This is a genomic window from Acidimicrobiia bacterium, assembly GCA_041676705.1.
In the GTDB taxonomy this organism is placed as follows: domain Bacteria; phylum Actinomycetota; class Acidimicrobiia; order Acidimicrobiales; family SKKL01; genus Actinomarinicola.
Genome location: JBAYRL010000002.1, coordinates 1 through 230,686 on the forward strand (window position 1 = coordinate 1; position 230,686 = coordinate 230,686).

Genomic DNA, 230,686 nt, shown 5'->3' on the forward strand with positions numbered 1-230,686 from the left:
TCCCCAAACAGCTCGGGAACCTTGTTTTTAGCTTTAGCCAAAACCCGCACATGACGACCAGACAACACCCCAGCACCAAAACCGTTTTCGGTTTCAGGCATCTCGCGTAAATCACGACCGGTTCTAAAGATCTGGTTGGTTTCTTTACGATCACGACCACTTTGACGTTCTAACCAAGCCCCAGCTGAGCGTGACCCATCGGTTGACCAAAACATAGAAGCATCCACCAACCCAGCCAGCTGAGAAACAACAGCCTCGATCTGGGTTTGGAAACCCAACAAACCAACCAAAACCTCAGCCTGGGCCGGCGCTGACCACAAACCAACATCAACCCGCTCAACAAGCCCAACCACCTCAGACACCAAACCCAAAAACCGTTGATTCACCTCATCCGACAACATCGCCTCAAGGTCGACATCCAAGGAGCGAGAACTTGGGGAGACAGGATTTGGAATGGCACTAAATACCGGTGTGGAGAGACCTGGCGTCGAACTGTTCGCGACCGGCGTTGGGGGGTTTGGCGGGGATAAAAACGCGGACGGCGGATGCTGGGGTTTGGGTGGGGTTTCACCTCCTGGTGGAGGCGGCGGTGTGGGGTTCATTGCTTCATTGTATCGTACGGTTGTTCTTGTATCAACACGTTTTCACGTGTTTTAGCTTTTTTAGGCTGTTGTCAGGTGTTTTAGATGTTTTCAAAAGATCCAGTGTCTATTAGATGTTGTGTATACGGTCCCACGGAGTGATTCGATGCAGAGCGCCCAGGGACCCTGGTAAATGGACGATAGACAAACAAGGCCTTAATCAAACGGGACAACCGCAGGCGGATATTCCCAAACGCCACAATGCCGACAACCAGTGACACTTAGCGCCGCGCAACACCCCAACCAAGTCTGAATGTCACAGTCAGCAAGTATGGTTACACCACTTCCCTCGCAATCTGATTAGCACCGTGGAGCGCTGCCCGGGACTGCCACTGGGCACTACATCTAGCGGCTATCACTGGCCGACGAACGAATGGCGCGTCACAGATGTGGCACGAAGTTTCGTTAAATGTCAGCCATTCCCAAGCGAGCGAACGCGACACGATTGGACCTAAAGAGTAAGGTTTAGCGCCAGGAGGAAGGCCACTTTGGGCGAGCATAACTTGTTTACGCGAGTATCTAATAACGAAAAACCCGATAGAGAAACGCCCGCCAAACAACGCGGAACGAGCACCTCAAACTTTGGAGCAGGGAAACGAGAAAGCCATGACTCCAGTGCCTTCTATCGGCGTTTTCGTGCCCCGGTCATCTCAAACGACGATCACGTAGCGCCAGCGTTACCAGTAGCGAACCCGTTCGTGCTGGGCGACGCCCGCCACATGGACGCAATAGCTGATAATTCAGTGGCGCTGGTGGTTACCTCTCCGCCATATTTCGTCGGCAAGCAGTACGAAGAAGAACTGGCGCGAGACGGCATTCCCTCCACCTATCTCGAATATCTTGAAATGTTGCGAGACGTATTTGCCGAGTGCGTGCGAAAGCTGGAACCGGGCGGGCGCCTGGCCATTAACGTGGCCAACCTTGGCCGCAAGCCGTACCGCAGCCTGTCATCCGACATCATTCGGATGTTTGAAGATGACTTAGGCCTACTGCTTCGAGCAGAACTGATTTGGCAAAAGGCCGAGGGTGCCAGCGGTTCATGCGCCTGGGGCTCGTTTCGAAGCGCCGCCAATCCAGTCATCCGTGACGTGACCGAGCGCATCATTGTGGCAAGCAAAGGCCGCTTTGACCGGGCTCAGCCGCCCAAAGTCAGGGCCGCCAAAGGACTACCACACAAGAACACCTTGCCCGCCGACGACTTCATGTCACTCACCCTCGATCTGTGGCAGGTTCCACCCGAGAGCGCCACCCGGGTAGGCCACCCTGCCCCGTTTCCTATTGAACTCCCAGAAGCACTAATTCGCCTCTACACCTACGAAGACGATTTGGTGCTTGACCCGTTTATGGGCAGTGGATCAACGCTGGTGGCAGCAGCGCGGCTAGACCGGCGCTATATCGGCTACGACCTTGACCCCAGCTACGTTGAACTAGCGCAAAGACGAGTGGCCGACGCTACTGTCTCAGCTGCACAACAGCAGGAACAATCGGCGCATCACGCTTTGTCAGCGATCAGCAACAATCCTACGGGCGCGTCGGCAATGAACCTGGCCAAGTCGACCCTCGAAGAGGCTGGCTTTTCAATCACTCACACCAACCGACGGATTCCCAAGACCGGCGTTAGCGTAAGCTTTGTTGCTACCGATAAAAACCATCAGACCTGGTATTTTGAGGTAGCCGGAACTGCAGCTTCGACTCGGGGAGGCATGTTGCCAAACGATGTAGTTTGGCGGAGTTTAGGCCGAGCTCATGCTTTACGAGGTGCTGAACCTCTCACGCCACTGGTTATTCTCACCACCCAGTTGCCAAAAGCACGTAGTGAAGGTTCCCAAGCACTATTAGCTGCTGGTCCGAAAGCATTTTTCGATCTCATCACACTGGGTGATCAACCAAGCTCAGAGCGTTTGGCTATGTACGCCAGCGGTCACCACTATCAACAGCCACTCATTGGGTTCTGGAGCGACGCAGAATTATCGGCCGCGATTGTACAAGGCTGAACTTCTTGGGCCGTACCTAGAAGCGACGGCGCACACGGCAACCACCTTATACGGGCTAGTCAAACGCCATGTTTGAAGCTTGTACCGGACGCAATCGCAATGAGATTCCGCTTGCAACTTGGGTGGCAACTGTGGCCACTAACGGCACAACGATCACCAGTAGCACCACTTGAAACCACGGAAATACCACCTTGAAACTCATTCCATTACTCATGGCCGCCTTAGCGACCACGAAAGTAGGTATGAAGCCGAGCGGCACCCCAATTAGCGTGCCCGAAGCAGACAACACGGCAGCTTTGGCACCGGCTAAGCGGCCCATCGTTCGAGGCCGCGCCCCAATAGCCACCAAAACGTCACGCTCGTCTTTGGTTTCGGCCGCCGATAAGGCCAAACCCAAGGCCACCACTCCCAGTGAGAACAGAGTCGCCACTGCCACGATGGCCGAGGTGATCAGTCCTTCTGGCGGTTCCCAACGAGGCACCTGATACGAGATCCAGCTTGATAATCCACTGAAATCTCCCCATAAGCCTTCTTGAAGATCTATAAGGGCATCGGCTTGATCATCGTCAATTGGCTCCGGTGCCACAAAGACTGTCTGGAACGGCCGAAACTCGAGATTGAGCCGCCTGGCCATTGAGGGGCTGGCATATTCACCGGTGCTATCAGGCAACGGATGGGACAAAATCGTGACTTCAAATTCGTCTCGTTTATTCCCAGCTTCGTCGTATACAGATACGGAAACATCTTGGGCTTCCTTACTGTCGCCAGCACTAAGGCCCACTCCGAACATGTCGGGTGAGATTATGTAACCAGTGCGAGCTAGGCCTTCTTGAGCTTCTTTTGAAAGACCCAGCTCTTTGGCAGTTTCGGCATCTAACACTGGCACCGCCTGCCAATTCCATTCTTGTGTGAAATCGCCATCGGCTTTGAACAGCCACAGGCGCTGATCAGCCTCATGGTCGCCATTGCCAACACCTGGAATCCAGGCCTGTTCTAGCCGTAGCACGGTTGCATCGGGTACCACGGTGGTGATCTCTTCAAGCACTTCATCGGGCACTTCGACTGGTATTGATGGGGCCCACGCCTCAGCATCGGTGTCGTCAAAGGGCAGCTCTTGCGAACTAGAAACCACAACCTGGTTGGCTGGCAATGACGAGTCATAGCGCTGCCCATCACGGGCGTCGATGGTTAGCCAGGTTGTCGAGGCCGCCACCGCACCCGCCGCTACCACTGCAACCGCTGCCACGACAGCACCAGTACGTGTTCGTTGACGAGCAATGCTACGAGCCGCTAACCGGGCGGTACCCCGTAGATGCGATGCCAATGGTTCCAACTTGCCAACGATGGCGGGCGACACCGCACATGTCCCCAAGATCACACCCAAAGCACCAACTACGCCAGTGACAACAAACAGCCAAAGGCCCGAATCATTGCCGCCATTTAAGCCCTGCGCCCCAACCGTTGCCACGGCTAAAAGCACCAAACCCGCGGCTACCGCAATACCACCCCGTGCCACCAACTTCGCCGGGTAAGGACCTACCGGACGACGACCGGACAACGCTTGTAGAACCGAGGTACGCAAGGCCACACGAGCTGGAATCAAAGCAGCACCGGTGGCGGCCAATGTGGCCAAAACAACTATCGGTAGCAGATCGAACAGGTGAACATCGTAACCGTTAAGGCGATAGTTGACGGCCCGTTCCACCAAGGGTTGGAAAAGATGCAGGCCACCTAAGGCCAGCGCCACTCCAATCACGCCCCCAACAAGACCAATCACCGTGCCCTGTAAGAACAGCGCAGCTCGCAAAGTCCCGACGCTCGCCCCATTCCCCATCAGCTGCCCAATCAGCAACAACTGTCGCCGTGCTGTTACCGCAAAGGCTGCGGCGATCACCACCCCCACGATGGTGAAAGCAAGAGCACCGCCCATCCATGACCACACAATGGTCTCTTGGGCCACCGAAACTTCTTCAAAATGGTAATAAGGTCGTTCAAACGGCCCGCTACTCACCAAATTAAACAGGTCAGGATCCGCAATTTTTGGGGTATCGTCATCGAATCTGGGTCCGTTCCAGCGGATAAGGGTGATGAGATTGGGCTCGATATTCTCCCCGAGCATTTCGGCCATAACCTCAGCGCCACGGGCCGAGTCAACCAGAATGGCACGCCGAGACAGATCACCATTCCAATTAATGGTGCCAACTACTTCTGCGGAAAAAGGCTGGGGTCGTGTCAACTCAAGCCGATCACCCACACCAAGATGCAAAGCCTTGGCCAATGATGCCGACAATACAACTTCATCGGTGCCACTTGGCAAACGGCCACTTAGATCCCCTGTCACCCCCGACACCATCGGGTCATCCACTGGCAAATCAGTGACCACGGCCCAGGACCGCTGCCCTTGTCCGTCTCGAATCCGAAACCACCAATTTCGAAACTCTAAGCCAGTGGAGTTCTCCTCCAAGAGCGTATAAAGCTGCGAATCAGCAGTGGAGACCGAACCGTCGGAGTTGAAATCGGAATCGGACACATCACGCCAACGTTCGTAGTCGCTCATGGAACCTCGCACCACGAAATCGGCGCCACCCCAATTGCTTGCAAAGCGCTCCGCCGATGTGCGATCGGTGGTGCGAACCATCACACCAAAGCTGGTTAGCACCAGCACTGGCGCAATAACCAGCATCATGACGATCAAAGTTCGCCAAGGTCGACGAATAACTTCTCGCCGGGCCAGTCGGGTCGCAACTCCCCATGAGGTCATGGCAATACCGTTCCTTCTGCTATAGCCGACGAGCTCATGATCGATTCGTCAACCACTTGTCCATCACGTAGGTAAATAACGCGATCGGCCCAAGCGGTAAAGCGGGGTTCGTGGGTGACCAACAAGATGGCAGTACCGCGATCTTTTGCCAGACTGGCCAGCAAGTTGATCACCGCATCTGCAGCCAACGTGTCAAGGGAACCGGTCGGCTCGTCTGCCAAGAGCACTTTGCGAGTACCCGTAATAGCTCGAGCGATAGCAATACGTTGTTGCTGACCGCCTGAAAAGTCATCGGGATACCTGCTTAGGCCATCGCCCAATCGCACCCGCTCCAGGGCTTCAGCCGCTTGGTGGCGGGCTTGGCGACTACCCAAACCATCGAGCTCGAGGGGTAGCATCACGTTCTCCATTGCGGTCAAACTTGGAATGAGATTTAGCCGCTGAAACACGTAACCCACGTCGTTTCTACGTAGACTCGCCAGCTCTTGGGCCGAGATGTCACCCAGATTGCGCCCGGCGGTGACAACTTGGCCTGAAGTGGGTCGCTCAAGTCCGCCCGCCACATGCAACAAGGTAGATTTTCCACAGCCCGACGGTCCCATTACGGCCACCAGCTCACCGGGAAATACGTTGAAGGTAACGTTGTTAAGAGCCCGAATCTCGGTGCTCCCGCTGCCAAAAACTTTGGTGACGGCCTCAAATGAGACCACAGCATTTGAATTCATCGGCGGTTCCTCCGCATCAATCCGAGACGATTAGGTCGGGGTGGGTTCGTATCGGCTCTATGGCCTGGGTCTGCCCCGGCTTCGGGGCCACCGGTCGTTGTTAAATCTTTCAGGTCAGCAACAATCCGGGCCTCACATCGGTCGAGCCAGCGCAAATCAGCCTCGGTTCGCATCAACACGGCGTCGTCTAATAACGCAGCCGCAAACGTGGTCGGACTTTGGCCCAACTCACCAGAGTGGTTAGCCCCAGTTGTAATGGCGGCCTGTCGACGAGCGTGAAGAATTTGTGCCAAGGCACTTCGTTGTCGAGACAGCACCGCCAGCGCATGTTCTTTGCCGTGGGGAAGCGCCAGCAACAACTTGATCAACAACTCATCACGCGGCGGGGGCCCATCATTGGGTACCGCCTCCCACCAATCTTCCAACTCATCATGGCCAGCATCGGTAAGGCGATAGAGCTTCTGGTCATCGGTTTCTTCCATCACCACTAAACCGTCTCGCTCAAGTCGATCGAGGGTGGTGTAAACCTGGCCGACGTTAAGCGGCCAAGTCCCGCCGGTAGCGGTTTCAAAATGTGTTTTCAGGGCGAACCCATAACTCGGGCCTTCCGCCAAGAGGGAAAGAATCCCTTCACGCACGCTCACATACTCAGTATGCATACTCAGTATGGTGGCTGTCAAGAGCTCGTATGTGGCAACCCTGGCGAAGGTGGGGTAACGTGCCAGTGCCTGGCAACCTTGCCAGGTGATTTGAGATAAGCGAAGTCCGGTGAGAATCCGGCGCTGTCCCGCAACTGTGATTCCTTTTTGGATAAGCCAGGTCGCCTGATCTCATTTCTACGAATGCACCCTCGGAGGAAGGGCAAGTTCGTCCGGTGCTTAGGCGTCGGCCGGCTCAACCTCCGCTAGATGGAGGTTGAAATGAAAAAACTCCCGCTGTTAGCAACAGTTCTAACAGCACTGGCGGCCCTGCTACTCGCAGCTTGTGGCACGAACGACAATGGCAATAGCAGCGCCAATAACGCCAGCACTAGCGCCAGCGCCGACGAGCAAACCACCAACAGCACCGCCAAAAACAGCGCTAACAACGAAAACGGCGACGGAGAATTCCCAATCACGGTGGTCGGCAGCAACGGCCAAGTGACCATCGAGGCCCGACCTGAAGCCATCATCTCGCTATCGCCCACCGGTACCGAGATGCTCTTCGCCATTAGTGCGGGCGACCAGGTAATCGCGGTAGATACCTACTCGTACTACCCCGCCGAAGCTCCGGTCAGTGATCTCTCGGGTTTCCAACCCAACGTCGAAGCCATTGCCGCCTATGAACCTGACTTGGTGGTGATGTCAAAAGACCCCGGCGACGTGGAAGACGCCCTAGGCCAAATTGGTATTCCGGTCTTGGTGCTTTCCTCAGCGGTAGAGCTAAATGACACCTATACCCAAATCGAAACCTTGGGTGCCGCCACTGGCAACATCGCAGACGCCGCCGCACTGGTGGCCAAGATGCAAAGCGAAATCAACGAAATTGTGGCGTCGCTGCCAGCCAATCCACCAACACAAACCTATTACCACGAACTCACCGACGGCCTTTATTCGGTTAGCTCGAACACCTTTATTGGCCAGGTTTACTCGCTGCTTGGCCTGAAAAGCATTGGCGATGAAGCCGAAGGCGTGGCCGCGTCGGGTGGATATCCGCAGCTTTCCGCTGAATTCATAGTGAACGCCGACCCCGATTTCATCTTCCTGGCCGACGCCTTGTGCTGCGATCAAAACCTCAACACCGTTGCGGCCCGACCAGGTTGGGACAACCTTGCTGCGGTCACCAACAGCCGTGTTATTGAACTAGATGATGACATCGCTTCGCGTTGGGGTCCTCGCATTGTTGACCATCTCCGCCTCGTGGCCGACGCCGTCACCACAGCGCTGGCTGAATCGTAGATCTATCACCACCTAGGAGACGCCGCCATGATTTTATTTGGTTCCAACGTAGACACTGAGCTGCTGGCCTTGCGGTCAATCATCGACGATCTGCCAGAAGAACTTGGCCCAGTTGATTGGTTCAATCCCGACCGCATTGAAGGGTTACCACCACTAGATCAAGTTTCAATGGTCGTGCTTAGGCTCTTAGGTGGTGAAGAGGCCTGGTCTCCTAACTTTCGACAATTACAGCAGGTATGCCAAGAGCTAAACATTGCGTTGGTTGCAGCTGGTGGGGAAAACCACCCTGACGCCGAGCTGTTGGAAGCCTCCAGCGTGCCGAGTGGCGTGGCCGAAGAAGCACATCGCTACCTAAGCGCTGGTGGGCCCGAGAATGTTGGCAATCTTCTCCGTTTTCTTTCCGACACCGTCAACATGACTGGAGTCGGCTTTGACCGGCCAATCGAAATTCCCGAATACGGGGTTTGGAATGGGGCGGGATTAGGCAAAACCGGTCTTCCTCGAAACCCTTCACGGCCTTTGGTGGCAGTGGTTTTCTACCGTGCCCACTTGGTGGCTGGCAATACCTCGTATGTGAGTGATCTTTGCCGGGCCATAGAAGATGCCGGAGGCGAGGCCATCGCGATTTGGACCTATTCACTTCGGCGAGACAACGCCGATGGCACCGTTGCAGCCTTAAGTTTGTGTGTTGAATACGGGGCCGATGTGATCATCACCTCAACTTTGGCGGCTGGTTCGGCGGCCGATGACGGCGACGACTGGTATGTACCTGGTTTGGCCGAAGTCTCGGTGCCAGTGATTCAAGCCCCAGCCACCAGCAGGTCCCGTCAAGAATGGTTAGAAGACGACGCTGGCCTCCCGCCCCACGATGTTGCCACCGGGGTTGCCATCCCTGAATTCGATGGTCGAATCATCGGGCCTACCTACGCCTTCAAAGAAGTTGTGGATGAAGGAAGCCACCCCGGTGCCGAAATTATTGCCACCCGGGCTGACCCCGAACGCAGCGCACACCTGGCCCGACTCGCCATTGCCCATGCCGAACTCGGCCGGGTTGAAACGTCGCAACGCCGTATCGCCATAGTGCTCTCGGCGTATCCCACTAATCGTTCTCGTTTAGGCAACGCCGTAGGGCTAGACACTCCCTCATCTACCATTAGCTTGCTAAACGCCCTGGCTAGTGAGGGATACCAACTCAACATCATTCCAACCAATGGTGATGCGTTGATGGATGAACTTGCCACCAACTTTACCTACGATCAGCCCCAACTAAGCGCTGCCCAGCTACAAGCCGCCGCCGGTTCGTTTAGCGCTACGGACTACCAAAATTGGTTCCGCACCCTGCCCGATGACGCCCAGTCGCTGGTAGAAAACGTGTGGGGTGACGCTCCAGGTGAGGTGTATTTTCACGAAAATGCTCTACATTTTCCCGGCCTCGACCTTGGAAACGTGCTGGTTAGCATTCAGCCGCCCCGAGGTTTTGGCACCGACCCGATAGGCACTTATCACGCTCCCGACCTACCCCCACCGCACCACTATCTAGCGTTTTATCGCTGGCTCGCCACCCCGCAGGACGAAGGTGGTTGGGGTGCTCACGCCATTGTGCATCTTGGTAAACACGGCAGCCTGGAATGGCTACCCGGCAAGGCGCTAGCCCCAGCAGCTGGGTGTTTCCCATCAGCGGCCTTGGGTGAAGTGCCGTTCTTTTATCCGTTTGTGGTTAACGACCCTGGCGAAGGTGCCCAAGCTAAGCGCCGCACCCATGCTGTCATCATTGACCACCTGCCACCGCCGCTGACCAGGGCCGACACCTACGACGATTTGGCTCGGTTGGAACAGCTGCTCGATCTTTACGCCCAAAGCCAAGGCATGGACCCGGCGAAACTGCCTGCACTGCGGGCCCAGGTGTGGGATTTAATGGTGCAAGCCGAAATTCATAGAGATTTGGATTTGGGTGACCATCGGCCCGACGACACCGACTTCGATGACCTGTTAGTTCACGTAGACGGCTACTTGTGCGCACTCAAAGACGCCCAGATTCGCGGTGGTTTGCACACCTTGGGTCGCGGTCCTAGCGGTGATGAACTTGTTGAAACCATTTTGGGGGTGACCCGTCTGCCCCAAGGTAACGTACCGTCGCTGCGTGAGAGTGTGGCTGCCAAACTCGGTATCGATCTCACCCAAGAAATTCGCAGTGAGATAGACCTGGTTGAGGCCGAGTGTCGCCAGCAGGTTGAGGCCTTGGCCTCCAATGGTTGGGCCTGCGAGGAAACTGACAATGAAACGTTGCAATGGGTTAGCAAAACTCTGGTTCCAAACTTGGCCCGAACCAGCGACGAGGTTACCAACCTCATCGCCGCCTTGGCAGGCCGTCCAGTACCCAGCGGGCCAAGCGGCGCACCTAGTCGAGGGGCGGCCCATGTGCTTCCCACCGGACGGAATTTCTATTCGCTCGACCCTAAAGCGGTGCCGTCACCCCTTTCGTGGGAGGTCGGTAACGCCCTCGCCAACAAGCTGCTAGAGCGTCAGCTCAAAGAAAGTAACGAGTACCCCCGCACAGTTGGATTGGTGCTTTGGGGAACCGCCGCCATGCGCACCGCGGGTGACGACGCCGCTATGGCCTTGGCCCTGCTGGGCGTAAAACCCGAATGGAACCCAGAGAACCAACGCATAACCGGCCTTCGTGCCATACCGATAGAAGAACTGGGCCGCCCCCGGGTAGATGTCACGCTGCGGATAAGCGGTTTCTTCCGCGATGCCTTCCCCCATATGATTGCTTTGTTGGATGACGCGGTGGCGCTGGTGGCTTCCCTCGATGAAAGCGACCGCGACAACCCTATTCGGGCCGCTGGAGTTGAGGATGCTCGCCTCTGGGGTCCACCACCTGGTGGTTACGGCTCGGGTTTGCTTGAAATGTTGGCGGATCGGTCGTGGCGTAGTGAAACCGACCTGGCCGAGGTGTATTTGGCCTGGTCGGGCTTTGCCTACGGTCGTAACCGCTTTGGTGAAGCACAACCCGAGGGTATGCGTCGACGCTTCGGTGCCATCGAAATAGCCGTCAAGAATCAAGACAATCGTGAACACGATATTTTCGATTCGGGAGACTACGCCGAAGAACATGGCGGCATGGTGGCAGCGGTAAAGGCGTTACGCGGTGAAGCCCCCAAAGCCTGGTTTGGTGACTCATCGAACCCGGCCAATCCCCAAGTGCGGTCATTGAAGGAAGAAGCCGCCCGGGTAGTACGGAGCCGGGTCCTTAACCCGAAGTGGATTGAGGCCATGCAACGACACGGATACAAAGGCGCTTTTGAGTTGGCCGCCACGGTTGATTATTTGTTCAACTACGACGCCACCACCCAGGTCGTAGATGACTGGATGTATGAACAGGTGACCCAGGCCTATGTGGCTGATCCGGCCATGCGAAAGTTTTTCGAGGCTTCGAACCCCTGGGCGTTGACGTCGATTGCCGAAAAGCTGTTAGAAGCCGACGAGCGTGACTTATGGGACGCCTCTAAGGAAGCCCGCCAAAATTTAGTCGATGCCATTCTCGAAGCCGAAGGTTGGGAAGAGTCCCGATGAGCGCCAAATCCTTTGGTTTCCACCGAGTAGTCGGGCAAGAGGACGCCAAACTGGCACTCACCCTGGCCGCGGCCGACCCCAAAATTGGTGGCGTTTTGCTGCGGGGTCACAAAGGTTCGGCCAAGACCACCTTGGCGCGGGGCCTGGCCGAGCTGTTACCAAACGCGCCGTTCGTGGAATTGCCCTTGGGCGCCACCGAGGACCGATTGGTGGGCACCATCGACACCACCGCCGCCCTAAGCGGTGAGGGCATAAAGTTTCAGCCCGGTTTATTGGCCGAGGCCCATGGTGGGGTGCTGTATGTGGACGAAATAAACCTGTTAGCCGACCATTTGGTTGACACCTTGTTAGACGTGGCGGCTTCGGGTGAAAACATTGTGGAGCGCGACGGTTTATCGCATCGTCACCCGGCTCGATTTGTGTTGATCGGGTCGATGAACCCTGAAGAAGGCGAGCTGCGGCCCCAACTGCTTGACCGCTTTGGTTTCTGCGTAGAAATTACTGCGCCCACCGAGCTTGCAACACGTGTACAGGCTGTTGCTACCAGGCTTCACTTCGATGGTTTGAGCCTGGGCAACCCGCCCATGCCAAACGAGCACGAAGCCCGACTCCTACCCAAGCCGGGCCAAAACACCGCTCGGGCCGCCATTTCCCAGGAAATACTAGAAGCGGCGTCACGCTTAGCACTTGAAGTTGGGGCAGAAGGTTTACGGGCCGACATTGCATTGTGTAGGGCTGCAGCCACGCTGGCTGAGCTGCAACAACAACTAGAGGTAACCGAAGAAGAACTCCGCCGAGTGGCCCCACTGGTGTTGGCGCATCGCAGCCGCCGAGGGCCGTTCGATCCACCTACCCTTGATGAAGAACGGTTAAACCAAGCACTAGAGACAGCCTTCGATCAACCAAGCGAAGAGCGCAATGAGGAAACTTCTAGTGAACCCCACAACACCAGCGACGAATCAACCGACGGCAACAATGAGGCACCAGTAGACAACCGTTCATCGTCGCAACCCCAGAAACCCATGGCGCTAGGCCAGGCCCGCACTATCGTTTCTCCACCACCACGTGAGGTTGCATCGAGCCGAGGTCGTTTTGTACGCGACCTAGAACATCGCCCCGGAGACCCGGTGGCCGTGCTATCAACCGTTCGTTCCTTCGCCCAACGCCGTAGTGCCGACCCCACCGCAGAAATATCGGCCCGTGATCTTCGGAGTGAGCAACGCAGCGAACCAGCCCAACAGACCATTGTGATTTGTGTTGATCTAAGCGGATCTATGGGCGCACAAGAGCGCAGCGAACTTGCCACTGGGGTGGTACTTGGGCTGTTAGGAAGCGCCTATCAACAGCGTTACCGCGTGGCGCTAGTCACCTTTGCTGGCGAGGGGGCCGACTTGGCACTTTCGCCAACCTCCAGCGTGGAAGTAGCACGCAACCGCCTCCACAATCTCTCAACCGGCGGCCCTACCCCGCTCGCCGAAGGTTTATCGCTTGGCCAACAAACCTGCCAAAACGCGGCTCGAAGTGGAAGTGAAGCCCACCTCATGGTCATAACCGATGGGCGAGCAACAGGAGACGCCAACGCCATGGAGGGCGCCTTAGCGGCCGCCCGCAAAATTCGGGATCGAGGAATTCAGTCCACCGTTTTGGACTGTGAAAGCGGGGCCGTGCGTTTGGGGCTCGCCGAGACACTTGCTACCGCCATGGGCGCCTACTACCAGCCAATTGATCAGCTTGAAAGCGCCAAAATAGTCGACCTAATAACCACAACCAACCAAACCCATTAGGAGCCAAAATGCCAGTACGTGAACCTGACGACATTCCAACGGATGACCCTCGACCCGATGACCTACGCCGAGCACCTTCGCTGGTGTTGGTGAATACCGGGAACGGGAAAGGTAAAAGTTCAGCTGCGGTAGGAGTTATCGTGCGATCTATCGCCCGAGGGTGGAAGGTGGGGATGATTCAGTTTCTGAAATCGGGCACCTGGAAAACCGGGGAAGAAAAAATCTGTCAACAAATAGGGGCCGAATGGTGGGCTATGGGCGAAGGGTTCACTTGGGATTCAGAAGATTTGACCCTGGACCAAGCCGTGGCTGCCCAGGCCTGGGAACACGCTAAAGGCCTTATAAATGCGGGCGACCATAACCTTATTGTGATGGATGAGGTCACGTACCCGCTGAACTGGAAATGGATCGACCTAGACGATTTCATCGCAACCATCGTCAATCGGCCAGAACATGTAAATATCATCTGCACCGGTCGCAACGCTCCCGAGGCGTTGGTGGAAATAGCCGACACCGTGACCGAAATGAAAGAAATCAAACACGCTTATGCCCAAGGCATCCGGGCCAAAAAAGGCATTGACTACTAGTCACCGGGCCCTGGCTATTTGGGGCACTAGTTCTGGCGCTGGGAAAAGCCTGATCACTACCGCGCTAGCGCGTTGGTACCAGCGCCAAGGCCTCAAAGTCATGCCGTTCAAAGCCCAGAACATGTCGAACCATGTAGCGATTATCGATGGCGGCGAGATGGGGGTTGCTCAATGGCTCCAAGCTTTAGCTGCCAACCAAACGCCTCGGGTGGAAATGAACCCGGTGCTGAGCAAACCACGTCCCGATGGCACCAGCCAGGTGGTGCTCTTGGGCCAGCTAAGCGAAAAGCTAACCCAACTGCCGTGGCGTGAGCGAGCATCACAAGTGTGGGACACCGTTCGGAAAGCCGCAGACGGCTTGGCCGAAGAAGCTGACCTTTTATTGGTTGAAGGGGCAGGTAGCCCGGCTGAAATTAACCTGGCCGATGTTGATTTGGCCAACCTCGCTATTGCGCGCCATCTGAATGCACCGGCACTGTTAATTAGCGATATTGACCGGGGCGGCGCCTTCGCTCATATCTACGGCACCTGGTCACTTCTGCCACGAGAACACAGAGCCCGGATCAAAGGCTTTGTGATGAACGGTTTTCGAGGCGATGCTTCCCTTTTGGCCCCTGGCCCGCAACGCCTAGGCCAGCTAACCGGGGTAGATAGCGTGGCGGTTATGCCATGGTTGGCGCACGAGCTACCCGAAGAAGACAGCGCCGGGAAACAGCGTAAAACCCCAGGGGAGAATGGCGCTACCGATTTGGAAGCAACCTTTGAGCTGCTGGCCGATGCTGTGGAAGAACATCTGGATTTGGATCTGTTACGCCGCTTTGGTGGGTTGTAACGACGGCCGCTGCCAAAAGCAAAGCACCGACACCTTGGTGCGCAACCCCAAGACCTACCGGAACTGCATTAATGAGAGTGAGAACACCGAGCAGGAACTGAGTAGCAACAACTAGCTCTAACATTAGGGCCAGCTTTGTTTGGCCGCTCCGGTATATCCGGTAAGCAACGGCCAAAGAAACGGCCGCTACCACCACCGCCATCCAGCGGTGCAAAAACTGTACGGCGACCAGGTTATCTACGGCGTTCGACCACCAAGGCGACAAATCGCCTAGGCCTGACGGCACCCAGGCCCCGTTCATTTTGGGCCAGGTGTTAAACATAAAACCAGCGTTTAACCCGGCGGTAAAGGCCCCCAGGGTGAACTGCACAAACAACAACACCATAAAGCTCACCATCAGCCAACTAGGCCGCCACACGCTGCGGTCGTCGCCGCGGTGCAGGCTTTGAAGATCTAAGGCGGTCCACACCAAAGCGGCCAAAAGAACCAAGGCAGTTATAAGGTGCAGCGCCAACCTTTCGTGCGCCACATCGGGCCGATCGACGAGACCACTTGCTACCATCCACCAGCCAATTGCGCCTTGTAACCCTACTAACGCTGCTAGTAGGGTTAGCCGTTTGCCATAGCCTTTGGGCACCGCTCGGCGATACAGAAACCAAAGCAGCGGCACCACTAGGGCCACTCCGATTAAACGACCCAGTACACGGTGAATGTATTCCCACCAAAAAATGCCTTTGAACTGTGACAAAGACATTCCGGTATTAACCAAAAGATATTCTGGGGTCGCCCGATAAGCGTCAAACTCGGCGTTCCAATCTGACGCACTAAGGGGTGGGATAATTCCACTGATGGGTTCCCATCGGACCATAGAGAGACCCGATTGGGTAAGACGGGTCGCCCCACCTACCACCACCATCACAAACACCAACCCGGCCACGGCCCAAATCCAGCGACTCAGCGCCAAGGGTTTTGCTGTTGATGGCGTTAGCGGCTCAGCCACAAGAACAACCGTTGTTTACGGCACGGCACATGGCAAGGTTTCCGGGCAGGTTATAGCGTTCAACTAGTGCGGGAGGGGGGACTCGAACCCCCACGGGCATTTCTGCCCAGCTGGGTTTAAGCCAGCAGCGTCTACCATTCCGCCACTCCCGCAGCACTCATAATGTAGCGCTTAGGTGGCGTAACGGCGAGATAGAGAAAAAACCTTATGCCGCCACGTGGGGCACCTCGGAAACGACAGCCGACCACAGCGAGCTGCGTGCCGCCATCGCCGCTTTGCCGACCAACGCATTGGCCACAACAACCCCTTCAACCAAATCGGCCAACACGGCTTGCCAGGGTCGACCTTGTAAACGAACAGAGACCGTAGAACCACCATCGGGACGACGTTTAATACTGCGATCGGCCTGAGCCAAACGGGGTGGGCTACGAAAGGCGGGCACGGTTAGGCCTAATGATCGAGCCGCTTCGCCGAGGTGCGCCACAGCATCGGCAAAGCGCAGCGCCGTAGCCGTGGTGGCGGTAGCCGTGGTGGCTGTAGCCGTGCTTGCCGTGGCCGTTGTGCTACTGGAATTGGGGCCACCAACACTGTGGTGGAATTGTGCTGGTGAAGGACGGATGCGGTTAATGGGAAGAGCTTGCACGTTTTTCATAACCCCATTATCAAGACCAGCTGTGACATTTTAGGGTTGGCCTAGGTTACCTCGGCTAAGAATTCACGCCCCGCTTGGCATTGCGCGAGCAACGGACACCAACGACAAGCCCGGCTGGGCGCTAAGCGAGGTTCCACAACGCCCGCAAGAAGGCCAAAAACCTCTCGGGTACCATGCAAAGCACGCGCCAAAGCGGCTTCTAATACGGCCACGGTGACTTCCTCAACGGCCAATTCCCCAGAATCTAGGTAGTAAGAGGCCACCAACCGAGGCGGGACCTGAAAACGAAGCGTTTCCACCAAGGCATAAAACCGTAGATCGTCTACGTGGTTTTGGTTGGTGCCACCAGTTTTGAAATCGATAATGGCTTTGCCTGCTTCGAGACCCCGTGACTGACCTAAGGTGAGATCGAACTTGGCTGACCAAACCAAACGGCCATCCAACAGCTCAACCCGCCGCCTACTTTCAAAATTTGGCCGCCATTTTGGTTTGAGGGGCGGGAACCCTTCGAAGAATGCCGACACCGAATCAAGCGCCAAGCCTCGCAGCTCTGCCGATTCCAGCTCGCTCAACGAGGCCAAGAAGTCACCAATGCTTTGTTCGGTGTCAACCAGTGAGGTGAGGGCCTGGTTCACTAGTTCTATTGGCGAGGCTTCCGGCATGAAATTCGATAATTCGAGGGCTTTATGAGCCACCGATCCTCGTGCCATTGGCACCGACCAGGCAAAGCCCAGGTCTTCTTCTCCCAAGAATCTAACCTGGCACCCAAGCACGCTTGAAAGCTGGTGTTTGCTCACAAACATAGGGTCGAATGGGTCGAGATCAGGAATTAGATCACCCAGTGCAGCGTTAGCTTCGGCCCGCAGGTTGTCGGCTAAGTCGGCGTCGAAGCTGGGCCGCCCAGCATCACCGGGTTGCAGCTGGGCCAAGATCTTTTCCTGAGCCGGATTAAGCAGGCGTGAGGCCGACACAACCTAAACCATTACTAAAGCCACTCACGAGCGAGCTCGTTGCGACGCTTCGACCATTCCTCGGCGGTGATGGCATAGCGGATGTGGTCTTCCCATTTTCCGTTGATTTCAAGGTACCGAAGAGCAATACCTTCATCACGTAGATCCAACTTCTCAACCACACGACGGCTGGCGGAATTGCGGGGAATTATCGACACCTGGAGTCGATGCAAATACAGCTCATCAAAGGCGTAGCGTGCTACGACCACCAACGATTCGGGCATGTACCCGTTACCGGCTTGACGCTCGTCAATCCAATAACCCACATAGGCGCTTTGAAACGGCCCACGCTGCACCGATGAAAGGTTAATCTCACCGGCGAAGATACCGTCCACAAAAATACCGAAACCGTAGCCACTGCCAACCTGGGTTTCGCGCTCTCGCGCCTTGCAGCGCAATTCAAAAACGTCCCTGTATTCGACTGGGTCGGGATAGCCTTCAATCCGCTGAGGTTCCCATTTGAGAAGCCAATCGGCGTTACGAATTCGAACTTCTCGCCATGCCGAGAAATCGGCAACAGTTAATGGACGTAGCGTGACTCGGCGACCGAACAAGGTGGTCATCGATCAAAAACCTCGCTTAAGGCACCCAGTAACAAAGTCACGTTCCGCATTCTGGCGGTATGTCCCATCAGACCAATCCGCCACACCGAACCCGCATACTTACCTAGGCCACCACCGATTTCAATCTCATATCGTTCCAGCAGCTCCTGTCGAATTTCGGCCTCATGCGACCGATGCGCTTCTGGTACCCAGACCGTAGTGAGCTCGGGTAGGCGGCAAGCAGCGTCGGCAAACAATTTCATACCTAAATCTTCGAGGCCTGCCTGTAGCGCCCGACCGGTTTCATCATGACGTTGCCACGCTTGCTCCAAGCTCTCTTCTAAGATCGCACCCAAACCGGCATGCAGCGCGTAAATCATAGAGATGGGTGCCGTGTGGTGATAAGCACGGGCGGCTTCACCGGTTACATATTGGGCAATGAGATTAAGGTCTAGATACCACGACTGGGGTCGTTCGACAATACGAGCTTGGGCCTTTGGAGAAACGGTGATCGGGGCCAGACCCGGCGGTACACCCAAACATTTTTGGGTACCGGAATAAGCAATGTCAACGCCCCACGCATCAATCTCAACTGGTATACCACCGAGCGAGGTGACACAGTCAACCAGCAACAAAGTACGGTCATGACGTTGTGCCAACGGCTCTATGTCGTTGCGCACACCAGTAGAGGTTTCAGCATGTACCACCGCCATTATGGCGGGCTCGGGATGGGCTGCTAAGACTGCTTCTGGGTCTAAGGCTTCACCCCACGGGGCTTCAACCGCTACCACCTGGGCACCAGCGCGCCTAGCCACCTCACACATACGTTGGCCGAACACGCCGTTCACACCAACCACCACCACATCGCCCGGGTTAACCAGGTTTACAAAGGCAGCTTCCATACCCGCCGATCCGGTGCCACTAACGGGGAAAGTCAGCGGGTTGTCGGTGCGCCAAATCGAACGTAGCCGGTCATTGGTTTCGTCTAGCAACTCGATAAATTGCGCGTCTAGATGGCCTACGACCGGACGGGCTAGCGCTGCGGTGACCTGCGGATAGGGGTTGGACGGACCTGGCCCCATTAACACTCGATCTTGAGACATCATTGGCACCAACATTACGCCAAAGAAGCGATCAAGCCGTCGAGAAGATCATGTTCTGAAACCACAATCGAGCTCATCGATAAGTTGCGCATAATGGCCACCAAGATTGTGGCACCAGCCACGATGACCTCAGCACGCTCAACTGGAAGACCCGGATTGTGGATTCGGTCAGCTAAGGGTTCCACCACCAGGTTTCGATAAACATCCTCAGCGGCCTCACGAGTTAGTTCCAGGTGGTGGGTGATCTCACGGTCATCCACCGACGAACCCAGCTCTACAGAGGCCATGGTGGTGATGGTACCGGCCACACCAATGAAGGTGGCCGCATCGAGGATTTGGGGCATTTCACGCAGCACATCTGAGGTGTGCGCTTCTACCAGTGAAATGCAGTTGTACAGCTCGGTAGCCCAGGGTGGGTCGTGTTCGATGTACGCCTCGGTGAAGCGTACCGAGCCCATTTCGGTTGACATAACCGCTTCCAGCTTGTCAGTACCGATGGCAAACTCGGTTGAACCGCCGCCGAGGTCGATCACACAAAAAGGCCCTCGGGTTCGATCGAAATCGGCAGTGGCCCCAATAAAGGTCAGCTCACCTTCTTCCTCGCCCGAAAGGAGCTCGGGAGCTTGGCCGAGAATGTTCTCTATTTGGTCAAAGAATTGCTGCCGATTCTTAGCTTCACGGGCGGCTTGGGTGGCCACTACCCGCAGCTTTTCAACCTGGTGTTGATCTAGCAGCTCTTTGTATTCACGCAGTACCTCTAGGGTTCGTGTTACGGCATCATCGTTGAACCGCTTGCTGGCGGCTACCCCCACCCCGATGCCCGTCACAACAGCTCGACGCACCAGGTCTCGACCGTCTTGGCTGATTAATAATCGGACAGTATTTGTTCCGCAATCAATAGCGGCCACCGGTTCAGACATTGGTCTCCTCACTGCCATGGTCCGCCGCGACCGGCGCTGCTACCTGTTCACCAGGCTCGGTTTCAGCGGCTAATTGTTCTGCGACCCACCGACCTACCGGGTCGTCTCCCCCAGCCAGATACCAGGCGTAATGGGCGTGTAGGCACTTCACGCCCTGGCGGGTACCACCCACCCCACCGTATGGTTTCGGTCCGTTATGGTGTGGCGGAATGGCACTGTCTCGTTCTCGGGCATAGGCCTGGTGGGCCTGGACCAAGGTATCGGCGTCGACTACCGCCTCGGCTTGGCGCACACCACCGGTTGATTCTAAGCGGCCTACCAAGACCCGATCTCTGGGACTAACCAGCCAATAACGCGTAGGCATCGGGGTGCCATCGTTGAGCAGTGGCGCGTTTCGAATCACCCGGGGAACCCCGGCTTCGTCGCGCACCACTACTTCGAATCGGCCTTGCGGTTCTCGACCGAGCAGTTCGGCCACCACCTCGCGATCATCGTTTTGGCTATCCACTTGTTAGTGCCACCTAGTTGTTGCGGTTCCGCAACCACCGCCAGATGAGCAGCAGTACCAAAACACCCACCACGGCGGGCACCACGCGTTTGGCAACTGGAGCGCCAGCGGTTTCAAGTAAATCCACCGGTTCGGGTTCGGGCTGGTTTATTACCTTGACACCGCTTGTAACGGCAGCTTCGTCGCTCTCGGTATCGGCATCAACATTGTCACTGGCGGTTTCATCAGAAGTTTCGAGAGGGGCTTCGTCAGCTTCCAGCATGGCTTCAAGGTTCTCCACGAACTGGTCGAGCAACTTGGCACTCACATCAGCCATCACCCCCCGACCCATTTGGGCCACTTTGCCTGTCACCGCCAAGTCAGTATCGACCGTTACCTTGGTACCGGTTTCCGTGGAAGCCAAAGCGGCCACAATGGTGGCATTAGCATTGCCCTGACCTCGGGTATCGCGACCGTCGGCTTTTAGCTCGGCTCGATAGTTATCATCGTCTTTTTCAACAAAGGTGGCCTTACCTTTGTACTGAGCGGTGATTGGCCCCACCTTGACCTTCACCAAACCTCGGTATTCTTCGCCTTCCACTTCTTGTAGCTGGGCCCCGGGCATGCACGGCGCGATGCGCTCCAAATCGGTGAGCACCTCCCACGCCTTAGCAATCGGTACCGCAACCTCAAATTCGTTCTTTAAGTCCATTCCGCAAGATCCTCCACGGTGTCAATATCGACCGGCGCTCCGAAAGCGGGCACCTCAACTACCAAATCTGGCCGGGCTTTAATCAACACCCTGGCACCAGCGTCACCTTCCCGGGGCAGCAGCCCCCAAACCTCCCGATGAAGTTTCACCGGATTACGACGCAATCCATCATAGGTAGCAACTGCAATGGGGCCTAGGGCAGAGGCCAGGTCTTTCCAGGTTTCGGGCTGGATAAAAGGCTGGTCACCCAGCCCAACCACCACCGCCTCATAGCCTTTGCTCTCAGCATAGGCAATAGCGGTTTGCAACGATGTGGCCTGACCTTGTTGCCATGCCGGATTGTGAACCAATGTCACCGCTGGCGGTAGCACTTTTCCCAGTTCAACCGCCCCAGTCACCACCACCACCTCGGCAAAACCTGCTGCCAGAGCGTTAGCTACCGCCTCGCCAATGACGGTGTGCCCGCGAAAGCTTGCCAAGAGTTTATGGTTCTCACCTTGGAAACGGCTGCCAGCGCCGGCGGCCAAAATCACGGCCAACACTGACGAAGAGGCTGGGCTTCTGAAACCACTGGAGTGTTGGGTTTGCCTCGACATTAGCGATGCACCGAACCTTCAGTTTCAGTGAGCGGACGACCAGTACGTCCTGAGCGCAACAAAATAATTTCCGCCATCGTGGCAACACCGGTTTCTTCGGGCGTGGCGGCCCCAATGTCGAGACCAATAGGGCCTTGAACCCGCTCAAGCTGAGCTTCAGTTGCCCCGGCGTTACGCAACCGTTCACGCCGATCAATATCGGTGCGTCTAGAACCAAGAGCGCCTATATAACCAACGTCGGTTCGAAGCGCCGCCATAATGGCAGGAACGTCGAACTTAGCGTCGTGGGTTAACACGCAAATAGCATCGCGAAGCCCCAACAATGCACCGCGTTCCTCGATTAAGCGATGCGGCCAATCGACGACGATTTCATCAGCCATGGGGAAACGCTGCGCAGTGGCGAAAACCGACCGGGCATCGCAGACCACCACCCGATATCCCAAGGTTTTAGCAACCCGACCAATGGCCGCCGTGAAGTCAACGGCACCAAAAAGCCAGATTTGGGGAGGTGGGCCGAACGCTTCAATGAACACTTCAACTTCGTCTCTAGCGACCTCGCCTGCTAATCCGTAATGACGAACCCCCGAACGTCCCGCCGCCAACTCGGCTTTCGCGTCTCGAGCCACCACCGCGTCCAAGCGCTCGTGGCCAAGCGTGCCCAGAACCGCGGCGTCGGGCGACACCAACATTTTGGCACCCACATCGCCCCCGCTAATGACCGTCGCCAAAGCTACGGGTTCTTCATCCCGAATTTTTTGGGCCATTCGACGAAACAGCGACACCGACTGCTACCAGTCCAGCTCTTCAATAAAAAGATGCACGGTTCCACCACAGGTGAGACCAACTTCCATGGCATCGGCATCGCTATAGCCATAGGTCACCATATGTGGAGGCGCACCGCCAAGCACCGCCAAAGCTTCACTCACCACGGCACCTTCCACGCAGCCACCAGAAACCGAGCCGGCCACGGTGCCATCTTCGGCAACCGCCATGGCGGCACCTGGCAAACGGGGCCCTGAACCTTCAACGTCAACCACTCTCGCCAAAGCCACCCGCAGACCCTCGCCTTGCCATCGCTCAATGTCATCCAGAATGTCCTTCATGCGGCTATCTCCTTGGCTAGCGATTCGAGGGCGTTTAAGGAATGACCTTCGATGAAGGTGTCAACAAACGGTAAAGCAGCCGCCATGCCTCGAGCTAGTGGTTCGTATCCCGGTGAGGCTTTTAGCGGGTTCACCCAAACAATTCGGTGGGCAACCCGCGCCAAACGCGCCATTTGTTCGGCCAACAGTTCGGGGTCACCACGGTCCCAACCGTCGGACAAGATTGTTACGATTGCTCCGCGAGCCATACCTCTCACCCCCCATTGGTTATTAAAGTGTAAGAGCATCTCACCCAAGCGAGTACCGCCCGACCAATCTTCAACCTCGGCGGCGGCCAAAGCCAAAGCCTCGTCGGGGTCACGGGAAGAAAGCTGGCGAGTGACCCTGGTTAGCTGGGTGGCCATGGTGAACGCTTCAACTTTGGTTCTACCAACGACGGCCGCATGCACGAAGCGAAGCAAGGACCGAGCATACGGCTCCATCGAACCGCTGATATCGATTAACAAGACCAGCCGGCGGGGCCGAACTCCACTTCTTTGGCCCACTAGCGAAACCGTTTCGCCGCCCTGTCGCAGTGCCTTTCGAAGCGTGTGTTCCAAATCTAGGCGGCCGCGACCACCTAGGTCGGGGTGGAAACGCCGTGCCGGTCGAGTGGCAGCACTGAAACGGATTTGGGTCATCAAACGGTGTGCTTCGGCCAATTCTTCGGCACTACAGGCCGCGAAGTCTTTGTTGGCAAGTACCTCCTGCGCCGAATAGCGCAATGTGACCACTGGATTGTTAATAGGCCGTAACTCTTCATCGGAAGCAGGTGGCACGGATTCGGAATCATCGCTAAGCACCGGTAACGGTGTTGTTTGTACAGTTAAAGGTAATCCCGTGGGCAAACGGTGCAGCCAAAAGTTCTTGAACACCTGGTTGTAAAGCTCGAGGTCTTCAGGTTTGGTCACTAGGGTCGCCGAGCCCGCCCAATACAGATTATTTAGCTTGGCCGAACCTAGAGTTGCCACGGCCGCCAGGAACGACAAACTGGCCGACACCGGGACCGACAAGCCAGCGCCACGCAATGATTCAACAAATGAAATCGCCTCGCTAACCACAGCTTGGCCATCTAGGCCATCATTTACCTTGGCCTCGCAATTAGAGACATTGGCGTAGGCGGCATCACGTTGTGCATGGTGAAAGCCCGCTCCCATAGCCGCGCAATCGCCTCTAGCGTGCCTGCGCTCGAGCAATGGCATCGGCCACCAAGGCTGCCATACCGCCACTAGCACGAACTCGTTCTTGGTCTTCACGGTATTTGATGGCGGTTCCCAACGTGGCGTTGGCACGCTCCATGCTTAACGACGTCTCACCCAAAAGATGTAGTGCTTGAGCCCAGTCGATGGTTTCCGCCACGCCGGGTGGTTTATACAATCCCAGGCCTCGAACCGCTTCGGCCATGGCAGCCACCTGGCGAGCTAGGGCCTCACTCACCTCGGGCGCTCGCAGCTGCACAATTTGGACTTCTTGTTCAAAACTGGGATGGGAAACCCAGTGATACAAGCACCGTCGTTTCAAGGCATCATGCAAATCTCGGGTGCGGTTCGACGTTATAACCACCACCGGTGGCACCTTCGCCCCAATCGGGCCGAGTTCGGGAATGGTGACCGTGAATTCGGATAAAAACTCTAATAGAAATGCTTCAAACTCGTCATCGGCGCGGTCAAGCTCATCGATTAAAAGCACCGGAGGCACCTGGCCGACGCTCTCTAAGGCTCGCAACAAGGGTCGTCGAATTAAGAACCGTTCGTGGTAGAGCTGGCTCTCAAGCTCTTCCACACCAACCGAAGTGGCTACCCCCGCAGCTTCGGCCGTGCGAAGGTGAACCAGCTGACGGGCGTGGTCCCACTCGTACGCCGCCTGGGCTAAATCGATACCTTCATAGCATTGCAGCCGGATTAATTCGCTGCCGCTCCAGCGAGCCAGCGTTTTAGCAACTTCAGTTTTACCCACGCCGGCGTCACCCTCTAGCAACAATGGTCGATGCAGCCGGAGTGACAGATACACCAGGGTGGTTAGGCCTTCATCAGCCAGATAGTCATGTTGGGCGAGCGCCCGTTGAACTTCTTGTGGCGAAGTGACGGCGGTGAAATCGACTGGTAACGAGTCGGTGACTTGTGTCATACACCTACAAGGGTAGGCTATTTCGCGGTCTGTTCTAGGGGCTGATCGGTGAAAGGCCACCCCGAGGGAATAGACATTGGTGGCAGAGGTTCGGGCAAGACCCGATAAGCCTCTTCACCTGGCCGTACGAAGCCGTACTGCTCGCGTGCGATTCGTTCGATCTCGGCGGGGTCTCCCAGTGCCTTAACCCTGGCATTCAACTCGGCCAGCTCTTCGCCAAGCTCGGTACGTTGCTGGCGTGCCGAGGAAATATCGCGACGCTGATCGAGCCAGGTCCGGGTGGGGAAGGTGGAGAGGAAGAAGGCAGCAATCACACCCACTAGCACCAAAGCGACCCACAGGACCCGACGCGAACCTTTTTGGTCGGGGTTGTTAGCCATGACGTGGAATATGACGCGGTGTGAGTGCTGCGGAACCCCAGAATCGGGCGCTGTTACCCAGATCTTCTTCTATCCGAAGCAGCTGATTGTATTTGGCTACGCGGTCGCTGCGAGCAGGGGCCCCGGTCTTGATCTGGCCACAGTTGGTGGCCACAGCTAAATCGGCAATGGTGGCATCTTCCGTTTCGCCGGAACGGTGCGACATGACCGAACTGTAGGAATGCCTGGTTGCTAGCGCCACAGCGTCGAGCGTTTCGGTCAGGGTGCCAATTTGGTTGACCTTCACCAAAATTGAGTTACCAACCGAAGCCTCAATACCGCGGGCCAAGCGACGACTATTGGTTACAAACAGGTCATCACCCACCAGCTGAATTTTTTCGCCCAAAGCCTGGGTTAGTAGGGCCCAGCCTTCCCAGTCTTCTTCCGCCAGGCCATCTTCAATCGAGACGATCGGGTACCGTTCCGCCCAATCAGCCCAAAACTCAACCATGGCTTGCGCGCTTAAGGTACGGCCTTCGCCTTCAAGATGATATTCACCGTCACGATAAAATTCGGTGGAAGCTGGATCGAGAGCGATGGCGATGTCGGTACCGGGGGTGAAGCCCGCAGCTTCAATGGCCTCTACCAGAAGCTGAACTGCTGCTTCATTGGTGGCGAGGTTGGGGGCGAAACCACCCTCATCGCCAACGGCGGTTGACAACCCACGGTCGGTAAGAACCCGCTTCAAGGTGTGATACGTCTCAACACCCCAACGCAGCGCCTCGGAAAATGAGGCTGCCCCCACCGGCATGATCATGAACTCTTGCACGTCAACGTTGTTGTCGGCGTGCTCTCCCCCGTTTAAAACATTCATCATCGGGACCGGTAAAACATGAGCATTGGTCCCGCCAATGTAGCGATAGAGGGGAACACCCACCTCAGCCGCGGCCGCATGGGCCACCGCGAGCGAAACTCCTAAGGTGGCGTTGGCGCCAATACGACTCTTGTTTTCGGTGCCGTCAAGATCGATCAAAGCGGCATCAACGGCGCGCTGGTCCAGAGGATCAACCTCGATCAGAGCGGCGTAAACCTCATCGTTGATGGCATCTACGGCGCGCAACACTCCTTTGCCGCCGTAACGATCACCACCGTCTCGCAGCTCCACCGCTTCGAACGCCCCGGTAGAAGCCCCCGAAGGTACCATGGCATGGCCGTGGGCCCCCGACTCAAGAATTACTTCCACCTCAACCGTGGGATTCCCACGAGAATCAAGCACTTCTCGGCCAACCACCAGATCGATCGCGCTCATGTTGTTGTGTACCTCTTTGGGTTGAATGGATAGTAAGACCTAGTGTGGCACGCCTAGGTATCGGAACGCCTCTCGCGGTCAGCTTCTGCTTGTCGATACCGGCTCTCACGCTGGCGGACGAATTGACGCAACGCGGCCTCAGCATCGATACCCGCTTGGCCGGCTTCCACGACCAACGCCATCAGCCGCGACGCCAAGGTAGAATCGGTTAATTCTTGGGGTGCTAGACCAGCCCGAGCGGCCTTGGTCTCTATCTGGGTAGCCAAGACCAGGGCCGGAAGATTTGCCACTACTCCGTCAAAGACACTTGCACGTTGTTTTTCTTGCTGCTTAAGCAACTCCCAGCGGGCCTCTTGGGCTTCCACGGTGTCGGATTCTGACATCGCATTCGCTTCACCAACCTCACCTCGTCCCGCGGCAGTGACTTCAGTGAATGCGGCGGTGTTATCACCAAATAGCTCGATGTTTTCACCAAAGATTTGTGGGTTGCGGCGCTTTAGCTTTCGGCTGATGCCACTAGCCACATCACCGAGGTTGAAATAACCTTCTTCGCTGGCAATTTGGGTATGAAAAACGATTTGATACAAAAGGTCGCCCAGCTCCTCTTCCAGCTGGCTGTAGAAATCATCGAATTGGTCGGCCCGGGCATCGGCCATCGGCACGTTATCCAGAACTTCTAAGACCTCGTAAACCTCTTCAAGCAAATACGGGGTTAGCGAAGCGTGCGTTTGCTCACGGTCCCAAACGCATTCGTCTCGGAGCATGGCCACCACTTCGGTGAACTCAGCCACCGACCACAGGCTTGGTGGTGGCAAGCTTGGTATCCAAAGCGATGTTAAATGGTCAGGTTCGAAGCTCCGATCGAGCTCGGTCCAAGCCACCTCGAATACCGCTTCGTCATCTAAACCTAAGTGATACAACACCACCACCGGTTCTGTCGGTGGTTCATCCACGCAGAGCTTGATGTCACTCAAGACTGCTTTGGTGTCACATTGGGAAACTAAAAATGGCCCACCTGATGTGACGAGAAATTCGTCAAAACTTTGTCCGTCAATTACTTGGGCACCTTGGGCGATTGGATCGACGCCCAAGCGCACCCACGCTAAATCGATAAAGGAAAGCGCTGGTACCAGTTCCACCGAAACTCTTGGATCGGCCACCAATAGCTCGACGGTGTGTTCGGCAACCACCGGCGAACCCGGTACCACATAGCAGATTTCACCATTCGATAAGGCCTCGGCTACCAAGCTTTCCACAATGATCTCGTAGACTTGCTCGATGGTATGGGCCGTCTCGTAGATCGAATCAAACGAGACAAAATCGAGCCCGTTAAGCACACTGGCTGCCGGGTGGCGCAAGGTTCGCACAAACAAGTTTTTGGCGGTTGCCAACCGCTCCATGGTACCTGTGGTTACAAGCCGAGAGTCACTTGGACCAAGGCCGATCACCACCACTTGCGGCGTCATGACAACACGGTGGCGTTAGGCCTAGCCGAGAGGTAGTAAATCTTGACTGGTGCTGGTGGGTGTGACGGATGGACCTTCAGGTGGTACCACGCCCCCAAATGAGGCATCCCAACGACCGTACTTGGCGTTCACGGTGATGGTGGAGGCGTCAACCAGGTTTTGGATGGCCTCGGCAAAAGCAGCCTGGGGCCCGGCCTCGCGCTGTGACTCTAGATTGGCCCGAATGTCCTCGGTAGCATCTTCAAGCGACACCCCACGGGAATCCACCCGAATCACGTGATAACCGAAATCGGTCTGCACAGGACCAAGCACCGCACCAACCTCACCGGTGCTGATGGCGTCCGCAAATTCTGGCACGTATCGACTAGGCGAGCTGCAACCCAAATCCCCGCCGTTTTGGGCGGCACTCGGATCGGTGGAAAAGTCGCGGGCTAGTTCCTCAATATCGCCATCGGCTTCCAGTTGGTCGATCAGGGTCAGCGCCTCATCTTCGGTATCGACCAAAATATGGTGGGCGCAAACCTGGTCGTTGAAGAGCTCTTGGTTCTCATCGTAAAACGCTTTGATCGCATCGTCGCTGATGGGTTCATCGGTGCCGCCAAGCTCGGCGGTCACATGGTCACGAATCAGCTGCAGTTGGGCGTTCCAACGAATGAACTGCTGGGAGTCTTTCGTCGGAATCTCATCCAAAATGGCCATCACTTCAGCCGGAAAGCTTTCAGTTACGTTGGCTAAATCAGTTTCTGCCACCACTAGTGAACGGTTGGCGGCCTCTTGATCAATTAGCTCGAACAAGATGACGAGCCCCAAAACTTCAGCGGCGAAGGCACTATCTACCTTGGCCTCAGACCCAGAGGTTGAGGCTGGCTGGCCAATAAGGGCCTCGGCGTAGTTTGGGTGTTCAACGAACATTTCCAGCATGGAGCGGAAGTCGCTGTCAGAAATTTCTTTACCGTTGATGGTGGCCGCGGCTGAAGAAGAACCACCGCTCGAGCAGGCCGAGAGCACCAACAGCGGGGCCAGGACTAAAGCCAAGAAATATCGAAATCGTGTCACGGAGGGTACAGGCTAGAGCCGATTGGGCCCCGCGCTCCAGTCACCCTAGATACGTTATTCCTCTGGCACGATGGTCTGTAGAAACAGAATTATTGCTTCCACCAGGTCAACGCCGCCTTTTACCCCAACTTGAACCTGAGAAATCTCTTCTTTGTAAATAGATCCGGGGAAGAGCCGGTTGAACTTCATCTGCTGGCTCACTCCCAAATGCAATGGGCTCATTCGCACCATGTGCTTGGGCCCACCGAAACCAGTGCCTTTACCAACAGTAAGTTCTTTGATCCCGACCCTTCCGCATTCGGCACGAAGTAAAGCTACCGCCAAGAGGTTTTCAGCTGGTGGAGGAATCGGCCCGTAACGATCCACCCACTCTGAGCGGATGTCTTCCACCTCGTCGCGGCTAGTAACCACCGCCAAACGGCGATATGCCTCAAGTCGAAGTTCTTCTTTCGACACGTAATCGCCGGGCAGTGAAGCCGCCAGCGGAACATCGATCTTGATTTCAGCCGGTTCGGGAATGGTTTCGCCTTTAAGCTCGGCCACCGCTTCAGTCACCATTTGGCAATAAAGGTCGTAACCAACGGCCGCTATATGGCCCGATTGTCCGGTGCCCAACAGGTTGCCAGCACCCCGAATTTCGAGGTCACGCATGGCAATTTTGAAGCCCGAACCTAACTCGGTCGCCTCGCCAATGGTCTTAAGCCGTTCGTAGGCTTCTTCGGTTAGCTCGCGGTCTTTGGGGGTGAAGAGATAGGCGTAGGCACGTTGCCCGGCCCGACCTACCCGGCCTCGCAACTGGTGTAGCTGCCCCAGGCCCAACATGTCGGCACGGTCGACCACCAAGGTGTTTACGGTGGGAATATCGATACCCGATTCGATAATGGTGGTGCACACCAGAACATCGAATTCGCCTTCCCAAAAGTCGATAACAACTTGTTCCAGGGTGCCCTCGTCCATTTGACCGTGGGCCACCGCCACCCGTGCTTCGGGTACTAATTCACGCAGCCCTTCAGCCACTTGATCAATGTCGCGAACTCGGTTGTGCACAAAGAACACTTGGCCTTCGCGCAACAACTCTCGGCGAATAGCTTCGGCCACCGCACGATCGTCGTATTCACCGACATAGGTCAGAATCGGCTGTCGCTCGGCCGGAGGGGTGTTAATAACCGTTAAATCACGAATGCCGGTGAGGCTCATCTCAAGGGTGCGGGGAATGGGTGTGGCGGTCAGGGTGAGTACGTCGACACCCACTTGTAGTTGTTTAATGCGTTCTTTGTGTGAAACTCCGAAACGCTGCTCTTCATCCACCACCAAAAGACCAAGATTCTTGAAGCTCAGGTTTTCGGCTAGCAGGCGGTGCGTACCAATCACCACATCCACTTCGCCACTCGCCAATCCGGCTGTTACTCGCTTCGCTTGGGCGTTGGTTAGAAATCGGCTTAACACTTCCACTCGGATCGGGAAACCGGCGAAGCGGTCACTAAAGGTCTGAAAGTGTTGCTGTGCTAACAGCGTGGTTGGCACCAAAACGGATGCTTGTTTGCCGTCTTGCACAGCTTTGAACACCGCTCGCAGCGCCACTTCCGTTTTACCGAAACCCACATCACCACAGACCAGTCGGTCCATAGGATGGTCGGCTTCCATGTCGGCTTTTACTTCGTTGATGGCCTGCAGCTGATCAACCGTTTCTTGGTAAGGAAACGCGTCTTCTAGTTCACGCTGCCAGGGTGTGTCGGCCGCAAAGGTATGTCCTGAAGTATTGACCCGTGTTTGGTAGAGCACCACCAGCTCTTGGGCAATTTCTTGGGCGACGGAACGGACTTTGGCCTTGGCTTTTTGCCAATCGCTACCACCCAGTCGGCTAAGGGAAGGGTTCTCACCACCAGTGTATTGACGAATGGTGTCAATTTGGTCAGAAGGAATATAAAGCTTGTCGTCGCCGCGATATTGAAGCAGCAGATAGTCACGCTCTACCCCACCAATCGAGCGTTTCACCATGCCAGTGTATTTACCGACCCCATGTTGGAAATGCACCACGTAATCACCGGGTTTGAGATCTTCAAAAAATCCGGCCGTGGCGCGGGCTCGGGGGCGCGCAGCGCGGTGGGTACGGCGGCGACCTGTAAGGTCGCGTTCCGCCAATACTGCCAGTTTCAGCTCGGGCAGAATAAAGCCGCGTTCGAGCGGGGCGATGACCAAATGGCCCCCAGGCTGCAACAGCTTTGGGCTATTTGGATCGGTGCTATTTAGCCCCACGCCATGGTCTTGTAACAGATGATCCAGACGTTCGGCTGAACCGATACCATCGGCGGCCGCAATTACTGAATAGCCTTCTCCTAACAACTTTTGAAGTTGGGCAATTAGGGCCCCGCCATCGCCAACCACCGGGTTCCAACCCGTGGCTGAAACTGTGGGGACATCGGGGGCGTGTGGCGTGTTGGTGATGGTCCAAACCGGGGTTTCGGTTAAGGCCAACAGACGATCAAAAGGCACATGGAGGGAAGGGAAACGGTCGGTAGCGTCTTCCTCTTCACCAATAGCGCCCCAGGTTCGAGCCAAAGTAGCTGCTAGGTCGGCCTCTTCAGCGGCTATATCACGAGCACGATCGCGCATACGTTGCGGTTCAAACAACAAAACCTGGGCCGATTGGTCCAACAAGTCGAGCAATACGGTTTCGTCGTCTTCGCCACTTAGCCAAGGCAACCAAGATTCCATGCCATCAAAGGTGAGGCCATTGGCGAGGCGCTCCCATTGCTCACGACCCCAAGGCTCTTTCGCCACTAAGGCTTCGGCACGCGCCTGAACTTCGGGGGTAGCTAGTAGCTCACGGGCTGGAAAGATTGTGACCTCGGAAATATCGACCGTTGAACGCTGATCGGCTACCGAAAATTCGGTTAGGCGATCAACCTCGTCGCCCCAGAGGTCAATTCGCACTGGCACGTGGCTGGTAGAGGGGAACACGTCAACAATCGAACCCCGCAGCGCCACTTCCCCGCGGTGCTCAACTTGGTATTCACGTCGGTAACCATTGGCCACCAACCGAGCCACCAGTTCGTGGGGGTCAACTTCATCACCCACCCCAACAATCACTGGCTCAGCTTCAATAGCCCCCGGACCTAACCGCTGCACCAATGCCCGCACCGAGGCCACCACCACTTTGGGGGCACGTTCGGGGTCTTGTAGGTGCCACAGCACCGACATGCGTTGGCCCATGGTTTCCACACTCGGGCTAACCCGTTCAAATGGCAGTGTTTCCCAAGCCGGGAAAACCGCCACCTCGCTAGGGCCCAAGAAGGTTGACAAGTCGGCACTTAGCCGGTCGGCGTCACCACTACTTGGCACACAAACTACAATTGGGGCTCGGCTAGAAACAGTGGCCAGACCAGCCACGGTGAAGGCTCGTGCCGGTTCGGACATCGCCAAGAAAGCATTGGCACGGCCCAGCACTCCAAGCAGCGCCGGTTCATCTCGCAGTAGAGGTAAGAGTGGTTCTAACGCCATGGGTTACTTCGGTTCAAGTGCGCTTTTTGCGAGTGTTATAACGATTCATGGTTGGAGCGAAACCTTGCTCCAACATCATCTCAATAGCGTCAGCGGCTTCTTCCACCACGATGTTCAGCTCTTCACGTTCTGCTTTGGACGGCGCCCGCAAAACATAGTCGGCACCGCTTTGGGCTGATGGTGGCCTTCCGATCCCAATTCGAATTCTCGCGAATTGATCGGTTTTCAGATGCTCCTTGATCGACCGCAAACCGTTATTGCCAGCCAACCCACCGCCCAACTTCAACTTGAACTGGCCAACCGGCAGATCAAGCTCATCATGCACCACCACAAGCGCTTCAGCTTGGCTAACCCCGTAACGGCGTACCAAACGGCCCACTGAATCGCCCGATTTGTTCATATAAGTTTGAGGACAGGCAACAGCCACCCGTTTGGAACCGATTCGTAGCTCGTCCACTAGAGCCAGTTCTCGTCCTAGCTTCAAACGTCCGCCATGACGTTCGGCAAAAACTTGTGCTACTTCGGCACCCACGTTATGGCGGGTGCCGACAAATTGTGATCCGGGGTTGCCAAGACCGACCACTAAGAGGTCGATTGGGGTACCGCGCCTCTGGCTAGCACCAAAGGCAGCACCAAGTGCGCCCACGGAGAACGAGCTTATTCCTCGTCGCTAGCGGCTTCCTCAGCTGGTGCCTCTTCGTCAGTTTCCTCATCCTCGGTCACTTCAACTTCGGCCCGAGTTATAGAAGCTGTTACCACAACTTCTTCAGGATCAACTTCAGTACGAGCACCAACCGGCAAGCTCACATCAGCCACGATAATAGTTTCGCCAATTTCCAGTTCGGAAATATCAACGACAAGCTCGTTGGGAATGGCGTCAGCCTTGGCATATACCGCCAAATGATAGAGAACCTGGTCGACCACACCTTGTTCAGATAGGACTTTACGAGGTTCACCTTCGAGCACCACTGGCACATCGATCTGAATTTCGGCGTGTGCATCGACCCGTACGAAATCGACGTGGATGACTTCGTTGCGAACTGGGTGACGCTGTAGATCACGCACGATGCACAGTTCGTTGTTGCCATCAACCGACATGGTGATAAGAGCGTTTAAACCGGCATCGGTGGTTAGAGCTTGACGCAGGGCACGGTATTCAACCGCTACCGATACGTCGTCTTTGCCCAAGCCATAAAGCACACCCGGCACTTTGCCTTCGCGGCGAAGTCGGCGTGACGACCGAGACCCGGTGGTGCGACCGACAGCGGCCGAAAGAGTAACGTCCATAGTGGGTAATGCTCCTGGCGACAGGTTGAGAAGAAATACTGGTGCCGATCGGCACTAAGCAGTCGACCATCTTACGCCGGAACGGTGAAAAAGCACCAAATGAGCGAAATGGTCGCTTAAAACTAGGTTTGGTTTTGTCCGCCGAAGATCTCGCTTACTGAGGCGTCTTCGAAGACTGCGTCAATGGTATCGGCGATCACACTTGCGATCGACAAGACCTCAATTTTAGGGCTTCTTTTTTCGGGGGGCAAGGGCAAGGTATTGGTAATCACCACCCGTTCGATGCAAGAGGCATTGAGCCGTTCAATAGCGGGTGGGGAAAGTACACCGTGGGTCGTGGCGGCCATAATGCGCGCCGCGCCACGGGCTTTTAGCTGTTCGGCGGCCGCCACAATTGTGCCCGCAGTATCGATCATGTCATCGATCAAGACACAGGTGCGGCCATCCACATCGCCCATCACATCAAGCGCCTCAACCTGGTTTTTTACACCTTTAAGACGACGTTTGTGGATGGTCGCCAAATCGGCGTGCAACTGATTCGAATATCGCTCGGCTACCTTCACTCGGCCAGCATCTGGCGACACGATCACCAAGTCGTCCCCTAAGTGACGCATGTAGTCAACCAACACCGGCATAGCCGTTAGATGGTCTACAGGGCCTGAGAAAAATCCCTGGATTTGCCCCGAGTGCAAATCCACTGACATCAGCCGTTGGGCCCCAGCCGCAAGAAACAGATCAGCGATCAACCGAGCCGTGATGGGTTCGCGACCTTCTGATTTGCGGTCTTGGCGGGCGTAACCAAAAAAAGGCATAACCGCCGTGATCCGTTTGGCCGAGGCCCGCTTGGCAGCGTCAACCACAATCAGCTGTTCCATAATCGAATCATTAACCGACGCCTCGGAAGTTGAAACGTGGCTTTGCATGATGAACACATCGGCACCACGAACCGAGGCATCCAAACGGCAGTGCAACTCACCATTAGCAAAAGCAGCCAAGTTCGCATCTAGCAGCGGAACACCAAGCTGCCCAGCCACTTCTTCCGCCAATGCCACGTTCGATCGGCCAGCGATAAGCGCCAGCTTCTTCTTAGTGACCAGTTCCATGTGCGATCAGTTCCTTAGTGGTCGCATCATGTTCAACGACCATTGCTTGCATTGCCTAGGGGGAAGTGTAGAACGCGCCGGTGTGCTGGCCGAAAGCCACACGCGAACCGGGGCCTAAATAGGCAAACGGGCCTACCACAGCGCCAGCTTCAACAACCGCGCCGTTGCCAACGGTTTGATCGAGGGTCACGTCACGGTCGATCTCACAATCGATCAAGTGTGAGTTGGCACCTATTTGGGTGTTGGGCCCTACCACCGTGTCGCCTTGTAGCAACACACCTGGAAACAAAGTGACGTCGCTACTTAGCCGCACGGTGGTATCGAGATAGGTGGTAGCTGGGTCAACCATGGTTACCCCTTGGCGCAGCCAAAACTCGTTGGTGCGTCGACGCAGGGCCGCTTCAGCTTGAGCCAACTGGAGGCGGTCATTCACCCCTTGGGTTTCATAGGCTTCCGGGGCGGCATAAGAACCCACCTGATAACCCGCTTCGGCCAACACCTCAACCACATCAGTTAGGTAATACTCACCTTGGGCGTTGTCGGGCGTAAGCCGCCGCAAAGCCGGTGCTAACAACGCACGCTGAAAGCAGAAAATACCGGTGTTGATTTCATTTATTTGGCGTTCGTCATTGGTGGCATCGCGCTCTTCCACAATACGAAGAATGCTTTGGTCGCGTCCCCTTACCATCCGCCCATAGCCAGTGGGGTCGTCCATGACCGCGGTAAGCACCGTGGCGGCCGCTCCACTCGAGCGATGTGCGTGCACCAATTCCGCCATCGTTTCAGCACGCAGCAATGGGGTATCTCCCGGAAGAACCAAGAGATCTGCCTGATCGTCGCCTAAATCGTTGGCAAAAGCACTTAGACCCACATTTACGGCATCACCAGTACCATTTTGAGACTCCTGCAGCACGAAGTTGAGCGGACTGGCGGCGGTCGTGGTGGCTAACTTGGCGGTCACCTGTTCGGCACCATGGCCAACCACCACCACAATTTTTGTAGGTGAAGCTTGTTCCAACGCTTCAACCACATACGACAACATGGGTTTGCCACAAAGCATGTGCAGCGGTTTGGGGCGGTCCGACTTCATTCGGGAACCTTCACCGGCAGCCAGAATGACAGCTGATAAATGCCTCTGCGACATGGGAAAACCTGGCCCTTAGGTATTAATACCCTGCACTTCGGGTTGCTAGGTCGCTCGCGGGGGAGGGCTCGAACCTCCAACCTCCTGATCCAAAGTCAGGCGTTCTGCCAGTTGAACTACCCGCGACCGGAAGAAAGAGAATAGCCCACGATTTCCCATTGGCACCATCTGGCACTACCGTTTCTTCCCTCATGGGATCGCTTATTAAGAAGCGCCGCAAGCGCATGCGTAAGAAGAAGCACCGCAAGATGTTGAAGCGCACCCGCTTCCAGCGTCGAGCTAAAGGCAAATAATCAACCGGCTACGTGCGGTGGGGCCCCGGCCTAGCTAGGGCTGCACCGTACGTACCACAACGCGTCCGTCTCCGGGGTAAGCCCCTTCGACGAACCACGTCGAACCGCTACCCGCCAAGACCGGAGTTTTACCTGTCGCGTCTCGAAGCTGGTTACGCCAATGCGCCAAGCGCGGCTCTACATGCAGTGCCGCAGCCTCAAGGTCATTAGTGGCACCGGTAGGGCCCCCAAGGGCATCCCAGGCGGCGTAAACGGCTGGGGTGGAACAGCCAAAGGGTGGTATCAGCAGAGTGTAGACACGCTCTTCAAACGGTAAGGGCTTAATTGTCTCGCCCACCCCGCTTACCTGTGCACGACCACCAACCATACAAAACGGCACGTCGGCACCTAGGGTGGCAGCCGCCTCCAAATCCCTAAACTCGGCCCAGCGAAGAATGGCTGCGGCGTCGGCCGACCCGCCGCCTAATCCTGCGCCCGCGGGAATAGATTTGTACAATTCAACGTGTGCTTGACGCCCCACCAGAGCTAGGGCCCGCCGCACAAGGTTGTCGTCGTCACTAGAGACAGACAGCCCGGTCGTTTCGTGAACCACCAGAGTGTCACCAGGGCCCACCAACAGCTGGTCGTGCAGGTCGATGGTTACCATTTCCGCTTCGATGAAATGGTAACCATCGTTGCGAATCCCGGTGATATGCAAAGAAACGGTGAGTTTGGCCCACGCTGAAAGTTTCTGGGGCACGAAGTCAGTCATTCGTTCTGGTCTCGGCTAATCAGCCCGGCTAATCGGCCCCAATCTTCAACGCTCAGCTCTTCGGCGCGGGCTTGGGGCGAAACCTCAGCCTTCTCAAAATCTTCGAGCTTCACCAGGTCGCCCAGCGCTCCTCGCAGCATTTTTCGGCGGTGGGCAAAACCGGCGCGAACCAACGCAAAGAGGCGTTCGGGATCAGCCGTGGTGGCAGGCTGTTCTCGTCGAACAATCTCTACCAGGGCTGAATCGACTTTAGGGCGGGGCACAAACACACTGGGCGGCACCTTGCCTACCAATTTGGCCGAAGCCCAATACGCCACCTTCACCGAAGGGATGCCATAGGCCTTGCTACCTTTTTCTGCCACCAAGCGCTCACCCGACTCAAGTTGCACCATCACCAACATGCGTTTGATCTGCGGCACGTTGTCTAACAGGGTCAACACCAAGGGGGTAGAGACGTTGTAGGGCAGATTTGCCACCAAAGTCCACTCATCACTGTCGGCTAGCACCTCGGGCCAGTCAAGCTCCATGGCGTCGCCCTCAACGACCACCACGCCCAACGGTTCCACCTGGTCTCGCAGAACAGGTAAGAGGTACCGATCGAGTTCAACCGCTTTTACGGTGGCACCCGTCTCAATTAGTGCCAGGGTGAGGGAACCCAAACCAGCGCCAATTTCAAGTACATGGTCACCGCTCGACACGCCAGCCAGCTTGGCAATACGGCGAACGGTATTGGGGTCGACCACAAAGTTTTGACCCAAAGCCCGACTGGGGCTTAGGCCATGTTGTGCCAACAAGTTCTTAACATCGCTGCGTGACAAGGTCACCGCTTCGAAACCGAGCTAATGAGGTTCGCTAGCGAAGATGGCGACCGCACACCGGCCATGGTGACGAGCCGCGCTGCCCGTAGAGCACTTGGGCTAGATGGTCTTGGCTAGCTGGGTCGGCTTGATCCGGTCGCACGCCGACCAAATCTCCACGGCCAGCGGAACGAGCAACTTCGTCCCAAGTGGCTTGGTGAAATTGGTAGGCCCCCGTGTAAAGACCTGAGGGGTTAATTGCACCGTAGTTGCCACCTGACTCACAGTTTCTGAGCGCGGCCCACTGCGCTGCGCTAGGACCAGCAGGGTTAGGCGCTGGTGGCGGCGGTGGCGGCGCTGTAGTGGTTGTAGTCGGAGGCGGAGGCGGCACCGTCGTCGTGGTGGTGGCGGCCGCTGCAGCCTGGGCCGCTTCTAGCTCGGCTTGTTGCCGCTCAGCCTCGATTCGCGCTTCGATAGCCAAAGAACGCAGCTCTTCGCCGTTAGACAACGTGGAGAGCAACAGTGGCGGTGCCACCTCATCGCTTGACAAAGTACCAATGGCACGGCCCGGCAATTCAGCACTTAGCGCTGCGGTGGCGGTGCCAACTTGGCGGTAAGAATTCGACTCGGCTTGTGCCTGATTGCCACCTGAGCTGATGTTGAACCACAACATCGGAGCTACGAGCACGGTACCCACCATGGTCAGCGCTATTTGCTTAGCACTACGTTTTGACGCCCCTTCGTGCTTTGTCACAAAGAAACCGTGGCGAGTTTTGCGATCGGCGCTAACCGATACAGACCCGGAGGTCTGGGTAGATTGATTCAGTAGAGAACCCTTACCTAGGCGGATACGTCACAACAAGCTAACGAGCTTGCGAAAGTAAACGGTGCAACCTTAGATACGGCCGTAACCAAATTGCAACCTCATGTGACTTTCAGATCATCCAACCTGTAGGCCGCCAAGGTGTTAGCATACGTCTCTTTTGCGACGACCGAAGCGGTGGTTCCACGGGCTTGCGCCAAGGCCTCACCCACCGCTGGTAACAGCATTGGTTTGTTCGGTTTACCTCGGTGCGGCACTGGCGCCAGATAAGGTGCGTCGGTTTCCACCAGGTAGCGGTCAGCCGGGCATAGCGCTGCCGCCTCTCTAACATCATGGGCATTCTTGAACGACACAATCCCGCTGAAAGAAAGATAGGCCCCGAGTGCCAGCGATCGTTCTGCCTCGGCAACGCCGCCGGTGAAACAGTGCATGATGGTACGTGGCGGCACACCTTCACCAACCAGAATGTCGAAGGTGTCATCCCACGCTTCCCGGGTGTGTACGACCAGCGTAAGGCCACTTTCGTGCGCCAACTGAATCTGGGCGGCAAATACTTTTTTTTGTGCAGTGCGCTCGGAATAGTTGTAGTGAAAGTCGAGTCCGCACTCGCCTACCGCCACCACTCGCTCGTGTTGTGTCAGCTCGGCAAGACCATCAATGCCTCCATCAGCGTCGTGGGGGTGCACCCCAGCGGTAGCCCAAACCGAATCGAAGCGCTCGGCGACAGTGATAGCGAGACGTGTGTTGGTGACATCGGTGCCCACGTTGATCAAAGTTTCTACACCAACGGCTCGGGCCTCGGCGATGGCCTGATCGGCCGTCTCAACGTCTAGGTGGCAATGGTTGTCAATCCAGCGCATAGCTATTCGCTGCTACTCGTTTGGTTTGATACGGGGGAAGAGACCGTCACCGGTTTGTAATGTAAGACCTCCGGGATACTGACCCCAGGTTGCTGCTGCTGGCAGTGTTTGCATCTCGGGCGTGCCGGTTAAGCCAATGCGTTGCCAAATAGCAGCCGAAGTTGTTGGAATTGCCGGAGTTGCCATGATGGCCACTACCCGAAGCGCTTCGAGCGCATTACCCAATACGGCTTCCACCTCGGGTCCGGGTTCGGCTTTCCAAGGTTCGTTGGCTTCTAGGTAGGCATTGGTTTCGTGCACAATGCGCCACGTTGCTTCTAGCGCTACCGACGGCGCAACGTTCGCCCAAGCACGTTCAGCGTCAACGTAAGCCGCGGCCACCACTGCGGCTAAAGGACTTGCCGGGTCGGGGGCTGGGCCCACACCTTGGCATTTGGTTTGCACCACTTTGGTGACCCTGGACAACAGGTTTCCTAGGTTGTTGGCCAGATCGGCGTTGTATCGGGCCACCATGCGTTCATGAGAGAAATCTCCGTCAGGTCCAAAAGGCGTATCGCGTAAGAGGTGATAGCGAAAACCGTCAACACCGAACTCTTCCACCAAACGAGAAGGAGCTATGTCGGTTAAACGTGCCGGTCCATGCACAGTTTTGGAAAGCTTCTCGCCACCCAAAAGCAAGAAACCGTGAACCGCAAAGTGTGGGAGTGGTTCAATCCCAGCCGCCATCAACATGGCGGGCCAATAAACACAGTGGAATCGCAAGATATCTTTGGCCAAGAGGTGGAGTGTGTGCGGCCACCATTTCGCAAATTTCTCGTCGTCGTCGCCGTAACCAACGGCGGTGGCATAGTTGATAAGCGCGTCATACCACACATAGAACACGTGGCCTGAAGCCCAAGGCACCGGAATGCCCCAATCAATAGAAGTACGTGTTACCGAAACGTCGCGCAGCCCTTGTCGCACCAAGCCCAAGGCTTCGGCTCGTTTCCCATCGGGAATCACAGCGTTTTGAGACGAGGTGAGCCATTCTTCTAAGCGTTCTTGGAAGGCCGAGAGCTTGAAGAAATAGTTCTCCTCGCTAAAGAATTCGACGGGCCGGTTGTGGATGGGGCAATTGCCATCGACTAGGTCGTCATCGTCGTAGTAGGCCTCACAAGCCACACAATAAAGGCCTTCGTACAAACCTTTTTCGATGTAGCCATTGTCGTAGGCGGCCTGCATTAGCGCCTGGACGGCCTTATGGTGGCGTGGCTCGCTGGTCCGAATGAAATCGTCATAGCTGATACCTAGCGAATCCCAAACCTCACGAAAACGAGCTGAGTTGTGGTCAGCTTGTTCCTGCGGTGTGACACCAGCTTCTTCGGCGGAGCGCTGCACCTTTAGGCCGTGCTCATCGGTACCGGTTAAGAAAAAGACCTCTTTGCCTAAAAGACGGTTCCAACGCGCCAACGAATCGGCAATGGTGGTGGTGTAAGCATGACCGATGTGAGGGGCATCGTTAACGTAATAAATCGGCGTAGTAACAAAGAAACGATCTGACACGCCTTCTAGCCTACGCCGGACGCGCCCTCACATTCGACGAGAGCGGAAACGACCGAGGACGATTTGGCGCGCGCTGTCAACTTCTTCTACCCCTAGCAACAGCAAACCAATGGCATAAACAGCACCACCAACTGGCACCGCCACCACGACCTGCCGCAGCACCGTGCCACCAATCATCTCAGCGCTCAGCCAGGCCGCAACCCCACAAGCAACCGCCGCGGCCAGCATCTTCAACAAGGGCCAGGCGTCTTCACCAAGGTTCAATCCACCCACCCGGCGACTTAGCGTCCAAAGAGTGAGCGAACCACCAATTAGATAAGCCAACGAATAGGCACCTGCCAGCCCCGCAACCCCGGCCAAAGCCACCAAAGGAATCGCCAGTACCACGTTCAGGCCATTTTCAACCAGGTTTAGGTAGAAAGGACGTTTGGTGTCTTTACGCGCATAAAAGGCACGCAAACCATAGAGGTAAACGGAAAACCCGATGAGACCAACCGAAAACGCAGCCAGCACCTTGGCGGTGGTGGCCGCTGAGGTGTCACCCAAGGGCAATAGTGCCACAATCTGAGGTGCTAAGGCGGTGTAACCAGCCGAGGCTGGCAAAATTACCAGGGCCATCAACCGCAAGCCCAGGTTGAAACGCTCGCGGAACGCTTCGGCGTCTTGGCGTTGGGCTGCGATCGTAAGCTCGGGCATAAAGGTGGTCATTATCGAAACTGCGAACAGCCCATGGGGAAGCTGAAAGAACGTGAAAGCCACGTTGTAGGCGGTTACATCACCCCCGATTTGGGCAGTAGCCAAGCCCAACACGATGTATAGGGCAACTTGGTTGGCAGCAACATAGCCCACCGTCCAGCCCGAAAGGCGAAGCACGGTTGTTACTGCCGGGTGCCGCCAATCAAGGTTGAGTCGAATGGGCACGCTCTGGCGGGCCAGCGAGGGCAACAGCGATAGCGCCATTGCTGCTACCCCGACGGTGGCCCCAGCACCCAGAATTAGTGTTACGCGGCCGTTGGTCACGGCCTCGAATAAGGCACCTTCACCCTTCATGCTGTGGCCCACAACGGTGGGCAAAGCGAACAACAATCCTGAAACAACCAGGTTGTTGAAAACCGGGGCATAGGCGGGGGCCGCGAAAGAGCGTCGAGAGTGCAACAATGCCGTAATTACGGTTATAAGTCCGTAGAACAGCACCTGTGGCATGAGGAAGCGCAACAAGGTGGTACCCACCTGGCGATAGGCCTCTACTTCGCCTGGTTCAGGGTTCGAAATGAAACCAGCAAAAATATTTATGACCCACGGCGCGGCAATAATTCCGATAGCCGTCACCACCACCAAAGCAGCCGCTGTCACCGAGATCACGGCCGAAGTGCCACCGTCTTCTTCTTCGGTGCGCTCGGTGAAAACCGGCACCAAAGTGGCCGAAAGAATTCCGCCAAGCAGCAGTTCGTAGGTGAGATTAGGCAGAGTGTTGGCGATGGTGAAGGCGTCAGTAAGCCGGGTTTGTCCTAAGGCATAAAGAAGCGCCACGACTCGCAACAAACCAGTAATGCGCGAGAGCGACGTGCCTACCGCCACTACGGCGCTAGAACGCACCAAAGCTGATCGGCTGGGCCCAGATTCTGTTGTGCCACCCGATGCGGTGGGATTAGCGGCCTCGGCCATGGCCTACCACTTTGGCGCAACAAAGCCAGCTACGAAAAGACGAAGCACCAAGCGCGCGCTTTATTGAAGGCTTGCATGAGACGCCGACTATCACTCGGTCACAGCGAAAGAGCTCGACTGTAGACCTCACGTTTCGAGACCTTCAGCTCTTTGGCGACCTCATTAGCAGCGTCACGTTTGGAAAGCCCGGCGTCTAGCCGTGACTTCAAAGATGCATCGATTTCATCTGAAGTGGCGGGCGCTTTGGGAAGAGCGCCCGCTACCACCAATACATATTCTCCACGAGGCGCAACGCTGTAGAGGTGTTCCACGGCCTCACCCAATGTGCCCCGCCAAGTTTCGTCATAAAGCTTGGTCAGTTCACGGGAGATTGATACTTGGCGCTGCGGTCCAAACGTGGCCACTAGATCGGCAATCGTTTGCGCCACCCGATGAGGAGATTCATAGAGAATTATCGTGCGCTCTTCAGTGGTCAAAGCTTCCAGCCGCTCGGCGCGAACCTTGCCTTTGCGGGGTAAAAACCCTTCAAACACAAAGCGACCAGCGTCTAAACCACTGGCGACTAGCGCCGTCACCGCAGCGGTTGGGCCTGGCACCACCTCAACGGTGTACCCGGCTTGAGCGACCGCTGCCACCAGCCTCTCGCCCGGGTCAGAAATTCCTGGCATGCCAGCATCGCTCACTAGGGCAATCTTTTGGCCTCTACTAAGCCGCTCCAAAAATGCGGGGATACGTTCGGTTTCGTTGTGCTCATTCAGGCTTTGCAGCTCTTTGGCAGCGACACCCACGGTTTTGAACAGTCGGCCACTGTGGCGGGTGTCTTCGGCGGCAATCAGATCCACCGCGTTCAGCACCTCGATGGCTCGCGGGCTCATGTCACCCACATTGCCAATCGGGGTTCCGACCAAAACTAGACGGCCATCACTCATCGGCGAATCTCGAGCTCATCGCCTACGGCTAGCTCCCACGAGGCGAAGGTTCCTGCTTCGGCCTCTACCACCGAGCGAGCTTTCCAATAGGGACGGGAGAGGCGGTTAGGCCGCATTTGCAGTACACGAATCACCACCTGATCAGCATCGAGAAATGCGACGTCAATACTAAAGCGCATACCAAAGGTGTGGACCGAACGGCATGGATGTATCCAAATAGCACCGCGGATTCCTCGCCGGCCTAACAAGCCTTTAAAACGGGCGCGGAAATTTTGGGCGACCTCGAGCGACGACAGAACCTCTTCATCACGTACCAGCCAAGACATCGCCGTTCACCGTTTCACCAAAAATCGCTCCACACCACAAAAGATACGACCTTAGAAACTGAAGCGACATTTGTCCATGGGTCAGGGTTCGGGTTGACGTCGAAGGCAGGGCTAAGAGTCCATGAACCCGTGTCGGCAAGGAAGCCGTGGTTTCGCAGATGGTTATCGGGCACGCTTCTTGGCTAGGCGACCCGCCCGCAGTCGACCAATGTCACTCTCAAGCGGATCAATAGCGTGGACGGTCTGGTCGAGCAGGCCCAAAGCACGCAAGACCTGGGCTACGTTACCAAAGCCCACACCTGGGTCGCCGGACTCAATCTTACGGAGGGTGTCGCGGGTGATGCCCGCTCGCTCGGACACCTGCTGCGCCGTCAGACCCAGGACCATACGCCACCCCCGCACATGCGTGCCGAAGGCGTTCATCTGCTCGTCGATACGGTAGCCAGCCATAGACCATCTTCCCCTTTATGACGATGACGCTAAGCTCAACATACCATTATGGCGATTATATTAGGCATAAACCTCTTGGCAGCTCTCCGCATCACATGCCGCCACGACCCGATCGACCGAGGGGTCACACGTTAAAGCGGATCTCCAGCACATCGCCGTCTTGGACCTCATAGTCTTTGCCTTCCACGCGAAGCTTGCCAGCTTCACGGGCTTTAGACCATGAACCCAACTCTAGAAGTTCATCCGAAGCGATCACTTCCGCCCGAATGAAACCTCGTTCAAAGTCGGTATGAATAACCCCAGCCGCCTGCGGAGCTTTCGATCCTGCCCGGAACGTCCAGGCGCGGGTCTCCTTTTCGCCGGTAGTAAAGAAGGTACGCAAACCCAAGGCGTGATATGCCGCCCGCACAAAACGTGGCAACGCACCCTCGCCCAAACCATAGGCATCAAGCATCTCTTGGCGTTCTTCGGCGTCAAGCAACGCTGCTTCCGCTTCCAGCTGGACGCAAGCCCCAATCACTTCGGCGCGGTCGCCCAACTCGGCTCGGATCGGTGCCACAATCTCCTCAACATCATCGAGGGCTTCCTCATCAACATTCACCACCGCCAGCACGGGTTTATTGGTCAAGAGAAACCACGGTCGTAACGCTTCACGGTGGGCAGCCGAAAGATCACTTCGATAGATCGGGGTGCCTTCTTCTAACACCACCAGGGCCGCTTCCAGCGCTTCTACTTCTTCTACCAAACTCTTATCAGCACGGGCAGCTTTACGGCGTTTCACAATCTGGTTCTCGACCGTTTCCAGGTCGGCCAGGGTCAGCTCAATTTCCACAATCCGCAAATGTTCAAGCGGATCGGCAGGCCCGGGTACATCGGGGTCGCTGAAGGCTCGCAGCACATACACAATGGCATCCGACTCGCGGATTCCGCCTAGAAAACGGTTGCCTAAGCCCTCACCTTTGCTAGCACCTTCCACCAACCCGCCAATATCGGTGAACTGCACACTGGCATGCACAATGGTTTTGGTATTGCTCATTCTGGCAAGCGCCAAAAGGCGATCATCAAAAACTTTGGCTACTCCCACGTTGGGATCGGTAGTGGCAAAAGCGTAAGGTGCTGCTAACGCCCCACCCCCAGCTAAAGCGTTATATAGCGATGATTTACCAGCGTTGGGCAAACCCACAAAGCCGAAACGTTCCATTGCCACCACACTAGTTGCGCTGCGTCACGGCCCTAACTTTGGCCGGTTCTTAAAGCGGAAGTGGTGTAATCCACCTAAGCGGCGCTACCATCTAGCGCCTATGTCAAAGAAGACTTCTAAGCGCAAAGTGAACGCCCGACGCAAGAAGGCAAACCACGGCCGCAAGCCCAATACCGGTCGCGGCTAAAGCTTCTTACCAATCATAATCCTTTGAGGTAGCAGGCCGAATGCCCTGGCACTTTAGAGTCGCGTCTTGTTCTTTCCAGCACGCGAACAACCGCAAGCGTGAATCGCAACCGCCGCCAGAGGGCCGCCCAATCCCCTAAGCTCTCATCGCGCCAGTCGCGATGCGATAACGCCCCACGGTGGGGCATTCCACGTCCAAGGAGGAACTGCGTGCGCAGACACCTAAAGGGAGTACGCCTGCTAATAGCGCTACTAGCCATTTTTGGTTTGGTAGCCGCGGCTTGTAGCAGTGACGACGACAAGTCGTCTAACGACAACACCAGCACTACCGCAGGCAGCGGCGATAGCAACGGCGACGACAAGGCCGACGGCTCCGACATTCGAGTAGGCATGGTCTACGACGTGGGCGGTCGTGGTGACCTCTCCTTCAACGACGCTGCCTATGCCGGGTTGGCGAAAGCCGAAGCCGACTTCGGGATCGAAGCTAAAGACCTCGAGCCGAAAGCAGGCGGCGAAGACCGCGCCGAGCTGCTGCGTCTACTGGCCGACGAGGGCTACGACTATATCGTGGCCGTTGGTTTCGCTTTCGAAGACACTGTCAAAGACATCGCACCGGATTACCCTGACACCATTTTCGCCGTAGTCGACGGTGCCGTCGAAGAGCCGAACGTAAAATCACTGCTCTTTGCGGAAGAGGAAGGCTCGTTCTTAGTGGGTGCCGCCGCTGCCCTCACCAGTGAAACCGGTCATGTGGGTTACATCGGTGGCGTTGAGTTGCCTCTGATTCAAAAGTTTGAAGCAGGATTCGTGGCCGGGGCCCGTGAGGTAAACCCCGACATCAAGATCGATGTTACCTACATCACCCAACCTCCAGATTTCGGTGGCTTCAACGACCCCGCTCGCGCCAGTGAAATTGCCAGCTCGATGTTTGAAGATGGTGCCGATGTGATCTACCACGCCGCTGGCGGTTCTGGCGGTGGACTTTTCGAAGCTGCATACAGCCTGGGCGATGTTTGGGCGATCGGCGTTGACTCTGACCAGTATCTAACGGTTGACGCTCCTCAGAACGAGCGCATCCTGACCTCGATGCTGAAGAAGGTCGACGTGGCGGTTTATGCCGCCATCGAGGCTTTTGTCAACGGTGACCACTCTGGTGGGACTATGGTTTACAGCCTTGAAGATGGCGGTGTGGACTATTCCACGTCAGGTGATTTCATTACCGATATCATCGATCAGCTAGAAGAGCTGAAAGCCAAAATTGTTGATGGCAGCATCACCGTACCGTCAACGCCCTAACCGCTAAGGTTTTGATGTGTCCGCAGCCACTAATGCTGTAGAGCTGCGGGGAATCACTAAACGCTTCCCCGGGGTTATTGCCAATAACAATGTCAACCTGGCTGTAACCCCAGGGGAGATACACGCCGTCGTCGGTGAAAACGGCGCTGGTAAATCAACCCTCATGAAAATCCTGTATGGCATGCAGGCCCCAGACGAGGGTGAAATATTTGTGGACGGCACCGCCCAACGATTCCGTTCACCAACCGATGCCATAGCAGCGGGCATTGGCATGGTCCATCAACACTTCATGTTGGCCGACAACTTCACCGTGGCCGAAAACATTATCTTGGGTGATGAACCCACCCGAGGACCGGTCTTAAACCTCAAAGCAGCCCGCCAAAAAATCCGTCAATTGGCAGCTACCTATGGTTTCAACTTGAACCCCAACGCCTTGGTAGAAACTCTGGGTGTAGGTGACCGTCAACGAGTAGAGATTTTGAAGGTTCTCTATCGCGGTGCCCGGGTGCTGATTTTGGATGAACCAACGGCCGTGTTGGTGCCCCAGGAAGTAACCGAACTTTTCGAGAACCTACGAGTTCTAGTCGATGAGGGCGTAACCGTCATCTTCATAAGCCACAAACTCGATGAGGTGCTCAGCATTGCTAATACCGTGACCGTGATTCGTGCGGGTACCACGGTCACCTCGGTGCCAGCAGCGTCTGTCAACGCCCACCAGCTGGCCGAATTGATGGTGGGGGCCGAGCTGCCGACCCCGGAACGAGGCAAAAGCACCGTTACCGAGCACCAGTGCCTCGCCCTTAATAACATTCGCGTGGTTGCCCCAGATGGCCGTCAGCTGCTCAAGGATGTGTCGATGACGGTGAACAGCGGTGAGATTGTGGGGATTGCCGGGGTTGAAGGCAACGGCCAAAGCGAGCTAATCAGCGCCATTTTGGGCTTGGAACCCATTGTGGGCGGCGACATCGTCTTAGAAGGAGAATCGATCGCCGCGCTTTCCACCCGGGCTCGCCGACATCGTGGTATTGGCTACATTCCGCAAGATCGCCATCGTGAAGGTCTGCTTCTAGAAGCACCGCTGTGGGAAAACGCCATGCTTGGGCACCACCACAAAGAACCATTTTCAAAGGGTTGGTGGATCAATGCGGCGGGGGCCAAAGAACGTACCGAGAACATCGTGCGCACCTTCGATGTGCGTACCCCGAGCGTTGATGTAGCCGCCTACGCGCTTTCCGGTGGTAACCAACAGAAACTGATTGTGGGTCGCGAAATGAGCGCTGACCCAACGTTACTGATAGCAGCACACCCCACCCGCGGCATTGATGTTGGCGCGCAGGCCGCGATCTGGGAAGAACTCCGGGTGGCACGCAGCCAAGGTCTAGCGGTGCTGCTTATCTCGGCTGATCTGGAAGAACTTTTGGGGCTATCCGACAAATTGTTGGTGATCTATAGCGGTGCCATTGTGGCCGAGCTGGACCCGGCCGAGGTCACGCCAGAAATTTTGGGTTCTTACATGACTGGCGTCAGAAACGAAAGACCAGCCTCATGATCAGGCGAGCCGCGGTAGCAGTGGTGGCACCTGCCTTGGCCATTGTGTTGGCTTTGGCCATCTCATCACTTTTTTTGTTGCTGGCAGGAGTTTCCCCTGCCGAGGCGTACAGCTCAATGTGGAGCTACGGCACTCAATCTGACTCGTTGGTTTCCACGGTCAACCGGGCCATCCCCCTTTATATTTCGGCACTAGCCGTAGCGCTTGGTTTCAAAATGGGTCTCTTCAACATCGGTGTCGAGGGCCAATATCGTATTGCTGCCGTTGTCTCTGCCGGGTTAGGAGCCAAGTTGTCGCTACCCGGTCCGCTGCATGTTGGCGCGATCTTGGTGATTGCGGTGGTGGTTGGCATGATGTGGGTGCTGATCCCCGCGGTGCTACGCATCACTCGTGGGGTCCACGAAGTGATTGCCACCATCATGATGAACGCCATTTCATTTGGTATCACCGCCTGGCTCTTAACCGGACCACTTCAAGGTAAAACCAGTGGAACTAGCCTCATCCTTGGTACTGACCGGCTACCGGCCTCGGCTCATTTCCCAAACCTGAACCGATTGGTAGAGCTCTTTGGTGTGGAGCTCCGACGAGGCTCCAACCTAGATGGCTTCTTAATCATCGCCGTTTTGCTAGGAATTGGCTATCACTTGTTAGTTAATAAAACTCGCTTCGGCTACGAGTTGCGAGCCACCGGGTACAACCCCATCGCCACACGAGTTGCCGGCGTTAATTCGAATGCCACCATTCTAAAAACACTGTTGCTCTCGGGTGGGGTGGCCGGTTTGATTGGGATGGCGTACCTGCTTGGCTCTTCTCCGTACCGCTATGACACTGGCTTTCCCCAGCAATACGGTTTCACGGGAATTGCGGTGGCCTTGCTTGGTCGAAACCACCCGGTTGGCATTGCATTCGGAGCGCTGCTTTTTGGTTTCATGGACCGCTCGTCACAAATTTTGGATCTACACAACATTCCAAAAGAGATTGTGGTGATCATGCAGGGCGTCATTGTGATATCGGTGGTAATCGCCTACGAACTAGTGCGGCGCTACCGACAGATCCAAGAAGAAAAAGCTGTTAGCCGGGAACCAGTAATGGCAGGCGTGGAGGCAGCATCGTCGTGAGCTTGGCTGAACCTTCTCTACCATCAGGCACTACGGAAACAGTCACACCGAGGCGCGCCGTCGCTCCCCTACGTCGCCTCCAGGAGATGCCCGCTCGGCAGCGAGCCTTCGTCTATGCCATTGGCGCTATTTTGCTTCTGTCGCTGACCCGAGTTCTCTCTGACGCCCATCAACTCACCTCGCCCGGCACCTCGGGTGCAGCTCTGCGACTGGCGGTACCTCTTGGAATGGCCGCCTTAGGGGGCGTGTTTTCCGAGCGGGCTGGGGTAGTCAATATTGGGCTAGAGGGCATGATGATTTTGGGCACCTGGTTTGGCGCTTGGGGCGCTTGGCAGTTCGGCCCTTGGCAGGGTATTGCTCTGGGTATTTTGGGCGGTGCCATCGGCGGGCTGATTCATGCCATTGCCACCGTGTCATTCGGAGTTGACCAGATCATTTCAGGCGTAGCCATCAACATTTTAGGTCTTGGGGTGGCACGATATTTGTCAGTAATTACCTACACCGCTGGCACCGGTGGCGGCGCAACTCAATCGCCTCAAATAACGCAGAAAATTTCTACGGTGAACCTGCCGTTTTTCGCGGGCGGCGAGCTTCTCGGTTGGAAATCACCCAATATTTTAGGTTGGTTAGACCGACAAGACTGGTTTTTTGTGTCAGATGTGGGCGGACTTCTCCAAGGTTTAACCTCCAACTTGTCGCTGGTAACTGTTTTAGCGATGGTGCTATTTCCAGCTTCCACCTGGCTCCTTTGGAAAACCAGGTTTGGATTGCGGCTTCGCTCGGTCGGTGAAAACCCCACGGCGGCCGAGTCGTTGGGCATCGCTGTGTACCGGGTGAAATACGTTGCGGTTGTGATTTCAGGCGCCTTCGCTGGTTTAGGTGGAGCGTATCTGTCATTGGTGGCCTCTAACATCTACCGGGAAGGCCAGACCAACGGCCGTGGTTTTATCGGTTTGGCGGCCATGATTTTCGGCAACTGGAAACCCTATGGCGCCGCGGTCGGTTCAGGCTTATTCGGATTCGCCGACGCTTTACAGCTTCGCAACGCAAAAGCAGTGCACGCCTTATTACTTTTGGTGGCCATGGTGGCATTAGTTTTCGCGATCAAGGCCTTGTTAGAAGGCCGATTGCGCCAAGGTCTGTTTTCACTCTTAGCGGCCATAGTCTTTGGCCTGTGGTATCTCACCTCGGAAGAGGTACCCTCACAGTTCACGAGTTTCACGCCGCACGTGGTGACACTGTTGGTCCTGGCTTTTGCCACTCAACGGCTACGTCCACCCGCCAAAGTTGGCGAACCCTATCGACGTGGTGAGGCCCATTAATGACAGCCTTTGATGTTGTTGACATTATTCGCCACAAGCGCGACGGTCACCGGCTAGCCGATGAGGCCATCGACTGGTTCATTTATGCTTACACCAATGGTGAAGTGGCCGATGAGCAGGCAGCAGCCTTGTTGATGGCCATTGTTTGGCGGGGCTTGAGCTCATCTGAGCTAGCGCGCTGGACCGACGCCATGATCCGCTCGGGTGAACGCCTCGACCTCTCGGCAGTCAAACGACCCACGGTTGATAAGCACTCAACCGGCGGGGTGGGCGACAAGATCTCATTGATTCTGTGTCCGTTGGTGGCGGCTTGTGGTGCGGCGGTGCCGCAACTATCAGGCCGAGGCTTGGGCCATACCGGCGGCACGCTCGACAAGTTAGAGTCGATTTCGGGCTGGCAAGCTCACCTCTCAAACCCCGATTTGGTAGAAATTCTGAATCGAGTTGGGGCTGTGATCGCCGGGGCCAGCGCCACGCTGGCACCGGCCGACCGCAAACTTTACGCCTTGCGCGATGTTACAGGTACGGTGGAATCTATCCCTCTCATTGCCTCATCGATTATGAGCAAGAAAATCGCTGAGGGTACCGAATCGCTGGTGCTGGATGTAAAAACCGGTTTCGGTGCTTTCATGGCAGAAGAAGCCGACGCCATAGAGTTGGCGCGAACCATGGTCGAGCTGGGCAAGGCCCACGGTGTGCGAACCCGTGCGTTGGTGACCAACATGGACGTTCCCTTGGGCCTAACCGCTGGCAACGCCCTCGAAGTTCAAGAATCTATTGAGGTGCTACAAGGCGGTGGTCCGCCGGACGTGGTCGAGTTAACGGTCGCCTTGGCCGAAGCAATGGTGGCACTAGCCGGTCTCAATGTGAATCCACGCGACGTTCTAGCCAGTGGAAAAGCTTACGAAGTTTGGGAAGCCATGATCGCGGCACAAGGGGGTAATCCCCATGCGGCTCTACCCGTAGCTCCCCACGTCGAAACTATTACTGCCCAAACCTCAGGGGTGCTACAGCACTTGAATGCCCGTGATGTGGGGGTAGCTGCTTGGCGGCTAGGGGCCGGTCGAGCCCGCAAGGAAGACCCTGTTTCAGCAGTAGCAGGGGTGGTTTTGAAGGCCAAGGTAGGTGATGAAGTTAAGATTGGTGACGTACTTTTCGAGCTTCATACAGACAAGCCTGCCCGTTTTGTGAGTGCCAAAGCAGCCCTGGACGCTGCAGTGCATATTGGCAAAGAACAGGTTGCTATGCGACCGTTGGTGATCGCCGAGATTTCTTGAACAATGTCTGACCCGCACCCAAGTATTAACACCAATGCTCTCTTGGTGGCGGCCCGCCAAGCGGCAAAACAGGCTTATGTCCCCTATTCATCATTTCGAGTGGGAGCAGCCGTGCTCTGTCGCGATGGCACGGTGGTCGGCGGGTGCAACGTAGAGAACGCCAGCTATGGACTTTCGAATTGTGCCGAGCGTACGGCCCTCTTCACAGCGATTGCCCAGGGCCAAAAGAACTTGGTGGCGCTAGCCGTTTCATGCGTCGATGGCGATATGAATCAACCCGCCACGCTGATGCCCTGCGGCGCTTGTCGTCAGGTTATGAATGAGCTTTTACCTGCCGATGCGCTTGTGCTGGTTGACCAGGTAGGAAGTTTCAAACTCGGGGAGCTTTTGCCCCGTCCCTTCACCTTGTAGGTCGGGTCATCGACATTACTCATCGATGGTGCGCCAAACACCGTGCACAGGTAGTTCCCATCTAGCATGGGGGCATGAGTTTAACTGCCGAACAAGTAGCTTCATTTGAACGCGACGGTTATCTGATAATCGAAAACTTTGTTTCACCCGAGACCACCCAGTCGCTAATAGAGCGTGCCACACAACTAGTCAACCGATTCGACCCCGACACCACTGATGTTGCCTCAATTTTCTCGACTCGGAATCAAGCTCAAACCACGGATGAATATTTCCTAGATTCTGCCGACAAAATCTCGTTCTTTTTTGAAGAAGAAGCCTTCGACGAAACCGGCCAGCTTCGTCAGGCCAAAGCACTTTCTATCAACAAAATTGGTCATGCGATGCACGACCTCGACCCGGTCTTTGAACCATTTTCACATTCGGCCGATTTAGGTGCGATTGCCGCCGGCTTGGGCATGGTCGACCCGGCAGTTCTGCAATCGATGTATATCTTCAAACAGCCCAACATTGGTGGCGAAGTCGTTTGCCACACCGATCACACTTTCTTGTGGACTGAACCAGTATCAGTTATCGGTTTTTGGTTCGCGCTCGAAGACGCTACTGAAGAGAACGGGTGCATGTACGCGCTGCCGGGTGGCCACCATATACCGGCTAAGAAACGCTTTGTTCGCCACGACGACAACTCCACCGAACTAGTGGTGCTAGACGAAAACGACTACACGCTCGACGGTTTGGTTCCTCTTGACGTGCCTGCCGGAACGCTGATTGTGCTGCACGGGTTGTTGCCACATCTTTCGGGGGCCAACCGCTCACCGAATTCTCGTCACGCCTACACCTTGCATGTAATCGACCAGGCTGCTCATTACGCCGAAAACAATTGGTTGCAGCGGCCAAACCTTCCGGTTCGAGGTTTTGACCAGAACTGAAACGAAAAGCCCTTTTCTATCAATGAATAAGGCGATCCTGTCGAAAGGAATCATGTGACTCTGAGCCCAACCTTTGAAGCCATTCGTATGGCACCCAAAGTGCTGTTGCATGACCACCTTGATGGTGGGCTACGGCCTCAAACTGTTGTTGAGTTGGCGAAAGAAGTTAATTATCGGGGCTTGCCAACGTATGACGCCGATGACTTAGCCACTTGGTTCACCCAAAACGCTGAAGGCACCGACCTTGATAAGTATCTGGAAGCATTTCACCACACCACCGCCTTGATGCAAACACCCGAGGCTTTGGCTCGCGTAGCGCAAGAGGCCGCTCAAGACTTGGCCGCCGACGGGGTGGTTTATGCTGAGGTTCGCTTTGCACCTGAGCTGCACTTGGAAGGCCGGTTAAACCTTAATGAGGTGGTGGAGGCGGTTCTGGCAGGCTTTGCAGCTGGATCCACCAAGCACCCCATTACCGTGGTCACTTTGTTAGGGGCCATGCGTACGGCCGCCAATTCCACAGAAATCGCAGAGCTGGCCCTCCGTTACCGCGATGCGGGCGTGGGTGGCTTCGACATTGCAGGGCCCGAAGCCGGTTTTCCACCTTCGCGGCACATGGATGCTTTTCAGCTAGTGCAGCGGGCTAATTTCCACACCACAATTCACGCCGGGGAAGGTTTTGGCTTGCCATCTATTTGGGAGGCATTGCAGTGGTGCAACGCCGACCGGCTTGGTCACGGCGTTCGCATCGTGGATGACATCACAATCGGCGAAAACGGCGAACCACAATTGGGTCGATTGGCGGCCTTTATCCGCGATAAGCGGATTCCACTTGAAATGTGCCCAACCTCAAACGTGCACACCGGAATCTGCCCCAGTATCGAACTTCACCCAATTAAACTTCTGGCCGACCTCAAGTTTCGAGTAACTGTAAACACCGACAACCGCTTGATGAGTAATACGTCGCTAAGCCACGAATTTCACGAGCTGGTGCAGGCGTTTAACTACGGTTGGAACGAAATTGAGTGGTTCAACATTAACGCTGCTAAGAGCGCTTTTTGGCCCTTCGAAAAGCGATACGACCTGATCAACAATGTGCTGCTGCCGGGTTTCGCAGCAATTCGTGAACGTGAACAAGATCAGCTAAATATCGGCGAGACAAATCGAAATCTCGACGCGGGCCAAGGTCTCGAGAAGAACGACGCCACCGAAATTTAGAGGTTGTGAGCCGGTGCCTAATTTGTTGATAATCCATCACACGGCATCACCCCCGCTACAAGACCTGCTGGAAGCTGTGCGTGAAGGTGCCACTAACGATCAAATTGTCGGCGTTTCGGTCACCACTAAACCGGCCTTATCGGTAACCGCAAGCGACGTGTTGGCGGCCGATGGTTACCTACTTGGGACCCCGGTCAATTTTGGCTACATGTCGGGAGCGCTAAAACACGCTTTTGACACCTTTTACTATCAAGTTCTAGACGCCACCCAGAAAAGACCTTACGGATTGTGGGTTTATGGCAACAATGAAACCAGTGGTGCCGTACGCTCCATTACTACCATTGCTAAAGGATTAGGTTGGGATTTGGTGGCAGAACCACTGGAAATAGTGGCCCCACCCACCGACGAAGCCATGGATGCCGCCTGGGAATTGGGTGCAGTGTTGGCAGCCACCCTTATGGAATAAGGCTTCGGCCACTTAACCGCAAGCGGCACGCAGCAGCGAATATGGGTTTACTGCGTTGCCGTAGCCACCCAGGTGATATTCGAAATGAAGATGGTTAATACCATTGGCGTTGCCCGTGGCCCCCACATATCCAATAACCTCACCTGCACTCACCTGGCCAGAAGCCCCGTAAGCGCTTAGGTGTGCGCCGTAGTAATAATTGCCATCGTCGCCATAGAGGTGCCACGCCAAACCACCCAACGAGTTGCTTCGATGCTCAACTCGCCCACTTACCGGCGCCACCGTTGGGGTCCCTGCTGCGGCGTGGAGGTCGATACCTTTGTGGCTGCGGCCTCCAGATCGAGGTGCTGCCCACGACTCGGGCACAAATGATGAAGGCCGCACCGGACAAACCCAGCCACCCCCTGATGCGGGGGGCTTAGGTGCCGTGGTAGTGGTGGTTGCTGGCACAGTCGTGGTGGTTGTCGGTGCCGGTGCCGTGGTTGGAGGTACGGTGGCGGCTGGGGCCTGGTTGTTAGCATCGCTCACCGTTGGTGTGGGTGTTGTAGGTTGCTTCGGTGCCGCCGAACTACCCTGGTTGTTACTGGTCGAGGTGGCTTTAGCCGCGGCGGCTTCCGCCGCTTCGCGAGCAGCTTTAGCCTCATCAAGACGAACCAGTTCCCCTAAACGTTCCAGTTCTTCATCGAGCTCGGCGATGCTTTCTTGTAGCTCGGCCTGGGTTGCTTGATGATCACGCTGTTCGGTCTCTAAATTTTGGCGAGTGTCGTCTAGGCGTTCATGCAAGGCCTGGAACTCGGCAATGAGTTGGTTCGATTTGTCTTGAGCAGCGCCCATCAACGTGTCCAGACGAGCCGTTTCAAGAGGGTCTGATGACACGACCGAAGGTTTATTGGTGCCGTTAATATACCGTTCGACCATTACCACTCGAACCGCTTCTGACATTTCATCGATCTGCGTCTCGGTGGCCGTGGCCTCAGTTTCAAGCTCGTCAATGCGCTCTTCAAGCCCGACCAGAGTGGTTTCTAGCTCTATTAGTTGGCGGGCTAACGAATCGGCTTTGGCCTGTGCGGCAGCCAAATCATCAGATGAAGACGCCTCTGCTGGCAGCAGCGGCACTAATACGGCCAGCACCGCTAAGACTGCCGCCACCAGTAGCCGAACACCATAGGCATGGCGTTCAACGGTAATGGTGCTGGGGTGGGGCGAAGACTGGGAGATCAAACTACTTATCGTCCTTTGGGATGCCACACGGTCTTAATTTCAGTGGACGCCAAAATAAGCTCGAGACTTTGACTAGTTCCACCTAACCAGTCGTTGTCTTGTGGTTGATGGGTGATTACTTGTGTTACTGCATCGGCCGCCAGCTCTCGAGCTTTAGCGTGAAGAGCGGCTTCGTGTACCCCCACTAAGTCGACCACGTTCACGTCACGATGCGAGGCAAGCCATTCCACCAGTTCGCTTTGGCGTCCGCTCAGAATATTCACCACGCCAGGCGGAAAGTCGGAGGTGGCCAATACTTCAGCTAAAGACAAAGCGGGCAGTGGTGATTCTTCACTTGCCAGCACCACCACGGTGTTACCCGAAACAACCGCCGGGGCCACGCGCGAAACCAGCCCCAAAAGACTAGGAACATTCGGGGCGACCACGGTTACTAACCCGGCGGGTTCAGGCAGTGAAAGATTAAAATAAGGACCTGCCACTGGGTTCGCTCCGCCAGCGACCTGAGCGAACTTGTCGGCCCACCCGGCGTACCAAAGCCAGCGGTCAACAGCGTTGTTCACCTGGGTTTCTGCGGCCATGGTGCGGTCGGTCGACTGTTCAAGCTCGGTGATGAACTGGTCTCGGCGGCCTTCCAACATCTCAGCCACTCGATACAAAATTTGGGCTCGATTATAGGCGCTACGGCTGGCCCAGGCGGGCTGCGCTCCACGTGCCGCAGCCACAGCATCTCGTACGTCTTTGCGACTGGCCAAAGGCACATTCACCCCACCAGCTTCATAAACCCGACCCGATTCGGAACGTGGAAAAGCTCCGTTTATGAACAGCTTGTAGGTCTTGTTGACCTTCAATCGTTGCTCCGCCATCTCTAGCTCTCTCCCCACATTGCACCCAATTGCACATAAGGTGCTAGCCCCGCCCGGCCGCCTTCACGGCCAAAGCCGCTTTCTTTCACCCCGCCAAACGGGCTGGTGGGATCGAAACGGTTGAAGGTATTGGCCCAAACCACGCCAGCACGAAGACGATCAGCCATCCACAAAATACGTGAGCCTTTCTCCGTCCAAACACCAGCAGAAAGACCATAGGCAGTGTTGTTAGCCTTCTCGATTGCTTCCTCGGCCGTGCGAAAAGTAAGAATGCTAAGTACCGGTCCAAAGATTTCCTCTTGGGCAACACGGTGCGAGAGGGCGACATTAGTAAAGATCGAGGGCGGATAGAACCAACCTTCGGTGGGTAGAGAAACCTCGCTTTGGTAAAGGTCGGCACCCTCGGTAACCCCCGCGGCGACTAACGTTTTGATCTTTTCGAGCTGCTGGGGCGAGTTGATAGCGCCAATATCGGTGTTCTTATCGAGTGGGTCACCCACTCGCAGCGTGGCCATGCGGGCTTTAAGCCGTTCTATAAAATGATCGGCGATTGATTCTTGCACCAATAACCGTGAACCGGCCGAGCAAACGTGACCCTGGTTAAAGAAAATTCCGTTAATAACGCCTTCCACCGCTTGGTCGAGAGCGGCGTCTTCAAACACAATGTTGGCGGCTTTTCCACCAAGTTCAAGGGTTAGGCCAACTGGGCGAGCCGCCGTCGCTCGTTGGATCTCTTTACCGACCGCGGTCGAGCCAGTAAAGGCAATTTTTTGCACACCGGGGTGATTAACCAGGGCGGCACCGGTTTCGCCGGGGCCCGTAACCACATTGACTACACCAGGCGGGACTCCCGCTTCCTCCAAGACTCTCACCAGTGCCAGAGCGCTCAATGAGGTTGTTTCAGCGGGTTTCAACACCACCGTGTTGCCAGTAGCCAGCGCTGGGGCCAGTTTCCAAGCGGCCATCAACAACGGAAAATTCCAAGGAATGATTTGGGCCACAACGCCTCTTGGCTGATGTTTTTGTCCTCCAAAGGCGTACACCAGCTTGTCGGCCCAACCGGCATAATAAAAGAAATGTGCCGAAGCTTGTGGCAGATCAAAATCGCGTGACTCTTTGATCGGCTTACCGCCATCCATCGTTTCTAGCACCGCAAACTCTCGGGCACGTTCCGCTAAGACCCGCGCCACCCGGAACAGCACTTTGGCACGCTCGCTACCTGGCCAAGCTGCCCATTCCGCCGCGGCGTTGGTAGCCGCCAGTACGGCCCGATCGATATCGACCTCACTGCCTTGGGCCACCCTCGCTAAGGCTTGTGCGGTAGCGGGGTTATAGGTGGTGAACCATTCACCGTTATTGGGGGCTACCCATTCACCGTTGATGTAGAGCCGATTTTCCTCTTCGATTGGGACTGGCGGTGTGGATTCCGGTGCGGCCGCATATTCCAGGTTGAACTCAGGGTGTGAAGCTTCAGGCGTGGTCATCGTTAAATAGGTGGGCTCCTGTGATCGACTTGTCATAGATGAGCTGACTAGTCAGCCGAAAAATCGGTAGGCCGCTGATAACGCCCGCTGGCCTGTCGTGCCATTTGCATCAATACGTCATTTAACAGGCTCGAAGCGCCGAAACGGAGATAGTTCGGGTCGAGCCAGGCAGCACCCAAGGTTTCTTGAATTAACACTAGATATTGCCAGGCGGCCTTGGCGCTGCGGATGCCACCTGCCAGCTTCAAGCCAATCATTTCGCCACTGACTTCAGCGTGATCACGTATGGCCTCGGCCATACACAGCGCCGTGGGAGGGGTAGCGCTGGTGCCAATCTTGCCAGTGGAAGTCTTAATAAAATCAGCGCCAGCACTCATAGCCAGCATGGAAGCCCGACGAATCTGGTCATACGAGCCCAACTCACCGGTTTCTAATATGACCTTCAGATGCGCCGATTCGGCCGCTTCTTTAGCAGCCACTATTTCGTCGAAAGCCCGACCATAATCACCTGCTAAGAACGCCGCTCGGTTGAGCACAATATCAATCTCATCGGCACCTTCGGCCACCGCCAAGCGAATCTCTTCTAAGCGGACCGACAATGGTCCAAGCCCAGCCGGAAAACTTCCAGCCACGCTGGCAACCTTCACCGTGCTACCGGCTAACTCGGTGGCGGCCACGCCCACCAACGCCGGATAAACACACACTGCGGCCACCGGAGGCACTCGCGACAAGAAAGGGTCACCCTGGAGCGCTTTGGCACACAAAGCACGAACTTTTTGGGGAGTGTCGGTACCTTCCAAAGTGGTTAGGTCGATACATCGCACCACAAGATCGAGGGCCGCGGCTTTAGATTCGGCCTTAATCGAGCGAGTTGCAAAACTGGCAGCCCGTTCCACTAGACCCACCTCATCAACCGGAGTTACGGCCCGAACACGACCTGAAAGGGAAGGTAGGTGAGCCTCATAAGCTGCCAAGGACATAGGCAAAAGGTTAGCCTGCTGGACCACTTATGGAGCTACCGGCCCTCGAAGTGCCATTATCACTAGGTGCAAACTCACGTCGTTAACCACCCCTTGGTCGCAGAACGCCTGGCCACTTTGCGCCACAAAGAATCGAGCGCACCGCAATTTCGCCAAGCTCTAAACGAAATTTCAAGCCTCTTGGTGTATGAGGCCACACGTAATTTGCGCACCATAGAAACGTCGGTGCCGACTCCGGTCGCTGTGGCCGCATCGAAGGGTTTGGCCGCTCAACCTCTTTTGGTGCCAGTGCTACGGGCAGGCCTTGGCATGTTGGGAGCGGCACAAGCCCTGCTTCCTCAGGCCGCGGTGGGATTTATTGGTGTGCGACGTGACGAGACCACCTTGCAACCAGACGCTTACATGTCAACCATTCCCGATTCCGACCAGTCGGCGCCGGTGCTGGTGTTAGACCCGATGTTGGCTACTGGCGGTTCGCTTATTTACACCTGCGAACAGATTTTGGCTCACCAACCAGCCGAGTTGATTGTTGTTTGTGTGCTTGCAGCTCCCGAAGGAATCGATAAGTTTCGTGGGGCTGGGTTTACGGCACCCATTTACACAGCTGCTATCGATGAAAAACTAAATGAAGACGGTTTTATCGTGCCTGGTTTGGGCGACGCCGGTGATCGTCAATTTGGAGTGCAATAACCCCGTAAAAGGGGTACGCCTTCGACCAGCTACGACGTGAACACAACACCATGGGTCACCATCAGCACGGCAACTACCCGTCAACGTAACCTTGTCCTTCGACCCAACGCGACTGGGAGCCGTGCTCATTCGGCGGGGCGACTGGCGGTGTTGGCGGTGTTGGCGGGCTAGCAGATGACGATGGCGGTGTTGTGTGGAGCCCGGCGGGTGAAGGCGGGGTGAATCCTTGGCCTTGGTAAACCTGGGTCGCATCGGGTGTTGGCGGGCCGGGCGGCCGGGGTGCTACCGGCTGGCCGGTGGGCGGGCCATAGCGAGCCGCTGATACTGGTCCTGATGATGCCACCGGGGCTGAAGGTCGATATGACGTTGCATAGGGAACGGCAGGAATAGGGTTCGCATTGCGAGTTGCCGCCGAAGTTGGCCGCGCTCCTATCAGGTGTTTTGACGTGGCACCCCAGATGAAAGAAAGCACCACAGCTACCACACCAGCCGCGACGGCAACGATGGAGGGCATTCGCATACCCTGCGCTGCTACACCCCAGAATCCGCCCACTAAAGCGGCGCTCTCAGGTAGAAACACTGGTGCCGCGACCGGGATAACTACCGCCAGGATCAACCAGAAAGCGGCGGCGCCAATGGCCCAAAAACCCACTCGACGTAGTATTTTTGGCCGATTGTTGGTGATCACAAACGCCACACCAACCAAAATCAAGGCGGCCAGGGCTAATAGGTTCACACCGTTGGCTAGTTTGTCGCGCCAAGAACCCACATCGGGCAGTGAATCCACTGGTAAGTCTACCGAAAGTACGTCAAGCGAGCTAAGAGCGTTTCCAAGCCCCGGAACTTGTTTTCCAAGATCAAATTTAATCTCTTCACCAATTTCTGGGCTGTTCAGTTTCACCGAATCGCCGCTCGGGGTTTCGAGCCCTAGCAGCTGGCGGTGAATGGTACTGAGCGCTCCAACAAATGTGTCTTCCACCTCGGTGCTATCCATGGCCGAAGCGGCTGCCGCCTTGATGTCACGGTTAGCTACCCCCAGCTCCAGTGGCATCTGGGCGGCTACGGCCTGGGCAACACGCTCTTCAAGGAACTCTTTCACGAATGGATCGTTGTAAAGATGCCGGGCAATTTCCTCGGATCGATCAGGGTTGAGCACGGTACGGGACAGCGAGAAACCCGACCATGCCAACGAAGCTAAAATAAGGCCGAACGCTACCAGGGCACCGCCAGCAAGGTTTCGGGTACTCATTTTTCTCCTTCAAATCCTTCTGAAACGGGTAGCGAAAACCTGCTCGTGAGATCTTCACGGATCGCACCAATCAGTTCTTCGGATATGACCTCGGCCTGCGCCACTTCCTCAGCAGATCCGATACTAGTGAACACTTCCAGGTAGAACTTTGCTTTTGGTTCCGTTCCGCTGGGTCGCAACAGTACCCGGCCACGGTCACCCAATTGCCAACCAACCGCATTGGTAGCGAGGCCAACACGCTTACATTCCGCGCTCAAGTAATCAGTGGTTTCGGTAACCGTCAAGCCCCCTAACGTGGTGGGAGGCAAGGCTCGGGCCTCGGTCATTAGTTTGGCAATGTTGGCGACGTCGTGGAATCGAAGCTGCCAGGTTTGTGTGGTGTGTAACCCGTAGCGTTGATAGATGTCACTTAGGCGCGACATGACGCTAAGGCCACTTGCTAGTAGGTCGTTATAAAGTTGGGCGAACATGACGGCGGCTGAAATACCGTCTTTGTCACGGACCTGGTCGGTCACCAAAAAACCCAGCGCCTCCTCGTAGCCAAACACAAATCGCAGCTCAGGTTGGTCGATCGCGGGACGTACAATCCACTTGAAACCAGTCAGCGTGTCTCGATAATGGACACCATGGTCGGCCGCCATTTTTTCTAATAAGCGGGAAGAAACAATGGTGGTTGCCACAAAGCGGTCATCACCGCTGGTGTTTCGAAGCACGTAGTCGCCTAGCAAGGCACCAATTTCGTTGCCGGTAAGTATCCGCCAGCGACCTTCATATTTGATGGCCACCCCAAGTCGATCAGCATCGGGGTCATTAGCCAAAATCAATTGAGCACCTAGCTGCTCGGCCGTGGTTATGGCCTCGTCTAACGCCCCTGGTTCTTCAGGGTTCGGGAAGGGCAGCGTTGGGAAGTCGCCATCGGGCTCAAATTGGGTTGTGACTAAGCTGGGAGTCGCCAAGCCAGCGCGGTTAAAAGCAGCCAAAAGCACCTCACCGCCAACTCCGTGCATCGGGGTGTACACAATTTCTGGGGCTCTGCCACCAACGTTTTCGTTCTTGAGGTTGGTATTGGCAAAAGTCTCTGTCGAGCCTAACGTACCAACCACAGCGGCCAAATAAGCTTCAACGACTTCGTCGCCCAGATACACAATATTCGAATCTGTGGCTTCAGCCAGAGATATATTGTCGATAGATCGGCCACGAATGGCAGCTTCAATAGCTTGGTCATGCGGCGGGGTAATCTGAGCACCGTCGCTTAAGTAAACCTTGTAGCCGTTGTCGTTGCGGGGATTGTGGCTAGCGGTAACCATGACGCCCCCGTCACAGCCCAGCCATTGAATCGCAAAAGCCAGCACCGGAGTAGGTAAAGGCCTAGCTAGCAGAAGCGCTTTTACACCAGCGCAAGCCAGTACCCGGGCGCTATCTTGCGCAAATTCCAACGAGTTGTGTCGACCATCAAATCCGATGACCACCGTTGAACCCGAGCCGAGATAATCAGCTAAACCGGCCGCTGCTTGGCGCACGACTAACCGATTCATTCGTGCGGGACCGGGGCCTAACTGACCCCGCAAACCAGCCGTGCCAAAGGTGAGGGGTGCTGAAAAACATGACTCGAGGGCAGCCAAGTCGCCCTGTTCTAACAACGAAGCCAACTGTTTTCGGGTTTGGGGGTCGGGATCCGCTAAAAGCCAAGCTTCGACAACGCGCTTTAGATTTTCAGGAATATTGGGATGTGCTGTTGAGCGATTGTCTGTCATTGATACGCCCGATCTATGTGCAGGTTTCTTCGACCGTGGCATTGCTTACCAAAGGGCCTTGCTAGCCGAAACCAAGGCCATTCACACGCCTAAATGTGTTCCACTACTTGAGCCAGTATTTCACCCATTTCGCCAGCCGCTGATTCACCTATTTCAACAACCTCGGCATGATCCAACGCGCTGTCGCCTTGACCGGCAGCCTCATTAGTCACCAACGATAGCCCCAGAACTTCAGCGCCTAGGTGCCTAGCAGCCATAGTTTCGAGCACGGTTGACATTCCTACCAAGTCGGCGCCCATGGTGCGCAACATACGAATTTCCGCTGGTGTTTCATAGTTTGGACCGTGCATGGCCGCATACACACCTTCCCCAAGCTCAGGGGCAATTTCTTGTGCTATTTGTCGTAGCCGTGGTGAATAGGCGTTGGTTAGATCTACAAATCGTGAACCATAACGCTCGGGTGGGTTTGACCCCGTCAAAGCAGAAAAACCGGTCAAATTGATATGGTCGGCGATGAGCACGCCAGTGCCGACTTTGAAATCAGGATTGATGGAACCAGCGGCGTTGGTGAGCAAAACGGTTTGGCAACCAGCTTGAATGGCGGTTCGCACGGGGTGCACCACACGAGCTGGGGTATGCCCTTCGTAGAGATGAACTCGACCCTGAAAAATAAGCAACCGTTTGGCCCCAAGCGAACTAGCCCACACCACCGCTTCATGTCCGGGTACCGACGAAGCGGTGAAGCCCGGAACGTCACCCAAAGGAATTTGGCGCTCTAGCTTGCCCAGTTTCCAAACCGCATCACCCCAACCTGAACCTAATACGACCGCCACATCGAAGTGCTCACCACCTAGGTGGTACAGAAGTTCTGAGGCCGCTTGGTCAGCGATATTGAACGGTTCGGCGAACTCGCCTCGACGTCGCTCAACAAAAGGATAAGAGTCGCTCAAGTTGGGATCCTTCTTCGGCCAGCTCGGAAACGCTATCCGAGCTCATTCTTTGTTTTAAGATCGTCACCCTGTGGGGTCAGCTCAATATCTTGGTCGCTCGGAGCATACGTTGCTAACACCATGGCAATTCCGCGAGCCATAGCCGAAACCGTGCCAGCTGTTTCTTTGTCAATAGCATTGTTTTCGAAATTGTTCTGAGCGAAGTACACCATCAGACTCATAAAGGCCAGGCCGTGGTACGCCACCCACGGGTCTGTGGCAAGATCAATCTTGTAGTCACGTAGTTCTTTATTGATAAATCGCGAGAACGCCTCGAAGTCACGCCGAGACGTTTGATCGAGTTCAGCAAGTTCCTGGCGCAGTTTGGCCACCGTCTCGCCCGTGAAATTCCAATCAGGTGTGCTCATACCAACAGGGTAGGTTCGATAAACATGAATGCAGCACTTAGCCAGCTGGCAATTGGTGACAGCCCCGACGCGTGGGAACGGGCCGGGTTTGTTGTTGACGCCAACACCGTTCGAATTGGAAGCGTTAACTTGGCGCTGGTGGGCGATGGCGGCGATCGTGGCGTGCTGTCGTGGGGTTTCGCTGACGAGGCGGTTGTAGGAACTCCAGCCGTAGATGGCTTAGCTACTCACCACTCCCCCAAAACTGAAGCTGCCACGGCGGCCGCTCCAACCCATCCCAACGGGGCCCAACAGCTTGATCATCTCGTCGTGGCAACCCCGAACCTGGGGCGCTCCATTGAGGCCTTTGAAAACTTCGGTTTAGAACTTCGTCGGGTACGTGACACTGGCACTAAGGAACGCCCGACTCAACAAGCATTCTTTTGGATCGGTGAACCAATCTTGGAACTGGTAGGGCCAAAAGAGCCTCGGGGTGACGCCGCGGCTTCGTTTTATGGCATCGCAGTGGCAGTCGCCGACCTAGCCCAAACCGCCGCCTATCTCGGCGAGTCTTGCGGCACCATCAAGAACGCCGTGCAGCCCGGTCGCCAGGTGGCCACCTTGCGGCATCAAGAGCTTGGCATGTCGGTACCCTTAATCTTTATGTCTCCCCATCTAAACGCTTCTGATCGCGATGCTTGACCACATTTTCACCGACGCTATTGGGGCCCTCCGCGACACCTTGGAACAGGCTCTACTCGAGCGCCAAGCGTTAGAAGAGCGTTTTCAAAGCGATATTTTGTTGGGGGATTTAACTTGGGAAACCAGCTATGGTTTGCCCGGTGAAGGCCTGCCTCCGCGGGTGCGGGCAGACATCACACTTGATTGGCCAACATGGTCACAGTCAGCCTACCGCAGCTGGTATATCAACGATGACGTTGACGATTTAGATGATGCTCCCCATATTGATATCGAAATCGTGGTACGCATTCAGCGTTTGGCCCACCTACCCACACCGCAAATGTTTTTGGCCACGCTTCCACTGGAAGGGCCAGCCGTAGGCCGCGACCAGCTTGAGCGCAGTGGACCCACCATAGAGGCCATATACAGCGATGATTTAAGCGAAGTGTCGCATGCTATCGAAGTGTCATACAGCGGAATGTATGAGCTAGACGAGGCGGTTTTAGAAGACGGTAGCGTGCTCGATACTCACTTCGGCGCTATGGGCGGTTGGATAGCCTCAACACTGGTGCGCATCGGCGACCTGAAATTCGAGTTCCTCCCCGCCGAAGAAGAAGACGTCCAATAATCAAACAACTTCAGAGCCGGCCAGAACTTCTCGCGCTAAGACACTAAGCGGTATACGAGGTCGGGCCCCTATATGGCTGATTACTTCAGCAGCCGCCATGGCGCCCAAGCGGCCACAGGTGGCTGGCGGATAACCCATAGCCAGACCCCATAACACTCCAGCCGCGTATAGATCGCCAGCGCCGGTGGAATCTACAATCTGTTCAACTGGATGCACCGGAATATGATGGGTTTCTTCACCGATCAGAATGAGCGACCCTTTCTCCGATCGAGTGATGCAGATAGTTTCCGCGGTGCCACGCACCTGGGCAATGGCTTCATCTAGGGAGTCGGTTTCATACAGTGAGAGAATTTCCACCTCGTTGGCGAAAAGCACGTCAACTTGGGTGTGAATCAACTCCAAAAACTCTTCCCGATGCCGATCAACACAAAACCCGTCAGAAAGTGTCAGGGCGCTGCGGCCACCGTTGGCATGTGCTACTTCCATGCCATAGCGAATGGCAGCTTTGGCATCTTCGGTGTCCCACAAATAGCCCTCACAATAAAGCAGCTCGGCCTGGGCAATAAGCTCGGTATCGACATCAGCCGGAGTTAGGTTCCCGGCAATACCCAAATAGGTGTTCATCGTGCGCTGGGCGTCGGGGGTGACGGCGACTAAGCAGCGTGCCGTTGGGTCGCCACTGGTGGCTGGAGTGGCGCTGAAAGATACCCCTACGGCAGCCATGTCATGGGCGAATATTTCACCGAATTGGTCGTCACGAACCTTGCCGATAAAGCCGGTGTTTCCCCCAAAGCTGGCGATGCCGACGATCGTGTTGGCCGCAGAGCCTCCAGAAATCTCGATGCCTTGCGGGAACACCGAGTAGAGCCGCTCCACTTCGGCGGCATCCACCAGGCGCATAGCACCGCGATCGAGACCATAGGTTTCGGGGAAGTAATCTTCTACCTGGGCAATAACGTCCACAATGGCATTGCCCATTCCGACTACGGCGTATTTTTTTGAACTCATGCCATCTCCGTTTCGGTGCTACCCACTATTAGTAACCGCTAGAGTTCGAATCCTCATATTTATTGGAGGTCTTTGTGACACCTGGTACTAGTTCCACCAATTCGCAAGCGGTTAATCCTTACCGTCTCCCCCGCAATGTGGTGCCATGGCACTACAACCTTGAACTAGCACCCAACCTGGCGGAGGCCACTTTTTCTGGTACCCAAGAGGTCTCACTTGAGGTTCGAGAAGCGACCACGACCATTGTCTTGAACAGTCTTGATATTGAAATCGACGAAGCCATCTGCTTCGACAAGTTTGGGGTTCGCCATAGCGGCGCCGTTAGCTACGATGTGGAAACCGAACGTGCCACCATCGCCTTTGAGTCCCCCATAGCCGCTGGTAGCGCCCGGTTAAACCTGGTGTTTCGCGGTGAGTTAAACGACAAGCTAGTGGGTTTTTACCGCAGCACCTACACCGATGCCTCCGGTGTCACCCAAACCTTGGCGGTTAGCCAAATGGAATCAACCCATGCTCGCCGGGCTTTCCCGTGTTGGGACGAACCTGCTTTCAAAGCCACTTTTGACATCACTTTGGTGGTCGAAGAAGGTTTGACCGCCGTTTCGAACGCCCGAGAAGTCGGTCGGGAAGCTCGGGGCCCAGGCGAAGTCGCGATTAAGTTCGCCACCACCATGAAAATGTCCACCTACCTGGTGGCCTTCGTGGTAGGACCACTCGAGATCACCGAGGTCGTAGTTACCAACGGCGGGATTCCTATTCGTTTGGTACACCCAATTGGTAAGGGTCATCTCACGACATACGCTCTTGAGGCTGCCAGCTTCGCTCTAGATTTCTTCGCCGAATGGTTCGACATTCCCTATCCCGCCGACAAGCTCGATTTAGTAGCGGTTCCCGATTTTGCCTTCGGGGCAATGGAGAACGTGGGATGTGTTACCTTCCGCGAAGTTTTGTTGCTTATAGACCCCGAAAAGGCCACCCAAACCGAGCTTGAACGCTTAGTTGACGTGGTTGCCCACGAACTGGCACACATGTGGTTTGGCAATCTAGTCACCATGGATTGGTGGGAAGGAATTTGGCTAAACGAAGCTTTTGCCACCTTCATGGAGCTATTAGCCACCGATGCTTTCCGGCCCGAATGGCAACGTTGGCTGTCATTCGGTCTGTCTCGCACCGCCGCGTTTGACGTTGATGGCTTAACGGCTACGCGACCAATTGAGTTTCCAGTCATTTCCCCTGATGACGCTGAAGGCATGTTCGACCTGTTGACCTACGAAAAGGGGGCAGCGGTACTGCGTATGTTGCAGCTTTACCTTGGAGACGAGGCTTTTCAGGCTGGCATCCGCCGCTATCTGTCGGCCCACCAGTATGGCAACACCAAGACCACTGATCTGTGGGATGCCATTGAGGAAGCTTCGGGCGAACCAGTACGCCGCATTATGGACACCTGGATCTACCAAGGGGGTTTTCCGTTGGTGGAGGTAGAGCTTGATAAGTCGGCCCACCAAGTGACGGTGGGCCAACGCCAATACCTGGCGGCTTCAGATGCTGCCAGGAAGACCTCCGGTAAAGAATGGGTGGTGCCGGTTACCTTGCGGTCATCGGTGGCGGGCAATGTTGAAAATTCACGTCTGTTGTTGGAACCTGAAACCGCCTCAACCCTAAAGCTGAGTGGAACTGCCGATTGGGTGGTAGCCAATGTTGATGGCGGGGGTTTCTATCGAGTGAGCTACGGCCCAGTGGCCGCTACCGGCTTGCAAACCAACCTTTTTAGCTTAAGTGCGGCCGAACGCTATGGATTGTTGGATGACACGTGGGCAGCGCTGTTAGCCAACCGCACCTCAAGCCGAGAGGTATTAGATCTAGTGGGGGCGTTAGCGGCCGGTGAAACCGATTTGTCGGTGTGGGAACGGATTGGTGGTGTGCTGCGCAACCTCGATCGTTACATACCCGAAACCGGACAAACCGCTTGGCAAAGCGAGGTCCAATCATTGGTGGCACCAGCCAGCCAACGCCTAGGGACTGAGCCACAGCCTGATGAAAGTGACCGTGACCGTCAGCTGCGAGGTGTGCTGCTTGGTTTATTAGGAACGGTGGCTAACGATCCATCGGCCATCGGTCGAGCTCGCGAGCTGCATAATCGCCATCTGGCCGGTGAGACGGGATTAGACCCAGCCTTGGTGGCGGTCGCGATTGAGGTGGTAGCCAGCCAGGGAGACACCAAAGATTTTGCCACTTATATGAAAGCCATGGAAGAAGCGGCTACCCCGCAAGAATCTATTCGGTACCAATATGCACTTGCTGACTTCCCCGGTGAAACCGAGGTGGCACAGCTGCTAGAGGCCGTTTCAAATGGAGTTATCCGTACTCAAAATATGGCTTTTGTGCTGCGTCGAGCGTTGCTAAACCAACACGGAGGTAACCAGGTTTGGCGTTATGTCACCAAGAATTGGGGCGATCTTTCCGCTAAGTTGCCCTCAATGTCGGTGGTGCGCATGGCCGAAGGCGTGCGAGCATTAAGCACCCCTGAACTAGCGACCGAGGTACACGAGTTCTTTAGGGCTCATCCTCTTCCCCAAGCAGAGCGCACCTTAGCTCAGCATCTGGAAGCGCTCGACGTAAACGTGGGAGTGCGCCAGCGAGAAACCGAAGTTTTAGCCGAACTGTTTTCCTAGGCTAAAGATCCTCGATGCTGATGGCCTGTTTCGGACAGGCCGTCACAGCTTCTTCCACCGCTGATCGAAGCGAATCGTCGGGTGTTTCATCAAGGATGTAAAGAAAATCGTCGTCACGGACTTCAAATACTTCCGGCGCAATGGCCATGCACAACGCGTTGCTTTCGCACAGATCGAAATCAACAACAACTTTAAAAGCCATCAGTTCCCCCTCTTGGTATGGCGTTTCGGCAACGTTACCCTTTTTTAGTCGCGAGCTGGGTGGTCGTTGTAGTTAACTGCCCATTGGAAACGGAATCTTTATCTTTTCCAACGTCAGTTTCGTCGTCATTTTCACCGTCGGTTGAATCTTCAGTCGTCGATGAAGAATGCGGGCGACAATTCGCCAAGGCATACCCTTCAACTTGTTTGCGCGACCCGATGTATTCGTCACTGAAGCGAATCTCGAACTCCAAAGCCAACTGTTTCTTCGAGTTAGTTTCTAATTTTGCGATTCGTTCCGCAGCTTCTAACAATTCGTCAACCGCACTATCAACCTCGGTCGGCGCCACCTCAGCAAGCTGTGCCAGCACTTCCACCGAGGCCAGCGCAACCGGATCGTTGGTGGTCACAATTCGGCAGAATGAATCTTGGTTACCCTCTTGCGCTTCATCGTTCCCGCCCCGCGAACAGCCAGTTGCGATCAGCACAAAAACCAACGTCAAAGCCGCCAGCGTACGCCACCCATTTTTGGGCGGCGCGGAACCGGCATTTTGGGAGAATTTAGTGTTTCTGCCAGAACGTTTCACTAGTAAATGTCTAGCGCGTTTTAAGCCGGGCGCGGTGCCACAAGCTGGGTCGTATTAGTGGAACTGGCCATAAAAAGTGGTTGAATCAACCTAATGAATGTTCGTGCTCCTATTCGTCCCCCAAAAGCCAACGAGCCGTGTTGGTGCGGTAGTGGGGTTAAGTTCAAGCGTTGTCACGGAAACTCTTCGCTACGTATCCGACCCGGCGATCTTTCCCCCACCCGCGAGGTGCCAGCCGAAATTGAACGGCCACCTTATGCTGCCACTGGAGAAGCTCGACGGGTGTTTGAACCCCAGGTGAAAAGCGCCGAGATTATTGCTGCCATGCGCCGTACCGCTAAAGCAGCTGCCGAGATTTTAGCCATCACGGGGGCCGCTGTGGCTCCGGGGGTTACCACCGATGAACTTGATGCTATTGCCCATGAAGAAAGCATTAAACGAGGCGGATACCCAAGCCCCCTTAACTACAACGGCTACCCAAAGTCGTTGTGCACCTCGGTGAATGAGGTTATTTGCCACGGCATTCCCGATAGCCGTGAACTGTTAGATGGAGACATCGTAAATTTAGATGTCACCTTGTACCGCGAAGGGGTGCACGGCGACACCAACGCCACCTTTTTGGTGGGCAACGTTGACGAGGCCTCAATAGCATTGGTGAAGGTAACCAAAGAATGCCTTGATCTAGGTATTGCTGCGGTGAAACCAGGGCGACCTATTTCAGATATTGGCGCCGCCATTCAATCCCACGCCGAAGAACAAGGTTACGGGGTGGTGCGTGATTTCGTGGGCCACGGTATCGGCGAACAGTTCCACAGCGACCTGCAAATTCCGCATTATTACACCCCGCGGGCCAACACCATCATGGAGGTTGGCATGACCTTCACTATCGAGCCCATGATCACCATGGGTACCTACCGGTTTAATATTTGGCCCGACAATTGGACGGCAGTCACTACCGATGGCTTGCGCACCGCCCAGTTTGAACACACTATTTTGGTTACTGAAACTGGAGCTGAGGTGTTAACCGTCGTCGGCTAAGCGTGGCGGTTGACTATTTGGTGTGGTGGCTGCCGTAGGCGGCACGACGCAACCGGTCAGCCACCGCAATACCCGAACCCACTGGTGGGGGTGGCACCACCACCAGCACGGATACTCCATCGCTGTCGGCTTGGCGCAAGCGTCGGTAAAGCACCTGGGCGTAATGTTCGGGGCTTCCACCGGCTGGTAGTTGCACCAGCAACGACGCCAGCGAACCTAGATTTAAGGTTTCGGGGGCTAAAACACCAACCTGGTGGCCCTGTTCCATGTATTTTTCGGCAGTTTCAATGACCTCGGATATTTGGGCGTTGGGAGCCAACACCACCACCTTGGCGTTGGGGGCGTAGTGCCCGGGCAGCATTCCGGGAGCATTGGCTTCGGCTCTACCGTCAACAACTTCGATTCCTGGGATAATTGTTTCTAGGTCGGTTTGGGTGATGTGTCCGTGACGAAGAATCTTGGGTTCGGAGCCACTTAGGTCAACGATGGTTGATTCAATACCTATCTGGCATGAACCACCGTCGAGCACCAGGCTCACCGAGGTACCCAGTTCATCGACCACATCTTGGGCGGTGGTAGGGCTGACACGTCCGAAACGATTGGCCGAGGGGGCCACCACTCCGCTGCCGAGCTGTTGCAGCAGGGCTTGGGCCACAGGATGCGCCGGGGCACGCAATGCCACCGTGTCGCGTCCGCCGGTTACCTCATCAAGAACCTGAGAAGACCGTGGTAGTAACACCGTGAGGGGGCCGGGCCACCATTTCGTAAGTAGTGGCTCGAGCACATCGGGTAAATGTTTCACCCACGGTTCTACATCAACAAGACCAGCTACATGCACGATAAGCGGATGACTGGTGGGCCGGCCCTTGGCAGCAAACACTTTGGCGATGGCGTTTCGATTGAGCGCGTCAGCGGCTAGGCCATAAACCGTTTCGGTAGGCATACCCACTAAACCGCCTGCCCGTAGCACCGCTACTGCCGCTTCAATATCGGTACTAATCATGAGTTTCGCTGCTCAGTTCAGTAGATTCCACCGGAAATTTTCCGCATTCAATGATAGCTAGTGAACGCTCCTGCGAAACAAGTGTTTCTCGCGTTACGGAACAGGAATTGAAGGCTAACTTGGTCCGATAATGAACCAGCTCCCGGTGGATGTTGATCTCAGCCGCAAGACGGAACGCACCAAGCAGATCCGATACCTGCTCTTCACCGTATTTGCGATCAACATGGGACAAATGGCGCTAGCACCCATCCTGGCGCCGGTAGCGAGAGAAATGGCCCTACCCGATTGGCAACTTGGTGCGGTGATCTCGCTTTCAGCATTAATGGTTGTAATTATCAGCCCGCGCTGGGGAAAGCTGGCCGCATTACGTGGACCTCGCTATGTGCTGGTTCGTTCCGTGAGCGTGGCGGCGGTGGCCATGGTGGCCTTTGTGGTGGTTGCTGCTATGGGCATGCAGGGGTATCTACAAGGCAACCATCTATTCGCCTGGATTCTGGTCACCAGAGGCGTGATTTACGGTTTGGCTTCAGCGGCCGTGTTTCCTACTGCCCAAACCTATATTGCCAGCCTTACCTTTGATCAGGAAGAACGCGTAGCTGGCATGGCACAACTTGGTGCAGCCCAAGGTAGTTCCCTCCTGGCCGGAGCCATTATCGGGGGTGGACTAGCCCAAGTTTCATTGTTGGTATCGCTCGGCGCTATACCCGTATTGATTTTGGCAGGCTTATTCATCGTACTGGTGGTGCTAAGACCTCCGGCAAACACCGAAGTGCCCCCACAGCCACAACGTGTGTCGCCATTCGACTCACGGGTTTGGCCGTATCTATTTGCCGGTTTCGCCCTGTTCACAGCCCTTGGTTTTATTGAGGTACTGACCGGTTTCATGCTGGCAGATCGTTTTGGGTTGGCGTCTGGCACCACAGGTTTAGCCGCCGGGGGTTTATTGCTAGTAGCTGGCATTGGCATGTTGACCGTACAAGGCGTCATTGTGCCCCGGGTGGTGATACGACCCAATCGATTACTTCAGATTGGAGCATTTTTCACAACGATCGGGTGTGCTGCATTGGTGCCGCGAGAGGGCGTGGCGCTGCTCGTTTTAGGGGTCTTGTTGGTAGGAATTGGCCTCGGTTTTGCTAGCCCCGGCTATATCTCAGGAGCGTCATTACAACTAAACCAAGATGAGCAAGGGGCTTTGGCCGGTCTGACCGGCTCCACCAACGCTCTAACCAGTGTGATTGCGCCTGCCACAAGCACCGCCATGTATTCTTTCCATCACGTTCTACCGGTGGCAGTGGCCGCCATCGGTATGTTAATTACCTTGATATTCAGCCTTATCAACCCTGTAATTAGCGGTACAAAACGTTGGTGAGCAGGCAAGAGCCGCAGCTGATGTACTTAACACGACGCGGTTCCCAAGTAGCCGCTGTTGTTGATGCTTCCTTTCTGGATGCCCTATTAGAGGCTGCTGAGGATCTCGCTGATATCGAAGCGGCAAAGGCCGCTATTGATGAGATGGAACAGACGAACAAAACCCCAGTGCCTTGGGAGAAAGTTGAGGCTGACCTGGGCCACCGGGGCGACATCTACCAGAGATGAGGCATTTCTTTAATTGGAGCTGGCACTTGTGAACCCCGAGTGAGGCTGGATTTGGTCAACAGCACCGTATCGCCGTCGCGCACCGTCATAATATCTTCGGCCACCACCCCCATATCCCTTGCTAAAGAAGCATGGGCCGCCAGGTTCGCTTCCCGGCCATGTATGGGAATAAACGCTTGCGGTTTAGCTAGCGCCAATAGCAGTCGTAGCTCTTCTATCTTGGCGTGACCGGCAGCCGAAATCTTGGATTCTTTGGCCTGCACCACCGTAGGGCCAAGCGCCTCCAACCGCTCAGCGAAGCGTGCCACGTTGACGGCGTTCCCTGGAATCGGGTGCGAGGTAAAGATGACCACATCTGAGGTGCCAAGCGTTAACTCGGTATCTTCACCGTTCAAAATAGCCAACAGCGGGGCGGTGGATTCTGATTGACTACCAGAGGTAAGCACACAAACCTGGCTCGGGGCGTAGTCATCAAGCTCGGTCGGGTTCCAAACAAAACTATCCGGCAGCGATATAGCACCGGTATCAACACCAATCCGAAGAGCATTTCTAATGGGCGCACCAACTGGGGTGATGAAACGACCGCGAGTCTTGGCGGCATCGATAATTAGCGCTAACCGATGCAAATTTAGAGTAGAAGCCCCTATAACAACCCTCCGGTCGGGGTAACGATCAAATAGCGCTTCAATAGCCGGTTTAACACTTGATTCCGATTTCGTGAAACCAGCTTTCGCGATGTTGGTTGACTCTGACAACAGCAGACGAATGCCCGGGTTTTGGGCTAGCTCGCCTATGCGGCTCAAGTTGGTAAATCGTCCATCCACCGGATCAAGGTCAATCTTGAAATCACCACTGTGAAATATCACGCCCGCCGGGGTGTGTAGCGCCAAACCAAAAGCTTGAGGAATGGAATGTGTAACCGGAATGAATTCGGCCCCAATCGGGCCTAACTGCACATATTCCCCGTCGGCCACCGGCCTTAACAACTCATCTTTGGCCAATCCCAACGGCTCTAAACGTTGACGAGCCAAACCCAAGGTAAATGGAGCTGAATAGATTGGCACCGACATTTCTTGCAACAAATATGCCAAACCACCCACATGGTCTTCATGACCGTGGGTAACCACACAGGCCTCCACCCGGTTTGCGTTTTGACGCAAGTATTCAAGGTCGGGCACCACCCGAAATCGGGTGCCATCATCATTACGGCCAACAGCGTAACCAAAATCGACAATAACGATTCGCCCTTCGGCCTCCACCAATAGACAGTTCCGAGCAGGGCCCCCCAAACCTCCTAAAAATGTAAGACGAACCTGCTCCATCAACGCCCAACTTCCTGGCCAATCAACCTGCCCACGAGGCTAGCAAGTCACCACCCACAAAATGCTCGACGCCGTCCAGGCGTTTCGTGAACCTCTACGACAGCGAGGATTCACATGTCGGTTCGCCAACCGTGCAATCGGCGAGCCTTAACATAAGAATTACAGAGACTTGATATGGTCGAAGCAATGACTGAGGTTCGCGCAACTCATACTGGCACGCACCTAGTCCCTCCCGAACCTGGCGAAGCTCAACCGACAGACAAGTTACGGCCTGATCAAATCTTGATGTTCGCGGTGGTAGCTACCGCTTTGTTTATGAGCACCCTTGATCAAACGATCGTGGCCACGGCGCTCGACTCTATTCAACAGGGTTTAGACACCACCGTCACTTGGGTGGGTTGGACTATTACCGCATACAGCCTGGGCATGGTGATGATGCTTTCCCTGGCAGGTAAACTAACCCAGCGCTATGGACCCCGCCGGGTGTTTTTAGCTTCTATCACCATATTCTCTGTGGCATCTTTAGCGTGCGGGCTGGTGACACAGGTTGAGCCTTTGATCGCCCTACGTTTTATTCAGGCCGTCGGAGGAGCGGGTTTCACCCCTTCTGCCACCCGGATTGTGGTGGAACACTTCGGAAGCCACCGGGACAAAGCAGTAGGCCTATTTGGGTCACTGTTTACTAGTGGTGCCATGATCGGCCCCTTAGCCGGGGGCCTCATTGTTTCCAAGCTTTCATGGCACTGGGTGTTCTTAGTGAATGTGCCTCTAGGTCTAATTTTGATTCCATTGGCGCTATGGCTCATTCCCTCAGACCGCGCTATCGATCGGCAGACCTCGGCACCACCAGAACCCCTTGATTTACCAGGTGTCACGTTTCTTGGAGTGGGCCTCTTCGGGGCCATGCTGGCCTTGTCGATGGCTGGCGACCGTCCCCAAAGCTGGGCGGCCATTGCACTGGTGTCGACCCTGGTCGCGCTGGGCACCTTGTGGCAATTCACCCGCCACATACAGAAAGTGGCGCATCCGGTAATTGCTCCTCGGCTGGTATGGGGCCAAGGGTTTGCGGCAGTAAATCTAATAAATGTGTTTTATGCGGGCTGTGGAATGGGCCTCATGGCATTGTTACCTTGGTATGCCACCACCCGCTACGACATCGACGCGCTAGGCTCGGGCACGCTTTTAGCGGCCGAAGGGGTGGCAGCGATCACACTTTCTACCCTTGGGGCCCTAATGCTACGCCGTACCGGCTACCGACGGCCGTTGTATGTAACGGCCTTTTTTGTGGTGCTGGGCATGATTGGCTTAGCCCTACCAGCAAGTGGTTTTACGCCGTATGTGTGGCTATCGATTGCGGCAGCACTAATTGGTATTGGACTGGGGGTGGCCAGCCCGGCCAGCCGTAACGCTGGCTTGCAACTGGTACCGGACCAAGCGGCACCCATCGCGGCGCTTCGGTCTTCCGGGTTGCAAGTAGGCTCAATCGCCGCGGTCTCGATAGCGACCACCGTTATCAGCGGAGCCGCTGAACCTGCAGTTGCTATGGCGTGGGTATACGCCAGTTATGCAGTGCTCACTATCGTGGTAGGGCTTCCTGCTGTGCGCCGCATTCCCGAACATCACGGATCGTGGTAAACCCACCCGATCGGTCTTGGTTTCACAACCCACTACTTGGACACCGGGTGAAGTTTACCTACCTATAGCGTGAAGTATTCGGTCGCTATCGCATCTAGTTGCGCGGCAATACTAGCGAACTCACGATTTAAGTCGAGAGTCTTTACGCTAATCCTATTACCACTCATCTGATACGAAACATCAGGTTGAACATCTTCATCGGTACGGGCGTACAGCAAAATACCCGACACCTTGGCAGATTGTTGTTCTAACTCTGCCTGCTTATTCTTAACATAAGTAAATATTTGGTAAAGGTTACCCGAGTGGATTGTTCGGGCACCAAAATATTCTTGCATAGACCGTGAATAATATTTCGTATCAATAATCACAATTCGACTGTCTCGCCCTAGCACAATATCGCTTTGCATTGTAGGCAGTAGGTTGTTTAGCCCGTCATCCACAGCCCATTTAATTTGTGGTGCGCTGACTGTTAACGACATATACTCTTGTGCATAATACTCATACACAAAACGTTCAAATAGCTGGCTCATACGCTGATCATCTAGAAACGCTCTTAACTTATTATCGCCAGCTTCCGTGGTGAGCAGCATTCCGTCAAAGAGCAAGCGCGATAGTCCTATCGCCATTCGATAGCTGTTATTATGGCGGGTGAAACGCAGCGATGACCACGGAATATTACGGGGGTCTAACTCATCCACATCCCCAAAAAACAGTGCTACCTTCTTAAGCGCTACACGATTAACAGGCTGTATATCACCCAAACGCAAGAGGGTTACAATAGTAGTTTTGAGAATTTGGTTGAGTAGAATATTGTCTGAAAACTCATCGTATTCACAGACCAATGTGTGTCGCCGAGCTAACCGCGTTTTAACCGTACTTCCAATATCAACCTTGCCTCGCAAAGTAGCTAACTCTTCGTTATGAAGTACGTAGTTACGATGGAGCCCTCGTTTAACGAGCCTACCAATGTCTTTGGTGAGCAAAGCAGCAAATAAATCGTGAGTGTTGTCAAATTTCTCTGCCTCTATGCTAACCATCTCGTCCATTCTTAGAGAACGGTAGGCATAGGCCAGCATATAGTATATGTTTTTGATAAAGATGCTATCATCTTTGATCACAGCTGAAAGATACCGTTGAGAGTGTTTTTCCACTTAGTTAAACGATTAGGATCATCAAACCAATACTCGCTTAGCATGGGCAAAATATCGTACTCAACTATGGCCTGTAGCCACTCATCAGAAACTTCGGAAACTCCACTAAAATAGCTGTGTCCGATACGAAAACCTTTGCCAAGCGTCGGGTCTGAGGCTATTTCATCATTAAGCTCAACTACTTTGTCGATGAGCACATCAAGGGTGGGGTTTGCTAGATGTTGGCGATACAAGTTGAAGCCTTTGGTGTGAAAACCTGGTTCCATTTCAAAGAAGCTAAACCTACGTCGCAACGCATAGTCAATCATCGCTAATGAACGGTCGGCTGTATTCATCATGCCAATGATGTAGAGGTTCTGGGGCACAGAAAATGGCAGGTCGTTATAAGCCAAAGTTATTGATGTGTCGCGATAATCTCGTTCGATCAGCATTAGCAGCTCACCAAAAATCTTTGACATATTACCGCGATTAATCTCATCAATGATGAAGAAGAAATCTTGCTCGGGGGCCTCAGCTGATTTTTTGCAGAAGCGATAGAACACCCCATATTGGAGGCTAAACCCGTCTCCCGTAGGTCGATAACCCATCATAAAATCTTCATACGAATAGTTTTGATGGAACTGAATGAACTCAACACGCTCATCGTCTTTAGCACCCATTATTGACCACGCTAAGCGTTTGGATGCATAGGTTTTACCTACCCCAGGTGCCCCTTGCAGAATTAGATTTTTCTTGTTGTGAAGCACACCCACCAAAGCTTTATATCGCTCCGGTGACATATACACCTCACGCAAAAAGTCATCGCTAGTGTATTGAACCAAACAGAGACTCTCGGGTGAGGGTTGTGTTATAGCAGGCGCATATAGGTCAACCCCGCTCAGATCAACCCTCTCAAGTGCTTCAACAAGTTCATCTCGCACGCGATAGACAAAGGTACCGGCTTCGCCTTTTTTAGCATTACGTCCCGTATATAGAACTGCCCAGAGGCGTTGACCACCTTCTTCACGTTGCGAAACTGGAATATTGGTTTTATCAATTACACGACGAGCTAAGGCCTGAGACATTACGTTGTAGAAAGCAGCAGTCTCACCATATTTGCTAGCCAAAGCAGCACAGCTTGCCTCCCCGCCAGCATCTAAGAGCCGCTTCATTACCTGTAGGGCCTGTACGGTAAACACATCTGGATTGCGAACCAATGCTTCCCAATCCGCCACACTCAAACCCGGGTGGTACTGGCTGGCTTTGGGAAACCAATGCTGGGCTTCTCGTTCGGCTTTTAGCTGGTCGCTTATAAAGAAACCGAAATCCATCGTCAAAGTGTTGAGGTTGGGGTCTCGATGACATTCAGGGGTTAGTTGCGAACCCAACATAGCCTCAAGCTGACCATCGGCTGTTAGTAACGTACGCACCTCGTTATAGAGGGCAAAGTGGTTACGGACATTACTGGCGTAGGCCCCTTGTTTTATTTGATAGTCAGCCCCAAGCTCTTCTGCTACCGTTCGAGCAATACCATATTTGTAGATGTAGTAGCGATCAGGGAACCGTAGCCACAAGTATGTGGTTATAGCATTTTCGGTTTGATAATGGTTTGGGGCTTCATCCTCATATCTGTCTAGCAACACCCCAGCCGAGCGTTTAAACGCATCAACACGGTCAAAAAGATCGCCCCGCTCATCAAATAACGCCAGAAACATGCTGCGGACATCTTCGGAGAAAGCCTTCGCGAAAGCGACGATCATCCCTCGTGGATAGTGATTCGAGACGTCCAACAAGTTGCCTGTCAGACTCAAGGCCCGCTCGAGCATTGAGGCAAAATCTGGGGCGTTCACCTCCCAAGAATCTTGAAAGTGCTTAACCGCTTCCCACTTGTATTTCTCACGCTCCCATTGATACGACACAAACTGCTGTTTATACCGCTCAAGCCACTCCGTAAATCGAACCTCGTCAATCACAACCTGACTCCCACGTATACCCATGGCGTGCCAATAAGCCTAACGCAGAGGGATTTACAGGTTGCTTGATCGTTAGACTTCGCTAAACCAATACACGCTTGGGGAGGCACTTAGAGGTTTATAAGTGGAGCTGGCGGGAATTGAACCCGCGACCTCGTCATTGCGAACGACGCGCTCTGCCAACTGAGCTACAGCCCCAAGGGTGAATTACTAATTTAACCATCTACCAGCCCACACCGGTAGTTAACAGCTGAGGTTCTAGGCCGACACGAATGCAGAAGCCCTTGTAGCCACAACGACCTCGCTAGATGCTAGCTAACGGCTTACTGCATGAACCCGTTCGTCTGGCACCTCAACCGTTACAGACTCACGCAGCTGCGGCAGATAGGTAACCTTGTGCCGCATAGCCAGCCGAGCCTGGTTAGCTGACCACAAAAGATATACGTAACCGCCAAATAAGCCAGCCGATACCACAAAGAGAAGCCACGCTTTCCCGCCGATTGCCAAACTGGCCAAGAACGTAACCGCCGTAGCCACCATAAGACCGACCAGAATTTCACGGCGACGCTTCTTAGCCGCCGGAGAACACGCACGACTAGCTCCGGCACCGCCGCCCATATTCATAACCCCCGAACCACCCAGCACTGGGTTGTTCACCGACGAGAAACTGGGAACTAACGAATTAGAAGAGCTACGCCCGACTCGCGACATGCTGCCATTGAACCTCTGAAACGAGTTCGCCCCGCGGCCAAAACCGCTGAAGAAACGAAGTAGAGGTGGCAGGAGCACAAACCCCCAAGCAACAACTAGGCCCAGTACCAAAGCGATCTTTAGCAATCCGATTAAAGCTTGTGCCACGTATTAAAACTCCTGTGCGACTCGCCCGAGCAACTAGGCCAAACGGCCCAGCTAACGTGACGATCCGACTTCAATTGTTACAGTTGTACTACGAAGCACGTCTTAGTGCCATAGCGTCCAACAAAAATATTAAGCCTCACGGCGATAAGCACCGGATTTACCACCGGTCTTTTCCCAAAGCGTTATGTCGCCGATGGTCATCGACTTGTCAACTGACTTGCACATGTCATAGATAGTGAGCGCCGCCACTGACACCGCCGTTAGGGCTTCCATCTCCACCCCGGTGCGGTCAACGGTCTCAACCTGGGCCTCTACTTCAATAAAATCTTCTTCAATATGGAAGTTGATCAACACAGCCCCAATCATGAGGGGATGACAAAGCGGAATAAGGTCGGGAGTGCGTTTGGCAGCTTGAATTCCTGCCACTCGGGCTACCGCCAACACATCGCCTTTAGCGAGGGCGCCTTTGGCGACGATGGTGGCCGTCTCAGGCTGCATATACACCCGACCTTTGGCTAAGGCCCGCCTGTGAGTAGCTTCTTTCGGGGTCACATCGACCATGCGCGCCCGACCGAGCGGGTCGAGGTGCGTTAAACCGCTATCAGACATAGCCGCAGTGTAGACCGGCACCCCCACAGGGGCTTATCTAACCGCCGATTTGGCTCATCGATTTGGAAGGGCGTATGAAGTGAACTTGTCCGATCTGGTGACCCGCCCACTTAGCGGCGATATTGTCCGCCACTGCTTGGGCTAGCTCGTCATCGGTGGCCGTCATTCGCAACATAGCCCGCAGGTCAGTGTGATCAAGAGCGAACAAACAAGACCGAAGTTGCCCTTCAGCAGTTAGACGTACCCGATCACAACTTTCACAAAACGACTGTGTCACCGAAGCAATAATGCCGAACTCTCCCTGGCCGTCTAGGAATCGAAACCGTTCAGCTGGTGCGGCACCTCGGGCGTTGCTTCCCAATGGCTCAAACGGAAACTTTGCTCCGATTCGCGCCAAAATCTCGTCGTACGTCACTACTTGGTCACGGCTCCATCCGCCCTGTGCATCGAGCGGCATGAACTCGATGAAGCGAACGGTCACCCCTTTTTCACGTCCAAACTGGATGAAGTCAAGCAGCTCATCGTCGTTCACGCCACGCATCATGACGGCGTTCAGCTTCACCGGCGACAAACCCGCCGCTAAGGCAGCGTCAATACCTGCCAGCACAGTGGCAAGCTCGTCACGACGAGTAATCGCCAGAAAGCGGTCTCGACGGAAAGTGTCGATCGAAATGTTAATTCGTTTCAAACCGGCCGCCGCCAGCGCTTCGGCCTGATGGGAGAGGCTGGTGCCATTAGTGGTGAGGGCCAAATCGACCGGCAGTTCCGCCAAGCGACGAATCAAATCCGGCAGGTGTGCCCGCACCGTTGGCTCACCCCCAGTTAGACGGATGCTGGTAATCCCGTAACGATCAACCATCAGCCGGGCTATCCGCTCAATTTCTTCGAAACTCAGCACCTCTTCGCGGCGCAACCACTGCATTCCTTCTTCAGGCATGCAGTACGTGCAGCGAAAATTGCAGCGGTCGGTAACCGAAATTCGTAGGTCACGATGCACCCGACCAAACGAATCCATTAAGGGCTGGGTCATTGGAATCTAGGGTAGGAGGAAAGCCTTAGGCTTACTCGCCCAGGTTACGAAGTAGCATCACCGACACCGTTTCCCCGGCCGCGACCCCCGTGCCATTTGGTACCACCGCCAAGCCGTTGGCTTCAGCCATGGCACTTAGCTGGTGTGAACCTTGCTCGCCCGCCAAACGAACCCTGAATTGGCCGTCGTAATAAGAAACTACCGAGCGTAGAAAGTGTGTTTTACCATCGACGCGACGTTGTAGATCTTCATCGGCCACGGCCTGAACCAATGGGCGCTCCACCGCCGGATAACCCATCATTTTTTGCAGGGCCCGACGTGCAAAAAGTTCGAAACTGACCATGGCAGAAACTGGATTGCCTGGCAGCCCAAAAATCGGAGTACCAGCAACAGTTCCAAAGGCCAACGGTTTAGCTGGCTTTATCGCCACCTGCATCCACGACATTTCGCCGATGCGATCAAGGACCGCCTTCACATAGTCAAAATCGCCCATCGAAACCCCGCCCGAAGTCACGACAGCGTCACAGTTCGCCACCGCAAGTTCCAAAGCTTGGCTAATAGCCGCTTCGTCGTCGGCCACGAGACCCAAATCAACGGACTCAACCCCCAAACCATCGAGCAGGCTCAACAAGGTAATTCGATTAGCATCACGAATTTGGCCGGGTAATAACGCCTTGGGGCCACTAGTGAGTTCATCACCAGTGGACATGACACCAACCCGCGGGCGTCGCACAACCCGAATCGTTTCGCGACCCATGGTGGCCAACAAACCAAGGTGACCAGCACGCAAGACCGTCGAAGCCGGAATCACCAAGTCGCCTGGTTGCAGGTCGCTGCCGGAGCCGCGAATATTCTCACCCGCAGGAACTGGTTGCGATAACCAAACCTGGGTGCCATCGTCGCTCAGTCGAGAATCTTCCACGATCGCCACAGCGTCGGCGCCATTGGGAATCGAAGCGCCAGTCATAATTCGCACCGCTTGACCTCGACGCACGACTAGATCTTGTGCCAAGCCAGCTGCTTGGGTTCCCACAAGCTGAAGTTGGGCTGGGTTTTCGGGGCTAGCACTATCTAAATCTGTTGACACCACAGCGAAACCGTCCATCGACGAGTTGGCAAAAGGCGGTGAAGCTTCGGTCGCCACCACATCTTCCGCACAAACCAGACCCAGCGCTTCGCCAATGCGAATCTCGACCTCGCCAAGGCGTTTACAACCAGCTAATACCCGCTCTTGGGCTTGCGACAAAGGAATCATGCCGTTGCTCCACGCCGTGCCTGCACTACTAGAGGCCTTCTTTAGCGGCGAAGTCTTTTACTACCCGCAACAGATCTTCTCGCAAGTCTTCGCGTTCCGCCCCCAGCTCTAAAATAGTGCGGATGTAGTCGATTTTGTTTCCAACGTCGAAGCGGCCACCTTCAAAACGCCAGCCGTTCAGCCCTTGAGCGGCCTGCAAGCTGGCCATAGCGTCGGTGAGCTGAATCTCACCACCTTTACCCGGCATAGTGCGATCTATGTGGTCGAAGATTTCAGGCGTGAAGACATAACGACCGATCACCGCTAAATCTGACGGAGCTTCATGAGCCGGAGGCTTCTCCACCAAAAAATCAATCTGCACCAGCGCCTCGGAATGGTTTAGCTCGCTAACACCCGCCGAACCATAGAGATGGATGTCGGCTGGCGGAACTTTCATTAGAGCCACAGTAGAGGTACCAGTTTCTTCAGTAGCGGCAACCATGTTGGCCAGAAGTGGTGAATCGGGGTGCATCATGTCGTCGCCAAGGAGCACCGCAAAAGGTTCGTTGCCAACATGCGAGCGAGCTAACCCCACGGCATGGCCCAGCCCAAGTGCCTCACCTTGGCGCATAAAGTGAATGTCGGCTAGCTCAGCCAGCTCACGAACCGAACTTGCCTCATCAGCCTTGCCCCCTTTGGCTAGCACCGTCTCCAGCTCCACCGAACGGTCAAAATGGTCTTCAATTGCCTTCTTATAGGGGCTGGTAATAATCAAAATGTCAGTCAAACCAACCCGAACGGCTTCTTCCACGATGTATTGGATCGAAGGTCGGTCCACGATCGGCAACATTTCTTTGGGTACCGATTTTGTGAACGGTAAGAACCTGGTGCCCCAACCAGCGGCTGGAATAACTGCTTTCTTGATCTTCGACATATCTATATCACTCCACCAAACGCACTGGTTTAAGTCGGCCGTAGCTTGTTTTCTTCACCGCGCAATATTCGGCGCACATTAGAACTATGGCGTATTAACACCACAAAACTCACACACAGGGTCACCGCCACCTCAAGACCGGGGCGATGGACCAATAGCACTCCGATCGGTAAACCAGCGGCGATAGCGATGGAACCAAGGGCCGCCATGCCCGAAATTTTAGCCGCCAGCACAAAGACCACCAACAGTACGAGCGATACGAGTGGCCACAAACAAAACGCCACTCCAGCCGCGGTGGCCACACCCTTCCCCCCACGGAAACCACGCGTGGCCGGTGCCACATGGCCTAACACCGCCGCCGCACCACACACCGCTGCTAGGGGGCGACCAGCCATCAATAAGGCTGCTAAAGCTGGCGCAAACCCTTTCATGAAGTCGATCAAAAGCACTAAGGCACCCGCCCGCCAGCCACCCAGCCGGTAGGAATTGCTAGCACCTGGGTTGTTAGAACCAGAAGCAGTTGGGTCGAACCCATAGCCTTTACCTACCCATTGGGCCGAAGGGATAGTTCCGGCCAAATAGGCAACCACAATTGCAATCACGGCGAGCGCCACGGAAGTGTTGAGCACAACTTGAGCCTAGTGTCGATAGACTTAGCACTCGCAGATAACGACCGCTAAAAAGCGGTGGCGGATTCACCTAATTACCTTCTGTGGAGATTGGCCAAGATGCCCACCTATCAGTATCGATGTCGTGACTGTGGCGCGGACCTCGAAGTTGTTCAATCCTTTAGCGACGACGCTTTAACCACCTGCCCAACCTGTGCAGGTTCGTTGCGCAAGGTTTATTCAGCGGTTGGAATTAGCTTTAAAGGTTCTGGCTTCTACAAGAACGACTCGGCATCGAGTGCCCGTTCGAGCGAATCTGGCACATCTGATAGCGGATCTGGCTCCTCAAGCTCTGAATCTAGTTCAGCTTCGTCGTCATCATCGTCCAGCGAAAGCTCAGCCACCAGCTCGGCCTAACAACTCTAGCCAGCTAATTTAAGCAATACGGCTGAAGCTAGAATTGACCGACAGTTGGCGGCAAAGACTGAATTTGGCCGCCAACGGGCATCGACTATAACCAGTTTCAGCGGTATCGTACTTACGAGCTCACTTCCCCCTAAAGATTGCTAAATCTGGGGGTAACCCATGCCGCAGGCCAGCCTGGCCGCCTCGCGTGCTTCCCTTAACCGCCGCCCTAAACAACGAGTCCGGGTGGCGCTAAAACGTTGGCCGGTCTTCCGATGGACCGTAGCTGGCGTGGCTGGCCTATTAACGCTTTGGTCGTTGAACGCCACGGTTAGTAGCACCACAGAAGCTGCTGCCACCTACGGAAACCTGGTGGAAGTGGTGGTGGCTAACCGGACCATCCAACCCGGCGAACTGCTCGATCCTTCCTCAGTGCGAGTGGCAGCCTTGCCAGCCGCTTTAGTTCCGCCAAATGCTTTAACAGAAATTCCCTTTGGCCAGTCAGCCCGAAGCTTAATTAGTGCTGGCGAAGCTGTAATTACCGAACGATTAGCCCCGCTTGGGGTGAACGGCCTGGCCGCTGCCATTCAACCCGGAGAACGCGCCATTGCGGTTCCGGTGGAGAGGAACCGGATAGCATTCGAAATTGGCATGGAGGTTGACGTGCTCCAAACGCTCGATCCGTTTAGTGTCGGAGCTTCGAATGCAACCAGCACCGTGGTGGCGGCCGCCAGAGTTATAGCGTTAGAAGAAATGGCTATCACGATTGCCGTGCCAACCAACGCCGCCAACCGAGTAGCTACGGCGCTAGCCAGCTCGGTAGTTACCCTGGTTATAACGCCTGGTTAACGCCACGGCGAGGCAGCTACGGCGATCACAACCACGCCGAGCACCACTCGATAGGCAACAAAGATGCCAAAGCCGTGGTTACGGACCACTCGAAGTGTGGCCCACACTGCCAACCATCCAGTTATGGCTGCCGTCGCCATACCAACCGCGAACGGTGCTCGAAAGTCAGCCGGTATGCCGCCTTCGCTGAAAACACTAACCGCGCTATAAAGACCGGCCCCAGCAATAATTGGTATGGCCATGAGGAAAGAAATCCGGGCCGCAGTATCACGCTCAAAACCCAACACTCGCGCCACCGTCATGGTGGCCCCCGAGCGTGAAACGCCGGGTTGTAGGGCGAAGGCTTGCCCTAAGCCCATCAATAGCGCATCTCGAAGGGTGAACCCTTCGGTCTTACGCGTTCCCACCAAGCTATCGGCCCACCCCAATATCAAGCCAAAGACGATTAGCAAAACACCAATCAACCAAAACTTGTCTTCCCAAGCTTCCAAAACATCAGATAGGAACAATCCGGTAAGCGCACCCGGCACTGATGACGCCACCAAAAACCATGCCACTCGGGCGTCGGTAGTGGGGTTACTTCGTTGTTCACGGTTGAAAATTAAAGCCAAGCCTGCTTTGGCATAACGAACAAGATCATTCCAAAAGTATGAAATCGCCCCAACCAGCGTACCTAGGTGTAAAGCCACGTCGAAGGCCTTGTTCAGGTGAGGGCTGTTAGCGAAATCGTCCCACCCAAAAAACCACGGCAGCAGACTCAAGTGTCCACTGGAGGAGACAGGAAAGAACTCGGTCAGGCCCTGAGTAATAGCCAGGGCGATGGCATGAATTATGGGCAAGTGTCAGTGCGCTTGGATTGAAGGAACGATTCGAGGGGTCCACGGCCGAGCGCGGTCGAAGTAGTGCCCTACAAGTACACCTTCGGCCAACGACTCTTTAAACGATTCTGGCCCGTCGAAGTCGGGCATTTCCACGTAAACGCAGCCCAATGCCGACGGAACATGCGCATCGCTACCGGCGCCCACTAACAGGTCATGCTTGGCGGCAAATTCTCGTGCTTCCAAGTTCAGGTGTTCCAAGCTGGTCTTACCATTCTTACCTTCGATGGCATCCACCAAACCGGCTTGTACCAAATCGTCGATGATGTCGGCTCGCAGATTGGCGCGCATAGGGTCGAAGGGGTGAGGAATATAAACCAACCCGCCCTGATTGCGGATGCGGTGGGCAGCTTCTAGGGGCGAAACTCCAAATGGAACCCGCTCGGTTAGAAACAGGCCAATAATTTCACCCAGCTGAGTGCGAAGCTCTTCACCAACAATCACTCGGCACGGCAGCCGTTTGGTCAGCTCTTTCGCCCCAGCAATGGCGTTGTGATCGGTGATGCAGAGCACGTCAATGCCACTATCTACTACCGCTTGTTCAACCTCATCAGGTGTGGTGGTGGAATCGCCCGACCACATGGTGTGGGAATGCATGTCTACACGTACCCAACCCGGTCGAAGGGGTTCCGCTAAATGCGGATGGCGGTCTATGGCGGTTTCTTCCGCGTCGTTAATCACCTCGGCCACAACATTTCACCTTAGCGCCCACCTAAGGCCACATCACCTACCACCACTGAAGACATGCCAGTTCCGCCCGGCAGCCAGGTGAGGTCGTTACCGATCTCTTTTATGTCAAGCAACATGCGCTGCAGCGACCCGGCGATGCTAACTTCCCGTACCGCCTCGGCAAGTTCACCATTTCTGATCATCAGACCTTCAGCACCAACTGAGAAGTCACCCGAAACTGGATTCACCCCGGAATGCAGGCCATTCATCGATCGAATAGCAAAACCCAGTTCAACCTCGGCTAATAGCTCGGCCGCGGGACGTGCGCCAGGCTCGATGGCCATCACCTGCACACCAGGCGAAGGCAACGAGCGTGAAGAACGAAGCGCGGAAGCAGTGGAGGGCCGCCCAGCTCGACGGCCCGTGGTGCCATCGTAAAGAAATCCACCTAACACACCGTTTTCAATCAGCACGTTGCGCCTAGTTGCCAAGCCCTCACCGTCGTGACTGTCGGCACCTAACGAACGACGATCGGTTGGGTCATCAACGAGGGTTAAAAGGGGTGAAGCTATGTTTTCACCAAGGCGTTCACCAAAAGGTGACCGACCCTTTAACACCACATCGCCCGACAGTGTGCCTGCGATAATGCCCAACAACGTGGCGGCCATCTCGGGTTCTAAGAATAAGGTCAGACGTTGGGAAGAAACCGGTTTCCCGCCCAAAAGTTCCGTTGAACGTCGAATGGCATCGGCGATGACTTTCTCATCATCAATCTCGGTATGCACCCGAGCGGCGTCATGGCCAGAACCAGTGGCGGTGTCATCACCTTCACCGGCAATGGCACCAATAGCCAGCGAGCAACCAGTGCCCCGCGTGGCCAGTGCCAGCCCTTTGGTGGAGGCTAGGGCAAATTGTGAGGCGGAGTCGGACCAAATGGCAGTGCGAACGCTTCGAATACGCCGGTCGCCTTCACGCACCCGACGCTCCAGTTCGACTACTCGAGCGATTTTGTCGGCCTCAGGATAATCGAGCAGTTCTTCACGCCAGTGATCAATCTCGATAGCTTCAACACCATCGGGGTCGACCAATCCTGCAAATTCGTCAGCCGAGGTAAAACGTGCGTTGTCGCGAGCTTCAGCCAAGGTCTGTGACAACACGTCAGGCTCAATCGAACCAGCCGAAGCGAAACCTTCCCGCTGGTCACTGATCACCCGCACCCCAACCCCATGTGAGGTGGCGGAGGTGAACGATTCAACTTGGCCGCCGTGAACCCGAATGGTGGTACGGCGACCCTCTCCAATGGCTACCTCGACCTGTTCATTCGGTTGTGCCTGAGCTACTAGCGCTTCCGCAATAGCCAGTAGGTCGGTCGGGTTGGCAACGCTGGTCATGCCGCGGTGCCCCCAATGGTGAGGCTGGCCACCCGAAGCGTAGGTGTGCCATCACCTACGGGCACCCCTTGGCCGTCTTTGCCGCAGGTACCGGGGCTGCCCATCTCAAAATCATTGCCGAGGAGGTCAATTTGAGAAAGAACTTGCGGTCCATTGCCTATTAAGTTGCCATCACGCAATGGCGCGGTGATCTGGCCGTTTTCAATCAAGTAGGCCTCGGTCATACCGAATACAAAGTCGCCGGTGGCGGTGTTGACCTGACCGCCACCTAATTGGGCCACGAACACGCCGTGATCGGTGGCGGCGATGATATCAGCAGGATCGTCCTGGCCATTTTTGATGTAGGTATTGGTCATTCGCACCATTGGAAGATGTTGGTAGCTTTGACGGCGACCATTACCCGAGCTTTGACGTCCTTCTTTTTGGGCTCGGAGATAGTCCCACATGTAATCAGCCAAAACACCGTCTTCAATTAACACGTTTTCCGTGCCGGGATGGCCTTCATCGTCAATGTTGTAAAAGCCCCACTCTTTGGCCATGGTGCCATCGTCCACCAAAGTCACCAGCGGCGTGGCAACCATTTCACCGCGCCTGTTGGCAAATACAGAAGCCTCTTTAGCTACCAAATCGGCTTCTAGGCCATGCCCGCATGCCTCGTGAAAGAGCACCCCACCACCGCCTTTACCAATCACAACCGGCATCGAGCCGCTTGGAGCGGGCACCGCCTGAAGCTTGGTAAGGGCTCGATTGGCAGCACGACGGGCGAGCTCTTCGACGTCGTATTCATTAAACAATTCGAAACCAACAGTGTGACCAATAGATTCACGCCCGGTTTGTAGTCCCGTGTCTCCGTTCGCAACCGCTGTCACCGAAAACAAGGTTCTAACCTGATCATCGGTGGCGAAAAGCCCGTTGGAATTGGCCACCAAAATACGACGGCGGTTATCGCCATAGCGCACCATCACTTGGCTTATGGCTCCACCAGTAGCACGAGCCGCCTCGTTGGCCCGACCTAAAAGTTCGACCTTGGTAGCTTTGGCAACCGTCTCGGGCAGCACATCGGCCTTCGAACGACCATCAAACCTTGGCTCTAGGTCCACTTCTCGCACCCCACCGCCACCACCACGGGCAGCTTGGGCAGCCACTGAGGCGGCCTGGGTTAAACCGTTTTCGCTGAGATCGGATGTATGGGCGAAACCAGTGGTGTCGCCCACCACCACCCGAATACCTGCACCCCGATCTCGACTCGACGAGATGTCTTCTATCCGCCCGTCATCGAAGGTGGCCCCGCTTGCTTGTCTATCTTCCACAAAGACTTCGGCAAACTCGGCACCTCGACTAAGTGCGGTAGCCAAGGTGCGTTCAACCAACGCCTCGTCGATCATGCCTTTACCTACAGTCCTTTTGAAATACGGTCCATCACGACAAAAAGATGCAGCTTATCCAAGCAGAACTTTCTTGTCCGGCACCTGGTTCCGGGCTGCTACTTCACCATATAGGGTGGTGCGCTGGCGCAGGCTTCGGCCCAGTGGTGCCACAATGGCGGCAAATTCTTCTTCGGTTAGGGCCTGGCCATGTTCGGCGCCAGCTGCCCGCGAAATGTTTTCGTCAATCAGCGTTCCACCGAGATCATTGCATCCTGCCTGGAGCAATTGCTGAACGCCCGTTACGCCAATCTTCACCCAGCTGGCCTGCACGTTGTCGATCAGACCGTGATAGGCAATGCGCGCCACTGAGTGCATCAGCAAGGTTTCACGGAAGGTTGGACCACGCCGGGCTTTACGCTGCAGATAAATAGGTGAGGCCATATGCACAAACGGCAAGCCCACAAATTCGGTAAAGCCCCCCGTTTGTTTCTGTAAATCACGAGTCACTAAGAAGTGGCGGACCCAGCTTTCAGGCTGTTCTACCGCTCCGAACATGATGGTGATGTTGGAACGCAAACCCACTTCATGGGCGGTCTTGTGGGCGTAAAGCCACTCTTCGGTGTTGATCTTGTCGGGGCAGAGAACCTCGCGTACCGGATCATCCAAAATTTCGGCTGCTGTACCGGGCAAAGTCTTGAGTCCGGCGTCCATCAAACGGCGTAGATAATCGGCGAGTGGCTCTTCGTTCCGTTTCGCCCCTTCTGTCACTTCAAGGGCTGTGAATCCGTGAATATGGATGTCGGGAGCGACGGCAGAAACAGCTTTCGCGACATCAATGTAGTAGTCACCGTCGAAATCGGGGTGGATTCCACCTTGCAAGCAGACTTCGGTTGCACCCATGCCCACTGCCTCCACCACCCGGTCGGCCATCTCCTCGAGTGTAAGAAGGTATGGCTTACCGCGAAGGTTGAGTGAAAGCGGGCCCTTCGAAAAACCACAGAAACGACACTTAAAGGTGCACACGTTGGTGTAGTTGATATTGCGGTTCTTGACGAAGGTCACCGTGTCGCCAACAACCTGACGGCGTAGATCGTCTGCGAACGCTGCTACCGCTGCGACTTCGTTACCACGGGCACGAAACAGGGTCAGAAGTTCGTCGAAGCCCGGTTCTTGGCCTAAACGAACTCCCTCGAGAACCTCAGCCACCGGACCATGTAGCGCTGGTTTCGCCGGAACCAGAATCGGCGCCGAAGCATTAGCGCCCGAATACCACGACGACGAACGGTTTTCTACTTCGACGTCAGCCCCTGAACCGACATGCATTTTATCGCGAGTGCGTTCTGGCCAATGCGAGCCACCACCATCTAGAGCTAAACCGTCAGCGTCGCTGCGATCCAGCACCGCAAAGCGGAGCTTCTCATCGAACCAACGGGTTGGGTCAAGTACGAACTCACGGTGAGCCGTGAGGCGGGGTGCAACCGTGAAGCCAGCGGCTTCGGTCACGTCCGTCAGCTTGTCGAGCGCTGGCCAAGGCCGCTCCGGGTTCACATGGTCAGCAGTGATAGGCGAAACACCACCCCAATCATCAATGCCAGCTTCGATTAGCTGCCCAAAATCGTCGGCCAGATTCGGTGGCGCTTGGAGATGCACATCTGGTGGCAGAATAATTCGAGCCAAGGCAATGGCTCGTAGATGCTCTTGTGGCGGGCAAGCTTCGTGACGCCACATAGCGGTGCCAGGCTTGGGCAAAAAGTTTTGCACAATGACTTCCTGGATGTGACCAAATTGGCGATGAATGTCGGCAATGGCCATGAGGGCCTCAACACGGTCAGCCTCGTTTTCGCCAATGCCCACCAAAATACCAGTGGTGAAGGGTATTTGAAGTTCTCCCGCCCAGCGCAAAGTATCTAGTCGACGCTGAGGCACCTTGTCTGGCGAACCCCGGTGGGCATCGAGATCGTCGCGCAATGACTCAACCATCATCCCCTGCGATGGACTGACACCGCGCAACAGCGCCAGCTCATCACGATACAAAGCACCAGCGTTAGCATGAGGCAGCAGGCCGGTTTCGTAAAGCACCAGTTCAGCCATAGCGGCCACATATTCGATGGTTGAACCGTAGCCATGGTCAGCCAACCATTCCTTGGCTATTGGATAACGCTCTTCGGGCCGTTCGCCCAACGTAAACAATGCCTCATGACAGCCTTGCTCAGTGCCGGACTTGGCAATTGCCAGCACCTCGTCGGGAGTCAGATACGGCGATTCCAAGCGAGCTGGCGGTTGAGCAAAGGTGCAATAACCGCACTTGTCGCGACACAACATGGTGAGTGGAATGAAAACCTTGGGTGAATAAGTTATACGGTTTCCGAATAACTCGTCTCGTAAGTCGCTCGCTGCGCTCAGGAGGTCGTCGGTAGGGAGGTTGAGAAGGTCACTGGGTTCCATTGGTCTCCAATTACGCAGTGTTAGGGTACTTCGCACCCGGTCCTGGCCGAGAGCGGATCTGTCCGGGAGGTACCACGACCTCACAGGTTGGGCAACGAGGCTGGGGTTCGATGGGGGTACCGCATTGCTCGTGAATTAGCTCTACTGGGGCACCATGATCGGCATACCAGCGATCGCCCCAGGCCATCAACGAGATCAGCGCCGGTGATAGATCGGCCCCTTTGCGGGTAAGGCGGTATTCATATCGCAAAGGTCGCTGCTCGTATGGAACCTTTTCTATTAGTCCATGCGCGACCAGCTTGCCTAAGCGATCGGTCAACAAATTACGAGCAATACCCAGATCGCTTTGCAGCTCACTGAAGCGATATACCCCCCGAAACAAGTCGCGCAGAACTAGCAAGGTCCAGCGATCGCCTACCACGTCGAGAGTGGCGGCGATCGAACAGGATTGCTCTATCGGTCCCACGAGGGGCCAGGCTACGCTGAGCGAGTTTAAAATTGCAACTCACTCTTGCTAACTCATAGTTACAGCAATTTCCTCAACAGTGGCGCTTGGATTGTTTACAAGGTGGGGGCGGCGATCGCTATTGGCTCATTGAGGTCGAACCACCGCAGGTAATAGTTCATCTCGACCAGCTGATCAGATGGCTCGCCTAATGCTTCGGCCACAGCGTTAAAGTTCGACTCGACTCGCAAATCCGTAATGTAACCCTCTTCATCAAGCCATGCCTTATAAGTGAAAAGACGTTCCATGAGCTTCGGGTCTGCCAGGGCCGAGATGCCGCCCAGATCTGCAGGTGCTGCCAAATAACCTGAATAGAAGCGCTGATCTCCCAATAGATCGACCACGCCCGACTCTTCAACGGTGATCTTCGACATCATCTCAAAGACCCCTTCAAACTGGCCGAGCAAAGCGCTTCGAACATCATCTTGCGACGAGTCCTCGGCCAACAACTGCCACTCATCATCAAAACGTGCCCGAACCCAGGTTTGGTCAGCCACCATTCGCACATGCAGGATTTCGGGCTGCAACTCGCCGGGTAGGTCCTCATCAAGACCTGACATCATTGCCAACGACGTTGATAGATCCATATAAAGCTCGGCAGCCTGGTTCGGGTTATCAAATGAGCCCAGCAATGTAGTTTCATAAGGCCCTAACTGACCCTGATCGCTATCCACGTTGATTAACAAGGTGAACTCATAGCGGCCAGATGTCGCTGAGCGGGTTTTCCACATGGCTGCCTGCACTTCTTTTTCAAGCTGAGCGCTAGCCTCATGTGATGGGGTCCCTGCAGCGCAGGCCACCATAACTAAACTCAAAACGACGCATGCGAAAGTAGAACTAACACGAAAAATAAGAGAACGGTTCACCCAAACTCCTGCGGTTGAATCACAAGTAACCAAATCGGAGTCGGGCTTAACCGACGATGGTGACAGAATGGTCGATCTCGGCCACAAAAACAAGCACCATTTATGTAGTTGCCGCTAAAGGCCGCCGGCCGGAGCCCTCATGAACAACCCAAGAAAACAAAAAACACGCAACGCCTTGGTTCTGGCAACAAGAAGCGTTGTCAGCCTCGGGCTCTTGGGCATTCTCTTTTTCAAAGTCGCGTCGGTCGATCTATCCCAAGCAATTCCCCCGTGGCGACCTTCGAACGGGTTGTGGTTGGGCGGCGCCGCGGTGCTCACGTTTGTAGCGATTGGCATTTCGGCCGTGCGTTGGTACCAAGTGCTAAATGCACTAGGTGTGCACTCACGTTGGCAGCACCTTTTCTCGCACTGCCTGGCCGGACAATTTATTTCCAACGTATTACCCACCACTATCGGCGGCGACGTGATCCGTGTCTCGCGGCTTTCGCGAGAAACCGGACGCGATTCCACCACCTTTGCCTCGGTAGTTTTGGAAAGACTAAGCGGCTGGATCGTGTTACCACTAACAACGTTTTTGGGTTTGGCATTGAACCCTGGTTTACGACATTTGGGCCGGGCCACCTGGCTCGCACTTGGCGTGGCTATTGCCACCCTTATTGGCCTGGTACTCATAACCGTGGTCGTCGCTGACCCCCGAGTGCTCGGTCGTTTCACCGACTCTGCGGGCTGGCAGCGCTTTCTCGGCGCAATCCACCTAGGGATCGACGAGTTGCGGCGCAAACCGGCGGCCGCGTTGTCTGTATTGGCAGCTGGTCTGGGCTATCAATTGGTGCTTATCAGCGCCGCTTTGATGGCGGCATCGGCACTACATATTAAAGAGGTCGGGCCAACCGCGCTGTTGACGTTTATGCCCGCCGTTTTAATCATCCAGGTTCTGCCGATTGGAATTTCTGGTCTCGGAATCCGTGAGGCAGCCTTTGTATTGTTTTTAGGTCCACTTGGGGTCCCGGCAGAACAAGCGATCGCGCTGGGCCTATTGTTGTACCTATTAAACCTGGTCACATCACTTCCCGGCGCTGGCTCTTTCGCTTTCGGGAATCGCAAAACAGCCTCCACAGTAAGCGGCGCAGCTTGAACATGGTGAATGCTAGAGAAGAAGAACCTCCCAGCCCCGCTGAAGTAAAACATCTACACGCCACCCGGCTGCGGTGGTGGCGCGAAGTGTTGTACATCGCCATCTTTTACGGTATTTACACCTGGACCCGGAACCAGTTCGGATCGGCTTCGGTTGACAGCACCATTGCCCACAACCATGCGCTCTGGATAATAAGCGCAGAAAAGGCCATCGGTTTTTTTATTGAACCCGGATTTCAACAACATTTTCTGGGCTGGAAATTTTTCATCCAATTTTGGAACGTGTTCTACGGAACCTTCCATTTTGTCGTCACCGGCGGTGTGTTGGCCTGGCTTTTTGCCCGTTACCGCCACGACTATTCAGTCTGGCGAAACACGCTGGCCTTCACCACCGCCTTGGCCTTAGTAGGTTTCAGCCTGTTTCCGTTAATGCCACCTCGGTTGCTCTCTGCTGACGATGACGAGTTCGGCGCCGGTCACGGAAATCCCCATTTCCAAGATGACTACGGTTTCGTTGACACCCTGGCCGAGTACGGCGGTCTATGGTCATTCAACGAAGGGGCCATGGCGAAAGTTTCAAACCAATACGCTGCCATGCCTAGCTTGCATTTCGCCTGGTCATCATGGTGTGTGGCCGGCACTTGGGGCCGAATTAGACGGCGTTGGCTGCGAGCTTTAACACTTTTATACCCAGCGGCGACCCTGTTTGCCATAGTGGTGACCGCCAACCACTTTTGGCTAGATGCGGTGGGCGGGGCCATAGTCTTAGGCGTTGGGTGGTACCTTGGGAACAAGTTTACGGACTGGACCGAAAGACGAATTCTTGCCCAAACCACGGTTTGACGGCACCTTGACGGAAGGGACATGGAGCAAATGCTCCTTGAACGAATCCAAACCCCCGCAGATCTCCGATCTCTTAGCTACACCGAACTAGCACTTCTCGCCACTGAAATTCGCGAGTTCGTAGTCGATGCGGTCAACACGGCTGGCAGTGGACATCTAGGCTCGAACCTAGGTGTCGTTGAGCTGACCTTGGCCCTTCACCGGGTCTTCGACTCACCAAACGACATCATCTTGTGGGACACCGGCCACCTAGCCTATGTCCACAAGGTTTTAACTGGGCGCCAAGAAGGATTTTCAAAGCTGCGCCAAGAAGGCGGCGTATCTGGCTATCCAAGTCGCCATGAATCGCCGCACGACTGGATCGAAAACAGCCACGCCTCCACGGCGCTTAGCTACGCGCATGGCTTGGCCGTTGCGCAAACTCAAGGCAAGCACCACGACCGCAAAATTGTGGCAGTAATTGGCGACGGTGCCATGACCGGCGGCATGGCCTATGAAGGTCTGAACAACCTAGGCCATTCTCAAAGCGACTGCATCATCGTTTTGAACGACAACGGCCGCTCCTATGCGCCCACAGTCTCGTTTCTAACCGACTCGCTAAATAAGCTCCGCACCAATCCCACCTATGTCCGCGAAAGCACACGGCTTGAACGTACCCTCGGCAAGGTCCCCTTTATTGGCGAATTCTTAACGAAGGGTTTCAACGCCACACGCTTCGCAGCCCGAGAAATGTGGGCGGAACCGGTCACATTTTTTGAACAGCTAGGCCTGCGTTACAACGGCCCTATCGATGGCCATGACGTTCGCGAATTGGAGCGTGCTTTGGCTCTAGCGGCCGAACTGGGCGGACCTCAGGTGGTGCATATCGTCACCCAAAAGGGTCGTGGCTATGCGCCTGCTGAAGAAGACGAGATTAAACACCTCCACGACGTCGGCGGAGTGAAGCCGGGCAGTTATACCGCCGCCTTTAGTGAAACGATTGTGAAGCTGGGCGAGGAACACCCCAATTTGGTGGCTCTAACAGCGGCCATGCCCGACTCCACTGGTCTGCTTCCATTTCAGGAACGCTTTGGCGAGCGCATGATCGACGTCGGTATTGCCGAACAACATGCGGTAACGGCGTCTGCTGGCATGGCCATGGGCGGCTTGGTGCCGGTCTTTGCGGTCTATGCCACTTTCTTAGCCCGGGCTATTGACCAGGTGAATCTCGACGTGGCTTTGCATGGTCAGAAAGTAATTTTCTGTCTTGATCGCGCTGGTATCACCGGCGACGATGGCCCCTCACATCATGGGGTGCTCGACATGGTGCTGATGTCTAAGGTGCCCGGAATGACTGTGTTGGCACCCTCGTCGTATCAGGAACTTCAAGTGATGATGCGTGACGCGGTAGAACTTGCCACCGGTCCGGTAGCCATTCGTTATCCGAAAACCGCCGCTCGTAACGTCAACGAATCCGAGTTGGGCAGCGGTTTCCATGCCCGAAAATGGGCACAAGGTACCGACGTCTGCATTCTATCGGTAGGCAAAATGCTCGAAGCCTCGTTAGAAGCCGCAACATTGTTGGCCGATCAAGGTTTAAGCGCCACAGTTTGGGACGTGCGAGCTGTAACCCCCTTAGACCAAGACATGATCGCGAACGCCTTAGAACACCCTCATGTGATTACCGTTGAAGACGGTTACCGCGACGGTGGTGCCGGATCATTAATCGCGGACGCCGTATCAACCATGGCTCTAGATCGAGGGGTGTTGGCACCCCCAGTCTCGGTGCTTGGGGTACCAACTAGTTTCATCCAACAGGCCAAACCCGATGTGATCTTGTCTCGATTGGGTTTAGACGCACCTGGAATTGCCGCTGAGGCCATTCGGGTTCAAAGCGCAGCAGGTTTCAAGGAAGCACCAAGTCGAGCCTAACGTTTCGTTCAGACTTAGTTCGTGTAATACGGGTTCTGACCGGAGTCATGGTCAGTCACGTCGATAATCTCAGTAATTTCGGGAATCGCCGCTCGCAGTTGCGCCTCAATTCCTTGACGAAGCGTAATAGCGCTAATAGCGCAACCCTGACAGCCACCACCCATCGACAGATACACTTTGGTTCCATCGACACCTGAAAGTGTGGTGAATCCACCGTGTGCAGCTAGTTGAGGGTTGACCACTTGGTCGAGAAGCATGTTGATCTTTTCAGGCATGTCGCCTTCAAGCTGAATATCAATACCTTCAAGAGGATCGGGGCGGTTCGGGTTACGAATTACCAGACCACCCTGCGCCGAGTTGGAAGGCAACGCCAATGTGGCACCGCGTAGTTTGTTGATGCTGTCAGCGGGCACAATGACCGTCAGCCCATCGGTCTCTACTATGGAATCGCCTTCAGCGGCTTCACTAATGGCCTCAAAAGCCAAGTCGTAAGCATATTCCACCCCGCTTTTGCCCACCACCGCTATACGCAAGCCTAAAGTGTCTGAGTTTTCTTCTGCGGCACGAACACCTTTTACCATCTCACGGGCTTCATCAGTCACCGTGACAATGACAGTGGCGTCGGTAGCGGTATCTACATCGGTAGTCATGCCCAAATCCTACCGTTTACAGAGCGCAGGCCAACCTTGCGATCTAGCATCTGGTTATGACCGACCAAGAACAAGCAGGCGACGAGGTTCTCTACGAAGTTAGCAACCACGTCGCGACGATCACCCTTAACCGACCGCATCGCATGAACGCCATTTCGGGTCTGATGCTGCGCCAGCTAGCCGACCGTTTGGCCGAAGCCGACCTTGACCCCGAGGTGCGGGCCATCATCCTAACTGGTGCCGGCAAGGCATTTTGCGCTGGTTTAGACATCAAAGACGCCATCGCCGGAACCGGAATCGGTGGTGATACCAAGTCGGGCAGCGGCCGTCACATGGGAACTAGAAATCATCCAACAACAGTGATGTTTGAGATGGATACCCCAGTGATTGCAGCCATCAACGGCGCGGCGGCGGGCTTTGGCCTCGACATTGCCTTGGGGGCTGACCTTCGGATCGCTTCGGAATCGGCAAAGCTGGTTACGGGCTTCGCCAAGCGCGGTGTAGTACCAGAAAGCGGCGGCACCTGGTACCTTCCCCGGCTTTTGGGTTGGGCTAAGGCGGCCGAAATCGGCTTCTTGGGGCGCGACATGAACGGAGCAGAAGCTGCCGAATTCGGATTAGTGAACCGCGCCGTAGCCGCTGATGAAGTATTGAACGTTGCTAACGAGTGGGCCGCCGAGATTGCGAGCAATGCACCATTAGCTATTCAGGCTATGAAACGCCTGTTCCGACATGGTTTGACGGAAGACTTTCCAGCGCACGTTCACCATGTATTATTGCAGACAATGTTGTTGTTCCAAAGTGCCGATTTTCGCGAGGGAATCAACAGTTTCGCCGAACGTCGACCACCCGAATTTAAAGGGAACTAACTCTGCTTTTCCCCACCGTTGCATTCGCAATATTTTTTGTGGTGGTTTTCACCGCCAACTGGCTATTGCGACCTCATTACACCATCTGGCGCCTGGCAATGTTGGGCGCCAGTCTCTATTTCTACGCCTATTGGAACGCCCGACTTGTTCTGCTCATAGGTGCTTCAATAACCATCAACTACCTCTTTGGGCACGCCGTTGGCCAAGCGCGAAGTCCTGACGGTGAGAAAACCTCAGCCAGTCGATATTTAGTTATCGCTTCGGTCGTAGTGAATCTGGGCATTTTAGGGTTTTTCAAGTATTACGGATTCTTTGTAACTTCGCTGATTTCGCTTAGCCACGACCTTGGCATCGACCTTTCTCCACCGCTAATCGAAGTGATTTTGCCGGTTGGTATCTCGTTTTTCACTTTCCAAGCCATGAGCTACGTGATCGACGTGGGGCGAGGTACTCAAGAAGTGCTTCCATTGTTGGATTTCGCTCTTTACATCAGCTTCTTCCCTCAACTCGTAGCAGGGCCAATTGTTCGGGCCCAAGAGTTTGCACCCCAGATGCACACCCAGCCTGACCCTCGCCAAGTAGCCATGCCGGAGGGTTTCGAGCTGATCTTTAGAGGTCTGTTCAAGAAGGTCGTCGTCTCTAGCTTTTTGGCGACTAACTTAGTCGACCCAGTATTTGCTCATCCCGACTTACACAGCCGCTTTGAGAACTTGGCAGCAATGTATGGTTACGCCATCCAAATTTATGCCGACTTTAGTGGTTACACCGATATCGCTATTGGCGTGGCACTTTTGATGGGTTTCCGCTTCCCGCAGAACTTTGATGCCCCCTATAAGTCGCTGTCGATTCAGGAATTCTGGCGCCGTTGGCACATGACACTTTCCCGATGGTTACGCGACTATCTCTATATTCCCTTGGGCGGAAACCGGGGTTCTACCGCCTTTATGTATCGTAATTTATTCCTCACTATGCTCTTGGGCGGCCTATGGCACGGAGCGTCATGGAACTTTGTAATCTGGGGAGCCCTGCACGGCGGATTCTTAGTGGCTGAGCGGGTGGTGAAAGCCCGTTGGGAGCCTATTGGGGTTCCCGAGCCGGCAGTGAAGGTCGGACAATGGTTCTTAACTTTCCACCTAGTTTGCTTTGGCTGGATTTTCTTCCGAGCCGAGACCTTTAGCGACGCCACCGCCTTGATTGGACGCATTCTTTTCGGGCCTGGCGGAGGTGCCATGGTAACGGCACTTGTCGTAGTCACTATCGTGGCCATGATCGCCTCGCAGTTTGTACCTGAGGATGCGGTGAGCCGAGCCACAACACTATTTGCACAAAGCCCCATCTACGTCCACATAGCCGCAGTGGCACTTGGCTTGGGTCTCATCGACGCACTCGGCCCTGAAGGTGTAGCGCCTTTCATCTATTTCCAGTTTTAATACTTCTTAGCAACGCCGACGTGACTTTCAGCATGCTCGTGAGATCAAATTCGCCGCAAGAAGCAGACAAAATCGCCCTAGGTATCATCAGAAGTGCGATCCACGATGTTGGCGTCGGCTTCGATCAGGTCGAGCACGTGCCGAGCCAATAGGTCGCCACCCGGGCGCGACAGGTGAATGCCGTCGCCTTGTCGCATATCGTGCACTGAGCCGTCCAACCCAGTGAGATAGGCCTCATAATTACCCGACTCGTTAGCAAACATTGAATAGCTATCTATGAATTTAACCCAAGGCCTGGTTGCGGCTTCTGAAGAATAAATTTCGTTCAGCTGCGCCATGCGGCCTGAAAATGCCGAGTCTCGCATAATCGGCTGACCGACCCAATAGACAATGCGCCCGGGAGCTTTCAACAAGTCCATCGTGCCCGCAACACGTCGTCGGTAGTGGTCTTTCCAACCGTCACTAAGACGTTCAAAAACCTGACCGTCAGCTTCCATACCTTGAGCATCATTGGCACCGAACATAATCACCACCGCTTCAGGGTCAAGGCGTTCCATTTCGGTGTCGAGATGTGCTGGCCAGTTGAAATAATCGGGTCGGGTAAGCCCGGTTGAAATGCGATAGTCGAGAGTGCTGGTAATAACACCGGTTTGTTCCACAAAACTAACCAGGGACTGCCCAAATACTTGTGACATCGAATCGCCACCAACCCACAAACGCAAAGGTTCACCTGCGGTAGGGGTACGCAATTCGGGAATGGCCTCGGTGGTGGTCGTGGTTTCGTCGGGGGCTTCCGGTTCCTCGGTTTCACCGCCCTCGGTGCCACCAGTGGTGGTTGAGGTTGTGGTGTCATCAGGTTCAGGGAAGGTGAAGTCGGTGCTCTTATAGGAATCGGCACGACCGGTGGCTTCATCCAAGGCACTCCTGGGCGCGTTAATTCGGAAGAATCCGCTCACGGTTTGTACAGGTTTCCACACCGCCAATGAAAAGTCGCGTGACCAACCAAACGGCTTGCGTTCGGCCTGAGCAACCAAACTGTCAACATTCAAGAACGCGGCCAGCACTAGGCCCACAACCATGACTACAAGCACCTGACCGGCAGGCTTGTACTTTCCATTCACGTCACGATCCTAGCCTCAGGCACTCTGTTGCTTTAGCTCGACCCCAATAATGAGACTTTGGAAGATCTCAGCTGATCAGCTGGTAATTAATACCCAAGAACTCATAAGTGGCGATAGCGCGGCGGTCACGACTTAATAACACACGGCCGTTAACACGTGCTGCTTCTCCGACCAGGGCATCATAGATCATGCCGCCTCTCAGACCGCTTGAGCCCAAGCGATCGAGCAGCTCGGCCTGTTGCTCAGCTGCAAGCCAGCAGCTTTCAGGAAATGCCAGCCGAATAGCCGCTAAGGCGTCGACCATATCCACTCTCAAGGCTCCTGATAAGCGAGTTAAAACCGCCAATGACTCAAAAGCAGCATGGCCTGCGAACGCTAAACGCTTCGAAGCTAATTCTGCCACGCAGACCGAGTGGGCACTGTGAGTAGCATCCAAAAATGGGATAGCTACGCTAGTATCCACCGCGTAAGCGGGCTGAGCTTTATCGTTGGTCGGCATCGCGCAGACGTTGTATGTCTAGATCAGTAAGGCTACGCGTCGCAACGGCCTCGAAGTAAGGCCGTCCATCGTCGGTAATTTGTAGGACACGTCTTGGGGAATCAACCCGATCAATTCTAATTGAGCCGCCTTCGACGTTAATTGTCAGCTCGGTATAGGGCTGAAAATCTAGTTGTTCCCGAATCTCTTTAGGGATAACTATTCGACCAGCTTTATCCATGGTTACCAACATGGTAACCATCCTACCATTTTTAAATAAGCGGCCAATTAACCCGACGAACCGTTGGACCAATCTCACTCTTTCCAGACGGTGAAAGTTACGAAGACGGGGACCAACGAGCGGCGCGAGCACTAGCGGCCATGGCCTGTTAAAGGATTAACTACGAGAGGCCCTCTTCCTCTTCGGCTAGAGCTAACCAACGTTCTTCGGTTTCGTGACGCTTTTCGTTGACGGCCGCTAAAGCTTCACCCAGCTTCGCCAACTCCACATGATCGGCACCCACCGCTTCCACCTCGACAGTTAGCCGCTCATGTTCGCGTTCCAGCTTGGCTAGCTCTTTTTCAACCGATTTAATCTCATAGCGAACCGTAGAACGCGACCGGCCACCGCCACCAACTTTGGCGGCCCGACCCGAGCCGTCTTTACCGGTTTTCGCAAGTGCTCCGGTGGCACCAGAAACGCGTGCAGACTGCTGTCCAGCTGCCGGCCTAGCCTTGCTCTTCGACACCGCACGAGCAGCGCGCCGCTCTTCTTCCCAAGCCGCATAGCCCCCTGGCCGACGCTCGGCGCGACCGTGACCATCAAGCACAATCACATCGGTTACCGTGCGTTCCAAAAAGGCCCGGTCGTGACTGACAACCACCAGGGCGCCCGGCCATTCCTCCAGGAAATCTTCCAAGACCCGCAGCGTGTCGATATCCAAATCGTTGGTGGGCTCATCCAACAACAACACGTTCGGTTTGGCCGCCAGAACAGTTAGTAACTGTAAACGCCGCTTCTCACCGCCCGAGAGCAATTCCACTGGCGCATATTGGTTGTCACTGTCGAACCAAAACTCTTCTAAGAGCCGCTTGGTCGTCCAGTCGGCTTCTTGATGCGGCCCAGCCACCACGTCGCGCACCCGAGCCGTCGGGTCAAGCTCTCGTACCAGCTGGTCGTAGTAGCCAAGCGAAACAGTGGTACCCAACTCAACGGTGCCCTCAAGTGGCGAAATACGCCCGGCAATAATGTCTAACAGCGTTGATTTCCCGGTGCCGTTGATACCCACGATTCCCAAACGTTCCCGCGGGTCAAGGGAAAGGTTAACTCCACGAAACAGCCATTCCTGACCAGGAAAATGGTGGCCTACCCCTTCAAGCTCTACCACTTTGTCGCCCAAACGCGGAGTGCCAAAATGCAAATCTAAGGTTCCACCCCGGGCGGCAGCTTCGGGCCTACCAGTGACGATTTTAGTGGCCGCTTCGATACGGGCTTTAGGCTTGCGGGTTCGTGCTGGCGCTCCTCGGCGCAACCACGCCAGCTCATGCTTCGCCAAATTCCTGCGCACCGTTTCGGCACCAATAGCTTGTTCTTCCCGAATGGCACTCGCTTCTAGATACGAAGCGTAGCCACCTTCGTGCACATAGCTTTTGCCTCGGTCTAGTTCGAGAATTCGGGTGGTGGTGCGATCGAGCAAGTGACGGTCGTGGGTTACCAAAACCAGGCCGCCCTTGAAGGCAGCCAAACGGTCTTCCAACCAAGCAATACCATCAATATCTAGATGGTTGGTGGGCTCATCCAAGATCAACAGATCAGCTTCAGAAACCAAGGCCCGCGCTAGCGCCACCCGTTTGCGTTGTCCCCCCGAAAGTTCGGTTACATCACGTTCTTGGAAGGCCCCCATACCAACCCGCTCCAACACGGCTTCGGCTTCCCACGATTCACCAACTGCAGCCAGCACCTTCCCCGCCGGCAACGCCGCTTCTTGATCTAAAAAGCTTGTTCGTACGCTGCGACCACGCCGAACCACACCACCTTCTGGTTCGATGGTGCCGGCCATCACTTTCATCAGGGTGGTTTTACCAGTGCCGTTTAGCCCAACAATTCCTAGCCGATCACCAGTCGACACCGTAACCGAAACCTCATCGAGCAGAGGTCGGCCCGGGCGGTGTACAGAAACAGCATCGCAGTCGACCAGAATCACGCTTAAAGGTTAGCGACAACGCCCGCGCTATCACGAAGCTGCATTAACCTCTAAGCGTGGTGCAGCCTCGACGACTAAAAGCCGAACCTTTAAATATCGATGGTCCACGTCGTGCTCCACGAGTGTTTCCCACAGTTCCGATCACACCTGGACTGGAAGTGACTCATCGTGCCTCGGGAACCAGCGGCACGATTATCGAAACCGCTCACGGTGGGGTGAAACTGCGCGATCGCCAAGGTCGCGACCACCTCTTTCGCTTGGGTGAAGGGGCTTTCGCCATCAATCGGGAACCGTGCACTTTGGTCTTGCAACGCCCACCGACGGCGAACGAACCGACCCTGACGGCCTCGGGCTCTATTTCAGTGGCCAGTGCTCCCGCCAAGATTGCGAAAGCTTCCCGTATTTTTGTGGAAGGCATCCACGACGCCGAATTGTTGGAACGGGTTTGGGGCGATGACCTTCGAATAGAAGGAATCGTGGTTGAGCGCCTCGACGGGGCCGACCATTTGGGTGAGATCATTCGAAAGTTCGGACCACGACCGGGACGTCGTTTAGGAATTTTGCTCGATCACCTGGTGACTGGAACCAAAGAACAGCGCATGGCAGCGGAAATTAACCATCCCGAGGTTCTAATAACTGGCCACCCGTACATTGATATCTGGGAAGCCGTTAAACCCAAGGTGGTGGGTATTAAAGCCTGGCCTACCGTCCCAAAGGGCGAAGATTGGAAGACTGGAATTACAACTCGCTTAGGCGTTGATGATCCACCGGCCTTCTGGCGTCACATTCTGGCCAGTATTGACAGTTACCGCGATCTGGAAGCACCGCTGGTGGGTGCGGTGGAAGCGTTAATTGATTTTGTTACTGAACCCCAGCACTAGGCCCCCACCGCTAGCAGCGCATACCCCGCTCGGGAAACTCGAGGGTCAAAAGGTAGCGATCGATCCGGTTGTCAACACACCCATTGCCGCTGCCATAGGCGGTGTGATCTTCACCTTTGACCGACAATATGCGTGACGTTTCCAGTTCCTGCCAAAGACGTAAACCCCATTGGTAGGGGGTGGCAGGGTCGCCGGTCGTGGCCACCACCACAACAAGCGGTGCGTCAGGGACACTAAAGGGACCACTTGGTGGGTCACTGTCAACCATTGGAAAGAAATCGCACGGGCTGGGCAACGACACGAACACCGGCCCAACACGGGGAGCAGCCTCCATCACCGCCTGGGCAACCGCCGCTTCATCTTCGGGGCTTTCCGCGGGCGAGTCGGCACAGCTAATCGCCGTGAAGGCAAAGGTTGAATTGTCGTAGCTGCCAGTGGGTGAACGGTCGTTGTATTGGTCGGCTAATTCGATCAGCCGCTGCCCGTCGCCGTGTTCAATAGCGCGGGTCAAGGCGGTGTCCAACATGGGCCACATAGCGGGTACGTACATGGCCATGATCACCCCAGTCCAGGCTAAACCAGCAGTTAGGATCCGATCACCATTGGCTGGCAATGGGTTCTGTTGAAGCGAGGCCAACAAACCGTCTAACTGCTCGGCTGGATCACCTAATTCGGCCAGGTCACAGCGGGGTTCCATACACCAGGCCAAAAACGACTGGATCGAACGCTCAAATCCACTGGCTTGACCCACCGTCATCTCAAGGTCGCTCAAACTACGGCTGTAGGCCCCATCAAGCACCATGGCTCGCACCCGGTCGGGGAACATTTCTAAGTAGCTGGCACCAAGGTAGGTACCGTAGGAGAAGCCCAAATAGTTAATCTCGCTCTCGCCTAAGGCCTCACGGATGCTATCCATGTCACGCGCCGAAGACTGCGTTCCGAGAAACGGCAACAGATAGCCACTTTCTTCAACACAGTTGTTGGCAAACTCTTCGATAAGGGCCACGGCTTCGGCCCGGTCCGACTCGGTTTCCGGCACCGGGTCCATCGCCAAGTAACGATCCAAAAATGCGTCGTCCCCGCAGGTAACCGGGGTGCTTTCGCCTACCCCACGCGGGTCCCAACCGATTACATCGAATCGGTCAAATAGCTCACCCGACAAAATAAAACGTGAGAGTTCGGCAAACTCAATCCCTGATGCGCCCGGTCCACCGGGGTTCAATAGCAGTACCCCCAAGCGTTGGTTTGGTTCGCTTGCCAACCGCCGCACCATGGCAAGCTCGATCTGTTGACCTTCGGGATTGGTGTAGTCAAGCGGCACTTCTAAGGTGCCACGCTCCCAAGGACCAACCCCCGATCGCCACTCGATTGCATCTTCACTTGGCACCGAAGTGGTGGAAGGTCGTGGGGGCTTCGAAACGTCGTGGGTGGTGCTAGTCGATTCCTGCTTGTCGACGCTTGAGTCACTCCCATTTCCAGCACCTAATTCGTCGTTATCTGAGGAACTACTACAAGCCGTTGCAACCAGGGATAACGCCACGAACATGGCCAGCACAGAAGAAGCGACGCGTTTCATGGACCAAACCTTAAACCGAAATCGCCCTCAGAGGGTCTAGCCTGGCTTAGAGGCAGGAGGCCCAGGCGTGGAACGAGCGAACATCCGATTAGGGAAAATTTTCGGTATCCCAGTTGGGATGTCGTGGACTTTGATGGTGGTGGTTTGGCTCTTCAGCCTTGGTCTGGCCGAAGGCCATTTCCCAGCCGAAAGTCCAGGCCACACGTCGGTCAGCTACTGGTTGGCGGCTCTGGTAACCGTAGTAGTGTTTTTCGGGTCGGTTCTGGCACATGAGCTGGCTCACGCCCTTATGGCGAAACGCTATGGCATCCGCACCGAAGACATCACCCTTTGGATGTTAGGGGGCGTAGCTCGTCTCACTGAAACCCCAAAAACACCAGCCGCACAAGCAAAAATTGCCGGCATTGGCCCGATAACCAGTGGCGCTATCGGCGCGCTGTTATTGGCGGCCTCCTGGGGTGTCGCTCAAATCGGGGAAGAACCGCTGGTTGTTTCGGTACTGCGATGGTTAGGTGGAATCAACCTGCTCATGGCAGCTTTCAACTCGTTGCCTGCCAGCCCCTTAGATGGTGGTTCGGTGCTGTCGGCCATAATTTGGTGGCGAAAGAAGAACGCTCAAAAAGGCCAGATCGGAGCCGCACAGGCCGGTCGGATACTAGGTGCCGGCCTGTTGGGTTTCGGTGCCATTCGGATGCTGATGATGGGTGACACCTATGGCTTGTGGGGCATGCTGATCGGCTGGTTCATCTGGCAGAACGCGCAGCTCGAACTACGTGGTGCCGAGGCACGCAACTTGTTACAAGGTTTAACGGCTGTTGAAGCAACGATTCCTGACCCACCGATCATAGATGAGGGCCTCACCGTTGATGGCCTAATTGCCATGATGGGTGCCACTCCTAACCACAGTGCCTTTGTGGTACGGGAAAGTGATGGTGTGCTGCGAAGCGTGATCACCATGGACGACATTCGTCAGATTCCACCGAACCGGCGTTCACAAATGCTGCTGCGCGACGCCGCCATCCCGATTGAGCAACTGACCACCGCCTGGGACACCGATTCCCTCTTAGACGTGATTGAACGCGCCGCCACCGCCAGTCGACCAGAAATTGTGGTTTACGACGATCGGATGTGCTTGGTGGGAGTAATTAGCCGGGAAGATCTGATCCGTCTGGCCACTCATCCACCCAAGCCACGAGCGCGTTCGCGTGACCACGGCTAAATGGCTGAGTGGCTGAATTGTAAGCGTGGTAACCGCACGGCAATAGTCCGGTTACCACGACCCAATGGTTAAGGCCAAGAACTGTATTTAGGTTCTTGAAGCCTCGAAGATGCTCTGAATCGACTTGTCCATGAGCGCATCAAACTCTTGCGCGCTTTGCTGAGCGGTTAGGCCTTCGGTGAACGCCCGAGAGAAACTGGCAATCACCCCGGGGTTGGCCGCGAGACGAGCGTTCGACTCTTCTCGGGTATAACCACCCGAAAGGGCCACCACCCGAAGTACCTTGGGGTGGTCAACTAGCTCTTGGTAGAAACCGTTGGTCTCGGGCAACGTGAGTTTCAGCATTACGCTTTCGCCTTCAGGAACACGTTCCAGTTGTTCCAGAATCGACTGCTTCATCAACGCTTCAGCTTCGGCTTTCTCGGGGCTGTGAATGTCGATTTCAGGCTCAATGATCGGAATCAGGCCCGCAGCCAAAATTTGTAGGCCAACATCGAATTGTTGGGTTACCACGGCCGAAACGCCTGCCGGGTTAGCAAGCTTTATGACCGAACGCATCTTGGTACCAAAGATTCCCAGATCACGGGCACGGGCAAGAAGCTCGTCAAGCCCCGGCATAGGCTTCATAACCTGAGCGCCATCAACCTCGTCTTCTAGCCCCTTATCAACCTTCAAGAAGGGCACCACGTTCTTTACTTCCCACAGATATTCGGCCGTACCACGGCCTTCGATCTGGCGGTCCATGGTGTTTTCAAACAAGATCGCCGCCAAGACGCGGTCACCGTTGAACTGGGGTGAGGTAATGATCCGGGTGCGCATTTCATGCACCAAATCGAACATCTCTTCATCGCCGCTGTACGACTCTGGCGGGACACCGTAGAGCGCTAGCGCCTTGGGTGTGGAGCCGCCGCTTTGATCTAGCGCAGCCACAAATCCATCTGCTGATTTAACCTTTTGGAACTGTGTGTCGTTCATCTAGCCATCCCATGACTCGGACTCGAACATTCCTTCAAGTGTGGCCTACGAAACGAAACGGCGCTATGTCAACGCCGATTGTGGTCCTAAAGTCACAGCTTTAGCTCTAGAACATCGAAGTAGAGGTCGTCACGCAAGGGAACGCCGAACCGTTCATCGCCATAAGGGAACGGTGAGGTCTCCCCAGTGAGCTGGAAACCACGTCGTATATACCAGGCCTTTAGTTCATCACGTTGATGAACTACCTCCATGGCCAGTGTCTCTACGCCCCACTGCCGGGCCTGATCTATGGCGGCTTGTAGCAATGCCGAGCCGGTGCCGCCGGTCTGAAGCCGTGGGTCAACCGCGAAGAGACCAAAATGAGCTTTGTCCGGCGACGATCGATCTAGTCGCAAGCAGCCAATCGCGACGTCATCCTCATCTACCGCCACCAAGAAAACACCGTTGTTGGCATTAATAGCCTCGGTGATTTCACCAACGTTGGTGCGTTGACCGCTAATTAGATGAGATTCTGAAGTCCAACCTGTGGCTTCGCCCCCACCGCGATAGGCCAGAGTCACGAACTCTAAGATGACCTCGGTGTCGGCCGTGGTGGCACAGCGGATAACGGCTTTGTTCACACAGTTACAATATGCCGTTCCCCAGTCACTGGCCGAAGTTCCGCACCGAATCGCGACCCCACTAGTTAAAATCGCGCTCCGGACGAAGCGGCGCTGCACGATAAAGCCTGGCAAGTTCGAATAGCGTTGGGCCCGGCCGCCCTGCAACACTCGGCCTTCATGAAACGGCCCGCCCACCTTGAGTTTTTAAGAAATGATCTTCGCAGGAATCTCTGAATTTGTCACCGGCGACCTGACGGATTGGGTCATTGGCGTTATCGAAACGATCGGCTATTTAGGCGTAGCTTTCTTGGTTTCGCTGGAGAACGTATTTCCGCCTATTCCCTCGGAGGTTGTCTTACCACTCGCTGGGTTCACAGCTAGCCAAGGTGATGCCACCTTATGGGGAATGATCCTGGCTGCGACCGCTGGTTCCGTGGTCGGTGCCTGGATCCTTTATGGCATCTCGGCGGCTATCGGACCGGTGCGGCTGCGTGCGTTCATTCTTCGCTACAGCCGATGGTTTGGTATCAAAGCCACCGATTTAGATCGCTCTGAAGCTTGGTTTGACGACCATTCAGGCATAGCTGTTTTGGTGTGTCGTTGCATTCCACTGATTCGATCGTTGGTCTCGCTGCCAGCGGGATTTCGACGCATGAATTTGGTGTCTTTTACCCTTTACACCGCCATCGGTTCGGCTGTTTGGAACGTGTTGTTAATAGGTGCCGGTTACCTATTGGGTGACCGCTGGGACGTGGTGGGCCAATGGATCGATGTGCTTCAGTACATAGTGATCGCTGCGATTTTGGGCCTATTGGGTTGGTGGGTTTGGACTAGGTTCATAAGCAGCCAAGCACGAACACAACGTGCTGCTGCTTCACGCTCGGAGGGGAAATAATGAGTCAAGAAGTCGTTTCGTTGCTAGCTGATGAATGGGCAGTGTTGGCCGCCTTGGGCGATGACCTAGCCGACAGCGACTGGGACCTACCTACCGAGTTGCCCGGTTGGAGCGTTAAAGACGTCTTTTCACACATGATTGGCACCGAGCGCATGCTGCTCGGCGACCCGGCACCAGCCGCTCCTTCGAATTTCGGAGCTCACGTTAAAAACCCGATTGGTGAGTTTAACGAAGCTTGGATTGCTGAGCGTGCAGACCGTAGCGGTGCTGAAGTGCTAAATGAATTCAAACAGGTAACCACAGCGCGCCTAGCGGCCCTGCAAGCGATGTCGGATGAAGAATTCGAGGCCGAAGGCTTCACTCCTGAAGGACCGGGACCATACCGAAAGTTTATGGAGATTCGCTTGTTCGACTGTTGGGAGCACGAGCAAGATATTCGGCGCGCGGTTGGCAAAGAAGGTCACCTTACGGGTCCTATCGCCGAGCGCTGTATCGACAAATGCATCGATTCGGCGGGTTACGTAGTTGGCAAAAAAGCCCAAGCCCCACAAGGCTCGACCGTGGTGTTCAACATCGTGGGCCCTATTGAACGATTGGTTGGCATTGCCGTTCGTGAACGCGCCGAACGGATTTATGACATTCCCGAGAATCCTGATGTCACGCTGACCCTTGACACTGCTACCTACAACGCTTTGGCTTGTGGCCGTATGAGCGGCGATGAAGCACTTGCGATTGACGCCAACATTATTTCAGGGAACCAAACGATCGGCCAGCAGGTTCTAAACAACCTAGCCTTCACCATTTAACTGGTGGCTGTGCCACCCATGGTCGCTGTTTAGGCCGTTGTGAATTGCGGTGAGATGACCGGCTAAGAGGTCGAGCAAGCGCAGATCAAGATGCCCGCAACAGCAAGCCCAGAACACCAAGCGCAGAACAGCAAACCCAGAACGAGGCTCGAAAATAGCTCACCATAAACGCATATGGTGGCCCACCGGTGTTGCGGTAGGCCACCATTTTTGGTTTCTTGCGACTAATTGAGGCCGCTTTTAAAGCGTTTGTTTAGGCGTTGTAACCCAAAATCGCTTTGGTCTCAAGGAATTCTTCCAAGCCGAAGTCGCCCCATTCACGACCGTTACCGGATTGCTTGTACCCGCCAAAGGGCGAGCTGAAATCTCCGCCCGAGCCGTTGACATGCACGTTACCGCTTCGGATTTGGCGGGCCATGCGCTTGGCGCGTTCCGGCGAACCAGAAACATAACCCGAAAGGCCATACACGGTGTCATTGGCGATGCGAATGGCGTCTTCATCATCTTCATAGCCAATTAGCACCATCACCGGGCCGAAGATTTCTTCTTGGGCAATGGTCATATCGTTGGTGACATTAGCGAAAACGGTTGGGCGCACATAGTGACCGACGTCTAAACCTTCAGGCTTACCCGCACCGCCAGCCGCAACCGTGGCACCTTCAGATATACCTTTTTCAATCAGCTGCTGAATACGGCCGTATTGAACACCAGATACCACAGGCCCGATGCGGGTGTTTTCGTCGTTCGGGTCGCCAACCACCAGTTTGGATGCCGTTTCGGCGGCAATCGCCGCCGCTTCTTCCATCCGCGAATGTGGAACCAACATACGGGTTGGGGCGTTACAAGACTGACCAGAGTTACTGCACATTGAGGCGTAGTCACGGGCGATCACCGACGCAAAATCGGCGTCGTCCAAGATGATATTGGCCGACTTGCCACCCAGTTCTTGGGTCACCCGTTTCACGGTTGGGGCTGCGGCTCGGGCAACTTCGATACCGGCACGGGTAGAGCCAGTGAAGGAAACCATGTCGACGTCGGGATGAGCTGACATTACCGAACCGACGTTAAGTCCATCGCCATTGACCAGGTTAAATACCCCTGCTGGCACCCCAGCTTCGTCAAGAATCTCGGCAAACAACAAGGCGTTAAGCGGTGCCACCTCGGATGGTTTGAGAACCATGGTGCAACCCGCGGCCAAGGCTGGTGCCACCTTGCAAGCGATTTGGTTCATGGGCCAGTTCCACGGGGTAATCAGCGCACAAACACCGATTGGTTCCCGCACAATTTGTGTGGTGCCGCGTTCTTCTTCAAATTCAAAGTTGGCTAAGGCCGCTCGGGTTGTCATTAGGTGGCCTAGCCCGGCAGTGGCCTGAGCTCGATTCGCCAGGCTGAGCGGGGCACCCATCTCAGAGGAAATGGTGGTGGCCATTTCTCCTAAGCGTGACTGGTAGACTTCGATTATTCGGTCTAATAGCGCCAGCCGCTCCTCACGAGTGGTTTGTGAGAACGTGGTAAATGCTGCTTTGGCAGCGGCCACCGCGTCGTCTACATCGCTGGCGTTGCCCATGGCAATCTTGCCTATGGGTTCCTCAGTAGCAGGGTTCTCTACCACTAGAGTTTCTTTGCTGTGTGGTTCTACCCATTCCCCGTTGATGTAGAACTGCAATTGATGGTCCATCGTCCCTCCTTGTTTGTAACAGCAGCCGAATTCGGGTGCTGTCACCCCTCCTGAATAATGAAACTTAGTAGCTACACCCGGAGTAACACCTAATGACCCAGCAGGGTGAATTGTTTTCCTATGCCCGCGAAGTAGTCGAAACCTCCGTCGCCGATGAGATGAGCGAGTCGTTTCTGGCGTACTCGATGTCGGTCATCACCTCCCGTGCGCTACCTGATATTCGTGACGGATTAAAACCGGTGCAGCGACGGATTCTGCATGCCATGTACTCTATGGGCATTCGCGACGATACCCCCACCCGCAAGAGCGCTCGGGTAGTGGGCGAAACCATGGGCAAGTATCATCCCCACGGTGACGCGTCGATCTACGATGCACTGACCCGTCTCGGTCAAGACTTCAGCCGCAATGTGACCTTGGTGCACCCCCAAGGCAACTTTGGCTCTCTAGACGATCCACCAGCGGCAAGCCGTTACACCGAGTGTCGGTTAACCAGTGCCGCTATCGACATGATCGGCGAGATTGGCGAGAACACCGTCGATTTTCGTGCTTCCTATGATGGCGAAAACACCGAGCCCATCACACTGCCTGCTTTATTGCCGAACTTACTGGTGAATGGTGCCGCTGGTATTGCCGTGGGCATGGCTACCAATATGGCACCTCACAACCTGGTCGAGGTCTATGAAGTAGTGAAGTTGGTATTAACCAAACGTCGACCTAGGCCGACTACCGAGGAGCTAATGCAAGCACTACCGGGCCCTGACTTCCCTTCAGGTGGCGTGGTGGTAGACGAAGGTTTAGCCGAGATTTACGAGACCGGTCGCGGCACAATTCGTATTCGTGGTGTGGCCAAGGTTGAACAGCTCACTGCACGTAAAGTGGGTATCGAAATTACCGAGCTACCGTACCTGGTCGGCCCGGAACGCCTCATGGCCAAAATAAAAGAACTTATGTTAGCTGGCCGCTTAAACGGCATTGCTGAAGTGCGCAACCTTACCGACCGCCACCATGGCCTACGGATTCAGGTCGAATGCAAGGCCGGAGTGAACGCTAAAGCAGTGCTGGCCGAGTTATATCGCCTCACTCCCCTTGAAGAAACCTTCGGTGTTAACAACGTGGTTCTGGTGCGTGGCGAACCTCGCACGGTCGGGCTTTACGAACTGGCAGCCGCCTACGTTGAACACCGCTTAGAAGTAGTGGTTCGCCGTAGCCAGTTCCGCCTTGAAAAAGCACAAGCTCGCCTCCACATCGTGGAAGGTTTCCTAATAGCGCTCGACGCTATTGATGAAGTAGTGGCCATAATTCGTGCCTCCGCCGACACTCCAGGTGCGAGAACCGCATTGATGGAACGTTTTTCGCTTTCTGAAATTCAAGCCACCGCTATTTTGGAGATGCCGCTACGCCGCCTAACTGCTCTAGAGACTCAAAAACTCATCGACGAACGCAACGAGCTGAACACCACGATTGGCGAGTTGGAAGCAATTTTGGGGTCGGAAACCCGCCAACGCACCATCGTCTCGAAAGAGCTTGGCGCGGTAGTCGATCGCCTAGGTGTCCCACGCCGAACCCGTATCGTGGCACCCAGCGCACTGGAGCAAGCTCCTAATACCAAGACCGAAAGCCTTGAAATTAAAGACGACCCGTGCGTGGTTACCTGGTCGGTTACCGGACGTTTGGGCCGTGAAGATGGGGAAGGCACGCCCAAAGCCACCTTCGGCCGCCACGACGTATTAGCGGCGCGCCTGACCACCACGAATCACACCCCGGTGCTGGTGCTGACTAGCAACGCGCGCCTGTTGAGCTTGCCCGCCATGGAGGTTCCCGATGTGAACAGCGGGCGCAGTCGAGGTGCCAAGATCGAAGAAGTGGTCGAACTTTTACCTGGGGAAACAGTAGTTAACGTGGCTATTGCGCGAGAGCACCCGTGGTTGTTGGTTACCCGACAGGGGGTGGTCAAACGACTAAGCCCCGAGGAGCTTGGCAGCACCAAAGCTGGTAGCGAAGTGATGTCACTCAAGGCCGACGACAAACTAGTGGCGGCTCTTGAAGCTCCAGAAGGTAGCGAAGTTCTACTAGTTGCCAGTGATGCTCAGGTGCTGCGCACCGCAACCGACCAAATCAGTATTCAAGGCCGAAGCGCCGGCGGGGTGGCTGGAATGAAGCTGAAAGACGGTGCGACCGTTATAGCAGCCGGACTTGGCGAAGCCGGCACCATGATTGTCAGCGTAACCAACACCGGAACTTCAAAGCTGACCGCCGCCGCCGAAATACCGGCAAAGGGTCGTGCCACGGGCGGAGTGCGCCTCACCAAGTTCCGAAGTGAAAGTCATCTCGCATGGGCGCATGTGGGTCCGAACGATGATTTAGTGGCCATTATTGGCCAGGAGGACAACCCAAGCCGGGCGGAAAGCCGACCGGTGCCGCTGATGTTGTATCCAACCCGACGTGACGCACCCAGCAGCGTGGGAGAAGAGCATGTCTTGGTTGTGGGTTACAGGAGATTTTGATGGCTAAGTATGACGCGTCTCACATCCAGGTTCTAAAGGGCCTCGACGCCGTTCGCAAACGGCCGGGCATGTACATCGGCGGTACTGGTTCCGAAGGACTCTCACATCTACTTTGGGAACTGATTGACAACGCTATTGACGAAGCAGCCGCCGGTTTTTGTGACCGGGTGGAAGTTACGTTCCACCGTGACGGCTCACTTGAGGTAGCCGATAACGGCCGTGGTATTCCCATTGATGTGAAGGAGCATGGTCGTAGCGCACTTGAGGTGGTATTCACCGAGCTGCACGCTGGCGGCAAGTTCGGTTCAGGCGCTTATGCCTCTTCCGGTGGACTGCACGGTGTCGGTGCTTCGGTGGTAAACGCGCTAGCCACAAAATTAGTGGCGGAAGTCGACCGCGATGGTGCTACCTGGCGGTTAACTTTCCTGGGCCGCCAACCGGGCCGTGTTGACGCCAGCGGTAGCTTCGTCCAAACCTCCGAGCTAGAACGGGTGAAAGGCGTTCGTCGTGGCACCACCGGCACCCGAGTACGTTTTTGGCCTGACAACGAAATCTTTGACCCCGACGCCACCATCGAATATGCGGCGGTGCGGGAACGTATAGCTCGGCTGAGTTTTATTGTGCCTGGCCTCACCATTCGTCTAACCGATAAACGTGTTGGTGGCACTGGCGAAACAGAAGAGTTCCTGGCCCGCAATGGCATGGTCGACTTCGTTGAATATTTGAGCGTTGGCGAAGCCGTCACCGAAGTGATCTCGTTTTCTGGCTCCGGTACCTTCAGCGAAAAAATCGCTCAAGGCGGGGCAATGGTCACCGTCGAGCGTGAATGCCAGGTGGAAGTTTCCATGCGTTGGGTGAAGGGCTACGAACCCGTGGTGGTGAGTTTCGTAAACACCATTCCCACTGCCGAGGGTGGCACGCATGTGGCTGGTTTTGAACGTGCCATGACCAGGGTTGTGAATGATGTTTTGCTGAACGATCTACGCAAGTTGGCCAAGCTTGCCAAAGAGGGCAAAGAAAAAGCTACCAAAGAAGACGTACAAGAAGGTTTGGTAGCCACGCTTAAAGTCACTCTGCCCGAGCCGCAATTCCGTGGCCAGACCAAAGATGAGCTGGGCACGCCAGGTGTGCAAAGCATTGTCTATGAGGTGGTTAAGACTGGTTTTACCCGCTGGATTGAAGGCGACGGCAAAAAGGTTCAAGTGAACGCCGTTCGTGACAAGCTCGCCAATGCTGTCATCAATCGGGTCACTTCACGTCAAGCGCTTGAAAACAAGCGGCGAGCAGCCAACCTGGGCTCGGCTGGCATGCCAGACAAGCTTTACGATTCTCGCCGCCACGGACCACGTTCAGAGCTAATAATTGTGGAAGGTGATTCGGCGGCCGGACCCGCCAAAGCCGGACGAGACTCTGAGCTCCAAGCAGTTTTACCGATCCGCGGCAAGATCGTTAACGCTGGTAAGGCCACCGTAAAACAGGTGTTAGACAACGCCGAAGCCCAGGCCATCTTCACCGCCGTAGGGGCCGGCCAAGGCAAAGATTTCGATCTCGAAATGGCCCGCTACGGCCGGATCATCATTCTGTGTGATGCCGATGTTGATGGAAGCCATATCCGCTGTTTGCTTCTCACCTTGTTCCATTCCTACATGCGCCCCATGCTCCAAGCGGGCCGCATTTTCGCCGCCCAACCACCGCTGTACACGACCAAAGTCGGTGGAAAAACCTACCGGGCGTGGAGTGACGCTGAGCGAGACGAGATAATGGCTGAGTTGACCAAGGGCAACCGCAAAGCCGAAAGCATTGAATGGACACGTTTCAAAGGCTTGGGCGAAATGGACGTGGACGAACTGGCCGAAACTGCTTTAGACGCCGATAGTCGGATTCTGCGCCGTATGACCATGGACGACGCTAGCGACGCTGCGCGGGCTGCCGACCTCTTTGAAGTTCTCATGGGCAACGATGTTGCGCGACGGCGAGAGTTCTTGTTGGCAAACTCAGCCTTTGTAGATCAAGAAGCCCTCGATATTTAGTTTCGTTTGGCGGCTGCCCATTTTGCCGCCGCTTCCCCCATAGGAGTCGACGGCGCAGCGTTGGTGAAAGTCCATAGCTCTTCGGTGATGCGCCGCCAGTCGGCCGTAGCTTCAAGCTGACCAAAAATAGCGTAAAGACCGAGGTTTATTCGCTGGATGATCACGAACGCGGTTGGCACGTTGATATGCGCCATTACCGCTTCATACGGGCCCTTAGCATTAAACATGTGGCGCACAGTTTGGGCGGCGTATTCGGAGGTGATGGTGGCACGACCAGCATGGCGAACGAATTCGTAAAAGTGGTTGAAATAATCAAACACTTCGTCGTCGCTGATAGGCGCATTGGGGGTGAGAAGCCCCAAGTTTTCGATAATGCCACGGAATTTGGGCGGGTCGGGGTTGACCACAATGGCCAGAATCAGAGCCTCGAAACCACCAAGTTCTTCCGGGGTGAAAACCTTGACCAAACCGAAATCTAAGAACGTGACCTTACCTCCAGGCTCAAACAGGTAATTGCCTGGGTGCGGGTCACCGTTGAAAAGCCCAAGACGGTACAAACTTCCAAAAGCGAAGCGATAAATGGTCTCGGCTGCTAAGTCACGTTCAGAGCTTGGCCAGGTCAGTACCTCATCAAAACGCACTCCGGCGGAAAGCTCGGTGGTGAGCACATGGTTAGTGCTGAACTCTTCGAGGACCTCGGGAATGATGATGGTGGGGTGCCCTCGGTAATAGTCGGCAAAGCGCCGCTGGTTTTCAGCTTCTAAACGATAGTCCAGCTCTTCTACCAAACGTTCTTGAAGTTCGGTCACAATTGGCACCGGGTCAAGACCGGGAAACAGGTAGCTCATCGCCCCAAAAACCATGTCGGCATTGGCGAGATCGTTTGCAATGGCTTTGTCAACACCTGGGTATTGCACCTTCACGGCTACTGCTTGGCCGTCGTGAGTAATAGCGCGATGAACTTGGCCTATCGAAGCGGCTGCGATTGGGGTGTCATCCCAAGTGGCGAAAACCTCGGTAGGAAGACCACCTAGTTCGGCCGCAATGGTGGCATCCACCAGTTCTTTCGACATGGGCGGGGCCGAAGCTTGTAGCTGCGCCAAAGCATCTCGAACATGGGGAGGTAAGCCCTGGTCTAGGTAGCTGGCCATTTGGCCAATCTTCATGAAGGCACCCTTCAAGTTTCCCAGGGCCTCCACCACGCCTTCGGTGGTTCGGATTTCAAAAGTTCGGTCTAGTTCTTCTTTTCGTTCCGCCGCCGCGAAGATTCTTTTGGCGCGGTACCAGGCGTAGGCGCTGGCGGTAGTACCACCCAAACGCATAAGAGTGACATTTCTTGAAAGACGACTCTGACGACGCAACGCCCGGCCTCGACTGCGTCGTTCTAAGAGCGCCCATAGTGTGGCCATGGTGCCCACCAGCGCGAAAACAACCGCCAGAAAACGTGTTTTTGCCTTTCTTCCCACGTTACGGGTTTAGTCGGTTTTCCAAGAAAGTTCGCAACGCGGCTCACTTCGGGCCAAAATTCCTTAGGTGAAGATCGATAAGCCGACCGCCAACGCCTTTATTGCCATCGACCTGCAAGGCGCACCTTGTTCCACCGGAATTGTTCGTGCCGCCCGCAAGATACTCCAAGGTGGTGCCAAAAACTTGGCCCGCACCACCACCTACACCTTCGCCGCTCGTGAGCTACAAGTTGGCGGAGCTTCCGCCGGAATCAGCGCTGAAGGTGATGCTGTCGAAGCAGCCATTGCCGATTTTGTCACTGCGGTCACCCCTCGGGTTGAGTCGGGCGAGCTTGCTTTCGATGCTGGCAAAGGCGTGACCGGCGAGGCTCTAAGCGCTCTTTCTTCAATCGATAAGCGCTCGACGTTACGTCACGAAACGTTTGAGGGTTTCCCTCTAGCGACCTATCTAGTGGCCATTAGCGCCGTGGCTAGCGCCGAGGCCGCTATGGGTGCTCTAGAAGGCAAAACGGCGATTGTTGAGGAAGGCCCAAACACTGCCGCTATTACCGCAGTTTTGGCCGCCTATGGAATTCCAAGTGTGGAAACCGATCCTTCCAAAGAAGTCGACTTGTTCTTCACGGCGTCAAACGATGGTCGCCTCGACGGCGAAACCGCTGGCGTACTTTCGGCCAAGGCAGTCATACCGACTGGTCCTCATGCCCTCGGAGCTAAAGGTTTAGCGGTACTCCGGCGTCGAGAAATTGTGGCCGTGCCCGATTTCATTGCCACCGCTGGTAGCAGCTTTGCTGGTTGGCCTGGCGACGCCGCCAATGCTGCCGATGCCGTGGAAGCTACCAAGAAGTTTGTGCAGGGCTTCATGGCCGACGTGGTCAGCCACGAAGACGGCCCCGTATTAGCTGCCTGTTACAAGGCCGAAGCCTTCCTAGCGACTTGGCAAGAAACGCTGCCCTTTGGTCGGCCTCTAGCTTAGATAGGTGTAGGGGACGACCAAAACGCTCCCCTGTCTGGTTACTTAGAACCCTTCTTAAGGCGGCGCAGCAACCAAAACAGCAGCACCGCTCCGGTCGCCACCAGCAACGGGGAAAGCTGCAGCCAAAACGATGGACGTACCTCTACACGTCGTAATGGCACCGGCAACTCATCCGACACTTCGGGCATATCGGGAACTAGCTGAAGGTTTGGCTTGTTGTTCTCGCCCCCATCGCCATTGCCATTAGTTGGGGCGGGACCCAACAAGGCATCAATCGGAGCAGCATCATCTGTGGTGTCAGCATTGGGAACTGTCGGGTTAGGCCTAACTCGGCGGGGATCATAACCAGACATGTTTTATCCTCCAGTCGCGAAACGCGAAGTAGATGAAGCTTCTGCCTTAATCAGAGCACGAAACAGTTCCTGAAACTCATCAGCTGCCTCGGCAGCACCGGCCCGCGCCCCTAGCGCATGCACGGGCAGTGATTGTGCGCCTGCTTCAGCAATGGCGGCCCGTTGGTGAATCGGAGGTAAAACCAAGTCTGGATAATCGTTAGAGAGTTGCTCATACCAATAGGCAGCATCACGAGTACGAGCAATGTTATTTACCACAATTCCAGCTACCGGAAGTCCTTCAGAGCGACGCTGCCCAACCCGCTCGATGGTGGCCAACACTTGGGCTACACCGTCGGTTGCCCAGGCAGCTGGGGCGGTCACCACAAGAGCTTTTTCAGCCGCGAAAAGGCCATTCACAGTCAATAGTCCAAGTGATGGTGGACAGTCGATCAGCACCAAATCGAAAGAGGCACCACTCAGCGCCTGGGCTAAACGATCCTGAGCCCCGATTGGATCGGTCGCCAAGAGGGGCTCGCGGTTCGCCAACGAGGGTGAACTTGGCACCACCATTGGAACCACACCCACTGGCGTTGGCCACTGTGCTGGCACCGCGACTTCAGCCACGGTACCGGCATGTTCTTGTGCTAATAGGAAATCAACGGTGCGTTCGGGGTTATACACGCCAAGCCCGGTGGTGGCATTCGCCTGCGGGTCGAGGTCTACCACCAGTACTGAATAGCCCGCCAGTGAAGCCGCTGCCGCCAAACCGAGGCTGACCGTGGTCTTGCCCACCCCTCCTTTTTGGTTCACAACCGCTAGCGTCAACATTCCATCCACCGTAGCAACCCCCAATCGACCGAACCGTTATGGGGTCACGTTATGGAGTCATCAGTACTCGGCCAAAGGCTTGACGACTTTCCACATAGGCGTGCGCGTCGCGGGCTTGAGCCAAGGGAAACACCCGGTCAATTACTACCTGCAGTTCACCTGCGGCTACGTCGTTGATTAGGCGCGCAATGTTCTGATAGGCACGGTCGCTATAAGCCAATTCAGCACCCAAATAGACACCGGTAATGGACTGGTTCTTGCCCATTAGTGGGCTCACATTCAACGGTTGGTTGTCACGTCCAGCATTGCCCACGTACGAGATTCGACCTCGGTACGCCAACGAGGCCATGCTGGCCGCCAAAGTCGAACCAACCGGGTCAACCACCAAGTTCACTCCCTGATCATTGGTTAAACGAAGCACCGCTTGGGTGAGGTCTTCCTCCACATAGTTAATGCCATGATCCAGACCGAATTCGGCCAAGCGGTCTAACTTTTCTTTAGACGACGCCGTAGCAAAAACCGTGGCTCCAGCACGTTTGGCAAGCTGAATAGCTGCAAGTCCAACTCCGCCAGCACCAGCTTGAATCAAAACACTCTCACCAGCCTGTAGATGGCCGAATTCGAAGAGGCAATCGTCGGCGGTGCCAAAAGCGACTGGGATACAAGCTGCAAGCTCGGTGTTGAGGTTGTCAGGAATCAACCAGGTGGACTGAACCGGCGCCGAAACCAACTCGGCGTGGGAACCGTCGGCCACGGTGGCGACTACGCGATCACCAACCTTACGGTCGGTCACCTCAGCACCAACTTCGATGATGGTACCTGCACATTGATAACCCACAATGTGGGGAACCTTTGTGAGCAAACCACCCAAGCGGTGCAAGGTATCACCACCCTCGATGCTGATGGCTTCGACCTGCACAATCACCCCTTTGGGATGAACCTTAGGGTCGGGAACGTCTTCGTATTTAAGGACGTCGGGGGAACCTGTTTCGTAGTAGACCGCAGCTTTCATACTTCAAAACTATGTCATTGAGCGCCAGAGGGTACGGTATTGACCTATGAGCAACAAGACTATTGCTGGCAATTTCTTTGAAGATTTCGCAATCGGGCAGGTGCTCGAACACGCCACACCGCGCACGATTACTAGTGGCGATGTTTCGCTGTACACCGCTCTGTACGGCCCCCGTTTCGCAGCGAATTCATCCGATGAGTTCGCCCGTTCCTTGGGTTTTCCACAAGCGCCGATTGACGATTTCCTGGCTTTCCACATGGTTTTTGGTAAGACCGTGCCCGATGTGTCGCTAAACGCCGTGGCCAACTTGGGTTATGCCAACGGCCGCTTTGGGGCTCCTGTCTATCCGGGCGACACAGTTAGCACCACCTCCACGGTGACCGGCTTGAAAGAAAACTCGAACGGCAAGACCGGTGTCGTCTATGTGAACTCGGTTGGTCGCAACCAAAACGGCGAGATGGTGCTCGACTACACCCGTTGGGTCATGGTGCACAAGGGTGATCTAGACGCCATGACACCCGAGCCAATCGTGCCTAATTTGCCCGAGACGGTAGCCACCGCCGAGCTGGTTCTGCCCGAGGTTTCCATGGCCAACTACAACTATTTATTGGCTGGTTCACCATTTCGGTGGGGCGACTATGAAGTGGGCGAAAAGATTGATCACGTCGATGGCATGACCATCGAAGAAGCTGAACACATGTTGGCCACGCGTCTATACCAAAACACTGCCAAGGTTCACTTCGATCAGTACGCTGCCAATAGCGGCCGCTTCCAACGCCGTTTGATCTATGGTGGCCACATTATTTCTTTGGCTCGGGCGCTTTCTTTCAACGGTCTAGCTAACGCCTTCAAAGTTTTGGCCATTAACGCTGGCTCTCACTCGAACCCAACCTTCGCTGGTGACACCATCTACGCCTACAGCGAGGTGCTAGAGCAAATAGAACTCGATTCTTCAGATCTAGGTGCGCTGCGTTTGCGTTTGGTGGCCACAAAGGATCATCCGGCCGCTGATTTCCCACTTCGTGGTGAAGATGGCAAGTACGATCCCGCTGTCGTGCTCGACCTAGATTACACGGTGGCGCTGCCCCGTTGAACCGCCATTGCCACGGTAATCAGAGGCCACTCGGCGGGCGTTAGCCACCGCCAAACATGTGGGTGGTCAAGCGACTTTGTGGCAAAGCACGACCTAAAATGTCACAGCCTGTTACTAGGGTTGCGACATGGCGAAACTTGCCCCTAGCGGTACTGAATTAACCCAACACAGTCAGCGTTTTGCGCTGGTGCCAGCCGGGCCTCAGGCGTTAAACCGTCTTGGGGCCCTTATCGCCGAGCTCAAAGGCCAGAATCCACTGGCACCAGTCACCGTGGTGGTTCCGCATTCCCTGGCCGGTTTGGCGACCAGGCGTGCCCTGGCTATCCGTCCAGCTGGGGTGGTAAATGTCCGCTTCGATATTTTGCCGCGCATTGCCGATGGTTTGGCAGCCGCATCTTTGGCTGCACAAGGTCTCACCCCATTGAACAACACTGTTCTGGCAGCCGCCGTAAGGCATGTGCTGCGCCAAGAACCCGGTATCACCTTGGCGTCGGTGGCAGCACACCCGGCCACCGAAACTGAAGTCACCCGTTTTGTGGGTATGTACAACTCACTTTCTGAGCCAGCAAAAGCCACCCTTGCCGCCCATAGTGCCACTAGCAGTGACTTAGTTAGTTTGGTGACTCGGGTGAACCAGCACCTCGCTCATCGCTACAGCCGTCATCAAGCACTAGCGGAAGCGGCATCTCTGGTCGCAACAAGCCCTACGGCCACCGATTCGTCGAATGAGCCGGTGGTGGCCTATCTGCCCAGTTACCTAGGGCCCCACGAATTGGCCCTATACGAAGCTTGGGCAGCTGCCGATCGTCTTTGGGTAATCGCCGCCCTAACCGGCTACGCCGAGGCCGATGCCGTGCTCCGGCCGATGTTGTCGCGCTTTGAACCTTTGTTGGGTGCACCTCAGGTTGTACCAGCTGCGGCCGCTGACCAAACGCCGAGGTTAAATGCCGCGAACGCTGCTACGAAGTTGAAACAAACTGGCTCTGCCAGTTCATCAGGCCCTGCAAACTCTTCAGAAATCGGCGTCAATGGCGCTGTTCGAGTGGTAAGCACCAGCGATCCCGCCGAAGAGGTGCGTGCGGTGCTTAGAGAGGTGGTAGAGCGTTGGCACAATGGCACTCCCTTGGAGCGAATGGCGGTGCTTTATCCCACCGCCGATCCGTATCTGAGTTTGCTATACAACCAAGCTCAGTCCGGCGAAATCGCAATCGCCGGAGCTGCGGTCAGCTCGCTTCGGGCTTCGGTCGCCGGTGCCACTCTGGTGGCAGGGTTAAAGCTCAAAGCCCACGAACTAGTCCGCCACGATTTCATTAGCTGGCTCCAAAGTGGGCCCATTGTCGACAGCGATGGCGAAATGGTTCCGGTCGCCGAGTGGGATCTTTTAACTCGCCGGGCGGGCATTGTCACCGGGCCAATTGAGGCTTGGAACGCCAAGCTATCTGCCTATGCAGGTTCTAGTAGCCATGCTGCAAGCGCAGCCGATGCTCTCAGGCACTTCCTCCACTCTTTCAGCCAGCGGTTGAGCCGGGTTCATGCCAGCCGCACATGGTCCGACTTAGCAAAGAACGGGCATCAATTCATGGAATGGGGTTTGGGCACCGCTAGTGTGCGCAGCGCCCACCAATGGCCCGCGCATCAGCTTCAGGCCTTCGAACTGGTAGAAGAAGCCTTAGACCTCTTGGCAGCACTCGACCCCATCGAGCCATCTCCCACCGTGCCCGGCTTCATCAGCGCATTAGAAAACGAACTCGATACCGAATATGGGCGATTAGGAAACTTTGGCAACGGGTTGCTGGTGGCGCCACTACACCACGGCATTGGTCTCAACCTCGACTGGGTGGCTGTCGTTGGTCTCAACGAAGGCATAGTACCGGTCCGAAGCAGCGCAAACGTGTTCCTCACCGAGATCGGTCTCGACGAAACTCACCTGGGCCTGCCGGGTGTTAATGAGGCCAACGCTAGTGGTCATTATCAGTTTCTGGGGGCCTTGGCCTCTGCGGAAGAGCGGTCGCTAACCACTGCCCGCGGTGATCTGCGTGACAAGCGAGCCAAAATGCCATCACGTTGGTTATTGCAACTGGTTTCCGAACACGTCGGCGAAACGGTAACGTCCGAATCCCTTACCCAAATACGGCCTTCTTCCGAAAGTCACTTAACTGTTCAGTCCGTAGCCTCTTTTTCAGGTGGACTACATCAAGCTCGTTATTTCAGTTCGTTAGCTGAGCGTGATTTAGCTGAGCTCAGCGCCTGGACCGATAACAATTCGAAATTAGCCAATCTTCCCAACCTGACCAGCGACTTTAGCCACCTCCATCCCAGCTTGTTAGCGGCCACCCAGCGCAAAGCTGGTTTCAACCCTTATACCGGCTTGGTCAGCTCGCACACCGCTGGGCTCGATCGTGTCATGTCGGCCACTTCGCTTGAGAGTTGGGCTGTTTGCCCCCGCCGCTATTTCTTTTCACGGGTGTTAGGGCTCGATGACGAGGAGGCACCAGAGGAGATCGATCAGATCTCGGCTCTCGACCGGGGCAGCTTGGTTCACGAGACTCTTGATCGCTTCTTCAGCGAGGTAATTGCCGAAGGCCCAAAACCATACGATCAAGATTGGAGCGCTGAAGATCACTCACGGCTAGACAAAATCTTTGAGAAGGTGGTCAAAGGTTACGAAGAACGGGGCCGAACCGGCTTTCCCACACTGTGGCGCCTTGAACGCCAAGTCTTACTCAATGATCTCCACAGCTTCCTAGACCACGATGCTCTGCAACGTGGGAGGTGGCGCTCAACTCCAGTTGCTAGCGAATTACGCTTTGGTTACAGCGATGCAGGCCTCACCATCACTCTTCCCGACGGTGAAACCGTGCAGTTTAGAGGTAGCGCCGACCGGGTTGATATCACTGACACTAATCAGCTCATAGTGCTTGATTACAAAACTGGTTCTGGCAAGCCGTACACCAACATCAGCGAAGAAGAACCTCTTCTTAACGGCACCCACTTACAGCTCCCTCTTTATGGCCTAGCGGCCATTGAACGGTTTGCGAATCAGCTTCCCGCTGGCGAAACCCCGCGCATCGTGAACAGCGCGTATTGGTTTATAACCGAGCGCGGAAAGTATGAGCTAAAAGGCTATGAAGTGTCCTCCGAGGTGATCGAAGAGTTCAAAGAGACTATCGGTGCCATTGTGACTGGCATCCGCCGCGGTGTTTTTCCCGGCGTGCCCGACCCCATAGCCAGCCCCACCACCGACCACTCCAACTGTAAGTATTGCGATTTTAATTCACTGTGCCGTCTCGACCGGACAGAGGAGTGGGAACGAGTACGGTTAGATCCCGCCATCGCGCCATTTCGAAACCTCACTCCTGTTCAGGTCGATGACGCCAGCCAATTAACAGCCGAGACAAAGGTGTAGCCATGGCCAAAGCATTACCTGATCAGGCAGCCAGGCACGACATCAGCCATGCTCACCGACAAACCTTATTTGTGGAAGCAGGTGCCGGCACCGGAAAAACCAGCAGCCTGGTGTCACGAGTGTTGGAGTTGTTAAAGGCTGGTATGTCAATTGAAAATCTGGCCATCATCACCTTCACCGAAGCCGCCGCAGCCGAACTACGTGATCGTGTGCGACAATCTCTTGAAGCTACCGATCGAACGCCTGCGGTCGAGGCGGCCCTAGCGGGCCTAGATACCGCCGCCATATCAACCTTGCACGGTTTTGCCAAGCGTGTGCTTAGTGAAAATCTGCTCGAAGCTGGCTTGCCTCCGGCCATTGACGTTCTCTCTGAGCTGCGTGACACCCTCGACTTTGAAACCGAGTGGAACAATTTTGTTGCCAGCTGGTTAAATGCACCCGACAAGCAGCCTCTAATTGAGCGGGCGTTCGCCCTTGGCATCAACCTTGGACACCTCAAGGAATTCGCCAGAATTCTGCGTGACGAGTGGGACCGCCTTCCAGAAAACTCACCACCACCAGCACAATTACTCACGGTTAACCTCAATGACGTATTGGCCCAGGCACGCCAGGTGTTGAGCTATGAGGAACACTGCATCGACCCCAGCGATAAAATGTTGGCAGCTCTTGTTAGTTACCGAAGCTGGTTAAGCGATGCCAATCTGGCCTCAAACGATGCGGAGCAAATTCAGGCGCTCGCCAGTTTCCCAAGCCGGAAGGTTAGTAAAGTCGGCCGAGCCCCAAATTGGCAAGGAGCACTAAGCGAGCTTCGAGAAGCCATCAGCGAGGCTCAAGCATCAGCGGCAGCGATCAATGAAGAGTTGGTTGACAACCTGCTTCGCTTGATTCTCAACGATCTTCGAATTTTTACCCTTGACGGTGTTTCACGTCGCAAAGCAGCTGGACAACTGCGTTTTCATGATCTGTTGGTGATTACCGCTCAACAGCTGCGACAAAACGCTTCGATGCGTGCGAAACTACACAAGCGTTACGAGTGCTTAATTATCGATGAATTTCAAGACACTGACCCCATCCAAATTGAGATCGCTCGTCTCATTACCACCAGCCTGACCGACGTTGCGAATATCCATTGGTCAAAGCTTGAAAGCCCGCCAGGGTCGTTGTTTTATGTGGGTGACCCAAAACAAGCTATCTACCGGTTTCGCCGAGCCGATATCGCCTTATTCATGGCGGCCGCCAAAGTGCCAGGCACGGTAGTGAAAACACTGGCCACCAACTTTCGTACCGTTCCCGGCATCATTGATTGGGTCAACCACGTTTTTGCTCAGATCATGGGAAACGGCACACCAGGTATGCAACCGCCGTACATCCCATTAGAGCCTGGGCGAGAGGCGGCACCACATGGCTTATGCCCCGTTGTGATTTTAGGTGGTCCCCGCGACGGCATGAGCGCCGACGAACTTCGCCGCCACGCTTCTGCCGAGCTAGCCGCGGCCCTCCAACAAGCCAAGAATGAAGGCTGGCCGATAGTAGATCGAACCAGCCAATCGCTTCGTGCGCCCCGTTGGGACGACATGGCGGTATTGCTTCCCACCCGCACCAGTGTCGATCAGCTACGTCAAGCCTTTGATGAAGCGAACATTCCATATCGTCTCGAAGCAGCGTCGATGGTTTGGCGTACCAGTGAGGTTCGCGACCTAATAAACATCTTGTTGGCACTATCTGACCAGGCCAACAGCGTGGCATTAACCGCAGCGCTGCGATCCGATAGTTTTGCCTGTAGTGATGACGATTTAGCCGGTTTTATAGCCAACGGCGGAGTACTCTCTTTGGCGTCACCACCAGCTCTGACGCTAAATGGTCCCGTCTCCAGTGCTCTTGGCGACCTAGGTGAATTGGCCAAAGCTATTCGTTGGGATGAGCCGGCCGCCGCGGTAGAAAGGGTTATCAGGGAGTGTCACCTGCGAGAGCTGGCGGTGGCGTCGTCACGTCCTCGTGATGTTTGGCGGCGTTTGGCCTTCGTAGTCGACCAAGCTCGTCTTTTCACGGAAACCGAGTCGGTTTCATTACGCGAGTTTCTCACCTGGGTTGAGCTTCAGGCGGATGAAGCTGGCCGACAGAGCGAGGTGGTCTTGCCGGAAACTGACGATGACGCGGTTAGGGTGCTAACCGTTCATGCCTCTAAGGGCCTCGAGTTTCCCATTGTCGCTTTGGCGGGTTTGAATCAAACAGTCGCCAAAGGGGTCAGCGGAGTCTCGATACTTTGGGATGACGACAACACGTTGGAGGCCCAGACCTCTAAAACACGCCGCTCGCTCGGTTTCAGCGAACTGGCTGAGCTCGAACGCGAGCACGAGGAAGCTGAAGCTTGGCGACTAATGTACGTCGCCGCTACCAGAGCTCGAGACCACCTAATCGTGGGGCTTCATCACCCCGCAAAAAAGACCACCAAGGCCCGCATCATCTATGAACAATGCGAAAACCGGCCCGAGCTGCAACGACGGCTGGAGGACAACCCCATCGTGACCACGGCAGGGAATGTCCATGACATGGTCCCAGGTAAGGCTAGGGAAATCCCCAGTCGCTCCGAATGGATGGAGGAACGCCGAGCGTTAGTAATACGCAACGCCAAACCGTCGGTTATGGTGCCCAGTGGCATTGCCAAACTCGATGATGAAGGCCCCAATTTGCCCACCAGCGAAGTCGAGCCGTGGCGTCGAGGTCGCGCTGGCACCAACATTGGTAGAGCGGTACATGCCAGTCTCCAGTTGCTCGATTTCGACCAACTCGATGAGCTAGGCGGCCTGGTAAGAGCACAGGCCGAGCTCGAGGGTGTGCTCGACATTTCCGATCAGGTGGAGGCCGCCGTGCGGACAGCACTAGGCGCACCTACCCTGCAAGACGCCCGTCGCAAACCGTTTTGGCGTGAGCTGTATCTGGCCAGCACCATTGATGGTGTTTTATGCGAGGGCTACATCGACTTACTCGTTGAAGATGAAACGGGCTTTGCAGTGATCGACTACAAAACCGACGCTGTTGAAGACGCCGCCGAACTAATCGAACGTTATCGGCTACAGGCCGCAACCTATGCGCTTTTGGTGGAGGCCACGCTAAATAAACCGGTTACCCGATGCGTGTTCATCCTTATAAAGCCCGACCAATTCGACGAAATAGAGATACCTAATCTTCACGTCGCCAAGGAAGAAGTCCGCACGATTTTGGCCACTAACGCCCGCCGTGTCGGGGCAGTTCTATAAGCCTGGCATTTGGTTCAGCATTCACCAAGGCCTCCACCGAGGCTGGCTGGCAGGTGAAGGCGAACACCTGCTGCTCGGTAGCAATACCAGCAATCACGGCCGCTGTTTGACGTACTCGGTCAGGGTCAAAGTTCACCAGTACATCGTCCAAAATGAAAGGAAGCGGGCTGCGGTTCGCCATCTCGGCCGCCAAGCCGAAGCGTAGGCATAAGTAGAGTTGTTCAATGGTGCCCCGGCTGAGGTCATTAGCCGCCACAACGCGTTGGTCTTTGTCAAGCACCGAGATGTTGCCGTCCACCACTATCAGTTGTACATAGTGTCCATCGGTGATTTGTTGGAACATCGCCTCGGCCCGCCGTAGAACCGCTGGTTGCCGCTCGCGTTCGTAACTTCCCAAAGTCTCTTGAATCAAAGTTTTGGCACCTGAGAGCACCTGCCATTGGTGGATCGCTTCGGCCAACCCACTACGCAAACCCTCAAGCTCAAGTGAGGCTTCGGCAATCTCGCTCGACTTCAACTTCGCCTCTAAAGCCTTATCGGCGTCTTGATGTTTACGGATAGCAGTCTCATAAGCTGCTTCCAGCTCGGGTTGCGCTCTCTTAGCGGCCTCTAGTTCCGTTTTCCAAAGCTGCGGAACACCTCGTTCTAACTCGGCCAAAGCCACCGTTGCCGTATCGCCCCAACCGACATGATTTGCTAAACGCTCCACCAAATTATCGCGCTCTATTTCCAACGCCCGATAAGAGCGAAAACGTTCAGCCGACTGGCGGAAAAGCTCGGCTTCGTCGACTCCGGCAACCGCCATGATGCGTTGCAGCTGTTCTTCAACCTCATCACGCGAATCACTTGCTTGTGCCAAACGGGCCTTGGCGCTGTGCAGCTCATCAAGGGAGTACTGAAGCTGTTCTAAGGCCATCATTGGTTCGTGAGCCTCAACAACTAGCCGCCTAAAGACCCGATTCGCGCGGTCCTGCCAACCCTGGAAACGGGCATTCAGATCTTCAGACTCAGCCTCGGCGGCTTTGACCACTCTCAACGAAGCCTGGGCCCGTTCCAAGATCGTGAAAAAATCAATAACCTCATTGGGCGTAAGCTTGTGATCGACCTGGTGGTCCATCTTCCATGAGAGCCACCCGTCGCTAGCAGAACTCAGCTCATCTCGGGCGGCTTCGGCTAATGCTCGGGCTTGATCCAGTTCCAAATCGGTGCTGTTTGACCGCTCTTTTACTTGTTCTAATTCATTCCTAATTGCAGTGCGAGCTTCTTGTTGAGCAGCAGCTTCGGCAAGTTCATCGGCGTACGCCTCGATGTCATCGGAAGAGGGATTGGGTGGCAAGCCAAGCACAATGCACATGGCCTCGATGCTCGTTCGTATCTGAGCCACACCACCAATGGCTTCAGCCGAATCAGTGGGCTTAGCCGTACTAACAGGAAGTGTGTTTCGGGTTGGCGAACGCAGAATCGTGAACGCAGCGACCAACGACGCTACAAATCCGGCCACGCCCGCCACCACCGCCAACCCCATAAGGTCAACGATTGCAAGCACAATAGCCAACCCCAGTATAACGATGCCCAATACCAGCACCGGTTTGGCCCAAGCCGAGCCGGTTGCGGGTTCTACATCTGCCACGGTTGGGCCAGGGCCTGGCTCGTCCGTTACTGAACTACGGCCTAGCTCCAAAATGTTGGTTCGAAGCAATCGCAGCGCCTTTGAGCGGTTCTCGATTTCACCTTCCGACAAGACCGGGCCCATGGCATCTAAGCGTTCTTCCAACCCCCGTTGGGTATCACGCAGCTGACGTAAACGCACCGTCAGTTCGTCAACGCTGTTGCTGGCCGTTGCTAGCTTATGTTGTGCCGTTTCCAGGGCCGCTCCGTGACGCCGCACCTCCGCGGCTATGGGGAGTGAGGCGTCAAACTGATCGAGGTGGTCCCGGGTCCATTCGGCACCAAGCCTGCCGAGATGACCCGTAAGTTCGCCATTCTCCTCACGAAGCGTTGTTCGCAGGTGTTCAAGACGTTCTTGATGGGTTTGCGCCACCCCAATGCCACCAACCAACTCGCGAATCTCAACCGCTGATTCCTCAAGCTGTTCTTGATCGAGCGGTGTAGGCCAGCCAGCTTCAAGCGAACGATTGACAGCAACTCGGGCTGAATCTACCTCTGCTTGAAGCGTGGCGTACGAGACCTCCAGCCGTTCAAAGCTGGAAATAACGCTTTCATCAAGGCCCGCAGGCAAGCCGAGTTCACGGAGTTCAGCCAGTTCGTCGTCACATTCAGCAATACGGTTTCGTAATGGCCACAACTCTAAATAGCCGCTCAAGCGCGCCTGATCTGATCGGTTGGCCTCTAATGACTTGCGCATTTCTTGGGCTGCCACAAAGAGCTGGTCAACCAATTTTTCTTCGCTGCCTAAGGTGCTCGCCTCTTTTTGCATATGACGCAAACGAGTCTGTTGTTCCCGTGTTTGGTTCGCAAGCGTTCGAATTTCACACGCGCCACGCGGCTTCCACAACTGTGCTCGACGCTTGTCGAGTTCTGCTAGCGCCGCTCGTGCCGATTGGCCAGCACCCACCACCGCCGCGGAAAACACCCGGTCTTTAACGGCCTCCGATTCCAGCAGGTTGAACGAGTTAAGCTCATCGAGGCCAAAGGCAAAAACGTTGCCAAAAAAGGTGGCGTCGGCACCGCCTAGCAACTCGATCAGTTCGTAATCTTCGCCCCGGCTACCGTCGGGTCGTGTTAGCACGAAGCCCTTATCACCTCGGAAGCGTTCCAAGGTCCAGGTTTGGCTTGCAGCGTCGGCCAAGTACAACGCACCGCCGTGCTTGCCACCGTGGACTGGCTCGTATTGAGGTAAACGGCTGCGACCATCGGGAAACCCAAAAAGCACGCCCCTGATAAAGGCCAACAGGGTGCTTTTACCAGCTTCATTAGGTCCGGTAATCACAGTCAGTCCGGTGTCTAAACCATCAACCGCAAACCCGGAAAACACTCCGTAACCGTCGACCCGCCAACCCTGAATCCGCATGGTCTAGTCCCCCGGTTCCACAACAAGATCGATGGCTAAAGCGGTGGCAGCCTTCCATGAGTCCTCATCTAAAACGTCCGAGTAGCTATCGCTAAGCAACTGGGCCAAGTCGCTTGGTAGCGAGCCATCTAGGCCCACTTCTGCGGCTTCAGTCTGTTTTGCCCGCCGTGCTAAGTCGGCCACAAAGTCGTTTCGTCGCACCAGTTCATCCAGCTCCCAGCTGGCGGTTGTCTCCACCGTTAAAGCCGCCCACCACACAAATGGCGCTTGATGGCTTTCACGATCACGCAGCTCATTAAGAAGCTCGGGAACTAGGCCGCTTCGAGCCAAAGTCTGATGCAATGGACCCCGCCCCGTAAGACGAGCTCGCAGAATAATGTTTCTACCCGAACCCGCCACAAGGCTGTCACTGGCCAATTCCGCCAACAATTCCTGCAGGGAAACCAGGTCTTCGACAAGTGAGATGTCAACGGTTTGTTCCACGAAGCGAACCGCATCTACTGGCACAAAAAGGGGCTCATCAATATGGCCCTCATCGTCTACATCCACCAGCAAAACGCCTTTGGGACCTCGTTCAGATGGTTTCAAACTTCGTCCCTGCGTATTACCGCTGTACACCACCCAAGGATGGCGGTGCAGCACCGCGCGAGCATGGATATGTCCTAAGGCCCAATAGTCGAAGCCTTGACCCAAAAGGTCACCTAAAGAGGCTGGACTGTAGGGATTATGCGCGGCGTTGCCGCCAACATTGGCGTGGAGAACTGCCACGTGAACGCCTGGCCGCGCATCGCGCTCAAATCTTAGAGCCAGGTTCTCACTAACGTGCCGATTGTGAAAACTGATGCCATGCACCACCGCCAAGAGCTGACCATCGCGGTGAATTTCTACGGAGGCTGTTTCATGTGGTGGAAAGAAGGTGACCGTATCGGGCCACGAATGCACAGCACTCCAGCCCTCATCTAAGGGGTCATGATTCCCCGCCGCCACCATGGTGGCGATACCTGCCTCGGCCAACTGGCTTAGACCGCGATGAAACGCCAGCTGGGCACGCAACCCGCGCTCAGCACCGTCGTAAATATCACCAGCGAGAACCACGAAGTCCACCTGGTTCTCAATCGCTACTTTCACCAAAGCAGCAAAAGCATCCAGGCTGGCGTCGCGTGCCGCCGCCACCACATGAGGCGGGGCGTTACCTAGCTGGCTAAAGGGAGTATCGAGATGTAAATCTGACGCGTGCAAGAATTTGAAGGCCACTTAGTCTCATATGGTAGGCGCAGTGAGCTTCGCTAGGGTTAACCTATGCCGCTCGAAACCAGTAACAACCCCACAATCTCTTTGGTGCAGGCGGAAACCATTAACCACGGAGCAGCCATCGCATGAGCAACTTGGCAAACAGCGGGCTATTCACCGACTTGTACGAACTCACGATGGCGGCGGGCTTCATCCGTGAGGGCTTGGCCGAAGAAGAAGCGACTTTCGACCTTTTCGTGCGAAGACTTCCCGACCCACGACAATTTCTCGTGTCGGCAGGCCAATCAGAAGCCTTCGAATACCTTGCCGGTCTCAGTTTCAACCAAGCCGAACTAGATTTTCTGGCGAGCACCGAACTCTTTCACGACGACGCCCTAAACCGCTTCGCCAACCTACGCTTCAGCGGCGAAGTCTGGGCGGTTGATGAAGGCGAGATTGTTTTCGCAAACGAACCGATCTTGCGGGTCACAGCTCCGCTCATCGAAGCTCAAATTGTTGAAACACGCCTGTTGAACCTGATCGGTTCACAAACCATGGTGGCCTCGAAGGCCGCACGTGTGGCTATCGCTTGCCAAGGCCGACCCTTTGTCGATTTTTCGGCTCGGCGTGACCATGGCGGCGATGCCGCAATGCAAGCCGCACGCGCTTCATGGATCGGCGGCGGCAAGGGCACATCTTTGGTCGCAGCGGGTTACAAATATGGGTTACCCCTGTCAGGCACTATGGCTCATTCCTACGTGATGAGCTTCGACGACGAACGAGAAGCGTTTCGCACTTTCGCTCGCACTTTCCCCGATGGTGCCGTGTTGTTGATCGACACCTATGACACCGAAGAAGGTGCCCGTCGGGTGGTTGAAGTAGCGGCGGAACTAGCTTCAGAGGGCGTGAAGATCTCTGGAGTGCGACTGGATTCAGGTGATCTGGTACGTCTGTCGTGTTCGGTACGCGACATCCTTGATGAAGGTGGTCTGAACCACACCCAAATTTTCGCTTCAGGCGACCTCGACGAATACCGCATCACTGAACTTCTGGCCGCTGGGGCACCTATCGACGCTTTCGGCGTTGGCACACAGCTAGGTACCAGCGCCGACGCTCCAAGTTTGGGAGCGGTATATAAATTGGTGGCCGATAGCCGCGGACCGAAAATAAAATTGGCGGAAGACAAGGTCACATTGCCTGGTCGTAAGCAAGTTTGGCGGGTAGAGACCCAGGGCCAAGCACTTTACGATGTAGTGGCCCTAGATGATGAAGGCATGCCAATCGAAGCCAACCAGCATGCCAACCTAACGGCACGACCGCTCCTCAAAGAACGTATGAGTGCTGGCAAGATGACCAGTCAGCTACCCACGTTGAGTGAAGCTCAACGAAATTGTTCCAAAGCCATAAGCAAATTGCCTAGTCGGCTTGCTTCTCTGCAACAGCGGGAGCGTTCTTATGAGGTCAGGGTATCGGCCGAGTTGCGTTCCCTTGGAATGTCGTTGAGCGGGAATCATTAGCTCGAGGTTCTTGGTTAATTGCACGTTAGGAAGGGCATATGAACAAAGTAGAAGAGTTTCGTGAACTACATGCCGAGGGCTTTTTCATCATGCCAAACCCTTGGGACATTGGATCGGCCTTAGCGCTACAAGAACAAGGTTTTCCTGCCTTGGCCAGCACCAGCACTGCTTTTGCACGTTCAATCGGCAAGCACGACCACGAGATCAGCCGACAACGACTTGTGGAACATGTGGCGGCTTTGGTGGATGCAATCTCGGTTCCCTTAAGCGTTGACAGCGAGAATCTTTTCCCTCATGAAGATGGCGGTATAACCGAAACGGTCCGTCAATTGGCCGAAGCAGGGGCCGCCGGTTGTTCCATTGAAGACTTTAATCCTCGAACCAAAGAAATTGTCGCTAAAGAACTCGCCGCTGAAGCTGTGGCCGAGGCTGTAGAGGCAGCACGTAAGTACAACATTGTGCTGACCGCGCGTGCCGACAACTATTTTCACGGCATCAACAACATCGATGACACCATTGAACGCTTGGTCTCTTTCGAAGCCCTAGGGGCCGAGGTTCTCTACGCTCCTAATCTCACCACTATCGACGACGTAAAGGCCGTTTTGGCCGCTATTAACCGACCCCTAAACGTGCTGGGTTCACCCAGGGCGCCCAGCATGGCCGAACTGAAAGCAGCGGGTGTGAGGCGGATTTCAACTGGTGGACGCTTGTATTGGGTTGCGGCGCAGGCCGTGGCCGATACAGCTAGAGAACTACTTGACGATGCCGGGAGTTAAGGACTAGCGCCGTTCATGGCAACCAAAATACAAACCGTACTGTTCGCTCCGAGCGACTTGGCTGAAATCGCAGCTCTTCTTCGGTCCCTCCAGGATGACAAAGCGGGCTGGATCAATATCACCCCTGCCAACATGGACGCGCCGAAACCCACCTCAGTTTGGGGTCGTATCAATGGCCGTGGACCCGAAGTACCGCGCCTCACCTGGACTGCCCCCACTCGAAAGGGCCGAAAAACGAACCCCGCTCAAGTGGGTCTAGAACACCCTGGGGGAACTAAAGCACTTGGGCAACTGGCCCAAGCTAACCATCCTCTACCAAGCGGCTGGCAACGGTTACAAGACCATCCCATGCGAGGGCTGGTTGTTGTGCCACCAGTCGATGCGTTAGCTGAAGACATCCTGGCCTGGGCACTAAAGGCGGCCTGCTTGCTTGGCAAGCTTGAAGAACCTTCTCGTTGGCGAGCCGAGGTTTGGCGGTAAGTCATCCTTGATGCGCTAACCTCTATGCCTGAGTGCAGCGAAGTCCGGTGCAAACCCGGCGCTGTCCCGCAACTGTGAAACCCATTGGGGTTGAGCCAGGCCGCCTGCACTCCCGTATCGGAAGGCAAGCCCTCGGAGGAAGGGTCGTTGACGACTCAGATTGAACTGCGGCCCAGCCGCCTAGGTCGCGTGGCGCTCGGGGTTGGTTTGCTAACCCTAGTGTTTGCCATCACCGCCGGAGCGGCTTTAGGTCCCGCTGGCTTACCCTTTAGTGGGGTCAGTTCGGAACTTGCTAACCGGATATTTCGAATAAACCTTGGCGAGGGGCTTTCGGAACGCCAGGCCGCCATCTTGTGGCAGATCAGGTTTCCTCGTGTAGTGCTCGGAGCACTAGTTGGCGGCACCTTGGCATTGTGTGGCGCGGCCTATCAGGGTGTGTTTAGAAACCCTTTAGCTGATCCGTATTTGTTAGGTGTGGCCTCGGGGGCCGGGCTGGGTGCCACCTTGGCGATCGTCTATGGGCCCGATTCTTCATCATGGCCAGTGGGGGCTCTGCCCGTCTTCGCTTTCGCTGGTGCTCTCATAGCAGTAATGGCAGCTTGGGTGGTGGCCAAGGGCGCCGGTCCCGGCAAGAACACCGCCATTTTGATCTTGGCCGGCGTGGCAGTGGCGGCATTTCTAAACGCCATTCAAACCTACGTTCAACAACGCCAGACCGATAGTTTGCGAAGTGTTTACGCTTGGATTTTAGGGCGATTGTCAACCTCGGGCTGGTACGAAGTTTGGTTGGTACTGCCTTATGTCGTAGTCGCTAGCGTGGTAATTCTGCTGCATCGACGCTTACTAGACGTGTTGAGTGTGGGTGAAGAAGAAGCATCGAGTTTGGGGGTACGCACCGAACGAGTTAGGGCAACGGTGATCATCGCCGCCACCTTGGGCACCGCGGCCGTGGTGGCGGTGAGCGGCCTAATCGGTTTTGTGGGCATTATCGTGCCTCACGCTATTCGCCTGGCGGTGTCCACTTCCTACAAGGTCGTGCTGCCCCTTTCCGCACTTTTTGGTGCTGCATTTTTGGTGCTAGCTGACATTGCCGCCAGAACGGTGGCCTCACCAGCCGAGTTACCAATCGGCGTTATCACCGCGTTTTTCGGTGCCCCATTTTTTGTAGTGGTTCTCTTGACCAGTCGGAAAGGCACAATATGACTGTTCTGTCGTTTGAGAACGTCAATATTCGCTTCGATGGCTTCGAAGCCGTTTCCGCGCTGACGGCCTCTGTTTCTTCCGGTGAATGGTTAGGTCTCATCGGACCAAACGGCGCTGGGAAATCGTCGCTTTTGCGTGCTGCTCTGCAGTTGGTGAGCTATTCCGGCAAAATTTGTATTGATCACCAAGATTTGCACGTTCTGAATCGTAAAGCGCTGTCTCGCATAGTGGCTTTGGTTCCCCAAAACCCCATTTGTCCGCCTGACATGACCGTCAGTGAATATGTGTTATTGGGCCGCACCCCCTATATCGGCTATTTCGGTAGCGAAGGGGCGAAAGACATTGCGGTAGTCAGTGAAGTCATCGAGCGCTTGTACTTGCATGACTTCACAAACCGCACCCTAGGCACTCTTTCCGGTGGTGAACGCCAACGGGTGGTCTTGGGCCGGGCTCTCGCTCAACAAGCACCCGTGCTGCTGTTGGATGAACCAACTAGCGCCTTAGATATCGGCCATCAGCAACAAGTGCTCGAGCTGGTGGAAGAACTTCGGCGACATGATGGCCTAACCGTGGTAAGTGCCATGCATGATCTCACCATGGCGGGCCAATTTTGTGACCGATTGTTGTTACTGAGTAACGGCAGCCAAATAGCTCTCGGGACCGCTGGGGAAGTGCTAACTGAGACTGTCATCTCAGAGCACTATGGTGCGTCAGTCCGTGTAATACACGATGAGGACGGTTCGGTAATAGTGATACCTTCCAAAGCTCAGAACAAGGGCGCGTCTATAGTGACCTAGCACATGGAAGGCCCACTATCACGCCGCGCAACGCTTGCCTGGATAGTGCTTTATCTAGCCATGTCGGGGTGGGCCATGCACTGGCTTTGGGGGCCAGAGCTAGCACCGGGCATGGACACCACTGGTCACCTTGTTCGCCTTGATACTGCCTTTGAGCTGTTCCGCCACGGCCGCCTCGATGGTTGGATGGACCGGTCCATGCTCGGCTACCAGCTACACCTGGTTTATGGGCCGGGTTTCGCCATCATCGCTGCCCTGATCAAAGCCCTTAGCTTCGGTACGTTCTCAACAGCATTGGTTTACAAGCTGATTGGGTTTTTGGCCATATCCGCCATTCCGTTTGCTGGCATGGCTCTGTCACGATCACTCGGATTGTCGCCCCAAGCCGCCTGGATAAGCGGCCTGTTCATGTTGACGGTTTCCTCTTTCAACGGTTCGGGGATTGAAGGGGCATTCTTAAATGGTTTGGTCCCGCAACAAGTCGGCACCGCCATGGTTTTAGGGGCATGGGCCCTACTTTTGGCTCGTCAAACTAATCCTTGGGCACTCGGGTTAATGGTGGGCGCAATGGCCTTCACCCACCCATATTCATTGGTGATGTTTGTATATTTTGTGCCGTTCTTACTGGTCGTTCTGCATCTTCAAAAACGTAGAATTGCGTGGTCATCGCTAATGTCCGCAGCGCTTATTGCACTTCTAGTTTCGGCCTGGTGGTGGATACCAGCTTTTGCGGGCCGCGACTTGCAAGGGCCAATGACTTGGTGGCCCTCACCTGGCTTTTGGGGTCGCTTCAAACTCCTGGCCAGCGGTGATCGGGGTATGGCCATGCCAGCATCAACCATTTTGCTTGCCGCCATGGCTTGGACGTTCTACTCAGCGATCAAAGACCGAAAGACCAACAACCTATTGTTGCTTATCGCCCCAATAGCTGCGTTTGGCCTCTTGAGCTCGTTCTCGCTGCTAGTTCAAGATCAATTACCTGCCATCATTCAGTTAACTGATCGAGCCTTGCCGTTTGTGATCTACCTATTGATACCCACCATTGCCATGGTGTTAGTGAGGTTCAACCACGTTGGTGTCTCGCTTTCTATCTTCGTGGTTCTGATAGCAACCCCACTCCTGGTCCCACCACTGTCCACTCGCTATCGAGCTACCACATCGCTTGATTCGGTCGCTGCCGCATTAGCAGCAAACAGCACCTCCGCTACGCGATACGCTCTCGCCGAGGCACCCCGCATCGGTTTCGGGGTGCCAGAACCAAGCCGATACCTGGGTTGGAAGGCCAAAACCGCAGACCTATCGATATTTGGGCCCGAGTGGGCACCGGGTTCTGAGGTGTCGTTCAAAATCTATTCGGATCTCACACCGGCCAACATCGACGAGTGGCTGGAGTCAATGCGTCAAGCTGGTATAAGCCACCTAATTTCTGCGAGAACGACTACTGCCCAAATATGGTCCCAGCGAAACGATTTAGAGCTGATCGAAACTCACGGGGAACTAGCCCTGTGGGAGCTTCTCGGCCCTCGCTCCGCATAAATTGTTAGTGCAGGGCCAAACCAAATAACGCTTGCAATACACCAGGAGAATGTTTCAGGGCAGTCCAACCTCGTGGCCCTACCAATTAGTTTTTCACACGGGTGGACAAGCCCCAATGCTCAGCTCGGTCCCATGCTTGAAGGGCGGTTATCTGTCGTTGCGCCGCCGGGCACCACCACCGTAACCCTCCATTGGCAACTACCCCGTATACATACTGTGGCGTGGCTGGTTAGCTTCATCGGCATTGCCATCTTCACTATTTTTTGGACCCAGCCAAGCCAGATCATTCGTCGTCACCATCAACAGGCAAGCTATGAAGGCACCAACCACACCAGCTGAGCAGCCAATAAAAGCCCAGAGCTCGCCGACGAGCCTGGTATGGATCATGGTCTATTTAGCGCTTTCCGCATGGGCTCTACGCTGGCTGTGGGGACCCAACCTGACCCCGGGAATTGATACTGGCGGTCATTTAACACGTTTAGATGCCGCATGGAACCTGTTTCAATCTGGGCATTTGGATGGTTGGTTCGACCAGGTCAGCCTGGGCTATCAAATGCACCGCCTGTACGGCCCTGGGTTCGCTTTCATCGTTGCCACCACCAAAGCGGTCAGCTTCGGACTGCTCTCAATCCCAGGCGCATACAAAGCTGTGGGTGCTTTGTCCACACTCGCTATTCCCTTCACAGGTATGGCACTGTGCCGTTCTTTGGGTTTGAAACCAAACGCGGCGTGGCTCGGTGGAGCATTAATGCTGGCTGTTTCTTCGCCTTTTTCTAGCGGCCTGGAGGGCGCCTTCCTGATGGGACTTATGCCCCAACAAGTGGCCGCCCCACTGGTACTTGGAGCTTGGGCCTTGACCATTGCTGCCAGGCCTCGCCCGGTCATGTTGGGAATCACCGTGGCCTTGCTTACCGTCACCCATCCCTACTCGCTGGTAATTTACGTTTTCTTTGGAATCTTCCTACTAGGCGCGGCTGCTCTGCGGTCGCTCAGAATTCACTGGTTCGAGCTCATCAAAGCTGCATTGGTGGCGCTGACACTTAGCGCTTGGTGGTGGATTCCAGCTATTTCGGGCAGCGACCTCCGTGGCCCCTTAACAGGATGGTCAAACCCCGCGTTTCTCGAGCATCTGAAGCTGGCGGCCAGCGGCGAGCGGGGCATTTTCGATCCTGTGGCAGCACTCACAGTGCTGTCGATCGGTGGGGTCGCGGTGGTGGCTGTAATTAAACGCCGCTTAGCGCTGGCCGTGTTGGCACTGTTGCCTTTCGTGTTGATGGCGGCCTTACACCTGGTAGTTTACCTAAGCATCGCCCATTTACCCGAAGCCATGTTGTTTCCCAACCGAGGCCTTACCTTCGCGGCCTACTTGGCCATGCCGGCAGTGGCGGTAGCTTTGGCCACCTTTAGAACCTTGGGCCTGGCCAGTGGAGTACTTGCCACAGCCCTAGCGGTGGCCACCTTTGTACCACCCCCGGTGTCGCTTTATGAACCGACTAATGCCCTTGTCACCATGGCCGCCGAACTAACCGAGGTTGTGCCACCGGGCTATCGGTTTGCGTTCGCTCAGGTGCCTATGTCGGCCGAGGGTGTGGCGGCACCCAGTCGTTATTTAGGTTGGCGCTCTAGCGTGGCTGACCTGACCATCTTTGGCTCCGAATGGGCCCCAGGTTCGGAAATCTCTGGATTGGTTTATGAGAAATTGAGCCGCGGTAACCTAGACGATTGGCTCGATTCGCTCGGCCAATACCGAGTCAGCCACGTAATTTCTGCTACGCCGGAAGTGGAAGCATTATTCAACGGTCAAACACAACTTGAGCTATTGACACAACATGAAAATCTGGCACTGTGGCAACTAAATGCTGAGACAGCCGTTCAAGTGCAAGAAGCTGGCGCCGAGCACTTTCAGCTGCAAATCACGGTCGGTGACGAGAGCGAAATTCTCTTACCAATCGGCTACTCACCAGGTTGGCATCTGATGAATACCACCCCAGCCAACGGGGGCGAACCTCACAGCAAACACCGGCTAGGACGAAGCCGCAACGGTCAACTCGCCCTGCTACCAGCACCAAACACGGCACCAGGGTCCATGCAAATTGTGCTTCGGTGGCAACTGCCTAAGGTTCACCTTGTCGGATGGCTAACCACACTCTTGGGCACCACCGTATTGACTATGTTGTGGGCGAGGCCTTCGCAAGTAATTGCGCGGCAAACTCGGCGCTGGCGCTACCAATTGCACCGCGATGAATAGCCACTCCGCCAATGACATTGGCACCTAAATCGCTCACAATTTCGGTCAGCTTATGCAAGGTTTTGCCAGGGTTTATCGCGTAGGTGCAAAAGACCGCTGCTTGCTTACCGTCGATCACCGGTAGTTGCCGCAGCTTGGCAGCCTTGCCGGGGCGCTGACCTACGATTAGCAAACCATCAACCCAGCTACCGATCACGACCAGATCAGCTTGGGCAACAGCTGCCAGATCTACCTCATCGACCGAACAAACGGTAGCCTCGGCTCCAGAAGTTCGAAGCTCTTCGGCAATCAGTTCGGCTGCCTGTTTGGTAGTGCCGGTAAGACTCTCGTAAATCAAGACAGTACGCACAATATGAAGTTCTAGCATTAGTTGCGCAAAGTTGGAACTCTAAAGAAGGTAGAAGCATGAAACACATCGTTGTTGGTATTGATGGTTCCGACGGTGCCGACCAGGCGCTGCGGCTAGCCATTGCCGAGGCCCGTCAGTGGAACGCGCACCTAGAAGTGGTGCTGGCCTGGTCTTTCCTCGACCAACCTACAATTAAGTTCGACCCCAACTACAATGAAGACTCGGCTCGGGCGACCGCGGAAGATGCTTTGGCCCGCGTTGGGAACACCGACGGTGTTGATATTACGATCACATGTGTGAACGATCTGCCAGCGCGTGCTCTTTTAGCCGCTGCTAAAGACGCCGACATGCTGATAGTGGGTTCAAGGGGCCTAGGGGGATTCAAAGGACTATTGCTCGGTTCGGTGAGCCAGCAATTGGCCCAATATGCACCCTCGCCGATTCTTATTGTGCATCCTGAGGTAGAACAAAACGAATGACACCCTTATTAGCGGCCGTCCCGCCCGGCGAGCATCTAACGGTTCCACCCTGGGCGTGGGCTGCGTTTTTGGCTCTGATCGCAGGGCTATTGTTCCTCGATCTCAAGGTCTTTCATCGAGATTCTCACACGGTTAAACCCCGTGAAGCGTTAATCTTTAGCCTTTTTTGGATCAGCCTCGGTTTAGCATTCACGTTTGTGATTTGGGCCAGCTTGGGAGGTGCCGCGGCCAGCCAATACATTGCTGGTTACCTGATCGAAAAAAGCTTGTCGATAGACAACGTTTTCGTGTGGGCCGTCATTTTCACATTTTTTGGGGTCGACCCTAAATACCAGCATCGCACCCTATTTTGGGGCATTTTTGGGGCCCTGGTGTTACGGGCGATCTTCATTTTTGCTGGCGTGGCCTTGCTCGACGCCTTCAGCTGGCTCATCTTCTTGTTCGGCGCTTTCCTCGTTTTCACCGCTTGGCGAGTGGCTACCCACGACGACCAAGAAGTCCACCCCGAACGAAACCCGATCCTTAAAGTAATCCGCCGCTTTATTCCCTCAACGCCCGAATATCGAGAAGACCATTTTTTTGTGGTCGAAAACGGTCACCGTTTAGCAACCCCGCTGTTCGCGGTGTTGATTATGGTTGAAGTAAGCGATGTTCTCTTCGCCGTTGACTCGATTCCGGCCATTTTGGCGGTAACGCGCTCGCAGTTCCTGGTCTTTAGCTCGAACGCCTTCGCCATCTTGGGTCTGCGTTCGCTTTACTTCTTGTTAGCTGGTTACCAAGACCGCTTTATCTATCTCAACCAGGGCCTCGGCATAATTTTGGCCTATGTGGGCGTGAAAATGTTGGTATCCGAGTGGTATCACATTCCGACTTTGATTTCACTCGGCGTAATTGTGGTGGTGCTAACCGGCACCGTTATGGTCTCACTAATGGTTTCCAAACGCCGTGAAGCTAAAACGCTCAGCGAAGGCTGAGCTTACTCTGTGCTTTCACGAACCAAGATTAGGGAACAATTAGAAACTAAAGGCACGTATTCACGCTGGGTGTTGATCGCGGCTTTGGCTGGCATGTTCGCCACTAGCTTTCCGGTCACCATCCTCTCGGTTTCTCTTTCCGATATCGCCAAAGAGTTCAACACCAGCACCTCAACACTCACCTGGGTCATTTCCGGTCCCATGTTGTTGTCGGCCCTGACCCTGCCAATCTTGGGAAAACTTGGTGACCTCTACGGACATCGCCGGGTATTCCTAACGGGCTTCACCTTGGCAACCGTGGTGTCGGTGTTGACGGCACTGTCATGGGATCCGCTTAGCCTCATCGGTTTTCGGTCGCTTTCACAAATGATCGGTGGGGCTACTCAACCCACTTCAATGGCGATTGTGATGCTCGTTTTTGCTCCACATGAACGAGTGAAAGCCCTTGGCTATTGGACCTTCGTTTCGGCCGGTGCGCCCGCCATCGGCCTAGCGGTAGGTGGTCCATTAATCGACCTTTTTGGATGGCGACTAATCTTCGTGATTCAGGCCGTTCTAGCTGCCGGGGCGTTAGCTTTCGCCACCCTTATTCTGCCCGAAAGCAACCCCACCAAGGTTAAGTTCGACCTACCCGGTGCGCTTAGCTTGAGCGTAGTGGTGGGGGCCTTGATGCTGATCATTACCGAAGGTCCAGGCTGGGGGTTCGGCCACATATTGCTTTGGGCGTCGATAATCGCGTTTCCGGTTGCCACCTGGATTTTCATTTGGGTTGAACGACGGGCTTCGGCCCCGCTCATCCCCCTCGGTTTCCTAAAAGACCGTGACTTCACTTTCAACTTGTTGGTGAGCATGTTTATGGGTGCCGTCTATATGGGTGGCTTTGTTTTGTCACCGGTGGCTTTGCGCGACGGTTTCGGGCTTTCAGCCACTACAACCGCCACCGTTATGTTGTTGCGCACCGGTTTCTATTCCGTGTCATCACCCCTAGGCGGCCAGCTCGGGGCGCGACTTGGAAACCGACGCACCATAATCTGGGGAAATATTTCACTTGCGGTTTCGATGGCCGTGTTCATCGCAGGAACCCACTACAACATGTTGCTGGTCTTTTGTTTCGCCCTCATGGCACAAGGGATTGGAAACGGGATTGCACGACCGCCTGCCACTGCAGCCCTGGCTAACACCGTGCCCGAAAGTGATTTGGGCCTAGCGGCCGCCCTACAGCGCATGACCCAGCAAATTGGTAACTCATTCGGTATTGCGGTGATGAGTGCCTTCTATAACAACGCTGGTACCACGGGCTCGTTTACCCCGCCTTTTGTGGCCGGTGTGGTTATGGCATTAATTGCTATTGCAACCTCGCTTCCGCTTCGTCACGACGCTCCCAATACGCTGCGAGCAGAGCGGTTGTCGAAACATCGTGAGGCTCGGACTGCTCATTAGCCTCAAGTTCAGTTGCGATAGTGCCAGCTAGGGCTTTACCAAGCTCAACGCCCCACTGATCAAACGGATTGATCTGCCAGATAGTGGCTTGGGTCAACACCTTATGTTCATAAATCGAGATCAACGAACCGAGGGTTCGAGGGTCGAGCCGGTTAAGCAACAAGGTGGTAGTGGGTCGGTTGCCAGCGAACGTCTTGTGTGGCACGAGTTCGGGTGTAACTCCGCTCGAAGCCACTTCTTCGCTACTACGCCCGATAGCCAGAGCTTCAGTTTGGGCAAATAGGTTGGCCAAGAGCAACCGGTGGTGATGCATTAACCGATGGTTGGGGTTGACCACTCCAATGAAGTCGGCGGGCACTAAGGGAGTCCCCTGATGCAGTAACTGGTAGAAAGCATGTTGACCGTTGGTCCCTGGTTCACCCCAAACCACGGGCGCCGACGACCAGCCCAATGCTTTGCCATCAGTGGTCACCGACTTGCCGTTGCTTTCCATTTCAAGCTGCTGCAAATAAGCCGGAAAACGCCGTAGCTCGTCGGCGTAGGGCAGCACAACATGGGTAGTCGCCCCAAAGAAATTTATGTACCAAACGCCGATTAAGCCCATCAGCACCGGCAAGTTTCGACTAAAAGGAGCGCTAGCTACATGTTCGTCGATTAAACGAAATCCTTCTAGAAATTCACGAAAATGGTCTGGACCAATAGCCAGCATGAGCGACAGCCCGATCGCCGAATCTACTGAGTAACGGCCTCCCACCCAATCCCAAAAGCCGAACATATTAGCCACGTCAATTCCAAAGGCCGTTACCTCAGCAGCATTGGTAGAAACGGCCACAAAATGCTTGGCCACAACCTCGTCATCAACCAGGTCGCAACCGGCTTGGCGCGCTCCTTCTAGCAGCCATTGCCGTGCACTCTTGGCGTTAGTCAGTGTTTCTTGGGTGGTGAACGTTTTCGACGCCACCACAAAAAGCGTAGAGGCGGGGTCTAGGTCACGTAACGCCCACTGCATGGCCGCCCCATCAACATTAGAAACAAAACGGTGGGTCACCTGATCATCAGCGTATGAGCGTAACGCTTCGGTAGCCATGGCCGGGCCCAGATCGGAACCGCCAATTCCGATATTCACTACGGCTTTAATCGTCTCGCCACTGAACCCACGCCACTCGCCGTCACGAACTGAACGCGCGAAACTTTCCATGGCGTTAAGCACAGCATGAACATCGGGTACCACGTTGTGGCCATCCACCTCAATTACGGCATCAGCCGGTGCTCGAAGGGCCACATGACATGCAGCACGACCTTCCGTGGTGTTGACTGGGGCCCCGCTGAACGTGGCATCGATACGTTCCCGCAGACCGGCCTCTCGGGCCAATTCAACTAAGAAAGTAACCGTCTCCGCTGTAATTCGATGCTTCGACAAGTCGGCGTAAATTCCTGGTAGTTCCATAGACAGAACCGACAGGCGCGCTGGCTCAGTTAGAAGTTCCCGTAAGTGCCGATCTTTGGTGCGTTGGTAATGATCAGCCAACGCCGCCCAGGCCGGGGTTAGGTTTATTGCTTGGCGCATTCTTAAAGCCTATTGCGCCTTGTCTGTTCTAAGGTTCAATGCATGGATCTAGGTATTGCGAATCGTCGTGCCGCGGTGGCTGCCAGTTCGGCCGGGTTAGGTTACGGGGCCGCCGCGGCGCTAATTGAAGCCGGGGTATCAGTGGCAATTTGTGGCCGCGACAAGGCCAAGGTGGAAGCCGCCGCCACCAAGCTTGGTCCGCTAGCTACCCCGCTTGTGGCCGACGTTTCCACCTCAGATGGGGCCCGTGGTTTCATCGGCGATGCGGTAGCTGCGTTGGGTGGCATCGACATATTGGTGGCCAATGCCGGTGGTCCCCCACCAGGAAACTTCGCCACCACACCGTTTGATTCCTATCAAAAAGCCCTAGAACTCAACCTGCTCTCGACCGTGGCTATGTGCACCGAAGCCATACCGCACATGACCGAAGCTGGCTGGGGGCGAATCATTGCTATCACATCGTCAACGGTTCGCGAACCATCCACTAATCTGATTCTTTCGAACACTGCCCGTGCTGGGGCCACCGCCTTTTTGAAGAGCCTGTCCTTCGAAGTGGCACCGTTGGGGGTTACTGTTAATACTGTGCAACCCGGACTTCACGCTACTGATCGAATGATCGAGCTTGGCGTTGATCCGAATGCCAAACCGGCTGGTATCCCAGTTGGTTTTATTGGTGATCCCGCCGATTTTGGCGCTGTTTGCGCCTTCCTGGCGTCGGAGCAGGCCCGATTCATAACTGGTGTTTCAATCCCCGTTGATGGGGGAACCTACCGAGGACTTCAATAACATGCGTCACTGCATCATGCTCACCTTCAAGCCCGAAGCCACACCCGAGGCGCTAAACAACCTGGCCGAAGCGTTACGGGCCCTACCAGCCCAGATCTCTGAGATCCGTTCCTATGAGGTCGGTCTTGATTTGGGTTACAACGATGCCAACTATCAGCTCGGCATAATTGCGTCTTTCGAGAACCGGGAAGATTGGCAAACCTACCTCGACCACCCAGCCCACCAAGCGGTGGTGCGCGACCACATCGCCCCTATCGTGACGGCACGCGCCGCTATTCAATTCTAAATCGATGTTCTTGTTGCCGCGGTTGGTTTGTTAGATGTCCACCTCACCAAGCGCGACCACACCACGACACCTCTCACCCTCATCTGCCAGCCTCTTCGAGCAGTGTCCGAAACGATGGTATTTCCGATACGTTGAGCGCCTGCCTGAGCCACCGTCAGAAGCGGCGTTGGTCGGTACCTTTGCCCACCGGGTGCTAGAACTGCTCTTGGCACGGCCACCCGCCGAACGTACACAAGAAGCTGCCCGAACCATTGCTCGTGAAGTCTGGCCAGAAACAGCACACAACAGCGAGTTTCGCGCTCTTGGGTTAAGCGCCGACGATGAGCGTGCTTTCCGCTGGAAAGGTTGGATTGCCGTCGCTGGTTTGTGGCACCTCGAAGACCCAAGCGAAGTCGAAGTCATTGACACAGAACGCCGTATACGCACCGACATTGGCGGAGTCCCATTCTTGGGCGTGATTGATCGTGTTGAGGCCAGCCGTGACGGCACCGTGATCACCGACTACAAATCGGGTTCACCACCCCTCGAGCGTTACCAAGATGACAAATTAGCCCAAGTGTTGTTGTATTCAGCAGCCATTACCGCCGCTGATGGCATTGTGCCCTCCAAAGCGCGTTTGGCTTACCTAGGTTCCACAGTGATCGAAACTGAGGTAACCGAAGATCGTGTTGCCAAGGTCGTTGAAGCTCTGAGGTCCACCTGGAACCAGCTCCTTGTGGCCAGCACGAATCACAGCTTTGAAGCCCGACCAGGGCCCTTGTGCGGATGGTGCCCGCATGTTGCTCACTGTGAAGAAGGCGCCGCCGAAGTTAAAGCTAGGTGGCAAAGTGGGCGAATCCGCTCGGACGCGCCGGCACTCGTTATCCTCAACCTGTAAGGGTTGTTTCAAGGAAACTGATGTACGAACTAATTGCTCACAACCGGCGGATGAGCTGGGTACTGATAATCGCCTCATTTGTGCTGCTGTGGCTGGTGGCGGCCTCGGTGAGCGCCTACACCGGCGGCGGTCGTATTGGTCTAGCCCTTGGTGTGCTGGTCGCTGGGGTCATGACCTTTGTGGCTTATTGGAAATCTGATTCGGTGGCTTTAGCTGCGACTCGAGCCCAACCGGCATCGGTCGACGACTTTCCTCAGCTCCATAACATTGTTGAGGCACTCTCAATTTCGGCTGGTATACCCAAACCGCGGGTCTATGTGGTTAACGACCCAGCACCCAACGCTTTTGCTACGGGCCGAGACCCCGACCATGCTGCCATTGCCGTCACTACGGGCTTAATGCAGATTATGAACCGCACCGAGCTTGAAGGCGTAATAGCACACGAACTTTCACACGTTCGTAACTACGACATTCGGGTCAGCACTATCGCAGTTGCGACCGCTGGCGCAATCGCTCTGATTTGTGACATTTTCATACGTTTCACCTGGTGGGGCGGCGGACGTCGACGCGACAATAACTCCGGCTCAAATCCTCTGCTGCTGATCCTGTCAATATTGGTGATCTTATTGGCACCCTTAGCTGCCGGATTAATAAAAGCCGCTGTTAGCCGTAAACGCGAGGCCTTAGCCGATGCCAGCGCCGTTGAAATTACCCGCTATCCAACTGGCCTGCGCCAAGCGTTAGAAAAATTAGCGGGAAACAAAGCAGTTGTGGCACACGCTTCAACCGCTACGGCACATCTTTGGATCGAATCACCCCTTGAGCGAGGTCGTGGCAAGGGCTCCAAGTTGAACTCTCTATTTGACACCCACCCGCCGTTAGAAGAACGAATCAACACGCTTCGGGAACTTGAAGGGCTCGATAAATGGGACGGCACCACTCCAGATACACGCGGTGGTAGTGGCTTTGCGGCGTCATCCACGTTTGGGGTCCCGGGCCAGCAGACGGCCTCAACCCAATCGACCAGCACCTCACCAGCCACCAATGGGCCCCAGCCTGGCTGGTACGACGACCCCTCAGGGCGGGTGGGCGTGCTTCGGTTCTGGGATGGATCACGTTGGACCAACGAAATTCGCAGAGCCTAAGCCATGCTAGCGAAACCGGCGGTATCCCTCGTTTGGCTCATACCGCCCCACCAAGGCTGAACCGTCATGCCAGAGCTTCCCGAGGTTGAAACCATTGTACGCCAGCTGGCACCCGTCGTGGCCGGTCAAACAATTACCCAGGCTGGGTCACACCCTTCGGCAAAATTTTCGTCGGCTGCAGACGCCATCGACACTCAGATTCATAAAGTGTTTCGCCGGGGTAAATATATTCTTTTCACGCTAAGTAACCAGCACGAGCTCATCGTGCATCTAGGTATGACCGGCAAACTACAGCTAGTCCGAGCCCCAGACGCCAATGATGCCTATATTCGGGCCTGGTGGCAGCTTTCGAACGGGAAGCGGCTCGAGTTGCACGATGTGCGTCGATTTGGCCGTGTTGCGGTGGTTCGAGCTGGGGAATATGCCACCCTTCCCACCTTGGCGGCGCTCGGACCCGAACCGCTAGATTCCAGTTTCAATGCTGAGATGTTTTGGAAAGCCAGCCGGGCAAGCCGACGGGCCATTAAGACCCAGCTTCTTAGCCAAAGACTGCTGGCCGGGATAGGAAATATCTACGCTGATGAAGCCCTATGGCGTGCCGAAATACATCCCGCCGCTCGTCAGCTCACCAAATCTCAAGCTGAAACATTGCGCCAAGAATTAGCGGTCGTCATTGAAAACGCCATCAAACACGGCGGTACAACGCTGCGTGACTATCGAAGCCTTGATGGCAGCACAGGAGAAAACCAGCATCATCTGGAGTGCTACGGCCGTCATGGTGAAGCCTGCCTGCGCTGTGGCGAACCATTGGCGCGCATGGTGATCGACGGCCGGGGCACTACGTTTTGTAAAAGCTGTCAGAAACGCTGACACCGATTAATTAACCGGGCTGTCTCAACCAGGCCAGGGGCCTTGAGGTCCATCGGACATGACATCAGACAGTGACTTCTGACATTTGCTGATTCAGGCTATTGCGACCAATGGGCGCTCACGCCCACGCTTCAGACAGCGGAACATAGGGCCGACTCAAAGCTTCAGCCACAGCCGGGTTGGTCACCACACCAGCATGAATATTTATTCCAGCTGCCAAAGCAGGGTTCGAGCTGGCCTTGTCGCCTAAGCGGCCCAATTCCACCAAATACGGAAGAGTGGCGTTGGTCAAGGCCCGCGTTGACGTGTTCGGCACGGCACCGGGAATATTACCGACGGCGTAATGGGTGACCCCATGCATCTCATAAACCGGATCTTGATGGGTGGTTTCATGCGAAGTTTCAATGCAGCCACCCTGGTCGATGGCAATGTCGACCACTACCGAGCCTGGTTTCATTTGCTTAACCATGTCTTCGGTCACCACCGTGGGCGCACGACCTCCTGGTACCAAGACTGCGCCAATCACCAAGTCGGCTTCCGCCACGGCCCGCTCCACCGCGCCTCGGTTCGAAGCCAAGGTGATCACTCGACCGTGATTGATGTTGTCAAGGAAACGAAGGCGTTCCAAGTTCTTGTCTAGTAGATGAACTTCGGCCTGCACACCCGCCGCGATTGAGGCCGCGTTCCACCCCACATTGCCAGCACCAAGCACCACTACTCGGGCTGGTTGAACCCCAGGTACGCCACCTAAAAGCACACCGCGTCCACCATTGTGACGCTCCAGGTAGGTAGCACCTAGTTGAATCGAGATACGCCCGGCGATCTCACTCATGGGGGCCAACAGCGGCAAACTCTTGTCGGCTAATTGTACGGTTTCATAGGCTACGGCCGTAACGCCGCGTTCTAACAGTGCGTCGGCCACCCCGGGATATGCGGCCAGATGCAGATAGGCAAAAAGGGTCTGACCTTCACGCATCAGCTCGAATTCTTCACCCTGTGGCTCTTTAACTTTGCACACAACATCGGAGCGTTCCCAGACCTGTGCAGCGTCGACCACCGTGGCACCTGCCGAGCGGAACTCATCGTCACTAAAGCTGGAGCCTGCCCCTGCGCCTGCCTCAATGAGAACTTCAATTCCTGCCGCTCGTAGCTCAACCACCCCGTCAGGGTTTACCGCTACGCGATGCTCGTCGATCTTTCGTTCTTTGGGAATTCCAATTATGGGCATTCCAAAAGTCAAGAGGAATGCGCGCCAATGCGCAAGAACAGAACCCAACTACCTCGCCTAGCAGCAGGTTTTATAGTCTTGGAAGTGGCTATTGGCTAGAAGGCGGTAGTCCCTCCGGTGCCACTCTTGGGGCCTCTCGCATGCGTTTCGCGGCAGCTTCGCGTTGGTTGGCTTCGCGCTGTGGCACCTGGGCCGTGGGGCCTGAGCTTGGTTCAGCCGCGGTACCAACTCCGACAATTGGTGCCGGGGTTTGTAGGGCGACCAAGTCGAATGGCCCCATGATAAAGCTGCGCACGTTGTCACGGTCTAAAACGTTGATTTGGCCATCGGGCAACGTGTTCACAGCATGAACACGAAACCAACCCGCTTGAGCATTCGCATCACGCGCCACCACGTCACCCACGGTCACATCGCGGGCCCTGATGAGAACGATCTCTACCTGCCATCTAGGCATTTTCATAGGCCTCTAAGGGAGGACATTCACACATCAAGTTACGGTCGCCATAGGCCCCATCGATACGACTCACCGGTGACCAGTACTTGGTCGACTCGTCAACACCTGGGGGGAATGCGCCCACCTGTCGTTCGTAGCGGCGGGTCCAGTTCTCAACCATCAAAGCCCCAGCGGTGTGAGGAGCGAACACCAGCGGATTGTCGTCGCTGGTGTATTGGCCATCTTCAATCGCCTGGATTTCAGCGCGGATCGCGATCATGGCATCGCAGAAGCGGTCGAGTTCTGCCAGATTTTCACTCTCGGTGGGTTCAATCATTAACGTGCCCGCTACTGGGAACGACATCGTAGGGGCATGAAAGCCGTAGTCGATCAGCCGCTTAGCAATGTCTTCTACGCTCACACCTGCGCTTTCACGCAATGGTCGCGTATCGATGATGCATTCGTGTGCCACATAACCATTGGCGCCGGAATAGAGAACGGGGAAATGAGGTGCCAAACGTTTGGCGATGTAGTTGGCCGACAAAATGGCGATTTTGGTGGCCTCGGTCAAACCTTCTGCACCCATCATGCGAATGTACATCCACGAAATGGGCAGCACACCGGCCGAACCGTAATGCGCCGATGAAACTGCTCCGATACCTTTACCAGGCAAGAATTCGGCTAAATGGGCTTTAACTCCAATTGGGCCCACGCCCGGTCCGCCGCCGCCGTGGGGGATAGCGAAGGTTTTGTGCAGGTTGAAATGGGAAACATCAGCACCAAAATCACCTGGCCTTGCCAAACCTACCAGTGCGTTCAGGTTGGCACCGTCTAAATATACCTGACCGCCGTGTTGGTGGATCAGCTCGCAAACCTCAACTACGGTCGGTTCGTACACCCCATGGGTAGAGGGATAGGTAATCATGAGCGCGGCCAGCTTCGAAGCGTGCTTTTGGGCCTTGGCACGAAGATCGACAAGGTCGATGTTGCCGTCGTCGTCGCAGGCCACCACCACAACCTTCATGCCTGCCAGTACAGCGCTAGCAGCATTGGTACCGTGAGCCGACGAGGGAATCAAGCAGACTTCTCGTTCGAAGTCACCTCGGCTTTGGTGAAAGGCGCGTATCGCTAGCAGCCCCGCGAACTCACCTTGGGAACCAGCATTGGGTTGCAAGGAAACAGCATCGTAACCAGAAATTTCGGCGATCCAGTTTTCCAGATCACCGATTAACTCTAGGTAACCCTGTACTTGATCGAGCGGGGCGAAGGGATGAATGTTGGCAAATTCTGGCCACGTTATACCCACCATTTCAGCGGTGGCGTTCAGTTTCATGGTGCAAGAGCCAAGCGGAATCATGGTGCGGTCAAGGGCTAGGTCTTTGTCGGCCAGAGTCCTTAAGTAACGCAGCATGGCTGTTTCTGAACGGTAGCGGTGGAAAGTGGGGTGGCTAAGATACTCGCTGCTGCGTGCGAGGTGCACTGGAATTTTGCTCTCGGCCCAATTCCCAATGGTTTCACGAGGAGCGGGTGTCGCTTGGGTCGCCTCAGCAACGGCTGCCACAAGACGTTCAAGAACTTCTTTGGTCGTGGTCTCATCTAAGGTCACTGACACCCGATCAGCGTCAATTTCTCTCAGGTTCAAACCATGTTGCCGTGCCGTGTCGTGCAGCACCTCGGCCTGTTTGGGAACGTTCAATACCAGCGTGTCAAAAACTTCTTGGTGTTCAACGGCGATACCCATCTGGGCCAAACTTGTGGCCAAGCCAGCCGTTAGTCCACTCACCCGTTCGGCTATGGAACGCAGACCTTCTGGGCCGTGATAAACCGCATAGAAACCAGCTATCACCGCCAAAAGTACTTGAGCGGTGCAAATATTTGAGGTGGCTTTTTCGCGGCGAATGTGTTGTTCACGGGTCTGAAGCGTCAAGCGATAGGCGTTGCGGCCTTCAGTATCAACCGAGACCCCCACCAATCGGCCAGGCAAAGCCCGTACGAAACGCTCGTGTGTAGCCATGAAGGCAGCATGCGGTCCGCCAAAACCCATGCCAACTCCGAAACGTTGCGATGAGCCAACCACGATATCGGCACCTTGTTCGCCAGGGCTTACCATGACACAACATGCCAAGAGGTCGGTGGCAACAGCGACTAAACCCGAGGCGGCGTGCACTGATTTGATGATGGGTTCGAGGTCGCGGACACGCCCGTCGGTGGCTGGATTTTGTATAAACACACCGAAGACTTCGCTCGGATCGAGCTCGGTTTCCACATCACCAACGACCAATGGGATTCCCAGAGGCTCGGCTCGAGTACGGATTACCTCAATCGTTTGCGGATGTGCTGCTTCATCCACGAAATAGGCGCTGGCTTTATGACGACCCACTCGGGCGATCATGGCCATGGCTTCAGCGGCGGCAGTGCCTTCATCTAATAGCGAAGCGTTCGCCACGTCCATACCGGTCAGGTCACTAACCATGGTCTGGAAATTCAACAACGCTTCGAGGCGTCCTTGAGAAATCTCGGCCTGATATGGCGTGTAGCTGGTGTACCAAGCCGGGCTTTCCAAGACGTTACGTTTAATGACCCCGGGCAGTTCGGTATTCACGTAGCCCTGACCAATTAACGACGTCATCACTTGGTTCCGCCCAGCGATGCGAGCTAATTCGGCCATAGCCTCAACTTCGCTCAGCGCACCAGGTGTCCCAAGAGGTGCTTTTGCTCGGATCGACTCGGGCAGAGCGGCCTCGACTAAGGCCTCAAGAGACTCCACACCCACCGTCGCCAGTAGTTGAGCGGTTTCCCTTTCATCAGGTCCAACATGGCGCCTAATGAATTCGGCCACTGTGTTTATCTCCGTTTTTGTTTATTGGGTAAGAATGGTAGGCGTACGATTTGAACCTGCACAGGTTTACCTCGTACGTCGGCCACCAGGGTATCGCCCCTGGTGATTGGGCTTCCATCGGCATAGGTTTGTGCCACGAGGGCCATAGCAATTGGTCCGCCGACTGTTGCGCCGTAGCCGCCCGAGGTGACATAGCCCACCTCTTCACCGTCGGGACTGGTGAGCTTGGCGCCATCACGCACCATCTTGCGCCCCTGCACCATAAGACCAATGCGCTGGCGAGGAGCCCCATTGGCGAGCTGGTCGAGGATTACCCCATCTCCAAGGAAGCCACCCCCTTGGCGTCGTCGCGGTGGGATAGCCCAGGTGAGACCGGCTTCAATGGGGCTGATAGATTCAGTTAGTTCATTGCCATAAAGGCACAATCCGGCTTCAATCCGAAGCGAACCTCGGGCCGCCAAACCAGCCGGTTCTACCGTGTCTTGCAACAAAATTCGGCGGGCCAGATACACCGACCGTGGTGCCGGTGCCCAAATTTCGAAACCATCTTCCCCGGTGTACCCGCTACGACTAACGATGCAGGAAATACCGGCGACCGTGGTTTCGACCAGTTCCATAAACAGCAGTTCGGAGAGGCGGACTTCCGGCCCGATAAGCGGGGCCAAGCTACTTTCAGCTGCCGGGCCTTGCAGGGCCAAGAGTGCCATGTCGTTGCGTTCCACCAATTCCAGCGATGGTGGAAGTTGGTTCCGTAAATGCGCTAAATCAGCTTCGTAGCGACTGGCGTTCACGATTAAGACGAAGTGGTCGCCGCGGTTGCCAACCATTAGGTCGTCGATTGTTCCGCCCGCTTCATTGGTTAAAAACGTGTAGCGCAACTTATCGACGGGCAAATCGATCAGATCGGCTGGCATTAAGCGTTCAAGTTCCGTGGCGATGACACTCATGTCGTCGCCGTGCACTTCGATCAGACCCATGTGGCTCACGTCAAAAAGTGAGGCCGCAACCCTGGTTTGATGGTGTTCTGCTATTTCGCCGTAACCGTAGCTAAGGGGTAGTTCCCAACCTGCAAAGGATTCGAACCGACCACCTAACTCGACTTCTAGTGGGTATAAAGGAGATCGGCGCAGATTATCGGTCACAGCAAATAAACTAGCCGCCGGTAGTGGACCAGTGCCACGGTTCGCTAGGCAGATTCTTGAAGCCAAAGCGTGCCGCATTAGCACTTAGCCACTGGAAGCAAGCAGTAGATCGGCTGGAGCAGTTGTTGAAGTCAATAGCCAGGCCTTGTTCGTGCATGGAGCGGCCTGGAATGGCGGTCGGGACTCGGCAACTTGAAGGTGAAGCGGTCCACACGTCAGGGCATCCATTTACTCTACGCAGGTGAATTTGCACACTGTTGTCACGATAGCCAGCACCGGTAAGGGTGATTCCGTCGGCTGCGGCGGCTTGGAGCATGGCCGCCACCTGCGCCTGGATCGAAGCGTTGACCACGATGCCACCTACACGCACTACGCTCACTGAAGGCGCATTAGGCATGGGTTGTTGGCCTTGGCGTGCGTTTGCTTCGGCAATTTGGCGCTGAAGCTCTTCTCGACGCTTACGTTCTTCTTCTTGGCGTTGACGCTCCCGGCGGTCCAGCTCATTGGTGATGCTATTAGCACTAGCTTCCAAGCTTCGGTCTTGTGATTGCAGCTGATCAAGCAACGCTTGGGCTTGTGCTGCGAGACTGGCCTGAACATCACGAGCCGCTTCGAGGTCAACCAAGATTTCTTCGATATCTTGACGAGCCTTTAGAGCTCGCTCTTCCGCTTCACGTGCTTCTTGGGCGTAGCGTGTGGTGTCTTCTTGCGCAATACGGAATCGATCTAGGACATCGGCGCGATCAGCGACCCGCATTTCCAAGAGTGCCTGCCGCTCCGGAGCGTTGCCAATATCGCCGTCGAGAACCACTTTCAGTGAGTCTTGCTGCGGCGGGCTTACATAGGCACTAACTGCTATGGCGGCCAAAGCTTCTTTAAGTGATTCCACTTCAGCCGCGGTTTCTGCGGCATTGGCGTCGGCTTCAGCCTTGTCAGCCTCGGCCTGCTCCACGTCTCTTTGGGCGTCTTCGAGGCGGGTTTGCTGGGCACGTACTTCGGCTTCGGCGGCCTGCAAAGCCGCGGTTATTTCTTCTAAGGAAGCATGCTGAACATCAATCTTGCCAGCCAGCACAGCCTGTTCAGAACGGATGCGATCTCTTTCAGCCCGAAGGTCCTGGTCGGACTGTTCGGCCGCTGCGGCCACATTCGACAAAGCCAGGGCACCTGCTATGAATAACCCGACGATGCGTGTGCGCCGTTTCCAGTTCTGCATGCCCCTCCTGAGAGAATGGCCTAGCGGATTCGTTACGAAACTGTAACAAAGCTTTGGCGCAAATGATACTCGGTGTCAAGTAGCAAGTCCGACGGGACAGCTAACACCGGTACCGGCGATGCCGCAATAACCAAAAGGATTCTTGTGCAGATACTGCTGGTGGAACGCTTCGGCGTAATAAAACGGTCCGGCGTTATCGATCTCAGTTGTAATGGTGCTGTAACCCGCCCGGCTCAGTTCCTCGTTGTAGGCAGCCTTGGTAGCTAGGGCAATCTGGCGTTGATTCTCGTTGGTGTAATAAAGAGCCGAACGATATTGCGTACCTACATCGTTACCTTGACGCATGCCTTGGGTTGGGTCGTGGTTCTCCCAAAACACTTTGGTTAAATCGTGGTAGGTAATCACTTTGGGATCAAAGACCACCAAGACCACCTCGGTGTGGCCAGTTTGGCCCGAGCAAGTCTCTTCATAAGTAGGGTTCGGCGTATAGCCACCGCTGTAGCCCACGGCTGTGGTTATCACTCCGTCTAATTGCCAAAACAGTCGCTCGGCACCCCAGAAGCATCCCATCCCAAAAATGGCTCGCTCGCTACCTTGGGGGAAGGGGCCCAGCAGCGAGGTGCCCAGAACACTGTGGCGTTCTGGCACTGGCATAGCTTCGCTACGCCCGCTCAAAGCTTCATGACGACCTGGCAGTGCAAGTCTGACACGTCCAAACATGTTCAACCCTCCCAAGCGGCGCACTGCATCGAACATGCAGATCTGCGACTATTAAAGTGTGGTTAATAACACGATACGAGTTTTAGTAGTCGATGACGACCGTGCCATTCGCGATTCACTAGCACGGGCTCTAAGAATCGAAGGCTGGCAGGTATCAGTGGCCTCAGATGGCGCCGAAGCGTTGACCATGGTGGCCGAAAGCAACCCTGATGTAATTGTGCTTGACGTTATGATGCCCGAGCTAGATGGTTTGGCGGTGTGCCAACAACTTCGTGGGGACGGAAATGAAGTTGCCATCTTAATGTTGACGGCCAGGGTGGAGACTGCCGATCGGGTGGCCGGCCTCGACGCCGGGGCCGACGACTATTTGGTGAAACCCTTCGAACTTGATGAGCTTCTAGCGAGAATCCGCGCCCTATTGCGTCGAACCCGGACTGACATGGCCAGCGCTACTCCTGATACCACCTTAGAAATAGAAGATTTGCGCCTTGACCCGGCAACCCGGCGCGTTTGGCGAGGCGACACCGAGATTGAACTTACCCGCACCGAGTTCAATTTGTTGGAACTTCTCATGCGCAACCAGGGCGTTGTGCTTGACCATTCCACTATTTACGATCGGATTTGGGGCTACGATTTTGGTCCTGATTCCAAGAACTTGGCGGTTTACATTAGCTATTTACGACGCAAAATAGACACCGATAATCTGGCACCGCTCATTCACACCATCAGAGGCTTTGGCTATACCCTTCGAGCCGCATGACGCTTCGTCTAAAACTAATTTTTGCGCTTAGCGCACTGGCGACTTTAACTGCCGCCAGCATCGGCGCGACTGCTTACCAGTTCATGTCCGCTCGCCTCGACGAAGAGATCAACCAATCGCTGGAACAAGCCGTGGCGAACGCCGCTGTGGTGGTTGATGCCCTAAACACCAACCCCGAAGCCCTAACTGGGGTCACCCCGGTCCTTGATATTCGAGAGCAACTGCGTTCCGACGAAGACCTCAGAGTAACGCTATTTGAAGGACGCAGCGGACTTGCGGTCAGCACGTCGATCGATCCGATGCCAGTAACTGAGCGCGACTGGAGCCTGGCACAGGTGGGGAATCGTGCCGGGCCTTGGTGGCGAGAGGTCACCGTAGAAGGTGAGCATTTCAAGATCGTAACCACACCCTTTGAAGGCGGTTACGCCGTTCAAGCCGCTCGTCGTCTTGATGAGAAGAATCGGGTTTTGGGTTCAATTAAGAACCGCACCTTGGTTTCGGTGGGTCTAGCCACTGCATTTTCCGCTCTCGGCGGATGGCTAATTGCCAACAGAGCCACACGCAGGCTTTCGGGCTTAACCAGCACCGCTACCCAGGTGGCCGTCACCGGTCGCCTCGATGTTCCACTACCAGCCGAAGGCACCGACGAGGTCGGCCAGTTAGGTGCAGCCTTTCGAGCCATGCTCTTGGCGCTACAGGAATCGCGCGAAGCTCAAACCCGTTTGGTGCAAGACGCTGGGCATGAACTTCGTACCCCTCTTACAAGTCTTCGAACCAACATTTCACTGCTGAAGCGGCTTGATGATCTGGATGACGAAACCCGGTACCAGATACTTGCTGACTTGGAATCAGAGGCTAGGGAACTTTCAACGTTGGTCAATGAAATTGTGGAATTAGCCACCGCTTCGCGCCAGGACGAAACCGAGAACCTAATAACTCTTGACAAATTGGTGGAACAAGTGGCCGATCGGGCCGCGCGTCGAACCAACCGCCAGATCACGGTGAAACACGGTTCCCAGTCTCCCATCATGGGTCGAAGCGGTGCTATTGAAAGAGCGGTTTCAAACCTGATTGATAATGCCACCAAATTCTCACCACCCGAGAGCGAAGTTGAAGTAACGACCGGGGGCACCACCGTGACGGTCTGTGACCGTGGCATTGGCATCAGCGAGAAGGATCTGCCATATGTGTTTAACCGTTTTCACCGCGCTACCGAGGCAAGAAGCCGTCCGGGTTCTGGTTTAGGCCTAGCTATTGTGCAGGCTGTAGCGCTTGAACACGGTGGTTCAGTTCAAGTGACCCAACGCGAAGGTGGTGGCACCTGCGTGTCAATTACCTTTCCGGCTATTGACACCCAAGCGCCACCACCATTCACCACACCACCATTAATTGGTTGAGGCTAGGTGTTATCCACCTTTCACAAGTGAAAAATCGAGCTTGGTGCCAGCGTCTTCAACTAGCTGCGGCACGACCGAGCCAAGCTCGGCTGGATCCCAACGCGCACCCTTGTCTTCTTGAGGGCCGCGTTGCCAGTTGAGCGCCACACCAACTCGACCACCACCAACCAAGAACACTTGGCCGGTAATGTCTTTCGATTCCGGGCTAGCCAACCACGCGATTAGCGGCGCGATGTTGGCTGGCGAATGCTCATCCCAATCGCCAACGACGGGTTGCGACATGCGTCCACCCAAGTTTTCGGTCATCCGGGTACGAGCGCCCGGAGCAATAGCGTTGACCGTAATGCCGTAGCGGTTAAGTTCTTTGGCCGCAATGATCGACATGCTGGCGATACCAGATTTGGCAGCACCGTAGTTACCTTGGCCAGGGTTGGCGAAAATACCCGACGTTGAGGAGGTGTTAATTACCCGTGCGTCAACCGGCTCACCCGCTTTGGCCTTTTCACGCCAATAAGTGGCCGCCCAGCGAAGCGGGGCGAAAGTGCCCTTGAGGTGCACGTCGATCACGGCATCCCATTCGGCTTCGGTCATGTTGAAGAGCATGCGGTCACGCAAAATTCCGGCGTTATTGACCAAAACGTCGAGAGTTCCAAACGTTTCGATGGCGGTGTTAATTATGCGTTGGGCACCTTCCCAATCAGAGACCGAGTCGGTGTTGGCAACGGCTTCACCACCCATCTCTTTAATTTCATTAACAACCTGCTGGGCCGGGCCCACGTCACTACCAGTACCGTCGGCAGCCCCACCTAAGTCGTTAACCACTACCTTGGCACCTTGACGTGCCAGTTCTAATGCGTGCTCACGACCAATGCCTCTACCGGCACCGGTCACAATCGCAACGCGTCCGTCACAAATCCCAGCCATATTTATGCTCCTCCTTGGGCAGCTTGCATTGCAGCGCGATATTCATCACGCAACAGCCTCTTGTAAAGCTTCCCGTTGTCGTGACGGGGAAGCTCTTCTCGAAATTCCACCCGACGTGGGCATTTGAAGTGTGCCAAGCGCTCACGAGCATACGCGATTAGCTCAGCGGCCAGCTCAGGGGTGGGTTCAACACCCGGTTGTGGTTCCACCACGGCTGTTACTTCTTCGCCCCATTCCTCGTTAGGAATACCAATTACGGCTACGTCGCCAACGGCGGGATGGGTGAGCAATTCGGCCTCAACCTCAGCCGGATACACGTTTACACCACCTGAAATAATGAGGTTGGCGCTGCGGTCGGTAAGGAACAGGTAGCCGTCTTGGTCGAGGTAGCCCACATCGCCCAGGGTGTAGTGCGTACCCCGGTAGCTGCCGTTGGTTTTGTCGGAATCTTTGTAGTACTCAAAACGCCCAACCTCGGGGGCTTTCAAATACACGGTGCCGATTTCACCCTTAGGAAGGTCGTGGCCCTCGTCATCAAGGATGCGAATGTGATCTTCGGTGGGCGGCTTACCTACCGTGCCGGGTTTGGTCAGCCACTCTTCCGAATCAACGGTGGTACCGGCTCCTTCGGTAGCGGCGTAATACTCGTGAACGATGGGGCCCACCCACTCGATTAGGGCCTTCTTCACCGTGACTGGACAGGGAGCTGCACCGTGGTTGATGTATTGCAAAGACGAAATATCGTGCGCCTCGCGAACTTCGGCTGGCAGTGAAAGCAGCCGATGGAACATGGTGGGCACCATATGGGTGTGCGTAATTTTGTGTTGTTCGATCAGCTTCAGCGTTTCGGCGGCATCCCAACCATCCATCATCACTACACCAGCACCGCAGTTAAGGGGGGCGCTCAACGAGAAAGCGAGTGGTGCTGCGTGATACAAAGGGCCGGTACAGAGGTTGACGCTTTCACCCGGCTTGTAATTAGCAGCTGAATTCATAGTGGCAGCCGCTTGCAGTCGTGCCGCTTCGGGGGATCGGGGACGTGCCACGCCCTTGGGTCGGCCGGTAGTACCCGAGGTGTAGAGCATTTGGCTACCAACGGTTGGCTCGTCAATGTCGCTTGGGTCTTGCCCAGCGATGACCGAATCGAAGGTTTCGAATCCTTCAATATCGCCGCCCACTGAGATCAATATGGTAGCGCCGGGCGCATATTTGGTAGCGCCTTTGGCAGCCTCGGCGAAACGAGCGTCGGCCACAAAAACCTTGGCTTCGCAGTCGTTTAGAATGTATCCGGCCTCTTCGCCGGTTAGGTGCCAGTTGATGGTGGTGAATCGCACGCCAATTCGAAGGGCGGTGTATACCGATTCTGGAAATTCTGGCCGGTTGGCCATCATGATCGCCAATGAGTCGCCAGCTTCAACGCCACGCGACCGAAGGGCGCGAGCTAACCGGTTGCAGTTGGCGTTAAGCTCTTCAAACGTTCGATCGCCGTGCTCGCTGATGATAGCTGGCACATCGGGCTGACGCTCGGCCCAATACGCCAGTGTCATTCCATTACCGGCTGCGTCGAGAAACGCTTCGTCAGTCATTTACCTACCTCTGTTGATACTTCTAGAAACCGTCGGTAGGGCAAGTGCCTCGACACCATCAACCCTTGTGGCCAATCTTGGACACACCCAGAGCTGTTGAGTGCTTCACAATTCCCCCTGCACCCAGCTGTGACGCTAGGCACGAAAATTAGTTTAGGTCTTTAATCAAATTTTCGCTAAGACAGAACGCAAGGAAAGCTGGCTGAAACATAATCCAGAGCTAGAAAATATGTGGAAAACGCCTATTTAGAAGGGCTTTTAGCTGGTCATTCCGCCAAGGCCGACTAAACCTCGTGCCAGTTCGACCTCACCCATATGACGCATGCCGTGTTGGTAGTGCCAACATTCCACGGCGTCTAGAACAGTCAAACCATCAGGGCCAGCCACACGAGCACTAAACGTGTTTTCAACCATGGGGCCAAATGGCCGAGGAACTATCAGCTTACGCAAATCGTCTAAAGTTTGTTCCTCTAGCCAGGCTTCAGTGCGGTCGAAAACCGCTCGTTGATATTCTTTGAACGCCTCGTAGTCACCAACCCGCTGGTGAATCATTTCCTCAACCATACGTTCTTTACCGTGATCGTTGATGGCCATTTTCACCCGCGCCTGCCACTCGTCGTTCCACACGGGCGAAACACCGGCCAAGACGGCAAAGGTGACATCTTGCATGTTGGTGTAATGGAAAAGAGAGAACGCGATCGGCAAGACGCCTTCACGTTCAAAATGGTTGACATGGCTCAAGTCCATTGTGGCCACCGCGTCGTACCAAAGGGTATGCATGGCGGCCATGCGTCGACGCAGCGAGTCGACCAGCAACTCACCGTCGCTAAGTTGATTAGGGGCAGTCTCTTTTTCGACGGTCAAGTTGGTCTCCAAGATTCAATTGAGTTTGAACCAACACCAGGGCGGAGCTGGGCTAACACTCTGTCTAGTTAGTAAACATTATTCATAGACGTGACATCGGTCAATGAGTAGGGTTGCTCTATGCGTGCAAGCGAACGACGACAGCTCCGGATAAAACGACCGGCCGATGACGTGTGGAAGCTAGTTGGTGACCCCGAGCTCATACACACTTGGTTTCCAGGCATCGTTTCCGCTCGCGTGGAAGGTGACACTCGCACCATTGTTACGGCCACCAACCAGGAATTACCCGAGCGAATCATCACCAACGACGCCGTTCAGCGGCGCTTCCAATACAGCATCACTTCGCCGCTGTTCAAAGAGCACCTAGGCACCATCGATGTCATCGACTTAGAAGACTCCACATCTTTAGTGGTGTATTCCACCGATGCCGATCCGGCCACCATGGCTTTAACCATTGCTGGTGGTACCGCCGAAGCACTCGAAGAGTTGCGCCGACAACTAGAAAACTAGTTGGGGAAAGAGGAATTCATGGGCCGTAAAATTCTTTTTGTCACCACCGATCAGCAGCGCTACGACACCCTTGGATGCAACGGGGGCCAACTCGCTCGTACCCCAGTGGTGGATGCGTTGGCCAAAGCAGGCTTGCGCTATGAGCGCGCCGTGCCTCAAACCGTAGTGTGCATGCCGTCGCGCTCCACCATGTTGACCGGGCAGTATCCGCGCACTCACGGCGTTTGGATGAATGGGGTGCCACTGCCAGCTGATGCCCCCTCGGTTGCCAACGTGCTTAGCCAAAACGGATACCGAACAGCGCTGGTTGGTAAGCCCCATTTCGAACCTTTTTTGGATCCTTTTGGCCGATTCACCGAAAACCGTCTAGCTCGAGAAGGCTCGTTCGGCCCCCATCGAGGTTTTGAACACATGGAATTGGCGACACATGGTGCCGCTGGGCAGCTGCATTATGCGCGCTGGATCGCGAACGAGCACCCAGAAGCTGCCACATGGTACTACCCGGTACTAGATGGCGACTTCGAGGTGAATGCTGCCGGTGGGGGCGACACCGGTGCACCACAGGTTCACAACAACCAGATTCCGAAAGAGTGGTACCACACCGACTGGGTAGCCGACCGCACGATTAGCTGGTTGGATTCCCTAGACGAAGGTGACGATTGGTTCTGTTGGATGAGCTTCCCCGACCCGCACCATCCTTGGGATCCACCCTCCTCCGAACTGGGCCGCATCAACTGGCGCGACGTACCACTGCCGGCGGGTTACCCAGAAAACGAGGCCGAACGCCTGGCCCTGCTTGATAGCAAACCACGTCATTGGCGGATGTGGTACGAGGGCCAGCTGGTTTCGAACTACGAAGCACCTCGTCGTTGGGTTCCAGCCACCTTGAGCGCCGACCAGGTGCGAGAGGTGAACGCTAGAAACGCCATTGAAGTGGAGTTGATTGACGAGGCACTTGGTCGGGTCTTAGCCGCCATTGCCGCACGCGGTTGGAGCGAAGACGTCGACGTGGTCTTCACTACCGATCACGGCGAACTCCAAGGTGACTACGGGTTGTTGTTCAAAGGCCCCTACCATACCGATGGGCTAATGCGGTTGCCTTTGATCTGGCGGCCAGCACCAGCGGCCAAAGTGGCACCCCAGGTTGTTACGAAACCAGTCAGCCTGGTTGATTTGGCCCCCACGTTCTGTGAAATCGCGGGCCTTGATGCACCAGCTTGGATGGAGGGCCAAGCACTACCTAGTAGCGACTTTGACGCCAACCAAAGAGGTTTCGAACGGTCTTTGACAGAATGGGACAGCGAGATATTCGGCGTCTCTATGTATTTACGCACCATCACCAGAGACGGCTGGGTAGCGACCATTTATCGCCCGGGCACTGTGCATGATGGGACCGAAGGTGAGCTTTACAATCTCTATGAGGACCCACTCCAACGGGTGAATCTCTGGGACGACCAATCTAAGGCCGCCGTGCGCCGTGACTTGGTAATTGACCTAGAAGATTCGTTGCTGCCACGAACGGCACCGAAAAAATCGGTCCAAGCGCCGGTTTAGAAACCGAGGCCTGGACCGAAATACAAACGGTTACTACCAAAGCGGTAAGCGCTGCTAGCAATGGCTATTGCTCTATTGAGAAAACATGCTCTGCTATAGCACGAATCCTCGGCAGCAAAACTTATTCGTCGATGGTGATCAGGCCGTAATGTCCGTCGTAGCGGCGATAGATTACGGCACCTCGATCGGTACTCTCGTCAATAAAGAACACAAACTTGAGTTCACTACCATTCAGCGCATCGACAGCGTCATCCACGCTCTGAGTAGGTAGCGCCACGCTCGAAAGTTGAATTTGCTCGCTGCATGAATTCAAGGCGTCGCCGTTCGGCGTTGGTTGAATAATTTTGTAGCCCTGCTCGCTGGCGCGGTAAACCAGGTTGTCTTCTTGGGTGTTGACGTTGTTGAACAAGAAGAAGTCGTGGTCCATCGTTTCCATATCGAAAACTGCTTCGTCGGGGGTTGAGGGCCCGGGAGTGAAGCTCTTACGACGAACAATCTCACGATCTTCAAGGGGACGATCGAAAAAGACAGGCCGGTCTTGGGGGATGTCGCCCTTACGCCAGTGACCGTCGCCAGCCTCTAGGTTCTTACGCTGCAACGCCCGGCGACGTGACGAGTGGTCGCTAATTTGGCGCTGAATTCGCTCTTCAAATTTGTCGATGGCGTCGGGCATGGTGGCAGCGGCGACATAGGCGCGCACAACCTGGCCGTCGAGGTCGACCGAACCAATAACTTTGGCGGGCCGTTCTCGTGCTGGGTCAGCTTCCATAATCAGTCGGATACGACCTAGAAGTGCAGGGCTCGATGACACACGCACCACAGTGTTCAGTTTGTCTAGTGCCCTCTCGACATCACGTTCCTCCACCTCTCCTTCGGTGGATACGTTGATTGCAAAACTATTTTCGACAGCCATGAGGCTCCCTTGCCATGGTCGGGGGTAAAAGAGTGTTGCACAAGCTATTCTACTCGTGCGGTAGACCTGTCCTAGGTGGACCATGGTCACGATTTAGTAGGTCTTTAATCTAGACGGTTCCGCGTGGGGTCTCTAGGCAGCCCAAATTTCAATCGCCTGAATATCTCGGTGTCGATTCACAATTGTGGTGGACCAAGAATCATTTAACCGCCATGCTTGGATGAATCACAGGTTGAAGGAGTGCATCACTGTGGCACCATCGAAATCGGGTTTCGACCCTGAGAGACTGATGTCCAATAAGGGCAGTCCCATGCCAGCCATTCCAGCCGCCACCGTAATTTTACTGCGAGATGGCCCTGATGGTCTTTCCACCCTGATGCTGCGCCGCAACCCATCGGGCATATTTGGTGGTTTGTGGGTGTTTCCCGGTGGGCGGGTGGAAGATAGCGATCACCAGTTGGCCAAGACTCTGCTTGGTTCTGATGGTGAGCCACTCGATCCGCTGGAAGCAACGATGCGGATCGCGGCTGCTCGTGAAACGATCGAAGAGTGCAGTCTGTTGCTGGAGCCAGGTCAGATGGTTCCGTTTTCACGCTGGTTGCCACCACCGCAAACCCCCAAGCGTTTTGATACTTGGTTTTTCGTAGCACCTGCGGCGGCGGGAGATGTTGCTATCGACGGACAAGAAATCCACGATCACATCTGGCTGCCGCCAAAGCAGGTGATCGAACGTCGAAACGCTGGCGAGCTGGATTTAGCACCACCCACTTTTGTCACGCTTTCCGAACTAGCTCACGCTTCGAGCGTTGCCGAGGCCATTCAACTGGCTAGTTTGCGCCAGCCGCTTCCATTCTACGAATCGCGTTTCTCGGCCAGTGGCGAACCGGTCTTGATGTGGTCAGAAGATGCTGGCTATGAAACCTCTGACGCCAGCCTTAGTGGTGCTCAACATCGTTTACTAATGGGTTCAGGCCCCTGGCAATACATCCGGGAATTGGAAAGCTGACCCGGCAAACCTTGTTACGCCAAGACCGTCAAATGGACGCTGGAAAGCCAGTGGGCGACATGGATCCGCTGCTGTTAAGGTTCATCAACAAGATCAGCTAAGGTGCCGGATTTTGGATGGTACGCCAGGCTCTAGAACGCAGGTAGGTGTCGAAGCTTTGTCCGATATGGCGGTGGTCTTCTTCCGTTTTTGGATGAGTGAGCTCGTAGAGATGGGGGAATTCGCTCCAACCCCTAACCAGGTCCCAAAGGCGTAACGCTTCGGCACCAGTGGGTGCAGGCGTGATGACCGGTCCGAATAAGGCGTGGTCGCCCGGCAATACAATGATTGGCACCCCGTATCCGCCGTAGGTGACAACGGCCCGATTGTGGTCAGCATGTACCTCTTCGGTGGTGGTGGAATCATCCAAGGCTTCATCCAACAGCTCGGGGCTGTAACCCAGCTCACCTAATAACTTGCGGTGGGTGTCAGGTTCATGAGTTCGTCGGCCGTTCAGGTGAAACGCGGTGCCGACAGCCTCATACCACCGGTCGAGAGCTGCCATGCTCTCTCGACGAAGTAGCGCACCAACCCTCATTTGTGACCAACCGTAAGACCATTGGCGCTCCCACGGGTGCTTTTTACCTTCTTCGCGGTTAATTTCCTCTAAAGAAAAGAAGCTCCACTTAATATCAAGGGGGACCTGTTTTCGTACTTCACGAATCCACAATGACGTTTGAAAAGCCCACGGGCACATAGGGTCAAAGAAAAATTCGATGGTTTCGGTGGAATTCGTACTTCCCACAATCTCAGTCATGCGGCCCCCTATGATTGATATCTACAAAGACCTACGCTACTGCTCTTGCCATATTTTGAACACGCGCCCACTCGGAGGGTTACATGCCTGCACCTAATCGCTTTCAACCACCAAGCCCCTATGATTATTTGGCCGAGGTTCCTAGCTTCACCGTAACCAGCACCGATATCGCTCCGGGAAGCCCCATCGACAAACGCTTCGTGGCCGACGCCAACTTCGGATCGGATGGCGATAATGTTTCGCCCCAGTTGTCGTGGGAAGGGTTCCCGCCCGAGACCCAAAGCTTTGCTATCACCTGTTTCGATCCCGATGCGCCTACTGGCAGTGGTTTTTGGCATTGGGTGTTGTTCGATCTGCCAGCATCGGTCACGTCGTTAGACACTGGAGCCGCCTCGGGCGTGTTGCCTGGTCTACCCGATGGGGCCACACATGCCCGTAATGATACCGGACACACTCTATATACGGGGCCGTTCCCGCCCGCTGGTCACGGTCCGCATCGTTACATTTTTGCTGTTCACGCCCTGTCGGTACCATCACTCGGACTGGACGAATCGGCATCGCCAGCGGTAGTTGGTTTCACCATTGCCAGCAATATTTTGGCCCGCGGGGTGCTTAGCGCCACCTATGAAGTTCCCGTCTAATCCCATTGGAGCAACCTGGGAAACTACTGGCGTGGAGGGGTAAACTGTCGGTTGGGTTTAGAGTTTCGCTGGTTGGGCCTAGCGTACGCTTGGTCGAGCGCAACCTTGCGCTCACCTGCGGTAGCGTTCCTGCGCCATAGCATTTATGCCAACTAAGGCTTACCACCCCACCGGACCTCTACGTTTAGCAGCACTATTGGCCGCTGTGGCTGGCTTTGTTGACGCCCATATCTACCTAAACGTCGTCAACGTTTTCGTGGCGAATATGAGCGGCAACATGATTCATCTCGGAATCTTCACTGGCGAGTTTGCGTGGCGAAACGCCGAAGCTCCGGTGGTGGCAATTCTTGGTTTCGTCAGCGGAGTTATTGTGGCAACCGCCTACCACACCCGCCGTCGCAGAGCTGGCTTGGCCGTGCAACCCCATGTACTTGTGTGGGCCGAGGCGATCTTGATTGCGCTGATGACCGCCGGCCTCTGCCTGTGGCACCCGGGCTTCTCAACTAAGGTCAGCGCTGGAGACTTGGCCTTTGTGGCCTTGGGCGCCGCCGCAATGGGTATCCAAACCGCCGCGCTTCGTCGTGTCCGCTCAGTGCAAATTGCCACCACATACGGCACTGGCACCATAGTTCGAATTGGTGAGAAGGCCGTGTCTCATATGGCCGCACGTGGCAACTGGTTTGAAAACAACGGCGGTCTTCACAACGTACCGGTCATCATCCTGGTGACGGTCTTGCTCAGTTACATTGGCGGTGCAGGTTTGGCATCTTTTTTAGGGGCCGAGCACTGGCTATTGTTGGGGCCGGTGGCAGCGTTGGTTTGGGCCGGGGTGTCACTGAGACCACTGCGGCGACAAAGCCACGCCAGCCGCCCTGGTTCCTAGACCTCAACCGATTCTCGGCTGGCTAACCTTCCTCGGCACGACGAACAAGCTTGCCACCATGGCGCTCCATCGCTTCAGAAACGCCAACCGGATCGCCGTGACTGCATACCGCAATGAGTGTTTGACCGGGTTCCAGTTGAATCTGGTCGATCTCGACACTTTCGTCATAAGCCTGGGCGTTGGCCCCAATGCCCATGTAGCCGCCGAGCATGGCACCAACCACTGAAGCACCGCCGCCTATAGCCAACATGCCGCCAAGGCCGATTACTCCTCCCGGCACCAGCGCCAGCGCCGCGAAAGGTAGACCACTTAGAAATCCGACGGAAGCACCGACGGCAGCGCCCACACCTACACCTTGGATCATCTCGGCTTCGGCATCGGTTTCCGAAGGTTTCGGATCACCCTCTCGGAGGGCTAGGCCCAATAGCTCGTCGCTGATTCCCATTGTCGTTAGCTCAACCGTGGCGGCATGGGCATCGTTACGATCGTCAAACACCGCTGCCACATGGTCGTGTCCCCCATGGTCAGCGTGTTCAACGCTGGGCAATGTTTGGTCATCGAGAATCGTTACAATGTCAGCGTCGTTTTTCTCTAGGGTCGGGCGCGCTACCGGGGCATAGGTACCAAGAGCAAGACCATCAGAGGTCGACAGCGCAAACAACAGGGCCTCTTCTTCATCGGTGGAGATACGGCCGAAACGAACCACACGCGAAACCGTTAGATCATGGGGATCATACTGCGCACCCGAAGACACAACCTGAAGCTTCGCGCCTTCACTAACCAGCTCTTCGGTGTATCCGTCGTCCGACAAAGCGGCCTGCACTTCTTCTAAAGTTGTCATAGCCATATTTCAATCGTATGGGCTATTCACAACCTCACAAGCGCGTGGTCATAAGTTTTTATTGCATTTATTAGCGTAGCTAATACTGGGTAGTGCCTAACCGAGGTGTGTCTCGAAAGCATCGAAATAGCACTAGTGATAGTAACCTGGTTGAGCTTTTCAAGCCGGCCGGAGGTCATCTTGGCTTCGGGCAACCGTAGCCGTTCGCAAACGACCGATTTACCTAACCGCGGCTCTCAATCCGACGGCGCTCACCTCACCGGGTCTAGGCAGGCCAGAGTGGGTGAGGAGAGCGTTTTCAGGGACTAAACCCGTTCGATTATGGTGGCTGTTGCCATTCCGCCACCGGTACACATGGTAACCAAACCGGTTTGCAAGTCTTGGCGTTCCATTTCGTCTAGCAACGTGCCAATTAGCATTCCACCGGTTGCTCCAATGGGATGACCTAGCGCCATGGCACCGCCATTCACATTCGTCTTAGCCGGATCAACGCCAGTATCTTTAAAGAATTTCAACACCACCGATGCAAAGGCCTCGTTCACCTCGAAAAGGTCGATGTCATCAAGCGTCATACCAGCTTTTTGCACGCAACGCAGTGCGGCTGGACCAGGGCCGGTGAGCATTATCACGGGATCAACTCCAGAAACCGCAGTCATGACGACCTTGGCTCGGGGCTTCCACCCAAAGCGGTCAATTCCTTCTCGAGAAGCCAGCAACAAAGCTGCCGCACCGTCCACCACGCCGGATGAGTTTCCACCATGATGCACGTGGTTGATTGATTTGACCTGTGGGTACGCAACCATGGCCCGCTCGTCGATAGATTTCTCTTCACCCTCGGCCTTATAACCGCCCATGCCAGCGAAACTTGGCTTAAGGCCAGCCAACATTTCGGCCGTGGTACCGGGCCGCGGATGTTCGTCTTTATCTAGCGCCAGCGTGCCCTCATCGGTATATATGGGCACTAAGGCATTGTCGAAACGGCCTTCGTTCACCGCAGTTTCGCACCGTCTTTGACTTTCAACCGCCAAAGCATCACATTCCTCACGGCTGAACCCTTCAATCGTGGCAATAAGGTCAGCTGAGATGCCTTGGGGCACCATGTCGTATTGAGCACGAAGATGGGCGTTGTTGGCAGTAAACCCATCGACATGCAAAGGTGCAGCTCGCGACATCGACTCTACGCCGCCGGCCACTACAACGTCTTGAAATCCGGACCGCAAACCCATAGCCGCAAAATTGACCGCTTGCTGGCCTGAACCACAGAATCGGTTCACAGTCACGCCAGGCGCATCAAGTGACCAACCAGCATCGAGGGCAGCGTTGCGGGCGATGTCCATTGCGTGATCACCAACCCCCGAGTTGTTGCCCATTACAACATCGTCAACTTGCGCTGTGTCTAGGTTGTTACGTTCGGCCAAGGCGTTTAGGACTTGAGCCAAGATTCGTTGAGGGTGAACCAGATGCAGGGCCCCAGACTCTTTACCTTTTCCTCGTGGCGAACGCAGGGCATCAATGATGTAGGCCTCGTTATCCATTACTTTCCCCTCGTGATGCTGTCTCGAATATGTAGTGTTGAGAATAGTCGACGGTGATCAGGGACCTCACCGAAAGTCGTTTACTCGATGCCACCTCGAATTGGCGAGGTATGGAATCGACCAAGCATTGCTCAGAAGAACAAGGATTGCTCAGAAGAAGGAGCCACAAGGTGGACACACTGGTGGTAAGTAGGCAGGACGGCATTGTTACGGTCGTGCTGAATCGGCCTGAAATCAAGAACGCCATTAACCCGACCATGTTTGACGAGCTTCACTCAACGTTAAGCGAGGTCTCGAAGAACGATGACGACCGGGTATTGATCATCACCGGAGCCGGTGACGCATTTTGTTCGGGTGCCGACCTTTCGGGTGATCGCTCTGGGCGAGAGCGCCACCATCTCGAGCGGTTGCGCACCATTGGTGATGTGGCGTTGCGACTACACCGTTTGGCTAAACCGACCATCGCTAAGGTGAATGGAGTGGCCGCCGGGGCGGGGCTCAACTTGGCACTTGGTTGTGATTTGATTGTTAGTTCTGACCAGGCACGTTTTTCGGCCATTTTCGCCCGGCGTGGTCTTTCGCTCGATTTTGGCGGATCGTGGCTGTTGCCCCGTCTCATCGGGCTGCATAAAGCGAAAGAAATTGCGTTGTTCGCCGACATTCTTTCGGCCGAAGAAGCGGCCGATTTCGGAATTGTCAATCGGGTGGTACCTGCCTCCGAACTTGATGCCGTCGTGAACGAGTGGGCCACTCGTTTAGCTGCCGGACCACCACTAGCGCTGTCGATGACCAAAACCATGTTGAATAATGCTCACATGGTTTCTATGGAACAAGCCCTAGAAGATGAAGCCCGAGCTCAAGCAGTGAACCTGACTAGCGAAGACGCCATCGAAGCCTTGAAAGCTTTCCGCGACAAGCGTGACCCGACCTTCAAGGGCCGCTAAAACCCCACATCCATCAGCTTTGAGGGACCCTAGCAGCGCACATACGCCTTTGGCCTTGTGGCACGGTGAGCTATTTTGTCTTCGAGATCAGACCTAACGCCGAGCCGAACGTTGACACAGCGGTCTTTAATTGCAGAAATTCGATACCGCGGTTTTTAAGTTCGGCTAGCCTTCCTCCAACAATTCAATGACTTCCGGGGGGAAGGTATGTCAAAGGCTTCAATTAGTCGCTTTTTGGCGGTGGTTCTAGCGCTCACGCTCGTAGGCGCAGCGTGTAGTGACAACGATGAATCGGGTGGCTCATCGAATACCAGCACTACACGCAATGGTGACGAGTCCACCGTTCCCACCACCGATAATGCTGAAGTCACTCTCGGCGGCACACTTTATGTAGGGTTGGAAGCCGAAACGAACTCGTGGAAACCAGGCGAAGGCTCGTTCTCTAACCCCGGTGTCATGGTCGCCCTAGCAATTTATGACCCGATTGCATATCGAGGAGCAGACGGCGACATCCACCCTTATCTGGCCGAGTCGATCGAGCCCAACGATGACCTCACCGAGTGGACCATTAACTTACGCGAAAACGTCAAATTTCACGATGGCACCGCGCTCACGGCTGAAGTAATGAAAACCATTTTCGACGAATTCTTGTCGGCACCGGGCTCCAACCTCTCAAATGCGGCACAAGTTGATGAGGTACGAGTCGACGACACACTTACCTACACCTACGTACTTCACCAAGGCAGCGCTGCTTTCCCTGACCTTCTCGCTGGAGCCATGGGATGGCCTTTTTCACCTGAAGCTTGCCGGGCCGCAGGCGACAACTGCGGCAGCCAACCCGTCGGTACAGGTCCATTCAAATTGCAGAGTTGGGCGCGAGATGCCGACTTGGTGGTGGTAAAGAATGATGACTATTGGCGCACCGATGAGAACGGTGTTCAGCTCCCCTATCTGGATAAAGTTGTCTTTAGGGCACTACCTGACGAGGATTCTCGCTTACAGTCAGTACGCGCTGGCGACGTGCAATTGGGCCAGAGTCTACGACAAGGCCCAATTCGTCAAGCCCTAGCAGCCGAAGAAGCCGGCGAGCTTAAGGTTTACTTCACCGTAGGGAACTCCTCAGGCAGCTCGATCATTAATACCGCCGTACCACCAACCAACGACGTCAGAATTCGACGCGCTTTGGCCTTTGCTTTGGACCAAGACGCCCTCGTTGCCATTCTCGATGGCACTGGCATTTCACCACCCCAAACCCAATATTTCAGCTCAGAATCACCGTGGTATTCCGAAAAAGTTGCTGCCGCATGGCCCACCAATCAGCCCGACAAAGCTCGTGAGCTGTTGGACGAATACGTGAATGACCCGGAGCGGTCCGATGGCAAAGCAAGCGGAGCGCCCGTGGAAATCGACTTCATGTGCCCTCCCGACCCAACGCTGATTCAGGTGGCTCAGGGTTACCAGCAACTGTGGACCGACGTGGGATTTGAAGTGACATTGGAGCAGGTTGACAATCCAACCCAAATTTCACGTGCTGTAGGCAGTGCCGACACCGACCCACCATACGTAGGTAACTATATGATCACCTGTTGGCGAAATGGTGGAGAATCGGACCCTTACACCACCCTCTACACTCAATTTTCTGACCCGGCTATAACGCCCGGCAATGTAACGAACTATCACAGCGACTATGTAGATGAACAGCTGGAAATTCTTCGTTCGAATGCCGATTTCAACGTGCGTTATGAAGCAGTCGAGAACATCATGATGGACTTTGCGGAAAACGTGCCCAACACCTGGACCGGTGCCACCGCCAACGCTCTATACAGCACTAACAAGGTTCATAACGTGGCCGGATGGACGCTGCCGGGAGGTATCGAAGGCCGCGGCGCCGCCGGAGCCGTGACGTTCGTCAGTCAAATCTGGATGGATAAATAATCAGCAACCTATTGAGTTGATGGTTGCTCCTGTGACGTATGGGCCAATCGTTGGTCTACGATTCGCATATGCTGCACACCCGTTTCAGTGAACTTTTCGATCTTCAATATCCAATAATGTCGGCCCCTATGGCACTGCACAGTGGGGGTGCTCTCGCCGCTGCCGTGTCCGCTGCCGGAGGTTTAGGTACCTTTGGAGGTGCGCATCCAGGAGGTGCCGAGTGGATTCACGCTGAGATCACAAAGGTGCGCTCGCAAACCTCTAAGCCCTTTGGAATAGGCTTTATTACCCCATTTCTCGCATTATCACCGGTGAACTTTAACGCCACCGTCGAAGCTGAAACCCCAGTGGTAATGCTCTCATTTAGCGATCCGACCATGTGGATAGAACAAGTTAAGGCCCGGGGAGCGCGTGTGATTTGCCAAGCACAAACCATGCAAGACGTGGATGTTGCAGTTGAGGCCGGTACCGATGTATTGGTGGTTCAAGGCAACGAAGCTGGCGGACACACCGGCCATATGGCGCTATTGCCGTTCTTGTCGGCAGTGCTAAAACGTCACCCCGATGTGGTGACATTGGCGGCGGGTGGCATTGCCGACGGGCCTACTTTGGCGGCAGTATTAGCCTGTGGGGCTGACGGGGCGTTGTTAGGCACCGCCTTTATGGCCACGAAAGAAGCCGTGGAAGTACACGCCAAGGTGAAAGACCTTATTGTGGCCTCCGATGGTTCCGACACCATTTTTACTCGGGCGTGGGATGAGCTTGGCGGGTTGCCCTGGCCCGAAACAATTGGTGAGCGGGTTTACCACAATAAGTTCACTCAAGCTTGGCATGGCTACGAGGACGAGGTCGCAGGCAAAAGGCGTGAGCTTCAAGAGACCTTCGCCTACTCCAGCGATGATCCCGACCCTAGAACCGACCACATACCCATGGGGCCTGCCGCAGGGCTAGTTAGCTCGGTTCAGTCGGCCCATGAGCTCATGTCAGGAATCTGCGAAGACGCCGAAGAAATTCTGCGCCACAAACTCGGACGCATCCTCCTATAAACCACTGCTTTTGGGTTGCACGAACTTGTAGTGAGTTTTCTGCGGATAGCGCTTAAAACTCACTACAAGTTCACGGAAACCTCTTCAGAGCTGACCCAAGCCAAGATCAGTTCAACAATGCGGTCGAGCGAGGCACCCAAGAAATGGTCTCCGGGAACTATTACCGTCTCGGTCGAGTGCCAAGAGTGGATCGCCGTTTCCACTGCGTCTGGCGATGAGAACTGGTCATCTTCGGGCACTATCAACAGTTTTGGCCGCTGGTCTTGTCCCAAGTTCGAGGTAACTAGGGCCGTTGCCACTGGGGCTACCAGGCCCCATGCGCCGATCGACGGATCGTCCATGTTGCACGCTATGGCGGAGCCAAAGGAATAGCCCACCAGAACTTGGCGTGCGTGGGGCCACTTCAGTCGTGCAAATTCAAGAGCAGCTTGAACTTCAGCTTGGGCCACATCGGGTGTAGACGACGAAAAATCGAAACGGATGCTGCCGTAACCTGCTTGTGAGAGGCGTCGATGCAGCTCGCTGATCAGAGGATGAAACCGGTCTCCGCCCATGTCGGGGTGTGGGTGCAAAAGAACCAGGGCAAGAGGTGCGTCTTGAGCATCAACGGGTTCCGCTACATCAAATTCAATCATCGATCACCTTTATAGCGCGCTTCCGCAGGCAGTCGCCTTTGGCACTATGGTGACACGGCTTGCGACCGCCTCAATCCGGCGAGGCGCTCAAACTGCCGGTGTTGTAGCAACGCTTCGCATCAAGTCCGTGAGCAGAGATAAAACGAACAGACCCCCTGCGCATGGCCTTCCGGCATAAACCAATAGCCTTTAGGCACAAATACGCTGTGGAGATGCGCGCGGTTCTGGCCGACCCACTAGCCGCCGACGGGCCTTCGCTTTCACCAAGGAGCCTGCTCAACCTCGGCCCCAGTGACCGGGTGGTCTTACCGTCGCCGAATGGTTCAACCTGCGCTGTGTTGGAAGGCCAAACGGGCGCTGTCGTTTACGCAGCCTGTTTAAGAAACGCGACCGCCGTTGGCAAATGGGTTACTAAGCACCATGAGAGCGCAACTGTGATCGCCTGTGGCGAACGTTGGCCTGATGGTTCTTTGCGGCCCTCGCTTGAGGACCACTTAGGAGCTGCAGCCGTGCTCAGCACACTCCGTGGCACTCGTTCACCCGAAGCCGAGGGAGCCATCCATTTATGGGAAGGATTCAGATCGAACGTTCAGGAGACGATTGCTAATTGCGTATCTGGTCGTGAAGCCATTGCTCGAGGCTGGTCCAAAGACCTCGAGTTTGCTTGCCAGGTGGACACCAGTCAGGCGGTTCCATCGTTGACAGACGGGGGGTTCGTTAATGTCGCAGGTGGAACCTGGCTGAGTCCAATCACGCCGTTTCCATGCTCTAGCCGTTCCGCCACCACGTACATCGAAAGCACGAGTTGATCTTGTTATGAGTTTTGTGCGGTTAGCGCATGAAACTCATAACAAGATCAATGGGCCACTGGCGAGGCGGCCATCTAGAAGGCCATGTAGCCTCCATCGATGATGAACTCTTGCCCAGTGGTGTAATTGGTCGATTGCGAGGCTAGGTAAACCGCGATCGGGCCAAAGTCCTCAGGAAGGCCCACACGCCGTGCAGGTATTCGTGGCAGTACTTTTTGGCGGAAGGCATCAAAGTCGAATCCGCCGGTCATGGGTGTATCGATCCAGCCAGGAAGAACAGTGTTGGCTCGAATTTGGTGGCGGGCCAGTTCAACGGCAATGGAGCGCATCATAGATACAAGCCCTCCTTTGCTCGCCGAATAATGCTCACCACGGGCCTGACCAGATATAGCGGCCAGCGATGCCACCCCTACGAGACTGCCGCCTTGACCGCGCTCAACCATATGATTCGCGGCCGCTCGCAAAGTGAGAAAGGCCCCTTCAAGATTGATGCTGACTACTCGGCGCCATTCTTCAAGGTCCATAGTTAGGAAACTCTCAGCGAAACCCCCCACACCGGCGTTAGCGAAGCATGAATTAATGTGGCCGAAGCGCTCTACCGCCTGTTGACAGCTGGCTTCTACCTGTTCTTCATCGCTGACATCGCAAACCCAGGCGGCTACGTCAGTTCCGTACGTAGCTAGTTTTTCGACAGCGGCTTCGTTCTTGGCTTCATTACGTCCCCAAATGGCCACGTTGGCACCTGCCGCCGCCAAACCCTCGGCCATGCCGAGGCCGATGCCACTATTGCCGCCAGTTACGAGGGCCACATGCCCACTAAGGTCAAACGGATTTTCCATAGTCGAAGCCTAACAAGCAGGCCAATTGCGTGACGCCGTTACCGACTTGGTTTCCTAGCGAGGTTTGGTCCACCAGAACTCAAGTTGAATGTTGTCGGGATCACGAAACACTAAAGCAGCACCCACTTCGACATCTTCAACCGGTGAATGCTTGACCCCAGCTTCGGCCAGCCGTTTTTGCCAAGCGTCTAGATCGGCACGTTCCGGTACCGCAAAGCCAACATGATCAAGCCCTGAATTCCGTTCATCGAAAGTACGCACATCAGCCGTGTGGTGCTCGTTTAGGCCGATGATCAAGTTGGTGTCGGGGTGAATTAAAACCACCATGGTGCGGCCTTCGCGTTCAGATTTTGCCACCCGTTTGAGCCCGAGAACCTCGGCGTACCACTGCGCGCTGGCTTCAACGTCGGAAACAGATAAGTCGAGGTGTGAAATACCGGTGAAGCTTGCCATCCATCCCCCTTTTGGGTGTCTTATTGGTTACTTTAACGTGCCGTTGCAATAACTCGGGCCGTCGCCTGAAACCAAGTTTTACCGAAGCCCACACTTACAACTGTGGCTAAGTCGGAGAACTAGCCAGAGAGCACGCCTCGCGCCTCGGCCGGAATCGACTTTACGCCCATCACAATCCTTTTGGACCAAACGCTCACTAACCCACGAAGCCGAATTAACAGCCGAACCCCACCAAGACCAAACGTTGGGACATTTCTTTACCTTTACCGTGACCGGCCCGAAAATAGGTGGTGGGGCTGGCGCGGCTAAAGTAAAACAGTGCTTTTACACGCGGAACTAAACGCGGAACAAAGCGCGGAAGTCCCGCCCTCGTGGGACTTCCGCGGATTAGGTGTGACCTGCTCTTCTAAGCCGCAATAATCGCCATATGCGAGTGGTTCTTGGGACGTCTTCTGACCGTTTTTGGAACGCAGTGAGAGCCGAACATCAAGGCGCGCTCTCCTAAGCGGCTGGCCATTTGTCGCCTTTGCTTTCAGGGTGTCTTCTCCCCGTTAGCGCTAGCTGGTGTTTGCTTTTAAGCTCTTCAGAGCCAGATCCTCTGGTAGCAAACGGCATTCGGAGGCGCCGCAACCCAGGCATGGGAGTCTCAAGAGAAGTAGTTTCGGTGGGGCGTCCCGGCCCAAGCATCTCCACACCGAAACGAGGACTTCCTGGGTGACTACCGAAGGAATTGCTCTGAACCAAGCCAGGCAATTTCATCTGGCGGGCGAACGTTGTCTAGAGCAACGACCTGTCGCACTCCATACCGTCAACTGGCTGCCTATTGCGGCGAGCGTGAACCTGGCCCTTGCCTGCGAACTCTATATGAAGGCGATCCTCCTGGGTGGGGGCACCAAGGTTCCCCGAACCCATGACTTGAAAGCCTTAAGCGAGAAGCTTCCAGAGCCGGTTCTGGATCATCTGCGCGACGTGTACAAGCCGGTGGACGGCGAGTCAATTGATCAGGTCTTGGCCACAGTTGCCAACACATTTCAGTCCGTTCGTTATTTCTATGAAGCACGCGAGCAGTCACAAACTTTGTTCGATTCCCGTCAGGTCTCGTTGGCTGAGGCTCTCGAGATGGCTTGCGTGAAATACCTCTCTGGCGCTACTGCGTAGCGCCCTGCTGCGTTGGCCGGGAGCTTCTGAATTGGGAACAACAGCAGAAGCTTGCCTACAGCCATGATTCGGGGAAGCCGACGACGCGTCGCTATAGCAGTGCGAAGAGGGGATCGAGGGGGCAGCGGGGCTAAGTTGCAGCGGTCAGTTTCGGCGGCTCCGGGAGAAGGGAATGGGCGCTAGCCCGCCTCTGTCTCTCTGGACTTGTTCGATTCCCCGGTTTCGCATCCACACGGCAACGTCGAGCACCCGGAGAAGCGAAATGCGACCATCAAGGCCCGCTGCTGCCCTTATCTCTTTGAGTCGCTCAACGAGTTGTTGGTTTTGCAGTTCAGCATGTAGCGCTGCCCAGAAACCCTTCCCGGGAGGCATCAAGGCGTCCTTCACCACTTGGTCGTACACCGGGATAAGACGGGGGCGCTTGCGCGCTAGAAGCTTTCCAGCGGTCACCCAGCCAACGCCCGGCAGATCAACAAGGTGATGCCAGAGCTTATCCGCTTCTGAGCCGGATGCGATCACATCTTCAGCAGCCTCCCATAGATCGACATCATCCGGGATCCCCTGAAGGAAGCCGTTCAACACCGCCGCGTCTTCGTCGAGGATCCGCAGTGCAGCTCGGCCAGGAACCTCAACACCTAACAGGGTCACCGCCACTAGGTCCGCGGGATCGAAGCTATGACGGCGTCCAGGAGCGTCACCACCACCGCCAAATCGCTCAAAGAGCGCCCCGGTGAAAGGCGAGCGGGACTCCTTGCCGGAGCCGAAGTACTCACTCACCAGTTCCACAGTCGCCGAGCCGTCAAGGAAAGGCCAAACGTCACCCTCAAGTCCTGGCATAGAGATCTCCTAACTAACGGTTGACAGCCCCCCGAGACCACACACTTGGGACTGCGGTAACCACCTCTCAGGCGGCTTTGTTTCGTTCAGCTTGGCAGATTCGGTGCTGGTGCCAGGCGAGGGTGTTGGTTAGCAGTGCCCAGGAGGTGAGGTCGACGACTTGGCGGCGCCAGCCGAGGGCTGAGGCCCGGTTGTCATTGAGGGTTTCTTTGTAGTGCGCGTTGATGGATTCGCTGTCGTTTCGCAAGCCGTAGAGGGTTTGGAAGTAGTCGTCGTTTTCGTGGATTAACCGGAGCTGGTCGGGCCGGCGGTTTCCGGTGTCGCCGGGTTGGGGGTGTGGGCTGATCCACGCGGTGAACGACTCTTTCGGACAGGGCACAATGACTCCGAGGGTGAAGCGGTATCCGCCGTCGCGTCCTCGTGTGTACCGCCGGATTTGTTGGCGTCGCAACGGTTCAGAGAGCACCAGTTTGCCGCTGTCATCAAGCGTGCTGTCATGCACCGCCCCTGCATGGGCAACCAGGGTGTGGACACATTCATTTTTGAGCACGGTGTGTGCCCATTGGCCTAGCGGAACTTGTTGATACGTTCGTTTCTCTTTTTTGCGGCTAGCGGGATGGACTTTGTTGACCACGATGAGGCCGAGTTCGCTCATGATCGTTTCGTGATGCACACCCCGGAACGCCCCGTCATAAACAACGGCTTGAATCCCGTCGCCAGCCTCGGCATGTACTTGTCTGATTAGCGCGACCGCGGTGTCGGCTTCCCGACTTTTTTGATGCACTCGCCCAACCGCCAGAATCACCCGGCGGTGCACCTGAGGGCCCCGGGTGGCGATGATAACCAGGTCGTTGCCCCACACCGGCCCGTCATGTCCTACGTGTTCTTCAGCATCAGGGTCGGTTCGGCCGTTGTTGGCCGGGTCATACAGCGGCCGGACCACGGTCCCGTCGCCATAGATGGTGCGGGTCGGATCCGGGTAAGTTCGAGAACCCCCACCGCCGGGGTCAAGCAGCCCAACACTGTTAGCGGTGGCTACGGCGTGGTGGGTGAACGCTTCTGAGAACCGGTCGAGATAGGGATCGGTGGTGAGCCGGTCCCGGAAATGCCGGTAAGTGTCAGAGATAAGCGGAACCCGCACGGCATGGAGGACTTCGCCTTCAGGATGGTTTTCGGCCCCCGAGTTATACCGCTCCACAATGTCAGCCCAGGTTTGTGGGTGGGCGGTTTCAGCATCGAGACGGTTAGCGGAACCCCACAGGCGGGCCATGGCCCCAAACGCCAAATGCAACGCCACGGGGTGGCGGCGCCGTTTACGGCCCACCGGCCCGATATCGGCGGCGATGTCATGAATCAGGGGGCTAGCAAACAGTGCGTCGAGGTGGTCGTTGCGGTGCGGTGGCCGATGACGGTGGCGACGGCTCATAGCGGCGGCTGCCACTGGTAGCCAAGCGCCCGGGCTGCGGCGTCAAGACTGCCAATCCCCAACGCCCGGGCGGCTGCTTCAACCCCAGCGGTTTCCAGTACCGTCCTCGCGGCCCACAGCCGGATAGAACCCGGCCGCACCCCAGAGCCCTGCACCCCAGCGGATCGAAGCAACCCAGAGATGTAGTTAGCGGTCTGAGCTTGGGCCGAATGACCACGACTCGCCCCAACCCGCCGAGGTAGCACCGGGCCCACCGGGCCGTGGGATCAACAATTGTGGGGTCAAGGCCGGCCAGCACCCGGTACAGGTCCCGCAACGCGGTGCGCCGCAAATGCACCGTGTGCATCGAAGGCGGCCTACCACGCCGAGTAGGGGCCCAAAGAAACCCGTCACAATCCAACTCGGTCGCCACGGCCAACGAACCCACACCGGTAGCTACCAGCCGGGTAGCGAACCGCTCAGCAAGCTCACCTAGCCGACCCAGAGTTGAAGCAGCAATCGGTTCCTTAGCTCGAACCCGAAGTAGTACCTCAACCTCCGGAATGGGGCCAGTCCCGGCAACGTCGGACCACAACACAACCGGATCCGACACTGAACGAACAGAAGCTTTGGGGTTGTTCGATTTTGGTTTCATCGACGCTAAAGGTGCTCAACCACACCTCTGGCGCACACGAGACCAACCGCCAATCCCGAAGAACCAACAACGGCACTCCCCGGCAAATCGCTGATAGCGACTCGGCTAAACACCAACGGGCCTAAATAGCTGTGACAGATAAGCAGCTATTCAGCCTTTCGTGGTGTGTGTTCGACGATGTTGCCGTCGTCGTCTAACTCAACCCAGGACTGGCCCGTCGCCTCAAATACAGCTCCCAAGTCCAGCGTGGCGATACGGGCCGCTATCCGCTCCTCCCACGCCTCCCGTACCACCGCCTGCTCGGGCCCAGGCAAGGTGTCATAGCTACGCCGACCGGCCAACACATCAGCAATCGCCTCCTCCGACAAACCACCAGACGACTGCTGCTCACTGCCCTCGCTATCGCCCATCGCATCCACCTCCTAGGGCGTCATCGTATCCTCGGGCCACCACATCAGGGCCGCCATTTGACCGGGCTATCGCCGGGGTCGCCGACCCCACTTGAAGCAGCTAACGCGTCGATCGGGAAGGCCTAGTAATGGGCTGGTGACCATTTCCGGCCGAGATGTTTATTGGTCGGTCTGCGGTTGGTGTGCGGCCCGGATCGATCCGATGAACTCCTGCGAATGGGCTAACAGGACAACGAACCTGGCCCGGTCGAGTTTGCCTGTACGAAGGAGTAACGTCCAATAGGTAAAGCCACCATTGTCGGGCGTTCGCCCCAAGACTCGCCGATAGAGCATCTCTACAAACTGGTCCGGCGCAAGACCTGTATGTGAATAGGACGCTTCGTCCGACGCCAGCAGCAGGCTGGTGATATGGACCGGCGATACGCCTTGCCGGAGAGCGACTCCCAATATTTGAGTCCTTCGGCGTCCGCTGGACGGGCAAAGACAGCGTGGTAGAGACGGTGGATCACGCCCTCTGGAGTCTCGTCGACCGCATTGGAAGACATCCGAGCAAGAGCTTCCCGATATGAGCGTCGCAGTTCAGAAACAGGCTCCGACGGAGCCGGGGGCTTCGGCAACTCAATCATTGAGCCACCACCTGGGCCCGGGTCGGGTGGGTTGATGGTTCCAGGGTCGAGTTCTGGTTCGCACGGCGCCCCAAGTGCCCCGGACGTACCGGTCTCGGTTGCAGCTATTACTTCAGCCGACTGAGAGAAGCTGAGCACCACCGCCGACCTTGGCGTCCCCCTATCAAGCAGATCCTCCCAATAGGCCGCCCCGGCAGTGCCAGGAGTGCGTTGCAACGCGTGCTGGTACACGGCCGCGATGAAATCACCGTTATTGAGATCACCATGCTCAGCTAGAAATGGGCCCTCAAGAAGATCCATCACCAACGAGCCCGGAGACGCTTCGCACGCCTCCCACGCCAAAACCGCAGCCTCAACATCGCTCACCGACGGACCACCGAGCCCCAAATCAGCATGGACCCGCACCAAAAACCCCTCCATCGCAGAAGAGGTGTCGGCTGTTACCGGTGCTGCGGCACCGAGTACGAGCAGCATGGCTGCGACCGCGGTCGATATCTTCTTTAGCAAGGCGATCCTCCTGGCTGCTGATGCTCTCGGGGATCATCCCATACAAAGGTTTTCGACGCCGTGGAACCTGTGTCTGAGGCTTTACCAAAAGCGGTTCGTTGCGACAGCAACCAACAGCTGCAACAGCACCGGTAGTCGAATTACCGGCCCGGCTGGCTATAGGCAGCTATGGAGCCGTGTACGGTCCCGAGCGGCCGAAAAGGACGCAACCCCCTTAGGCCGCTGAAATCCCCTTGTCACTATGCCAATGAGCTACGCCGCCGCGGCGGACTTCACCCGTCGACGTGGTTTGTGTTCGCGGAGCCCGATTTCGCGGGCCACCGACATGAAATCGTCATGGCCAAGTATTCCTGCGGTGGCCTCGAGGTCATTTCCGGAGTCATAGAACGCTCGACCAAACGTATTTCGGATCGAAAGCGGCCGCACCGTCGCGTCTCCACTCAACCCAGCGTCGGTTAGAACCGTGCGGGCCCCCATCAAAACCGCTGACTGCCGCGATGCTGGGCGTGGCGAATTGCCGCCATAGAGGATCAACTCATCGTCCCGATAATGCGTAGCCAGCTCAGTAAACGCTGGTTGTGCCCAAAAAGCGATCTCGGTTGTCCTAGGAGCGGCTTGTGGGTAACCGGAGCGGTTATGTCGACTTGTTCCGCCCAAGCGGAGCCCAACAGCGGTACCGGTTCCGTCAATCATCACCGACGACGCCCGCAGCTCGGCTAGCTCCCCGCTCGCGACGCCACTGTCCAATGCACCGACAATCGCCGCCCGGGTCGGGTTCGCTAGCGCACAGTAACGCACCAAACCGCGTTCAATATCGGTCAGGACTCGACGACGCATATTCACCGGCGGTTCGGTGATCTTGAACCACGGCAACGGGTCAACCCGAAGCCCGCCCAGGCGTTCCAGTGTCCGCAACACCGCCCGCCGGTCACACTCATCCGTCCAGGTCACAGCTCCACGCAAAAAGCCTGCCACCCCCGAGGCACTCCCGGCCGAAGCGATCCGATCCTCAAGTTCGTCCACCAGCTCCATGCACCGTTCAACCGCCGAAGGGCTATAAGTACCGACCGCTAACAGGCGCTGGTCCACCAAATCCGGAAGCCCGTCGTCTTCCCACTGTTCCCACCGAAAATCGACACCGCTGAAGTTGTAGAAGTTAGCCATGCGAACCACGGTCCGGACGATGCCCGACGGCGCAAACAACCCTACAGGTGGGACAAGGAAGACGTCAGGGACATCCCGTTCATCTTCTTTGAGCAGGTGACAGATCGCGTCGGATGCTCGTCAGTTGCTGGTCCTCATCAGGCTGTCAGGGCATCGACGCAGATGTAGAAGCGTTCATTTGATGGCGGGGATCCGGATGGTCCGCTCGGAAAGCTCCACGGGGTTGGACTGAGTCTCCTCTTCGAGCAACGCCTGATCCATCAGCTCGACTGTGGCGGTCTCTGTTAGGAGTTCGATTTCAGCCTCGAAGGCACCACGGGCAGGTGCACCGACGTCGCAGGTGAAAAACGACTCTTTGAGTATTTGCCCCCACTCGTCAGCTTGACGCACGACGACCGTACCTTCGTACGCAACAGCTGTGCCGGAAACGAGCATCGTAGCTCCCTTCCTACCAACTCGATGTACTTCAAGGGTCGGCAGATTGTCCGGGGCTCTACGCTCGGTAAAAATCAGGGCTTTCGATCTACGGGGATACTCAAGCCACTGGTATGCAAGTACCACGTCGTCTGCAAACTCCTTGGAAGGGTTGTGGCCCAGAGCAAACACTCGGATCCACTGCTCATCGCTCTTTGGAGCGCCCCAGCTAGTGAGAATGAGCGGTGCTCGTTGGCCAGCAAACCGACGCTCAATTGCATTTTCAAGGGCACCAAGCTCAGGTCGCGGTGCCGATAAACTGAGCTGAAGTGGGCCGTATGTCCCAGCGCCGAATAGCCGGCCCGCAACCTGCTCGGCACGCCGGACCCACTTAGGACGCTGCAGGTTCTCCACAAGGAGAAACGCGTGGACAAGACGCGGTTCCCCGTTGACTCGTTGAGCCGTGTCGCGGGCGAAGTCCCATACCTCATCTGGAATGGCCTGTCGGGACTTCTCAAGAGCGCCTTGCAGGTCACCACCCTCAAACCGTGTTACATGCACGAGAAAGGCCCCGATAACACCCGCAAGAAGTCCTGTCCAGATGTTAGAGCTGAGCTCTTCTGCCGGCGGCACCAGAGCCGCGTACCAAGATTCGGTGAGGCTGCCTGCAATCGCCACAGCAACCGTAACAAAGCTCACCAGAAGGTGAAAGGTAAGCACCAGCGGCCGCTTACTTGCTTGCCCGCGCCTCATCAGACTGAACGTCGCTCGACCCGAAGTGGATGCCATGTGTAATGCGCCTAGAAAAAGCGACGGGACCACAATCGGTTCGCCCAATCGGGCAAGAGTTACCGCCAAAAACACGCTCATCGCATAAACGGGCCCAAATCGAAACGCCAAGTATGCGATAGGTGACGAGCTGATCCGTCGGTCCAGATCTCGCTCGATCACGTAATAGCTGGCTGGCCACTCCGACTCGACCAAACGGTAAAATACATGCAAGAAGCCCCACGCGAGTCCGAGACCCAGAACGACGGCCCAGCTCACAAACCAAGTCCCCTCTGCTCCGAATAACCCCACCGCTGCTGGATGTATTTTTCGCGTTCGACGGTGTTAAGGGCTTTGGTGCCGTTGATGATCCGGACGTAGAACTCGGTGCGGGTTTCTTTCGGTCCGCCGGGTTTTTGGATGATGACTTTGGCGTCGACGGGGAATCCGGCGGGGTCGACTTGTACCCGGCACACCTCTCCGCCGTTTACCCGGTGGATTTGGGGGCGTACGAGGGTGGCAGCGGCGTCACCCATCGATGCTGAGATGATGTTGGCGAGGTGCTGCAAGAACCAGTCCCGTGGATCTTGGTCGCGCTTCGAGCGGCTGGTGTAATCAGAGTCAAGGCCATGAACAGTGCCGTCATCAGCCACCCCAATGAGCAGGGTTCCGCCTTCTCGGGAGTTCATAAACGCCGCAATGGTTTTGAGGGTGGCGGTCTCAAGCGGCTTGAACACCTCACCACCCTCAGCGTGGGTACGCAGTGTCGCTTTATATTCAAGGTGCGTGGATTCACGGTCCGGGCCAAGCAGATCAACGATGTCGCAGTGCTCCTGATGCCTAACCTTGGAGCGGCCTTGAACAAACGGGAGATAGGCGGCGATCACATCGGCTTGCATGTCAGGGTTGTCGACATAGGCAAGCGCCATGTCCTCAGCCACCCCGAGCTGGTCAAGGACCCCAGCCATAGCTTCTTTTTCTAAAACCAGCTTGAAGTTCTCCGGCGGGTTAACCGCGGCAGCTTGCTGGATATCAGCCCGCTTGGTGAGCTTATCGAACACCGCGTCATAAAACACTCGGTCTTCGGCCGAGAAGTCGGTGCCGTACCGTTCGTTCAACCGAGCAATAATCTGCGAGAGCGGTTCGTCCTCGGGGTCATGTAGCCGACCGCCACCGAAGATGGTGGTGACCTCACCAGTGGTCTCAGCCAGAGTGACCGAACCCTCAAAGGTCTGGTCGACCTTTAGATGGGTAAGCTCCACATCGGGATGAACCGCCTCGGTGCCACCCTGTTTGATGAGCGCCGCGAGGGCTTTGCAAAACAGGTAATCCCGTTCGAGTTTCGGGTCGGTGAACGCCACCACTTGTGACAAAAACGTGTAGGTGCGGATGAACCGGTTGAGGTCTTCTCGGAACCGTTCCTGTTCCTCGTCGTCAAGGTCGTGGTGGAACCGGTCAACCGCCGGCGTCAACGCCGCGTTCACTTGTCTATGCGCATCTTTCCCGGTTGTTAGCAACAACGTGACCATGCGTTCAATCTCATCGGGCCACAGCACCCCGTAGAGGTCAAGCGCATGCCGGGTGTCATACAGCAGGTTCGGGTCGGTCGGCGGTGCCACCGTGGCCCCGTAATACGGCTCGAAAGCGTCGTGAATATCTTCGGCCTCGTTACGGAAATCCAACACAAACGTGCCGTCTTTGCGGATCCCGTCACGGTCAAAGGTTCGGTTCAGCCTCGACAAGGTCTGCACCGCCGCCAACCCGGTCAGAGGCTTGTCGACATACATGGCGTACAGCTTCGGCTGATCAAACCCAGTTTGGTACTTCTCAGCCACCACCAAAATATGCCAAGCATCAGTGTCGAACTCGACGGTCGTTTGGGACTCGGGGAACGTGTTCATTGATGATTCCGTCTCGTCCTTGCCGTCGATATCGAGGGTGCCGGAGAACGCGACCAAGACCCCAACATCGGTGTAGCCCTTGTCGTTGATATAGCGCTCCAGCGCCAGTTTGTAGCGGGCCGCGTGTTCCCGAGAAGACGTGACCACCATGGCTTTGGCCATCCCACCGATCTTGTGGCGAACCTTCGCTCGGTAATGCTCAACGATCACCTCCGCTTTCTGAGCCAGGTTGTGTTCATGCAGCGACACAAACCGGGCGATCGCCGCCCGCGCTTGGCTCGGGTCGTACTCGGGATCATCAGGGGTGGTTTGTTCGATGTTCCAGTACGTCTTGTAGGTGACGTAGTTGGCGAGCACATCGAGAATGAAACCTTCCTCGATCGCTTGGCGCATCGAATACAGGTGAAACGGCACATGCCGATCCGTCGCCGGGTCATAACGACCGAACAACTCAAGCGTTCGAGCTTTCGGTGTCGCAGTGAACGCAAAAAACGACAGGTTCGCCTGCCGCCCCCGAGCCGCTACCGCCGCGGCTAACGCGTCCTCAACCGGATCCGCCAACTCACCATCGCCGGGTTCGGGGGCTTTGGTGCCGAGCACCGCTTTCAGCGCGGTAGCAGAATCACCGGTTTGTGACGAGTGGGCTTCATCCACAATCACCGCATACGTGCGCTCCGGTAGCTCGCCGATCTTGTCGGTAACAAACGGGAACTTCTGCAACGTTGTAATAACAATCCGGGCCTGTTCCCCCGCCAACGCGTCCGCCAACTGCTGGGAGTTCTCATCGATGCGCACCACCACCCCGTGCGCATGCTCAAACTGATAAATAGTTTCCTGTAACTGGCGGTCAAGCACCCGCCGGTCGGTGATCACCACCACCTTGTCAAACACCCTGGCATCCGCCTCGTCATGCAGCGACGACAACCGGTGCGCCAACCACGCAATAGTGTTCGACTTCCCCGAACCCGCCGAATGCTGCACCAAACAATCCCGCCCCGCCCCCTGCTCGCGGGCCTCCGCGGTCAACGCCAGCACCGCGTCCCACTGGTGAAACCGCGGAAAGATCACCACCGGCTCCGCCACAGTCCCCTTCTTCGCTGGCTTCACGTGCACGAACCGGTTCAATAAATCGAGCCAGGCGTCGCGCTGCCATACCCGCTCCCACAAATACGCCGTGCGATGCCCTGACGGGTTCGGTGGGTTCCCAGCGCCTAGGTCATGGCCCCGGTTGAACGGCAAAAACCGGGTGGCCTTACCCGCCAGACGGGTCGTCATCGCCACCCGTTCGGTGTCCACCGCGAAATGCACCACCGCCCGCCGCAACAACGAATTGTTCGGGTCCCGAGCGGTCCGGTACTGCTCAATCGCCTGATCCGCACCCTGGCCCGTTAACGGATTCTTCAACTCCGCCGTCGCCACCGGGACACCGTTCACAAACAAACACAAATCCAGGGTCTTCGTAGACCCCGCTTCGTACGGCAACTGCCGGGTCACCGTCAGACGGTTCTTGTGATAACGCTCCACCAACTCCGGAGTCAACCCCGACGCCGGCCGAAAAAACGCCAACCGAATCGTCACCCCCAAATCCACCACCCCATGCCGCAGCACATCCACCGTGCCCCGACTTTCCAACTCCTTAACTAACCGATCAGCAAACCCCCGCTGCGCCCGATCCGCATCCCCATACAACGTCCGGAGCTGATCCCACGCCTCGCCCTGAGTAGCGCCAATGAACGCGAAAAGCTCCGCCGTATCCAAACCCCGCACCACATCAAAATCCGTCGGTACCCCCTGCGCCGTGCCGACCTTTACCGCGTCATAGCCACCGCGCTCAACAAGCCAGTCGCAAATGAACGCCTCAAACGCCGCCTCGTCCACGCCAGTCATGCTGCGGCCCCGGGGATTTCCAACTTGCCGGTAACCGCAGCCGTAATCAACGCCTGACGGTGCTCTTGTAGCAGTAGGAGTTGACGAGTTAAGGCATCTACCAGAAACTCGGTCGCTTTCCGCTCCGAGTCTGAATCGGCGACGATCCTTCTCTGAGCGGAAAGGGAAGGAAAGGGAACTACCGCTTCTTTGGCAATGTCCAAATTGATTCGGCTTCGAGTGGTCCCTCGTGCGGCAATAGCCACGCTGTGCATTCCTATCGGGGAGGAAAGAACGAGCGCCAAGAAGTGGGGGTCCGCCCGACTCTGATCCACCTCAGCGCAGTAGCAGTCCGCCTTTACGATGGCAGCCCCTAGATCGGGTGCGACGCAAGCTCGCCCTACATGATGTCGAGAATCACCTAGGCCGGCGATAACTAGGTCGCCAGGTCGGACCCTATGTCGAAGAAGCGTCTCGTAATGGGCAACTGGAATAAATGCCTTGTCCTCGTCCTTAAACTCGGCAAAACCAACGTTACCGAGCCGAACTACCCTTGCACCTTCCACGGAGTAGTGCCTTGAAGTAAGCGAACTCCCGAAGGGTCCGTCAGTGATGCTCTTCAATCCCCGCCTAAGTGGGGCCAATGGGCCTCGCTCAGCGGTAATACGGGCAGCAACAGATTCCCAGAATCGCTCTTCGAGGAGGTCGATGAGGCGGCGTTTTTTGGTGATTAGGGCGTCGATGCGGGCGGTTTCGGTGTCGAGGTAGTCAGCAATCGCCCGCTGGTCCGCTAGCGATTTAACAGGGAAGGGAAGGTTTCCAACCTGCTCTGCATTGAGATTGTCTTGGGTGTTGGATCTCACAAGACCAGCCAATTCCGGACGAAGATGTTCGAGCCAGTAGCGCACGAACCGGTTATCTGAGAGACCTTCTCTGGCTTCTACGCCCAATAAGGCCTGGTTCCATACCGCCGACACACCCAACTCGGCGACGGCACCAACTGATGCATACATGGCGAACAACAAAGTCCCAGGCGGAGCTACTACCAGCCGGCGGTCTCGCAATCCGGCGCCCGTCAACTCACGGTCCGTCCGCTCGACAACCGACCCGTCAGACATGTCGCTGATCGAGACCCACGGGGTCCCCTCACCCGGCTCAGCCCAAAATTCGGCACCGTCAACTGAAGGAGTGCCACCAGAGCGCAACCTAACCATGCGCTTGAGACGCGTGGTGGAGATCACTCTGTTACCTCTTTTAGGAGGGCTTGGATTTCGGTTTCGAGTTGTTTGATTTCTGCGTCGATTTCGTGGAGGGGTCGTGGTGGGGTGTAGGTGTAGAAGTGGCGGGTGAGGGGGATTTCGTAGCCGATTCGGGTTTTGGTGTGGTCGACCCAGGCGTCGGGGACGTAGGGGTGGACTTCTTCGGCCATGTAGTTGTTGATGGCGGTGCGGTATTCGATAGTGGCGAGTCGTGCGGTGGGGTCAGCCTCGAAAGCCACGGGGTTGGCCGGGAGGGGTACGTTTTCGTTGTCCCGTAAATCAGGGTCGGGAAGTGGTTGGTCTTTGGTGTCGGTGACGGGTTCGGCGTTGGGGTCCCGGATGGCGAGGGCGTCGAGGATGGCGGTGCGTAGCGGTTTGCCTTTTAGTCCGAGTTCGGCCATTAGCGCTGTAACGCGTTTTTCGGCGATGGCCGGGTCAGCGATGGGGTCGTTTCGCCATTGTTCGATTCCGGTGCGTAACGCGGCCTGAGTGGTTTCGTCGAGTTTGGTGATTCTGCGGTCGCTGTTGAGGGTGGTGAGGGTGTCGTCGGTGGCTTCCCAGCGGACTCGTAGGGGGCGTTCGACGGTGATGCGGAGGAACCCAAATGCTTCGTTTGGGAAGGTTTTGACTCTGACTCCGGAGGGATGGTCGGCGTCGGTGTTTTGGCCGTAGGCGCGGACGATGTCGGCGATTTGGGGGTCGCTGATCTGGTTGCGTTTCGCGCCGAGGCTTTTACGCATTTTGGTGAACATGTTGCGGGCATCGATCAGCTGGACGGTGCCGCGACGTTCGGGGCTTTTGCGGTTGGTGACGATCCAGAAGTAAGTGGAGATCCCGGTGTTGTAAAAGAGTTGGTCGGGGAGGGCGACGACGGATTCGAGCCAGTCGCTCTCGATGATCCACCGGCGAATCTCGGACTCACCCGAACCCGCAGCACCGGTGAATAAGGGGGATCCGTTGAACACGATCGCCACCCGCGAACCGCCTTGTTCGGCGGGTTTCATCTTGGCGATCATGTGCTGCAAAAACAGGAAACTACCATCGTTAATCCGGGGCAGCCCAGCCCCGAACCGGCCGGCGAACCCTTGCGATTCGTGCTCGTCACGGACCGTGTCAGCAACCTTTTTCCACTCAACCCCGAACGGCGGGTTCGCAATGGCGTAGTCCACCTGCAGTCCGGGGTGGCCATCTTCTGAGAAGCTGTTGCCGTAGGCAATGTTGGTGGCGTCTTGGCCTTTTAGCATCATGTCGGAACGGCAGATGGCGTAGGTCTCAGCGTTGAGTTCTTGCCCATACACATGCAGCCGTGCGCTCGGGTTGTGTTCACGGAGATAGTCCTCAGCCACCGACAGCATCCCGCCGGTGCCACACGCCGGATCGAGCAGAGTCTTTGAGATGCCGGGTTTGGTGAGCAGGTCTTCGTCTTCGATAAACAACAGGCTCACCATGAGCCGAATCACTTCACGGGGGGTGAAGTGCTCGCCTGCGGTTTCGTTCGACAGCTCGGAGAACCGGCGGATCAACTCCTCATACAGATAACCCATCTCAAGGTTCGACACCGCATCTGGGTGCAGGTCAACCTCAGCGAATTTTGAGACCACCAGATACAGCAGGTTGGATCGTTCGAGGCGAGCGATCTGGGTGTCGAACCCGAACTTTTCAATCACGTCCCGGGCGCCGGGGGAGAAACTGGCGATGTAGTGGCGGAGGTTGTCAGCCAGATCATCCGGGGCGGCTATCAGCTTGGCGAAATCGTATCGGGAGGTGTTGTAGAACTGCTGACCCGCCGCCGCCTCCAACAACTCCGGGCGGTCCCCGTATTTAGCGGCTCGTTCAAGCACCTGGTCTTTGGTGGGCTCCAGCACACAGTCCAAGCGGCGAAGCACCGTGAGCGGCAAAATCACCCGGCCGTACTCAGACTGCTTGTAATCACCCCGCAACAGGTCAGCCACCGACCAAATAAACGCGGCGTGGTTATTGATTATCGGACTGCTTGTCTGTGCCAACTCGACCGCTCCGTGATGTTCTCATGAGGATCCCATGTTCGCACTCCACCATCAACTTTGCTGGCTCCACTCAACGCATCGGCGGTTAGGCGACGGCTCGTAGTCGGCGGCGGCTTATCAGCTTGTGTTCGTGTTGAGCGCAGGCGGTGTGCTGGGCGACATGGACATCCCAGGCCACCGCGTTGTTCAACAACACCGCCCCGACCAGGTCGAGGAGGAAATGGCTGGGGTTGAGACTTGAGGCCCGTTCCCGTGGCAGCATGGCTTTCAACCACGAAAACACGGATTCGGAATCGCTTCGGAGCCCTTCGACCCGGTCCGAGTATGGGGTGGACTCGTTAACTGGGCGGACCCAGTCCGCCAGCGCGAACGGTTCCTTTCTTTGGTTTCGGCCTTTGCGGTCCGCCGCGAAGTCAATCTCAACATCTAAAGCCCCAGCCGAGCAGGGGACCCTGAGCCGGCCGATCGGATGCCACCCATCGATCCGGTGCTCCCACCGCAGATCCACACACTCAACATAGGTTGCGTTAATCGATGGCTGGTCACCAGGGATGACCGCGACGACCGCTCCGTCCATGGCCCAAAGCTCATGCACACAAGCCCGGGACCCCACCTGGTGGGTAACCAGTTGGAGCTGGTGGATTTTGAGTCGGGCTTTGGGGGCAGTTTTGTCTGCTGAACGCCGACGCGCTCCTTTACCTTTCCGTTTTTCTCGTACCCCAGCGCTGCTGTAGCCGGCCCGTTGCAGCTCCACTGGAAGATTCACATGCGCATGGTTTTTGGCTGCTTCTGGCATAGCCACCACCGGGAGCACTCCGGTTTTCATTAACCGGCGAATGTGGGAACCGGACATCAGCCGGTCATACACCACATGAGACACCCCTCCGCCAGCCTGGGCGATGATCTGGTCAAACAGCCCAAGGGACGCCCCGATCTCGTTGGCGTCACGAAATAGCTGGAGTCCAAGGATTACTCGCTGCCAGCGTTGGCGGCCATGGCAGCCAACCATCGCGATCGGCAAACCGGTTTGCTCCCTCGGCCCGCCCTTGCCCTCAAAACGATGCGCTAACCGAGGACTACGCACCGCCCGGGACCCCTGCACCTCTCCGTTGTGGTCAACGGAAACATCCGACAGTGCTGTAAATACTGTGCCATCCCCATAGATCACCCGTCCCGGGGCGGGTCGATGCCACGGCGAGCTAACCGCCGGGTCCAGCAGCCCCATCGACTGGGCCAGTGGCACTGCCACCTCAGCCACCGCCTCCGCTAACGCATCAGCAAACCCCTCCCCGGTGGCTTCCCGAAGATGGCGCAGCTTGTCAAAAGTTGGAGGAGCAACCGAAAGCTCACGCCCAACACGGGCTGCGGATTCACGCAAATAATCCCAAACCGGGGTAGCCATGAAAGTGGAGCTACACGTATTGGCTGAACCAATCGCCCAGCGACCCGCCAAAAACACCAGCATCGACACCCACTCCGCCCGAGACCCCCGGCCATCCTGCAGGAAGTCGCTGAATACATCTGCTAGCTCTTCGAGGCCGGGCATGGCCGCTACTGCTTCCAGATCGGAGAACGGATTCCGGTCCATCAGATCAACCTCCAGACGAGACGCCCCATGCGTCTCCTGGAGAAAGGTCCGAAATCACCCGCCCGCCGCAATCCCCACCGGGGCGTACCACAATAAGACCCCATCTGTTCCCACAATAAATGTCCGCTGAACCCATCCCGGTGGCGAGTTGTGGCTCGTCTGGTGCTTGGACGCGGGCTCTCCCAAAGCAGTTTGTGCGGCGAGCGCTAAAGAGGAATTTCGTAATGGTGGTTTCTGTCGGCACTGAATGACGGCCGGTAAACCAGCAAACCTTGCCGTTTCAGACGGCGTTCCTGTGCAGCGATCTGTACCTCGGTCACTTCGATGTGGATATGTCAGTGTTCTCCGAAGAGACCCGATCCGTCCGGCGCAGCAACGTGGTGCAGTTCGAGAAGTTCTGCGAAAAGCTCAAGTGGGCCATCCAGGTGTACCGGATCAGAGCCGTCGCCAACCGTGGCCCTGCCTTGGTAGCCATGGGCGACGGCAAACTCAAAGCCGTCACCGCCGAGCTAATGCTGAAGTTTCGCGAGAACGTAGCCATCGACTGGAACAGCAAGCAATCCGCCCAAGCTGGCATCCGGGCCACCGCAAAGACCCTCCTCGCTCGGCACGGCTACCCTCCGGGCTACAGCGACGAAGCCATCGAACCGTCCTCAAACAGAGCGAAGTATTCGCTGAAACGTGGACACAGGAAACAGCCGCATAGCAGGCCGGATGTAGCCGTGAAATAAAGTCCCATGTGGCTGTCAGCGAGGTCGAGGACAATACAGACATGACTGACCCCCGCTTCCTCAGACGACGAGCTTTGGGCTCGCCAAGTTGGCCCAGCTCTCAACGAAGCCAACACCGCCGAACTTCTTGGGCAGACAGTGACCGAGACCGCCACAGACCCGGGCTTGCTCCGTATTCGCAGCAGCGAGGGGCAGCACGTCTACCCAATCTTCCAATTCGATAGTGCTCACCCACTCCCCGGACTGGCTAAGACCCTCGAGATCCTGCGACAGGCAACCTCCGACGTCGGGGTGCTCGCGTGGCTCACAGGTATCCATCCGCACCTCGAGGGCACACCCGTCGATGCCCTCCGCGCCGGCGACATAGACACAGTACTCGCTCTGGCCACCCGTTTCGCCAACCACAACAGATAGCGAACACTTCAGGTCGGGCTACGAGCTAACCGACTCCAACCCGGCTCCACAGGATGTGCAAACTCGGACGAGTTCGTGTGCAAGCCATCTTCGCCTGACATGCCAAGAAGCCGCTCGACCTACACAGACGCGAATTGAGGGAACACGCCCACCAATATCGTCAACCACGTGATCCAGAGAGCCGAATTACACCACCAAATACCGCCCCCGCTCCGGACGGGTCACTGCCCCCCGCCCAAGCAAGTAGTTCAATGTGGCAGTAACCAAACGAAGATCCTCAGTCCGCCCCGAAGCTGTTAACCGCCCCAGGATTTCGGTCGGAGACAACGTCAGACCCGAGTCCCGTAAAACCGCGACAATCGCATCGGACCTAGACATCGCAACAACGTCCTGAACCAGAGGTTCACCGGATCGAAGGAAAGCCAGCTCCGCCTCGATCCCCCGACATCGCGCCATCACTTCCCGAGCTAAACGCTGCTGCTCAGCAAGATCCCGTTCCAGTTCCCTAATCCGACGCTTAGCCACGCCAGCAGCATAACAGACATTAAAGACAAAGAGACAAACAAAGGACAAAGGTTGTCTTTGTCTTCACTCAAGCGAAGCGCGAGTAAACTACAACACCAACTCAGATGCCGCCTACGATTACCTGGCGCGACTTCACGCCGAACAATACGCTGAGGTAACCGCGGAAGTCCCGCCCTCGTAGCTCAGTGGATAGAGCACTTCTCTCCTAAAGAAGGGGCCGTAGGTTCGATTCCTACCGGGGGCACTTTTTCAACTTGTTAGGCTTTGGTCATCACTATGAACAGCCCTAGGCCGCCGGTTCCTTACCGCTTACTAACCGCCACGTTCACTTTTATAGTGCCTATGGTGCTTGCAGTCGCGGCCATCTTGTGGGTTCGGAGCTTCGCACACGAACTGCCAAATCCAGTCGCCAACCACTGGGGTGCCAGCGGTAAACCCGACGGTACCGGCACGTGGCAGGGCTCTATCACCGGGATTGTCTTGGTCACGGCCCTGATGTGTGCCATAGGAACTGTTATAGGTGTTAGTCTTGGTCGATGGGCGGCCACACGACGACTAGCCGTCTTCGTCAGCATGTGGAGCGCGATCGCGCTGCCTTGGTTCGTAGCTGGTGGACTCTGGCAACAGCGCGGTCTCGCCAACGCTCTTGAAGCACCCGATGTTTACCGTCCCATGTGGATGGCTTTCACCCTAGCCGCAGTGGTAGCTGGAATTGTGGCCGCCCTAATACCTGCCGATGCCCCCTTGCCAGCCACAGAGCCACTTCCACCCGAGGCATCTCGAGCCAGTCTGGAACCGCATGAACTGGCCAACGCTAGCTGGACTGAAGTAATTGTGATGCCCGGGTTTCACCCATTAGCGGGCGGCGGCATTGTCGCCACCATACTTCTTGCGCTGATGGCCACCTGGCGGACACTGGCCATTGCCAGTGTGGCGGCACTAACCCTGGCCGCGCTCACCTTGTTATTAGTAGCTATGGGGCGATGGACCGTAACAATTAACGCTCACGGCCTAGTGGCCAGTCCATTCTTTGGTAGACCACGAACTCGCATCCCCTTAAACGAAATCATTTCGGCCGAAGTTACGACCGTGAAACCTTTCCAAGAGTTCGGTGGCTGGGGTTACCGGGTGGGCCGAGGAGGCACGGTAGGCATCGTGATTCGTCGGGGCAAAGCGCTAAAGGTTCATCGCAGCGGCCAGCGCGATCTCATCATCACAATTGATAACGCTGCAGCTGGTGCCGCTTTGCTAAACACCCTGGTGGAACACTCACGTCAATAGTGCCCCATCGGCCCAAACCATTCGCCCAGGCCAAAGGTCCAAACCAATTTGCGGTGGCTTTAGCGCTTCAGGCCGTCAAGGGCCAGGGCAATCGCATGGTCATCACGCAACATCAGTCCGAAGCTGACTACATCGTCATGGTCGAACAGGGGTGCCTTTGGATCGGCAACCTCCCGAGCTGGCGTCTTCCAAACCGAGTATGAAACACCCGCTGAAATCAGCAAGTCAATCATGTCGCCCGGAGCCTTCTTCACCACCACGCCAGCACAACTGGGGCAACGAAACGAGTAGGAAGCGCTGAGGTCGTCCTCGTTGATCATCACTTGAACATCAGCAACAGTCAGCTCCACGTCTCCACAAGTTCCGCATGTTGCCTTAATGGTGGTCATTAGCTTCGTACCCTTCGCACTCTCATCAAATGCTTCGACCACTTTCGGTGAGACCTTGAGTAAAAACATTGCTGGGTGTAAGCAATGAGCAGCACGGCCCATTCGGGCCCTCAAAGGATCGAAGCATGCCTAAACCACCGCGCTCACAAGTGCGCAATTACCATCCTGCACAAATCATTGTATTTGGCTTCGGTTCCGTTATTTTGGCAGGCAGCGCCCTCTTGATGCTGCCAATTTCTCACACCGGCAGCGCTGACATTCGACCTATCACCGCGCTCTTTACGGCCACTTCAGCCGTTTGCGTGACCGGGCTAGCGACAGTTGAAACAGCCACCTCCTGGACCACCTTTGGCCATGTCGTGATTTTGGTACTCATCCAGCTCGGCGGACTGGGAATCATGAGCTTGGCCTCCCTCGCCGGCATTCTAATTAGCCACCGCTTGGGCCTACGTTCCCGACTGCGAGCTCAAGCCGAAACCGGAGCACTCAACCTGGGCGACGTTCGCACCGTGTTGCGAGGCGTGCTGGCGGTAACTCTCTTCTTTGAAGGCCTCGCCGCCACCACACTCACTTTGTGGTTCATGTTCCACCATCACTACAACCCTTCCAAGGCCATTTGGAACGGTGTCTTTCACTCCATTTCGGCCTACAACAACGCCGGTTTCGCCCTGTTTGAGGGAAATTTGGTGCGTTTCGCGCACGACCCCTTCGTGCTTATCGTCATTGCACTGGCCATCATCGCTGGCGGCATCGGCTTTCCCGTCATCCTCGACCTACGCCGTGAGCGCTTTCGTTTCAAAGCCTGGACGCTACACACCAAACTCGTGGTCATCATGACGGTGGCGCTCATTCTGATCGGCACCACCTTCTTCACCATTTCTGAATGGGACAACCCGGCGACTCTTGGCCCGCTCAACTCTGCGGAATCAGTAACCGGCGGCTTCTTCGCCGCAATTACCGACCGCACCGCTGGTTTCAATGCTCTAGATTACGGTTCAGCCAACGAATCAACGGTATTAATCACCACCATCTTCATGTTCATCGGCGCTGCGCCCGCTGGAACCGCAGGCGGCGTAAAGGTCACAACCATCGCCGTTCTTACGCTCATGGTTTGGTCGGAGATGCGAGGCGACCCCGATGTAAGCGCCTTCGGTCGACGCCTGCCCCGATTTTCACAACGCCAGTCACTCGCCATCTTCCTCTTGGGTTTAGGCGCCACCCTCGTTGGTACCGTGGTCCTAATCACTACCGGTCCATTTGAAATTGGTGCCGCGGCCTTCGAAGCCGCCTCGGCCTTTAGCACCACCGGTCTAACAACAGGCATAACTCCGCTTCTGAAAATTCCGGCCCAACTTATTCTTATAACTCTTATGTTCTTGGGCCGCGTTGGCCCGGTAACGTTAGGCACGGCCCTAGTTCTACGTGAACGCGGCCGTTTGTTCCGCTACCCCGAAGAACGTCCCATGGTCGGCTAAATGGCAACCACCCGATGACACCCGCTCGCCTCTTAGTACTTCTGTACTCGCTGGCCCTCGCCTTAGGCACGGTGTTGTTGCTGCTTCCATACGCCACCCGAGGTCCGGCTGCTCCCTTCGACATCGCCTTCTTCACCGCCACGTCAGCCATTTCGGTAACCGGCTTGGTAGTAGTTGACACCCACAGCTACTGGAGCGGTTTTGGCCATTTAGTCATCTTGGCGCTCATTCAGCTGGGCGGACTTGGAATTGTGACGCTTGGGTCGATCGCCGGTTTGGTGGTGTCACGACGCCTGGGGCTAAGCGGACGGCGCTTGGCGCAACTCGAAAGCGGGCTCGATCTGGGCGACGTCCGTCATGTGTTACGAACCGTGCTCAAAATCGCGGCCGTGGTTGAAGCGACCACTTTTGTACTTCTGACCGGCGTGTTCTATTTCCTTCACCATGCCGCCTTCCCCGAGGCACTGCGTTTAGGTGGCTTCCACGCCATTTCGGCCTTCAACAACTCGGGCTTTTCGCTCTTTAGCAATAGCTTGGAAGACTATGTGACTGACCCCTTTATCTGCGGAATTGTAGCTTGTGCCGTGCTTATCGGGGCCGTTGGTTTTCCGGTGCTGACCGACATTCGACGCAACCATCTCTCACCGAGGCGCTGGAGTCTGCACACAAAGTTGACCCTCTCGGCCATGGGTGCCGTGCTGGGGGTCAGTGCCCTTATTTTTTTGTGGTTCGAATGGACCAACCCAGCCACCCTCGGCGAGCTTCAAACCAGCGGAAAAATATTGGCGTCGTTCTTCAACACCTCCATGCGAACAGCCGGATTTTCGAGCATCGACTTTGGTCAGCTGAACGAAACAACCCAACTGGCCACCATTGTTTCCATGTTCATCGGCGGAGGTAGCGTTTCGGCCGCCGGAGGAATAAAAGTAACGACTTTGGCCCTAATTCTCTTAGCGGTGATAACTGAATATCGAGGCGATCAAGACGTTACGGCCTTTAGACGCCGCATCCCGCCAGAGGCGATTCGCCAAGCTGTCGCCATCACACTGACTGGAGTAGTAGCCGTTTTAACTGTGACGATGCTGATCTTGGCAATTGAAAAATTCCCTCTCACGAACACCCTCTTTGAAGTGACCTCGGCGGCAAGTATTGTCGGGCTATCAACTGGTCTTTCCGGCGAGCTAAACACCGCTAGCCGCCTTATCATCACCGTACTAATGCTTTTGGGCCGTCTAGGGCCCATGACCGTAGGCGCGGCGCTCATGCTAAGAGAGCGTCAACGTCTTTATCGTTTCGCGCAGGAGCGTCCCATCGTTGGCTAATCGATCACATTCACATCCCAACTCGGCAGAATATGTGGAGTGGCGCCCCGAACCATCTGGTTTAATCGGCTCGTGGAACGAAGTCTTGGTAGTTGGTCTGGGACGATTCGGCTCGGCCTTAGGCGTAACACTTGAACATTTGGGTTACGAAGTCTTAGGGGTCGATGCAGACGCCGAAGTCGTCCAGCAAATGGCAAACAGCCTGACATATGTGGTGGAGGCCGATGCCACCAACTCGGCAGCCTTGGAACAAATTGGGGCCGCAGATTTCGAATGTGCTGTGGTTTGTATCAGCGACGATATTGAGGCCAGCATCTTGTCGGTGGCAGCCTTACACGACCTGGGTATTAACAGTATTTGGGCTAAGGCGATCACACGCTCCCACGGTCGTATCCTGCGCCGAGTAGGGGCCGACGCTGTGGTTTACCCCGAACATGACATGGGAGTTCGCGTGGCCCATATGGTGACCGGGCGAATGATTGACTACATCGAACTTGACCCAGGTTTCGTTTTGGTTGAAACGCTGGTTCCTAAAGAGGCACAGGGAAAAACACTGCTCGACGCTCAGCTGCGCGCCAAGTACAACGTGACCGTGGTGTGCATAAAACCCCACGGGCAGAATTTCACCTACGCCACACCTGACACCATGATGAACGAAGGCGACATCCTGCTAATCGCCGGAGAAACCCAAAGCGCCGAACGCTTCGCCAATATCGACTAGGGCCATGTCACCCCCACCCCATCGATTCAGGACCTTTGGCCCAATGTGCGACGCCTATCAGCCATGGCGCTTGTTTCTGACTAGCTTCGTCCAAACCAGCCGAAACTATATCGAAAGTTAACTATGCCCGAACCAAGCCAGTGGGTGCAGATCACCCAAGCCAACCCCAACCATTCGGTCGCCTACATCGACCGTTTCCGCCAAATGGAGGCGCAAGGCCGTGATCTAGGTGGCGAGGCACGCCTCATCGATGCCATGGTCGGCCGCAACGCTCACATCCTTGACGCTGGTTGCGGGCCGGGCCGAGTTAGTGGCCGCCTGGCTGCCATGGGGCATCGAGTCGTGGGGGTTGACGTTGACCCAATCCTGATCGAAGCTGCCGAAGCCGACCACCCTGGACCTCGGTACTTCACTGGAGATTTAGCTGAACTCGACTTAGCGGCCAAAGGAATCACAGAAGGTTTCGAGGCCATAGTGAGCGCCGGAAACGTGATGACGTTTTTGGCACCCAGCACCCGCATCGAGGTGCTGCGCCGTCTAGGCCACCACTTGGCCGACAATGGCCGAGTGGTAATTGGTTTCGGGGTGGGTCGCGGTTACGAATACAGCGAGTTTCTCAACGATGTCGCCACGGCAGGCCTCGAACCTGACGTGCTGCTCGGCACCTGGGATTTGCGGGCCTTTACAACGAACTCCGACTTCTTGGTGGCTATTCTTCGCCGAGCCTAACAGCTTTGCCGGCCACGACCGCGGCTTATCAGAGCTACTATAAAGGCGGGCTTTATAGTAGCTTTAGGGTGGCTGACCTGGTGTTTTACACCTACAGAGCCCCTAGAGAACGTCTACCGCTTTTTGGCGCAACCATAAGTCGGCCAACACCAACAACGTCATTGCTTCTACCAGGGGTACGGCCCTAGGCAAAACGCACGGGTCGTGGCGGCCTTTAGCTTCAAGGGTTACCGGATTGTGGTCGCGATCGACCGTTTGTTGGGCCGAAGAAATGGTGCTGGTGGGTTTAAAAGCCACCCGAATTATCAAATCTTCGCCGTTCGAAATTCCGCCTTGCACCCCACCGGAATGGTTGGTGGTGGTGTGCACACGACCATCTTCACCCGGCACAAACGGGTCGTTGTGACTAAGACCCGTCATGCGGGTGCTGCTAAAGCCGCTACCAACTTCAACGCCTTTGACAGCTGGTAACGAAAACATGGCGGCTCCCAAGAGGGCATCCAGCTTGTCGAAGACCGGATCACCCAAACCAACTGGCATATTACGAGCCACACAAGTAACTACGCCGCCTAATGAATCGCCGTCACGCCGTGCCTGTTCAATAGCGCTTTCCATCTTGGCGGCCGCGTCAGGGTCGGGGCAGCGCGTAGGCCCAGCCTCAACCTCAGCCAAAGTAACGCTGCGGTGGTCAACCTCGGCATCAATGTTGTATATAGAACTGACCCACGCCAAAACTTCTACGTTGGCGACGGCTTCCAGCATGAGGCGAGCCAAAGCTCCGCCCGCAACTCGGCCGATGGTCTCTCGAGCTGAAGAACGACCCCCACCCTGCCAATTTCGCACCCCATATTTAGCTTCGTAGGTGTAGTCGGCGTGACTAGGGCGAAAAACGTCTTTCAGATGGTCATAGGCGTGCGGGCGGGCGTCAGTGTTGCGTACCAGCATGGCAATGGGGCTACCGAGCGCCAAACCTTCAAAGGTGCCCGAAAGTATTTCCACCTCGTCGGCTTCTTGGCGTTGGGTCACCAGACGGCTTTGACCAGGTCGCCTCCGATCGAGATCGAATTGAACCTTGGCAACGTCAATCGGCAAGCGCGGCGGTACTCCATCCACCACAACGCCCACGCCACCACCGTGCGATTCCCCGAAGGTAGTGACCCTAAATAATTGTCCGAAGCTGTTTCCCACCTAGTCCATCCTTTGGGGGTAGGCCTCGCCAGCACCGAAAGTGGCGTGGTGTTGTGAGGCGGGATCGTATAGTCGTTCACGGTAATCGTTCACCATACGGGCGGCACTCACCCGCGGCCCGAGCGATGCCCAGGTGTGACGAACTCGGCCCAGCCAGCGAGATGAAAGCGCCTGGCCGCCTTCATAGAACAGGGGAACAATTTCTCCTCCGAACACGTCATACAAAACCGCCACTTCGGCAGCGTCGCGTTCAGACTGGTCAGCGAATTCCATAAATGACGGAATCGCCCAACCGTTCGCACCATCGTGCATTTCGTCCCACCAGCCATCAAGCACTGAAAGGTTGAGTGCGCCGTTAATAGCCGCTTTCTCACCCGAGGTACCGCAAGCCTCATACGGCCGAATCGGGTTGTTAAGCCAAACGTCCGAACCGTGATACAAAGCTCGGGCCACGCCAATGTCATAGTCGTCTAGAAAAACGAATTTGCCTTCGAGTTCAGGGTCGGCGCTGGCCTCCAGTGTTTGGCGCAACAGTGCTTTGCCCGGCTCATCGGCCGGGTGAGCCTTACCAGCGAACACAATTTGCACTGGTCGGTCGGGGTTATTCAACAAGGCCACCAAGCGGTCGCGGTCTGATAGCAACAAAGTGGCACGTTTATAGGTGGCGAAACGGCGCGCAAACCCCACGGTAAGAGCGTGCGGGTCAAGGGCCATCTCAGCGTTTGGAACTCCTCGGGCAGCTAAGCGTTCTCTCACAAAATGCACTAAACGGGTACGGGCCGCCACACGAACTTCGCGCATCTCCTCATCGGAAATGCTCATCACGTTGGACCATTCCTCCGGCGTGGCGTTGGGCCAGTGCCCACCAATCACCCGCTCAAAGAGGTGCTGTACTTCCGGGGCGGCCCAGGTAGGTGCATGAACACCGTTGGTTACTGAAGTTATGGGCACTTCAAAATGAGGGGTGTTGGGCCAGATCGGCGCAAACATTTCTCGGCTTACTTTGCCGTGGAGCCTCGACACCCCATTGGCTCGGCCTGCCACCCGTAAACAAAAAGCTGCCATGTTGAACTCTTGGTCGCCATCAGCCGGAAAATAACCAAGCGACATAAGGTCAGACAGCTCGACCCCCACGCTTTGGCACCAATGGCTCAAATAGCGATCAATCAACTCACGCGAGAAACGGTCGATTCCGGCCGGTACTGGGGTATGGGTGGTGAACACCATCGACTGGCGCAAAGTGTTCACGGTGGTATCTAACGACTCGCCAGTATTAATAATGTGGGCACGTATTCGTTCAAGCGCTAAGAACCCCGCGTGACCTTCGTTCAGGTGGAACACATGTGGGGTCATGCCCATGGCCGACAGCACCCGCACCCCGCCAATTCCAAGCACCAGCTCTTGACGGAGTCGATGCTCTTGATCGCCACCATATAGTCGGTTGGTGATGTGCATGGCGGCTTCTGAGTTGCCTTCAACATGTGTATCCAACAAGTAGAGCGAGATACGCCCCACGTTGGCTTTCCACACCTGCACGGCCACCGCTTCGCCGCCAATCTGCACTGTGGTACGCGCCCCAGGGACCTGTTCTAAACCAATCAGATGAGGATCAAGGTCGTGATAGTGCTCAATTTGGCCGACTTCTTGTTGAATTTCTTGGCGGAAGAAACCTTGCCGATAAAACAGCCCGATTCCGACTAGGGAAAGATCGTGATCACTAGCTGCTTTAAGGTGATCACCGGCCAAGACACCCAGTCCGCCTGAATACTGAGGCAAGCTTTCAGCAACGCCAAATTCAGGTGAGAAGTAGGCTACCTGAGGCACCAGACGTGCGCTGGCGGTACCCAGGTATCCCATTAGGTCGTCATAACAGGCCGCCGTGTCCGCCACGAAGGTCTCGTCGTTAACCAGTTCGTCCCATTCCGGGTTATTGAGGCTGGCTAACATCGCCAATGGGGCACGCTGGCCCACTTCCCAACCATCGGTCGCAATCCGGGTGAATAGGCGTTGGGTCGGAAGGTCCCACACCCAACGGAAATTACGGGCCAGTGTTTCGAGCTTCGAGCGAAGTTCCGCTCGAGCGTCGTTTTGAGTATCGCTATCGGGACTCACCTATAGAAGGCTAGCGAGCTATAAGCGTCTAGGTTAAATAGGGCAAGACTTCCAGAGGGACAATTTTATGACTGCAACTGCACATGACTCTTCGACGAGCGACCCTGCTTTGGCTGATTTGGGTGCCCTTGATGTGGCCTGGGACTTGGAACCGCTACTGCAGGTCGATGAGGGGGGCAGCGTCGAGAGCCTTCTGTCTAAAGCCGACGCCCTAGCCGATCGCTTAGCAGAAAAACGTGGTTTGGTAGCCACCTTTACCGCCACTGATTTGGCCGAGTTTATGACGTCCTTAGCCGACCTTCATGATGTTTTGGGTCGGGCCGGCTCGTACGCTGGTTTGCGTTTTGCGGTCGACACTGCCGATGCCGAGGTTGCTGCCACTATGCAGAAGGTGGAAGAACACTCGGTGGCGGTGAGCACAAAATTGCTGTTCTTCGAACTGGAATGGGCACAGTTAGACGATGCGGCGGCGGAGCAGCTACTGAGCTCCAATGATTTAGCGTGGTGTGCTCATCATCTACGTTCAATTCGCCGTTACCGCGACCACTTGCTCTCTGAGCCCGAAGAAAGAATTCTGGCTGAGAAATCAATCTCCGGTGCTTCAGCTTGGGCACGTCTTTTCTCGGAACAAACCTCGGCCATTGTGGTTGAGTTGCCAAGTGGCCCGGCCAAACTTGAAATGGCCCTGTCACTGTTGGCCGACCCCAGTCATCAAATGCGTAGAACCGCCGCCGAAGCGATTACCGAGGCCCTGAATCCGGGTTTACGCACCCGAGCTTTCATTTACAATACGCTCTTGGCCGACAAAGCCACCGACGATCGGTTGCGTTCGTATCCCACCTGGATAACCAGTCGAAACCTAGCTAATGAAGCCACCGACGAGTCGGTGCAGGCCCTCGTTGATTCGGTTCAAGCCCGCTACGACATTCCCCAGGCCTGGTATCGGTTGAAGGCCAAAATTTTAGGTGTCGACCGCCTGGCCGATTATGACCGAATGGCTTCGGTAGCCGAATCTGAAAGCCAAGTTGGTTGGGCCGAAGCACGCGAATTAGTGCTTGATGCCTACCAGTCTTTCTCACCTGAAATGGCTGAAATCGCCGAACGTTTCTTTGCCGAGAATTGGATTGACGCCCCGGTGCGAGATGCCAAGCGACCCGGCGCGTTTTGTGCCTACACGGTGCCATCACACCACCCGTACCTTATGTTGAACTGGACAGGTCGACGCCGTGATGTGCTTACTTTGGCACATGAGATGGGCCACGGTTTGCATGCCTATTTGTCACGAGAACAGGGTATTTTTCATCAGTCAACACCGCTAACCTTGGCCGAAACAGCCTCGGTCTTTGGCGAGACCGTGACCTTCGGTCGGCTGCTAGAGGCCACCACCGACCCTCGAGAGCGACTCGCTCTTCTAGCTGAGAGCATAGAAGGTGCGATCGCCACGGTATTTCGCCAAACCGCCATGAACCGATTCGAAAATGCCGTTCATCTGGCGCGGCGTGAACAGGGTGAGCTGTCGGTAGATACTTTTGGCCAACATTGGCTTGAAACCCAAGGTGAAATGTTGGGCGACGCGGTGGAGCTAAGCCCCGGCTATGCCACCTGGTGGTCATACATCCCACATTTCATTGGGACCCCCGGCTACGTGTACGCCTACGCCTACGGCCAGCTCTTGGCACTCTCGGTGTACGCCCGCTACGAAACCGAAGGCCACGATTTCGTTTCTCGATATATGGATCTGCTTTCCTCAGGCGGTTCGTTACCACCAGAAGAGTTGGGCTTGATTGTGGGTGTAGATTTGTCGGACCCCGGCTTTTGGGACGGCGGTTTGGCTATCGTGCAATCACAACTTGAGGCGGCTGAAACGGCGGCCCATGACGCAGGAGTGCTTTGAACGATGATCATTAAGCAACCCAGCCAGTTGGTCGACGAGTTACGCCAAACCTTTCGTTCCGGAAAAACTAGAGCCCTTAGCTGGCGTAGCGAGCAGCTTTTGGCGCTGAAGCGTATGCTGGTTGATAACGAGCCCATGCTGGCAGCGGCACTAGAGGCCGATCTTGGCAAGTCTCCTATCGAGGCTTACACCACTGAAATTGGGTTTTGCCTTAACGAAATCGACCATGCCCTAAAGAACCTGGGGGCCTGGGTCGAGCCTCGCAAGGTGAAGGTTCCCTTGTCACAACGACCAGGCCGGGCCGAGGTAATTCCCGAACCTCGCGGGGTGACCTTCATCATCGCACCGTGGAATTACCCCCTCCACTTGTTGGTGGCACCTTTAACAGCTGCCATCGCGGCTGGGAACACGGTGGTGGCGAAACCCTCAGAATTGTCACCGGCCACTTCAAAGGTTTTAGGTGAGTTAATTCCCAAATATCTAGACGACGAAGCAATCGCCTTGGTGGAAGGTGATGCCAGCGTTGCCGAAGCGTTGCTTGAGGTTCGTTTCGACCACATCTTCTTTACCGGAGGCGGACGTATCGCCACCAAAGTTTTGGCCGCGGCGGCACCTCACCTGACTCCGGTGACACTTGAGTTGGGTGGGAAATCACCAGCTTTGGTTGATGCCAGTGCCAATTTGGCGTCAACTGCTCGCCGGATTGCTTTCGGTCGTTTTCTTAACGCCGGTCAAACCTGTGTGGCACCCGATTATGTGTTGGTGCATCGTTCACAAGAAGAAGAACTGGTGGGCCTGATCGCCGAAACGGTAGGTCAGTTCTTTGGCGAGAACCCACAAGAATCACCCGACTATGGCCGAATTATCAACGAACACCACGCCCGGCGTTTAGCCAATCTTATTGACGAAGGCGGCTGGGACCATTTGGTGATTGGCGGTCAGGTTGATATTGATGATCGCTACATTGCCCCCACCGTTATGTCTGGAGTCGACCTGGATTCGGCGGTCATGGCCGATGAGATTTTTGGTCCGATTCTTCCGGTGATCGCCGTTGATTCGATGGATGACGCCATCGATATTGTTAACGATCGGCCGCAACCGCTTTCGCTTTACATTTTTTCAGAAGACGACAACATGGTGGAACACATAATCGGTAACACCAGCTCGGGTGGTGTTTGTGTGAACCACACCTTATTGCAGCTTGGAGTGCCCGATTTACCCTTTGGTGGCGTGGGCCCATCAGGTATGGGTGCCTATCACGGCCAGGCCGGATTCGAAGAGTTCAGCCACCTAAAGTCAGTGTTTCACAAAGCCTCGAAGCCCGACCCATCAATCATGTATCCCCCGTACAGCAAGCTAAAAACCCGAATCATTCGGGCGGCGCTATAGCAACTCTTCGGCGTTAATAGCACCACGGGGTTCAAAAGCGTAAGAGGCAGCTAATGGCTCTAGTACCGGCATTACAGGTTCGGGTCCCCGCAACCGAAGCCGAAATCGTAGCCAGCGTCATGTGGGCGCAGGGGGTTAACGCTATTAGTGAAGAAGCTAGCGACGATGGTCGGGTACTTTTACAGTCCGACCTACCCGCCCACGGCGGTACCGAGCTGATAACGGCGCTCGCCAAGAATGGCTGGGAAGCTTCGATAGTTGAAGTCGACGACGGCCAAGACGCCTGGCGCGACTTCGCACAAGTTGTACGTGCAGGCAAAAACATCGTCGTGTGGCCGCCTTGGGTTGAGCTGGGCGAGGTTAGCCCTAACGACATAGTCATCAGCCTCGACCCCAAAGATGCTTGGGGCCATGGCGCCCACCCAACCACAGTGGCTTGTTTAGCCGAGCTCGAACGAATTATGGATGAAGGGCGCGATTCCACAACCGACAGTGGTTATAGCCCGCAATCATCGGTTTCCACGGTGTTAGATCTGGGCTGCGGTAGCGGTGCCCTCAGCGTGGCAGCCGCCATGCTGGGTGCCATCCAGGTTTACGCCATCGACATCGACCCCGCAGCTTTGGAAGCAACCGAAGCCAATGCTTTGGCCAATGGCGTGGCCAGCCGAATCATGGTCGGGGCTAGCACTACCGAGGTTCCCCAGGTAGATGTGGTAGTAGCCAACATTGGGGTCCAAACACTGATCGAGATGTCCTCGATCATCAAAGAAGTACTGAAGCCAGGCGGAACCCTAATAATCAGTGGCATTTTGAACCCGGCCCCCGAGGTTGTAACAACAGCGTTTCAACCCTTAGCGCTACGGCATGAACGTGTAATTGATAAATGGGTAAGCCTTACGTTGAGCTAGCCAAATAATGTGCCAGCCAAAAAACACGGATCGCTCTTCCCAAACCCAATAGCCCAGTCGCCAGCGGTGGCCCTGCATATACGACCGCACCGGTATTAGCGTAAGACTGACTGGTAAAGCGCTACTGTCTGGCGGGCTATTTCCTCCCACGAAAAATGCTCGATCGCCCGTTGGCGACCAGCTTTACCCATCGCTTGGGCCAAGGCGGGATTAGCCAAAAGCTCGTCAATGGCCTGGGCTATATCGCTGCTGAAACGAGCTGGATCTGCTGGTGATCCATACAAATCGTGACCAGCTTCGAAAGGCACCAAAGTGCCGGTTTCACCAGGCACCACAATCTCGGGGATACCGCCAACTGCTGAGGCGACTACCGCCGTCTCAGCAGCCATGGCCTCAACATTAATTAAGCCAAATGGTTCGTAAATCGATGGACACACGAAGACACTGGCATGGGCCATGAATTGCACCACCCCGGCACGGGGAAGCATCTCTTCAATCCAGAACACCCCGGGCCGCTGCACTGCCAAACCGGCCACTTTCGACTTGATCAGCGCACCGAGCTCCGCCGTGTCAGGCTGTCCGGCGAGCAGCACTACCTGGGCGTTGTGTTCAAGCTTGGAAAGTGCGTCCAACAGATAGGTAACACCTTTTTGGTGGGTGATTCGCCCCACAAAAAGTATGTAGGGAACATCGGGGTCAACACCGAAACGAACCAAATGCTCAACGCCAACCTGTGGTTGATATTCATCGGTGTCTATGCCGTTGTGAATAACCTTCACGCGTTCCGGGTCGATGGCCGGGTAAGCGCGCAGAATGTCGTTTCGCATGCCCCCCGAAACGGCGATAACCGCAGCCGCCGCTTCTTGCGCAGTTTTTTCGCACCACGATGAAACCCGGTAACCGCCACCTAATTGTTCTGCCTTCCAAGGGCGCAACGGCTCGAGACTGTGTGCGGTGCAAATATGGGGAATGTCGTAGAGGAGTGAGGCCAGGTGCCCGCCCATGTTGGCGTACCAGGTGTGAGAGTGAACAACATCAACACCACCTAGCTCACTAGCCATCGCCAAATCTACCGACAAGGTTTGAAGCACTGCGGCTTCGGGACGCTCGCTCGCCAAGGCCGACCAAGGCTCATAGTTGGCCTTCACCAACGACGAAGGACGCTGACCCCCAAAGGCGTGTACCTCAACGTTGACTAACGAGGCGAGATGTTCCGACAAATACTCGATATGAACCCCGGCGCCACCATAAACTTCCGGCGGATATTCCCGGGTCAATAGGCCAACACGCACTAGCTCGGACCGCCCCTAAACTGGTGGAATCGGATGGAACTTGCCAATGGCCACGATTCCTTCTTCCGAGATTGTGAAATGTTCGGCATCAACCTTGGGGTCAACACCAATCTCCATTCCAGGTGGGATGCGGGTGCCCTTATCGATAATAGCTCGACGTACAATGGCCCCGGCCCCGATCTGCACATCATGCATAATGACCGCGTCTTCGACCAAGGCCCCTGCTTCAACACGCACGTTTGGGGAAATCACACTGCGGCGTACCGTTCCACCCGAAACAATGGCACCTGAACAAACAATAGAGTTAATGGCTTGGCCGGTACGCCCTTCACCATCGAGCACGAATTTGGCTGGGGGCAGCGAGCCTGTGGAGGTTAGAATGGGCCATTCCCAGTTGTAAAGGTTGAACACTGGGTGAACATCGACCAAGTCCATATGGGAAGCGTGGAATGCGTCGAGCGTTCCTACATCACGCCAATAACCGTGGTCGCGCTCGGTGGTGCCAGGTACCCAGTTATGGGTGAAGTCGTAAGCATGAGCAACGCCCTCATTTACCAGAGCGGGAATAATGTTACCGCCGATGTCGTGGGTGGAACTGGGGTCTACGGCATCGTTGCTCAACGCTTCAATCAAGGTCTCAGTTGAAAACACGTAGTTACCCATCGAGGCCAACACCTGGGTTGGGTCATCGGCTAGACCAATGGCGTCGGTGGGCTTTTCACGGAACTCTTGAATTTTTGATCCTTGGCCAACCTCAACAACTCCGAACTGGTCAGCTTCTTCAATCGGTACTCGAATTGCAGCCACGGTAACGCCAGCCCCTGAGGCAGTGTGGGCGTCGAGCATTTGTCTAGGGTCCATGCGATAGATGTGGTCGGCACCAAAAACCAAAATGTGACTGGGTTTCGCGTCGTGGATCAGGTTCATATTCTGGAATATGGCATCGGCTGAACCGGCAAACCAGTACGGGCCTCGCCTCATTTGGGCGGGCACAGTAGCTACATAGTCATCTAATAATTGAGAAAACCGCCAGGTTCTCGAAATGTGCACGTCTAGGCTGTGGCTCTTGTATTGGGTGAGCACAATAATGCGTCGATAGCCAGCATTCACCAGATTAGAGAGCGCAAAATCAATCAGTCGATAATGACCTCCGTAAGGAACGGCAGGCTTAGCGCGATCGAGCGTCAAGGGTGCCAGGCGTTTACCTTCGCCACCAGCCAGAACGATGCACAGGACTCGAGATGGATCATGCATTGGTACTCATCCTAATACCTTGCCGTACACTCGGGATGTGAAGACGCTGCCAGGACAGTCGACACCGCTAGGCGCTACCTACGACGGGGCAGGCACAAATTTTGCTCTATTCAGCGAAGGTGCTGAACGTGTGGAGTTATGCCTATTCGATGAACGCGGGGTAGAAAGCAGAATTGAGCTCACCACGGTGACCGATTTTGTTTATCACGGCTACTTACGGGATGTTCACCCAGGTCAGCGTTATGGTTTTCGCGTTTACGGACCATGGAATCCGGCCAATGGCCAGCGCTTCAACCCAGCCAAGCTGTTGCTGGACCCATACGCCAAAGCCATTGACGGCGAACTACACTGGGTACCAGCCACCTACGATCATCGCCTCGACCAGTCGATCTACAGTCAAGACACCACTGATTCCGCCCCTTTTGTGCCTCGATCGGTGGTTGTTTCACCCTGGTTTGACTGGAAAAACGATTCCAGACCCAACATCGACCTAGCAGACACCATTATTTATGAGGCCCACCTCAAAGGATTAACGCAGCTTCATCCCGATATTGAGCCGGAGCTTCGGGGAACTTACCGGGGCATGGCCGAACCGGCCATTCTCGACTATCTAGTAGACCTGGGCGTTAACGCCATTGAGTTGTTGCCAGTCCACCACTTTGTGCACGATCATCGCCTAGCCGAACTGGGCTTGCGAAACTATTGGGGCTACAACACCATCGGATTCTTCGCACCTCACCGCGGCTACGCTTCAAGCAGCACCCGGGGCGCTGCTGTGTATGAGTTCAAAGAAATGGTCCGGGCGTTACACGATGCTGGTATCGAGGTGATCCTAGATGTGGTGTACAACCACACCGCCGAAGGCAATCACCTAGGTCCAACGCTTTCTTTTAAAGGCATCGACAACGAAACCTATTACCGGCTGCAGCCCGATGACCCTTCTCTCTATTTGGATTTTACCGGTACTGGCAACAGCTTTAATGCCCAGCACCCCCAGACGTTGCGACTGATCATGGATTCACTGCGTTATTGGTATTCCGAGATGCGGGTGGATGGTTTCCGCTTTGATCTGGCCCCGGTTTTGGCCCGAGAGGAATACTACGTTGATCGCTTCTCGGGTTTCTTAGACGCTGTTCATCAAGACCCGGCCTTAGCGGATGCCAAGATAATCGCTGAACCTTGGGACTTAGGCGAAGGTGGCTATCAACTCGGCAACTTTCCCAATGGCTGGTCAGAATGGAACGGTCGCTACCGCGATATCACACGAGACTATTGGCGTGGCCAACCCGGAACCTTGGCTGAGTTCGCCTCGCGTTTCACCGGCAGCGCCGACATTTATCAGGCCCGGGGCCGTCAACCCCAAGCGTCGGTGAATTTTGTGACCGTGCACGACGGATTCACCCTGGTCGATCTCGTTAGCTACGAACAAAAACACAACGATGCTAACGGCGAAGGAAACGAAGACGGCACCAACGACAATCGCTCTTGGAATTGCGGCATTGAAGGCCCAAGCGATGACCCGATCGTCAGCGAACTCCGCAACCGTCAGCGCCGCAATTTTCTAACCACCTTGCTGCTCTCACAGGGAGTTCCATTACTGCTCGCGGGCGACGAGCTAGGTCGCAGCCAAGGGGGCAATAACAACGCCTATTGCCAAGATAACCGTACGTCTTGGGTTGATTGGTTGGGCAAAGACCAAGAGACTTTCGAGTTTGTGAAACTATTGATGGCGTTGCGTAAAGAGCATCCCACTTTCCGTCGCCGTCAACATTTCACCGGTCACGCGGCCAGTCGTGCTCAATCACCAGATATTGCCTGGTTCACCCCTGCGGGCACAGTGATGAACGAAGCTGATTGGCATGATGAAGGTGCCCGGTCACTCATGGTTTACATGAACGGACTCGCCATTGTGGATCGCGACCGTCGTGGCGAGCTCATCACTGACGACAGTTTTTTTGTGTTGTTTAACGCCAGCGGCGACGAAGTGAGCTTCTCGATACCCAAGATTTCTTGGCCAACAACCTGGGAACTGGTGTTGGACACCGCCGATCTGGCTTCACCGTTAGTAGCCCTTGAGGGAAATCTCCAATATGAAGCTGGCAGTAATCTCCATTTAGTTGGTCACTCGCTGGTGCTGCTGCGACAAGCCAACTCGTCGACCAAACCCTAAGTACGCTGGAAGTGTTCAACTCAACTTTGGCACCGCGGAACGTGAAGCGCTGGCATTAATACCGATTCTGAACCGGTCGCTCGAAACAGTTACACGGCCTTCATCGGAAGCTTCGAACCGGGCGATAGCAACACGGCGGCTAAAGGGGGCAAGGTAAGCACCACCGATTGGTAATAATCGTGACTGGGGATAGGAACCGAGTCGACACCACCCATATTGCCCACGCCGCTACCCCCATAAAGCTCGGAGTCGGTGTTGAGCAATTCAGCCCAATAGCCAGCCTTGGGTACCCCTAAACGGTAGTTCGAGCGAATAACAGGGGTCAGATTAAAGACCGCTAACACTGGCTCTCCGTCACGACCCAAACGCAGGAAGGCCAACACATCAAAGTTAGTATCGTTGGCTTCGACCCACCGAAAGCCGTCGCCTACGCAGTCTTTAGAGTGCAAGGCGTCTTGTTCAAAATAGGTTTGGTTCAAATCGCTGATAAGCCGGGCTAAACCATCATGTTTGGCATCATCTAACAAGCCCCAATTAACGGTACTTTCGTGGTTCCATTCACTGGTCTCACCAATCTCTCCGCCCATAAACAGCAGCTTTTTGCCGGGCTGAGACCACTGGTAGGCATACAGCATGCGCAGGTTGGCAAACTTTTGCCATCGATCACCCGGCATTTTGTTTAATAGCGAGCCTTTGCCGTGCACCACCTCGTCGTGAGAAAGCGGCAGCGTGTAATTCTCACTATCAAAGTACACACCTCGGAAGGTGAGCTCGTGGTAGTGGTATTGGCGATGGATTGGTTCCCGTTCAAAATGTTTGAGCGTGTCATGCATCCAGCCCATGTCCCACTTGTAACCAAAACCCAACCCGCCGGTATAGGTAGGCCGCGAAACCATGGGCCAAGCCGTAGATTCTTCGGCGAAGGTGGCTACATCGGGAAATTCCCCGTAAATGGCGGTGTTTAACTCACGCAAGAACGCAATCGCGTCGAGGTTTTCTCGACCCCCAAACTCGTTCGGAATCCATTCTCCTTCTGAACGCGAGTAATCGAGGTAAAGCATTGACGCCACAGCGTCAACTCGAATGCCATCGACGTGATAGCGATCTAGCCAACACATGGCACTGGATATCAGAAACGATCGGACTTCATGCCGGCCATAGTTGAAAATCAGGCTGTCCCAATCGGGGTGATGACCCAAACGGGGATCGGAATGTTCATAAAGATGGCTTCCGTCGAAACGACCTAAACCATGGGCGTCATCAGGAAAATGTGAAGGCACCCAGTCGATGATCACTCCAAAGCCACGTTGATGCAGATAATCGACCAAGGCCATAAAATCTTGGGGCGTGCCGTAGCGGCTGGTAGGAGCGAAGTAACCCGTGGTTTGATATCCCCACGAGCCGTAGAACGGATGCTCGGTTACCGGCAACAGTTCTACGTGGGTGAAGCGAAAACGGTCCAGATGATCAGCTAACGGTTTAGCCAGCTCACGATAGGTGGGGAAACGTCGATCTTTGGGTTGAAACCGTCCCCAGGAACCCAAATGCATTTCGTAAATCGAAACTGGAGCTTCAAGCGAAATGGTGTCGGCCCGTTTTGTTAACCAATCGGCATCGTTCCATTGGTAGTCAAGATCCCAAACTATTGAGGCTGTGCGGGGAGCTTCTTCAGCATAAACGGCCAGAGGATCAGCTTTTTCCAACACCTGGCCGTTCGACGCGACAATTGAAAACTTATAGGCGTCACCGTGTTGAACTGCTGGCACAAATCCTTGCCAAATTCCCGAGGAGCCGAGCGGCGAAAGAGCGTTGCGATTGCCATGCCAGCCGTTGAAGTCTCCAATTACAGAAACCGATTGAGCGCTCGGTGCCCATACCCCGAACCAAGTCCCGGCCACTCCGTTTTGGGTTGCCAGATGTGCGCCCAGGTGGCGGTGCAAAAAGCGCTGCGTACCTTCGTTAAACAGATAGGTGTCGTCTTCGCTAATCACTGGGTCCCTCCGGGGTCACCTCATTGCGGCTTGCGTCTAGCCTAGCTAGCGCCCTTCTAGTCGATGCCTTCGCCAGCTCCTTGCCCAGGTCACGGCTGAATTTGCGTCGCCAATTAGGGACTTCACGGTGGGTTCCGGGCACGTTTTGAGGCAGGTCTTCATGCCAAAGGTCTTCCGCGTTGACCAACACCACCTCAGCCTGACTAGCACCCAGCCATTCCAAACCTGCTTCAAAGGTTTCGACCAGGTTCGTAGAGACGTCTTCAGCAATCACCCAGTCCGCTTCGCGGTGCTGGGCTTCGCTTGGCTTTGCACCCAAGGCAGCGGAAAGGGCCGCCTTTTCTTTGGCGCGAAGCAAATGCTGCTTCGAAGCCTCGGCCTCACTGGTGAAACCCAGGTGCACCATCGTTTCAATGTCACGTCCGTGCCACCAGCCAGCAAACGTTGGCATGTCGTGGGTGTTAAAGCTTGCAACGGAATCTATGGGGGGCGAGCGTAGGTAACCGTGTTGGTGGGCGAAGGCAGGCTCAAACTGAAGTTCATACATGCCCAGCATTCCCCAGCGGCGCATTAGCTCGTTGATTTCATCGCTAACGGTCCCCAGGTTTTCGCCTACCACCACGGCTTCGGCACGCCAAGCTTCAATGGCCACGATGGCCATGAGTTCATGCGATGGGTAACGCACATAAACACCCGTTTTCGCATCGTAACCAGGCGGGATCCACCACAGGCGTTCTAAAGACATCAGATGGTCGATTCTTAATAAACCGGCGTAGCGGAAATGGTGGCGAAGCGCGCCAATGAAGTCAACATAACGATTTTGTCGTGATCGGATGGGATGTGCCGGAGGGAAGCCCCAGTTTTGGCCACCGCTGAAAAGGGCGTCCGGTGGAGCCCCGGTGGCAACCTCGGCATAGGCCTGCGGGTTGCTCCAAACGTCATAGCCGTTGGGATTGGCACCCAAAGGCAGGTCTAACGCCAGTATTTGACCTCGACCACGCAGCGATGCCGCCAAGTCACGAAGCTGGGTATCAGCTGCTAATTGAAAGTACTCATAACGACGCACCAGGGCTTCATCAACCCGAAGGTGCTGAGCGCGGTGCCGTACGGCGTCAATTCCGTGTTGTTCGACGGCCGCTCGAAACCAGGCATAATCCTCAAGCTCAGGATTTTGCTTCCGAAAAGCTTGTAAACGTTGCTCAATAGCACTGTCACGGCCCAGGGTTTCAGCTATCAACGAATCCACCGTCGCATGCACCAGTGCCGCTGCTTCACGGTATTGCACCAAAGGGTTGGCCGCTAGGTTTTCGACTTGGCGACGAACCCGGGCGCTAGCGAGCAAGCGAGCTGTCTGTGGAGCTTCCGCTAAACCTGGAAGCTGGGCTGGATCTAGATAAAGTTCGCTCCACCAACGGCGACTCAGCGGAGAATATGGGCTGGGCTCGTAAGGTTCTGAAAGATAGGTGGCCAAGAGCGGCAGAGTCGAAACCACGGTGGCCCCAAAGGTCTGGAACTGTTCGCCCAGCCGGTCGAGATCACTCAGGTTAGCTACTCCCAAGTGTGAAGTACCCGGCGCACCAGTTGGCGCCAGTGCGTAAAGCGGTGCGAAAACTCCCCATTGCCGAGAAGTCGCGAAACTCGGCAGCCGCGGTGGTGGGGCCAGAACAAGGGGGTTAAATTGCCTGCCACCAACCTCAATATGCGCTTCATGGTACCCGACCGCAAGGTTGGTGATGTTGGTCACCACAAAACGAGTTGTGGCCGTGTGACCCGCCAAGTGAATGCCCTCGTACGGTGGCACCTGATCGAGTGAAATCTGGTCACGATGGGTGGTGCCATCTTCGCAATGCACCTCAACGAAAATTTTTGTGCCCACCGCTAACTCTCGGTCTAGGCGGAGTACAAAACCCAGCTTCTCGTGGGCGTTTACCACCAGAATTGGCTCAATAACCTGGCTAAATAGAAGTTGATCATGAGCGTTGATGGCCGTCTCAATTTCTTGTTCGCTCTGCGCTAAGCCCGAGAAGGTGCCAAGCGGAGCGCCTAGTTCAATTAGAACTTTCCATAGAGCCTCGGGCTGGGCGTGGTGCCACTTGCCAAAAATGTCGTGATAGCCGTTTTGCACACCCCAGCGTTGGGCCAGTTCATTTAGCATTGACACCAGTTTCAGAACCTGCACTCAACTGCCTAAAGATCAAAATATGAGCAGGTGAAACATGAGGACGTAGTTCCACATAGTTGTCGGCACCCGACCAGTGGTAGGTCTCGGCACCCAGCAAATCAACCACCTCAAAAGGTTGGTTGGCATCAACGTTTAGCTGATCGAAATCGAGCGATATTACGCCAGCTTGGGTGTGGAACGAGTCAGTATTGACCACCATTAACACCACGTCACCACTGTTGTCATCTCGTTTGGAATACGCCAATAACGCTTCGTTTGAGCTCTGGTGAAAATGCAGGTTCCGTAGCTGTTGTAGCGCAGGGTGATCACGACGGATCTGGTTGACCCGTTTAATAACCCCTCTTAGGTTGTAGGGGGCGTCGTAATCCCAAACTCGTTGCTGATATTTTTCAGAATTTAGGTATTCTTCGCTGCCCAGCGCCGCTGCTTGGGTTTCTACCAGTTCAAAAGCTGGTCCATAGATGCCATAGTTGGCGCTGAGTGTGGCTGCCAAAACTAGCCGTTGAATGAAGGCGGGCCGACCGCCAGTTTGTAGCTGCTCGGTAAGAATGTCAGGTGTGTTGGGCCAAGCATTGGGCCTAAAGAAATCTACGACCGGTGAAGAACTCAACTCGGTGAAATAGTCGCGAAGCTCCCAGGCGCTATATCGCCAGGCAAAGTAGGTGTACGACTGGCTAAAACCAAGCTTGGCCAGGTGATACATAACCTTCGGTCGGGTGAAGGCTTCAGCCAGGAAGATGACCTCTGGTGTTTCAGAGCGAATAGTGGTGATTAGCCATTCCCAGAAACGAAAAGGTTTGGTGTGGGGGTTATCCACTCGAAAGATGGTGATGCCAGCCGCTACCCAAAACCGAACAACGTCAGCCAATGCGCCCCACAGTTCGGGCCAAGCAGCGGTTTCAAAATCAAGCGGGTAAATATCCTGATATTTTTTGGGTGGATTCTCGGCGTATTGAATCGTGCCGTCTGGTCGATGTTTAAACCACTCCGGGTGTTGGCTCACCCAGGGATGATCAGGCGAGCATTGAAACGCCAAATCGAGGGCCACTTCAAGATTCAAACTGGCGGCAGTGCGCACGAAAGCACCGAAGTCGTCCATGGTGCCCAACTCGGGATGGATTGCGGTGTGACCACCTTGGTCCGAACCAATGCCCCACGGGCTACCAGGATCGTCCGGTTCTGATTTGGTGGTGTTGTTCGGCCCTTTTCGAAAGGTAGTTCCGATGGGATGGATGGGCGGCAAATAGACCACGTCGAACCCCATATCGGCCACATACTCGAGATGTTTGGTGGCGTCAGCCAAGGTTCCGGGGCGTTGCAGTGTCGGCGAGGTGGAGCGTGGAAAAAATTCGTACCATGCACCGTGGGCAGCTCGAGCACGCTCAACCTCAACGTGGATGACTTCACCAAAACGACCAATCGGTTCCCTGCTGGCCCAGCGACGCATTAACTGCTCGAGCTCGGGTTTCGCAAGCACGCTTAGATCACCCGATTTCAGCCTCTTAGCTAGACGGCTCATCGCGGCACGATCATTGGCAAGAGCATGATTGGTGGCCATACCGACCAATTCGGCACCCACGGCGAGATCAGTCTTGGTAAGTTCACCAACCTCGTGTTTCTTATGGGCACCATCGAGCCACGAGGCAAAGCGATCTACCCAACCAACCACACTTATTGACCACCGTCCCACTTGGTTGAGTGGCACACGACCCACGAAACGATCATTTACCAAGGCCGACATTGAGATTTCACTGGTGGTGGTGCCACCAGGTGCCCGTACCCAAAGCGCTGCACGGACCTCGTCATGACCATCAGCAAAGACGTCAGCTTCAATCTCTAAGGTCTCACCCACAACACGCTTGAGCGCGAACCTTCCACCGTCAACAATTGGTGACACGCTTTCGACCACCACCCGAACAGGGTCTTTGGGGGCCATGGTCTGTGCTTGCGAGCTCGGCATGCCCCAACACTACTTCTCGCGTTGGGGCCAAGACCTAGAGCTAAGAGTTGTGGGCGACTGGTTTTTCGGCGGCCGCGGCGGCCGCTTTGGCCCGTGCCGCCTTGCGTCTGGCCTGCGATTCCTTGGTTTCGATATGGCCTTCAGATTGACCCCAACGGAACATCAGAACCGCCATCGTGCTCCACACAATCGGCATGCCGCCAAGCTTCATAATCACTCCAGCTAGCTGTTGATCATGCCGGGCGGTTAGGGCGAAGGTGCGCGGTGCTAACTCGTAGGTGGAATAAAGCGGAAAGTCGGAGAAGGTGAGGAAACCACCGGGGATCATCGGTATCACTTGGCCCGCAAGGAAGATGTACACCATCTTCGGGAAATAGCCCTTGGCCCGCAGTTCCTCTAGCGGCGAAATCATGGGCGTCCATAGGATTAAACCGCCCACCACCCATGCAGCGTCTAAAGCAAAAGAGCCAAATTGGTTAGATCGAAAAGCGTCCACCGTCATTGGCGCATGGGTTAACAGCAAAATGGTGTTAAACAACACCCCCGCCACTAGGGGCTTGGCCAACACCTTGGCCACCCGATAAAGGCGCAGTCGTTCCAGCACCCGGCGAGCCATCCATTCCGGGGTACCAAGCATCATTAGGGGAACGGCGATCATTCCATAAAGCACGAACTGGAACATGTGCACACTGGCGAGATAGCCCGCACCAAGGGTACCGATAGGCCAATCGGTTGCAAGCCAATACACGGCTACACCAAGGCCATAAAGGGTGGCGTGATGGCGGGCTCGTGGGTTTGGCCCCGATCGGCGCAGCATGGCCACCGCATAGGGGATTGCCAGGAGAAGCACTGAAATCCAGATACCGGGGTAGGCCCGCGGGCTCCACGTCCACGGTTCAGTAATGGTGACACACCACCAAGTCATGGCTTACCTCCTGTTACATATTGAAGATAGACGCTTATGTCGTCGAGTTCTTCATCCGAGAGCGGGAACAAAGGCATCCGAGGCATGAACCCTTGAACAATTTCAGCCCCCGGGTCAGCCACTGAACGGCGCAGGTATTCTCGATCTACAAGCACGCTTCGACCATTTTCAAGGGCCCGTTCGGTTCCCCAAATGTTGCCCCAACCTGGGCCGAGGCCATCAGTTTCATCTTTGGCATGACAGCCTGCGCAGCCAAATTCTCGGACTAGTGCCTCGCCTCGATCGGCGGCTTTGGCCTCGGCTGATTTTCCTGTGGTGCTGCAAGCACTTACAAGCAGCACGGTACCAGCTACGGCCGTCAAAAACGCAACGCTAATGCGCCACATCAGCGTAGGTAACCACCGTGGCTTCGACCGTTAGCGCCGGACTGTTCTTAAAGAGAAGCTCAACCTCAACCGTGTCGCCTTCGGTTAGCTCGTCAGCTTCTAAGAGCATGATGTGGTACCCACCAGGTTCGAAATCGACGGTTTCGCCTGGATCAACCTTCACCTCGTCTTGCTCTTGCATCTTCATCATGCCGGAAGAGTCTTGCGAGCTTTGGTGGATTTCTACTTCTTTCGCAACGTCGGTTCGGGCTTCTATCAAGGAGTCTGTTTTTGACCCGGTGTTGGTCAACTCGAAATACAACGCCGTATTCGCACCGGCCGCCACTGGCACCACAGCATTGGTCACGCTGAAAGTTGTTTCACCCGACTCGTCGCTACTGCCACAAGCCGAAACCGCGGCCATGAGAAGCACCAACGCTGCTAGTACGGCCACCGATTTGCCCAGCATTTCCAAGTTGGCGTTGCCGATGTTTAGTTTTTGCATGTTAGGCCTCGGGGGTGTCATCAAGATCGCGGAGCTTCAGCAGAATTGGCAGGTCGTGGGCGAACTGGCTTTGCCGGGTTCCAAATGGGTATTGGGTGTAGTTCAAACCGTTTGGAGCATAAGCAATGACCTGTGCGGCGTGGCCTACGGTGTAGTCGTCGGGGTCGTTGGGGTTGGGTTCATCAAGCACCGCGGGCATAACACCAGCCATAATTTGGGCTTGCTCAATTTCCTCGGGCGTTCCTGTTAAACCAATGAAAGAACGGTCGAACTTGTCGAGGTAGCTACGCAATACTTCCGGCGTATCACGATCTGGATCAACTGTTACGAACACTACCCGCACGTTTTTGGTTGAATCGGGCTGTGCCAATATCTCAGAAAGCTGGGCCATATGTACCGGGCAGATATCGGGACAGAACGTGTAGCCGAAATAAAGGAAGGTAACGGTACCTTCAGTTTCCGCCACCAAATCGAAGGGGTCACCGTTGGTATCGGTAAGCACAATTTCTGGTTTAGGTGACGGTTCAGGCATTTCACGGCCTGCAAATACTGAACCTTCGGTGATGTGAGGTACCGAGTCATCGCCAGCAGCATTGTTGGTGCTCTGGTTGTTCGAGCTGCAAGCTGCGCTAAGCATGGCCACGCCTAGGAGCAGCGCTGCGATGAGTTTACTTTTACGACCCAAAGCGGGCCTCCCTGCAATGCGGTGCGGACAAGAAGCAGTGACCATCATGCCTCAGTACACGTGCAATGCCACCTCAGGGAGTGGGCACAACCGTTATATCCAGAGGCGGATCCGGCAGTTTTCCTTCCACAATATCTGGTAAAAACTCCCTCAAGTTTACCGGCAGTGTTGGAACATCACTGGCCAATAACTCATCCAAACTCCACCATCGTGAGCCGGTGAAAGCTAAGGCTTCCAGTGCTTCTAAGTGAGCTGGCACGATTTTTTCTTCATAGCCGCACCAGGCAACGTGGATCCGTTCTTTTTGGTCGAAGGTATAACCACCGAATTGGAATCGAGCGTGTTGGGTCCAAATACAGGGCCCCATCTCAGCTTCGGTGATACCAGTTTCTTCGTATAGCTCTCGCGCTGCCGCAACATCGCTACTTTCACCAGGGTCCTGGCCTCCTCCGGGGATTTCCCACCATGGCGGCTTGGCCCGGTTGCCGGGGTCAAATGCACTGAGTAGCAAAATCTTGCGGTCGGGATTGAGCACCACAACCCGGGCCGCTCGCCTGCCACGCCAACCATCGTCTTCCACTACTGCCTCCTGGGCTTTTTACGCTGCGGACATTCTGGCTAACCGCAGGCCGTCGTCTTCCACCACTATCGTCCCGCTCGTTGAAGCTCCGGGGGAGTTCCCCTGAATTTCCGAGGCTGAGACAGCCTGTCAGAACGAGCCTTACACACGGTAAAGATGCTCAACGATCACGACCAGCATGGTCAATCCCATTTATGACCCACGGCGGTGTGACCGCCGCGAAGGGGTCGGGGATCACCAAGGTTTCACCCACGGTGATGGCGTCGGCATTGGGTAGGTTGTTGGCCTTAACCAGGGCATCCACCGACACCCCGAATTTGGCGCTAATCCCGCTTAGGCTGTCGCCAGATTCAACGGTGTAACGCGCTGGTCGCAAGGTGGTGGTCGTAGTTTCAACCGTTTCTACCGTGTTTTCACCTGGGTATTCCTCAATCTCATCAGGATCACCGAGGGTGGTTGAAGTTGGAGTGATCGATACGAGCTCGAATTCGCCGCAAGCACTGGGAACCGCCAACAACATGAACATCAACAAAAAGGTGCTTATGCGTTGCCTCCGTTTTGGTCCCAAGAAAACTGTCATCGGTTCTAGGCTAGAGCTCCGAGAATGCACATGAGCGTCTACCCTGGAGAAATGGGGATTTCGTTTAATCGTGAGCTCGATTTTGAATACGGCCGAGTTGATCAGGTTTCACCACTGATCCGAAGAGTCATAGCCAATAATCCAGGTGGCTTCACCTTTATGGGAACCGGCACGTACATAGTTGGCCATGGCAACGTTGCGGTAATCGATCCGGGACCAAACGATGCCGAACATTTAGCAGCGCTGCGCCAAGCCCTAGAAGGCGAAACGGTTACTCATATTCTGATCACTCACACCCATAGTGATCATTCTCCGGCTGCCGCACCCTTAAAGGAAGAAACCGGCGCGCCTACCTATGGTTTCGGACCGCACCCCAGTGGTGATATCCCAATTTACTCGGCGAGTGAGCGGGCGGCATTAGCCGAGGCGGCTGCCGAAGCTGAAAAAACCGGTAAGACACCGCCACCCAAAGAAGGCTCTGACCGCGATTTTGTGCCTGATGTTGTGGTTCACGATGGTGACATCATTGTGGGTCAAGGCTGGAGCTTGGAAGCCCTTCACACCCCCGGCCATATATCAAACCATCTGTGTTTCGCCCTGGAAAAAGAAAAAACGTTGTTCAGTGGCGACCATGTTATGGGCTGGTCAACCTCAGTTATTAGCGCTCCCGACGGCAATCTAACCGACTACATGGCTAATCTGCGTCGCCTCCTCGAGCGCGATGACGAAGTGTATTGGCCCACCCACGGAGCTGCCATAACCGACCCTCATCCATATGTTCGTTCGCTGATCGAGCATCGAGAAGAACGTACCCGCCAAATTTTGGCTCGTTTAGAAGCTGGTGACACCACCATCGATCAGATCGTGGCCGTCCTCTATGCCGATGTCGATAAGAAACTTCATCCTGCCGCTGGCCGATCAGTTTTGGCGCATCTCATTGCTTTGGCCAACCAGGGGCGTGTTAAAGCACCAGTTCAAAACGAATGGCTAGACGGCCAGTGGCATTTGCTATGAGTTGTGCGAGCTTCTAACCGCGAGCACAAAACCCGAATGGTTGTGCACCGTTCGTGTGGCAATGCTGCCCATAGCAACCCTGGCTAAACCCGAACGTCCATGCGTTGCTAAAGCAATAACTCTCATGTTCGCTTCAGTGGCAAAGTCGACCAACGCGGTTGCCGGGTCTTCCCCTCGGAGCACTTCCCACTGGACATCAACATCTTCGGGTGCCAAATGGCTGGCCAGACGCTCAAGGTAGGCGCCTTCGTCAATATCTTCACCATGTTGCGCCAAAGCCGTGGCATCACCTCGAGTTACCACCGACACTAGCCACAACGGCGACTGGCTGGTACGTGCCCAGCTTAGAGCAGCGGGCAAGATGGCTTCGGCTCTTTTGCTGCCATCAAGGCCAACCAAAACCGGCCCGGCAACTCCGCCGAGCAAATAGGTTTTTGGCCCGACTAAAAGAAACGGGGCATCAACTTCACGAAGGGCTTCTTCGGCCACCGAACCAAATAACACTCGGCCTAATCCGCTACGACCGTGGGTGGTCATACACACCAACGACCGAGGGTTCTGCACTAGCTCCGCCAGCGCTGCTACCGGCCCTCGCATGGTGTCTACCACCAGTTTCGGGTCCTCGAAACGAGACTGTAGGGCGCGATCGGCTAGTTCTTGTTCCGCGTGCGCCGCCAAGTCGGGATGTGCGGCTTGCATTAAGACCAACCTGGCCTGGTGTAATCGAGCCACCTGCACGGCGGGCAGTAAAGAACGATCGGCCCAGTCAGAGCCGTCAATTGGAACGATTACCTCGTCAAACATGGTGCCACCTCACACTCGCAGACGTGCTCGAAGCCTAGCGCGAGCGTTCCGACCGCAACGATGAGCGCCTAACTTTGCCAGCGTCATCTCGCACTGGTTCATGTACCCATTCGAAAGATCGGGGAATCTTGTAGGACACCAAACGTTCACCGAGGAAGTTTCTTAGCTCAGCCTCATCAATCGCTTCAATGGCCGGGTCAATTTGCACCACGGCATGCACCAAATGGCCCAAATCATCATCGGGTAAACCGATCACCGCACAAGAACGCACCTCGGGGTGTTCATCAAGAGCCGCTTCAACCTCAGCCGGATAGATGTTGGAACCGCCTGAGATAATCATGTCAGCCATACGATCAGCCAGATACAGGTATCCATCAGCATCGATCGAACCCATGTCGCCTAAGGATTCCCAATCACCACTTGTACGAGGCTCAGCCCCGATGTAACGGTAGGTACGGGGAACATCAGGTGGAGTGTGCATCCACAGCTCGCCCACTTCGCCAGCGGGGAGTTCGTTTCCTTCAGCATCGCAAATCTTCATGGAGCCGTCTTTAACCTGCCCCACCGAACCGGGGTGCGCCAACCATTCTTCCCCGCTGATTATGGTTACGCCCTGGGCTTCAGTACCGGCGTATAGCTCCCAAACTCGTTCCGGTCCCAGCCAGTTGATCCATTCGTGTTTCAACCACATGGGACAAGGAGCACCGAGGTGCAAAATACCTTTTAAAGTTGAAAGGTCTCGGCCAAATTTTTCTTCCTCGTCGAGTCGCCAAATACGGTGCATCATGGTTGGCACTAACAGCATCCAAGTTACGCCGTGCTGCTCAACCAGCTCTAAGGTTTTACTGGCGTCGAATCGGGTCATCACCACCAAATGGTTTCCAGTGAAAAGCCCACCCATCGAAAAAATAAACGGCGCGTTGTGATATAGCGGCCCTGGTACTAGTTGCACGCCATTGAGTTCTTGGCCAAAACCGCGGGGCGCTTCGGGGTCTACCAAACCGGGCTGTCCGGCCACAATGATTTTGGGTCGGCCAGTACTGCCACCCGAAGTTGGTGCCTTCAAGGC

General features: G+C 55.5%; 204 protein-coding genes, 4 tRNA genes, 2 pseudogenes and 2 riboswitches (1 of these 212 cut by a window edge). Of the genes and pseudogenes, 81 read left to right on the plus strand and 129 right to left on the minus strand.

The window, feature by feature from the left end; all coding sequences use genetic code 11:
* Positions 1–602, minus strand: a 602-nt coding sequence (locus WC184_03490; GenBank protein ID MFA7476942.1) for a DUF222 domain-containing protein, incomplete at its 3' end; no start/stop codon positions are given.
* Positions 603–1,129: 527 nt separating this feature from the next.
* Between WC184_03490 and WC184_03495 the strand changes: the two genes are divergently transcribed.
* Positions 1,130–2,635 (plus strand): site-specific DNA-methyltransferase, encoded by a 1,506-nt coding sequence (locus tag WC184_03495; protein ID MFA7476943.1) that lies wholly within the window; start codon positions 1,130–1,132, stop codon positions 2,633–2,635.
* 55 nt (positions 2,636–2,690) lie between these two features.
* Here the strand turns inward: WC184_03495 and WC184_03500 are convergent, their stop codons facing one another.
* The 3 genes from WC184_03500 to WC184_03510 are packed head-to-tail and all read right to left on the minus strand — an operon-like array spanning position 2,691 to position 6,780.
* Positions 2,691–5,396 carry an FtsX-like permease family protein gene (locus WC184_03500; protein ID MFA7476944.1) on the minus strand — a complete coding sequence of 902 codons (2,706 nt, stop codon included), beginning with the start codon at positions 5,394–5,396 and terminating at the stop codon, positions 2,691–2,693.
* Complete coding sequence (locus tag WC184_03505; protein MFA7476945.1) at positions 5,393–6,121, minus strand: ABC transporter ATP-binding protein; 729 nt, start codon at positions 6,119–6,121, stop codon at positions 5,393–5,395. Before WC184_03505 ends, WC184_03500 begins: the two co-directional genes overlap by 4 nt.
* On the minus strand, positions 6,118–6,780 hold the full coding sequence (locus WC184_03510) for a PadR family transcriptional regulator (protein MFA7476946.1): 663 nt from the start codon (positions 6,778–6,780) through the stop codon (positions 6,118–6,120). The genes WC184_03505 and WC184_03510 overlap by 4 nt, the downstream gene beginning before the upstream one ends.
* Positions 6,781–6,858: 78 nt before the next feature.
* Positions 6,859–6,995: riboswitch (adenosylcobalamin (AdoCbl) riboswitch) on the plus strand.
* Between the two features lie 46 nt (positions 6,996–7,041).
* On the opposite strand from WC184_03510, the gene WC184_03515 reads away from it, so the two are divergent.
* From WC184_03515 to WC184_03535, 5 genes are read left to right on the plus strand one after another with little or no spacing between them, the layout of a single operon-like run.
* Positions 7,042–8,058 (plus strand): ABC transporter substrate-binding protein, encoded by a 1,017-nt coding sequence (locus WC184_03515; protein ID MFA7476947.1) that lies wholly within the window; start codon positions 7,042–7,044, stop codon positions 8,056–8,058.
* 27 nt (positions 8,059–8,085) lie between these two features.
* Positions 8,086–11,634, plus strand: coding sequence for a cobaltochelatase subunit CobN (gene cobN / locus WC184_03520; protein ID MFA7476948.1), 3,549 nt, complete (start codon positions 8,086–8,088; stop codon positions 11,632–11,634).
* Positions 11,631–13,418: an ATP-binding protein gene (locus WC184_03525; GenBank protein ID MFA7476949.1), complete on the plus strand. Its 1,788-nt coding sequence runs from the start codon at positions 11,631–11,633 to the stop codon at positions 13,416–13,418. Before cobN ends, WC184_03525 begins: the two co-directional genes overlap by 4 nt.
* Positions 13,419–13,426: 8 nt before the next feature.
* A complete protein-coding gene (cobO, locus tag WC184_03530) occupies positions 13,427–14,005 on the plus strand; it encodes a cob(I)yrinic acid a,c-diamide adenosyltransferase (GenBank protein ID MFA7476950.1) in 579 nt (192 codons plus the stop codon).
* On the plus strand, positions 13,995–14,837 hold the full coding sequence (locus tag WC184_03535) for a cobyric acid synthase (protein ID MFA7476951.1): 843 nt from the start codon (positions 13,995–13,997) through the stop codon (positions 14,835–14,837). Before cobO ends, WC184_03535 begins: the two co-directional genes overlap by 11 nt.
* Here WC184_03535 and WC184_03540 read toward each other — a convergent pair.
* The 24 genes from WC184_03540 to WC184_03655 all read right to left on the minus strand — a co-directional run bounded on the left by WC184_03540 (position 14,746) and on the right by WC184_03655 (position 36,479).
* Entirely contained in the window at positions 14,746–15,837 is a 1,092-nt protein-coding gene (locus tag WC184_03540) for a COX15/CtaA family protein (protein ID MFA7476952.1), read from the minus strand. The two genes, WC184_03535 and WC184_03540, sit on opposite strands and share 92 nt — an antisense overlap.
* 67 nt (positions 15,838–15,904) lie before the next feature.
* Positions 15,905–15,989, minus strand: a tRNA-Leu gene (locus WC184_03545).
* A 53-nt stretch (positions 15,990–16,042) separates the two neighbouring features.
* Positions 16,043–16,489: a hypothetical protein gene (locus WC184_03550; GenBank protein MFA7476953.1), complete on the minus strand. Its 447-nt coding sequence runs from the start codon at positions 16,487–16,489 to the stop codon at positions 16,043–16,045.
* A gap of 41 nt (positions 16,490–16,530) precedes the next feature.
* Positions 16,531–17,460 (minus strand): PD-(D/E)XK nuclease family protein, encoded by a 930-nt coding sequence (locus WC184_03555; GenBank protein MFA7476954.1) that lies wholly within the window; start codon positions 17,458–17,460, stop codon positions 16,531–16,533.
* Positions 17,461–17,474: 14 nt separating this feature from the next.
* The gene (locus tag WC184_03560; protein MFA7476955.1) at positions 17,475–18,062 is read right to left on the minus strand and encodes a GNAT family protein; all 588 of its coding nucleotides are present in this window, start codon (positions 18,060–18,062) and stop codon (positions 17,475–17,477) included.
* Positions 18,059–19,147, minus strand: coding sequence for an alanine--glyoxylate aminotransferase family protein (locus WC184_03565; protein MFA7476956.1), 1,089 nt, complete (start codon positions 19,145–19,147; stop codon positions 18,059–18,061). Before WC184_03565 ends, WC184_03560 begins: the two co-directional genes overlap by 4 nt.
* A gap of 11 nt (positions 19,148–19,158) precedes the next feature.
* Entirely contained in the window at positions 19,159–20,064 is a 906-nt protein-coding gene (locus tag WC184_03570; protein ID MFA7476957.1) for an exopolyphosphatase, read from the minus strand.
* The gene (locus WC184_03575) at positions 20,057–20,572 is read right to left on the minus strand and encodes a DUF501 domain-containing protein (protein MFA7476958.1); all 516 of its coding nucleotides are present in this window, start codon (positions 20,570–20,572) and stop codon (positions 20,057–20,059) included. The genes WC184_03570 and WC184_03575 overlap by 8 nt, the downstream gene beginning before the upstream one ends.
* A gap of 13 nt (positions 20,573–20,585) precedes the next feature.
* On the minus strand, positions 20,586–21,263 hold the full coding sequence (locus tag WC184_03580) for an SRPBCC family protein (GenBank protein MFA7476959.1): 678 nt from the start codon (positions 21,261–21,263) through the stop codon (positions 20,586–20,588).
* A complete protein-coding gene (locus WC184_03585) occupies positions 21,254–21,859 on the minus strand; it encodes a nucleotidyltransferase family protein (GenBank protein ID MFA7476960.1) in 606 nt (201 codons plus the stop codon). Before WC184_03585 ends, WC184_03580 begins: the two co-directional genes overlap by 10 nt.
* The gene (locus WC184_03590; protein ID MFA7476961.1) at positions 21,859–22,641 is read right to left on the minus strand and encodes an XdhC/CoxI family protein; all 783 of its coding nucleotides are present in this window, start codon (positions 22,639–22,641) and stop codon (positions 21,859–21,861) included. Before WC184_03590 ends, WC184_03585 begins: the two co-directional genes overlap by 1 nt.
* A 6-nt stretch (positions 22,642–22,647) precedes the next feature.
* A complete protein-coding gene (locus tag WC184_03595; protein ID MFA7476962.1) occupies positions 22,648–22,962 on the minus strand; it encodes an XdhC family protein in 315 nt (104 codons plus the stop codon).
* A complete protein-coding gene (locus WC184_03600) occupies positions 22,959–24,203 on the minus strand; it encodes a VWA domain-containing protein (GenBank protein MFA7476963.1) in 1,245 nt (414 codons plus the stop codon). Before WC184_03600 ends, WC184_03595 begins: the two co-directional genes overlap by 4 nt.
* Complete coding sequence (locus WC184_03605) at positions 24,175–25,128, minus strand: MoxR family ATPase (protein MFA7476964.1); 954 nt, start codon at positions 25,126–25,128, stop codon at positions 24,175–24,177. The genes WC184_03600 and WC184_03605 overlap by 29 nt, the downstream gene beginning before the upstream one ends.
* 17 nt (positions 25,129–25,145) lie before the next feature.
* Positions 25,146–25,508, minus strand: coding sequence for a septum formation initiator family protein (locus WC184_03610; GenBank protein MFA7476965.1), 363 nt, complete (start codon positions 25,506–25,508; stop codon positions 25,146–25,148).
* Positions 25,501–26,796 carry a phosphopyruvate hydratase gene (gene eno / locus WC184_03615; GenBank protein ID MFA7476966.1) on the minus strand — a complete coding sequence of 432 codons (1,296 nt, stop codon included), beginning with the start codon at positions 26,794–26,796 and terminating at the stop codon, positions 25,501–25,503. The genes WC184_03610 and eno overlap by 8 nt, the downstream gene beginning before the upstream one ends.
* 53 nt (positions 26,797–26,849) lie before the next feature.
* Positions 26,850–28,262 carry a MazG nucleotide pyrophosphohydrolase domain-containing protein gene (locus tag WC184_03620; protein MFA7476967.1) on the minus strand — a complete coding sequence of 471 codons (1,413 nt, stop codon included), beginning with the start codon at positions 28,260–28,262 and terminating at the stop codon, positions 26,850–26,852.
* A gap of 21 nt (positions 28,263–28,283) precedes the next feature.
* Positions 28,284–29,318, minus strand: coding sequence for a peptidylprolyl isomerase (locus WC184_03625; GenBank protein ID MFA7476968.1), 1,035 nt, complete (start codon positions 29,316–29,318; stop codon positions 28,284–28,286).
* 54 nt (positions 29,319–29,372) lie between these two features.
* Entirely contained in the window at positions 29,373–32,819 is a 3,447-nt protein-coding gene (mfd, locus tag WC184_03630) for a transcription-repair coupling factor (protein MFA7476969.1), read from the minus strand.
* Between the two features lie 13 nt (positions 32,820–32,832).
* Positions 32,833–33,465 (minus strand): aminoacyl-tRNA hydrolase, encoded by a 633-nt coding sequence (gene pth, locus WC184_03635; protein MFA7476970.1) that lies wholly within the window; start codon positions 33,463–33,465, stop codon positions 32,833–32,835.
* A gap of 11 nt (positions 33,466–33,476) precedes the next feature.
* The gene (locus WC184_03640; GenBank protein ID MFA7476971.1) at positions 33,477–34,106 is read right to left on the minus strand and encodes a 50S ribosomal protein L25; all 630 of its coding nucleotides are present in this window, start codon (positions 34,104–34,106) and stop codon (positions 33,477–33,479) included.
* Between the two features lie 122 nt (positions 34,107–34,228).
* A complete protein-coding gene (locus tag WC184_03645; GenBank protein ID MFA7476972.1) occupies positions 34,229–35,209 on the minus strand; it encodes a ribose-phosphate diphosphokinase in 981 nt (326 codons plus the stop codon).
* 55 nt (positions 35,210–35,264) lie between these two features.
* Positions 35,265–36,353 (minus strand): bifunctional UDP-N-acetylglucosamine diphosphorylase/glucosamine-1-phosphate N-acetyltransferase GlmU, encoded by a 1,089-nt coding sequence (glmU, locus tag WC184_03650; protein ID MFA7476973.1) that lies wholly within the window; start codon positions 36,351–36,353, stop codon positions 35,265–35,267.
* A 53-nt stretch (positions 36,354–36,406) separates the two neighbouring features.
* A tRNA-Gln gene (locus WC184_03655) sits at positions 36,407–36,479 on the minus strand.
* 65 nt (positions 36,480–36,544) lie between these two features.
* On the opposite strand from WC184_03655, the gene WC184_03660 reads away from it, so the two are divergent.
* Positions 36,545–36,646, plus strand: coding sequence for an AURKAIP1/COX24 domain-containing protein (locus WC184_03660; GenBank protein ID MFA7476974.1), 102 nt, complete (start codon positions 36,545–36,547; stop codon positions 36,644–36,646).
* A 34-nt stretch (positions 36,647–36,680) separates the two neighbouring features.
* On the opposite strand, the gene WC184_03665 is transcribed toward WC184_03660, so the two are convergent.
* The 11 genes and pseudogenes from WC184_03665 to ychF form a co-directional block, all read right to left on the minus strand.
* Entirely contained in the window at positions 36,681–37,397 is a 717-nt protein-coding gene (locus tag WC184_03665) for a 4-(cytidine 5'-diphospho)-2-C-methyl-D-erythritol kinase (GenBank protein ID MFA7476975.1), read from the minus strand.
* Positions 37,394–38,221 carry a 16S rRNA (adenine(1518)-N(6)/adenine(1519)-N(6))-dimethyltransferase RsmA gene (rsmA, locus tag WC184_03670; protein MFA7476976.1) on the minus strand — a complete coding sequence of 276 codons (828 nt, stop codon included), beginning with the start codon at positions 38,219–38,221 and terminating at the stop codon, positions 37,394–37,396. Before rsmA ends, WC184_03665 begins: the two co-directional genes overlap by 4 nt.
* A gap of 28 nt (positions 38,222–38,249) precedes the next feature.
* Positions 38,250–38,948, minus strand: a complete 699-nt coding sequence (locus tag WC184_03675; GenBank protein MFA7476977.1) for a transglycosylase family protein — start codon at positions 38,946–38,948, stop codon at positions 38,250–38,252.
* A gap of 170 nt (positions 38,949–39,118) precedes the next feature.
* Positions 39,119–39,877, minus strand: coding sequence for a TatD family hydrolase (locus WC184_03680; protein ID MFA7476978.1), 759 nt, complete (start codon positions 39,875–39,877; stop codon positions 39,119–39,121).
* Between the two features lie 12 nt (positions 39,878–39,889).
* Positions 39,890–41,419, minus strand: coding sequence for a methionine--tRNA ligase (gene metG, locus WC184_03685; protein ID MFA7476979.1), 1,530 nt, complete (start codon positions 41,417–41,419; stop codon positions 39,890–39,892).
* A 27-nt stretch (positions 41,420–41,446) separates the two neighbouring features.
* Positions 41,447–43,084 (minus strand): murein biosynthesis integral membrane protein MurJ, encoded by a 1,638-nt coding sequence (murJ, locus tag WC184_03690; protein ID MFA7476980.1) that lies wholly within the window; start codon positions 43,082–43,084, stop codon positions 41,447–41,449.
* Positions 43,085–43,182: 98 nt separating this feature from the next.
* The gene (gene rsmI, locus WC184_03695) at positions 43,183–44,013 is read right to left on the minus strand and encodes a 16S rRNA (cytidine(1402)-2'-O)-methyltransferase (protein MFA7476981.1); all 831 of its coding nucleotides are present in this window, start codon (positions 44,011–44,013) and stop codon (positions 43,183–43,185) included.
* Positions 44,010–44,339 carry a DUF192 domain-containing protein gene (locus WC184_03700; protein ID MFA7476982.1) on the minus strand — a complete coding sequence of 110 codons (330 nt, stop codon included), beginning with the start codon at positions 44,337–44,339 and terminating at the stop codon, positions 44,010–44,012. Before WC184_03700 ends, rsmI begins: the two co-directional genes overlap by 4 nt.
* 77 nt (positions 44,340–44,416) lie before the next feature.
* Positions 44,417–44,506, minus strand: a pseudogene (locus tag WC184_03705) (HipA domain-containing protein).
* The gene (locus WC184_03710) at positions 44,502–44,789 is read right to left on the minus strand and encodes a helix-turn-helix domain-containing protein (GenBank protein ID MFA7476983.1); all 288 of its coding nucleotides are present in this window, start codon (positions 44,787–44,789) and stop codon (positions 44,502–44,504) included. The pseudogene WC184_03705 and the gene WC184_03710 overlap by 5 nt, the downstream one beginning before the upstream one ends.
* 124 nt (positions 44,790–44,913) lie before the next feature.
* Positions 44,914–45,990: a redox-regulated ATPase YchF gene (gene ychF, locus WC184_03715; GenBank protein MFA7476984.1), complete on the minus strand. Its 1,077-nt coding sequence runs from the start codon at positions 45,988–45,990 to the stop codon at positions 44,914–44,916.
* 396 nt (positions 45,991–46,386) lie between these two features.
* On the opposite strand from ychF, the gene WC184_03720 reads away from it, so the two are divergent.
* From WC184_03720 to WC184_03760, 9 genes are all read left to right on the plus strand, one after another.
* Positions 46,387–47,472 carry a BMP family ABC transporter substrate-binding protein gene (locus WC184_03720; protein ID MFA7476985.1) on the plus strand — a complete coding sequence of 362 codons (1,086 nt, stop codon included), beginning with the start codon at positions 46,387–46,389 and terminating at the stop codon, positions 47,470–47,472.
* Positions 47,473–47,488: 16 nt separating this feature from the next.
* The gene (locus tag WC184_03725; GenBank protein ID MFA7476986.1) at positions 47,489–49,021 is read left to right on the plus strand and encodes an ABC transporter ATP-binding protein; all 1,533 of its coding nucleotides are present in this window, start codon (positions 47,489–47,491) and stop codon (positions 49,019–49,021) included.
* Positions 49,018–50,139 carry an ABC transporter permease gene (locus WC184_03730; GenBank protein MFA7476987.1) on the plus strand — a complete coding sequence of 374 codons (1,122 nt, stop codon included), beginning with the start codon at positions 49,018–49,020 and terminating at the stop codon, positions 50,137–50,139. Before WC184_03725 ends, WC184_03730 begins: the two co-directional genes overlap by 4 nt.
* A 2-nt stretch (positions 50,140–50,141) precedes the next feature.
* On the plus strand, positions 50,142–51,461 hold the full coding sequence (locus WC184_03735; protein ID MFA7476988.1) for an ABC transporter permease: 1,320 nt from the start codon (positions 50,142–50,144) through the stop codon (positions 51,459–51,461).
* Entirely contained in the window at positions 51,461–52,738 is a 1,278-nt protein-coding gene (locus WC184_03740; GenBank protein MFA7476989.1) for a thymidine phosphorylase, read from the plus strand. Before WC184_03735 ends, WC184_03740 begins: the two co-directional genes overlap by 1 nt.
* 24 nt (positions 52,739–52,762) lie before the next feature.
* A complete protein-coding gene (locus WC184_03745; protein ID MFA7476990.1) occupies positions 52,763–53,149 on the plus strand; it encodes a cytidine deaminase in 387 nt (128 codons plus the stop codon).
* A 74-nt stretch (positions 53,150–53,223) separates the two neighbouring features.
* On the plus strand, positions 53,224–54,075 hold the full coding sequence (locus tag WC184_03750; protein MFA7476991.1) for a phytanoyl-CoA dioxygenase family protein: 852 nt from the start codon (positions 53,224–53,226) through the stop codon (positions 54,073–54,075).
* A gap of 54 nt (positions 54,076–54,129) precedes the next feature.
* Positions 54,130–55,290 (plus strand): adenosine deaminase, encoded by a 1,161-nt coding sequence (locus WC184_03755; GenBank protein MFA7476992.1) that lies wholly within the window; start codon positions 54,130–54,132, stop codon positions 55,288–55,290.
* 13 nt (positions 55,291–55,303) lie between these two features.
* Positions 55,304–55,756 (plus strand): NAD(P)H-dependent oxidoreductase, encoded by a 453-nt coding sequence (locus WC184_03760; GenBank protein MFA7476993.1) that lies wholly within the window; start codon positions 55,304–55,306, stop codon positions 55,754–55,756.
* Between the two features lie 12 nt (positions 55,757–55,768).
* On the opposite strand, the gene WC184_03765 is transcribed toward WC184_03760, so the two are convergent.
* The 4 genes from WC184_03765 to deoC are packed head-to-tail and all read right to left on the minus strand — an operon-like array spanning position 55,769 to position 60,304.
* Positions 55,769–56,977 carry a peptidoglycan DD-metalloendopeptidase family protein gene (locus tag WC184_03765; protein MFA7476994.1) on the minus strand — a complete coding sequence of 403 codons (1,209 nt, stop codon included), beginning with the start codon at positions 56,975–56,977 and terminating at the stop codon, positions 55,769–55,771.
* A 5-nt stretch (positions 56,978–56,982) separates the two neighbouring features.
* Complete coding sequence (locus WC184_03770) at positions 56,983–57,840, minus strand: aldehyde dehydrogenase family protein (protein MFA7476995.1); 858 nt, start codon at positions 57,838–57,840, stop codon at positions 56,983–56,985.
* 2 nt (positions 57,841–57,842) lie between these two features.
* A complete protein-coding gene (locus WC184_03775; protein MFA7476996.1) occupies positions 57,843–59,324 on the minus strand; it encodes an aldehyde dehydrogenase family protein in 1,482 nt (493 codons plus the stop codon).
* Between the two features lie 47 nt (positions 59,325–59,371).
* Complete coding sequence (gene deoC, locus WC184_03780; protein MFA7476997.1) at positions 59,372–60,304, minus strand: deoxyribose-phosphate aldolase; 933 nt, start codon at positions 60,302–60,304, stop codon at positions 59,372–59,374.
* Between the two features lie 66 nt (positions 60,305–60,370).
* Here deoC and upp point away from each other — a divergent pair, with 66 nt between their 5' ends.
* On the plus strand, positions 60,371–60,994 hold the full coding sequence (gene upp / locus WC184_03785; protein ID MFA7476998.1) for a uracil phosphoribosyltransferase: 624 nt from the start codon (positions 60,371–60,373) through the stop codon (positions 60,992–60,994).
* A gap of 73 nt (positions 60,995–61,067) precedes the next feature.
* Here the strand turns inward: upp and WC184_03790 are convergent, their stop codons facing one another.
* The 4 genes from WC184_03790 to WC184_03805 all read right to left on the minus strand — a co-directional run bounded on the left by WC184_03790 (position 61,068) and on the right by WC184_03805 (position 65,354).
* Positions 61,068–62,243 (minus strand): hypothetical protein, encoded by a 1,176-nt coding sequence (locus WC184_03790; protein ID MFA7476999.1) that lies wholly within the window; start codon positions 62,241–62,243, stop codon positions 61,068–61,070.
* Positions 62,240–63,997, minus strand: coding sequence for a phospho-sugar mutase (locus WC184_03795; protein MFA7477000.1), 1,758 nt, complete (start codon positions 63,995–63,997; stop codon positions 62,240–62,242). Before WC184_03795 ends, WC184_03790 begins: the two co-directional genes overlap by 4 nt.
* A gap of 89 nt (positions 63,998–64,086) precedes the next feature.
* Positions 64,087–64,947, minus strand: a complete 861-nt coding sequence (locus tag WC184_03800; GenBank protein ID MFA7477001.1) for a purine-nucleoside phosphorylase — start codon at positions 64,945–64,947, stop codon at positions 64,087–64,089.
* A gap of 32 nt (positions 64,948–64,979) precedes the next feature.
* The gene (locus tag WC184_03805; GenBank protein MFA7477002.1) at positions 64,980–65,354 is read right to left on the minus strand and encodes a hypothetical protein; all 375 of its coding nucleotides are present in this window, start codon (positions 65,352–65,354) and stop codon (positions 64,980–64,982) included.
* Between the two features lie 24 nt (positions 65,355–65,378).
* Here WC184_03805 and WC184_03810 point away from each other — a divergent pair, with 24 nt between their 5' ends.
* The gene (locus WC184_03810) at positions 65,379–66,035 is read left to right on the plus strand and encodes a VOC family protein (GenBank protein ID MFA7477003.1); all 657 of its coding nucleotides are present in this window, start codon (positions 65,379–65,381) and stop codon (positions 66,033–66,035) included.
* Entirely contained in the window at positions 66,028–66,642 is a 615-nt protein-coding gene (locus WC184_03815; GenBank protein ID MFA7477004.1) for a hypothetical protein, read from the plus strand. Before WC184_03810 ends, WC184_03815 begins: the two co-directional genes overlap by 8 nt.
* Here the strand turns inward: WC184_03815 and WC184_03820 are convergent, their stop codons facing one another.
* A complete protein-coding gene (locus WC184_03820; protein MFA7477005.1) occupies positions 66,643–67,650 on the minus strand; it encodes an adenosine kinase in 1,008 nt (335 codons plus the stop codon).
* A gap of 74 nt (positions 67,651–67,724) precedes the next feature.
* Here WC184_03820 and WC184_03825 point away from each other — a divergent pair, with 74 nt between their 5' ends.
* Positions 67,725–70,322, plus strand: coding sequence for a M1 family aminopeptidase (locus WC184_03825; protein MFA7477006.1), 2,598 nt, complete (start codon positions 67,725–67,727; stop codon positions 70,320–70,322).
* Position 70,323: 1 nt separating this feature from the next.
* Here the strand turns inward: WC184_03825 and WC184_03830 are convergent, their stop codons facing one another.
* Entirely contained in the window at positions 70,324–70,524 is a 201-nt protein-coding gene (locus WC184_03830) for a ferredoxin (GenBank protein ID MFA7477007.1), read from the minus strand.
* A 34-nt stretch (positions 70,525–70,558) separates the two neighbouring features.
* Positions 70,559–71,026, minus strand: a complete 468-nt coding sequence (locus WC184_03835) for a hypothetical protein (GenBank protein ID MFA7477008.1) — start codon at positions 71,024–71,026, stop codon at positions 70,559–70,561.
* Positions 71,027–71,203: 177 nt separating this feature from the next.
* On the opposite strand from WC184_03835, the gene map reads away from it, so the two are divergent.
* The gene (gene map, locus WC184_03840; GenBank protein ID MFA7477009.1) at positions 71,204–72,148 is read left to right on the plus strand and encodes a type I methionyl aminopeptidase; all 945 of its coding nucleotides are present in this window, start codon (positions 71,204–71,206) and stop codon (positions 72,146–72,148) included.
* A gap of 13 nt (positions 72,149–72,161) precedes the next feature.
* Here the strand turns inward: map and WC184_03845 are convergent, their stop codons facing one another.
* A complete protein-coding gene (locus tag WC184_03845) occupies positions 72,162–73,151 on the minus strand; it encodes an L-threonylcarbamoyladenylate synthase (GenBank protein ID MFA7477010.1) in 990 nt (329 codons plus the stop codon).
* 130 nt (positions 73,152–73,281) lie between these two features.
* Between WC184_03845 and WC184_03850 the strand changes: the two genes are divergently transcribed.
* Both WC184_03850 and WC184_03855 read left to right on the plus strand, forming a co-directional pair.
* Positions 73,282–74,520, plus strand: a complete 1,239-nt coding sequence (locus WC184_03850) for an MFS transporter (GenBank protein ID MFA7477011.1) — start codon at positions 73,282–73,284, stop codon at positions 74,518–74,520.
* On the plus strand, positions 74,517–74,747 hold the full coding sequence (locus tag WC184_03855) for a type II toxin-antitoxin system Phd/YefM family antitoxin (GenBank protein ID MFA7477012.1): 231 nt from the start codon (positions 74,517–74,519) through the stop codon (positions 74,745–74,747). The genes WC184_03850 and WC184_03855 overlap by 4 nt, the downstream gene beginning before the upstream one ends.
* Here the strand turns inward: WC184_03855 and WC184_03860 are convergent.
* Complete coding sequence (locus tag WC184_03860; GenBank protein ID MFA7477013.1) at positions 74,735–76,069, minus strand: ribonuclease J; 1,335 nt, start codon at positions 76,067–76,069, stop codon at positions 74,735–74,737. The two genes, WC184_03855 and WC184_03860, sit on opposite strands and share 13 nt — an antisense overlap.
* A gap of 186 nt (positions 76,070–76,255) precedes the next feature.
* On the opposite strand from WC184_03860, the gene WC184_03865 reads away from it, so the two are divergent.
* Positions 76,256–77,704: an MFS transporter gene (locus WC184_03865; GenBank protein ID MFA7477014.1), complete on the plus strand. Its 1,449-nt coding sequence runs from the start codon at positions 76,256–76,258 to the stop codon at positions 77,702–77,704.
* A gap of 62 nt (positions 77,705–77,766) precedes the next feature.
* On the opposite strand, the gene mcrC is transcribed toward WC184_03865, so the two are convergent.
* The 9 genes from mcrC to plsY form a co-directional block, all read right to left on the minus strand.
* On the minus strand, positions 77,767–78,822 hold the full coding sequence (gene mcrC / locus WC184_03870) for a 5-methylcytosine-specific restriction endonuclease system specificity protein McrC (protein MFA7477015.1): 1,056 nt from the start codon (positions 78,820–78,822) through the stop codon (positions 77,767–77,769).
* Entirely contained in the window at positions 78,819–80,807 is a 1,989-nt protein-coding gene (locus WC184_03875; GenBank protein MFA7477016.1) for an AAA family ATPase, read from the minus strand. Before WC184_03875 ends, mcrC begins: the two co-directional genes overlap by 4 nt.
* Positions 80,808–80,932: 125 nt before the next feature.
* Positions 80,933–81,005: transfer RNA gene (locus tag WC184_03880), tRNA-Ala, on the minus strand.
* A gap of 117 nt (positions 81,006–81,122) precedes the next feature.
* Entirely contained in the window at positions 81,123–81,665 is a 543-nt protein-coding gene (locus WC184_03885; protein MFA7477017.1) for a hypothetical protein, read from the minus strand.
* Between the two features lie 129 nt (positions 81,666–81,794).
* Positions 81,795–82,274, minus strand: coding sequence for a cyclic pyranopterin monophosphate synthase MoaC (gene moaC, locus WC184_03890; GenBank protein ID MFA7477018.1), 480 nt, complete (start codon positions 82,272–82,274; stop codon positions 81,795–81,797).
* Positions 82,275–82,311: 37 nt separating this feature from the next.
* Positions 82,312–83,304 carry a GTP 3',8-cyclase MoaA gene (gene moaA / locus WC184_03895; protein MFA7477019.1) on the minus strand — a complete coding sequence of 331 codons (993 nt, stop codon included), beginning with the start codon at positions 83,302–83,304 and terminating at the stop codon, positions 82,312–82,314.
* Positions 83,305–83,335: 31 nt separating this feature from the next.
* Positions 83,336–84,559, minus strand: a complete 1,224-nt coding sequence (gene glp, locus WC184_03900; protein MFA7477020.1) for a gephyrin-like molybdotransferase Glp — start codon at positions 84,557–84,559, stop codon at positions 83,336–83,338.
* 28 nt (positions 84,560–84,587) lie between these two features.
* Positions 84,588–85,472 carry a UTP--glucose-1-phosphate uridylyltransferase GalU gene (gene galU, locus WC184_03905; protein ID MFA7477021.1) on the minus strand — a complete coding sequence of 295 codons (885 nt, stop codon included), beginning with the start codon at positions 85,470–85,472 and terminating at the stop codon, positions 84,588–84,590.
* A gap of 29 nt (positions 85,473–85,501) precedes the next feature.
* Entirely contained in the window at positions 85,502–86,101 is a 600-nt protein-coding gene (plsY, locus tag WC184_03910; GenBank protein MFA7477022.1) for a glycerol-3-phosphate 1-O-acyltransferase PlsY, read from the minus strand.
* A 99-nt stretch (positions 86,102–86,200) separates the two neighbouring features.
* On the opposite strand from plsY, the pseudogene WC184_03915 reads away from it, so the two are divergent.
* Positions 86,201–86,341: pseudogene (locus WC184_03915) on the plus strand (zinc ribbon domain-containing protein).
* Positions 86,342–86,355: 14 nt separating this feature from the next.
* Here the strand turns inward: WC184_03915 and WC184_03920 are convergent.
* Complete coding sequence (locus WC184_03920) at positions 86,356–86,484, minus strand: hypothetical protein (GenBank protein ID MFA7477023.1); 129 nt, start codon at positions 86,482–86,484, stop codon at positions 86,356–86,358.
* Between the two features lie 181 nt (positions 86,485–86,665).
* Here WC184_03920 and WC184_03925 point away from each other — a divergent pair, with 181 nt between their 5' ends.
* Positions 86,666–87,334: an SAF domain-containing protein gene (locus WC184_03925; GenBank protein MFA7477024.1), complete on the plus strand. Its 669-nt coding sequence runs from the start codon at positions 86,666–86,668 to the stop codon at positions 87,332–87,334.
* Here the strand turns inward: WC184_03925 and WC184_03930 are convergent.
* From WC184_03930 to WC184_03960, 7 genes are all read right to left on the minus strand, one after another.
* Positions 87,331–88,173, minus strand: a complete 843-nt coding sequence (locus WC184_03930) for an undecaprenyl-diphosphate phosphatase (protein MFA7477025.1) — start codon at positions 88,171–88,173, stop codon at positions 87,331–87,333. The two genes, WC184_03925 and WC184_03930, sit on opposite strands and share 4 nt — an antisense overlap.
* Before the next feature lie 3 nt (positions 88,174–88,176).
* Entirely contained in the window at positions 88,177–88,902 is a 726-nt protein-coding gene (locus WC184_03935; protein ID MFA7477026.1) for a PHP domain-containing protein, read from the minus strand.
* An 11-nt stretch (positions 88,903–88,913) separates the two neighbouring features.
* Positions 88,914–90,272, minus strand: a complete 1,359-nt coding sequence (locus WC184_03940; protein MFA7477027.1) for a TldD/PmbA family protein — start codon at positions 90,270–90,272, stop codon at positions 88,914–88,916.
* The gene (locus WC184_03945; protein MFA7477028.1) at positions 90,269–91,657 is read right to left on the minus strand and encodes a TldD/PmbA family protein; all 1,389 of its coding nucleotides are present in this window, start codon (positions 91,655–91,657) and stop codon (positions 90,269–90,271) included. Before WC184_03945 ends, WC184_03940 begins: the two co-directional genes overlap by 4 nt.
* A 54-nt stretch (positions 91,658–91,711) precedes the next feature.
* The gene (gene cofH, locus WC184_03950) at positions 91,712–94,084 is read right to left on the minus strand and encodes a 5-amino-6-(D-ribitylamino)uracil--L-tyrosine 4-hydroxyphenyl transferase CofH (protein ID MFA7477029.1); all 2,373 of its coding nucleotides are present in this window, start codon (positions 94,082–94,084) and stop codon (positions 91,712–91,714) included.
* A 10-nt stretch (positions 94,085–94,094) separates the two neighbouring features.
* On the minus strand, positions 94,095–94,550 hold the full coding sequence (locus WC184_03955; GenBank protein ID MFA7477030.1) for a helix-turn-helix domain-containing protein: 456 nt from the start codon (positions 94,548–94,550) through the stop codon (positions 94,095–94,097).
* Positions 94,551–94,645: 95 nt separating this feature from the next.
* Complete coding sequence (locus WC184_03960) at positions 94,646–95,455, minus strand: hypothetical protein (GenBank protein ID MFA7477031.1); 810 nt, start codon at positions 95,453–95,455, stop codon at positions 94,646–94,648.
* Positions 95,456–95,594: 139 nt separating this feature from the next.
* Here WC184_03960 and WC184_03965 point away from each other — a divergent pair, with 139 nt between their 5' ends.
* Genes WC184_03965 through dxs form a run of 3 tightly spaced genes read left to right on the plus strand, consistent with a single transcriptional unit; the run spans position 95,595 to position 99,343 of the window.
* The gene (locus WC184_03965) at positions 95,595–96,590 is read left to right on the plus strand and encodes a lysylphosphatidylglycerol synthase transmembrane domain-containing protein (GenBank protein MFA7477032.1); all 996 of its coding nucleotides are present in this window, start codon (positions 95,595–95,597) and stop codon (positions 96,588–96,590) included.
* Positions 96,591–96,592: 2 nt separating this feature from the next.
* Positions 96,593–97,432, plus strand: coding sequence for a phosphatase PAP2 family protein (locus WC184_03970; protein ID MFA7477033.1), 840 nt, complete (start codon positions 96,593–96,595; stop codon positions 97,430–97,432).
* Positions 97,433–97,453: 21 nt separating this feature from the next.
* Complete coding sequence (gene dxs, locus WC184_03975) at positions 97,454–99,343, plus strand: 1-deoxy-D-xylulose-5-phosphate synthase (protein ID MFA7477034.1); 1,890 nt, start codon at positions 97,454–97,456, stop codon at positions 99,341–99,343.
* A 14-nt stretch (positions 99,344–99,357) separates the two neighbouring features.
* On the opposite strand, the gene WC184_03980 is transcribed toward dxs, so the two are convergent.
* Positions 99,358–99,993, minus strand: coding sequence for a NifU family protein (locus WC184_03980; GenBank protein MFA7477035.1), 636 nt, complete (start codon positions 99,991–99,993; stop codon positions 99,358–99,360).
* A 56-nt stretch (positions 99,994–100,049) separates the two neighbouring features.
* On the opposite strand from WC184_03980, the gene WC184_03985 reads away from it, so the two are divergent.
* Both WC184_03985 and WC184_03990 read left to right on the plus strand, forming a co-directional pair.
* Positions 100,050–100,862, plus strand: coding sequence for an enoyl-CoA hydratase-related protein (locus WC184_03985; protein ID MFA7477036.1), 813 nt, complete (start codon positions 100,050–100,052; stop codon positions 100,860–100,862).
* Between the two features lie 38 nt (positions 100,863–100,900).
* The gene (locus tag WC184_03990) at positions 100,901–102,292 is read left to right on the plus strand and encodes an MBOAT family protein (GenBank protein MFA7477037.1); all 1,392 of its coding nucleotides are present in this window, start codon (positions 100,901–100,903) and stop codon (positions 102,290–102,292) included.
* Between the two features lie 77 nt (positions 102,293–102,369).
* Here the strand turns inward: WC184_03990 and WC184_03995 are convergent, their stop codons facing one another.
* The 4 genes from WC184_03995 to WC184_04010 all read right to left on the minus strand — a co-directional run bounded on the left by WC184_03995 (position 102,370) and on the right by WC184_04010 (position 106,095).
* Positions 102,370–103,413, minus strand: coding sequence for a DUF459 domain-containing protein (locus WC184_03995; GenBank protein ID MFA7477038.1), 1,044 nt, complete (start codon positions 103,411–103,413; stop codon positions 102,370–102,372).
* Positions 103,414–103,480: 67 nt separating this feature from the next.
* Positions 103,481–103,912 (minus strand): type II toxin-antitoxin system VapC family toxin, encoded by a 432-nt coding sequence (locus WC184_04000; GenBank protein MFA7477039.1) that lies wholly within the window; start codon positions 103,910–103,912, stop codon positions 103,481–103,483.
* The gene (locus WC184_04005) at positions 103,896–104,132 is read right to left on the minus strand and encodes an AbrB/MazE/SpoVT family DNA-binding domain-containing protein (protein ID MFA7477040.1); all 237 of its coding nucleotides are present in this window, start codon (positions 104,130–104,132) and stop codon (positions 103,896–103,898) included. The genes WC184_04000 and WC184_04005 overlap by 17 nt, the downstream gene beginning before the upstream one ends.
* A gap of 160 nt (positions 104,133–104,292) precedes the next feature.
* On the minus strand, positions 104,293–106,095 hold the full coding sequence (locus WC184_04010; GenBank protein MFA7477041.1) for an ABC-F family ATP-binding cassette domain-containing protein: 1,803 nt from the start codon (positions 106,093–106,095) through the stop codon (positions 104,293–104,295).
* A gap of 56 nt (positions 106,096–106,151) precedes the next feature.
* On the opposite strand from WC184_04010, the gene WC184_04015 reads away from it, so the two are divergent.
* Positions 106,152–106,976: a DUF3097 family protein gene (locus WC184_04015; GenBank protein MFA7477042.1), complete on the plus strand. Its 825-nt coding sequence runs from the start codon at positions 106,152–106,154 to the stop codon at positions 106,974–106,976.
* A 10-nt stretch (positions 106,977–106,986) separates the two neighbouring features.
* Here the strand turns inward: WC184_04015 and WC184_04020 are convergent, their stop codons facing one another.
* Positions 106,987–108,552, minus strand: coding sequence for an alpha/beta hydrolase (locus WC184_04020; GenBank protein ID MFA7477043.1), 1,566 nt, complete (start codon positions 108,550–108,552; stop codon positions 106,987–106,989).
* Between the two features lie 67 nt (positions 108,553–108,619).
* Between WC184_04020 and WC184_04025 the strand changes: the two genes are divergently transcribed.
* Positions 108,620–109,771, plus strand: coding sequence for a site-2 protease family protein (locus WC184_04025; GenBank protein MFA7477044.1), 1,152 nt, complete (start codon positions 108,620–108,622; stop codon positions 109,769–109,771).
* An 87-nt stretch (positions 109,772–109,858) separates the two neighbouring features.
* Here the strand turns inward: WC184_04025 and WC184_04030 are convergent, their stop codons facing one another.
* On the minus strand, positions 109,859–110,746 hold the full coding sequence (locus tag WC184_04030) for a fructose bisphosphate aldolase (GenBank protein MFA7477045.1): 888 nt from the start codon (positions 110,744–110,746) through the stop codon (positions 109,859–109,861).
* 92 nt (positions 110,747–110,838) lie between these two features.
* Complete coding sequence (locus WC184_04035; GenBank protein MFA7477046.1) at positions 110,839–111,366, minus strand: GNAT family N-acetyltransferase; 528 nt, start codon at positions 111,364–111,366, stop codon at positions 110,839–110,841.
* Between the two features lie 193 nt (positions 111,367–111,559).
* Here WC184_04035 and WC184_04040 point away from each other — a divergent pair, with 193 nt between their 5' ends.
* Together WC184_04040 and WC184_04045 are read left to right on the plus strand one after the other, a co-directional pair.
* On the plus strand, positions 111,560–112,243 hold the full coding sequence (locus WC184_04040; GenBank protein MFA7477047.1) for a DedA family protein: 684 nt from the start codon (positions 111,560–111,562) through the stop codon (positions 112,241–112,243).
* Positions 112,243–113,049, plus strand: coding sequence for a maleylpyruvate isomerase family mycothiol-dependent enzyme (locus tag WC184_04045; GenBank protein MFA7477048.1), 807 nt, complete (start codon positions 112,243–112,245; stop codon positions 113,047–113,049). Before WC184_04040 ends, WC184_04045 begins: the two co-directional genes overlap by 1 nt.
* Positions 113,050–113,302: 253 nt before the next feature.
* Here WC184_04045 and WC184_04050 read toward each other — a convergent pair whose 3' ends face one another.
* Complete coding sequence (locus WC184_04050) at positions 113,303–114,727, minus strand: aldehyde dehydrogenase family protein (protein ID MFA7477049.1); 1,425 nt, start codon at positions 114,725–114,727, stop codon at positions 113,303–113,305.
* Between the two features lie 92 nt (positions 114,728–114,819).
* On the opposite strand from WC184_04050, the gene WC184_04055 reads away from it, so the two are divergent.
* Positions 114,820–117,231 carry a DNA topoisomerase IV subunit A gene (locus WC184_04055; protein MFA7477050.1) on the plus strand — a complete coding sequence of 804 codons (2,412 nt, stop codon included), beginning with the start codon at positions 114,820–114,822 and terminating at the stop codon, positions 117,229–117,231.
* Positions 117,231–119,261, plus strand: a complete 2,031-nt coding sequence (locus tag WC184_04060; protein MFA7477051.1) for an ATP-binding protein — start codon at positions 117,231–117,233, stop codon at positions 119,259–119,261. The genes WC184_04055 and WC184_04060 overlap by 1 nt, the downstream gene beginning before the upstream one ends.
* Here the strand turns inward: WC184_04060 and WC184_04065 are convergent.
* A complete protein-coding gene (locus WC184_04065) occupies positions 119,258–120,670 on the minus strand; it encodes an AarF/ABC1/UbiB kinase family protein (protein MFA7477052.1) in 1,413 nt (470 codons plus the stop codon). The genes WC184_04060 and WC184_04065 overlap by 4 nt on opposite strands.
* Positions 120,671–120,794: 124 nt before the next feature.
* Between WC184_04065 and WC184_04070 the strand changes: the two genes are divergently transcribed.
* Positions 120,795–121,700 (plus strand): hypothetical protein, encoded by a 906-nt coding sequence (locus tag WC184_04070; protein MFA7477053.1) that lies wholly within the window; start codon positions 120,795–120,797, stop codon positions 121,698–121,700.
* 38 nt (positions 121,701–121,738) lie between these two features.
* Here WC184_04070 and WC184_04075 read toward each other — a convergent pair whose 3' ends face one another.
* From WC184_04075 to WC184_04085, 3 genes are all read right to left on the minus strand, one after another.
* Positions 121,739–122,053: a hypothetical protein gene (locus WC184_04075; protein MFA7477054.1), complete on the minus strand. Its 315-nt coding sequence runs from the start codon at positions 122,051–122,053 to the stop codon at positions 121,739–121,741.
* A 3-nt stretch (positions 122,054–122,056) separates the two neighbouring features.
* Complete coding sequence (locus tag WC184_04080; GenBank protein MFA7477055.1) at positions 122,057–122,845, minus strand: AAA family ATPase; 789 nt, start codon at positions 122,843–122,845, stop codon at positions 122,057–122,059.
* 67 nt (positions 122,846–122,912) lie between these two features.
* Positions 122,913–123,875, minus strand: a complete 963-nt coding sequence (locus WC184_04085; protein MFA7477056.1) for a zinc-binding dehydrogenase — start codon at positions 123,873–123,875, stop codon at positions 122,913–122,915.
* Between the two features lie 46 nt (positions 123,876–123,921).
* Between WC184_04085 and WC184_04090 the strand changes: the two genes are divergently transcribed.
* From WC184_04090 to WC184_04100, 3 genes are all read left to right on the plus strand, one after another.
* Positions 123,922–124,968: a MaoC family dehydratase gene (locus WC184_04090; GenBank protein ID MFA7477057.1), complete on the plus strand. Its 1,047-nt coding sequence runs from the start codon at positions 123,922–123,924 to the stop codon at positions 124,966–124,968.
* A 127-nt stretch (positions 124,969–125,095) separates the two neighbouring features.
* A complete protein-coding gene (locus WC184_04095) occupies positions 125,096–128,374 on the plus strand; it encodes a PD-(D/E)XK nuclease family protein (protein ID MFA7477058.1) in 3,279 nt (1,092 codons plus the stop codon).
* Positions 128,375–128,376: 2 nt separating this feature from the next.
* Positions 128,377–131,631: a UvrD-helicase domain-containing protein gene (locus WC184_04100; protein MFA7477059.1), complete on the plus strand. Its 3,255-nt coding sequence runs from the start codon at positions 128,377–128,379 to the stop codon at positions 131,629–131,631.
* Here the strand turns inward: WC184_04100 and WC184_04105 are convergent.
* Positions 131,600–134,662, minus strand: a complete 3,063-nt coding sequence (locus WC184_04105; protein MFA7477060.1) for an AAA family ATPase — start codon at positions 134,660–134,662, stop codon at positions 131,600–131,602. The genes WC184_04100 and WC184_04105 overlap by 32 nt on opposite strands.
* 3 nt (positions 134,663–134,665) lie before the next feature.
* On the minus strand, positions 134,666–135,916 hold the full coding sequence (locus tag WC184_04110; GenBank protein ID MFA7477061.1) for a DNA repair exonuclease: 1,251 nt from the start codon (positions 135,914–135,916) through the stop codon (positions 134,666–134,668).
* A gap of 122 nt (positions 135,917–136,038) precedes the next feature.
* Here WC184_04110 and WC184_04115 point away from each other — a divergent pair, with 122 nt between their 5' ends.
* The 8 genes from WC184_04115 (at position 136,039) to WC184_04150 (ending at position 144,449) form a co-directional block, all read left to right on the plus strand.
* The gene (locus WC184_04115; protein ID MFA7477062.1) at positions 136,039–137,409 is read left to right on the plus strand and encodes a nicotinate phosphoribosyltransferase; all 1,371 of its coding nucleotides are present in this window, start codon (positions 136,039–136,041) and stop codon (positions 137,407–137,409) included.
* A gap of 38 nt (positions 137,410–137,447) precedes the next feature.
* Positions 137,448–138,185: an isocitrate lyase/phosphoenolpyruvate mutase family protein gene (locus WC184_04120; protein ID MFA7477063.1), complete on the plus strand. Its 738-nt coding sequence runs from the start codon at positions 137,448–137,450 to the stop codon at positions 138,183–138,185.
* A 15-nt stretch (positions 138,186–138,200) separates the two neighbouring features.
* Positions 138,201–138,665 (plus strand): hypothetical protein, encoded by a 465-nt coding sequence (locus WC184_04125; protein MFA7477064.1) that lies wholly within the window; start codon positions 138,201–138,203, stop codon positions 138,663–138,665.
* A gap of 12 nt (positions 138,666–138,677) precedes the next feature.
* Positions 138,678–138,821: riboswitch (adenosylcobalamin (AdoCbl) riboswitch) on the plus strand.
* 72 nt (positions 138,822–138,893) lie between these two features.
* Positions 138,894–139,868, plus strand: coding sequence for an iron ABC transporter permease (locus WC184_04130; GenBank protein MFA7477065.1), 975 nt, complete (start codon positions 138,894–138,896; stop codon positions 139,866–139,868).
* A complete protein-coding gene (locus WC184_04135; GenBank protein MFA7477066.1) occupies positions 139,865–140,665 on the plus strand; it encodes an ABC transporter ATP-binding protein in 801 nt (266 codons plus the stop codon). Before WC184_04130 ends, WC184_04135 begins: the two co-directional genes overlap by 4 nt.
* Positions 140,666–140,668: 3 nt before the next feature.
* Positions 140,669–142,201 carry a hypothetical protein gene (locus tag WC184_04140; GenBank protein MFA7477067.1) on the plus strand — a complete coding sequence of 511 codons (1,533 nt, stop codon included), beginning with the start codon at positions 140,669–140,671 and terminating at the stop codon, positions 142,199–142,201.
* 72 nt (positions 142,202–142,273) lie between these two features.
* A complete protein-coding gene (locus WC184_04145; GenBank protein MFA7477068.1) occupies positions 142,274–142,540 on the plus strand; it encodes a hypothetical protein in 267 nt (88 codons plus the stop codon).
* Entirely contained in the window at positions 142,515–144,449 is a 1,935-nt protein-coding gene (locus WC184_04150; GenBank protein ID MFA7477069.1) for a hypothetical protein, read from the plus strand. The genes WC184_04145 and WC184_04150 overlap by 26 nt, the downstream gene beginning before the upstream one ends.
* Here the strand turns inward: WC184_04150 and WC184_04155 are convergent.
* On the minus strand, positions 144,370–144,816 hold the full coding sequence (locus WC184_04155; protein MFA7477070.1) for a flavodoxin family protein: 447 nt from the start codon (positions 144,814–144,816) through the stop codon (positions 144,370–144,372). The genes WC184_04150 and WC184_04155 overlap by 80 nt on opposite strands.
* A 38-nt stretch (positions 144,817–144,854) precedes the next feature.
* On the opposite strand from WC184_04155, the gene WC184_04160 reads away from it, so the two are divergent.
* Genes WC184_04160 through WC184_04170 form a run of 3 tightly spaced genes read left to right on the plus strand, consistent with a single transcriptional unit; the run spans position 144,855 to position 147,691 of the window.
* Entirely contained in the window at positions 144,855–145,277 is a 423-nt protein-coding gene (locus tag WC184_04160) for a universal stress protein (protein MFA7477071.1), read from the plus strand.
* Positions 145,274–146,251, plus strand: a complete 978-nt coding sequence (locus tag WC184_04165; protein MFA7477072.1) for a TerC family protein — start codon at positions 145,274–145,276, stop codon at positions 146,249–146,251. Before WC184_04160 ends, WC184_04165 begins: the two co-directional genes overlap by 4 nt.
* 9 nt (positions 146,252–146,260) lie before the next feature.
* Positions 146,261–147,691 carry an MFS transporter gene (locus tag WC184_04170; GenBank protein ID MFA7477073.1) on the plus strand — a complete coding sequence of 477 codons (1,431 nt, stop codon included), beginning with the start codon at positions 146,261–146,263 and terminating at the stop codon, positions 147,689–147,691.
* On the opposite strand, the gene pgi is transcribed toward WC184_04170, so the two are convergent.
* The gene (pgi, locus tag WC184_04175) at positions 147,597–149,258 is read right to left on the minus strand and encodes a glucose-6-phosphate isomerase (protein MFA7477074.1); all 1,662 of its coding nucleotides are present in this window, start codon (positions 149,256–149,258) and stop codon (positions 147,597–147,599) included. The genes WC184_04170 and pgi overlap by 95 nt on opposite strands.
* A 42-nt stretch (positions 149,259–149,300) precedes the next feature.
* Between pgi and WC184_04180 the strand changes: the two genes are divergently transcribed.
* From WC184_04180 to mutM, 5 genes are all read left to right on the plus strand, one after another.
* On the plus strand, positions 149,301–150,044 hold the full coding sequence (locus tag WC184_04180) for an SDR family oxidoreductase (protein ID MFA7477075.1): 744 nt from the start codon (positions 149,301–149,303) through the stop codon (positions 150,042–150,044).
* Positions 150,016–150,330, plus strand: a complete 315-nt coding sequence (locus WC184_04185) for a Dabb family protein (GenBank protein ID MFA7477076.1) — start codon at positions 150,016–150,018, stop codon at positions 150,328–150,330. Before WC184_04180 ends, WC184_04185 begins: the two co-directional genes overlap by 29 nt.
* 34 nt (positions 150,331–150,364) lie before the next feature.
* Positions 150,365–151,207: a PD-(D/E)XK nuclease family protein gene (locus WC184_04190; GenBank protein MFA7477077.1), complete on the plus strand. Its 843-nt coding sequence runs from the start codon at positions 150,365–150,367 to the stop codon at positions 151,205–151,207.
* Positions 151,208–151,227: 20 nt separating this feature from the next.
* Positions 151,228–152,352 (plus strand): M48 family metalloprotease, encoded by a 1,125-nt coding sequence (locus WC184_04195; protein MFA7477078.1) that lies wholly within the window; start codon positions 151,228–151,230, stop codon positions 152,350–152,352.
* Positions 152,353–152,418: 66 nt separating this feature from the next.
* Positions 152,419–153,222, plus strand: a complete 804-nt coding sequence (mutM, locus tag WC184_04200) for a bifunctional DNA-formamidopyrimidine glycosylase/DNA-(apurinic or apyrimidinic site) lyase (protein MFA7477079.1) — start codon at positions 152,419–152,421, stop codon at positions 153,220–153,222.
* A gap of 118 nt (positions 153,223–153,340) precedes the next feature.
* Here the strand turns inward: mutM and ald are convergent, their stop codons facing one another.
* The 6 genes from ald to msrA form a co-directional block, all read right to left on the minus strand.
* Positions 153,341–154,450, minus strand: a complete 1,110-nt coding sequence (gene ald / locus WC184_04205; protein ID MFA7477080.1) for an alanine dehydrogenase — start codon at positions 154,448–154,450, stop codon at positions 153,341–153,343.
* A gap of 88 nt (positions 154,451–154,538) precedes the next feature.
* Positions 154,539–154,910: a hypothetical protein gene (locus WC184_04210; GenBank protein ID MFA7477081.1), complete on the minus strand. Its 372-nt coding sequence runs from the start codon at positions 154,908–154,910 to the stop codon at positions 154,539–154,541.
* Entirely contained in the window at positions 154,897–157,722 is a 2,826-nt protein-coding gene (gene gcvP / locus WC184_04215) for an aminomethyl-transferring glycine dehydrogenase (protein ID MFA7477082.1), read from the minus strand. The genes WC184_04210 and gcvP overlap by 14 nt, the downstream gene beginning before the upstream one ends.
* Positions 157,723–157,727: 5 nt before the next feature.
* The gene (gene gcvT, locus WC184_04220; protein MFA7477083.1) at positions 157,728–158,864 is read right to left on the minus strand and encodes a glycine cleavage system aminomethyltransferase GcvT; all 1,137 of its coding nucleotides are present in this window, start codon (positions 158,862–158,864) and stop codon (positions 157,728–157,730) included.
* Positions 158,865–158,874: 10 nt separating this feature from the next.
* Positions 158,875–160,077 (minus strand): D-alanyl-D-alanine carboxypeptidase family protein, encoded by a 1,203-nt coding sequence (locus WC184_04225; GenBank protein MFA7477084.1) that lies wholly within the window; start codon positions 160,075–160,077, stop codon positions 158,875–158,877.
* Positions 160,078–160,152: 75 nt separating this feature from the next.
* The gene (gene msrA, locus WC184_04230; GenBank protein ID MFA7477085.1) at positions 160,153–160,803 is read right to left on the minus strand and encodes a peptide-methionine (S)-S-oxide reductase MsrA; all 651 of its coding nucleotides are present in this window, start codon (positions 160,801–160,803) and stop codon (positions 160,153–160,155) included.
* Between the two features lie 52 nt (positions 160,804–160,855).
* Between msrA and WC184_04235 the strand changes: the two genes are divergently transcribed.
* Together WC184_04235 and WC184_04240 are read left to right on the plus strand one after the other, a co-directional pair.
* Positions 160,856–161,557, plus strand: coding sequence for a response regulator transcription factor (locus WC184_04235; protein MFA7477086.1), 702 nt, complete (start codon positions 160,856–160,858; stop codon positions 161,555–161,557).
* A complete protein-coding gene (locus WC184_04240; protein ID MFA7477087.1) occupies positions 161,554–162,954 on the plus strand; it encodes a HAMP domain-containing sensor histidine kinase in 1,401 nt (466 codons plus the stop codon). Before WC184_04235 ends, WC184_04240 begins: the two co-directional genes overlap by 4 nt.
* Before the next feature lie 9 nt (positions 162,955–162,963).
* On the opposite strand, the gene WC184_04245 is transcribed toward WC184_04240, so the two are convergent.
* The 3 genes from WC184_04245 to WC184_04255 form a co-directional block, all read right to left on the minus strand.
* A complete protein-coding gene (locus tag WC184_04245; protein ID MFA7477088.1) occupies positions 162,964–163,878 on the minus strand; it encodes an SDR family oxidoreductase in 915 nt (304 codons plus the stop codon).
* A gap of 2 nt (positions 163,879–163,880) precedes the next feature.
* The gene (locus WC184_04250; protein MFA7477089.1) at positions 163,881–165,464 is read right to left on the minus strand and encodes an AMP-binding protein; all 1,584 of its coding nucleotides are present in this window, start codon (positions 165,462–165,464) and stop codon (positions 163,881–163,883) included.
* A gap of 258 nt (positions 165,465–165,722) precedes the next feature.
* Positions 165,723–166,328 carry a hypothetical protein gene (locus WC184_04255; protein MFA7477090.1) on the minus strand — a complete coding sequence of 202 codons (606 nt, stop codon included), beginning with the start codon at positions 166,326–166,328 and terminating at the stop codon, positions 165,723–165,725.
* A gap of 120 nt (positions 166,329–166,448) precedes the next feature.
* On the opposite strand from WC184_04255, the gene WC184_04260 reads away from it, so the two are divergent.
* Positions 166,449–166,838, plus strand: coding sequence for an SRPBCC family protein (locus tag WC184_04260; protein MFA7477091.1), 390 nt, complete (start codon positions 166,449–166,451; stop codon positions 166,836–166,838).
* Between the two features lie 18 nt (positions 166,839–166,856).
* Complete coding sequence (locus tag WC184_04265; GenBank protein ID MFA7477092.1) at positions 166,857–168,392, plus strand: sulfatase-like hydrolase/transferase; 1,536 nt, start codon at positions 166,857–166,859, stop codon at positions 168,390–168,392.
* Between the two features lie 121 nt (positions 168,393–168,513).
* Here the strand turns inward: WC184_04265 and WC184_04270 are convergent, their stop codons facing one another.
* Entirely contained in the window at positions 168,514–169,305 is a 792-nt protein-coding gene (locus tag WC184_04270) for a sigma 54 modulation/S30EA ribosomal C-terminal domain-containing protein (protein MFA7477093.1), read from the minus strand.
* A 250-nt stretch (positions 169,306–169,555) separates the two neighbouring features.
* On the opposite strand from WC184_04270, the gene WC184_04275 reads away from it, so the two are divergent.
* The gene (locus WC184_04275; GenBank protein MFA7477094.1) at positions 169,556–170,311 is read left to right on the plus strand and encodes an NUDIX hydrolase; all 756 of its coding nucleotides are present in this window, start codon (positions 169,556–169,558) and stop codon (positions 170,309–170,311) included.
* Positions 170,312–170,408: 97 nt separating this feature from the next.
* On the opposite strand, the gene WC184_04280 is transcribed toward WC184_04275, so the two are convergent.
* Positions 170,409–171,107, minus strand: a complete 699-nt coding sequence (locus WC184_04280) for a DsbA family protein (protein ID MFA7477095.1) — start codon at positions 171,105–171,107, stop codon at positions 170,409–170,411.
* 83 nt (positions 171,108–171,190) lie between these two features.
* On the opposite strand from WC184_04280, the gene WC184_04285 reads away from it, so the two are divergent.
* Together WC184_04285 and WC184_04290 are read left to right on the plus strand one after the other, a co-directional pair.
* Positions 171,191–171,748 carry a YbhB/YbcL family Raf kinase inhibitor-like protein gene (locus WC184_04285; protein ID MFA7477096.1) on the plus strand — a complete coding sequence of 186 codons (558 nt, stop codon included), beginning with the start codon at positions 171,191–171,193 and terminating at the stop codon, positions 171,746–171,748.
* A gap of 145 nt (positions 171,749–171,893) precedes the next feature.
* Positions 171,894–172,631 carry a YoaK family protein gene (locus WC184_04290; protein ID MFA7477097.1) on the plus strand — a complete coding sequence of 246 codons (738 nt, stop codon included), beginning with the start codon at positions 171,894–171,896 and terminating at the stop codon, positions 172,629–172,631.
* A gap of 22 nt (positions 172,632–172,653) precedes the next feature.
* On the opposite strand, the gene WC184_04295 is transcribed toward WC184_04290, so the two are convergent.
* Both WC184_04295 and WC184_04300 read right to left on the minus strand, forming a co-directional pair.
* Entirely contained in the window at positions 172,654–173,478 is an 825-nt protein-coding gene (locus WC184_04295) for a hypothetical protein (GenBank protein ID MFA7477098.1), read from the minus strand.
* Positions 173,479–173,777: 299 nt separating this feature from the next.
* Complete coding sequence (locus WC184_04300; GenBank protein ID MFA7477099.1) at positions 173,778–175,007, minus strand: acetyl-CoA C-acetyltransferase; 1,230 nt, start codon at positions 175,005–175,007, stop codon at positions 173,778–173,780.
* 170 nt (positions 175,008–175,177) lie between these two features.
* On the opposite strand from WC184_04300, the gene WC184_04305 reads away from it, so the two are divergent.
* From WC184_04305 to WC184_04315, 3 genes are all read left to right on the plus strand, one after another.
* The gene (locus tag WC184_04305; GenBank protein ID MFA7477100.1) at positions 175,178–175,951 is read left to right on the plus strand and encodes an enoyl-CoA hydratase-related protein; all 774 of its coding nucleotides are present in this window, start codon (positions 175,178–175,180) and stop codon (positions 175,949–175,951) included.
* A gap of 207 nt (positions 175,952–176,158) precedes the next feature.
* Positions 176,159–177,886, plus strand: a complete 1,728-nt coding sequence (locus WC184_04310; protein ID MFA7477101.1) for an ABC transporter substrate-binding protein — start codon at positions 176,159–176,161, stop codon at positions 177,884–177,886.
* Positions 177,887–177,954: 68 nt separating this feature from the next.
* On the plus strand, positions 177,955–178,932 hold the full coding sequence (locus WC184_04315; GenBank protein MFA7477102.1) for a nitronate monooxygenase: 978 nt from the start codon (positions 177,955–177,957) through the stop codon (positions 178,930–178,932).
* A gap of 62 nt (positions 178,933–178,994) precedes the next feature.
* Here the strand turns inward: WC184_04315 and WC184_04320 are convergent, their stop codons facing one another.
* Positions 178,995–179,567 (minus strand): hypothetical protein, encoded by a 573-nt coding sequence (locus tag WC184_04320; protein ID MFA7477103.1) that lies wholly within the window; start codon positions 179,565–179,567, stop codon positions 178,995–178,997.
* Between the two features lie 212 nt (positions 179,568–179,779).
* Between WC184_04320 and WC184_04325 the strand changes: the two genes are divergently transcribed.
* Positions 179,780–180,376: a 2-phosphosulfolactate phosphatase gene (locus WC184_04325; protein ID MFA7477104.1), complete on the plus strand. Its 597-nt coding sequence runs from the start codon at positions 179,780–179,782 to the stop codon at positions 180,374–180,376.
* Positions 180,377–180,450: 74 nt separating this feature from the next.
* On the opposite strand, the gene WC184_04330 is transcribed toward WC184_04325, so the two are convergent.
* Entirely contained in the window at positions 180,451–181,215 is a 765-nt protein-coding gene (locus WC184_04330; protein MFA7477105.1) for an SDR family NAD(P)-dependent oxidoreductase, read from the minus strand.
* A gap of 54 nt (positions 181,216–181,269) precedes the next feature.
* Entirely contained in the window at positions 181,270–181,668 is a 399-nt protein-coding gene (locus tag WC184_04335) for a VOC family protein (protein MFA7477106.1), read from the minus strand.
* 714 nt (positions 181,669–182,382) lie between these two features.
* On the opposite strand from WC184_04335, the gene WC184_04340 reads away from it, so the two are divergent.
* Positions 182,383–182,826: a hypothetical protein gene (locus WC184_04340; protein MFA7477107.1), complete on the plus strand. Its 444-nt coding sequence runs from the start codon at positions 182,383–182,385 to the stop codon at positions 182,824–182,826.
* Positions 182,827–182,970: 144 nt separating this feature from the next.
* On the opposite strand, the gene WC184_04345 is transcribed toward WC184_04340, so the two are convergent.
* From WC184_04345 to WC184_04395, 11 genes are all read right to left on the minus strand, one after another.
* Entirely contained in the window at positions 182,971–183,663 is a 693-nt protein-coding gene (locus tag WC184_04345) for a DUF6308 family protein (GenBank protein MFA7477108.1), read from the minus strand.
* A gap of 67 nt (positions 183,664–183,730) precedes the next feature.
* Positions 183,731–185,089 carry a hypothetical protein gene (locus WC184_04350; protein MFA7477109.1) on the minus strand — a complete coding sequence of 453 codons (1,359 nt, stop codon included), beginning with the start codon at positions 185,087–185,089 and terminating at the stop codon, positions 183,731–183,733.
* A complete protein-coding gene (locus tag WC184_04355) occupies positions 185,086–185,334 on the minus strand; it encodes a hypothetical protein (GenBank protein MFA7477110.1) in 249 nt (82 codons plus the stop codon). The genes WC184_04350 and WC184_04355 overlap by 4 nt, the downstream gene beginning before the upstream one ends.
* Positions 185,335–185,869: 535 nt before the next feature.
* Positions 185,870–186,133: a hypothetical protein gene (locus WC184_04360; GenBank protein ID MFA7477111.1), complete on the minus strand. Its 264-nt coding sequence runs from the start codon at positions 186,131–186,133 to the stop codon at positions 185,870–185,872.
* Between the two features lie 335 nt (positions 186,134–186,468).
* On the minus strand, positions 186,469–187,266 hold the full coding sequence (locus tag WC184_04365) for a DUF4214 domain-containing protein (protein ID MFA7477112.1): 798 nt from the start codon (positions 187,264–187,266) through the stop codon (positions 186,469–186,471).
* A gap of 252 nt (positions 187,267–187,518) precedes the next feature.
* The gene (locus WC184_04370) at positions 187,519–188,430 is read right to left on the minus strand and encodes a hypothetical protein (protein ID MFA7477113.1); all 912 of its coding nucleotides are present in this window, start codon (positions 188,428–188,430) and stop codon (positions 187,519–187,521) included.
* Between the two features lie 174 nt (positions 188,431–188,604).
* Positions 188,605–189,891 carry a Gmad2 immunoglobulin-like domain-containing protein gene (locus tag WC184_04375; protein MFA7477114.1) on the minus strand — a complete coding sequence of 429 codons (1,287 nt, stop codon included), beginning with the start codon at positions 189,889–189,891 and terminating at the stop codon, positions 188,605–188,607.
* A complete protein-coding gene (locus WC184_04380; GenBank protein ID MFA7477115.1) occupies positions 189,888–193,391 on the minus strand; it encodes a type I restriction endonuclease in 3,504 nt (1,167 codons plus the stop codon). The genes WC184_04375 and WC184_04380 overlap by 4 nt, the downstream gene beginning before the upstream one ends.
* 5 nt (positions 193,392–193,396) lie before the next feature.
* Entirely contained in the window at positions 193,397–194,620 is a 1,224-nt protein-coding gene (locus tag WC184_04385; GenBank protein ID MFA7477116.1) for a restriction endonuclease subunit S, read from the minus strand.
* A complete protein-coding gene (locus WC184_04390) occupies positions 194,617–196,644 on the minus strand; it encodes a class I SAM-dependent DNA methyltransferase (protein MFA7477117.1) in 2,028 nt (675 codons plus the stop codon). The genes WC184_04385 and WC184_04390 overlap by 4 nt, the downstream gene beginning before the upstream one ends.
* Positions 196,645–196,729: 85 nt before the next feature.
* A complete protein-coding gene (locus WC184_04395; GenBank protein ID MFA7477118.1) occupies positions 196,730–198,232 on the minus strand; it encodes a hypothetical protein in 1,503 nt (500 codons plus the stop codon).
* Positions 198,233–198,504: 272 nt separating this feature from the next.
* Between WC184_04395 and WC184_04400 the strand changes: the two genes are divergently transcribed.
* The 3 genes from WC184_04400 (at position 198,505) to WC184_04410 (ending at position 201,183) form a co-directional block, all read left to right on the plus strand.
* Positions 198,505–198,963 (plus strand): type I restriction enzyme endonuclease domain-containing protein, encoded by a 459-nt coding sequence (locus tag WC184_04400; GenBank protein ID MFA7477119.1) that lies wholly within the window; start codon positions 198,505–198,507, stop codon positions 198,961–198,963.
* A 1,110-nt stretch (positions 198,964–200,073) separates the two neighbouring features.
* Positions 200,074–200,146: transfer RNA gene (locus WC184_04405), tRNA-Arg, on the plus strand.
* Positions 200,147–200,238: 92 nt separating this feature from the next.
* Complete coding sequence (locus WC184_04410; GenBank protein MFA7477120.1) at positions 200,239–201,183, plus strand: hypothetical protein; 945 nt, start codon at positions 200,239–200,241, stop codon at positions 201,181–201,183.
* A 59-nt stretch (positions 201,184–201,242) separates the two neighbouring features.
* Here the strand turns inward: WC184_04410 and WC184_04415 are convergent, their stop codons facing one another.
* Positions 201,243–201,572: a hypothetical protein gene (locus WC184_04415; protein MFA7477121.1), complete on the minus strand. Its 330-nt coding sequence runs from the start codon at positions 201,570–201,572 to the stop codon at positions 201,243–201,245.
* A 125-nt stretch (positions 201,573–201,697) separates the two neighbouring features.
* On the opposite strand from WC184_04415, the gene WC184_04420 reads away from it, so the two are divergent.
* The 4 genes from WC184_04420 (at position 201,698) to WC184_04435 (ending at position 205,819) form a co-directional block, all read left to right on the plus strand.
* Positions 201,698–203,047 (plus strand): potassium transporter TrkG, encoded by a 1,350-nt coding sequence (locus tag WC184_04420; protein ID MFA7477122.1) that lies wholly within the window; start codon positions 201,698–201,700, stop codon positions 203,045–203,047.
* Between the two features lie 14 nt (positions 203,048–203,061).
* Positions 203,062–204,369, plus strand: a complete 1,308-nt coding sequence (locus tag WC184_04425; GenBank protein MFA7477123.1) for a potassium transporter TrkG — start codon at positions 203,062–203,064, stop codon at positions 204,367–204,369.
* 64 nt (positions 204,370–204,433) lie between these two features.
* Positions 204,434–205,090 (plus strand): TrkA family potassium uptake protein, encoded by a 657-nt coding sequence (locus WC184_04430; protein MFA7477124.1) that lies wholly within the window; start codon positions 204,434–204,436, stop codon positions 205,088–205,090.
* A gap of 123 nt (positions 205,091–205,213) precedes the next feature.
* Positions 205,214–205,819 (plus strand): methyltransferase domain-containing protein, encoded by a 606-nt coding sequence (locus tag WC184_04435; protein ID MFA7477125.1) that lies wholly within the window; start codon positions 205,214–205,216, stop codon positions 205,817–205,819.
* Positions 205,820–205,921: 102 nt separating this feature from the next.
* On the opposite strand, the gene aroC is transcribed toward WC184_04435, so the two are convergent.
* On the minus strand, positions 205,922–207,007 hold the full coding sequence (gene aroC, locus WC184_04440; GenBank protein MFA7477126.1) for a chorismate synthase: 1,086 nt from the start codon (positions 207,005–207,007) through the stop codon (positions 205,922–205,924).
* On the minus strand, positions 207,008–209,119 hold the full coding sequence (gene glgP / locus WC184_04445; protein ID MFA7477127.1) for an alpha-glucan family phosphorylase: 2,112 nt from the start codon (positions 209,117–209,119) through the stop codon (positions 207,008–207,010). It abuts the gene before it with no gap.
* Between the two features lie 67 nt (positions 209,120–209,186).
* On the opposite strand from glgP, the gene WC184_04450 reads away from it, so the two are divergent.
* Genes WC184_04450 through WC184_04460 form a run of 3 tightly spaced genes read left to right on the plus strand, consistent with a single transcriptional unit; the run spans position 209,187 to position 213,310 of the window.
* Positions 209,187–211,013, plus strand: coding sequence for a M3 family oligoendopeptidase (locus tag WC184_04450; protein MFA7477128.1), 1,827 nt, complete (start codon positions 209,187–209,189; stop codon positions 211,011–211,013).
* A gap of 3 nt (positions 211,014–211,016) precedes the next feature.
* Positions 211,017–212,402 carry an aldehyde dehydrogenase family protein gene (locus WC184_04455; protein MFA7477129.1) on the plus strand — a complete coding sequence of 462 codons (1,386 nt, stop codon included), beginning with the start codon at positions 211,017–211,019 and terminating at the stop codon, positions 212,400–212,402.
* 53 nt (positions 212,403–212,455) lie between these two features.
* Entirely contained in the window at positions 212,456–213,310 is an 855-nt protein-coding gene (locus WC184_04460) for a 50S ribosomal protein L11 methyltransferase (protein MFA7477130.1), read from the plus strand.
* Positions 213,311–213,405: 95 nt separating this feature from the next.
* Here WC184_04460 and glgA read toward each other — a convergent pair whose 3' ends face one another.
* A complete protein-coding gene (gene glgA, locus WC184_04465) occupies positions 213,406–214,602 on the minus strand; it encodes a glycogen synthase (GenBank protein MFA7477131.1) in 1,197 nt (398 codons plus the stop codon).
* A gap of 15 nt (positions 214,603–214,617) precedes the next feature.
* Positions 214,618–215,856, minus strand: a complete 1,239-nt coding sequence (gene glgC / locus WC184_04470) for a glucose-1-phosphate adenylyltransferase (GenBank protein ID MFA7477132.1) — start codon at positions 215,854–215,856, stop codon at positions 214,618–214,620.
* Positions 215,857–215,893: 37 nt separating this feature from the next.
* Here glgC and glgX point away from each other — a divergent pair, with 37 nt between their 5' ends.
* Positions 215,894–218,026: a glycogen debranching protein GlgX gene (glgX, locus tag WC184_04475; GenBank protein ID MFA7477133.1), complete on the plus strand. Its 2,133-nt coding sequence runs from the start codon at positions 215,894–215,896 to the stop codon at positions 218,024–218,026.
* An 89-nt stretch (positions 218,027–218,115) separates the two neighbouring features.
* Here the strand turns inward: glgX and glgB are convergent, their stop codons facing one another.
* The 9 genes from glgB to WC184_04520 form a co-directional block, all read right to left on the minus strand.
* Positions 218,116–220,017 carry a 1,4-alpha-glucan branching protein GlgB gene (gene glgB, locus WC184_04480; protein ID MFA7477134.1) on the minus strand — a complete coding sequence of 634 codons (1,902 nt, stop codon included), beginning with the start codon at positions 220,015–220,017 and terminating at the stop codon, positions 218,116–218,118.
* Positions 220,010–222,172, minus strand: a complete 2,163-nt coding sequence (gene malQ / locus WC184_04485) for a 4-alpha-glucanotransferase (GenBank protein ID MFA7477135.1) — start codon at positions 222,170–222,172, stop codon at positions 220,010–220,012. The genes glgB and malQ overlap by 8 nt, the downstream gene beginning before the upstream one ends.
* Positions 222,162–224,159 (minus strand): alpha-1,4-glucan--maltose-1-phosphate maltosyltransferase, encoded by a 1,998-nt coding sequence (locus WC184_04490; GenBank protein ID MFA7477136.1) that lies wholly within the window; start codon positions 224,157–224,159, stop codon positions 222,162–222,164. Before WC184_04490 ends, malQ begins: the two co-directional genes overlap by 11 nt.
* A 40-nt stretch (positions 224,160–224,199) precedes the next feature.
* Positions 224,200–225,084 carry a cytochrome c oxidase assembly protein gene (locus WC184_04495; GenBank protein ID MFA7477137.1) on the minus strand — a complete coding sequence of 295 codons (885 nt, stop codon included), beginning with the start codon at positions 225,082–225,084 and terminating at the stop codon, positions 224,200–224,202.
* Positions 225,081–225,470, minus strand: coding sequence for a cytochrome c (locus WC184_04500; GenBank protein MFA7477138.1), 390 nt, complete (start codon positions 225,468–225,470; stop codon positions 225,081–225,083). The genes WC184_04495 and WC184_04500 overlap by 4 nt, the downstream gene beginning before the upstream one ends.
* Positions 225,457–225,954 (minus strand): copper chaperone PCu(A)C, encoded by a 498-nt coding sequence (locus tag WC184_04505; GenBank protein ID MFA7477139.1) that lies wholly within the window; start codon positions 225,952–225,954, stop codon positions 225,457–225,459. The genes WC184_04500 and WC184_04505 overlap by 14 nt, the downstream gene beginning before the upstream one ends.
* A 1-nt stretch (position 225,955) precedes the next feature.
* On the minus strand, positions 225,956–226,639 hold the full coding sequence (locus tag WC184_04510; GenBank protein ID MFA7477140.1) for an SCO family protein: 684 nt from the start codon (positions 226,637–226,639) through the stop codon (positions 225,956–225,958).
* Positions 226,640–226,712: 73 nt separating this feature from the next.
* Complete coding sequence (locus WC184_04515) at positions 226,713–227,219, minus strand: NUDIX domain-containing protein (GenBank protein MFA7477141.1); 507 nt, start codon at positions 227,217–227,219, stop codon at positions 226,713–226,715.
* Positions 227,220–227,379: 160 nt separating this feature from the next.
* Positions 227,380–227,799 carry a LysM peptidoglycan-binding domain-containing protein gene (locus WC184_04520; protein MFA7477142.1) on the minus strand — a complete coding sequence of 140 codons (420 nt, stop codon included), beginning with the start codon at positions 227,797–227,799 and terminating at the stop codon, positions 227,380–227,382.
* A 51-nt stretch (positions 227,800–227,850) separates the two neighbouring features.
* On the opposite strand from WC184_04520, the gene WC184_04525 reads away from it, so the two are divergent.
* Positions 227,851–228,813, plus strand: coding sequence for an MBL fold metallo-hydrolase (locus WC184_04525; protein MFA7477143.1), 963 nt, complete (start codon positions 227,851–227,853; stop codon positions 228,811–228,813).
* On the opposite strand, the gene WC184_04530 is transcribed toward WC184_04525, so the two are convergent.
* Together WC184_04530 and WC184_04535 are read right to left on the minus strand one after the other, a co-directional pair.
* Entirely contained in the window at positions 228,808–229,617 is an 810-nt protein-coding gene (locus WC184_04530) for a universal stress protein (protein ID MFA7477144.1), read from the minus strand. The two genes, WC184_04525 and WC184_04530, sit on opposite strands and share 6 nt — an antisense overlap.
* Before the next feature lie 34 nt (positions 229,618–229,651).
* On the minus strand, positions 229,652–230,686 hold the 3' portion of the coding sequence (locus tag WC184_04535) for an AMP-binding protein (protein MFA7477145.1). 420 nt of this gene lie beyond the right edge of the window; 1,035 of the gene's 1,455 nt are visible here — the last part of the coding sequence; its start codon lies off the right edge, out of view; its stop codon occupies positions 229,652–229,654.

What these genes read in the sequence shown, in the direction of transcription:
- WC184_03500 (MFA7476944.1), bottom strand. Translation starts at nt 5,396, where the DNA reads ATGACCTCATGGGGAGTTGCGACCCGACTGGCCCGGCGAGAAGTTATT.
- WC184_03505 (MFA7476945.1), bottom strand. Translation starts at nt 6,121, where the DNA reads ATGAATTCAAATGCTGTGGTCTCATTTGAGGCCGTCACCAAAGTTTTT.
- WC184_03510 (MFA7476946.1), bottom strand. Translation starts at nt 6,780, where the DNA reads ATGCATACTGAGTATGTGAGCGTGCGTGAAGGGATTCTTTCCCTCTTG.
- WC184_03515 (MFA7476947.1), top strand. Translation starts at nt 7,042, where the DNA reads ATGAAAAAACTCCCGCTGTTAGCAACAGTTCTAACAGCACTGGCGGCC.
- cobN (MFA7476948.1), top strand. Translation starts at nt 8,086, where the DNA reads ATGATTTTATTTGGTTCCAACGTAGACACTGAGCTGCTGGCCTTGCGG.
- WC184_03525 (MFA7476949.1), top strand. Translation starts at nt 11,631, where the DNA reads ATGAGCGCCAAATCCTTTGGTTTCCACCGAGTAGTCGGGCAAGAGGAC.
- cobO (MFA7476950.1), top strand. Translation starts at nt 13,427, where the DNA reads ATGCCAGTACGTGAACCTGACGACATTCCAACGGATGACCCTCGACCC.
- WC184_03550 (MFA7476953.1), bottom strand. Translation starts at nt 16,489, where the DNA reads ATGAAAAACGTGCAAGCTCTTCCCATTAACCGCATCCGTCCTTCACCA.
- WC184_03560 (MFA7476955.1), bottom strand. Translation starts at nt 18,062, where the DNA reads ATGACCACCTTGTTCGGTCGCCGAGTCACGCTACGTCCATTAACTGTT.
- WC184_03565 (MFA7476956.1), bottom strand. Translation starts at nt 19,147, where the DNA reads ATGATGTCTCAAGATCGAGTGTTAATGGGGCCAGGTCCGTCCAACCCC.
- WC184_03570 (MFA7476957.1), bottom strand. Translation starts at nt 20,064, where the DNA reads ATGTCTGAACCGGTGGCCGCTATTGATTGCGGAACAAATACTGTCCGA.
- WC184_03580 (MFA7476959.1), bottom strand. Translation starts at nt 21,263, where the DNA reads ATGGACTTAAAGAACGAATTTGAGGTTGCGGTACCGATTGCTAAGGCG.
- WC184_03585 (MFA7476960.1), bottom strand. Translation starts at nt 21,859, where the DNA reads ATGTCGAGGCAAACCCAACACTCCAGTGGTTTCAGAAGCCCAGCCTCT.
- WC184_03595 (MFA7476962.1), bottom strand. Translation starts at nt 22,962, where the DNA reads ATGAAGGACATTCTGGATGACATTGAGCGATGGCAAGGCGAGGGTCTG.
- WC184_03600 (MFA7476963.1), bottom strand. Translation starts at nt 24,203, where the DNA reads ATGCCATTGCTCGAGCGCAGGCACGCTAGAGGCGATTGCGCGGCTATG.
- WC184_03605 (MFA7476964.1), bottom strand. Translation starts at nt 25,128, where the DNA reads ATGACACAAGTCACCGACTCGTTACCAGTCGATTTCACCGCCGTCACT.
- WC184_03610 (MFA7476965.1), bottom strand. Translation starts at nt 25,508, where the DNA reads ATGGCTAACAACCCCGACCAAAAAGGTTCGCGTCGGGTCCTGTGGGTC.
- eno (MFA7476966.1), bottom strand. Translation starts at nt 26,796, where the DNA reads ATGAGCGCGATCGATCTGGTGGTTGGCCGAGAAGTGCTTGATTCTCGT.
- WC184_03620 (MFA7476967.1), bottom strand. Translation starts at nt 28,262, where the DNA reads ATGACGCCGCAAGTGGTGGTGATCGGCCTTGGTCCAAGTGACTCTCGG.
- mfd (MFA7476969.1), bottom strand. Translation starts at nt 32,819, where the DNA reads ATGGCGTTAGAACCACTCTTACCTCTACTGCGAGATGAACCGGCGCTG.
- WC184_03640 (MFA7476971.1), bottom strand. Translation starts at nt 34,106, where the DNA reads ATGGACGTTACTCTTTCGGCCGCTGTCGGTCGCACCACCGGGTCTCGG.
- WC184_03645 (MFA7476972.1), bottom strand. Translation starts at nt 35,209, where the DNA reads ATGGAACTGGTCACTAAGAAGAAGCTGGCGCTTATCGCTGGCCGATCG.
- glmU (MFA7476973.1), bottom strand. Translation starts at nt 36,353, where the DNA reads ATGTCGCAGAGGCATTTATCAGCTGTCATTCTGGCTGCCGGTGAAGGT.
- WC184_03660 (MFA7476974.1), top strand. Translation starts at nt 36,545, where the DNA reads ATGGGATCGCTTATTAAGAAGCGCCGCAAGCGCATGCGTAAGAAGAAG.
- WC184_03665 (MFA7476975.1), bottom strand. Translation starts at nt 37,397, where the DNA reads ATGACTGACTTCGTGCCCCAGAAACTTTCAGCGTGGGCCAAACTCACC.
- WC184_03680 (MFA7476978.1), bottom strand. Translation starts at nt 39,877, where the DNA reads ATGCGCTGGATTGACAACCATTGCCACCTAGACGTTGAGACGGCCGAT.
- murJ (MFA7476980.1), bottom strand. Translation starts at nt 43,084, where the DNA reads ATGGCCGAGGCCGCTAATCCCACCGCATCGGGTGGCACAACAGAATCT.
- rsmI (MFA7476981.1), bottom strand. Translation starts at nt 44,013, where the DNA reads ATGAGTGATGGCCGTCTAGTTTTGGTCGGAACCCCGATTGGCAATGTG.
- WC184_03700 (MFA7476982.1), bottom strand. Translation starts at nt 44,339, where the DNA reads ATGTCTTGGCTGGTACGTGATGAAGAGGTTCTGTCGTCGCTCGAGGTC.
- WC184_03710 (MFA7476983.1), bottom strand. Translation starts at nt 44,789, where the DNA reads ATGGCTGGCTACCGTATCGACGAGCAGATGAACGCCTTCGGCACGCAT.
- ychF (MFA7476984.1), bottom strand. Translation starts at nt 45,990, where the DNA reads ATGGAACGTTTCGGCTTTGTGGGTTTGCCCAACGCTGGTAAATCATCG.
- WC184_03730 (MFA7476987.1), top strand. Translation starts at nt 49,018, where the DNA reads ATGATCAGGCGAGCCGCGGTAGCAGTGGTGGCACCTGCCTTGGCCATT.
- WC184_03740 (MFA7476989.1), top strand. Translation starts at nt 51,461, where the DNA reads ATGACAGCCTTTGATGTTGTTGACATTATTCGCCACAAGCGCGACGGT.
- WC184_03750 (MFA7476991.1), top strand. Translation starts at nt 53,224, where the DNA reads ATGAGTTTAACTGCCGAACAAGTAGCTTCATTTGAACGCGACGGTTAT.
- WC184_03770 (MFA7476995.1), bottom strand. Translation starts at nt 57,840, where the DNA reads ATGGCGGAGCAACGATTGAAGGTCAACAAGACCTACAAGCTGTTCATA.
- WC184_03775 (MFA7476996.1), bottom strand. Translation starts at nt 59,324, where the DNA reads ATGACCACGCCTGAAGCTTCACACCCTGAGTTCAACCTGGAATATGCG.
- deoC (MFA7476997.1), bottom strand. Translation starts at nt 60,304, where the DNA reads ATGTCCTTGGCAGCTTATGAGGCTCACCTACCTTCCCTTTCAGGTCGT.
- WC184_03790 (MFA7476999.1), bottom strand. Translation starts at nt 62,243, where the DNA reads ATGAGTACCCGAAACCTTGCTGGCGGTGCCCTGGTAGCGTTCGGCCTT.
- WC184_03795 (MFA7477000.1), bottom strand. Translation starts at nt 63,997, where the DNA reads ATGACAGACAATCGCTCAACAGCACATCCCAATATTCCTGAAAATCTA.
- WC184_03805 (MFA7477002.1), bottom strand. Translation starts at nt 65,354, where the DNA reads ATGAGCACACCTGATTGGAATTTCACGGGCGAGACGGTGGCCAAACTG.
- WC184_03810 (MFA7477003.1), top strand. Translation starts at nt 65,379, where the DNA reads ATGAATGCAGCACTTAGCCAGCTGGCAATTGGTGACAGCCCCGACGCG.
- WC184_03815 (MFA7477004.1), top strand. Translation starts at nt 66,028, where the DNA reads ATGCTTGACCACATTTTCACCGACGCTATTGGGGCCCTCCGCGACACC.
- WC184_03820 (MFA7477005.1), bottom strand. Translation starts at nt 67,650, where the DNA reads ATGAGTTCAAAAAAATACGCCGTAGTCGGAATGGGCAATGCCATTGTG.
- WC184_03830 (MFA7477007.1), bottom strand. Translation starts at nt 70,524, where the DNA reads ATGGCTTTTAAAGTTGTTGTTGATTTCGATCTGTGCGAAAGCAACGCG.
- map (MFA7477009.1), top strand. Translation starts at nt 71,204, where the DNA reads ATGAATGTTCGTGCTCCTATTCGTCCCCCAAAAGCCAACGAGCCGTGT.
- WC184_03845 (MFA7477010.1), bottom strand. Translation starts at nt 73,151, where the DNA reads ATGATTAGTACCGATATTGAAGCGGCAGTAGCGGTGCTACGGGCAGGC.
- WC184_03850 (MFA7477011.1), top strand. Translation starts at nt 73,282, where the DNA reads ATGAACCAGCTCCCGGTGGATGTTGATCTCAGCCGCAAGACGGAACGC.
- WC184_03860 (MFA7477013.1), bottom strand. Translation starts at nt 76,069, where the DNA reads ATGGAGCAGGTTCGTCTTACATTTTTAGGAGGTTTGGGGGGCCCTGCT.
- WC184_03865 (MFA7477014.1), top strand. Translation starts at nt 76,256, where the DNA reads ATGACTGAGGTTCGCGCAACTCATACTGGCACGCACCTAGTCCCTCCC.
- moaC (MFA7477018.1), bottom strand. Translation starts at nt 82,274, where the DNA reads ATGTCTGATAGCGGTTTAACGCACCTCGACCCGCTCGGTCGGGCGCGC.
- moaA (MFA7477019.1), bottom strand. Translation starts at nt 83,304, where the DNA reads ATGACCCAGCCCTTAATGGATTCGTTTGGTCGGGTGCATCGTGACCTA.
- glp (MFA7477020.1), bottom strand. Translation starts at nt 84,559, where the DNA reads ATGATTCCTTTGTCGCAAGCCCAAGAGCGGGTATTAGCTGGTTGTAAA.
- galU (MFA7477021.1), bottom strand. Translation starts at nt 85,472, where the DNA reads ATGTCGAAGATCAAGAAAGCAGTTATTCCAGCCGCTGGTTGGGGCACC.
- WC184_03925 (MFA7477024.1), top strand. Translation starts at nt 86,666, where the DNA reads ATGCCGCAGGCCAGCCTGGCCGCCTCGCGTGCTTCCCTTAACCGCCGC.
- WC184_03940 (MFA7477027.1), bottom strand. Translation starts at nt 90,272, where the DNA reads ATGACCAGCGTTGCCAACCCGACCGACCTACTGGCTATTGCGGAAGCG.
- WC184_03945 (MFA7477028.1), bottom strand. Translation starts at nt 91,657, where the DNA reads ATGATCGACGAGGCGTTGGTTGAACGCACCTTGGCTACCGCACTTAGT.
- cofH (MFA7477029.1), bottom strand. Translation starts at nt 94,084, where the DNA reads ATGGAACCCAGTGACCTTCTCAACCTCCCTACCGACGACCTCCTGAGC.
- WC184_03965 (MFA7477032.1), top strand. Translation starts at nt 95,595, where the DNA reads ATGAACAACCCAAGAAAACAAAAAACACGCAACGCCTTGGTTCTGGCA.
- WC184_03970 (MFA7477033.1), top strand. Translation starts at nt 96,593, where the DNA reads ATGGTGAATGCTAGAGAAGAAGAACCTCCCAGCCCCGCTGAAGTAAAA.
- dxs (MFA7477034.1), top strand. Translation starts at nt 97,454, where the DNA reads ATGGAGCAAATGCTCCTTGAACGAATCCAAACCCCCGCAGATCTCCGA.
- WC184_03980 (MFA7477035.1), bottom strand. Translation starts at nt 99,993, where the DNA reads ATGACTACCGATGTAGATACCGCTACCGACGCCACTGTCATTGTCACG.
- WC184_03985 (MFA7477036.1), top strand. Translation starts at nt 100,050, where the DNA reads ATGACCGACCAAGAACAAGCAGGCGACGAGGTTCTCTACGAAGTTAGC.
- WC184_04000 (MFA7477039.1), bottom strand. Translation starts at nt 103,912, where the DNA reads ATGCCGACCAACGATAAAGCTCAGCCCGCTTACGCGGTGGATACTAGC.
- WC184_04005 (MFA7477040.1), bottom strand. Translation starts at nt 104,132, where the DNA reads ATGGATAAAGCTGGTCGAATAGTTATCCCTAAAGAGATTCGGGAACAA.
- WC184_04020 (MFA7477043.1), bottom strand. Translation starts at nt 108,552, where the DNA reads ATGAAACGCGTCGCTTCTTCTGTGCTGGCCATGTTCGTGGCGTTATCC.
- WC184_04030 (MFA7477045.1), bottom strand. Translation starts at nt 110,746, where the DNA reads ATGAACGACACACAGTTCCAAAAGGTTAAATCAGCAGATGGATTTGTG.
- WC184_04040 (MFA7477047.1), top strand. Translation starts at nt 111,560, where the DNA reads ATGATCTTCGCAGGAATCTCTGAATTTGTCACCGGCGACCTGACGGAT.
- WC184_04045 (MFA7477048.1), top strand. Translation starts at nt 112,243, where the DNA reads ATGAGTCAAGAAGTCGTTTCGTTGCTAGCTGATGAATGGGCAGTGTTG.
- WC184_04050 (MFA7477049.1), bottom strand. Translation starts at nt 114,727, where the DNA reads ATGGACCATCAATTGCAGTTCTACATCAACGGGGAATGGGTAGAACCA.
- WC184_04055 (MFA7477050.1), top strand. Translation starts at nt 114,820, where the DNA reads ATGACCCAGCAGGGTGAATTGTTTTCCTATGCCCGCGAAGTAGTCGAA.
- WC184_04060 (MFA7477051.1), top strand. Translation starts at nt 117,231, where the DNA reads ATGGCTAAGTATGACGCGTCTCACATCCAGGTTCTAAAGGGCCTCGAC.
- WC184_04065 (MFA7477052.1), bottom strand. Translation starts at nt 120,670, where the DNA reads ATGGCCACACTATGGGCGCTCTTAGAACGACGCAGTCGAGGCCGGGCG.
- WC184_04075 (MFA7477054.1), bottom strand. Translation starts at nt 122,053, where the DNA reads ATGTCTGGTTATGATCCCCGCCGAGTTAGGCCTAACCCGACAGTTCCC.
- WC184_04085 (MFA7477056.1), bottom strand. Translation starts at nt 123,875, where the DNA reads ATGAAAGCTGCGGTCTACTACGAAACAGGTTCCCCCGACGTCCTTAAA.
- WC184_04090 (MFA7477057.1), top strand. Translation starts at nt 123,922, where the DNA reads ATGAGCAACAAGACTATTGCTGGCAATTTCTTTGAAGATTTCGCAATC.
- WC184_04095 (MFA7477058.1), top strand. Translation starts at nt 125,096, where the DNA reads ATGGCGAAACTTGCCCCTAGCGGTACTGAATTAACCCAACACAGTCAG.
- WC184_04100 (MFA7477059.1), top strand. Translation starts at nt 128,377, where the DNA reads ATGGCCAAAGCATTACCTGATCAGGCAGCCAGGCACGACATCAGCCAT.
- WC184_04105 (MFA7477060.1), bottom strand. Translation starts at nt 134,662, where the DNA reads ATGCGGATTCAGGGTTGGCGGGTCGACGGTTACGGAGTGTTTTCCGGG.
- WC184_04115 (MFA7477062.1), top strand. Translation starts at nt 136,039, where the DNA reads ATGAGCAACTTGGCAAACAGCGGGCTATTCACCGACTTGTACGAACTC.
- WC184_04120 (MFA7477063.1), top strand. Translation starts at nt 137,448, where the DNA reads ATGAACAAAGTAGAAGAGTTTCGTGAACTACATGCCGAGGGCTTTTTC.
- WC184_04125 (MFA7477064.1), top strand. Translation starts at nt 138,201, where the DNA reads ATGGCAACCAAAATACAAACCGTACTGTTCGCTCCGAGCGACTTGGCT.
- WC184_04135 (MFA7477066.1), top strand. Translation starts at nt 139,865, where the DNA reads ATGACTGTTCTGTCGTTTGAGAACGTCAATATTCGCTTCGATGGCTTC.
- WC184_04140 (MFA7477067.1), top strand. Translation starts at nt 140,669, where the DNA reads ATGGAAGGCCCACTATCACGCCGCGCAACGCTTGCCTGGATAGTGCTT.
- WC184_04150 (MFA7477069.1), top strand. Translation starts at nt 142,515, where the DNA reads ATGAAGGCACCAACCACACCAGCTGAGCAGCCAATAAAAGCCCAGAGC.
- WC184_04155 (MFA7477070.1), bottom strand. Translation starts at nt 144,816, where the DNA reads ATGCTAGAACTTCATATTGTGCGTACTGTCTTGATTTACGAGAGTCTT.
- WC184_04160 (MFA7477071.1), top strand. Translation starts at nt 144,855, where the DNA reads ATGAAACACATCGTTGTTGGTATTGATGGTTCCGACGGTGCCGACCAG.
- WC184_04165 (MFA7477072.1), top strand. Translation starts at nt 145,274, where the DNA reads ATGACACCCTTATTAGCGGCCGTCCCGCCCGGCGAGCATCTAACGGTT.
- pgi (MFA7477074.1), bottom strand. Translation starts at nt 149,258, where the DNA reads ATGCGCCAAGCAATAAACCTAACCCCGGCCTGGGCGGCGTTGGCTGAT.
- WC184_04180 (MFA7477075.1), top strand. Translation starts at nt 149,301, where the DNA reads ATGGATCTAGGTATTGCGAATCGTCGTGCCGCGGTGGCTGCCAGTTCG.
- WC184_04185 (MFA7477076.1), top strand. Translation starts at nt 150,016, where the DNA reads ATGGGGGAACCTACCGAGGACTTCAATAACATGCGTCACTGCATCATG.
- WC184_04190 (MFA7477077.1), top strand. Translation starts at nt 150,365, where the DNA reads ATGTCCACCTCACCAAGCGCGACCACACCACGACACCTCTCACCCTCA.
- WC184_04195 (MFA7477078.1), top strand. Translation starts at nt 151,228, where the DNA reads ATGTACGAACTAATTGCTCACAACCGGCGGATGAGCTGGGTACTGATA.
- mutM (MFA7477079.1), top strand. Translation starts at nt 152,419, where the DNA reads ATGCCAGAGCTTCCCGAGGTTGAAACCATTGTACGCCAGCTGGCACCC.
- ald (MFA7477080.1), bottom strand. Translation starts at nt 154,450, where the DNA reads ATGCCCATAATTGGAATTCCCAAAGAACGAAAGATCGACGAGCATCGC.
- WC184_04210 (MFA7477081.1), bottom strand. Translation starts at nt 154,910, where the DNA reads ATGAAAATGCCTAGATGGCAGGTAGAGATCGTTCTCATCAGGGCCCGC.
- WC184_04225 (MFA7477084.1), bottom strand. Translation starts at nt 160,077, where the DNA reads ATGCAGAACTGGAAACGGCGCACACGCATCGTCGGGTTATTCATAGCA.
- WC184_04240 (MFA7477087.1), top strand. Translation starts at nt 161,554, where the DNA reads ATGACGCTTCGTCTAAAACTAATTTTTGCGCTTAGCGCACTGGCGACT.
- WC184_04245 (MFA7477088.1), bottom strand. Translation starts at nt 163,878, where the DNA reads ATGGCTGGGATTTGTGACGGACGCGTTGCGATTGTGACCGGTGCCGGT.
- WC184_04250 (MFA7477089.1), bottom strand. Translation starts at nt 165,464, where the DNA reads ATGACTGACGAAGCGTTTCTCGACGCAGCCGGTAATGGAATGACACTG.
- WC184_04260 (MFA7477091.1), top strand. Translation starts at nt 166,449, where the DNA reads ATGCGTGCAAGCGAACGACGACAGCTCCGGATAAAACGACCGGCCGAT.
- WC184_04265 (MFA7477092.1), top strand. Translation starts at nt 166,857, where the DNA reads ATGGGCCGTAAAATTCTTTTTGTCACCACCGATCAGCAGCGCTACGAC.
- WC184_04270 (MFA7477093.1), bottom strand. Translation starts at nt 169,305, where the DNA reads ATGGCTGTCGAAAATAGTTTTGCAATCAACGTATCCACCGAAGGAGAG.
- WC184_04280 (MFA7477095.1), bottom strand. Translation starts at nt 171,107, where the DNA reads ATGACTGAGATTGTGGGAAGTACGAATTCCACCGAAACCATCGAATTT.
- WC184_04285 (MFA7477096.1), top strand. Translation starts at nt 171,191, where the DNA reads ATGCCTGCACCTAATCGCTTTCAACCACCAAGCCCCTATGATTATTTG.
- WC184_04290 (MFA7477097.1), top strand. Translation starts at nt 171,894, where the DNA reads ATGCCAACTAAGGCTTACCACCCCACCGGACCTCTACGTTTAGCAGCA.
- WC184_04295 (MFA7477098.1), bottom strand. Translation starts at nt 173,478, where the DNA reads ATGGCTATGACAACTTTAGAAGAAGTGCAGGCCGCTTTGTCGGACGAC.
- WC184_04300 (MFA7477099.1), bottom strand. Translation starts at nt 175,007, where the DNA reads ATGGATAACGAGGCCTACATCATTGATGCCCTGCGTTCGCCACGAGGA.
- WC184_04310 (MFA7477101.1), top strand. Translation starts at nt 176,159, where the DNA reads ATGTCAAAGGCTTCAATTAGTCGCTTTTTGGCGGTGGTTCTAGCGCTC.
- WC184_04315 (MFA7477102.1), top strand. Translation starts at nt 177,955, where the DNA reads ATGCTGCACACCCGTTTCAGTGAACTTTTCGATCTTCAATATCCAATA.
- WC184_04320 (MFA7477103.1), bottom strand. Translation starts at nt 179,567, where the DNA reads ATGATTGAATTTGATGTAGCGGAACCCGTTGATGCTCAAGACGCACCT.
- WC184_04325 (MFA7477104.1), top strand. Translation starts at nt 179,780, where the DNA reads ATGCGCGCGGTTCTGGCCGACCCACTAGCCGCCGACGGGCCTTCGCTT.
- WC184_04330 (MFA7477105.1), bottom strand. Translation starts at nt 181,215, where the DNA reads ATGGAAAATCCGTTTGACCTTAGTGGGCATGTGGCCCTCGTAACTGGC.
- WC184_04335 (MFA7477106.1), bottom strand. Translation starts at nt 181,668, where the DNA reads ATGGCAAGCTTCACCGGTATTTCACACCTCGACTTATCTGTTTCCGAC.
- WC184_04345 (MFA7477108.1), bottom strand. Translation starts at nt 183,663, where the DNA reads ATGCCAGGACTTGAGGGTGACGTTTGGCCTTTCCTTGACGGCTCGGCG.
- WC184_04350 (MFA7477109.1), bottom strand. Translation starts at nt 185,089, where the DNA reads ATGAGCCGTCGCCACCGTCATCGGCCACCGCACCGCAACGACCACCTC.
- WC184_04360 (MFA7477111.1), bottom strand. Translation starts at nt 186,133, where the DNA reads ATGGGCGATAGCGAGGGCAGTGAGCAGCAGTCGTCTGGTGGTTTGTCG.
- WC184_04370 (MFA7477113.1), bottom strand. Translation starts at nt 188,430, where the DNA reads ATGGCTAACTTCTACAACTTCAGCGGTGTCGATTTTCGGTGGGAACAG.
- WC184_04395 (MFA7477118.1), bottom strand. Translation starts at nt 198,232, where the DNA reads ATGGACCGGAATCCGTTCTCCGATCTGGAAGCAGTAGCGGCCATGCCC.
- WC184_04415 (MFA7477121.1), bottom strand. Translation starts at nt 201,572, where the DNA reads ATGACCACCATTAAGGCAACATGCGGAACTTGTGGAGACGTGGAGCTG.
- WC184_04420 (MFA7477122.1), top strand. Translation starts at nt 201,698, where the DNA reads ATGCCTAAACCACCGCGCTCACAAGTGCGCAATTACCATCCTGCACAA.
- WC184_04425 (MFA7477123.1), top strand. Translation starts at nt 203,062, where the DNA reads ATGACACCCGCTCGCCTCTTAGTACTTCTGTACTCGCTGGCCCTCGCC.
- WC184_04435 (MFA7477125.1), top strand. Translation starts at nt 205,214, where the DNA reads ATGCCCGAACCAAGCCAGTGGGTGCAGATCACCCAAGCCAACCCCAAC.
- WC184_04450 (MFA7477128.1), top strand. Translation starts at nt 209,187, where the DNA reads ATGACTGCAACTGCACATGACTCTTCGACGAGCGACCCTGCTTTGGCT.
- WC184_04455 (MFA7477129.1), top strand. Translation starts at nt 211,017, where the DNA reads ATGATCATTAAGCAACCCAGCCAGTTGGTCGACGAGTTACGCCAAACC.
- WC184_04460 (MFA7477130.1), top strand. Translation starts at nt 212,456, where the DNA reads ATGGCTCTAGTACCGGCATTACAGGTTCGGGTCCCCGCAACCGAAGCC.
- glgC (MFA7477132.1), bottom strand. Translation starts at nt 215,856, where the DNA reads ATGCATGATCCATCTCGAGTCCTGTGCATCGTTCTGGCTGGTGGCGAA.
- malQ (MFA7477135.1), bottom strand. Translation starts at nt 222,172, where the DNA reads ATGCTAAATGAACTGGCCCAACGCTGGGGTGTGCAAAACGGCTATCAC.
- WC184_04490 (MFA7477136.1), bottom strand. Translation starts at nt 224,159, where the DNA reads ATGCCGAGCTCGCAAGCACAGACCATGGCCCCCAAAGACCCTGTTCGG.
- WC184_04495 (MFA7477137.1), bottom strand. Translation starts at nt 225,084, where the DNA reads ATGACTTGGTGGTGTGTCACCATTACTGAACCGTGGACGTGGAGCCCG.
- WC184_04500 (MFA7477138.1), bottom strand. Translation starts at nt 225,470, where the DNA reads ATGTGGCGCATTAGCGTTGCGTTTTTGACGGCCGTAGCTGGTACCGTG.
- WC184_04505 (MFA7477139.1), bottom strand. Translation starts at nt 225,954, where the DNA reads ATGCAAAAACTAAACATCGGCAACGCCAACTTGGAAATGCTGGGCAAA.
- WC184_04520 (MFA7477142.1), bottom strand. Translation starts at nt 227,799, where the DNA reads ATGACAGTTTTCTTGGGACCAAAACGGAGGCAACGCATAAGCACCTTT.
- WC184_04525 (MFA7477143.1), top strand. Translation starts at nt 227,851, where the DNA reads ATGGGGATTTCGTTTAATCGTGAGCTCGATTTTGAATACGGCCGAGTT.
- WC184_04530 (MFA7477144.1), bottom strand. Translation starts at nt 229,617, where the DNA reads ATGTTTGACGAGGTAATCGTTCCAATTGACGGCTCTGACTGGGCCGAT.